Below are 225,408 nucleotides of genomic sequence, written 5' to 3'. Positions count from 1 at the left end.
CCTCCCGAGCTCGCGCGGCGCGGCGCCGCGGGCCGCCGGGCGGAGTCGCTGGCGATCGCCGACGCCCGCGTCGACGTCGCCGTTGAGGTCGACCGTCGGGGCGCCATGCTCCCGCGCGAGCTCGCCGCCCTCGGGGTCGGCCCGAGCGAGCTGCGGGCCGACCTGGCGGGCGTGCTCCGCGTCGGCGAGTGGCTCGTGTCGGAGCGGGCCTGGCGTCAGTGGCAGGCCGACCTGCTGGCCCTCGTGGAGCGCCGCCGGCAGGAGCACCCCATGGACCCCTGGGTGCCCATGGAGCAGGCCCGGCGGCACCTCGGGGCTCCCGACCTGGCCGTGCTGCGTGAGGTGGCCGCCGCCGCCGACCTCGACACCAGCGAGGGCCGGGTCAGTCGCCCCGGCACCACGCCGTCGCTGGGCCCGGCCGAGGCCGGGCTGCGCGCCCTGGAGCAGCAGCTGGCGGACAGCCCCTTCGCCGCGCCCGAGCGCGGTCAGCTCGACGCCTGGGGGCTGGGCGCCCGGCAGCTCGCGGCGGCCGAGGCGGCCGGGCGCGTCGTGCGGCTGGTCGACGACATCGTGCTGCTGCCGACCGGGCCGGCCCGGGCGATGCGCGAGCTGGCCCGGCTGGAGCAGCCGTTCACGACCAGTGCGGCCCGGCAGGCGCTGGGCACGACGCGGCGGGTCGTCATCCCGCTGCTGGAGCATCTGGACGCGCGCGGCTGGACCCGCCGCACGGACCCGACCCACCGTCAGGTCGTGCGCTAGCCGTCTGCATCGTGAGACGGAGTGACCAGATGCTAGGACGTGCCGGATCCTCGAGCCATGTCCGAAGAGCAGATCGCCGTCCGCCGCGCCCTTCAGGAGTCGATGGACCTGCGCGAGCAGGGCCACACCTCTGACGGTCGCTGATCCCTCCTCCGCACGACGCCCCGAGCATCGCTGCTCGGGGCGTCGTCACATCCTGAGACGTGCGTCTGCGGACTGAGACGACCCTCCTAGGGTGGTGGCATGACGAGCCAGCCAGCAGCACCGACCACCCTCGACCTCGCCGTCGTCGGGGGTGACGGCATCGGCCCCGAGGTCGTGGCCGAGGGGTTGCGGGTGCTGCAGGCGGTGGCCGACAGCGCTGAGGTCGAGATCCGCACGACGACATACGATCTCGGCGCGCGCCGCTGGCACGAGACCGGTGAGACGCTCACCGAGGCGGACCTGACCGCGCTGCGCGGGCACGACGCGATCCTGCTCGGCGCGATCGGCGACCCGAGCGTGCCCTCCGGGGTCCTGGAGCGGGGGGTGCTGCTGCCGCTGCGCTTCGCGCTCGACCACTGCGTCAACCTGCGGCCGTCCATCCTGTACCCCGGGGCGCAGAGCCCGCTCGACCTGGAGCGCGTCGCTCCGGACGGGTTCGACTTCGTGGTGGTGCGCGAGGGCACCGAGGGGCCGTATGTCGGCAACGGCGGCGCCCTGCGCGTCGGCACCCCGCACGAGATCGCGACCGAGGTCAGCGTCAACACGGCCTACGGCGTGGAGCGGGTGGTGCGCGACGCCTTCGCCCGCGCGCAGGGGCGTCCCCGCCGCACGCTCACGCTGGTCCACAAGCACAACGTGCTGGTGCACGCCGGGCACCTGTGGCGCCGGACCGTCGAGGCCGTGGCCGCCGAGTTCCCCGAGGTCACTGTCGACTACCTGCACGTCGACGCCGCCACGATCTTCCTCACGACCGACCCCGGGCGCTTCGACGTGATCGTGACGGACAACCTCTTCGGCGACATCCTGACCGACCTCGCCGCCGCCGTCTCGGGCGGCATCGGGCTCGCCGCCAGCGGCAACATCGACCCCTCCCGCACCAACCCGTCGATGTTCGAGCCCGTGCACGGCTCGGCGCCCGACATCGCCGGGCAGGGCAAGGCCGACCCGACCGCCGCGATCCTGTCCGTCGCGCTGCTGCTGCGGCACGTCGGCCACGACGAGCTCGCCGCCCGCGTCGAGCAGGCCGTCCACGCCGACCTGGAGGCCCGGGACGGCTCGGCCCGGTCCACCGAGGAGATCGGCCGCGCCATCGTGACCTGCCTGAGGTAGTCACGTCGGCCCGGGTCAGCACCCCAGGCCGATGTGCCCACCTCAGGTAGATCCTGGTCTCGGATGGCGCGGTAGCCTTCGAGGCGATCCCCGTGCGACAAGGAGCACCCCATGACGACGCCGTCCCTGTCCTTCCCGCTGGAGCGCACCACCACCCCGGTGCCCGAGGCCGAGCGCGAGCAGATCCTCGCCAACCCCGGATTCGGCAAGACCTTCACCGACCACATGGCCGTGGCGACCTGGACCACCGACGAGGGCTGGCACGACGACGCCATCCGCCCCTACGGTCCCTTCCAGCTAGACCCCGCCGCGGCGGTGCTGCACTACGCCCAGGAGGTCTTCGAGGGGCTCAAGGCGTTCCGGCACGCCGACGGCTCGGTGTGGTGCTTCCGCCCGGAGGCCAACGCCGCCCGGATGCAGCGCAGCGCCCGCCGGCTCGCCCTGCCCGAGCTCGCGACCGAGGACTTCCTCGCCTCCATCACCGCGCTGGTCTCCGCGGACGAGGCGTGGGTGCCGGCCGCCGGGGCGGGGGAGACCTCGCTCTACCTGCGCCCCTTCATGTTTGCCTCCGAGCCCTTCCTCGGCGTGCGTCCCGCCCGCGACGTCACGTATGCCGTGATCGCGTCCCCCGCCGGCGCGTACTTCTCCGGCGGCCTGGAGCCGGTCACGCTGTGGATCTCCACCGACTACGCCCGGGCCGGCGCCGGCGGCACGGGCGCCGCCAAGTGCGGCGGCAACTACGCCTCCAGCCTCGCCGGCCAGCTCGAGGGCATCGAGAACGGCTGCGACCAGGCCGTCTTCCTCGACTCCGCGACGCACGAGTACATCGAGGAGCTGGGCGGCATGAACCTCTTCCTCGTCTACCGCGACGGGCGGCTCGTGACCCCGGAGCTCACCGGCTCGATCCTCGAGGGCGTCACCCGCAGCTCCATCCTGCAGATCGCCACGGAGCTCGGCCTCACCCCCGAGGAGCGCGGCATCCCCATCCAGGAGTGGAAGGACGCGGCCGAGTCCGGCGAGCTGGCCGAGGTCTTCGCCTGCGGCACCGCCGCGGTCATCACGCCCGTCGGTGAGCTGCGCTGGAACGGCGGCTCGGTCAACCACCGCACCGCCGCCTCCGACGACAAGATCGCGCTGTCGATCCGCAACCAGCTCCTGGACATCCAGTACGGCCGCGCCGAGGACACCCACGGCTGGCTGACCCGCCTGGTCTGACTCTCGTGGTCTGACTCGACGGGTCGGACTCGCCCGATCTGACCCCGCTGGTCTGATCAAAGGTTTGCGATCAGACCATTGACGCGGCCCCGGGCATCCGGTTCAATGGGTCCACCCCGCCCCTGACGGCGAGGTCCCCTGAGCCAGAAGGGATGCCCCGTGGCTGCTCGACGACTGTTCGCCCGCCGGGACGACACCGACTACAGCGAGGACGACGCCGCGCAGCTCGCGGCCCTGGGTTACAAGCAGGAGCTCAACCGGACCATGTCCGGCTTCAGCAACTTCGCGGTGTCGTTCTCGATCATCTCCATCCTGTCCGGCTGCATCACGTCCTTCGGGATCGCCATGAATGCCGGTGGCCCCGTGGCGATCTCGCTCGGGTGGCCGCTGGTCGGGGTGTTCGTCCTGTGCGTGGCGCTGGCGATGGCCGAGGTCTGCTCGGTCTACCCGACCGCGGGCGGGCTCTACTTCTGGGCCGGCCGGCTGGCGCGCACCCACAAGCGCGAGTGGGCCTGGGTGGTGGGGTGGTTCAACTTCCTGGGCGAGGTCGCCGTCACCGCAGCGGTCGACTTCGGCGCGGCCACGACGTGGATGGCCTTCCTGGACCTGACCATCGGCGTCGACGTCACGCCGCTCACGACCTTCGTGTGCTTCTGCGTCATCCTGCTGCTCCACGGCCTGCTCAACGCCTTCGGCGTCGGGCTGGTCCAGATCCTCTCGGCCGTCTCCGCGTGGTGGCACCTCGCGGGCGCCGCGGTGATCTTCGTCGTCCTCGCACTGGTGCCGGACCACCACCAGTCGCCGGGCTGGACGCTCACCCACTTCGTCAACAACACCGGGTGGGGCAACCCGCTCTACGTCTTCCTCATCGGTCTGTTGATGGCCCAATACACGTTCACGGGCTTCGACGCGTCGGCGCACGTGGCGGAGGAGACGCGCAACGCCTCCGTCAACGCCCCCAAGGGCATCGTCAACTCGGTCCTGGTGTCCCTCGTCGCGGGCTGGATCCTCCTGCTCGCGGTGACCTCGGCCATCCAGGACTACGACAAGGCGGTCGGCACCGAGATCGGCCTGCCGCCGGCGCAGATCTTCATCGACGCCACGGGGCACGCGGTCGGCCTGATGCTGGTCCTGATCTGCGCGGTGGCCCAGTTCTTCTGCGGTATGGCGTGCGTGACCTCCGCCTCCCGGATGTCCTTCGCCTTCAGCCGTGACAACGCGCTGCCCGGGTCCCGGTGGTGGTCGAAGGTCAACCCGCGCACCGGCACGCCGACCAACTCCATCTGGCTCGTCACCGCCATGGCGATCGTGCTGACCAGCCCCTCGCTGGTCTCCACCACGGCCTACCTCGCCGTCACGTCGATCGCCGTCATCGGGCTCTACATCGCCTACGTCACGCCCGTCCTGCTGCGGCGCATCAACCCGGACTTCGTGCCCGGGAAGTGGAATCTCGGCCGCTGGAGCGCCCTCGTCGGGTGGGTCGCGGTCGGCTGGGTGGCGTTCATCGTGATCCTCTTCATGCTGCCGCCCGCCTCCCCGGTGACCATCGACACCTTCAACTACGCGCCCGTGGCCGTCGCCATCGTGCTCGTCTTCGCCGGGGCCACCTGGCTGCTCGGCGGCCGCAAGCACTTCATGCGCGAGGACCCGGGCCACCACGACACCGTCCAGCCGTCGGAGATCTTCCGGTGACGCAGCCGAGCAGGATGACCGCGCAGGACCTGGTCCCCGAGGTCGTGCTCCGCCCGGTCCGGGAGGGCCAGGCCTTCGAGGCGACCGTGGAGCAGCTCGCCACCGCGGTGCGGCTGGGGGTGCTGCCCACCGGCTCCCAGCTCCCGCCGGAGCGCGAGCTCGCGACCCGGCTCGGGGTGTCCCGCGTGACGCTGCGGGAGGCCATCGCCACGCTGCGGGACCTCGGGATGGTCGAGACCCGGCGCGGTCGCGGCGGCGGCAGCTTCGTCACCTACGACTGGGCCGTCCACGACGCCGGGTCGGCGGGCCTCGCCGGGGTCACGACGGACCTCGAGGACGTCCTGGGCTTCCGGCGGGTCGTCGAGCCGGGCACGGCCTACCTCGCTGCCTCCCGGGCGCTCCCCGCAGCCGACCGGGGCTGGCTCAAGGAGTGCCTGCGCGACGTGGCCGAGGCGAGCGGCCGGGACAACGCCGAGCACCGGCAGGCGGACTCGCGCCTGCACCTCGCGATCGCGGGGCTGTCGGGCAGCGCCTCGCTCGTCGAGGCGGTGAGCCGGTCGCAGTCGGTGCTGCACCAGCTGCTGGCCGCCATACCGGTCCTGCCCCGCAACATCGAGCACTCCAACGCCGACCACGTAGCCATCGTCGACGCGATCCTGTCCGGCGAGCCGGAGGACGCCCGCGAGCTCGCCGAGGAGCACTGCGACAAGACGGCGGCCCTGCTGCGCGGCCTGCTCGCCCACCCGACCACGCACCCAGGAGGCACCCCGTGAAAGCACCCACCCTGACCCTGGACCAGCTGCGGCAGGAGTGCGAGGACGGCACCATCGACACGATCGTCGTCGCCTTCCCCGACATGCAGGGCCGGCTCCTCGGCAAGCGGCTGCACCCGCAGTTCTTCCTCGACCACGTGCTGGAGGACGGCACCGAGGGGTGCAACTACCTGCTCGCCCTGGACGTGGAGATGAACACCGTCGAGGGCTACGCCATCTCCTCCTGGGAGAAGGGTTACGGCGACATGATGTTCGACCTCGACCTCGCCAGCCTGCGGCGCACGCCGGGGTGCCCGGGGTCGGCGACGATCCTGTGCGACCTGTCCTGGATGGACGGCACCGGCCTGGTCCGTCAGGCGCCCCGCACCGTGCTGCGCGCCCAGCAGGACGCCGCGGCCGAGCTGGGACTGCGCTCCTTCGCGGGGACCGAGCTGGAGTTCATCGTCTTCGAGGACACCTACGAGCAGGCCTGGGACGCCCGGTACCAAGGCCTGACGCCGGCCAACCGCTACAACGTCGACTATTCCATCCTCGGCGGCGCCAAGGTCGAGCCGCTGCTGCGCGACATCCGCAACGCCATGTACGCCAGCGGCGCCATCGTCGAGAGCGCCAAGGGAGAGTGCAACCTCGGCCAGCACGAGATCGTGTTCCGCTACGAGGAGGTCCACCGGACCTGCGACACGCACACGGTCTACAAGACCGCGGCCAAGGAGATCGCCGGCCGGCACGGCCAGTCGCTCACCTTCATGGCCAAGTATGACGAGCGCGAGGGCAGCTCGTGCCACATCCACATGTCGCTGCAGGACGAGGCGGGACGCAACGTCTTCGCCGACCCCGACCGCGAGGGTGGGCGCAGCGAGGTGTTCGAGCACTTCATGGCCGGGGTGCTGGAGACGATGGCGGACCTGACCGTCCTCTACGCGCCCAACATCAACTCCTACAAGCGGTTCGCCGAGGGATCCTTCGCGCCGACCGCCGTCGCCTGGGGCACCGACAACCGCACCTGCGCGCTGCGGGTGGTGGGCCACGGGCAGGGCATCCGGGTCGAGAACCGCGTCCCCGGCGGCGACGTGAACCCCTACCTCGCCACCGCGGCCATGCTGGCGGGCGGCCTGCACGGGATCCGCGAACAGCTCACGCTGCCACCGGCGCTCGAGGGCAACGCCTACACGTCCGGCGCCGAGCACGTGCCCGCCACGCTGCAGCAGGCGCGGGACCGGTTCGCCGGGTCCGAGCTCGCCAGACGGCTGCTCGGGGACGACGTGGTGGACCACTACGTGCACGCGGCGGACGTCGAGCTGGCGGCGTTCGGCGCCGCCGTGACCGACTGGGAACGCATCCGAGGATTCGAGAGGCTGTGACGTGACGACCCACGAGATCATCAACCCCGCCACCGGCGAGCGGCTGCGGGAGGTCGAGCTCGTCGACGAGCAGGCCACCGACGAGGCCATCGCCCGCGCGGTCCCGGCCCAGCGGGCCTGGGCCGGTATGGCGCCCGCGGACCGCGGCCGGCTGCTGCGGCGCTTCGCCGACGTCGTGGACGACCACGTGGAGGAGCTGGCCCGGCTGGAGGTCGACAACGCCGGCCACACGATCGGCAACGCCCGCTGGGAGGCGGGCAACGTCCGCGACGTCCTCCACTACTACGCGGCGGCCCCGGAACGCCTGTGCGGCAGGCAGATCCCCGTGGCCGGGGGCTTCGACGTGACCTTCAAGGAGCCGCTCGGCGTCGTCGGGGTCATCGTGCCGTGGAACTTCCCCATGCCCATCGCCGCCTGGGGCTTCGCGCCGGCCCTGGCCGCCGGCAACGCCGTCGTCCTCAAGCCGGCGGAGCTGACCCCGCTCACCGCGATGCGGATCGGCGAGCTCGCCCTGGAGGCAGGGCTGCCCGAGCACGTCCTCACGATCCTGCCCGGCAAGGGCTCGGTGGTGGGGGAGCGCTTCGTCACGCACGACGACGTCGCCAAGGTCTGCTTCACCGGGTCCACGGCCGTGGGGCAGCGCATCATGCGCGGCGCCGCCGACCGGATCAAGCGCATCACCCTCGAGCTCGGGGGCAAGTCCGCCAACATCGTCTTCGCCGACGCCGACCTCGACCAGGCCGCCGACAGCGCCCCCATGAGCGTCTTCGACAACGCCGGCCAGGACTGCTGCGCCCGCAGCCGGATCCTGGTGCAGCGCAGCGTCTTCGACGCGTTCATGGAGCGCTTCGAGCCGGCGGTCGAGGGCGTCGTGGTCGCCGACCCGGGCGACGAGGCCACCCAGATGGGTCCGCTGGTCAGCGCCGAACACCACGACCGCGTCTCGGCCTACGTCGAGGGGGCCGACGTCGACGTGGCCTTCCGCGGCACGCGCCCCGACGGCGGGGGCCACTGGTATGCCCCCACCGTCGTGCTGCCCCGCTCGACCCGGGACGCGGTCTGGCAGGAGGAGGTCTTCGGGCCCGTCGTCGCCGTGCTGCCCTTCGACGACGAGGCCGACGCGATCCGGATGGCCAACGACACGCACTACGGCCTGTCCGGCTCGATCTGGACGCGCGACGTGGGCCGGGCGCTGCGCGTGTCCCGCGCGGTCCAGGCCGGCAACCTGTCGGTCAACTCCCATGCCAGCGTGCGCTACTCGACGCCGTTCGGTGGCTTCAAGCAGTCCGGGCTCGGCCGCGAGCTCGGCCCCGACGCGCTCGACTCCTTCACCGACGTCAAGAACGTCTTCATCGCCGACGCGTGACGCCGACCCCCGGCACGGCATACGGCGTGCTCCGCACGATCCACCGCCATCGACAAGAACGACGAAAGGAACTGCCCACCATGGGTGCTCGACTCGAAGGAAAGGTCGCCGTCGTCACGGGCGGCTGCAGCGGCATCGGCCTGGCGACCGTGCGACGGTTCGCCGAGGAGGGGGCGAGGGTCGTGATCGGCGACCTCGACACCACCAACGGTCCGCGCGTCGCGCAGGAGGTCGACGGGCTCTTCGTGGCGTGCGACGTGACGGACGCCGAGCAGGTGGAGGCGTTGTTCAAGGCCGCGTTCGACACCTACGGCTCGGTCGACGTCGCCTTCAACAACGCCGGCATCTCCCCGCCCGAGGACGACTCGATCCTCACCACCGACCTCGAGGCATGGCGCCGGGTGCAGGAGGTCAACCTCACCAGCGTCTACCTCTGCTGCAAGGCCGCGCTGCCCTACATGCTGGAGCAGAAGCACGGATCCATCATCAACACAGCCTCGTTCGTCGCCGTGATGGGGGCCGCGACCTCCCAGATCTCCTACACCGCGAGCAAGGGCGGGGTGCTGTCGATGTCGCGCGAGCTCGGTGTGCAGTTCGCGCGCGAGGGGGTGCGCGTCAACGCGCTGTGCCCCGGGCCGGTCAACACCCCGCTGCTGCAGGAGCTCTTCGCCAAGGACCCCGAGCGGGCCGCGCGCCGGATGGTCCACATCCCCATGGGCCGATTCGCCGAGCCGGAGGAGCTCGCCAACGCCGTGGTCTTCCTCGCCAGCGACGAGTCCTCCTTCATCACGGCCTCGCAGTTCCTGGTCGACGGCGGCATCGCGGGCGCCTATGTCACCCCGCTCTGACCTGCGGGTCGTCGCCCTGACGACGTATGTCGAGGACGTCACCCGCGCGCCGTGGGTCGACCAGCCGTCCGCGGTGCTGCCCCGCGACTACACCCTCGCGGTCGAGCGGGCGGGCGCGCTGCCCGTCCTGCTCGTGCCGCGGCTCGACGTCACCCCGCAGGTTGTCGCGGGGTGGCTGGACCGCGTCGACGCCCTGATCATCAGCGGTGGCGTCGACGTCGAGGCGAGCCGGTATGGCGCGCAACCCCACCCGTCGGTGCAGGAGGCCCGCCCGGACCGCGACGAGACCGAGCTGCTGCTGGTCGCCGAGGCCCGGCGGCGCGGCCTGCCGCTGCTCGGGATCTGCCGGGGCATGCAGGTCATGGCGGTGGAGGCGGGTGGGACGCTGGAGCAGCACGTGCCCGACCGGGTCGGGCACGACGAGCACTCGCCGGCGCCAGGGGTCTTCGGGACGCACGACGTGTCGGTGCGGCCCGGCTCGAGGCTCGCCGCGCTGGTCGGGGAGCGGGCGCAGGTGCCGACCTACCACCACCAGTCGGTGCTGACCCACCCCGGCTACGAGGCGACGGCGTGGGCGGCGGACGGCACCCTCGAGGCCATGGAGGACCCGGCCGCGGACTTCTGCCTCGCGGTGCAGTGGCACCCCGAGGCGGGCACCGACCCTGCCCTCTTCGACGCGCTCGTGGCGGCCGCGAGGCGGTGAGACGGCGAGGCGGGGGAGCGGCATACGGGCCCATCATGGGCGCACGACCGCACCCTGCCCGAGAGGACGAGCCATGGGAGACCGGCCCGCACTGCAGGTCTACGACACCACCCTGCGCGACGGCGCGCAGCAGGAGGGTCTGCACCTGACCGTCCAGGACAAGATCGCGATCGCGCGGCACCTGGACGAGCTGGGCGTGGGGTTCATCGAGGGCGGCTGGCCGGGCGCCAACCCGCGCGACACCGAGTTCTTCGCCGGGGCACGGGATCTGCGGCTGCAGCACGCCGTGCTGACGGCCTTCGGCGCCACCCGCAAGGCGGGCGGTCAGGCGCACAGCGACGCCCAGGTGCGGGCCTTGCTCGACTCCGGCGCGCCGGCCATCACCCTCGTCGCCAAGGCCCACACCCGGCACGTGGAGCAGGCGCTGCGCACCACGCTCGCGGAGAACCTCGCGATGATCCGCGACACCGTGACCTTCCTCGTCGGGGAGGGGCGGCGGGTGTTCCTCGACGCCGAGCACTTCTTCGACGGCTACCAGCTGGACCGCGACTACGCGCTGGAGGCGGTGCGTGCCGCGGTCGAGTCCGGCGCCGAGGTGGTCGCCCTGTGCGACACCAACGGCGGCATGCTGCCGTCCCGGATCGCCGACGTGGTCGATGACGTGACCCGCAGCACCGGCGCCCCGCTCGGGATCCACTGCCACAACGACACCGGCTGCGCCGTCGCCAACTCCCTCGCCGCGGTCGACGCGGGCGTCGTGCAGGTGCAGGGCACCGTCAACGGGTATGGCGAGCGCACCGGCAACGCCGACCTGCTCACCATCATCAGCAACCTGCAGCTCAAGCTCGACCGGCCCGTCGTGGCCGACGCCCAGCTGGCCGAGGCCTCGCGGATCTCCCACTCCATCAGCGAGATCACCAACATCACCCCCTACGGCCGGCAGCCCTACGTCGGGTCCTCGGCGTTCGCCCACAAGGCGGGGTTGCACGCGTCGGCGCTCAAGGTCGACCCCGACCTCTACCAGCACACCGACCCCTCCTCGGTCGGCAACCGGATGCGAACCCTGGTGTCCGACATGGCCGGTCGCGCGTCGATCGAGCTGCGGGCCCGCGAGCTCGGGCTGGACCTGTCGGGTCAGGGGGAGGTGCAGGCGCGGATCGTGGCGCTGGTCAAGGACCTCGAGCTGCGCGGCTGGACCTTCGACGCCGCCGACGCGTCCTTCGAGCTGCTGCTGCGCCGGGAGGTGACGGGCGAACCGATCTCCTACTGCGAGGTCGAGTCCTGGCGGGTCATCGCCGAGGCGCGCGGCGACGGGGTGGCCGTGTCGGAGGCGACGGTCAAGCTGCGGGCGGGTGGCCGCCGGCTCGTGGCCACCGGCGAGGGCAACGGGCCCGTCAACGCGCTCGACGAGGGGCTGCGCAACGCCCTCGTCGGCGTCTACCCCGAGATCGACGGCGTCGAGCTGGTGGACTACAAGGTCCGCATCCTCGACTCCGCGCACGGCTCGGACGCCATCACCCGCGTGCTCATCGAGATGGCCGACGACAACCAGTCGTGGACCACGGTGGGCGTGGCGGCCAACATCGTCGAGGCGTCGTGGATGGCGCTGCTGGACGGGCTGACCTACGGGCTGCACAGCGCCGGGGTCCCCGTCCGCTGACACGGGGGCGGGCTCCGGGCTCAGCGTGAGCTCCGGGCTCAGCGTGAGCTCCCGGCTCGGCGTGGGTCGAGGGGGGCGTCGCCGGTGGCGATCAGCGCGTCGGAGGCGACGATCAGCGCCTCGCAGGCGGCGATCAGCCGCGCGCGCACCGGCGCCGCGGCCTCGCTGATGGCGCGCTGCCGGCGCACGTGCTCGGCCTTGCCGTCCGCCGTCTCGATCGCGATGTTGGGCAACCCCAGCGACCCGGTGTCGTAGGGCGAGCTCATCATGTCGAGCAGCCTTGCCTCCCGGGCGATCTCGAAGCAGTCGAGCACCAGGTCGCCCGGTATCCCGGGGGCGAGCTTGAACGCCCACCGGTAGAGGTCCATCGCGCCGCCGTGCAGGCAGCCGGGCTGCTCGTGGCTCTGGATCGTGTCGCGAGTGGGCCGAACCACGTTGCGCCCCAACGCGTCCGGGGTGAAGAAGCGGTAGGCGTCGAAGTGGGTGCAGCGGATCTCGTGGGCCTCCACCACCTCGTCCGTCCCGGCGTGCCCCAGCCGCAGCGGCAGCGAGCCGTGCCGCACCTCGTCCTCGGGCTGGCGATAGACCATCGCCCACTCGTGCAGCCCGAAGCAGCCGAAGCGGGCCTCGCGCCCGTGCGTCGACGCCAGCAGCTCGCGGACGAACCTGACGGTGGCGCCACGCTTCTCGGCATACGACCCGACGTCGAGCGAGGTGAGCCCCCCGGAGGTGGCGTAGTAGGACCAGGCCGCGTGCTCCGGCGAATCCACCAGCGCCACACCAGGACCCGGGTGCCAGCGCGCGAGATGGCCTGGGCGGAGACCGTAGTACTCGAAGAGGAAGTCCTCGACCGGGTGCTTCTCCCCGCGGGCCCGTCGCGCAAGGTGCGCCGCGGTGGCCGCCTCGGCCCGCTCCCGGTGCGCGGCGGCGAGCGGCTCCCACTCGGCACGGGTCAGCACGATCACCCGCCGATCCTAGGTGCGGGCCGCGACGGTGGGACAATGCGGCGATGGACCCGCACCACGTCGAGACCATCGCGGAGAGGCGCATCCGGGAGGCCCAGGAGCGTGGGGAGCTCGACAACCTCCCCGGCGCCGGCAAGCCGCTGCCCAGCCTCGACCGGCCCTATCGCGAGGACTGGTGGATCAACGGGCTGATCGAGCGCGAGCAGCTCGACATGACGGGCGCGATGAACCCGACCATGGCGCTGCGCAAGGAAGCCCACGACATGCCGCAGACGCTGCGGGACGTCCCGCGCGAGGAGTCGGTGCGCGCGATCGTCGAGGACTACAACCGGCGCGTGAAGCTCGACCGGCTGCGCCCGGCGGCCGGTCCCCAGATGCCGCCCATCGCCAAGGTCCTCGACGTCGAGGAGCTGGTGGCCGTATGGCGCGAGCACCGCCGTCTCGCGGAGGCACAGGCCCGGCTGCGCTCGGAGGAGGAGCGGCGTGCGCGGGAGCAGGCCGAGGCCGACCGTCGCGCCGCCGTCTGGTGGCGCCGCATCCAGCGAACCTACCGCCGGTAGGAGTATCAGCCTGGGGAACGAAGGCCGGTCGATCCTTCCGCCGGGGGTAGGTTTGGGGGGTGCGTATCGCGAGATTCACCCTTGGGGAAGACCCGGCCTTCGGCGTCGTCGAGCAGGAGGGCGACGACCTCGTCGTCGCCCAGATCGGCGGCGACCCGATCTACCAGCAAATCGCCTTCACGGGACAGCGCTACCCGCTGGACGACGTCCGGCTGCTCGCGCCGGTGATCCCGCGTAGCAAGGTGGTCGGGATCGGGCGCAACTACGCCGACCACGCCAAGGAGATGGGCAACGACCTGCCCACGGAGCCGCTGATGTTCCTCGTCCCCAACACCGCCGTGTGCGGTCCGGGGGACCCGGTGCCGATGCTGGCGACCAGCAGCAACATCCACTACGAGGGTGAGCTCGCCGTGGTCATCGGCAAGATGGTGCGCAACGTCGAGCCCGAGCTCGCCATGGCGACGGTCTTCGGCTACACCTGCGCCAACGACGTCACGGCGCGGGACCACCAGAAGGCGGACGGGCAGTGGTCGCGGGCCAAGGGGTTCGACGGCTCCAAGCCGCTCGGCCCGTGGATCGAGACCGACCTGGACCCGAGCCGCCTGCGCCTGCAGACCCGCCTCGACGGCGAGACGGTGCAGGACGGGTCCACCGCGGACCTGATCTTCGACGTCGCCACGCTGATCTCCCATGTCTCCCAGTCGTTCACGCTGCTGCCGGGGGACGTGATCCTGACCGGCACACCGGCGGGCGTCGGGCCGGTGCAGGAGGGGCAGCGCGTCGACGTGGAGATCGAGGGGATCGGGACGCTGTCCAACCCCTTCGTCCGCGCCCGGTAGCCGCGCGCCGCCCCCACGCCGCCCCCCCACGCCGGCACCCCGCACTCCTTTGTCGGCGCCATTGGTCACCAATCGCGTCTCAGCCAACCTCTTGAACGATCCAGAACGTCATTGGTGACCAATGGCGGCGCGGGCAGCTACAGAGCGGCGAGCCACAGGCCGGCCGCGGCCGCCAGCACCGACACCACCAGCGTGCCCAACCCGTTGAGCAGGGCTGCCGCGGACCGGCCGTCGGCGGCCAGCCGGACCGTCTCCAGGCTGGCCGTCGAGAAGGTCGTGTAGCCGCCGCACACCCCGGCCCCCAGCGCCAGGGCCCAGCCCGCGCCCAGCGCGTGCCGGGCCGCCAGCCCGTAGACGAGCCCCAGCAGGGCGGAGCCGGTCACGTTGATCAGCACCGTGCCGACGGGGAAGCCGTCGGGAAAGGCCGACCGGGCGCGGGCCCGCACCCACCCGTCCAGGACGAACCTCAGCGCCGCCCCCACGCCGCCACCGACCGCGACCCCGAGGAAGACCAGCGGCGTCATGCCGGCTGCCTGCGTCCGAGAGCGGCCCCGCACCGGATGCCCGCGAGGCTCGCCACCGCCCCGAGCAGCACGGTGGCGAGGCCGTAGGCGATCGCCATACCGGCGTCGCCGCGCTGCAGGAGGCGCACCACGTCCAGCGCCAGGGTCGAGTAGGTCGTGAACCCGCCCAGCACGCCCGTGCCGAGCAGCAGCCGCGCCGCCCGTCGAGGGCCGCGGTCGGGCCCGGCGAGCAGCAGCCGCTCGAGCAGCAGCCCCAGCAGGAACGCCCCGACCACGTTGATCGCCAGCACGGCGGTGTCGATGCCGTCGGCGGGGAAGGCCAGCACCAGGGCCTCGCGCGTCGCCGCGCCGACGGCGCCGCCCGCGGCGACCAGGGCGGCATACCGGCCGTGCAGGTGCATGGGGCGGGCCGGCGAGGCGCCGAGGACGTCGACGTCGGGGTCCGGCGGCAGCACCGGCTCCGGGGCCCGATGACGCCGGTGCGGTGGGGGAGGGCTGGTAGGCATCGCCACCCATGATGCCTCCTCGCGGCCGATAGGCTGTGCCCACCATGACTGACGCTGCTCTCACCCCTGCCCGCACCCGCGTCGCCCCGTCGCCCACCGGCGACCCGCACGTGGGGACCGCCTACATGGCGCTCTTCGACCTCGCCTGGGCCCGCAAGACCGGTGGCCGGTTCGTCCTGCGGATCGAGGACACCGACCAGGCGCGCTACGTCGAGGGCAGCGAGCAGCAGATCTACGACACCCTCGGCTGGCTCGGGCTGTCCGCGGACGAAGGGCCGGACGTGGGCGGCCCCTACGCCCCCTACCGCCAGAGCGAGCGGCTCGACACCTACAAGCCGTATGTCGACCAGCTCGTCGAGGCCGGCCACGCCTACTACTGCTGGTGCTCGACCGAGCGGCTCGCGGAGATGCGGGACAAGCAGCAGAAGCTCAAGCTGCCCACCGGCTACGACCGCCTCTGCGTCGGCAAGACCCGCGAGGAGCGCGCTGCGCTGCCGGGATTCACCGACCGGCCCGTGGTGCGGATGCTCATCCCGGACGACGTCGAGACCCGCTTCGAGGACGTCATCCGCGGGTGGGTGAGCGCCCCCCGGCCGGACGACCAGGTGATCCTCAAGGCCGACGGCTTCCCGACCTACCACCTGGCCGTCGTCGTGGACGACCACCTCATGGGCATCACCACGGTGGTGCGCGGGGAGGAGTGGATCTCCTCGACCCCCAAGCACGTCCTGCTCTACCGGTGGCTCGGCTGGGAGGTCCCGCAGTTCGCGCACATGCCGCTGCTGCGCAACCCCGACAAGTCCAAGATCTCCAAGCGCAAGAACCCCGCCGCCCGGCTCACGTGGTTCCGCGAGGAGGGCTACCTGCCGGAGGCGCTGGTCAACTTCCTGCAGCTCGTGGGCTACCCCCCGGTCGCGGACGGTCAGGAGGTCAGCACCTTCGAGGAGTTCGTCGAGACGTTCGACTGGACCAAGGTCAACACCGTCGGCCCGATCTTCGACATGGACAAGCTCAACTGGCTCAACGGCCACTACATCCGGGCCCTGTCGCCCGAGGACCTGGCCGGGCGCATCGCTGCCCACCTCGTGCGCACCGGCGAGCTGCCGGGCGAGCCGACCCCCGAGCAGATGGACCTGGTCACGGCCGCCACCCCGCTGGTCCAGGAGCGCATGCAGCTGCTCAAAGAGGCCGGGCCGATGCTGGGCTTCCTCTTCGTCGCCGACGAGGAGCTGACCTTCGACCCCGACGCGGTCGCCGCGCTCAAGGACGACGCCCCGCAGGTGCTGGACGCCACGATCGCCGCGCTGGAGGGCCTGCACGACTTCACCGCCGAGCCGATTCAGGCGGCCCTGCGCGCCGCGATCGTCGACGGCCTCGGGATCAAGCCGAAGTTCGCCTTCGCCCCCGCCCGCGTCGCCGTGACGGGCCGCAGGATCTCCCCGCCGCTCTTCGAGTCCATGGAGATCCTCGGCCGGCACGCCACGCTGGCCCGGCTGCGCCGGCTCCGCGCGACCCTCTGATGAGCGGCACCCGCGCGCTGCTGCTGGACATTGACGACACCCTGCTCGACACCCGCGGGGCGATGAGCCGCGCCGCTGCGTCCGTGATCGGCGAGGTGTGGCCGGGCTCGGTGGAGCGGGCCGAGGAGCTGGGGCGGCGCTACCACGCCGACCCGGGCGGCTTCTTCGGCGGCTACACGCGGGGAGAGCTCACCTTCGAGGCGATGCGGGAGGCCCGGCTGCGCGAGGTGGCCGGTCACGCCGGGCTCGCATGGGCCGACACGAGCTTCGCCGAGTTCGAGGAGCGCTGGCCCGCCGCCTTCCGGGCCGGGACGACGGCCTTCGACGACGTGGAGCGGCTGCTGGAGCGCGCCCTCGTGGACGGTCTGCTGGTCGGGGCGCTGACCAACTCCTCGCAGAGCTTCACCGAGCTCAAGCTCGAGGCGGTCGGGCTGTCCGCAGCCTTCGGGGCGGTCGCCACCACCGACACCCTGGGCTACGGCAAGCCCCACCCGCGCGCATTCCACGAGGCGTGCCGGCTGCTCGGCTCGCAGCCGGGCGAGACCCTGTATGTCGGGGACGACCTCGCCGTCGACGCGCAGGCGGCGCAGGCCGCCGGCCTGCGGGGGGTGTGGCTCGACCGCCGCGGGGAGTGGGCCGGCGAGGACGTGGGGGTGGCCGTCGTGGCCTCGCTGGACGCGGTGGTGTGGTGAGGACGCGCGACCTGAGCGTGCGGCGCGCGATTTGAGCGCGGGGCGCTCGCTCCGGTAGAGTTCTCTCTTGGTTCGCCCGCGGGTCCGGACTCCTCGTCGAGGGTCCTGGTCACGGACGAATTCCCTTGGGGTATGGTGTAATTGGCAGCACGACTGATTCTGGTTCAGTTAGTCTAGGTTCGAGTCCTGGTACCCCAGCCAATCGGTGGACCGCTCTCGCGAGCGGACCTCGATTGGGAGGAACGCCCGGCTTAGGCTAGAGTTTCTCCTCGTTGCCCAGCGCCTCCCGGGACGTTGAGCGCAGAGTTTGCCCCCGTTGTGTAGTGGCCTAGCACGCCGCCCTCTCACGGCGGTAGCGCCGGTTCGAATCCGGTCGGGGGTACATCCATCAGCAGGCCCCCTCCCACCAGGGAGGGGGCCTGCTGCATGTGCGGCGCGGACGCTCCTGTGGTGGGCTGGACGTATGCCGAAGTTCCGCAACGATGCCGCCACGTTCGTCCGAGAGAGCCTCGAGGGGCTCGCGCTGTCGCAGCCCGGGCTCGCCCTCCTGCAGGACCGCACCACGGTGGTCCGCGCGGACCGGGTCGTCACCGACGAGACCCGAGCCACGGTGCCGGTCGCGGTGCTGTCGGGCGGCGGCGCCGGGCACGAGCCCGCGCACGCCGGTTTCGTCGCGCAGGGCATGCTCACGGCCGCGGTGAGCGGCGGTGTCTTCGCATCGCCCAGCGTCGACGAGGTGCTCGACGGCATACGCGCCGTGACGGGGGAGGCGGGCTGCCTGCTCGTCGTGAAGAGCTACACCGGGGACCGGCTCAACTTCGGCCTGGCCGCGCAGCTGGCTCGCGACGAGGGGCTCGACGTCGAGATGGTCGTCGTCGGCGACGACGTCGCCCTGGGCGACAGCGACAGCCACGCGGGCGCCCGTGGTCTCGCGGGGACGCTGCTCGTCCACAAGGTCGCCGGGGCCGCGGCCGACGCGGGCGAGACCCTGCAGCAGGTGCGCGACCGAGCCCAGCACGTCGCGGACCGCCTCGCCACGATGGGTGTGGCGCTCGGGCCGGGCACGCAGCCGGGGTCGGGGGAGCAGACCTTCGAGGTCGAGGAGGGCAAGGTCGAGCTCGGCCTCGGCATCCACGGGGAGCCCGGGGTCGCCCAGGTGCCCCACCGCCCGGCCGACGAGCTCGCCGAGGAGCTCGTGTCACGGATCGTGGACGCCCGGCCGGTGCCGGACGGCACGCCGGTCGTGCTGCTGGTCAACGGACTGGGAGGCACCCCGCCGGCCGAGCTCGCCGTCCTGGCCCGCGCGGCCGCCCGCGCCCTGGCGTCGCGGGGGATCGGGCTCTCCCGCGTCTACCAAGGGGCGGTGATGACCAGCCTGGAGATGGCCGGCGCCTCGCTCACCGTGCTGCCGGCGACCCCGGACGAGCTCGACCTGCTCGACCGCCCCACGGCCGCGCTGGCGTGGCCCGGAGCCGGCTCGGGTGCCGGGGCGGGAGCCGGGCAGCCCTCCGCGAGCTCGCAGGCCCCGGAGGTGCCCGTCCCCGCCGACCCGACGGCCGACGTCGACCCCGGTGAGGCCGACCCGCGCACCCGGGCCGCTGTCGACGCCGCCTGCCGGGCGCTGCTGGACGCCGAGCGGGAGCTCACCGAGCTCGACCGCGTCGTCGGCGACGGGGATCTCGGGGAGGCGCTGGCCCGCGGCGCGCGCGCCTGGCTCGACGAGCCGGTCGACGGCGAGGCCGCCTACCTGCTGCGCACCCTGTCGGCGCGCTTCCGGCGGGCCATCGGCGGGACCTCAGGACCCCTGTATGCCGCCGGCCTCATGGGGGCTGCCGGGGCCCTCGGCGACGGCGGGTCGTGGCCGGACGCACTCGGGGCCGCGGTCGAGGCGGTCCGCGACCTCGGGGGCGCGTCCCCCGGTGACGGCACGATGGTCGACGCGCTGGTCCCGGCCGCCGTGGCAGCCGCAGACGGCTGGGACGCGGTCCTCGCCGCCGCGCGGGAGGGCGCCGACGCCACCCGCGAAGGGGTGTCGCGCAAGGGGCGGGCGAGCTATGTGGGCGACCGCGCCAAGGGGCATCCCGACCCCGGTGCCGTGGCGGTGGCCACGTGGTTGACCGGCATACGGGACGAGGTCGACGGGCGGTGAGGGCCGCAGGAGGCGCGCTGTGACGCGGAACACGCACCTCGCCGATGGTCGCCTCGCGGGGGAGGGGGATCGTTGAAGCATCTACCGGCCACCCAGACCGGTGCTTCGACCCCCAAGGAGCGCCACCATGCGACGCAAGACCCTCGACACCGTGCTCTCGTCCTTCGGCCTCGTCCTCGCGGTCATCCTGCTGGTGGCAGGTGGCCTGCTGACCTGGGCCTCGTCCTTCGCCCAGGGGCAGGTGCACGACCAGCTCGCCGCGCAGAAGATCACGATGCCGTCCGGCAAGGCCATCGAGGACCCCGAGATCAAGCCCTACCTCGAGCAGTACGCCGGCCAGGAGATGACCACCGGGGACCAGGCCAAGGCGTTCGCCGACCACTACATCCTCGTGCACATGAACAAGTCCTCCCAGGGCCGCACCTACGAGGAGGTCTCGGGCGAGTTCATGAAGAAGTCCAAGGACCCCGCCGCGGACAAGGCCGAGGTGGCCAAGCTCGGCGAGCTGCGGCAGAGCTTGTTCATGGGCAACGCGCTGCGCTCGATGCTGCTCACCGCGTACGCCTTCGGCACCATCGGCCTCATCGCCAAGATCGCCTCGTTCGTGGCCTACGTCGGGGGCGTGCTCATGCTGCTCCTCGGCGCCCTGGGGCTGCGCCACGCCAAGCGCGCGGGAGACGCCATGGTGTGACGGCCTCGGCCGTGACAACCCCGACAGTCCCGACGACGTGGGCGGTTCTGGTCGCCATACGGCCCGAACCGTCCACGATCGCGGGAGGATGAGCAGGGCCCCGACGAAGGGATGACGCATGACCTTCCACGACGCCTACCGACGCAAGCTGGTCGGGGCGCACGACGCCGTCTCGGTCGTCCGCGACGGCGACACGATCGTCGTCCCGACCGGGGTGGGCGAGCCGCCGACCCTGCTCGAGGCGCTGTCGGACCGGCGCACCGAGCTCACCGACGTGAGGGTCGAGCAGATCCTGCCGCTGCGGCCGTTCGGCTACCTCGACCCGGAGACCCGGCAGCACGTGCGGCACAACGCCTACTTCCTCGGCGCGCCGACCCGCACGGGCGCCCAGGAAGGGTGGATCCGCACGCGCCCCAGCTACTTCTCCGAGATGCCGGCGCTGATCCGCGAGGGGCTCTTCCCCGCTGACGTGGTCTTCGCGATGGCGTCGGAGATGGACGAGCACGGCTACTTCTCGCTGGCCCTGGCGCCCGACTACACGATGGCGGCGGTGTCGCGCGCCCGGGCCGTGGTGCTCGAGGTCAACCCGCAGGTGCCCTACGCCTTCGGCGACTGCCACGTGCACCTCGACCAGGTGGCCGCGATCGTCGAGGACGAGCGTCCGCTGACCGCCGTGGGGCTGCCCGAGATCGGCCCGGTGCAGCAGGCCATCGGTGCGTATGTCGCGGACCTCATCCCCGACGGGGCGACGATCCAGATCGGCTTCGGGGCGATACCGGACGCCGTGGTCATGCAGCTCACCGACCGCAAGGACCTCGGCGTGCACACCGAGATGATCGGCGACGGCATCCTGACGCTGGTCGAGGCCGGCGTGGTCACCAACCGCCTCAAGACGGCCTTCCCGCACAAGAGCGTCGCGACCTTCGCGCTCGGCTCGGAGCGGCTCTACCGCTGGATGCACCGCAACCGCGGCCTCGAGATGCACCCCGTCGACGTCACCAACGACCCCTACCTGGCCGGGTCCAACGACCTGCTCCACACGATCAACGCGACCGTGGAGATCGACTTCCTCGGCCAGTGCTGCTCGGAGTCCATCGGCTACGTGCCCTACTCGGGCACCGGGGGGCAGTCCGACTTCGTGCGCGCGGCCAACCGGTCGCGCGGCGGCAAGTCCTTCATCGTGACGCCGTCCACGGCCAAGGGCGACACGATCTCCCGCATCGTGCCGACGCTCAAGCCGGGCGCCCACGTCAGCACCTCCAAGAACGACGTGAGCTACGTCGTGACGGAGTACGGCGTCGCCCAGCTGCGGGGCAGGACCAACGCCGAGCGCGCCGAGGCGCTGATCGCGATCGCACACCCGCGGTTCCGGGAGGAGCTGGGGGTCGCCGCCCAGGAGATGCGCATCCTCTAGCCCGGCCCGGGTGCGGGCACCCGCGCGGCCCCGTCTCGGTGCCACAGCGCGGTCGCAGATCCGACGCCAGGGGGACGTCTGACGTCGGATCTGCGACCACTCCGGGCGGGCGGGTCGGCGGCAAACGGCTGGGCCCTGGGTGAGGCCGTATGCCGCGCGCTGCTGCGGACTCGCCTCCGTCGCAGATCTTCGAGTAGCAACCCGAAGATCTGCGAGGAGCGTGAGGGACGCCGGCAGTCAGCGGTCCGAGACCAGCCGCAGCAGCTCGTCCCACGTGGCCACCTTGACGCGCTCCCGGCCCTCGCCGCGGCCGAGCTCGATCTCGGCCGCGTCGATGGCGCGCCAGTCGTCCAACGTGCTGGGTCGGTGGCCGCGGGCGCGCAGCACCGGACCGATCCCGTCGCGCACCGTGGTGGGGGAGCCGGCCGCGCGCAGGTCGGCGAGCAGGTGGCCCACCGTCTGGGCGGCGTCGGACTTGTTGGTGCCGATGACGCCGATGGGGCCACGCTTGACCCAGCCGGTGCAGTACTCCCGGGGCTGCGGCACGCCGTCCAGGTCCACGACCCGGCCCTCGACGTTGGGGATCACGGCGCGGGTGCCGTCGAAGGGCACCTCGGGCAGCGGGCTGCCGCGGTAGCCCACGGCGCGCAGGACCAGCTGCACGTCCAGCGTGGTGAGCTCGCCGGTGCCCACGACGCTGCCGTCCGGCTGCAGGCGGGTGTGCTCGACGGTCAGGCCACCGACCCGGCCGTCCGCCCGCGTCAGCTCCACCGGCCGCGCGTAGAACTGGAAGTGCAGCCGGCGAGCGCCGTCGCCCCCTGCCTGCGCCGTCGAGCACTCCTGCAGGATCGCGACGTTGGCGCGGGTGCGGCGGTCGAGCGCGGCGTCATCGATCCCGTCGAAGGCCCCCGCCGACACGCTGACCGTGACCCCGGGCGTCGCCACGAGCTCGCGCAGCTCCTTGGTGGTGTAGCTCGCGTGCTGCGGCCCCCGCCGCCCGACGATCCAGACGTCCCGCACCGCACTCCGGTCCAGCTCGTCGAGCACCGGGCCGGGCATGTCGGTGGGACGCAGCGAGCCCGCCTGCTTCAGCAGCACCCTGGCCACGTCGACGGCGACGTTGCCGACCCCCACCGTCGCGACCGCCGTCACCCCGTCGAGCGGCTGGGGACGGGCGTCGGGGTGGCCGCCATACCAGGCCACGAACTCCCGAGCCGACCGGCTGCCCGCAAGGTCCTCCCCGGGCACGCCCAGGTGGACGTCCTCGCTGGCCCCGACCGCGTAGACCACCGCGTCGTAGGCGTCCAGCAGCTCGGACCGGGTGACGTCCGGGCCGAGCTCGACCAGGCCCCAGAAGGTGACCCGGTCGAGCTCGAGCACCCGGGCGAGGGTCGTCGCGACGGAGCGGATGCCCTCGTGGTCCGGGGCCACGCCGTAGCGCAGCAGCCCGAACGGCGTCGGCATCCGGTCCAGCAGGTCCACCTGCACGGGCAGCTCGTCCTGACCGGCCAGGGCCGCGGCGGCGAACAGCCCGGCGGGACCGGCCCCGACGACGGCGACGCGTCTGGTGCGCTCGTGGGCAGCCATGGCAGGAGTCTGCCCGATCAGCCTCGCAGCTCCGGGAAGTCGTCCTCGTGGAAGTCACCGTCGGGACGGGCGTCCTGCGCGGCATACGCGACCTGCTCGGCGTGCCGCAGCTCGACGCGACGGATCTTGCCGGAGATGGTCTTGGGCAGCTCGTGGAAGGACAGGCGACGGATCCGCTTGTAGGGCGCCAGGTTGGCCCGGGAGTGCCGGAAGATCTCGCGCGCGGTGTCGGCGCTCGCCTCGACGCCCGGAGCGAGCACGACGACGGCCTTGGGCACCGCGAGGCGCACCGGGTCCGGCGAGGGCACCACGGCGGCCTCGGCGACGAAGTCGTGCTCCAGCAGCACCGACTCGAGCTCGAACGGCGAGATCCGGTAGTCCGAGGCCTTGAAGACGTCGTCGGCGCGCCCGACGTAGGTGAGGTAGCCGTCCTCGTCGATGCTCGCCACGTCGCCGGTGTGGTAGTAGCCGCCCCGCATGACCTCGGCGTTCTTCTCGGGGTCGCCGTTGTAGCCGACCATCAGGCCGAGCGGCCGGTGCGCCAGGTCGAGGCAGATCTCGCCCTCCGGCACGCCGACCTCGCCGGTCGCGGGGTCGACGAGCCGCACGACGTAGCCCGGCGAGGGCCGCCCCATGGCGCCCGGCTTGACCGGCTGGCCGGGGGAGTTGGACACCGCGAGCGTGGTCTCGGTCTGCCCGAACCCGTCCCGGACGGTGGCCCCCCACGCCCGCTCGACCTGCTCGATGACCTCGGGGTTGAGCGGCTCCCCGGCGCCGACCACCTTGGTCGGGGGCGTGCGCAGCGACCCGAGGTCGGACTGGATCAGCATGCGCCACACCGTCGGTGGTGCGCAGAAGCTGGTCACGCCGCAGCGGTCCATGTGGTGCATCAGCGCCGCCGCGTCGAATCGCGTGTAGTTGTAGATGAACACGCAGGCCTCGGCATTCCACGGCGCGAAGACGTTGGACCACGCGTGCTTGGCCCAGCCGGGCGAGGAGATGTTGAGGTGGATGTCGCCGGGCTCCAGGCCGATCCAGTACATCGTCGTCAAGTGCCCGATGGGGTAGGACGCCTGCGTGTGCTCGACGAGCTTGGGCTTGGAGGTCGTCCCCGACGTGAAGTAGAGGAGCATCGACTCGTCGCCGCGGGTGGTCACCTCCGGGGTGAAGGTCGCTGCCGCGTCATGGGACTCGCCGTATGCCGCCCACCCGTCCACGGGGTCGCCGACCGCCACCTTGCCGTAGTCGCCCGCGACGCCCTCGAAGATGCCGGTGCCCTGCGAGCGGACGATCGCGTGCTGGGCGCCCCCGCGCTCGATGCGGTCCCGCACGTCGGCGGGCCCGAGCAGGGTGGTCGTCGGGATGATGACGGCGCCCAGCTTGATGCAGGCCAGCATCGACTCCCACAGCTCGACCTGGTTGCCGAGCATGATGATCACGCGCTCGCCCCGCCGCACGCCCTGCTCCCGCAGCCAGGTCGCCACCTGCGCCGAGCGCCGCGACATCTCCGCGAACGAGATCTTCGCCTCCGAGCCGTCCTGCTCGACGATCCACAGGCAGGGCTTGTCGTTGCCCTGCGCGATCTGGTCGAACCAGTCCAGCGCCCAGTTGAACTCGTCGATCTGCGGCCACGTGAAGCGGTCCTTCGCGGCGGCGTAGTCCGTGCGCAGGCCCAGCAGCAGGTCGCGCGCCTCGCGGAAGGTCTCGGTCGCAGCGGTCATCGTCTCTCCTCGTCGAGTCGGATGTAGGGCGGGAAGCCTGGGACGAACGTAGGACGGGAGAGCGAGGGGTGGGGGGAACGAATCGTTGAGCGGTCGGCGTGGTCCGCCGGACGGAGGACAATCTCCCTCAGGGAGGTCAGAGGGAGGAGGTGCGGCGCAGGATCTCGGTCAGCTTGTTGGCGCCCGCGACCACCGTCGCGGCGTGCAGCCGCCCCGGCTGGCGCGAGATGCGCTCGATGGCGCCGGAGATCGACACGGCGGCGACCACGCGGCCGGACGGGCCGCGGACCGGGGCGGACACGGACGCGACGCCGAGCTCACGCTCGCTGACGCTCTGGGCCCACCCGCGGCGGCGTACGCCCGAGAGCGTGGTGGCCGTGAACTTCGCGCCCTGCAGGCCGCGGTGGAGCCGGTCGGGCTCCTCCCACGCGAGCAGGACCTGGGCGGCCGAGCCGGCGAGCATGGACAGCGAGGCGCCGACCGGGATGGAGTCGCGCAGCCCCATCGGGCGCTCGGCCGCGGCCACGCAGATGCGGTGGTCGCCCTGGCGGCGGAAGAGCTGGGCGCTCTCGGAGGTGTGGTCCCGCAGCGCGCCCAGCACGGGGCCGGCGGCGGCGAGGAGCCGGTCCTCGCCGGCGGCGCTCGCGAGCTCGCCGAGGCGGGGGCCGAGGACGAAGCGGCCCTGCATGTCGCGCGAGACGAGACGGTGGTGCTCCAGGGCCACGGCCAGGCGGTGGGCGGTCGGCCGGGCGAGGCCCGTGGCCGAGACGAGCTGGGCGAGCGTGGCCGGGCCGGCCTCGAGCGCTCCGAGCACGACGGCGGCCTTGTCCAGCACGCCGACTCCAGAAGTGGTGTCCATAGTCTGATACTGCCGTCTCGGAGCCTGAGACGCAAATCCGTGGCGCCCGGAGATGCGCAAGCCTGCCATCCCGGTGGGCGTCGCGCCCATCGTGCCCAGCTCGTTCGCGTCCGGACCGACGGTCCCGGCGGGCCGGTCGACCCCAGTCACGGAGGAACCTCATGAGCGGCACCCTTGCCGAGAAAGTGTGGGAGCAGCACGTCGTCCGCCGCGCGGAGGGCGAGCCCGACCTGCTCTACATCGACCTGCACCTGCTGCACGAGGTCACCAGTCCGCAGGCCTTCGACGGGCTGCGCCTCGAGGGGCGCACCGTGCGCCGTCCGGACCTGACCCTGGCGACCGAGGACCACAACGTCCCCACCACACCGGGCCCGATCACCGATCCGGTGAGCCTGACCCAGGTGCAGACTCTACGCCGCAACTGCGAGGAGTTCGGCATCCGGCTCTACCCCATGGGTGACGCCGAGCAGGGGATCGTGCACGTGGTCGGCCCCCAGCTGGGGCTGACGCAGCCCGGCATGACCGTCGTCTGCGGGGACTCCCACACGTCCACCCACGGCGCCTTCGGGGCGCTCGCCTTCGGCATCGGCACCTCCGAGGTCGAGCACGTCCTCGCGACCCAGACGCTGCCGCTCAAGCCCTTCCGCACGATGGCGATCACCGTCGACGGCGAGCTGCCCGACGGCGTCACCGCCAAGGACGTCATCCTCGCGGTCATCGCCGAGATCGGCACCGGGGGCGGGCAGGGCTACGTGCTCGAGTACCGCGGGTCCGCCATACGCAGCCTCTCCATGGAGGCGCGGATGACCATCTGCAACATGTCGATCGAGGCCGGCGCCCGCGCGGGGATGATCGCCCCCGACGAGGTGACCTTCGACTTCCTGCGCGACAAGCCCCACGCGCCGCAGGGCGCGGAGTGGGACGCCGCGGTCGAGGCGTGGTCGGCGCTGCGCAGCGACGACGACGCGACCTTCGACGCCGAGGTGACCATCGACGCGAGCACGCTCAGCCCCTACGTGACCTGGGGGACCAACCCCGGCCAGGGGCTGCCGCTCTCGGCGAGCGTCCCCGACCCCGAGCAGCTCGGGGACGACAACGACCAGGCGGCCGCGCAGCGGGCCCTGGACTACATGGGCCTGCGAGCCGGCCAGCCGCTCAAGGAGATCGCGGTCGACACCGTCTTCGTCGGCTCGTGCACCAACGGGCGCATCGAGGACCTGCGCGAGGTCGCCTCCGTCCTGCGCGGGCGCCACGTCGCCGAGTCCGTGCGGATGCTCGTCGTCCCCGGCTCCGCCCGGGTGCAGCTGCAGGCCGAGGCCGAGGGCCTGGACCAGGTCTTCACCGACGCCGGGGCCGAGTGGCGCCTGCCCGGCTGCTCCATGTGCCTCGCCATGAACCCCGACAAGCTCGCCCCGGGGGAGCGCAGCGCCTCGACCTCCAACCGCAACTTCGAGGGGCGCCAGGGCACGGGTGGGCGCACCCACCTGGTGTCGCCGGCCGTGGCCGCCGCCACCGCCGTCCGCGGCACCCTGTCCAGCCCCGCCGACCTCTGAGGAGCCACCATGGACGCCTTCACGACGCACACCGGCGTGGGAGTCCCGCTGCGCCGCAGCAACGTCGACACCGACCAGATCATCCCGGCGGAGTACCTCAAGCGGGTGACCCGCACCGGCTTCGAGGACGGCCTCTTCGCGGCCTGGCGCAGCGACCCCACCTTCGTGCTCAACCAGCGGCCGTATGCCGCCGGCTCCGTCCTCGTCGCCGGACCCGACTTCGGCACCGGCTCGTCACGCGAGCACGCGGTGTGGGCGCTGATGAACTACGGCTTCCGCGTGGTCATCTCGTCCCGCTTCGCCGACATCTTCCGGGGCAACAGCGGCAAGGCGGGGCTGCTGACGGCGGTCGTCTCGCAGGCGGACGTGGACCTGCTGTGGAAGCTCCTCGAGACCCAGCCCGGCACCGAGGTCACCGTCGACCTCGGCTCCAAGACGATCACGTGCGGGGACGTCGTCGCGCCCTTCGAGGTGGACGACTACATCCGATGGCGGCTGCTGGAGGGGCTCGACGACATCGGCCTGACCCTGCGCCACGAGGACACGATCGCCGACTTCGAGCGGCGCCGACCGGCCTACCTGCCCACCACCATCACCCGGACGGCCTAACGCCACGCCCGGTGGCGGACAACGGATCTCGGGTGCCGGGCCCGGGCGGTGGGTCCCGGCCGGTGCCGTGCCGGGGGTGGCTGCGGCGGGTCGGTTGCTCCTACCGCGGCATGCTCGCGTCGATGGTGCTTGCCGCTGCACTCGTCTGAGCCGCACGGTTTTTCGTGGCTCGCTGCGGCTCGGGTGAGGCGGCTGTCGGCGCCGGGCGGTCGGGGGTGACGTCCGGGCGCACGGCGGCGGGATCGCAGCGGTCATGCCCAAAGTCCTTGCCCCGCAACCGGTCCAGGTTTGACAAACCGTGGACGCGGCGACTCATTTTCCCTACCGTCGATGCCAGGTCGAAGGTCGGTGCGGCACCAGGCTGCAGCGTCACCCTCGCCTGGGACGACCGGCAGTCCGCCGGGCGCACATCGGGATTCGTGGAGGCATCGTGAACAAGGCAGACCTGCTCGACGCCCTCGAGGGTCGACTCGGCAGTCGCAAGGCCGCATCCGACGCGGTCGAGGCCATCGTGGACGTCATCATCCGTGAGGTGGCCAAGGGAGGGTCGGTCGGCATCACCGGCTTCGGCACCTTCGAGCGCGCCGCGCGGGCCGCCCGCACCGGTCGCAACCCGCGCACGGGCGAGACGGTCCGGATCAAGAAGACCAACGTCCCGAAGTTCCGCCCGGGCACGCAGTTCAAGGACGTCGTCTCCGACCCCAAGAAGCTCCCCAAGAGCGGTGTCGCCGGCGCCCGCGCCAACTCCGCCTCCGCCCTCGGCTCGCCCGCGGCCACGACCACCACAGCCACCACGGCCAAGGCCACGGCGGCCAAGCGGGGCACGAGCAAGACGGCCGCCGCGGCGACCACGAAGCGCGCCGCCAAGAGCACCACCGCGAGCACCGCCAAGAAGGCGACGGTCAAGAAGGCGACGGCCGCAAAGTCCGCCGCCAAGAGCACCGCCGCCAAGAGCACCGCGAAGAAGACCTCGGCCGCCAAGGTCGCGACGCCGCGCCCCGCGTCCCGCTCGACCAAGAAGGCCACGCCCAAGAAGTGACGTCGCACGGCACCGCGAGGGGGCGCCACCACCGCCCGCCGCACCCCGACCTCGCCCCTCGTCGAGAGGCGACAGATCGGGGTCATCCCGCCGCCACAACCCCCAGGTGTCGCCTCTCGACGACCGGAGGGCAAAGATGGGGCGGGGCGGCAGGAGGCCGGTGGCGCCCCCTCGCGGCGTCCTGACCGGGACCACCCTGCGAGCCGCGACCACAGCGTGGCGCGCCCGTCGGGGATGATGCGCGGGTGACGATCGGGACCATCCTGGGCGCGCTGGCCCGGATCCTCCCGGTGGTCGCCTTCCTCCTCGCCATCACGGTGGTGGCCGAGCTGTGCGAGCGCGCGGGCGTCTTCGACGTGGTGGGGCACCAGGTGGCCCGGCAGGGACGGCACCGGACCTGGCTGGTGTGGCTGCTCTTCGCGGGCTTCGCGGTCGTCTGCACCGCCGTCCTGTCGCTGGACACGACCGCGGTGCTGCTCACGCCGGTGGGGCTGGCCCTGGCACGCCAGATCGGGGTGCGGCCGCGCCCCTTCGCCCTGACCACCTTGTGGGTGGCCAACACCGGGTCGCTGCTGCTGCCGGTGTCCAACCTCACCAACCTGCTCGCCCTGCAACGCCTGCAGTCGGAGGGCGTCGGCCACGCCCGCTACCTGCGGCTCGCGCTCGGCCCGGGGCTGGTCAGCATCGCGGTGACGCTGCTGCTCGTGGCCCTGCTGCACCATCGCGACCTGCGCTCGACCTACTCGATCGACCCGCCCGCGGCCCCGCACGACCGGGTGCTGCTGCGGATCGCCACGGGGGTCTGCCTGCTCGCCGGGCCGGGTTTCGCCGCGGGGCTCGAGCCGTGGGTCGTCGCCACGGTCGGGGCGGCCGTGCTGGCCGCCGCCACCGCGTGGCGCCACCCCGCCGCGCTCCGCGGGCTGCAGCTGCCGTGGGCCATGGTCGCGGGCTTCGCGGTGCTGACGACCGTGGTGGCCTGGGCCCACCAGGCCGGTCACCTGGACCCGCTGGTCGCGCTGGCCGGGTCGGGCGGCTCGACCGGCGACCTGCTGCGCGTGGCCGGCGTCACCGCGGTCAGCGCCAACGTGGTCAACAACCTGCCGGCCTACCTCGCGCTGGAACCTGCCGGGGCCGGCGACCCGACCCGGCTCATGGCCGTGCTCGTCGGCGCCAACGTGGGCCCGCTCGTCACGCCCTGGGCCTCGCTCGCCACCCTGCTGTGGCTGCAGCGCTGCCGGTCGGCGGGGGTGCGCTGGCGGCTCGGGCGGCTCGCGCTGGCCGGGGCGGTCTGCGCCGTCCTCGCGGTGGCCGCGTCAGCCGCGACGCTGGGCGTGCTCCGCGGGTGAGCGGTCCGGCTCGCCCAGCGACAGGACCATGGCCGTATGCCGCCCCACCCCCAGGCGGGCCACCCGCCGCAGGGCGGCCCGGTCGTCCACGTCCAGGCGGAGCCGGTCGGGCAGGTCGACCAGCGTGGTGAGGTCGGTGGCACGCTCGCCGTGGCGCGCCGCCGAGCCGGGCCCGAAGGCGGGCTCCAGCAGACGCCCCGGGGCCGCCGTCAGCAGCACCGTGCCGGTGCCGTCGAGGTCCGGGACGTATCCGCGCTCGACCGAGGCCGCGGCGGTGAGGGCGGCGGTGAGGTCGTCCGGGTGCAGGCCCGGCACGTCGCCGAGGAGGGCGGCGACCCCGGGTGCCGCGCCACCGAGCTCGGCGGCGCGGGACACGGCATACGCCTCGCCGGCGCGCAGCGCCGCGTCCAACCCGCCGCCCGGGTCCTCGACGACCTCGGCCCCCCAGGTGCGCGCGTGGGCTGCGAGCGCGGCGTCGGGGGTGACTACGACGACGGCGGCGGCACCGACGCAGTGCCGCGCGGCGTTGATGGTGTCCAGCGCGATGGCCATGGCGAGCAGGTTGCGGGAGACGCCGTCCGGCGGCTCGAGGCGGGACTTGCCACGGACGGTGTCCTTCACGGGCACGACGATCCGCCAGGGGAAGGGGTGGGGGCTGGGGTGATCGGACATCGGTGGCATCCTCGCAGGCGCGGCGCGCCCGGCCCAAAGGTCGACAGCACGCGGACGCTCGGCGATCATGGCGGGTGCGGGTCAGCCGGCCGGGTCCTCCCGGCCGCTCGTCGATCGGGAGGAGCACCGTGGGCCGACAGCCGAAGGTGCGGCTGCCGTGGGCCTACCGGGTCTGCGTCGCCATCGCCAAGTCCGGGGTCGTCCCGCTGGTCCGACGGGACTGGCGCGGCGCCGAGCACCTGGACCGGCCCGGCGGGGTGGTCGTCTGCGGCAACCACCTGTCTCACCTGGACTTCCTGATGCTCGCGCACTTCCTCTACGACAACGGCCGGCCACCGTTCTTCCTCGCCAAGGACGCCGCCTTCCGGGTGCCCTTCTTCGGTTGGCTGATCACCAAGGCCCAGCAGATCCCCGTCTACCGCAACACCGGACGGGCCGTGGAGGCCTACCGCGCCGCGATCGCGGCGATCCGGGCCGGTCGCACCGTCCCGATCTACCCCGAGGGCACCATCACCCGCGACCCCCAGATGTGGCCGATGACCGGCAAGACCGGCGCCGCGCGGATCGCGCTGGAGACCGGCTGCCCCGTGATCCCGGTGGCGCAGTGGGGCATCCAGGAGGTCATGGCCCCCTACTCCGGGCGGCTGCGGCTGTGGCCGCGGCGCACCGTCCACGTCCTCGCCGGGCCCCCGGTGGACCTGGACGACCTGCAGGGTCAGCCCGTCACCGGGGAGGTCGTGCGGGAGGCCACCGACCGGATCATCGCCGACATCGTGCGGCTCCTGGAGGAGCTGCGCGGAGAGCCCGCCCCCGCCGAGAGGTACGACCTGCGCAGGCGGGGGAGCGCCTCGTGAGCAGCGCCACGCGATCCCGGGTCGCGGTGCTCGGGACCGGCAGCTGGGGCACCGCCTTCTCCACGATCCTCGCCCACGCCGGCAACGACGTGGTGATGTGGGGCCGCCGCAGCGAGGTCACCGACGAGATCCGCGAGCGCCACACCAACGCGCAGTACCTCCCCGGGCTGCGGCTGCCCGAGGAGATCACCGCGACCAGCGACGTCGCCGAGGCCGTGTCCGACGCGGCCGCGGTCATCCTCGCGGTGCCCTCGCAGAGCCTGCGCGCCAACCTGGAGACCTGGGCCCCGTCGCTCCCCGCAGGGGCGGCATACGTGTCGTTGATGAAGGGGATCGAGCTCGGGACCGGCAAGCGGATGTCGGAGGTCATCAGCGAGGTCGGCGGGGTCCCGGCCGAGCAGGTCGCCGTCGTGACCGGGCCCAACCTGGCCCGGGAGATCATCCGCCGGGACCCGGCGGCCAGCGTCGTCGCGTCCTCCTCGCGCGAGACGGCCGAGCGGGTGGCGCACCACTGCGCCACCCCCTACTTCCGGCCCTACACCGAGACCGACGTGGTCGGGTGCGAGCTGGGCGGCGCCACCAAGAACGTCGTCGCGCTCGCCGTCGGCATGGCCGAGGGCCTCGGGCTCGGGGACAACTCCAAGGCGTCGATCATCACCCGCGGCCTGGCCGAGACGACGCGCCTCGGCGTGCGGCTCGGGGCGGACCCGCTGACCTTCTCCGGCCTGGCCGGGGTCGGCGACCTCATCGCCACCTGCATGTCCCCGCTGTCGCGCAACCACTCGTTCGGGGTCAAGCTGGGGCAGGGGATGACGGTGGAGGAGGTCGTCACCGAGACCCGTCAGGTTGCCGAGGGCGTCAAGTCCGCCGAGTCGATCCTGGAGCTCGCCCGCTCGGTCGGCGTGGACATGCCGATCGTCGAGCAGGTCGCGGCGGTCGTGCACGACGGGCGGGACCCGCAGGAGGTCGTCACCGCCCTGATGTCCCGCGCCCGCAAGTCTGAGCGCCGCTGACCCGGGCTGGTCCGGGCCTTCACGGGTCTTCTCGCGCCTTTTCGGGCTGCGACGGTCCGCGTCAGGCGAGCGCGTCCAGCGCCTGCCGCAGGTCGGCCCAGAGGTCCTCGACGTCCTCGATCCCGACCGACAGCCGCACGAGATCCTCGGGCACGACGGCGGGTTCGTTGGCGTGGCGGCGGCGTCGCTCCAGCAGCGACTCCACGCCGCCGAGGCTCGTCGCGTGGGTCCACAGCCGGGTGCCGCGGCTCAGCGCGTCCGCCCGGGCGACGCTGCCGACCTCGACCGACACGATCGCCCCCCACCCCGGGTAGCGCACCCGGGTCACCGCCGGGTGCGCGCCCAGCCGCTCGGCGAGGACGCGGGCGTTGTCGCCGGAGCGTTCCACCCGCAGCGCCAGCGTGCGGATCCCGCGCAGCGCCAGCCAGGTCTCGTGCGGCCCCGGCACCCCGCCGGTCAGGGTGCGGTGGGTGTGCAGCCGCTCCTCGATCGCGGCGTCCCGGGTGACGGTGGCGCCGAGGAGCACGTCGGAGTGACCGGCGAGGTACTTCGTGGCCGAGTGCACCACCACGTCGACCCCCAGGTCGAGCGGCTGCTGCAGGATCGGCGTGGCAAAGGTGTTGTCGCAGACCGAGATCGCGCCGTGCGAGCGCGCCACGTGCGCGACCGTCGCCACGTCGGCGACGACCAGCAGCGGGTTGGTCGGCGACTCGAGCCACACCAGGTCGGCGCCGCGGGTGGCCCGGGCGACGGCGCTCGCGTCCGAGGGGTCGACCCGCCGCACCTCGGCCAGTCGGCCGGTGGCCACCCAGGAGTCCAGCAGCGAGACCGTGGTGTTGTAGGCGCCGTCGGGCGCCACCACCACCCCGCCGTGGGGGGCGAGGTCGAGCGCGGCGCAGACCGCGGCCATCCCGCTCGCGAAGGCCAGCGCCGAGCCGCCCTCGAGCGACCCCAGCGTCTCCTCGAACGCGTCCCAGGTCCGGTTGCCCACCCGGGCGTAGAGCCGGTCCCCGCCGGCGACATAGGTCGTGGACAGCTCCAGCGGCGGGTTGACCGGGGCCCCGGGCGCGTGGGGCGGCCGCCCCAGGGCGACGGCGCGGGTGGCGGGGGACCAGTGATCGGACATGACGTCACCGTATGCCGCCCGCCCGTCCACCGGCACCCGGTGCCCGGGGCTCAGGACGGGCGGGCCCGGTAGTGGTAGCGGTGGTGCCGGCGCCACCCCAGCGCGTCGTAGAGGCCCACGGCGGGGGCGTTGGCCTGCAGCACCTGCAGGTAGCCGAACCGTGCCCCCCGCCCGGTGGCCTCCCGGGTCAGCTCGCCCATGGCCCGCCGCCCCACCCCGGCGCCCCGGGCCGGCGGGTCGACGACGAGCTCGGTCAGGCCGGCCCAGTCGTCGGTGACGACCAGCCGCGCCCGCGCGACGAAGCGACCCTGCGCCCGCAGCGTCAGGTAGCGGGCCGGGCAGGCCGTGATCACCTCGACCGCCCGCGGGTGGCGCCCGTGCAGCGGGCTCTCGGGGCCCAGCCACTCCTGGTCCGGGTCGTCGGCCCAGCGGGCCTCCAGGTCGCCGAGGGGCGCCGGCCGCGCGCCCCGCAGGTCGGTCACGAAGGTGAAGGTCGGCGTGACGACCTGGTAGCCCCGCTCGGCGAGGACTGCGTCCACCGGCCCGGCGGGGTCGTCGGGGCCGGTGAGGGGGTAGGCGAGCTGGAAGCGTGGGGGGAGGCCGCGGTCGGCATACCAACGCTCCACCTGCTCGACGGCGGTGGTCGCCGGCAGGCCCGGGTCCCCGGCGACCAGCGCGGAGTTGGCGCGACCGGTGTAGCCGGCGCCCTCGCGCAGCACCCATCCGCCGAGCCGCTCCTGGCCGAGGCCCGGCCAGCCGCGGGCCGCCAGACGCTCGACGTCCTCGACGGAGGAGGTCAGCCGCACGACGCGGCGCGGGACGGCCCGCACCGCCAGCACATCAGCGACCTCGATCACCTGGGCGGGGCGGTCCTCGGGCAGCAGCGCCCAGGTGGCCGCGTCGGCCGCGACGAGCGTGCCCACGACGTCCCGGGCCCCGGGGCCGCCGGTGGGGGAGGCGGGGGTGCGCAGGCGGACGGCATACCGCCGCCCGAGGTGCACGGCGGGGAGGGTCATGGCGCCCACCCTCTCACGCCCCCGCCGGCGACCGGCGGGGGCGCGGGTGGCGTCAGCCGAGCGGCACCCGGACGTAGGACAGGACGTCCCGGGAGCCCTCCTTGACCTTGGTGTCGACGGTGACCTTGAGGTAGTCGTCGGCGGCGTCGGACCCGTCGACGGTGATGCGGTGCAGGTTGGGTGCGGGGGTGGTGAGCCCGTAGCGCTGCAGCCACACCGACCCGGGGGCGAGCGGGTAGTCGTCGTTGTAGCGGTGCGAGTCGCCGTCGAAGAGGTAGCTGGCGCCGGCGAACTGGTTGGACTCCTCGGTCAGCGCCTTGATGACCGGGATGAAGGCGTTGTTCTCCTCGAGCTTCCACCCGTCGTAGGTGGGGTCGAACATGTCGGCCTGCAGGGCGATGACCACGGCGTTGGCGCGGGTGCGGCGGGCCTCGTCGTAGGCCCGGTGGATCTGGGTGACGGCGGCCGCGGTGCGGTCCACGGCGTCGGCCAGCTGGGCCGGGGTCGGCCCGGTCTTGCCCGTCCACGGCGCGAAGCTGTTGTTGGACCCGACCACGTGGGCGGTGGCGAACTGCACGCCGGCGCGGGACCACAGGACGTTCTCCGGGAAGCCGATGGCGGTCTGCGGGTTGACGGCCATGGGGTGCTTGCCGAGGGTCTGGCCGGGCTGCGGGAAGAACGTGCGCCGGATCGTCGCGAGGCGCTCGAGCGGGTCGTAGGCGCCGTTGTTGGGGCGGTGGCAGTCGGTCCACTCGTTGTCGCCGGGGGTGTAGACCAGCGGGTCCTCGAACCGGTCGAACTGCCCCTTGACCCAGCGGAAGTAGTCGTCGGAGCAGACCGTGGAGCCGTTCTTGATGTCGCCCACGTGGATGACGAGCCGGACGTCGCGGTCGGCGTTGATCCGGTCCACGTCCTGGGGGAACCTCGCGATCTTGGCCGCGCCGTATGGCGTGTCCCCGATCACCGCGAAGGTGTAGCCGTCGTCGCGGCCCTTGTGGCGGCCGTGGTCGTGGTCGCCGGCCAGGGCGGGGGCGGTCAGGCTCAGGGTGAGGGTGGCGGCGCCGAGACCGGCGACGACGAGGCGGGTGCGCATGGGGGCCTCCAGGGAGTGCGGGACGGATGCCCCGCATGCTCTCCCCGGCGGGTGACGCGGGGACGACGCGCAGGCGACCGGGCGACCAACACTGCGGGCGGAACGCGCTGCCGTCAGTCCAGCACGAGGGCGGGGCGGTCCGGGGTGGCCAGGGTGAGCACCGCCTCCTCGACGAGGGGGTGGGTGCGCAGCTCGTCGCCGAGCCGGTCCAGCACCGTGGCGACGTCGTGCTCGGGGGCGTCGCCGGCCAGGTCCACGGCAGCGACGAGGAAGACCCGCTCGGGGCCGACCCACTCCAGGTGCAGGTAGGTGACCCGCTCGATCTCCGGGTGGTCCAGCAGGGCTCGCAGCGCCCGGTGGCGCATGTCGGGGGAGACCGTCTGGCCGGTCAGGAAGTCCCGGTTGCGGTCGATGAGGAAGACGGCGACGACGCCGAGCAGGACCCCGACGAGGATGGAGCCGACGGCGTCCCACACGGGGTTGCCGGTGAGCTCGTGGAGCAGGATGCCGAGGCCGGCGATCACGATGCCGATCAGCGCCGCGGTGTCCTCGGCGACCACGGCCCGCAACGTGGGGTTGGGGGTGCCCCAGACGTAGCGCAGGGCCGAGACGCCGCGCGCCTTTGCCTCGGCGCGGGTCTGGCGCATCGCCTGCAGCCAGGAGATCCCCTCGAGGACGAAGGCGACCCCGAGGACGGCGTAGGCGAGCAGGTAGTCGGTCTCGGCCTCGCCGGCCTGCAGCGAGGTGATGCCGTGCCAGATCGAGACCACCGACCCGGCCGTGAAGAGGCCGAAGGCCGCGAACATCGACCACACGTAGGCCTCGCGGCCGTAGCCGAGCGGGTGGGACTTGTCGCGGGGCCGGCCGGACTTGCGCTCGGCCAGGAGCAGGAAGATCTCGTTGCCCGCGTCGGCCCAGGAGTGGGCGGCCTCGGCGACCATCGAGGCCGAGCCCGTGATCACGGCCACGACGCTCTTGGCGACGGCGATGAGGGCGTTGGCGCCGAGGGCCACCAGGACGGTCAGGAGGCTCTCGCCGCCCTTGCTCTCTCCGCCGGGGCGCTCGGCGGTGGGCGTGCTGCTGCTGGAGTCGGTCACCGGCCCATTGTGCGGGTTGGGCGGCGTCGGCGGCGGCTCCTGCTCAGCTGCAGCGGTGCCCCGTGCGGGGCAGCGCCTTGGCAGCGGCCGCGAACGGCGAGACGCGCAGCGGCGCCGGGGCGTAGGTCCGCGGGACCAGCACCTCGATCGCCGGGTCGGTGCCGTATGACGTCAGCCGCTGCCCGTCGGACAGGTCACCGACCACCCAGTCGACCCCGTCGACCTGCACGCACTGCTGGGTGGAGGGGCCGAGGGCGGGCACCCCGCACCGCGCGATGATCGCGGGGTCCCCCCAGGCGGCGGCGCTGGTGGCGCCGCGCAGGTCGGTGCGTCGCTCGAGACCGGCGACGGCGTCGGGCCACCGCTGGGCCGCCTGCCGGCACGCGGGCGAGCCGTCGGCGGCGGCCGGGGAGACCTCGACGGGGCGGGGTCGCAGCACCCACAGCGTCACGGCCACCGCGAGGAGTGCCAGCGCGGTGGCCGTGACGAGGACCCGGCGGTCGAGGTGACCGAGCGCCACGACGGGGCGGGTCAGCCGTGGACGACGGTGCAGGTCAGGGTGCGGGTGATGCCCTGGATGTCCTGGATCTTGGCGATGACCAGCTGGCCGAGCTCGTTGACGTTCTCGGCCTCGACGCGGGCGATCACGTCGTAGGGACCGGTGACCTCCTCGGCCTTGACGACGCCGTCGATCGCTCCGACCGACTCGGACACCTGGGACGACTTGCCGACCTCGGACTGGATCAGGATGTAGGCCTGGACCATGCGAATCCTCCACTCGTGCTGCGGGACAGCCGCGTCGCTGCGGCCGTGCGGGACCAAGGGCGGTGCCGCCTCGCGACCACGGTAGCGTGTCGGTCTGCGCCCGCTCGAAGGAGGTCCGCATGTCAGGCGACGCTGCAGGTCACGGTGCTGGTCGGGCCGACCGTGCGGGCGAGGAGCCGCGGCTGCGGGACCTGTCCGAGGAGGGGCTGCTGTCGCGGATCTTCCCGTTCTTCACGCCCACCCCGGACGTGCTGCTCGGTCCGGGCGACGACGCCGCGGTGGTCGCGGCGCCCTCGGGGTCGGTGGTGGCGACGACGGACACCATGGTCCTCGGCCACGACTGGCGGGACGAGTGGTCCACGCCGGCCGAGGTCGGGGCCAAGCTCGTCACGCAGAACGTCGCCGACATCGCCGCCATGGGCGCCCGGCCGACCGGGCTGCTCGTGACCCTCGCCGCCCACGGGGACCTGCCGGCCCGGTGGGCCGAGGAGTTCTCGCGCGGGCTCGCCGAGCAGGCGAGGTGGTATGCCGTGCCCGTGGTCGGCGGTGACCTGTCGGGGGCGCCCGACGGGGTCGTCATGGTGTCGGTCACCGCCCTGGGGGACCTGGAGGGCCGCGACCCGGTGCTGCGGTCCGGCGCGCGGGTCGGGGACGTGCTGGCCGTCCACGGCTCGCTCGGGTGGTCGGGGGCCGGCTGGTGGCTCTACGACCAGGGCGAGACCGATCCGGGCCAGCCCGAGCCCTACCTCAGGGGCACCGAACCCCCGCCCGGCTGGACCGACCAGAGCGCTCGCACCGTGCTCATGTGGTACCACCGCACCCCGGTGGCCTCGGTCTCCTCGGGGGTCGTGGCCTCGACGGCGGGCGCGACCGCGATGATGGACGTGTCCGACGGTCTGGTGCGGGACGCTGGCCGCATCGCCCGCGCGTCGGGCGTGCGCATCGACCTCGACCGTGGGGCCCTGGAGCGCGGCTTCGTCGACCCGCCCATCACCGACGTCCTGCCGCGGGACGTCGCGTGGAGGCAGGTGCTGACCGGGGGCGAGGAGCACTCCCTGATCGCGACCTTCCCGGCCGACAGCGCCCTGCTGCGTGACCAGACCGACCCGGACGAGCAGTGGAGCGTGATCGGGCGCGTCGTCGAGGCCGACGACGCCCTGCCGCGCGTCACGCTCGACGGCGAGCCGGTCGAGGGTCAGGGGTGGGACCACTTCGCGGGCTGACGGCGGTGATCGCCCGGCGGGTCAACCACTCCAGCGGACCCGGTGCCAGGGGTCGCGGCAGGACGCGACGCCAGGTCAGCAGGACGGCGGCGAGCAGCCCCACGTGGGCCGCGTAGACCCACCAGGGGTCGAGCCCGGGGTGGGCGGCGAGCACCCGCTCGGTCGGCGGCAGGAGCAGCACGTGCAGGGTGTAGGCCGACAGGGTCATGCTGCCGAGGTCGGCCAGGGCCCGGGCGGGCGGGCTGGTCGGGACGCGGGGGAGGCGGCATACGGCACAGACGGCGGCGAGGACCAGCAGGGCGAGGCCGCCGCTGACGAGCAGGCTCGGCGTCGACGGCAGGTAGGGCCCGACGAGCGCGAGGCGGTCGGCGTCGTCCGGCAGGCCGGAGTGCTCGAGCGCGGCCCGGGCCTCTGCGTCCAGCAGCGCCGTCCGCCCGGTCACCGCGAGCACCAGGATGCTGCTCACCCGCCCGGCGAGGACCAGCGCGCCCCCGGCCAGCGCCAGGGAGACCGGGCGTGGGGGTCTGCCGTCGCCGGGCAGGAAGGCCCGGGCCACGGCGACGCCGAGCAGCCCGAAGGCCGGCCAGACCGCTGCCGGGTAGGACGTCGCCCACAGCAGGGTCGCCAGCGCGTGCGGCGGGTCCGCCAGGTCGCTCCACCCGACGTCGGGGAGACCGGGCCCGGACGACGCGGCCCGACCGGCCCGGGCGAGGGCGGGGGAGACGAGGGCGAGGACGGCCGCGGCGACCAGGACGGTCCTGGTGGGCCGGCGGGCGGCCCAGGTGGCGACGAGGGTCACCACGGCGAGGGTCAGCAGCACGATCGCGGCGCGGGTGCCCAGGTCCGCCAGCGCGAGGCCGACCACCGCGAGGACGCCGGCCCGCACGACCCCGGCGCGGACGGTCGAGCTCGCCCGGCCGCCGACGGTCCCGAGGTGCGCGCCGACCCCGACCAGCGTCGCGAAGAGCACCGCGTGCACGTCCCACAGCAGCAGGCTCGGCATCCCCCCGACGAGGTGGTTGACCAGGATCCCCAGCAGCGCCAGGCACCGCGCGACGTCCACGGCGACGAGCCGCGAGGACGGCCCGGGACGACGAGAGGGCGGCATCCTCCACGGATGCCGCCCTCTTGGGTGTCGATGCAGCGTCAGCGCTTGACCTTGCCCGCCTTGAGGCAGGAGGTGCAGACGTTGAGTCGCTTGGGGGTCACGCCCGCCTCGCCGACCAGAGCCTTGACGCGCTGGATGTTGGGCGTCCAGGTCCGCTTGGTGCGACGGTGCGAGTGCGAGATGCTGTGACCGAAGGACGGTCCCTTGCCGCAGACATCGCAGTTGGCAGCCACGGGTGATCTCCTACATTCGTTTGACAGTCGGGGCTCGCCCCGTGGTCGCGCCAAGGATGGCGCTCTGGTGCTGGGGCAACCGCTCAAGAGTAGCCGACGGGCGAGGCTCCCACCAAACCGTCCGCGACCGGGGGCACCGCACCACCGGTCGTCGCGGGACGGCCAGGGTGTGTCCGAGCTCTCGCGTAGGCTCGTCGCGACGCCACGACGGGGGCCGCGAGAGGGAGAGCAGGATGTCACGAGGGGCCGAGACCCGGCGACGGCCGCTGGACGTCCTCGACCGACGAGCCCTGCGCCTGTGGGCGGTCCTGTCCCGCGCCGCGCTCGCCGAGCGTCGCGAGGAGATCGACGCCCTCAACGTCTACCCGGTGCCCGACGGCGACACCGGCACCAACATGTACCTCACCATCGACGCCGCCGTGGAGGGCACCGTCGAGGCCCACGAGGACGAGGAGCTGACGGCCTTCGCGCGCGCCACCGTCCTCGGGGCCCGGGGCAACTCCGGGGTGATCGTCAGCCAGCTCGTGCGCGGCCTGCTCGACGTCATCGAGCGCCCGGCGCGCGCGGGGGGTGCCGACGGCGGGGTGATGGCTCAGGCCTTCCGTCGCGCCTCCGACCTGGCCTACGCCTGCGTCGGCGACCCCGCCGAGGGCACCATCCTCACCGTCGCGCGCCAGGCCGCGGAGGCCGCCGAGGCGCGGGCCCGGCAGGCCCACGCCTCGCTGAGCGCCGTCATCGACGCCGCCGTCACCGCGGCCAAGGAGGCGCTGGAGCGCACCCCCAGCCAGCTGGCCGCGCTGCGGTCCGCCGGGGTCGTCGACGCCGGGGCCACCGGCCTGGTGATCGTCCTGGACGCCCTCAAGCGGGTCGTCGACGGAGGCCACGAGGAGGCCGCGGTCGCCGACGTGGAGCCCCCGCTCGGCGTGGGCGCCGGCGAGGTGGTGCCGGCCGACTACGACGGCCCCCGCTACGAGATCGTGCACCTGCTCGCCGGGGGTGGCGCCGACGAGCTCCGGGCGCTGCAGGGCGCCCTCATGGCCATCGGCGACAGCGTGGTCGTGGCGGGGGACGGCGCGGTGTGCCGCGTCCACGCCCACGTCGACGACCCCCAGGAGGCGCAGCGCCTCGCCGCCGAGGTCGGGGAGGTGTCCGACGTGACCATCACCGACCTGCACCGCCAGGCCGCGGCGGTCCGGGCGGCCGCCGCAGCCTCCTCCGGGTGGCACGGGTCCCCACCGGCGGGGGAGACCGGCCCGCTGGTCCTGGTCTGCACCGACGGTGACGGGCTGCGAGAGCTCTTCACGCAGGAGGGAGCGGTGGTGGTGTCGAGCGCGCCGGGCGCCCGCGCCAGCGTCGGCGCCATCCTCGAGGCCGCCCGCGTGGACCCGCAGCGCCCCGTGCTGATCCTGCCCAACGACGGCGACGTGCTGCTGGCGGCGACCGCGGCGGCGGCCGAGCTGCGCGCGCGGGGCCGTCCGGCCGCCGTGGTCCCCACCCGCTCGGACGTGGCCGGGCTGGCCGCGCTCGCGGTGCTCGACCGGGCCGCCGAGCTGGACGACGCGCAGGCCGCGATGCTGGACGCGGTCCAGGCCGTGCGCAGCGGCGCCGTGGCCACCGCCAGCCGCGACGCCCGCACCCCGGCAGGTCCGTGCCGGGCCGGTGACGTGCTCGGGCTCGACGAGGAGGAGATCGTCCTCGTCGGGACCGACCCCGCCCGGGTCGCGCTGGCGCTCGTCGAGCGGATGCTGGAGGCCGGCGGCGAGCTGGTCACCCTGGTCGCCGGCGCCGTGAGCGACGAGGTCCTGGTGGGCGTGCAGCAGCACTGCGCCGCGCGGCACCCGCAGGTCGACGTGGTGACCCACCCGGGCGGGCAGCCGGCATACCTGCTGCTGGTGGGGGTCGAGTAGGTGACGCCCGAGATCTCCTGGACCGACCGGCCCCCCGAGAGCACCGGCCTCGGCACGCCCCTGGCCCGGCTGATCGGCAAGACCGCCACCGTCCTCGAGCACGCCGGGCTGCGCACGGCGGGGGACCTGCTGCGGTGGTTCCCGCGCGACTACCTCGAGCCGCGGCTCACCACCCGGCGCCTCGTCGAGGGCCAGCACCTGGTGATCGTCGGCGAGGTCGTGCGGGCGACCGTGCAGCCCATCCGCGGCAACCCCCGCAAGAAGATGCTGCGGGCCACGATCACCGACGGCACGACCCAGATCGACCTGACCTTCTTCAGCCACTGGGGGCCCGCCAAGGACCTGGCGCCCGGGGTGCGGGCCGTCTTCTCGGGCAAGGCCGGAACCTTCAACGGCCGGTGGCAGCTGGCGCACCCGGACTACCAGGTGATCCAGGAGACGGCCGATCTGCGCGAGCTGCTGCCGATCTACCGCGCGGTCGACAAGGTCACCTCCTGGCGGATCGGCAGCGCGATGGACATCATGCTCGACGCCGTGGGGGAGGTGCCCGACCCGGTGCCGCCGGAGCTGCTGGCCCGGCGCGACCTCGTCGACCTGACCACGGCACTGCGGCTGGTCCACCAGCCCCGCAGCTGGGCGGAGGTCGAGACCGGGCGCAAGCGCCTGCGCTACGACGAGGCCCTCGTGCTGCAGACCGCGCTCGTGCAGCGCCGGGCCGCCGCCGCCCGCGACGACGGGACCGCCCGACCGGGTCGTCCCGGTGGCTTGCTGGAGGCCTTCGACGCCTCGCTGCCGTTCGAGCTGACCGACGGGCAGCGGGCCGTGGGGGAGGAGCTCGCCCACGAGCTGGCCGGCACCCACCCCATGCACGTCCTGCTGCAGGGCGACGTCGGCTCGGGCAAGACGGTCGTCGCGCTGCGGGCGATGCTGCAGGTCGTCGACTCCGGCGGCCAGGCTGCGCTGCTCGCCCCGACCGAGGTGCTCGCGGCCCAGCACGAGCGTTCGGTGCGCGCGCTGCTCGGGCCGCTCGCCGAGGGCGGCCTGCTCGGGGGCGCCGACGACGCCACCCGGGTCGTGCTGCTGACCGGGTCGATGTCCACCGACGCGCGTCGGCGCGCCCTGTCCGAGGCGGCGTCCGGCCAGGCGGGCATCGTCATCGGCACGCACGCCCTGATCCAGGACACGGTCCAGCTGGCCGACCTCGGGCTCGTGGTCGTGGACGAGCAGCACAGGTTCGGTGTCGAGCAGCGGGACGCGCTGCGCGCCAAGGCCGCCCGGCCGCCGCACGTGCTCGTGATGACGGCGACGCCGATCCCGCGCTCGGTCGCGATGACGGTCTTCGGCGACATGGAGACCGCGATGCTGCGCGAGCTCCCGGCCGGGCGTTCGCCGATCGCCACCCACGTCGTGCCCCAGGCCCAGGACGCCTGGATGGCCCGCGTCTGGCAGGTCGTCGCCGATCAGGTGGCCGCCGGTCGCCAGGCCTACGTCGTGTGCTCACGGATCGGGGAGGACGCGGAGGCCGGGTTCGTCGACGAGGTGGACCCGACCCCGGTGGACGACCTCGACCCCTCGGCGACGCCCGACGCCCCGCCGCGCCCGGACCCGATCAGCCTGCTCGCCGCCCACGAGCGCCTGCGCACCGCGACGCCGCAGCTCGCGGGCCTGCGGATCGATCTCCTGCACGGGCGCATGTTGCCGGCCGACAAGGACCTGGCGATGAGCAGGTTCGCGGCCGGGGAGACCGACGTGCTCGTCGCCACCACCGTCATCGAGGTCGGCGTGGACATCCCCAACGCGACGGTGATGGTGATCCTCGACGCCGACCGCTTCGGGATCAGCCAGCTGCACCAGCTCCGCGGTCGCGTGGGACGTGGTCAGCACCCTGGCACCTGCTTCCTGGTCACTCAGGTCGAGCCGGTGCGCGGGCAGGGCGGCGCCATGCCGGACCCGGCGATCCCGGAGTCCGTCGCCGCCCAGCCACCATCGTGGCAGCGGCTCCTCGCCGTGGCCGGGTCGACGGACGGCTTCGCGCTGGCCGAGGCCGACCTCGAGCTGCGTGGCGAGGGTGACGTGCTGGGCGCTGCGCAGAGCGGGCGTCGTCGGCGGATCCGCCTGCTGCGGCTCACCCGCGACGCCGACCTGATCGCCACGGCCCGCGACGACGCCCAGGGCCTGGTCGCGGACGACCCCGACCTGGAGGCCCACCCGCTCATGGCAGCCTGGCTGCGTGAGACCCTCGACGACGAGTCCGCGGCCTACCTCGAGCGCGGCTGACCCAGGGAGACCACGTTGACGCGCATCATCGCCGGGACGGCCGGCGGCCGCCGCATCGCCACCCCCGCAGGCTCCGGCACCCGCCCGACCAGCGACCGCGTCCGCGAGGCGATCTTCTCCCGGCTCGAGCACCTCGACGTGCTGGCGGGCGCCCACGTCCTCGACCTCTACGCCGGGTCCGGCGCGCTCGGGCTCGAGGCCGCCTCCCGCGGCGCCGCGGAGGTCCTGCTGGTCGAGCAGGACCGGGGGGCCGCCGAGGTGATCCGGCGCAACGCCGCCGACCTGCGCCTCCCCGGCGTCACGGTGCGGCGCGACACCGTCGCCCGGGTCACGGGGGCCCCGTGCCCGGGTCCCCGACGGGACCTGGTGCTGGTGGACCCGCCATACGACCTGGGGGACGAGGCGCTCGGCGCGGTGCTCGCCGCCCTGGCCACGGGGGACTGGCTCGCACCGGGCGCGGTGCTCGTGGTCGAGCGCTCCTCGCGCTCCGGCCCGCCCACCTGGCCGCCGGCGCTGACCCCCGTCGGGGACAAGAGGTACGGCGAGACGACGGTGTGGTACGCCCGGCACGACCCCGCCGCGGACGGCTAGGGTCCTGCCATGACCCAGGTCCGCCGCTGCATCTGCCCCGGCTCCTACGACCCCGTGACCCTGGGGCACGTAGACATCGTCGAGCGAGCCTCCCGGCTCTACGACGAGGTGGTCGTCGGGGTGCTCTTCAACCCCGCCAAGGCCGACTCCGGGATGTTCACCATCGACGAGCGCACGCGGCTGCTGCGGGAGTCGCTGGGGCACCTGCCCAACGTCGTGGTCGACGCCTACGGCGACGGGCTCCTCGTCGACCTGTGCACCCGCCTGGAGGTCTCGGCGATCGTCAAGGGCCTGCGGTCCGGGACCGACTTCGCCTACGAGCTGCCGATGGCGCTCATGAACACCCACCTCACGGGGATCGAGACCGTCTTCCTGCCCGGCAACCCCGCCTTCGAGCACGTGTCGTCCTCCCTGGTCAAGGAGGTATGGCGCCTCGGCGGCTACGGCCTGGACCTGGTGCCCGAGCCCGTGGCGGCGGCGCTGCGCGCGCGGACCCCCTGACGCATTTGGGGGCACCTGCCGCCGTCCGGTAGTCTTGTGCGTCGGTCTGTGCTCCGGCCGCGCCCTTCGGACGCGCCGGGCAACGCAGGCCGCTCAGCACCACCCCCTCACCCCCGACGACCCGGTTGGAGCCATGTCCCGTCTCGACCCCCGCTCGCCCCTGGTGTTCGACACCCGGGAGCTCGGCCGTCGCCCCGGGACCATGCACACCGAGCGGCGGGAGGTCGCGGCCCCCGAGGACCTCGGCACCGACGTCATCGCCGTCGCGCCGGGCAGCCCCGTGGAGCTGGACCTGCGCTACGAGTCCGTCCTGGAGGGCGTGCTCGTCAGCGGGACGGTGACGGCGACCGCGACCGGCGCCTGCGTGCGGTGCCTGGACCAGGTGACCCTCCCCGTGGAGGCGACCTTCCAGGAGCTGTTCGCCTACGCCGACCGAGCGCGCCACCACGAGGAGGTGTCCTCCGACGAGGACGACGACGTGCGCGAGCTCGAGGGGGACCTCCTCGACCTCGAGCCGGTGCTGAGGGACGCGGTGGTGCCCACGCTGCCGTTCCAGCCGGTGTGCCGGGCCGACTGCCCGGGCCTGTGCTCCCAGTGCGGAGAGCGGCTCGCCGACGACCCGGACCACCACCATGACGTGATCGACCCCCGGTGGTCGGCGCTGCAAGGTCTGACCATCAACCAAGAGAAGAGGAACTGACGTGGCTGTCCCGAAGCGGAAGATGTCGCGCTCCAACACGCGTTCGCGCCGTGCCAACTGGCGCACCACCGCCACCACCCTCACCACCTGCCCGCAGTGCCGCGCCATGAAGCAGCCGCACCTGGCGTGCCCGTCGTGCGGGACCTACAACGGCCGTCACTACGCGGTCGCGGAGCGCACCGAGCTCCAGGGCTGAGCGGGGTCGCCGAGCGCATGAGCATGACGTCACGCGCCGCGACCGGTCCCGATGGCACGCAGCAGCGGCCCGTCGGCGCCCTCGTCGACCACCTCGCGCAGGTGGTCGGAGAGCGCGTCGACGAGTCGCTGCTGCTGCGTGCGCTGACGCACCGGTCCTACGCCTACGAGCACGGCGGCCTCCCGCACAACGAGCGGCTGGAGTTCCTTGGCGACTCGGTCCTCGGCCTGGTCGTCACCGACACCCTCTACCGCCAGCACCCGCGCGAGGCCGAGGGCCAGCTGGCCAAGCTGCGCGCCGCAGTCGTCAACATGCGGGCGCTGGCCCAGGTCGGCCGCGACCTCGAGCTCGGGGCCTACCTGCTCCTCGGCCGGGGCGAGGAGAGCACCGGGGGCCGCGACAAGACCTCGATCCTCGCGGACACCACCGAGGCCGTGATCGGCGCGGTCTACCTGTCCTGCGGCATGACCTGCGCCGCCACGCTGGTCCACCACCTGCTCGACCCGCTGATGGCCTCCAGCGCCCGCCTCGGCGCCGCGCTGGACTGGAAGACCTCGCTGCAGGAGCTCACCTCCACCCTCGGGATCGGTGTCCCGGAGTACCGCCTCACCGACGAGGGACCCGACCACCTCAAGGTCTTCACCGCGCGGGCCGTGGTGGGCGAGGAGACCCTCGGCGAGGGTGTCGGGCGCTCCAAGAAGGAGGCCGAGCAGAAGGCCGCCGAGGTCGCCTGGACCGCGCTCGACGAGCGCGCTGCGGAGCCCGCCACGCCGGAGGCTGCGAGGGCCAGCACCGCGGAGGTTGCGGGGGTCAGCACGCCGGAGTCGTCGGCCTCGGCCACGCCCGAGGCGCAGGAGACCGTCGCCACCTCGCCGGACGGCACCCCCTCCGGCGACGTCCTCGAGCGGACCTGACCGCGACGTCGTGCCCGAGCTGCCCGAGGTCGAGGTGGTCCGCCGCGGCCTGGAGAGCCACGTCGTCGGCCGCCACGTCGACGCCGTCACGCTGACCGGGGTCCGGGTCGCGCGCCGGCACCTGCCCGGACCGCGCGACCTGGAGAGCCGCCTGACTGGCCAGGACGTGCTCGCCGCCGACCGCCGCGGCAAGTACCTCTGGCTCGTCGTCGGCCGCGACGAGATCCCCTCGGGGGCTCTGGTACTGCACCTCGGGATGAGCGGCCAGCTGCTGGTGCAGCCCGCCACCGCAGCGCCGCAGAAGCACCTGCACGCCACGCTGGACCTGACCGACCCCGCGACCGGGCCGGGCAGCCAGCTGCGGTTCGTCGACCAGCGCACCTTCGGCGGCCTCGCCTGGGCCGACCTGGTGCCGGACCCCGCGACGGGCCCGGGCGAGGAGGGGCGGCGGGCGTTCGGCATACCGGCCTCCATCGTGCACATCGCACCGGACCCGCTCGAGCCCGCCTTCGACCGCGCCGCCGTCGTGCGGCGGATGAAGGCGCGGCACGTGGCCGTCAAGCGCGCCCTGCTCGACCAGGGGCTGGTCAGCGGCATCGGCAACATCTATGCCGACGAGGCGCTGTGGCGCGCCGGCGTCCATGGGCTGCGCGACACCGACGCCCTCACCCGACCCGCCCTGGGCCGGATCCTCGACCACGCCGCGGACGTGATGCGAGAAGCGCTGGCGCAGGGTGGCACGTCCTTCGACGCGCTCTACGTCAACGTCAACGGCAACAGCGGCTACTTCGACCGGTCGCTCGACGCCTACGGCCGGCAGGGGCTGCCGTGCCGTCGCTGCGGGACCCCGATGCGTCGCGAGGCGTTCATGAACCGGTCCTCCCACTCCTGCCCGCGCTGCCAGCCGAGGCCTCGCGCCCCGCTTGCTGCCAGCGGTTCGCGATAGGGATCGTCACCTCACCGGACGTTCACGGAGCGTTCAGCGGCGCCGCCCCGAGGCGTCGAGCGGGACCGGTTGGCTGAGGACGCCCGCCCGGGACGCAGTCCCCGGACGACCCACCTCGTCGCGGCGACGAGATGGTCCTGACGAACCGCGAAGGACGCCTCATGGGTCACCACCACCACGACCACCCCCACGGTCACGCGCACCCCCACACCCACAGCCACGACCACGACCTGCCCGTCGGGCCCGCCGAGGACCTGCGGGTGCCGGACGCCGAGCTCGCCCCCTCCGACCTCGGGCGCCGCAACTTCCTGCGCGCCGCCGGGGTGCTGGGCGCCGGTGTGGCCGCGGCCGGGTTCGTCACCGAGCAGGGCACCGGCACCGCCGCCGCGGCCGAGCAGGAGGCGTGGCACTCCAGCCGTCGTCACGGCAAGGGCCAGCGCTGGCTCGCCGGCGACCACCACATCCACACGCAGTTCTCCTCCGACGGCAAGTACCGCGTGATCGACCACGTGCAGCACGCCAGCGCCTACGGCCTGGACTGGATGGTCATCACCGACCACGGCTCGGACCAGCACGCCAAGATCGGCGTCGACACGGTCAACCCGCTGATCCAGGCGGCCCGCAAGGAGTTCGACGACATGCTCGTCTTCCAGGGCCTGGAGTGGAACATCCCCGCCGCCGAGCACGGCACCGTCTTCGTGCACCCTGGCGCCAACGAGGTCGCGGTGCTGAAGACCTTCGAGAACTCCTTCGACGGGTCGGTCAAGAAGGCCACCGGCTCCACCCCGGCCAACGAGGCGCTCGCGCTGCAGGGCCTGGCCTACCTCGCGTCGGCCGTCGGCTCCCGCGAGGTCAAGGACGCCCTGATGCTCGCCAACCACCCGGCGCGCAAGGGCATCGACTCGCCCCACGAGATCCGCGGCTGGCGCGACGCCCCCGGCCGCATCGCCGTCGGCATGGAGGGCGCCCCCGGGCACCAGGCCGCCGGCCTGCCCAAGCCGTCCGGTCCGGGCAGCGGGCGCGGCTACTACGACAACGCGCCCGGCAAGGACAGCTTCGCGGGCTACCCGCTGGAGAGCTACCGCACCTTCGGCGGCTTCGACTGGATGACCGCCACCGTCGGCGGCCTCTGGGACAGCCTCCTCGCCGAGGGCAAGCCCTGGTGGATCACCGCCAACTCCGACAGCCACAGCGTCTACCTGGACACCGCGGTGCGCGGCGGCCCCGACAGCGACTTCGCCAAGCAGGGCTACTACGCCGACCCGGTCAACGGCCCGACGCCGGACACCGGCAGCGGCGACTACTGGCCCGGCTACTACAGCCGCACCCACGTCGGCGCCGACCGGCGTGACTACGCCTCGGTGATGCAGGGCCTGCGTGACGGCCGCGTCTGGGTCGACCACGGCCGGCTCGTGCAGGACCTGGACGTGCGGGTGCGCGCGGGTGGCCGCGAGGTCGGGCTCGGCGGGGTGCTCACCGTCAAGCGCGGGACGCAGGTCGAGCTCGTCGTGCGCATCCGCAAGCAGGCGCTGCCCAACTGGGCGCAGTTCGTCCCGCAGCTGGCCAAGGTCGACGCCATCGGCGGCATGGTGACCGGCCCGGTCGCCGACCGGGACACCTTCACCGCGCCGCAGACCCGGGTGCTGCGCAGCTGGGACGTCAGCACCGTCGGGGCCGGACAGTGGGTCGAGCTGCGCTACGGCCCGGTGACCGTCGGCGACGCCGGCGTCTACGTCCGGCTGCGCGGCTCGGACGGCAAGCGCACCGCCCCCGGCCTGCGCGGTGCCGCGGTCGACCCGGCGGGCCCGGCGATCGACGTCGAGGGCAACGCCAACCCGTGGGACGACCTGTGGTTCTACACCAACCCGATCTGGGTGCTCCCGCGCGCGTGAGCTCCCAGGACGACCCGCTGACCGACCCGGTCGAGCCCGGCCCCACCACGGTGGTGGTCGGGCTCGACCCCGTCGCCGCGACGGTCCGGGAGGCCGACCACCTCGCCGAGCACCTCGGCGAGCTGCTGACGTCGCTCGGGCACGCCACGATCGTGTCCACGCACCTCGTGCCGGGCCCCGGCGGCGCGTCGTCCCACCTGGCGCTGTCGGTGCGGTGGTGCTCCCGGCCCCCGGGGGAGCCCGAGCTGGCCGCGATCACGGACCGTCTCTGCGCACGTCTCGTGCCCGAGACCGCGGCGGCCGGCGCGGACGAGATCGGCGCGGCCACGGGGCGACCCGGGCAGTGGCGCCGCGGCTACCCCGCCCTGGCGGCGACGGCGGCCGACGTGGCCGCGCTCGCCCGCGCGGGTGCGGACGGCCGCGCCGTCGTCTACCCGGGCCGCGAGCACCTCGTCGGTGACCTCACCGTCGCCGAGCTGGTCCAGCGCAGCGCCGTCGACGCCGTCGAGGGGATCGCCGGCACCACGGTCACCGCCGCGAGCGTGGTGCGGACCCGGGACTTCGTCCGGCCCGTATGGCGCGAGGGCCGCCTCGTCCTGCCCGTGCAGCCGGCGGCCGGGGACACCGTCGTGCCCTACGAGAACCCCGCGCCGACGCCCTGCTGCGCCGACCACGCCTGACGCGGTCGGGACCGCGACGTCAGGCGCGCGTGGTGGTGCGGGTCGCGGACGGCATGGCGGGGGACGTGGCGCTCGACGTGGCGGACGCGCTCGGCGCGGCCGGGTCGAGGTAGGTCTTCCACCCGCCGGGGGGTGCCTCGCCGACGTTGAGCGCCTGCAGCCGACGGAGCACCTCGGGGTCCTGGGCCTCCATCCAGTCGCAGAGCCACCGGAAGGTCACCATCTGGACGCCGGGCATGGCGGCATACGCGTCCATCGCCTGCTCGACGGCGTTCATGTGGATGCCGCCGTTCCACTGCTCGAAGTGGTTGCCGAGGATGAAGGGCGCCCGGTTGCTGCGCAGCGACCGCTGCACGCCCTGGACCAGGGAGTCGCGGTGCTGCGCCTGGAAGCGGGGGCGGTCGGCGGGGTTGCCGCCGCTGGGGTTGGGCCCGATCTGGTTGACCATGTAGTTGTAGTCCATCGGGATGGTCGGGAACGAGCGGCCGGGGAGCGGCGCCATCGTCATCGACAGGTCCCACAGGCCCCCGGGCAGGCGGGTCGGCCAGACGTGCTGCCGCTGGTGGGAGGAGTCGTAGCGCCATCCCAGCTGGGTCGCCGCGATCTGGAGGTTGTGGTAGCCCTCCAGGCACGGCGTGCGGCCGCCGACCAGCTCCTTCTCGTAGTCGAAGGGCATGGGGGGCAGGTCCGTGAAGCGGGTGGTCGTCCGCCAGGTCGTGACGAACTTCTTGGCCTCGGCGATCTCGGCCTTCCAGTCGGCCACCGACCACCGGCTGACCCCTCGCGGGCCGCAGAAGTGGCCGTTGAAATGGGTGCCGATCTCGTGGCCCTCGAGCCAGGCCTGGCCGATGCCCTCGATGGTGCGGTGGCAGGACTGACGGGTCAGGAAGCCGATGTCGGAGCTGCCGGCCTTGCGACCCGGCGGCTGGTAGAGCGTGGCCTTGTCCTCGGGCAGGAAGTAGATCCCGGACAGGAAGAGCGTCATCTGGGCGTTGGTGCGCTGCGCCACCTGGCGGAACCGCCCGAGCTGGTTGCTCGCCAGGTTGCCGGCGCCGTCCCAGGAGATGACGACGAACTGCGGCGGCGTCTCGCCCGGCTTGAGCTTGTGGATCGGCGGCAGGCCCGGCTGCGGGCGCTGCTCGGTCGTCGAGCCGTCCCCGATGGGGACACCGAGGCCGGCCGAGGAGGCGGACGACGAGGGTGCGGCCGTCGACGTGGGGTCGGCGCCCGGCGTGCCCGACCCCGCGCCGGAGGCGCTGGTCGACGACGTGGGCTGCGTGGACCCGCTGCAGGCACCCAGGGCGGCTGCCCCGAGCGCGGCGGCACCGGTGATGACTGCCCGGCGGCTGAGCTCCATCGTTCTCCTACTGACAATGGTGGTGGGTCCACGCTACGTGGATGCACCCTGTGACCGCCGCAGCCTCGCCGTCGGTTGGGTGCACGACCTACCCTGTGCCCATGAGCCAGGACACCGTCAGGACGACCTTTTTCGTACGAGGCACGGTGCAGGGCGTGGGTTTTCGCTGGTGGACCAAGGCGCAGGCGCTCGAGCTGGGGCTGGTCGGGCACGCCCGCAACATGGACGACGGGCGGGTCGAGGTCGTGGCGCAGGGCCCGGCCGACGCCGTGGCCGAGCTCGGCCGGCGCCTCGACCCCGGCGCCGGGGAGCCGCAGCGGGACGAGGGGCTGCTCGACCGGATGACCGGCGGGGTGCGGCGCCGACCCGGCCACGTGGAGTCCTGCCAGGCCCAGTCGGGGACCCCGCGCGAGGGCGTCAGCGGGTTCGTGGAGAAGTAGCGGCTCGTCATACGACATCACCGTGGGTGAGCCGGGCTGCGCGCGCCCGGCCGCTAGAGTGACGCGCGTGTATGTCAAGCAGCTGACGATGAAGGGCTTCAAGTCCTTCGCGTCGGCGACGACCTTCCGGCTCGAGCCGGGGATCACGTGCGTCGTCGGGCCCAACGGCTCCGGCAAGTCCAACGTCGTGGACGCCCTCGCGTGGGTCATGGGGGAGCAGGGCGCCAAGAGCCTGCGCGGCGGCAAGATGGAGGACGTCATCTTCGCCGGCACCGCGGGCCGCCCCCCGCTCGGGCGCGCCGAGGTCTCGCTGACCATCGACAACTCCGACGGCGCCCTGCCGATCGACTACACCGAGGTCACCATCCGGCGGACGATGTTCCGCAACGGCGGCTCCGACTACGCCATCAATGGCACCGCCTGCCGGCTCCTCGACATCCAGGAGCTGCTGTCCGACTCCGGCATCGGCCGCGAGATGCACGTCATCGTGGGGCAGGGCCAGCTGGACACGGTGCTGCGAGCCACCCCGGAGGAGCGACGCGGCTTCATCGAGGAGGCCGCCGGCGTCCTCAAGCACCGCAAGCGCAAGGAAAAGGCCCTGCGCAAGCTGGAGCAGATGGAGGGCAACCTCCAGCGCGTCCAGGACCTCACCGGGGAGATCCGCCGCCAGCTCGGCCCGCTCGGGCGCCAGGCCGAGACGGCGCGGCGGGCCGCCACCATCCAGGCCGACGCCCGCGACGCCCGGCTGCGGCTGCTCGCCGACGACCTGGTGCAGCTCACCTCAACGCTCGAGCAGGAGGTCGCCGACGAGACCGCGCTGCTGGCGCGCCGCGCCGAGGTGGAGCAGTCGCTGCGCACCGCCCAGCAGGAGCTCGCCGCGCTGGAGGCCGGGGTCGCGGCGCTGACCCCGCAGGTCGCGGCGGCCCAGGAGCAGTGGTTCGCGCTGTCCTCGCTGCGCGACCGGATCGCCGGCACCGGCCAGCTGGCGGCCGAGCGGGCCCGGCTGCTGGCCGACGACGACGCGCCGCAGGGCGCCCCGGCGGGGCGGGACCCTCAGACCCTGCGCGCCGAGGCGGCCCAGGTGCGCACCCAGGAGCAGGCCCTCGCCGCGGAGGTCGAGCAGGTCCAGCACCGGCTGAGCGAGACCGTCGGCCGTCGCGGCGAGCTGGAGCGGGCCCACCAGGACGAGGTGGACCGGCTGGCCCGCCTCGCCCGGGCCGCCGCGGACCGGCGCGAGGGCCTCGCCCGGCTGGCCGGGCAGGTCGCGGCGCGCCGGTCGCGGATCGAGGCCGCCTCCGCCGAGCTCGGCCGGTTGGACGAGGCGATCGAGGCCTCCCAGGCGCGGGCTCAGCAGGCCGACAAGGAGTTTCGCGCCCTGGAGGTCTCCATCGCCGACCACGAGTCAGGGGAGGAGGACCTGGACGAGGCCTACGAGACCGCCGAGGCGGCCCGCGACGCCGCAGCGACCGAGGTCGCCCGGCTCCAGGACGCCGCCCGGACCGCCGAGAAGGACCGGTCCGCCGCGGAGGCCCGGGTCGAGGCGCTGCAGCTGGGGCTGCGCCGTCGCGACGGCGGCGGCGCCCTCCTCGAGAGCCGTATGCCGGGTGTCCTCGGCCCCCTCGCCACCCTCGTCACGGTCCGCAACGGCTACGAGGCGCAGCTGGCCGCGGCGCTCGGCTGGGCGTCGGACGCCGTGGCCGTCGAGGGCCTGGACGCCGCCCGGTCGGCGCTGCAGCAGCTGCGGGCGGACGACGCCGGGCAGGTCGCGCTGGTCGTCGGGGGCGCGAGCGACCCCGAGGGCACGTGGCCGGGGCTGCCCGACGGTGCGGTGTGGGCCATCGACGTGGTCGAGCAGGTGCCCCCCGGGCTGCGGCCGGCGCTGGTCCGCCTGCTGCGCCAGGTGGCGCTCGTGGGCGCCGAGGGCACCGAGGACCAGGTGACCGCGGTCGTCGCGGCCGGCGCCACGGCGGTGACCCCGGCCGGTGACGTCCACGGTCCCGGGTTCGCCCGGGGCGGGTCGGCCTCCGCACCCTCCCAGCTGGAGGTCCAGGCGGCGGTCGACGAGGCCAGGGCTGCCGTCGCGGCCGCCACGCACGCGGGGGAGCAGCTGGGGTTCGCGCTCCAGGCGGCCACCGCCCGCCTCGACGACGCCGGTCAGGGCGTCGACGCCGCCCTGGACCGCCTCAACGACAACGACGCCCAGCTCTCCGCCGTGGCCGAGCAGCTCGGGGCCCTGGCCGCCACCGCCCGGTCCGCCCGCGCCGAGGCCGAGCGCACCCAGCGCCGCGGGGGTGAGCTGCGCACCGGGATCGAGCAGGACCGGGGCGAGCTGGCCGCCCTCGAGCAGCGCCTCGCCGACGCCCAGGCCACCGCCTCCGAGGACGACGTCGAGCCCGACACCGACGAGCGAGACCGCCTCGCCGCCGCCGCCACCGCCGCGCGCGGCGAGGAGACCGAGCTCCGCCTGACCCTGCGCACCACCGAGGAGCGGGTCCGCGGCCTCGGTGGGCGGGCGGCGGGCCTCGAGCGCGCGGCCGCCCAGGAGGAGCTCGCCCGTCAGCAGGCGGCCCAGCGGCTGGCGCGCCGCCGCCGCGAGGCCGCCGTCGCCCGCGCCGTTGCCGCCGGGGCCGAGCGCGCCGTCACCGTGGTCGAGCGGCTCGTCGTCGCCGCCGCCACCCGCCGCGCCACCGCGGAGCAGGAGCGGGCGGACCGGGAGGCGGGCCTGGTCGGCATACGGTCCGACGTGGCCCGGCTGGCCGAGGAGCTGCGCGAGCTGACCGACTCGGTGCACCGCGACGAGATCGCCCGCGCCCAGCAGCGGCTGCGCATCGAGCAGCTGCAGACCCGCGCCGTGGAGGAGCTCGGGATCGAGCCGGACGTCCTGGTGGAGGAGTACGGCCCGCACCAGCCGGTGCCCGTGCTCGACCCGCCCGCACCCGCGGAGGACGACGGGTCCGCGGAGCCGCGCACCGTCCCCTACGTCCGCGACGAGCAGGAGAAGCGGCTGCGCAAGGCCGAGCGCGGACTGTCGGCGCTGGGCCGGGTCAACCCGCTGGCACTGGAGGAGTTCGCGGCGCTCGAGGAGCGGCACACCTTCCTCACCGAGCAGCTCGACGACCTCAAGAAGTCCAGGCGGGACCTGCTCGACATCGTCAAGGAGGTCGACGAGCGGGTCCAGCGGGTCTTTGCCGAAGCCTTCGAGGACACGGCTCGCGAGTTCGTGGGGGTCTTCTCGCGCCTCTTCCCCGGGGGCGAGGGCCGGCTGCTGCTCACGGACCCCGGCGACATGCTCACCACCGGGATCGAGGTCGAGGCGCGGCCGCCCGGCAAGAAGATCAAGCGCCTGTCGCTGCTGTCCGGCGGCGAGCGCTCGCTGGTCGCGGTGGCGCTGCTGGTGGCGATCTTCAAGGCCCGGCCGAGCCCGTTCTACATCATGGACGAGGTCGAGGCCGCGCTGGACGACGCCAACCTCGGCCGGCTCATCGACATCTTCGAAGAGCTGCGCGGCTCCAGCCAGCTGATCGTCATCACCCACCAGAAGCGCACGATGGAGGTCGCCGACGCGCTCTACGGCGTCACCATGCGGGGCGACGGCGTGACCACCGTGGTCTCCCAGCGGGTGCAGGACGTGGCCGGCATCGAGGAGGCTGAGCAGGGGCCGGGAGCCGACGCCGCCCAGCCTCACCCGGTTGGCGCAACGTGATCACGGTTGGGCTGCGGCCGCGCGAGTTCGCGTGCGGTGAGCCGCCGCGGCAGGGGAGACTAGGACCATGGTCGTCGTGATTCTTGGCATGCTGCTCGCCCTGGCCCTGGCCGTCGTCGTCGTCGCGCTCGTGACGATCCCGGCCGTCCGCGAGGGCGACACCCTGCTGACCGCGGAGGGTCAGGAGCGGGTCGCCGACATGCGGGAGAAGGTCGGCGCCTCCCGCTGAGGCTCCCCCCACGGGCGCAACTAGGAGCCGGGCGCCGACCTTTGCGAGGATGACGCCGTGGACACCCTCCAGGACTACCTGCTCATCGTCGTCGGCATCCTCGTGGTCGCCGTCGTCGCCATCGTCGGCCTCGTGCGCGGCCGCGGCGGCAAGACCAAGGAGGCGCCCAAGGCGCCCGCCCCCACCCGACCCGCACCTCGCCGGGACGCACCGGCCCCCACCTGGGGCGACGTGCTCGAGCCCAAGGCTCCGGCCCGGTCCGGGACCCCACCGGGCGAGGGGGAGCGTATGCCGGGCGCCGGGGCCGGTGCGACGCGCGCGGGCGACACCGCCACCACGGACGAGGGCGACCGGGCCGTACCCGCCACCGCCTCCGACACCACCCCCACCGCTACCGCCCCCGACACGGACCCCGCCGGGCTCGACCGCCACGACACCACCCTCGAGCCGGGGGACCGGGACGCCGCCCCCCTCGGCGCCGACGAGGGCCTCGACGTCGGCACCGCCCGACCCGGCTCCGCGCGCGGGCGCATGCACCAGCTGCGCTCGCGTCTCGCACGCTCCAACACCGCCTTCGGCCGCGCGCTGCTGTCGCTGCTGTCCAGCGGCAAGCTGGACGAGGAGGCCTGGGAGGAGGTCGAGGACACCCTGCTCGCCTCCGACCTCGGGGTGCAGGCCACCTCCGAGCTGGTCGCCACGCTGCGCACCCACGTCAAGGTGGACGGCACCACCGACGAGGCCGAGGCGCGCGAGTTGCTCCGCAGCGACCTGCTGACCCTGGTCGACCCCACCATGGACCGCCGCATCGCCTCTTCGCGCCGCGGCGACCGACCCGCCGTGGTCATGGTCGTCGGGGTCAACGGCACCGGCAAGACCACCACCGTGGGCAAGCTCGCCCGCGTCCTCGTCGCCGAGGACCGCGAGGTGGTCCTCGGGGCCGCGGACACCTTCCGGGCCGCCGCCGCCGACCAGCTGCAGACCTGGGGCGAGCGCGTGGGCGTCGCCACGGTGCGGTCGCACCGCGACGGCGCCGACCCCGCCTCGGTGGCCTTCGACGCCGTCAAGGCGGGCATCGAGCAGGGGGCCGACGTCGTGATCCTCGACACCGCCGGCCGGCTGCACAACAAGGTCGGCCTCATGGACGAGCTCGGCAAGATCAGGCGCGTCGTCGAGAAGACCTCCGAGGTCGACGAGGTCATCCTCGTCCTCGACGCCACCACCGGGCAGAACGGCCTGAAGCAGGCCGAGGCCTTCGCCAAGGAGGTCGCGATCACCGGCATCGCCCTCACCAAGCTCGACGGCACCGCCAAGGGCGGCATCGTCGTGGCCATCCAGCGGGCCCTCGGCGTGCCCGTCAAGCTCGTGGGCCTCGGCGAGGGCCCCGACGACCTCGCCCCCTTCGACCCCGTCGCGTTCGTCGACGCCATCGTCGCCTGAGCCGATGGTCAGCGGCCCACCCAGCGGGAGCCCGTCGCCTGGCGCGGCGGGCTCTTCGCCATACGTGACGGGCCGCAGGCCCACCCCGCGCGAGCGCGAGGACGCCCGGGGGAGAGTCATCGCGGACCTGCTGCCGGACCCGCTGCGGCTGCTCTTCGTCGGGATCAACCCCTCGCTGTGGTCCGGCGCGGTGGACGCGCACTACGCGCGGCCGGGCAACAGGTTCTGGCCGGCGCTGCACCGGGCCGGGCTGCTGCCGCGCGTCGTGGACGTGAGCGCCGGGCTGGCTCCCGCGGACCGGGTCCTGCTGGAGCACAGGGGGATCGGTATGACGAACCTCGTCGCCCGCGCCACCGCCCGAGGCGACGAGGTGACCCCCGAGGAGCTGCGGGCCGGCGTGGACCGGCTCGCGGCGCTGGTGGAGCGGCGCAGGCCGACGGTGGTGGCCTTCGCGGGGATCACGACCTACCGGATCGCGTTCGGGCGCAAGGAGGTCGAGCGGGGTCGGCAGGCCGAACCATGGCACGGCGCCGTCGTCCACGTGCTGCCCAACCCCTCCGGGCTCAACGCCCACGACACCGTCGACTCGATCGGGCTGGCGATGCGGGCCGCGGGCGCGGACGCGCGGCTCGTCCCGCCGATGGGCGGTCACCTGGGCGGGCGCCCGGCCTGAGCGGTCGGGCGGGCGCGCCGTCCGCCCCGTCACGAAGGCGTAACCGGGCAGGCCCCTCCGTTACGCACCGGAAACACGGGGGCGCCGCGCGCCGAAACGCGGCGTCGGCACAGTGATCGACATGGACGCGATCAACACCGGCGACACCGCCTGGGTCCTGGTCAGTGCCGCGCTGGTGCTGCTCATGACCCCCGGTCTCGCCTTCTTCTACGGCGGCATGGTGCGCTCCAAGAGCGTGCTCAACATGATGATGATGAGCTTCGCCGCGATGGGGATCGTCGGGGTGCTGTGGATCCTCGTCGGCTACTCGATGGCCTTCGGCGACAGCATCGGCGGCGTGCTCGGCAACCCCCTCGAGTTCGCCGGGCTCAACCACATGCTCGACCCGGCCTCGGTCGTCGGCACCGTGCCGTCGACGGTCTTCGCCGGCTTCCAGGCGGCCTTCGCGATCATCGCGGTCGCCCTGATCTCCGGCGCCATCGCCGACCGCGCGAAGTTCTCGGCGTGGTGCGTCTTCGCGGCGGTGTGGGCGCTGGTCGTCTACTTCCCGGCGGCGCACTGGGTCTTCTCCCTGGACGGCGTCGTCTCCCCGCACGGCGGGTGGATCGCCAACGGCATCAAGGCGATCGACTTCGCGGGCGGCACGGCGATCCACATCAACGCCGGCGCGGCGGCGCTCGCCCTGGCGCTGGTCCTCGGCAAGCGGCGCGGCTTCGGCAAGGACCCGATGCGGCCCCACAACCTGACGCTGGTCATGCTGGGCGCGGGGCTGCTGTGGTTCGGCTGGTTCGGCTTCAACGCGGGCTCGGCGCTGGGCGCAGGTCCCCTCGCCGGCATCGCCTGGATCAACACCCTCGGCGCCACCGCCGCCGCCATGTGCGGCTGGCTGGTCACCGAGCGCCTCCGGGACGGGCACGCCACCTCGCTCGGCGCCGCCTCCGGGGTCGTCGCGGGCCTGGTCGCCATCACCCCCGCCTGCTCGACGGTCAGCCCGGTGGGCGGGATCATCATCGGCTTCGTGGCCGGCATCGTGTGCGCCTTCGCCGTCGGCCTGAAGTTCCGGCTCGGCTTCGACGACTCCCTCGACGTCGTGGGCGTCCACCTGGTCGGCGGTCTCGTGGGCACCCTGGCCGTGGGCCTCTTCGCCACTGACGCGGTCCCGGCCAACACCGTCAACGGTCTCTTCTACGGCGGGGGGCTGGACCAGCTGTGGCGCCAGGCCGTCGGTGCGCTCGCCGTGCTCTGCTACTCCCTCGTGGTCAGTCTCGCCATCGGTGCTCTGGTGCACGTCACCATGGGCTTCCGGATCTCCGACGAGGCGGAGCTCGAGGGCGTGGACCAGGCCGAGCACGCCGAGACCGGCTACGACCTCACCCCGATCGCCATCGGCCGCCGCCCCGGCACGGCCGGCCCGCTCGCCGACGCCATCGGTGCGACCTCGCACTGGGGCCAGGGCGTGCCCACCTCCAAGGACGTGAACGCATGAAGCTCATCACCGCCATCATCAAGCCCCACATGCTCGACCCGGTCAAGGAGGCCCTGGAGGCCTTCGGCCTGGCGGGGATGACGGTCAGCGAGGCCAGCGGCTACGGCCGCCAGCGAGGCCACTCGGAGGTCTACCGGGGCGCGGAGTACACCGTCGACTTCGTCCCCAAGCTGCGCCTCGAGCTGCTGGTCGACGACCGCGACGCGCGCGACGTCATGGACCTCATCGTCCGCCAGGCCGCGACGGGCCGCATCGGCGACGGCAAGGTGTGGTCCGTCCCCGTCGAGGACGTCGTCCGGGTCCGCACCGGCGAGCGCGGGGTCGACGCGCTGTGACCGCCGATCCGCAGGCGCCGATCGACGCGCGGACGACCGTCGCGCCGTCCGCGCTGCGGGACCGCCGCCTCAGCCTGGCCGGCACCCGCCGGCACCTGGCGCGCGGGGTCGGACCGGTCCGCCGGGCCGCGGTCAGCTCCCTCACCGACGCCTCGCTGCAGCAGCTGTGGCAGGAGGCCACGCGCGGACGGGCCCTGCCCGGGGTGGCCCTCGCCGCCACGGGCAGCCTGGCCCGGGGAGACGGCGGGCCGCTGTCCGACCTGGACCTGGTGCTGCTGCACGAGGGCCGGGTCGCGGCCGGCGCTCTCGCCGCCCTCGCCGACCGGCTCTGGTACCCCCTCTGGGACAGCGGGCTCGGGCTGGACCACGCGGTGCGCTCGCTCGCCCAGTGCCGCCAGACCGCCTCCGGCGACCTCGTCGCCGCCGTCGGGCTGCTCGACCTGCGCGGCATCGCGGGCGACGCCGAGGTGGTGACGTCGGTGCGGGCGGCGCTCGCCCACGACTGGCGCGCCAACGCCCGGCGCCGGCTGCCCGAGCTGGTCGAGTCGGTGCACGCCCGGCACGAGAGATTCGGGGACCTCGCGCAGAGCCTCGACCCCGACCTCAAGGAGGCCCGTGGCGGGCTGCGGGACCTGACGGTGCTGCGGGCGCTGGCGATGGCCTGGCTGGCCGAGGGACCCCGCGGGCGGGTGGTGACGGCATACGAGAGCCTGCTGGACGTGCGCGACGCGCTGCACGTGGTCACCGGCCGGGGTCGCACCCGGCTCACCCTGCCCGACCAGGACGCGGTCGCCGCCCTGCTGGGCGAGAGCGACAGCGACGCCCTGCTCGCCGACGTCGCCACGGCCGGCCGCGCGGTCGCCCACGGTCTCGACGCCGCGCTGCGCCGGGCCGGTCAGGCGCAACGCGCCCGCACGCTGCGGGTGCGGGCCCGGCGGCCGGTGCTCACGCCCCTCGGGCACGGGCTGCACGCCCACGACGGCGAGGTCGTCCTCGGTCCGCGCGTCGAACCGACCCGCGACCCGCTCCTGCCGCTGCGGGCGGCGGTGGTCGCGGCGCGGGCGCAGCTGCCGCTCGCCCCCGCCACGGCCGCCAACCTCGCCGACCGCTGCCCCGCGCTGCCGACCCCCTGGCCGCAACCGGCCCGCGAGCTGCTCGGCGACCTGCTCGCCAGCGGCCCGGGCCTCGTCGGCACCTGGGAGGACCTCGACCAGGTCGGCCTGGTGTCGCGCTGGCTCCCGGAGTGGGACGCGGTGCGAAGCCGACCGCAGCGCAACGGGATCCACCGTCACACCGTGGACCGGCACAGCCTCGGGGCGGCCGTCGAGGCGGCCACGCTGGTCCGCGACGTCGCCCGTCCCGACTTGCTGGTGGTCGCGGCGCTGCTGCACGACCTGGGCAAGGTCGCCGGGGCCGGTGACCACAGCGAGGCCGGCGCGGTGCGCGCCCGAGCGGTGCTGGAGCGGTGGGGCTACCCGCCGGGCGAGCGGGACCGCGTCGTCACGCTGGTGCGCCGGCACCTCACCCTGGTGGAGCTCGCGACCCGGCGCGACCCGGGCGACCCGGCCACCGTGACGGCGCTGCTGGACGCCGTCGACCACGACCCTGACACCCTCGCGCTGCTGCAGGCCCTCACGGTGGCCGACGCGCGGGCTGCCGGTGAGAAGGCCTGGACCCCGTGGCGGGCCACGCTCGTGGACCAGCTGACTGCGCAGGCGCGCTCCCGGCTGGAGGGCGCACCCCGTACGCCGGTCTCCTCGGCGACCACCGCCACGGACCACGCCCCCGAGCCGGTGCCGGCCGACGTCGACGCGCCGCTCGTGACGGCCCGCCCCGACCAGACCGGGGCCGCGGTCACGGTCGTGTGCCCGGACCGCGTCGGGCTCTTCGCCGACATCGCGGGGCTGCTCGCCGTGCAGGGGCTGGAGGTGCGGACCGCGCTGATCCGCACCGTCGACGGCGTCGCCCACGACGAGTGGCGGGTCACGGCGCCCGCCGACGACACCGCGCACGACCCCGTCGACGTCGACGCCCTGACCCGGGGTCTCGTGCGCCTGGCCGCGGGGGACCGGACGCCGCTGCTCGCCCTCGACCAGCGAGCCCGGCGGCGCACGCTCACGGGCGCCTCCCGGGCCGGCGCGGCCGCCCCCGACCAGGCCCGGGTGCTCGTGGTGCCGGGCGGCGGGACCGGCGCCACGGTGCTCGAGGTCCGCGCGTCCGACGGCTTCGGGCTGCTGCACGACCTGGGCCGGGCGCTCGCACGGATCGAGGTGTCCGTGCGGTCCGCCCACGTCGCGACGTATGCCGGGCAGACGCTCGACACCTTCTACCTCACCACCCCCGGCGGCGGTGCCCTGACGCCGCCGCTGGTGGCGCGGGCGGTCTCGGTCCTGATGGACGCCTGCGACGGGCGCTGACCCTGGTGCCAGGGCTCGCCCGGTCCCGCGTCGTGTCGGCCGGGCGAGCCGTCGCCCTTAGACTTGTCCGGTGTTCACCAGCCTGTCTGATCGCCTGACCGACACCTTCCGCCACCTGCGCAGCAAGGGCCGGATCACCGAGTCCGACGTCAACTCGACGATCCGCGACATCCGCGTGGCCCTGCTGGACGCCGACGTGGCGCTGCCGGTCGTGCGGCACTTCACCGCCGCGGTCCGCGAGCGGGCGCTCGGTGCCGAGGTGCACGAGGCGCTCAACCCGGCGCAGCAGGTCGTCAAGATCGTCAACGAGGAGCTCGTCGAGATCCTCGGCGGCCAGACGCGCAGGATCGAGTTCGCCAAGCAGCCGCCGACGGTCATCATGCTCGCCGGCCTGCAGGGCTCGGGCAAGACCACCCTGGCCGGCAAGCTGGGTCACTGGCTCAAGGAGCAGGGCCACACCCCGATGCTGGTCGCGGCCGACCTGCAGCGCCCCAACGCCGTCACCCAGCTGCAGGTCGTCGGCGAGCGCGCCGGGATCCCCGTCTACGCCCCCGAGCGCGGCAACGTCTCCGGATACGACGCGGCCATCGAGACCGGCCTCGGCACGACGGGGTATGGCGACCCGATCGCCGTGGCCCGGGGCGGCGTCGCCGAGGCGCAGCGGCAGCAGCGGGACGTCGTCATCGTGGACACCGCCGGCCGTCTCGCCATCGACGAGGCGCTGATGCAGCAGGCCGCCGACATCCGCGCCGCGATCAGCCCCGACGAGGTGCTCTTCGTCATCGACGCGATGATCGGGCAGGCCGCCGTGGAGACGGCCGAGGCCTTCCAGCGCGGGGTCGCCTTCACCGGCGTCGTGCTGTCCAAGCTCGACGGCGACGCCCGCGGTGGCGCCGCGCTGTCCGTGGCCCAGAGCACGGGCCGGCCGATCATGTTCGCCTCGACCGGCGAGGGCGTGAAGGACTTCGAGGTCTTCCACCCCGACCGGATGGCGAGCCGCATCCTCGACATGGGTGACGTGCTCACCCTGATCGAGCAGGCCGAGAAGGCCTTCGACCGCCGTCAGGCCGACGAGATGGCCCGGAAGTTCATGGCGGAGGAGGACTTCACCTTCGACGACTTCCTGCAGCAGATGGCCGCCATCAAGAAGATGGGCAACCTCAAGTCCATGCTCGGGATGATGCCGGGCATGAACCAGATGCGGGACGCCATCAACGCCCTGGACGAGCGGGAGTTCGACCGGGTCGAGGCGATGGTCCGCTCCATGACGCCCTTCGAGCGCACCCACCCCAAGCAGATCAACGGCTCGCGGCGCGCCCGCATCGCCCGGGGCTCCGGGGTCCAGGTGTCGGAGGTCAACTCGCTGCTGGAGCGCTTCGGCGAGGCGCAGAAGATGATGAAGCAGATGCGTCGCGGCGGCGGCATGCCCGGGCTGCCGGGCGGCGGCAAGAAGGGCAAGCAGGCGCCGCAGCGCAAGAAGGGCAAGTCCGGCAACCCCGCCAAGCGGGCCGAGCAGGAGCGCGCCGCGGCCGAGAAGGCGCAGGCCGCTCGGGGCAGCTCCTTCGGCTCCGCCTTCGGCGACGGGACCGGCGCCGGCGACGTGGACATGTCGCAGCTGCCCAAGGGCTTCGACTCGTTCCTCGGCCGCTGAGCCTGCCGGCCGGGCTTCGTGCGCGGTCTCGGGCGTCGGCAGCAGGCGTCGGGCCGGCGGCCCGTCAGGGCGAGCGCAGCTTGAGGATCGGGGTGGCGACGGCGGTGCGCAGGCCGGTCGTGGCAGCGGGCGAGCTGCCGACCCGCCAGTTGCGCTCCTTGTCCACGTCGAAGAGCACCACCGCCTGCACGTTGCGGTAGCCGTACCGCAGCCGCGTGAAAGCGTCCTGCCACCACGTGGCCTTGCTCTGGCCGCGTGGGGCGGTCACGGTCGTCCGGGAGACGCCGGCCGCTGCCGGGTCGGCGGAGGAGATCTCGCAGATCCAGACGGGCTTGCGGGGGGCGAGCGTCACGAGGCGGGTGTACTGCGTCGCGTAGACGTCGTGGAAGCTGCGCCAGCCGAGGTTGGCCGTCCGGGTCGTGCCCCAGTTGTAGCCGTCCAGACCGAGGATGTCGACGACGTCGTCCCCGGGGTAGATGGCCCGGACGTCCGTCGTGCCGGCGTAGGTGTCGGTGGTGGGGTTGAAGGCCCAGCGGACATTGGTGGCCCGCTCCTGCCGGAAGATCGTCACCGCGCGACGCCAGGCGGCCTTGAACTCCGCCGGGGTGCCGCCGCGGCTCTTGGCGGGGCCGGTGGTGGGCTGGTGGGCGACCCAGTCGGCATTCATCTCGGCCCACGGCCGCAGCACGACGGGGCGGCCGTAGGCCCGAAGGTCCCGGGCCTTGGCCCGCAGCACCGCGTCGCCCCGGCCGCTCGCCCAGTAGGCATAGCTGCCGTAGTCCTCCAGGGACCACGCGACCAGCAGGGTGCGGGTCGCGCCCATGGCCCGGTCGCTGGGGTAGGGCCAGTAGGGGTCGTCGCCGCGCCCCCGGAAGACCGAGGCGATCGCCATCGGACGGCCCACGGCGGCCGCGGTCCGGTCCAGCACCCGCGGGTCGCGGTCCATGCCCTGGCTGTAGGCGCCGAGGGCGAGCGGCGCGGTCACGACGGCGGCCGGCCGCGTGGCGGCACCGACCCCCGAGACCGGGTCTCCGGCTGCGGCGGGGAGCGAGGCGGGGGAGGTCACGACGGCTCCGGTGGCGAGGGCCACGAGAGCGAGCAGTGAACGACGCGCGAGGGGGCTGCGGGCGTCAGGGGGCATGACCCCATGTTACGCAAAGTCATCAAAATTACTCTCAGTGACAGAGATTGCCGTATGCCGCCCGCGGCCGTCCTCGCAGACCCCGGTCGCGGCGCAGCCTCAGACCGTCTCGCGGAGCATCGCGGCCCGGGCGCGCGCGGCCTTGCCGCGGTAGACCGGGGCCATCCGCTTCACCGCGGAGAACGCCGCGACCATCGCGAACGCGCCCATGGCGAGGTAGAGGTTGTCGAAACCGGCGTAGGTCAGACCGCCACCGACGCCGGCGGCGAAGACGGGGGTCGCGGGGTTGTTGTACATGGGGTCACCATGTCCTTTCGGTACGTGCCAAGGCGTCTGCGTAGGCCTTCGCGTGGGTTGCCTGGAGGAAGAAGTCGAAGGGGAGCTCGTACATCGTGGCGGAGAGCAGCTGCTGCCGGATCCCCTTGTCGCGCACCGTGACGAACCGCTCGAGGCAGAAGATCGCGGTGATCCCCAGCCAGATCGGCTGAAGCATGAAGTGCCCGAGCGCGAGCGTCAGGGCGACGTCCGCGAGGTAGAGGGCGGTGATGACCACGCCGAGCATGGTCAGGAGCTGCCGTCCCCAGTAGGGCCGGGTCACCCGGGTAATGCCGACTGCACGCAGTTCTCCACCGCGCCGCGCTTCCACCGGAGCCGCTGCTGCCACAGCTCGCGCCAGGTGGCCATGGCCTCGGTGGTGAGCAGGCAGTTGGGCGGCGCCAGCAGCTCGTAGCCCAGGTGCATGATCGCGAAGGACAGCTCGTTGTCCTCGGTCAGCACGCGCGGGTCGTAGATGCCGCCGCGGCCGTCGCCCTGCGGCAGCCGCCTGTCGAGGCGGGCCCGGCTCAGCTCCTGCAGCATCGTGGCGCGGAACATCGCGGCGGTGCCGGTGACGACGAGGCACTTGCCGTCGAGCCGACGGACGTCGCGGGCGTAGCGGGCGTACTCGTTGTCCTGCAGGTGCTGCAGGAAGCGGGAGTTGGCGTTCCACGCCATACGGCTCAGTCGGTCCGCAGCCGGCTCGCGGCGACGGTCGCGCTCGCGCTGCACCGCCGGCTGGGCGCGGAACGTGCCGCCGACGGCCCCGAGGTGGGTGTGCCGGGTCAGGTAGCCTGCAGCGTTCTCCAGGAAGTGGGCCTCCAGGGCCGAGTCGGCGTCCTGGACGAAGACGAGGTCCTCCTCGCCGAGGGTCGGCAGGAGCGTGTCCAGCACCTGGTTGAGGGCGCCGGCCTTCTTGTCGGTGTTGCCCACGGTCTCCACGACGGTCACGCCCATCGCGCGGGCGATCTCGACGGTCGCGTCGGGGCAGTTGTCCGCGATCACGGTCACGGTGTGCGGCTGGTAGGTCTGGTCGCGCAGGGCCAGCAAGGTGGTCCGGATGCCGGCCTCCTCGTTGTGCGCCGGGACCAGGACGTGCACCCGGCCGAGCTGCGGCGCGCTGCTCGGGGTCGCGGGGTGCGGCGCGACGACCGGGGAGACCGGGTCGACCAGGTCGACCGGGTCGGCCGTGACGACACGGTCGGTGGTCACGGGGCTCGGCGACGCGAGGGTGCTGGACATGGGGGCTGCCTATGCTGCGGGGGTGGTTCGCCGGGGGCGGCGAAGCGGGCTCCATCAGAGTTGTCGCTGGTCAGGGCGGGGACGGGTGCATTGGTGACGGCTCTACCGCGTCGGGCGCCAACAACTTCGCGCCGTCACGCGACCACTGCTGCGCGTGACATCGGCGGCGAGGATGCGATCACTGTCGGTAGCCTCGGCACCCGGCTGCCAGGGCCGATAGGGTCGGCCCATGAGCCCTGCGCCGCTGCACCTCACCGGTCCTGTCCTCGTCGGCCCCGACGACGTCCGCGACGAGCTGTGGGTCGTCGACGGACGGATCACCTTCACGCCACCGGCGGGGGAGTGCACCACGGTCGCGGGGTGGGTGCTGCCGGGCCTGGTCGACGCCCACTGCCACGTGGGTCTGGACCAGCGCGGTCCGGTCGATGCCGAGACCGCCGAGCAGCAGATCACCGCCGACCGCGCTGCGGGCACGCTGCTGATCCGCGACGCGGGGTCGCCGTCGGACACCCGCTGGGTCGACGACCGTGAGGACCTGCCCGTGGTGGTCCGGGCCGGGCGCCACATCGCCCGCACCCGGCGCTACATCCGCAACTACGCCGACGAGGTGGAGCCGGACCAGCTCGTGGCGGCGGTGCGCACCCAGGCGCGCCGGGGGGACGGCTGGGTCAAGCTCGTCGGGGACTGGATCGACCGCTCGACCGGCGACCTCGCCCCCTGCTGGCCGCAGGAGGCGGTGACCGCCGCGATCGCCGCCGCCCACGAGGAGGGGGCTCGCGTCACGGCGCACTGCTTCGGGGAGGAGGTGCTGCCCCAGCTGGCGGCCGCCGGCATCGACTGCGTGGAGCACGCCACCGGCCTGCGCGACGAGGTCGTGGACGACTTCGCGCGTCAGGGCATCGCCATCGTGCCGACCCTGGTCAACATCGCGACCTTCCCCCAGATCGCCGAGCCCGCCCGCGCGAAGTTCCCGGACTACCACCGCCACATGCTCGACCTGCACGCCCGGCGCCACGAGACCGTGCGCGCGGCCTGGGAGGCCGGCGTCCCGATCTACGTCGGCACCGACGCCGGCGGCTCCCTGCCCCACGGCCTCGTCGGGTCCGAGGCGCGTGAGCTGCGCCAGGCCGGTATGCCGGCCGCCGCCGTGCTGGAGTCGATCACCTGGGGCGCCCGCCGCTGGCTCGGGCGCCCGGGTCTCGAGGAGGGCGCGCCGGCCGACCTGTGCGTCTACGACGAGGACCCCCGCGAGGTGCTGGACGTGCTGGCCTTCCCCCGCGTCGTGGTGCTGCGCGGCACCGTGGTTGCGGGCGACGCGCACGCCTGACCGGGGGACGACCCGGAGAGGCGGAATGTCACACGGGTCACACCTTGCCTTCATCTCTTGACGGCATGCGGTCCGCCGAGGACAGTGGGCCCATGGTCGTCGAGGACGCTTCCCGTCGGGCTGCCCGCCGCGGGTCCGGGTCGCCGAGCGCGCTGCGGCGCGCCAACACCGAGCGCCTGGTGGGGGCGCTGCGCTTCCGCGGCCCCAGCACCCAGGCCAGCCTGGCGCGCGCCACCGGCCTGTCCCCGGCCACCGTGTCCAACCTGGTCCGGATGCTCGCCGAGGACGGGCAGGTCGTCACCGGCACCACCACCGCCAACGGCCGCCGCGCGGTCGAGGTCTCGCTGGCCGAGCACCACCGCTCGGTGGCCGCCGGCATCGACGTGGGGCGCCGGCACGTGCGGCTGCTCCTCGTGACCGAGGACGGCCAGGTGCTCGCCGAGGCCTTCGAGGGGTTGCCGGCGGGGCACTCGCTGCAGGCGTGCTTCGCGCTGCTGGACGAGATGCTGGACCGCACCCTCACCGACCTCGCGCTGGAGCGGGGCGACCTGGTGGGCGCCGGGGTCGGCATACCGGGGCCCATCGACGCCCGGACCGGGCTCGTGGGCCACGCCGCGCTGCTGCCCGAGTGGGTCGGGCTGGACGTGCGGCAGGCCCTCCAGGACCACCTGCAGCTGCCGGTCACCGTGGACAACGACGCCAACCTCGGGGCGCTCGCCGAGGCGCGGTGGGGGGCGCACGCCGGCGTCCCCGACCTCGCCTACGTCAAGGTGGCGAGCGGGATCGGGGCCGGGCTGATCCTCGGCGGCCATCTCTACCGCGGCCACATCGGCATCACCGGCGAGATCGGTCACCTGCAGGTCTCGCCCTTCGGCCAGGTCTGCCGCTGCGGCAACCGGGGCTGCCTCGAGACCGTCGCGGCCGTGCCGACGCTGCTGGCCGGGCTCGAGGCGTCGGTGGGTCGCACCCCGCGGACCTCCGAGCTGCTGCAGCTCATCCGGACCGGGGACCTCGCGGCGCTGCGGGTGCTGGAGGACGCCGGGCTCGCGCTCGGGCAGGTCCTCGGCGGCGTGTGCAACCTGCTCAACCCCGCCGTCATCGTGCTCGGCGGCCCGCTGATGCCGGTGGGGGACCTGCTCCTCGCGGCGGTGCGCCGCGGCCTGGAGCGGGCGACCACCCCCGTCGTCGCCGCGGCCACGACGGTGACGCTGGAGTCGCTCGGGGCCCGGGCCGAGGCGCTCGGTGCCGCCGCCGTGGCGCATGCCGCCGAGCGGGTGAGTCATTAGTCACAATCAGGCAACTCGACGCGTTCCGGAGTTGACGGGAGGCGGTCGCGGAGACTTCACTTCTTAAACGAGTGATGGCGTCGATGCCATCAGGTCGCGAAGAAGGGACCCCCGATGGCGAGCACGGCGACGACGCCATACCTGCTGGAGATGGTGGACATCACCAAGCAGTTCCCGGGCGTGAAGGCGCTCGACCAGGTCAACCTGCGCGTGCGCACCGGCGAGGTCCACGCGATCTGCGGCGAGAACGGCGCCGGCAAGTCGACCCTCATGAAGGTCCTGTCCGGCGTCTACCCGCACGGCACCTACAGCGGGCACATCCTGCTCGACGGCCGCGAGGTGGAGTTCAAGGACATCCGGGCCAGCGAGCGCGCGGGCATCGTGATCATCCACCAGGAGCTCGCGCTGATCCCCGAGCTGTCGATCGCGGAGAACATCTTCCTCGGCAACGAGGCCGCCCGCGGCGGCGTCATCGACTGGGTCGGCACCAACCGCCGGGCGCGGGACCTGCTCGACATGGTCGGGCTGCACGACGACCCCGAGACGCCCGTCAAGAACATCGGCGTCGGCAAGCAGCAGCTCGTCGAGATCGCCAAGGCGCTCGCCAAGGACGTGCGGCTGCTGATCCTGGACGAGCCCACCGCGGCGCTCAACGAGGAGGACTCCCAGCACCTGCTGGACCTGCTGCGCGGCCTGCGCGAGCGCGGCATCACCTGCATCATGATCAGCCACAAGCTCGGCGAGATCGCCGCCATCGCGGACTCCATCACGATCATCCGCGACGGCCGCTCCATCGAGACCCTCGACGTCGCCGCGGGCGGCGTCGACGAGGACCGGATCATCCGCGGCATGGTCGGGCGCCCGCTCGACTCCCGCTTCCCGGACTACACCCCCCAGATCGGCGAGACGCTGCTCGAGGTGCGCGACTGGACCGTCGAGCACCCGCAGATCCCCGGCCGCCTGGTCTGCAAGGGATCGAGCTTCACCGTCCGCGCGGGGGAGATCGTCGGCTTCGCCGGCCTCATGGGCGCCGGTCGCACCGAGCTCATGCGCTCGCTGTTCGGCCACTCCTACGGTCAGTTCCTCGGCGGCGAGGCCTTCCTGCGCGGGCGCCGGCTCAAGCTCAGCTCGGTGCCGACCGCCATCAAGGAGGGCCTCGGCTACGTGACCGAGGACCGCAAGGTGCTCGGGCTCAACCTGCTCGACGACATCAAGGCGACCACCGTCTCCGCCAAGCTCGGCAAGATCTCGCCCAACGGCGTGGTCGACCGGCACAAGGAGTTCGACTTCGCCGAGCGCTACCGCACCTCGCTGCGCACCAAGACGCCGTCGGTCAACGAGGGCGTCAGCAAGCTCTCCGGCGGCAACCAGCAGAAGGTCGTCCTGGCCAAGTGGCTCTTCACCGACCCCGAGGTGCTGATCCTCGACGAGCCCACCCGCGGCATCGACGTCGGCGCCAAGTACGAGATCTACGGCATCATCCAGCAGCTCGCGCTGCAGGGGAAGGGCGTCATCGTCGTCTCCTCCGAGCTGCCCGAGCTGCTCGGCCTGTCCGACCGGATCTACACCATCTGCGAGGGCGCCATCACCGGCTGCCTCGACAAGTCCGAGGCCACGCAGGAGCAGCTGATGCGCCTGATGACCCTCACCTCCTCCACCCACGTGCCCACCGCCTGACCCGAAAGACGCCCGATGAACAAGCTCAAGCAGGTCTTCGGCGGTGACATCCGCCAGTTCGGCATGATCATCGCCCTCGTGGCCCTGATCGCCTTCTTCACGGTCAAGACGGACGGTCTGACCCTCAAGTCCGAGAACGTGATCAACATCCTCCAGGGCAACGCCTACGTGCTCGTGCTCGCGATCGGGATGGTGCTGGTCATCATCGCCGGCCACATCGACCTGTCGGTCGGGTCGGTCGCCGCAGCCGTCGGCATCATGGTCGCCATCGCGATGCGCGACTGGCACCTCGCCTGGCCGCTCGCCATCCTCCTCGGGCTGGTGCTGGGCGCGCTCATCGGCGCCTGGCAGGGCTTCTGGGTCGCGTATGTCGGCATCCCCGCCTTCATCGTGACGCTCGCCGGCATGCTGATCTTCCGCGGGGTCAACCAGTACATCGGCAAGTCGCTGACCGTGCCGGTGCCCGAGGGCTTCCAGAAGATCGGCTCGGGATACCTGCCGGAGGTCGGACCCGCGACCGGCTACAACAACCTCACCGTGCTGCTCGGCCTGATCGCCTGCCTCGCGATCGTCGGCGGCGCGCTGCGCAACCGCGCCAACCAGAAGCGGATCGGCCTCCCGCTCGAGGACGCCGTCGTGCTCGGCATCCGGCTGTTCCTGATCTGCGCGGCCATCATCGCGGTCACCCTCCTCATGGCGTCGGGCCCCACCGGCACCTCCTTCCCGATCTCGGGGCTGATCCTCGCGGCGCTGGTGCTGATCTACGGCTTCGTGTCCAGCCGCACCGTCATCGGGCGGCACGTCTACGCGGTGGGTGGCAACAAGCACGCCGCCGAGCTGTCCGGCGTCAAGGCCAAGAAGGTCAACTTCCTGGTCATGATGAACATGTCGATCCTCGCCGCGCTCGCGGGCATGATGTTCGTCGCGCGCTCGACCGCCTCCGGCCCCTTCGACGGCGTGGGCTGGGAGCTCGACGCCATCGCGGCCGTCTTCATCGGTGGCGCGGCCGTCTCCGGCGGTGTCGGCACCGTCGTCGGCTCGATCATCGGTGGTCTGGTGATGGCGGTCCTCAACAACGGCCTGCAGCTCATGGGCGTGGGCGCCGACGCGCAGTCGATGATCAAGGGCCTGGTGCTGCTGCTCGCCGTGGCCTTCGACGTCTTCAACAAGATGCAGGGCCGCCCCTCGCTGATCGGCAACCTCACCAGGAACCTCGGCCCCCGCAAGACCGAGCAGGCCGGCGCCACCTCCAGCACCAAGGCCTGACCCACCCCGACCCACCACTCATCTACAGCACCACATCGGTACGAACGACAAGGAAGTCACATGCGCAAGCTCACCAGCACCGTCGTGGCCGTCTCCGCGGTCGCCCTGTCCCTGTCCGCCTGCGGCCGCGCCGAGCAGACCACCACCTCGACCCAGACCGGCAGCGGCGGCAGCGCCGCGGCCAAGGGCTTCGACCAGGGCGCCCTGATCGGTGTCTCGCTGCCCCAGAAGACCTCCGAGAACTGGGTCCTCGCCGAGAACCTCTTCAAGACCGACCTGGCGAGCGCGGGCTACAAGGCCGACGTGCAGTTCGCCAACAACGGCGTCTCCGAGCAGCAGAACCAGATCCAGTCCATGGTCACCAAGGGCGCCAAGCTCATCATCGTCGGCGCGATCGACGGCTCCCAGCTCGGCACCCAGCTCAAGGCCGCCAAGGACTCCGGCGCGACCGTCGTGGCCTACGACCGGCTGCTGACCAACACCCCCAACGTCGACTACTACGTCGCCTTCGACAACTTCAAGGTCGGTGTGCTGCAGGGCAACGCGCTGCTCGAGGGCCTCAAGGCCAAGAAGCCCAACGGCCCCTACAACATCGAGCTCTTCGCGGGCTCGCCGGACGACGCCAACGCCAAGGTCTTCTTCGACGGCGCCATGAGCGTCCTGGAGCCCAAGATCAAGGACGGCACCCTCAAGGTCGTCTCCGGGCAGACCGCCTTCAACCAGGCCGTCACCCAGGGCTGGAAGGCCGAGAACGCCCAGAAGCGCATGGACACCCTGATCGCCGGCTCCTACGGCTCCGCCTCGCTGGACGGCGTCCTGTCGCCCAACGACACCCTGGCCCGCGCCATCCTCACGTCGGCCAAGCAGGCCGGCAAGCCGACCCCGGTCGTCACCGGTCAGGACTCCGAGGTCGAGTCGGTCAAGTCGATCATGGCGGGGGAGCAGTACTCCACCATCAACAAGGACACCCGCAAGCTCGTGGCGGCCGCCATCGAGATGACCAAGCAGATCCAGAAGGGCGAGAAGGTCACCGTCAACGACGAGAAGTCCTATAACAACGGCGTCAAGGTCGTCCCGGCCAACCTGCTCGAGCCGGTCATCGTGACCAAGGCCAACGCCAAGGAGGCTTACGCCAACGACCCGACCCTGTCGGCCCTGGTGAAGTGACCCGGTAGCCCTCGCTGCCTGGCCGACGCGGCGCGTCTCCCGCCCGGGGGACGCGCCGCGTCGTGCTCCCGCCATAACATTTTGTATGGATTGATCACGCAGAGTGGTCACTCGCGGGCAGGATGTCCCCTGTGAGCCTGCGTGAGACCCAGCCCGGCCGTGTCGTCGACGACGCGGCCCTGCTGCGTATGGGGCTGGCCGCGAGCGACGCGGCGCTGCGGATCAAGCGCGCCGGCCGCGCCGCCCAGCGGCTCGGACGGCTGACCCGCACCGACCCCGACAGCACCCACACGGCGACGGTGCAGTGCGCGGAGGAGCTCGCCACCGAGCTCGGCTACCTCGGCGAGAACGACCCCGGCGCCGCCCTGCAGGTCGCCGCCAGCGCCCTGGACGTCATCGAGGACCTGTCCCCGGGCCCGTGGAGCCTCGTCGTGGGGATCCAGGCCGAGCTGACCCGGGGTGAGGCGCTGCTCGCCCTCGGCGACCTCGCCCGCGCCCGCCAGTGCGCCCGGACCGCACGCCGCGCCCTGCCGCTGCCCCTGCCCGATCACGACCTGTCGCGCCGCCTCGCGGTGGCCACGCTCGCGCTCGAGGGGCAGTGCGCCGCGGCCGACGACCAGCCCGAGGTCGCCATACGGCTGCTGCGCGAGGCGCTCGCCGAGGTGGGCGCACCGAGGGCCTGCGCCCGCTGCTGCTCGCCCGCCTGGCGCAGGTCATGCTCGCGATCGGGGAGCACGAGCTCGGCCTCGACTACGTCGACCGGGCGTTCGAGAGCACCGGGGTGCCGCAGTCGGACGCGGGGCTCGCCCGGCTCCACGGCATACGGGCCGAGCTGCTGCTCGCCCGGGGCGACCTGGACGCCGCCCTCGCGGAGAGCGAGCAGGCAGCCCGCCTCGTCGCCCACGCCGGGCTGGACCCGGCCGAGCACCTGCGGCGCGCCGCCTCGGTGCGGGCCGCGATGGGGGACCGCGACGCGCCCCTCGAGCTGCGGCGTCTCGCCGACGACGAGACCCGGGCGCTCGGCGAGCCGAGCCTGGCGACGGCGCTGGCGCTCGCCACGGCATAGCTGCGGGTGGGAGACCCGGTCGAGGCGGTGCGGGTGCTCTCGCCGTACCGCCCGGCCACGACCCTGCCCCTCACCCAGCGGGACGCGTTCTACGACGTGCTCGCCGAGGCCGCCGAGCGCGCCGGCGACCCGTCCGCGGCGATCGCCGTGCTCAAGGAGCACCGGGAGGCCACCCGGGAGGACAGCCGCGTCGGTGCCACCCAGCGGGCGCGGGCGCTGGCCGAGGAGCACCAGGTGGACCTGCTGCGCGCCGACCTGGAGCAGGCCCGCCAGCGCGAGCTGCAGCTGCGGCTGCTCGTCCGGCAGCGCACCGCCGAGCTCACGTGGCGGGCGGCGCACGACGAGCTGACCGGGCTCTACAGCCGCGAGGCCCTGCTGCGCCGGCTCCGCGAGCCCGTCGGTCAGGACGTTTGGCGGACCGTGCTTTACCTGGACCTGGACCGCTTCAAGGTGGTCTACGACGCCCATGGGCACGACGTCGGCGACGCGCTGCTGTCGGTGGTCGGTCGGCGACTGGAGACCGCGGTGCTCGGCCTGGCCGGGCGCACCTGCGTGGCCCGCCTCGGCGGGGACGAGTTCTGCGTGCTCGTCGACAGCGACACGCCCCTGGACGCCGTGGCCCTGGCGCGCGAGCTGTCCCTCGAGCTGGGTGCCCCCATCGACCTGCCCGGACTCGGACCGGTGCGCCCCGAGATCAGCATCGGCGTCGCCCAGGCCTCACCGACGGCGCCACGACCCGAGGGAGACACCGACCTCGACCTGCTCCGCGACGCCGACGTGGCGCTGCACCGGTCCAAGTCCGAGGGCGGCCGGGGGGTCTACGTCTTCGGGCAGGCCGACCGGGAGCAGGCGGTGCGCAGGTTGGAGGTCGAGCACCGGGTGCGCCGCGCGATCGAGGAGGGCCGGATCCAGCCGGCCTACGACCCGATCGTGGACCTGCGCACCGGGGACGTCGTCGGGGTGGAGTCGCTGTGCCGCATGGTGGAGGACGGCCGGCTGGTCAAGGCGGCCGAGTTCATCGAGATCGCGGAGGAGTCCGGCCTTATCGACGCCCTCGGGCGCATCGTCACCGCCGCCGCCATCCGGGACCTGGCGGAGGCGCCCGGGCCGGACTTCGTGGCGATCAACCTCGGGCCGCGGGAGCTGCGCCGCCCCGGCCTGCTCGACGACCTGCGCCGCCGCCTGGACGCGTCGGGCATGTCCACCGACCGCCTCGTCGTGGAGGTCACCGAGCGGAGCTTCGTGGACGTCGCGTCGACCGAGGCCGAAGTGCTGCGCGAGCTGGCGGCAGCGGGCGTGCGGCTCGCCATCGACGACTTCGGCACCGGTCACAGCTCGATGGTGCACCTGTCGTGGATGCCGGTGACGCTCCTCAAGATCGACCGCTCCCTGGTGGTGCGCGCCGCGTCCAGCGCCGCCGACCGGACCCTGGTCAGCGCCGTGATCTCCATGGCCCAGACTCTCGGCCTGCGCGTCGTCGCCGAGGGGATCGAGACGGCTGCGGTCGGGAGGACGCTGCGCGACCTGGGTTGCGGCTACGCGCAGGGCCACCTCTTCGAGGAGTACTCCCGGATCCGCGACATCCCGGCCCGCTTCGACCTGGACGGGCTGCTCACCGACGGACCGTCGCCACGATGTCACGACGGGGCCGGCGATCTGGCATGATGGCTCCTTGTATGCGTCGGGTGCGGACCCTCTCACCGCTCCGCCGTGTCCAGCCGAGCCCGCCCGCGCCTGTCCCCACGGTGCCGTGAGCGGACTCACCACACCACCACCAAGGAGACACCACACCCGTGGCCGTCAAGATTCGCCTGAAGCGCATGGGCAAGATCCGTGCACCGTACTACCGCGTCGTCGTGATGGACTCGCGCACCAAGCGCGATGGCCGTGCCATCGAGGAGATCGGCCTCTACCACCCGACCGAGCAGCCCTCCCGCATCGAGATCGACTCCGAGCGCGCGCAGTACTGGCTGGGCGTCGGCGCCCAGCCGACCGAGCAGGTCGAGGCGCTGCTGAAGATCACCGGTGACTGGCAGAAGCACAAGGGCCTGCCGGGCGCCGAGGGCACCCTCCAGGTCAAGGAGCCCAAGCGGTCCAAGCAGGAGCTCTACAACGAGGCGCTGCAGAAGGCCGAGCTCGAGCCCAAGGACACCCCGCGCAAGAAGGCTGCCAAGGCGGAGACCGCCGAGACGCCGGCCGAGGCTCCTGCCGACGCGCCGACCGCGGCTCCCGCCACCACCGACCCGGCCGAGGCCGCCGAGGCCGCGGGTTCCGCCGAGGCCGAGGAGGTCCCCGCGACCGAGTCCGTCGAGGCCGCCGCTGACGAGAAGACCGAGGCCTGATCATGCTCGAGGAGGCTCTCGAGCACCTCGTCAAGGGCATCGTCGACCACGATGACGACGTGGTGGTGCGCCGCAAGGAGCTCCGCCGCGGTGAGGTGCTCGAGGTCCGCGTCCACCCGGACGACCTCGGGCGCGTCATCGGCCGCTCGGGCCGCACGGCGGGCGCGCTGCGCACCGTGATGGGGGCCCTGGCCGGTGGCAAGCCGGTCCGTGTCGACATCGTCGACACCGACAAGGTGCGCTGAGCACCACCAGCAACGCTGACGAGGGGCGTGCGCCGGGACCTGCTCCCGCCGCGCGCCCCTCGCGGCATACGGGCTGATCGCCCACGTCTGCCCCAGGAGGCTCCATGGATGTCGTCGTGGCCCGCATCGGCAAGGCGCACGCGCTGCGCGGCGAGGTGACCGTCGAGGTCCGCACCGACGACCCGCGCGGCAGGTTCGTGCCGGGCACCGTCTTCGCGACCCAGGCACGCCGCGGCTCGGGGGTGCCCCGCGAGCTGACGCTGCGCTCCGCCCGGCTGCACAGCGGCACCTGGCTGCTGGCCTTCGAGGAGATCCCCGACCGCACCGGGGCCGAGTCGCTCCGCGACACGCTGCTGCTGCACGACGTGCCGGCGGAGGCGGGCGGCGAGGACGAGGGCTACTACGAGTCCGACCTGGTGGGGCTGCGGGTCGAGGACCCGGCCGGCACCCCGGTCGGGGAGGTCGTGGCGCTGGAGACCCGGCCCGCCCAGGACCTGCTGGAGGTGCGGCTGAGCGACGGGCGGACCGGTCTGGTGCCCTTCGTCGCCGCGCTCGTGCCCGTGGTGGACGTGCCCGGCGGGCGCCTGGTGCTGGACGCCCCCGACGGGTTGTTCGACCTCGGGGAGGCGTGAGCGTGCGCCTGGACGTCGTCACGATCTTCCCCGACTACCTCGCGCCGCTCGACCTGTCCCTGATCGGCAAGGCCCGTCGCGACGGGCTGCTGGACCTGCACGTCCACGACCTGCGGAGCTGGACCACCGACCGGCACCGCACCGTCGACGACACCCCCTACGGCGGGGGCGCCGGCATGGTCATGACGCCCGAGCCGTGGGCCCGGGCCATCGACCACCTCGCGGACGTCGGCGACAGCGCGTATGCCGGGACCCGCCCGCTCCTCGTCGTCCCGGGACCCGGCGGGACCCGCTTCGACCAGCAGCTCGCCCACGAGCTGGCCGACGAGCCCTGGCTGGCGTTCGCGTGCGGCCGCTACGAGGGCCTCGACGAGCGGGTCTACGACTACGCCGCGGAGCGGCTGGACGGCCGGGTGCGGATCGTGTCGCTCGGCGACTACGTCCTCAACGGGGGCGAGGTCGCGGTGCTTACGATCACCGAGGCGGTCGCGCGGCTCCTGCCCGGTGTGGTCGGCAACGCCGAGTCGCTGGTGGAGGAGTCCCACGAGGACGGCCTGCTGGAGTACCCCGTCTACACCAAGCCCGCCTCCTGGCGCGGCCGGGACGTGCCCCCCGTGCTGCTCTCGGGCGACCACGGCGCGATCGCCCGGTGGCGGCACCAGCAGCGGCTCGAGCGGACCGCTCGCCGCCGCCCCGACCTGCTGGCTCCCGCCGCGGCGCTGGCCGGGGAGACCACGATGCCGCTGACCACCGCGACCCCCGCCGACGCCCCGGAGCTGTGGACGCTGCAGCGCGCCTGCTGGCTGGACGAGGGGCGCCTGCACGGGACCTTCGACATCCCGCCGCTCACCGAGTCGCTGGCCGACGTCCAGGCGGGGCTGCGGGGCTGGCACACCTGGGTCGGCCGGCACGACGGCCGGCTCGTCGCCTCGGTCCGGGCCCGCCTGGTCGACGACGACACCTGGGAGGTGGGCCGGCTCATGGTGGCGCCCGACCTGGCCGGCCGCGGCCTGGGCCGCGCGCTGCTGGCGCACGTCGAGACGATGGCGCCCCCCGAGGCCCGACGGGCGTGGCTGCTGACCGGCGAGCGCAGCGCCCGCAACCAGCGGATCTACCGCAAGGCGGGATACCGGCCGGTGCGCACCCGCCGGGAGGACGTCCCCGGCACCGTCGAGCTCGACAAGCGGCTGCGGCGGGGCTGACCGGCTCCGGGTCGATTGGCTGCCGGGGCCCTTCCTCTGGCAGAATCGTGCCTTGCGTCTCCTGTCATCACAGCGCCCCTGCCACAGGGGGAGTGGTCACGGTCCGGCCCCGGCCGGCGAGGTGGCCACGCGGCGGCCAGCGGGACGGCATACCGACGATCGTCCTCCCCGACCGGGGAGGCTGACGGCAGCGCGACCTGTGGCGCCCTGCGAGAAAGCGAAAGCACCATGAAGAAGCTGGCTGAGTTCGACTCCGTGAGCCTGCGCACCGACGTGCCCGAGTTCCGCGCCGGCGACACCCTCAAGGTCCACGTCAAGGTCATCGAGGGCAACCGCTCCCGCGTCCAGGTCTTCCAGGGCGTCGTGATCCGCAAGTCCGGCGGCGGCATCGGCGAGACCTTCACGGTCCGCAAGATCTCCTTCGGCGTCGGCGTGGAGCGCACCTTCCCGCTGCACACCCCGGTCATCGACAAGATCGAGGTCGTCACCCGCGGTGACGTGCGTCGCGCCAAGCTCTACTACCTGCGCTCGCTGCGCGGCAAGGCCGCCAAGATCAAGGAGAAGCGCGACACCACGGTGGCGCGCTGACCCGGCCCGCCGAGGCGCACAGGCTTCGCCGCTAGGCTCACGCGAGTGCGTCCCGACAGCTCGACCCCGACCCCGACCGGTGCCCCGGCCGGGGTCGCGTCGTCCCGGCAGCGGGGCCGCCGGCGGTCTCGCTGGCGGACCCGGCGGCCGCTGCGGCGCACGACCATCGCCGGCGGCGCGCTCGTCCTCGCCTGGCTGGCTATGGTGGGGACCCGCACCCTCGTGCTCGACTGGTTCGCCGTGCCGAGCGCCTCGATGGAGCCGACGCTGCAGCCGGGCGAACGCATCCTCGTGGACAAGCGCGCCGACGACCCCGTCCGCGGCGACGTGGTGGTCTTCGACGGCGCGAGCTTCGGGGCGCGCGACGACCGCCCGGTGGCCGTCCAGGTCCTCGGCCGGGTCCTCGGCGAGTCGCCCGGGCAGCACCTGGTCAAGCGCGTGATCGGGGTCGGCGGCGACCGCGTCCGCTGCTGCGACGCCGACGGGCGCCTGCTCGTGGACGACCGGCCCCTCGCCGAGCCCTACCTCGCGGCCGGGGACACGCCCAGCGACGTGAGGTTCGACGTGACCGTACCACCAGGCACACTGTGGGTCATGGGCGACCACCGCAGCCGCTCGGCAGACTCGCGGTCCCGCCTCGGGTCCCCAGGGGGCGGGTTCGTGCCGCGAGCTGACGTCACCGGGCGCGTCGTCCGCGTCGTGTGGCCGCCCGGCCGGCTGCGCCCGATCACCGCCCCGCCCATCCCCACCACCACCGGAGGACACCGATGACCGACGACCTGAGGCCCCGCGACGACCAGGCGCGGCGGCCCGACGGTCCCGGCGTGGCCGGCCCCGCCGGGGTGGACGGCCGCGAGCGGCTGGACGGTGGTGAGCCGCGCGACGGCGGTGAGGGCACCGCGGCCGGCGGCAGGGACGCGAGCACCAGCAGGGACGCGACCACCGGCGCCGAGGCGACCACCCCCACCACCCGCGGCGCGAGCCGCGAGTCCCGCTCGCCCGGTCACCACCTGGCCCACGCGGTCCGCGAGCTCGTCATCGTCGTGGGGCTGGCGCTGATCCTGTCGCTGGCGGTCAAGACCTGGCTGATGCAGGCGTTCTACATCCCCTCGGGGTCGATGGAGGACACCCTCGTCGAGGGTGACCGCGTGGTCGTGTCCAAGCTGACGCCGTCGCCCTTCTCGCTGGAGCGGGGCGACATCGTGGTCTTCGAGGACCCCGACCGCTGGCTCGCGAGCGCCCCGGTCCAGCAGCGCTCCGGCCTGTCCGCCGCCGTGCACGACACCCTGGTCTTCGTCGGTCTGCTGCCCAACGACTCCGACAGCCACCTGATCAAGCGGGTCATCGGGGTGCCCGGCGACAAGGTCAAGTGCTGCACCGCCTCGGGCAAGATCACGGTCAACGGCGCCGAGGTCACCGAGCCCTACCTCAAGCCCGGCAACGCCCCCAGCTTCGACCCCTTCGACATCACCGTCCCGGCGGGCAAGATCTGGGTCATGGGCGACCACCGCAGCGACTCCAGCGACTCGCGCTACCACCCGCCCGGCGGCGACGGGTCGCAGGGCTCCGTGCCGATCTCCAAGGTGGTCGGCCGGGCCGTGGCCGTGGTGTGGCCCTTCCCCCACATGACCTGGCTCGGCCAGCCGACCGAGGTCTTCGCCAAGGTGCCCTCGTCGCCGTGACCACCGCCACCAACGCGCGCCGGACCGGCAGCACCGCGGTCGGACCGCACCGCCCCAGCCTGCGGGTCGAGCGGTCGCTGCAGCGCAGCCTCCCCGAGGGCGGTCGCGTGCTCGCGGCGATGGACGAGGTGGGTCGCGGGGCCCTGGCCGGCCCGGTCACGGTCGGCGTGGTGCTGGTCGACGAGACCGTGGGGTCCGCCCCGACGGGGGTGCGGGACTCCAAGCTGCTCACGCCGGCGGCCCGCGAGCGACTCGTGCCGCGGCTACGACGGTGGGCGCCGGCATACGGCGTCGGGCACGCGTCGCCGCAGGAGATCGACGCGGTCGGGATCATGGAGGCGCTGCGGCTCGCCGGGGAGCGGGCCATGGCGGTCGCCTGCGCGGGCGGCCTGGCGCCGTCGCTGCTGCTGCTGGACGGCAACCACGACTGGTACACCCGGCCCGAGCAGGTCGGGCTCCTCGGCGCCTGGGACGACGCGGTGCTGCCGGTCCACACCATGATCAAGGCTGACCTGCGCTGCTCGTCCGTGGCCGCCGCGAGCGTGCTCGCCAAGGTCGAGCGGGACGCCAACATGGTGCGGCTCGCGCGGGAGGGCGGCGTGGCCGAGGACTACGGCTTCGCCGTCAACAAGGGGTATGCCGCCCCCGACCACCTCGCGGCACTGACCCGGCTCGGCCCCACCACCCACCACCGGCGCTCGTGGCGGCTCCCCGGCGTCCTGCGCGATGATGAGGGGAGCCCGACCGCCGACGGCGGCAGCCGAGCAGAGCAGGAAGTGCAGGAGCGATGAGTTCAGAGGACCTGGAGCGCTACGAGACCGAGATGGAGCTCGCGCTCTACCGCGAGTACCGCGACGTCGTCGGGCTCTTCTCCCACGTCGTCGAGACCGAGCGACGGTTCTACCTGTGCAACTCGGTCGACGTGCGCGTCCGCAGCGACGGCGGCGAGGTCTACTTCGACGTGACGATGTCCGACGCGTGGGTGTGGGACGTCTACCGCCCGGCCCGCTTCGTCAAGAACGTCCGGGTCGTGACCTTCAAGGACGTCAACGTCGAGGAGCTCGCCAAGTCCGAGCTGGACCTCGCGAAGGATCCCGGCTTCCCGCGCTGATCTGCCCCCCGGCACGCCCCGGGAACCCGCCTGCGGGCGAGGTTGTCCACAGCGCGTCGCAGCAACCGGCCGGTTGTCCACACCCGAGGGCCGGGCCCGGCGGCGCCGGACGCGCCTGGGCCAGCCTGGTGCGAGCGACCACAGGGGTCGCGGCGAGCACGAGGTGAGTCATGGGTGCAGGGACGGGGCCCGCGCGACATCGCGCGGTGGGGGAGTATGGCGAGCGCGTGGCCGCCCGGCACCTGGAGGCCGCGGGGCTGCGTATTATCGACCGCAACTGGCGGTGCCGCCACGGCGAGATCGACCTCGTGGCCGTCAGCGCGGACGACCCGGCCACGGTGGTCGTCGTGGAGGTCAAGACCCGCACCACCGACGCCTTCGGCTCGCCGGTCGAGCAGATCACCTACCGCAAGGCCGCGCGGCTGCGACGCCTCGCCGGTCTGTGGCTCGCCGAGCACCCGGAGGTGACGTCCCCGCTCGTGCGGGTCGACGTCGTCGGGGTGCTGGTGCCCCGGTGGGGCGCCCCGGTGGTCGACCACCTCGAGGCGGTGCTGTCGTGACCATCGGGATGACCCGCGGGGTGACCCTGGACGGGCTGGAGGGCGTCGTGGTCGACGTCGAGGCCGACGTGTCCCCGGGGCTGCCGTCCTTCACCGTGACCGGGCTCGCCGACGCCACCGTGGGGGAGGCCCGCGACCGGATCCGGGCGGCGGCGAGCAACGCCGAGGTGCCGCTGCCGGCGCGGCGGCTCACCGTCAACCTCTCGCCGGCGTGGCGCCCCAAGGCGGGGTCGGCCTTCGACCTGCCCATGATCGTGGCACTCCTGGCCGCCACGGGGGCCCTGCCGCCCGGCGTCCGCGACGTGGTCCACCTGGGGGAGCTGTCCCTCGACGGCCAGATCAAGGCGGTGCGCGGGGTGCTGCCCTCCGTGGCGGCGGCCGTGGCGGCGGGGCACCGGCGCGTCATCGTGCCCGCGGCCAACCTGCGCGAGGCCAGCCTCGTCGAGGGGGCCGACGTCCGCGGTGCCCGGTCGCTGCGCGACGTCGTGGCCTTCCACCGCGGCAGCCGGACGCTGCCGGAGCCGACGGACGTCGACGACGACGCCATCGCCTGGGCCGGGCCCGACCTCGCCGACGTGGTGGGGCAGCGGGAGGCCAGGTTCGCCCTCGAGGTGGCCGCGGCCGGCCGCCACCACGTCTTCTTCGTGGGGCCGCCCGGCGCCGGCAAGACGATGCTCGCCGAGCGGCTGCCCGGGCTGCTGCCGGCGCTGCCGACCGAGCAGGCGCTCGAGGTCACCGCCATCGAGTCGATCATGAGCCTGGACGCGGCGCCCCTCGGGCTGCGCCGCCGCCCGCCATACCGGGCGATGCACCACGGCGCCACCATGGCGGCGATGGTGGGCGGCGGGACCGGGCGCCCCTCGCCGGGCGCGGTCACGGCCGCGCACCGAGGCGTCCTCTTCCTGGACGAGGGGCCGGAGTTCCAGACCCACGTGCTCAACGCCCTGCGGCAGCCGCTGGAGTCCGGCGTCGTGACCGTCGGCCGGTCCAAGGCCACGGTGACCTTCCCGGCCCGCTTCCAGCTGGTCCTCGCCGCCAACCCCTGCCCGTGCGGCCGGGCGGTGGGCAAGGCCCTCGCCTGCGAGTGCACGCCCCTGCAGCGGCGCAACTACTTCGGCAAGCTGTCCGGCCCGCTGCTGGACCGCATCGACCTGCAGCTCACCGTCCCTGCCGTGTCGCGCCTCGAGCTGTTCGACGGGGCCAGCGAGGCGACCGAGCAGGTGGCCGCCCGGGTCGCGCAGGCCCGGGCCTGCGCCGAGGAGCGCGGTGGCCCGGCCGGGTGGGCCGTCAACAGCGAGGTCCCGAGCCGAGCCTTGCGAGAGGGTCCGTGGTGCCTGCCGGCGACGGCGCGCGTCTCCTTGGACCGGGCCCTCGAGCGCGGCGCACTCACGTTGCGCGGCTACGACCGGGTGACCCGGGTCGCCTGGACCATCGCCGACCTGGCCGGGCACCACAGCCCGACCCGGGACGACGTCGACCAGGCGCTCTCGCTGCGTGGTGCCGCCGGGGTGCCCGCATGACCCCCGCCGAGCTGCCCCACGACGACCGGTCGGCGCGAGCCTTGTGGAGCCGCGTCGCCGAGCCCTGCGACCCGCGGGTGCCGGAGCTGGTCCAGGAGCACGGCGACCACGTCGCTGCCCTGCACGCCCTCGCCGCGGGCGGAGAGCGTCGTCACGAGGCCCTCCTCGACCGGCTGCGCGAGGCCGTGCCGGGCCGGGACGAGCAGGCGGGCCGACGCTGCGGCGCCCGCGTGGTCGTCCCGGGGGACGCGGGGTGGCCGCCGGGTCTGGACGACCTCGGCGACGAGACCCCCTACTGCCTGTGGGTGCGCGGCCCGGTGTCCCTCGGGCCGGCGATGCGCCGCAGCGTCGCCGTGGTGGGTTCCCGCGCCGCGTCGGAGTACGGCCAGCGCATCGCGGCGGACGTCGGGGGCGGACTGGCCGCCGGCGACTTCACGGTGGTGTCGGGCGCAGCCCTCGGCATCGACGGCGCCGCGCACCGCGGGGCGCTGGTCGAGGGCGGCGCCACGGTTGCCGTGCTGGCCGGGGGCGTGGACCGTCCCTACCCGATGGCCCACGTGGACCTGATCGACCGGATCGCCGCGACCGGTGCCCTGGTGAGCGAGGTTGCCCCCGGCTTCGCCCCGTCCCGGCACAGGTTCCTGCGGCGCAACCGGATCATCGCGGCGCTCACGCGCGGCACCGTGGTCGTCGAGGCCGGTTTCCGCAGCGGGGCGCTCAGCACCGCGCGGCGGGCCCTGGAGCTCCAGCGCCCGGTGGGGGCCTTCCCCGGGCCGGTGACCTCTGCGGCCAGCGCCGGCTGCCACCAGCTCGTGCGGGACGGCGGTGCGGTGCTGGTCACCGACGCCGCCGAGGTGGCGGAGCTCTGCGGAGACCTCGGCCGGGACCTGGCCCCGGAGCGGCGCGGCGAGACCCGCGACGACGACCTGCTGCTGCCGCAGGACTCGAGGCTGCTGTCGGCGCTGCCCTACCGCAACGCCACCTCGCTGGAGACGGTGGCGCGGACGGCGGGACTGACCCAGCAGGAGGCGCGGGCTGCGTGGGGCCGGCTGGAGCTGGCCGGTCTCGCCGAGCTGCGCGACGGGCAGCTGCGGCTGAGTGCGCGGGCGCGCCGGCAACGTCAGGAGGCGGCCGCGCGGCAGCAGCCTCACGGCGCGTCGTAGGGAGCGTCCTTGCTCCCCTGAGCGCCCTTTGTCACCGTGGGCAGGTGCCGACCGACCCCATCGACGACTTCGCCCAGCACCTGCGGGTGGAACGCGGCCGGTCCGAGCACACGGTGCGCGCCTACGTCGGTGATCTGCGACGCCTGGACGCCTACGCCCGGGGCGAGGGAGCGGGCGGCCTGCTCGACCTCGGGCTGGTGGACCTGCGGTCCTGGCTGGCCGGAGAGGGCGCGGGGGGCGCGGCGCGCGCCACGATGGCGCGCCGGTCCGCCGCCGCGCGCACGTTCTACGCGTGGGCGGCGCGCCGCGGGCTCGTCGCCGAGGATCCCGCGGGACGCCTCGCCTCGCCCCGGCGGGCCTCCACCCTGCCGGGGGTGCTCGACCAGGCTCAGGCCGCCGAGATGCTGGCCGTCGCGGAGAGGTCGACCGACCCGCGTGCGCGAGACAGTGCCGCGAGGGGGACTGCCGCGAGAAAGACTGCCGGTGCAGGGAAGACTGCCGGGTCGGGGGAGAGCCCCGGCGCGGGGGAGAGCGCCAGTGCGGGGAAGACTGCCGGGTCGGGGGAGAGCCCCGGCGCGGGGGAGACTGCCGGCTCGGTGGAAGGCGCGAGCCCGGGGCAGAGCACGGCCCCCGACGGGTCCGGCCCCCCGGACCCGTTGGCGCTGCGGGACGTCGCCATGGTGGAGCTGCTCTACGCCTCGGGGATCCGGGTGAGCGAGCTGGCCGGCCTCGACGTCGACGACCTCGACGCCGCCGCCCGCACCCTGCGCGTGCTCGGCAAGGGCAGAAAGGAACGCACCGTCCCCTACGGTCTGCCGGCCGCCCAGGCCGTCGAGCGTTGGCTGTCGCACGGTCGGCCGCTCCTGGTGGGGGGCGGGAGCGGGCCGGCGCTCTTCCTCGGGCGTCGCGGGCGGCGCGTCGACCCCCGGCAGGTCCGCGAGGTCGTGCACCGCCTCCTCGCGCAGGTGCCGGGGGCGCCCGACCTCGGGCCCCACGGGCTGCGGCACAGCGCGGCCACGCACCTGCTGGACGGTGGGGCCGACCTGCGGGTCGTGCAGGAGCTGCTGGGACACTCCAGCCTCGCGACCACGCAGATCTACACCCACGTCTCGGTCGACCGGCTGCGTCGCGCCTACCGTCAGGCCCATCCCCGCGCCTGACCACCGAGGCATCGCGTGCCGGACGATCCGCTCGTCCGCTCGCCCGGACCCCGCCTGCCCAAGCACTCGAGCTCTCGAGCGCGCGAGCGCCCGCTGGCTCGAGCAGCGGGTCACGGCACTGGCAGCAGCCTCACCACGGACGGGCGCAGCAGCGACATCGGGTCGCGGTAGGTCTCGCCCACCCGGGCGCCCCAGTGCAGGCAACCCCCGTCGCAGTGCGGCGGCCCGGCGACGGTCGCGATCTGCTGGCCGCGGCGGACCCGTTGGCCGACGGCCAGCGCCGAGGTCACGGGCTCGTAGGTGGTGCGCAGGCCGCCGTCGTGGTCCAGCGAGAGCACCGGCCGGCCCGCCACCATCCCGACGAACGCGACCACCCCGTCGTGAGGCGCCACCACGGTCGCGCCCGCCGCGGCCCGCAGGTCGGCTCCCCGATGGCCGGGCGACCAGCGCTCCGACGGCGCCTCGAAGCGGCGCACCAGCACCAGGGGCGCCACCGGCGCGATCCACCCCGTCCGCGGGGCGGGACCGCCACCGTGGGGAGCAGGCGCACGACGGGCGTCCTCGGCAAGGGCGTCCTCGGGCCGTGCGCCAGCAGGCGTGCCAGGGCGGGGCCCGGTGGTGACCGGCCGCAGGCCGACCGACCCCAGCATCTCGCCCGACCCCAGCGCCGCACTGCCGACCGTCGCGGGCTCGTCCCGGGGCACCCCGTGCCCGACGCCTCCTACCAGTGCGGCGGTCAGCGCGAGAGCGAGGGACGAGGTCACGAGGCGGGCGCTCGGCATACCGACCAGCGTGGGGGAGCAGGCACCGCTGCGACGACCCCGCCCCCCCGGGGCTGTGGACGGCGGCGCGGCATCCTGCGCACGAGGTCCGGGACTGTGGACGACGCGCCCGCCAGATGGGTGATCACGGTCACGCGCTGGCCTATCGTGATCGCGCCCCCGATGGATGGAGCCCCCGTGTCCGACCCCGGTGCCGACCTCCCCGAGACCCATCCCTGGAGCCGCCGTCGGCGTGCGCGGTTCGTCCGGACGCTGCTCGTGCTGCTCGCCCTCCTCCTCACGCTGCTGGTCGCCACCCGCTGGTGGGCGGGCCGGGACGACGGCGGAGCCGACAAGGCGGCCACCCCGCGCCCTGCCGCCAGCTCGGCCCCCACCAGCGACACGACCGCCGCCAGCGCCTTGCCCGGGTCCACCTCACGCCCGGCGGCGGCCCCCAGCCCGGGCCTGGACGACGACCACGACGGCACGCGGGGCATCTACGGCGACGTCTCGCCGGACATCCCGCAGAAGGCCAGGGGGACGTTCACCGTGCTGCCGGGTGCCAGCTCGCCCGCCTCCCAGGACGGGCGGGTGGTCCGCTACACGATCGAGGTGGAGGATGGGCTCGGCCTCGACGCCGGGGCCTTCGCCCGGACGGTGAGGGCCACGCTGCTCGACCCGCGCAACGGCTGGCAGGCCCGAGACCACGTGCGGTGGGTCGCGGTCTCGCCGCAGCAGGCGGCCGCGGGCGAGCCCGTGGACATCCGGGTGACCCTGGCCAGCCCGCGCACCGTCGACCAGGGGTGTGCGCCGCTCAACACCAACGGCGTCGTGTCCTGCTTCAACCGGGGCCGGGCCATGCTCAACGCCCAGCGGTGGGTGACCGGGGCCTACACCTACGGCCAGGACCTGCGCAGCTACCGCACCTACCAGATCAACCACGAGGTCGGGCACGGTCTCGGCCACGACCACGTCCCCTGCCCGGCCCCCGGCCGGCGGGCGCCGGTGATGCTGCAGCAGACCAAGACGCTGCAGGGGTGCACCGCGTGGCCCTATCCCTTGGGCGCCTGAGCGACCCCGCCCGTATGCCGCCCCCCACCGGGGTCACCGCCCGGCCTCACCGCCCGGCCTCATCGTGCTAGGCGCCGCGCGGCCTCGCGCAGCACCTCCTCGCGCTTGCAGAACGCGAACCGCACCAGGCCCCGCGCGGCGTTCCGGTCGTCGTGGAAAGCCGCGACCGGCACCCCCGCCACCCCCAGCTCCTCGGGCATGCGACGGCACAGGTCCAGGGCGTCGTCGCTCCCGAGCGGTGAGGCGTCGGCCACCACGAAGTAGGTCCCCTGCGGCACGCTCACCTGCAGCCCGGCGTCGCGCAGCCCCGCCACCAGCAGGTCCCGGCGCGCCTGCAGCCGCGCCGCCAGGCCCCGGTAGGTCTCGTCGGGCAGGGCCAGCGCCGTCGCCACCCCCACCTGGAACGGGCCGGAGTGCGCGAAGGTCAGGAACTGCTTGACCTGCTGTAGGGCGGCCACCGCCGCCGCGGACCCGGTGAGCCACCCGATCTTCCAGCCCGTGGCGGAGAACGTCTTGCCGGCGGAGGAGATCGTGATCGTGCGGTCCGCCATGCCGGGCAGCGTGGCCACGGGCACGTGCGCCACGCCGTCGAAGGTGAGGTGCTCGTAGACCTCGTCGCACACCACCCAGGCGTCGTGCTCGCGCGCCAGGTCGGCGACGAGCTGCAGCTCCTCGCGGGACAGCACCCGCCCGGTGGGGTTGTGGGGGCTGTTGAGGAGCACCACCCTGGTGCGGGGGGAGAAGGCGGCCCGCAGCTCGTCCGGGTCGAGCCGGAAGTCCGGGAACCGCAGCACGCAGGTGCGCCGCACCCCGCCCGCGAGGGCGATGGTCGCGGCGTAGCTGTCGTAGTAGGGCTCCAGCACCACGACCTCGTCGCCCGGCCGCACCAGCGTCAGGATCGTCGTGGCGATCGCCTCGGTGGCGCCGACCGTGACGAGGACCTCGCGGTCGGGGTCGACGTCGAGGTCGTAGAAACGCCGCTGGTGCTCGGCGATCGCCTCGCGCAGGACGGGCAGCCCCGCGCCCGGGGGGTACTGGTTGAGACCCTCGTGGACGGCTCGCGCCGCGGCGTCCAGCATCGCCTCGGGCCCGTCGCTGTCGGGGAACCCCTGCCCGAGGTTGACCGCGTCGTGCTGCTGGCGAGCGCGGTCATCTCCGAGAAGACGGTGGTCCCGAAGGCGGCCAGCGCGGGGTGCTGCGGGTTCGGCATACGGCAGAACGTAGCCGACCACGTGGCCCGGCGAGGATTAGGACCCAGGTGGCGCCCCGGCGTACGATGTGATCACGGGAGACGTAGGTCTCCCGATTTCGCGCGCCTTCTCGCCGGACGACGTCCTCGGACGTCACGCCGGGGCGCACCACAGCAGTCCGACCCGTGGTCGGTGGGGTGCGTAGGCAGGCGCCAGGCACGGCCGCGGCACCCGCCGCGCGTCCGTGGACAACTGACAACGACAGAGAGAAGGACCTCGGCATGGCCGTCGTCACGATGCGCCAGCTCCTCGAGAGCGGCGTCCACTTCGGGCACCAGACCCGGCGCTGGAACCCCAAGATGAAGCGCTTCATCCTCACCGAGCGCAACGGCATCTACATCATCGACCTGCAGCAGTCGCTGACCTACATCAACGACGCGTTCGAGTTCGTCAAGGCCACGGTCGCCCACGGCGGCACCGTGCTCTTCGTCGGCACCAAGAAGCAGGCCCAGGAGCCCGTCGCCGAGCAGGCGACCCGCGTCGGCATGCCCTACGTCAACCACCGCTGGCTGGGTGGCATGCTCACCAACTTCAACACCGTCTCCAAGCGGCTCTCGCGCCTCAAGGAGCTCGAGGAGATCGACTTCGACGACGTGGCCGGCTCGGGCCGCACCAAGAAGGAGCTCCTGGTCCTCAAGCGCGAGAAGGACAAGCTGGAGAAGACCCTCGGCGGCATCCGCAACATGGCCAAGGTCCCCTCGGCCGTGTGGATCGTCGACACCAAGAAGGAGCACCTCGCCGTCGACGAGGCGCGCAAGCTGGGCGTCCCGGTCATCGCGATCCTGGACACCAACTGCGACCCCGACGAGGTCGACTACAAGATCCCCGGCAACGACGACGCCATCCGCTCGGTCACGCTGCTCACGCGCGTGATCGCCGACGCGGTCGCCGAGGGCCTCGTGCAGCGCTCCTCCGGCCGCTCCACCGAGGGCGAAACCGAGGCCGAGCCGCTGGCCGAGTGGGAGCGCGAGCTCTACGCCGAGGCCGCCGCCGCGGAGGCTCCCGCCGCTGCCGAGGCGCCCGCCGCGGACGCGCAGGACGCGCAGCAGACCGAGACCCCGGCGCAGGCCGAGACCCCGGCCGCGCAGGGCACCCAGCCGGCCGACGTGACCGAGCAGGTCGCCGAGCAGCCCGCCGCCGAGCAGGCCTGAGCGCTGCCGCAGTCCCTGACCGGGTCCACCACCACATCGCGTAGAAAGTAGCTATGACACATGGCCAACTACACCGCTGCTGACATCAAGGCGCTCCGGGAGAAGACCGGCGCCGGCATGCTCGACGTCAAGAAGGCCCTCGACGAGGCCGACGGCGACCAGGCCAAGGCCACCGAGATCCTGCGCGTCAAGGGTCTCAAGGGCGTCACCAAGCGCGAGGGCCGCGCGACCTCCAACGGTCTGGTCCGCGCCCACGTCGACGGTGGCGTCGGCACCCTCGTCGAGGTGCTGTGCGAGACCGACTTCGTCGCCAAGGGCGACAAGTTCGGCCAGCTCGCCGACACCGTCCTGCAGGCCGCGGTCGACTCCCAGGCCACCGACGCCGCCTCGCTGCTCGCCCACCAGGTCGACGGCAAGACGGTCCAGGAGCTGCTGGACGAGGCCAACGCCACCATCGGCGAGAAGATCGAGGTCAAGCGGGTCGCCCGCCTCGAGGGCGACAAGGTCACGTCCTACCTGCACAAGACCAGCCCCGACCTGCCCGCGCAGATCGGCGTCCTCCTCGTGACCGAGGGTGGCGACGAGCAGGTGGCGCACGACGTGGCGCTGCACATCGCGGCGTTCGCGCCGTCGGTGCTCTCCCGCGACGAGATCGACGAGGCGACGGTGGCCAACGAGCGCCGCATCGCCGAGGAGACCGCCAAGGAGGAGGGCAAGCCCGAGGCTGCGCTCCCCAAGATCGTCGAGGGTCGCGTCAACGGCTTCTTCAAGGAGATGGTCCTGACCGAGCAGGCCTTCGCCAAGGACGCCAAGAAGACCGTCGGCAAGGTCCTCGACGAGGCCGGCACCAAGGCCACGGCCTTCGCCCGGTTCCGCGTCGGCAGCTGACGATCCCGCTCGCAGGCCTGGTCCACCCCGCGGGGAGGGCCGGGCCTGCGGCGTCCCTGCCGGTCGTCGTAGGCCCATCTGTGACAGACTGTCCGGCGGTCGGCCCACCGGTCGTCCACCCCTGCACGAGGAGACCACGACCGATGACCGACCTCACCGCGCACGCCGACAACCGAGGGTACGAGCGGGTCCTGCTGAAGCTGTCGGGCGAGGTCTTCGGTGGCGGTCGTGTCGGTCTGGACCCGGACGTCGTGCGGGGCATCGCGCACCAGATCGCCCAGGCGGTGCAGTCGGGGGTGCAGGTGTGCGTGGTCATCGGCGGCGGCAACTTCTTCCGCGGCGCCCAGCTGCAGGAGAAGGGCATGGACCGGGCCCGCGCGGACTACATCGGGATGCTCGGCACGGTGATGAACTGCCTGGCGCTGCAGGACTTCCTCGAGAAGGAAGGCGTCGAGACGCGGGTCCAGAGCGCGATCGCCATGACCCAGGTGGCCGAGCCCTACATCCCGCGCCGCGCGATGCGCCACATGGAGAAGGGACGCGTCGTGATCTTCGGCGCGGGCGCCGGGATGCCCTACTTCTCCACCGACACCGTCAGCGCGCAGCGTGCGCTGGAGACCAAGTGCGACGCGGTCCTGATCGCCAAGAACGGCGTCGACGGCGTCTACGATGCCGACCCCAGGACCAACCCGCAGGCCCGCCGCTACGACACCCTCACGTATGCCGAGGCGCTGGCGCAGGGCCTCAAGGTCGTGGACGCGGCGGCGTTCAGCCTCTGCATGGACAACAAGCTGCCGATGATCGTCTTCGGCATGGAGGGCGAGGGCAATGTCGCCGCCGCCGTCCGTGGTGAGAAGATCGGGACGGTCGTCACCGCCTGAGGCCACCGGGCGGTGCCGAGCCCGAGCCGCGGCACCGGCTCCCGCGAGACGTCAGGGCCGGACCCACAGTTTTCGTCAGACCGACCGTTGGAGGACACCATGATCGACGACATCCTGCTCGAGGCCGAGGAGAAGATGGAGAAGGCGATCGACGTCGCCAAGGAGGACTTCGGGGCGATCCGCACCGGCCGCGCCAACCCGGCCCTCTTCCACAAGATCATGGTCGACTACTACGGCGCCCCCACGCCGCTGCAGCAGCTCGCCTCGATCCAGGTGCCCGAGGCCCGCATGGTCCTCATCACCCCCTTCGACAAGACGGCCACCAAGGACGTCGAGAAGGCGCTGCGCCAGTCCAGCCTCGGCCTCAACCCGAGCGAGGACGGCGGCGTGCTGCGCATCAACCTGCCCGAGCTGACGCAGGAGCGGCGCAAGGAGTACATCAAGATCGCCCGCGAGAAGGGCGAGCACGGCAAGGTGTCGATGCGCAACATCCGCCGCCACGCCAAGGACCAGATCGACAAGCTCGTCAAGGACGGCGGCGTCGGCGAGGACGAGGGCACCCGCGCCGAGAAGGAGCTGGAGACCCTCACCAAGAAGTACACCGACCAGGTCGACGTGCTCCTCAAGGGCAAGGAGTCCGAGCTGCTGGAGGTCTGAGACCTCCTGCGGCCGACCCCATGTCGATGCCCGACCTGCCCCCGGCCCTCGAGGGTTCGCGCCTGCACCGCAGGATCCAGCGAGCCCTCGAGGTGGCGCGACGCTCCAAGTCGCCCGGCCGGGCAGGCCGCAACCTGCCGGCCGCCATCGGCGTGGGGGTGGGGCTGGGCGCCGCGATCATCCTGTCGCTGTGGTGGCGCCCGGAGGCCTTCCTCGCCCTGGTGACCGTCGCCATCGTCATCGGGATGTGGGAGATGGTGCAGGCCGTGCGGCACGGCCGCGTGCTCGTCCCGGTGGTGCCGACGATGGTCGGTGGGGTGGTCATGCTGCAGTGCGCGTATGCCGGGGGCCCGCGGGCCCTCACCCTCTCCTTCACCCTCACCGTGGTGGTGGTGGTCGTCTGGCGGGCGTTGCTCGGGATCCGGGACGCGCTGCGGGACGTCGCCGGCGCCACCTTGACGCTGGCCTACGTGCCGCTGTTGGCCAGCTTCTGCATCATGCTGCTCGCCCAGCCCCTCGGTGAGCTGCGCGTCATCACCTTCATCGCCGTCACCGTCTTCTCCGACATCGGCGGCTACGCGGTGGGCGTGCTCAAGGGCAAGCACCCGATGGCGCCGTCCATCTCCCCGAAGAAGTCCTGGGAGGGCTTCGCGGGCTCCCTGGCCACCTGCACGGCGGTCGGTGCGCTGTGCACCAGCTGGCTGCTGGCGGCCCCCTGGTGGACGGGGGTGCTGCTGGGCGCCGGGGCCTGCGTCACGGCCACCGTCGGCGACCTGTGCGAGTCGGTGATCAAGCGGGACCTCGGCATCAAGGACATGGGCCACGTCCTGCCCGGCCACGGCGGCATCATGGACCGCCTGGACTCGCTGCTGCTGACCGCCCCGATGTGCTGGCTCGTGCTCACCTACCTCGTCCCCGCCGGAGCAGCGGGCTGATCGTCGGCCGGTGTGGCGGCGGCCGGGCGCGGCATACGGGACAATGGACGTGATGACCGACTCCCAGCCGACCGACCTGCCCACGCCGACCACCAGGCCCGCGCCGGGGCAGCTGACCTTCACCGCACCCCGCCGGGGCAAGCCGCCGGTGCACCTCGCGGACCTCGCACCCGGCGAGCGCAAGGCCTTCCTCACCGAGCTGGGGCACCAGGGATTCCGCGCCAAGCAGCTGAGCGTCCACTACTTCGACCGGCTGGTCACCGACCCCGACGACATGCCCGACCTGCCCAAGGCGCAGCGGTCCGAGCTGGTCGCGGCGGCGCTCCCGACGCTGCTGACGCCGGTCACCACGCGGGTCGCTGACGACGGCCTCACCCACAAGAAGGTGTGGCGGCTGCACGACGGGGCCCTGGTGGAGTCCGTCGTCATGCGCTACCCGGGGCGGGCGACCATCTGCATCTCGAGCCAGGCCGGGTGCGGCATGAACTGCCCCTTCTGCGCCACCGGGCAGGGCGGGCTGCAGCGCAACATGAGCACCGCCGAGATCGTCGAGCAGGTCGTCAGCGCCGCGCGGTCGCTGCGCAACGGCGAGCTCGGCCCGATGCCCGAGGGCGATGCGGGCCCGCTGCGCGTGTCCAACGTCGTCTTCATGGGGATGGGGGAGGCGCTCGCCAACTACAAGGCGGCGATCGGGGCGATCCGCCGGCTCGTCGACCCGACGCCGGACGGGCTCGGCATGAGCGCCCGCGGCGTCACGATGTCCACGGTCGGCCTGGTGCCCGGGATCGACAAGCTGGCCGCGGAGGGCATCCCCGTCACGCTCGCGCTGTCCCTGCACGCCCCCGACGACGAGCTGCGCGACGAGCTCGTCCCGATCAACACGCGCTGGAAGGTCGACGAGGCGCTCGACGCGGCGCGGCGCTACTTCGAGACCACCGGGCGCCGCGTGTCGATCGAGTACGCCCTGATCAAGGACGTCAACGACCACGCCTGGCGGGCCGAGCTGCTCGCCGACAAGCTCAACGCGCGCGGCTCCGGGTGGGTGCACGTCAACCCGATCCCGCTCAACCCCACGCCGGGGTCGCGCTGGACTGCGTCGCGCAAGGGCGTCGAGCAGCAGTTCGTCGAGCGGCTGCGCGGGCGGGGGATCCCGACGACGGTGCGCGACACCCGCGGTCAGGACATCGACGGGGCCTGCGGTCAGCTCGCCGCCGTCACCGCCTGAGCGCTCAGGGGGCGCGGCGACCCCGGAGCTTCTGGCGCACCCACCGCGCGATCAGGACCACGAAGAAGGCGATCACGGCGTACTGGAACCAGCCCGCCCACTGCTCGATGCGGGCCCACTGCGACCCGAGGGCGTAGCCGCCGAGGATCAGGGCGGCATTCCAGCACAACGACCCCAGGGTCGTGAGCAGGCAGAAGATGCCGAGGGGCATCCGCTCCACGCCCGCCGGGACCGACACCATCGACCGCACCATCGGCACCATCCGGCCGAAGAACGTGACGCGGCGGCCGTGCCGCTCGAACCACTCGAAGCCCTTGTCGATGTCGTGGACGTCGACCAGCGGCACCCTGCGGGCGATGGCGTTGACCCGCTCGCGACCCAGCGCGGCGCCGGCCCAGTAGAGGACCAGCGCGCCGAGCAGCGAGCCGACGGTGCTCCACACGATGGCGTCGGCGAGCGTCATCCCGCCGCGGTAGGCCGTGAACCCCGCGAGCGGCAGGATCAGCTCGCTCGGGATCGGGGGGAAGACGCTGTCGAGCAGGGTGGCCACCATGGCACCGGGGCCGCCGAGGGTCTCCATCAGGTGGACCGCCCACCCGGTGATGCCGCCGTCGGTGCCGGCGGCGGGCAGCTGCGTGGGGAGGGTGAGCGCGCTCAGGGCAGGGTCCTTCCAGGGGGAGCCGGGTCCAGCAGGTCCAACGCCGGTCCTCCCCGGGCGAGTTCCGCCCCGCCGGCGTGGGCGCAGGGTCAGGACGTCCAGAGTGGTCACATCCACGACATCAGGAGCGCTCTCTCGTCGTGGATGCGACCACTCTGGGGGTCTCGCGCAGCAGGTCGGCGACGTCGGCGACGTCGTCCACCAGGTGCAGCCGCCCACCCATCTCGCGCCCGACCCCGAGGGCCTGCAGCAGCGGCCACACCGGCAGCTCCTCGGTCCAGCAGCGCCGGCCCACGAGCACGAGCGGGACGGTGTCCCCGGGGGCGGCGTAGTAGAGGCGGGTCGCCAGCTGGAAGACCTCCTGCACGGTGCCCGCCGCGCCGGGCAGCACGACGACCCCGGCGGTGCAGCGGGCGAGCAGCAGGTCCTCGCGCAGCGCGTTGGAGAAGAACTTGGCGATGGCCTGGGCGAAGACGTTGGGCGGCTCGTGGCCGTAGAACCACGTGGGGATGCCGATGCTCGTCGGGGCCGCCGCCACCGGCCAGCCTGCGCGGGCGGCGAGGGCCACGCCCGCCCAGTCGCTCACCGACGGCACGAAGCCCGGCACGGTGGCCAGCTGCGCCAGCGCGGTCTCCAGGGCCTCACGGCCCGGGCTCGCCGCCCCCAGGTTGGCCGCCTCCATCGCGCCCGGTCCACCGCCGGTGGCGACCACCAGGCCCAGCCCCGCGAGGTCGTGCCCGAGCCGGGCCGCGTCCGCGTAGTCCGCGCTGCCACGACCCACCCCGTGGCCGCCCATGACCCCGACGACCCGACGGCCCTCGAGCAGCTCGTCGAGGGCGTCCTCCATGGAGTCGTCGTGCAGCGACCGCAGGACCGCGACGTAGGGGTCCCCCACCAGGGTGCCGTCCTGGGACCAGGCGTAGGCGAGCGCGTCGGGGGTGCGGTCGTAGCCGTCGGCCAGCCCGGTGTAGAGCTCCTCGGGCGTGTAGAGCCGGGACCGGTAGACGTCGACCGGGGCGTCGTGGACCGCCGGGAAGACCACGGCTCCCGCCCGCACCAGGTGCTGCACGACGTCGACCGAGGCGCGCCCCCCGAGCACCACGAGGCCACGCAGGTCGGAGCGCGCCAGCAGCGCCGGGGCGCACTCCGTCAGGTCGATGCCCTGCAGCCGGGCGCCGTGCAGCGAGTGCCCGCCGTCCAGCAGCGCCCGCAGCGTGGCTGAGTCCTCGATCTCCATGCCGTCATCATGTCCGACCATCCGGGTGATCCCGGGCACCGGGGGACAACCAATGCTGGCCGGTCGGCGTCGTGGGTGATGTAGTTGGCCTTCCCGGCCTGCCCTTTGCGTGTAAAGGATCGTCCCCCCATGCCTCGTCGCTCCGTCCTCGCGACCTCCACCGTCACCGCCGCCCTCGCCCTCGCGATCGGCGTCGCCGCCCCCGCCGCCACGGCGACCCCCGCCCGCCCGGCGAGCACGCAGGTGGCAGCCACCCAGCAGGTCGCCACCCCCGCGGCCGCGGCCCGTCGCGGCTCGTTCGTCCACCAGATCTACGTCGCCGTCGCTGCGGACAAGCAGCTGCGCGGCTGGAAGCAGTCCGAGTGGCGCGTCCAGCGCATCTCGGTCTCCACCAGCGGCACCTGGGCCCGCGCGACGGTCCACCCCACCAAGGGCCGGACCGACGACGCCACCGTCCTGCTGCACAAGGTCAAGGGGACCTGGCGCAGCGTCGACTTCGGCACCGCCCAGGTCGGCTGCGGGGTCGCCCCCGCGGCGGTGCTGCGCCAGCTGCGACTCGGCGGCTGCTGAGCAGGCTCCCGGCATACCTCCCGGCTCACCTCGACCCACGGTCGAGGTGAGCCGGTCCGCGTATGACGCCCGCCCCGCAGCCGCACAACCGCTCGTCGCGGAGCAGCGACCTGTCGTCGGGGCCACATCGCGTCCCCCTGGATCGGGAGGCGGGTCGGGGGTTGGATGGGGTCATGAGCACGGGTGCCTACGCAGCGGCGTACGAGTCGAGCAAGCAGGACCCCGAGGCCTTCTGGGCCGCGGCGGCCAAGGACATCGACTGGATCACCGCGCCCACGCGGGTCCTGGACGACAGCAGGGCGCCGTTCTACACGTGGTTCCCGGACGGTCGGCTCAACGTCTGCTACAACGCGCTGGACCGCCACGTGGTGCACGGCCGCGCCGACCAGGCGGCCCTGCACTACGACAGCCCCGTCACCGGCGCCCGGGCCACGTACACCTACGCGGAGCTGCTCGAGCTCGTCGCGCGCTTCGCCGGCGTCCTGCGCGACCTCGGCGTCACCAAGGGCGACCGCGTGGTGATCTACATGCCGATGGTCCCGGAGGCCGTCGTGGCGATGCTCGCCTGCGCCCGCATCGGCGCCATCCACTCGGTGGTGTTCGGCGGGTTCGCGCCGCAAGAGCTCGCCGCCCGGATCGACGACGCGGCGCCCAAGGTCGTGGTCAGCGCCAGCTGCGGCGTCGAGCCCAAGCGGGTCGTCGCCTACAAGCCGTACCTCGACGAGGCGATCCGCCGCGCCGACCACAAGCCCGAGCGGTGCGTCATCCTGCAGCGCGAGCAGCAGCGCGCCGAGATGGGGGAGCGGGACCTGGACTGGGCCGAGGTCATGCGCCCCGGCGTGGTACAGCCGGCCGAGTGCGTGCCGGTCGAGTCCTCCCACCCGCTCTACATCCTCTACACCTCCGGCACCACGGGGAAGCCCAAGGGGATCGTGCGGGACAGCGGCGGCTACGCCGTGGCGCTGCGCTGGTCGATGCCCAACCTCTACGGCATCGAGGCGGGCGACACGATGTTCACGGCCTCCGACGTCGGCTGGGTGGTCGGGCACTCCTACATCGTCTACGCCCCGCTGCTGACGGGGGCGACCACGATCGTCTACGAGGGCAAGCCGATCGGCACGCCCGACGCGGGCGCCTTCTGGCGGGTCGTGCAGGACTACGGCGTGTCCTCGCTCTTCACGGCGCCGACGGCGTTCCGGGCGATCAAGAAGGAGGACCCGGAGGCCAGGCTGTTCGCCGACTACGACACCTCCAGCCTGCGCACGATCTACCTCGCCGGTGAGCGCCTGGACCCCGACACCTACGAGTGGGCGACCGAGCGCACCGGACGCCCGGTGGTCGACAACTGGTGGCAGACCGAGACCGGCTGGCCGATCGCCTGCAACCCGCGCGGGATCGAGGAGCTGCCGATCAAGCCGGGGTCCCCGTCGACGGCCGTCTGCGGGTACGACGTGCGGGTCCTCGACGACCAGGGCAACGAGGTCCCCGCCGGCACGGAGGGCGCCATCGTCATCGCGCTGCCCATGCCGCCCGGGACCCTGCCGACGCTGTGGCAGGACGACGACCGCTACGTCTCGAGCTACCTGTCCGCCTACGACGGCTACTACCTCACCGGCGACGGCGGCTACATCGACGAGGACGGCTACGTCTACGTCATGGGCCGCACCGACGACGTGCTCAACGTGGCTGGGCACCGGCTGTCCACCGGCTCCATCGAGGCCGCCCTGGCGGGTCACCCGGCGGTCGCGGAGTGCGCGGTCATCGGCGTCGCCGACTCCTTCAAGGGCCAGGTGCCTCGCGGGCTGGTCATGCTGAAGTCGGGCGTGGACGTCTCGGCACCCGGCGCGGAGGAGCAGCTGCGCAAGGAGCTGGTCCAGCGGGTCCGCGAGGAGGTGGGCGCGGTGGCCGCCCTGCACCGCGTGGACATCGTCGACGGCCTGCCCAAGACGCGCTCGGGCAAGATCCTGCGCAAGACCATGCGCCAGATCGCCGACGGCCAGGAGGCGCAGGTGCCCTCCACCATCGAGGACCGCAGCGTGCTGGACTCCCTGACGGCGGTGCTGCAGCGCCAGGACTGAGGGCACCTCCCGACGCTGGTAGCGTTGGCCAGCGTCGTCTCGAGCCCGGCTCCCTCCCCGGGCCCATGCCGGAGGTCCTTTATTGAGCGCTCGCTCCCGTGCGGCCCGCGTCGCCAGCAGCACCCACCCCCTGCCCAGCCGTCGCCTCACGCGACGGGGTCTGCTGGGATCGGCCGCCGGGGCAGCCCTGCTGGCCGCCTGCGCCCCGCCGGCGCCGCCGACCGCCGCCCGCACCACGCGCGCGCTCCCGGCGGACCGCTCGGCCACGGAACGACGGGTGGCCTTCGCCAGCTGGACGCAGTACCTCGACCAGGACGAGCGGACCAAGAGGTTCCCGACGCTCGACGAGTTCGTGCGGGCCACCGGGATCCAGGTGAGCTACACCGAGGAGATCGACGACAACGACCTCTACGTCAACAAGATCGCGCCGCAGCTGCGCGCCGGGCAGGACATCGGGCGTGACCTGATCGTCCTGTCGGACTGGATGGTCAACCGGGTCATCGCCCAGGAGCTCGTGCAGCCGTTGGAGCTGATCCGGATGCCGCACGCCGGCAACCTGCGGCCCGAGCTCATGGACGCACCCTTCGACCCCGGCCGGCACTACTCGCTGCCGTGGCAGTCCGGGCTGACCGGGATCGGCTACGACGCGAGCCGGGTGAAGCCGATCCGGACCATCGCGGACCTGTGGCGACCCGACCTCAAGGGCAAGGTCGTCGCCCTGTCGGAGTGGCGGGACACCCTGGGGGTGATCCTGCGCAGCCAGGGCGTCGACCCGGCCGGCGCCTTCACCCGCGACCAGGTCGCGGCGGCGGTGGAGGTCGTCGACCGGCAGCTGCGCTCGGGCCAGATCCGCCGGATCCGGGGCAACTCCTACGCGCAGGACCTGCAGAGCGGCAACGCCCTCGCCGGCCTGGTGTGGAGCGGGGACATCGCGACGCTGCGGGCCGAGACGGGCAACGAGCACTGGACCTTCGTCATGCCGGAGTCCGGCGGGATGCTCTGGAGCGACAACGCCGTCGTCCCGATCACGTCGCCGCACCGCCGCAACGCCCAGCGGCTGCTCGACTGGTACTACCAGCCGCAGATCGCCGCCCGGGTCGCCGCCTGGGTGAGCTACATCTGCCCGGTCGCCGGGGCGCAGCAGGCGATGGAGAAGGTGGACCCCGGGCTGGTCGAGGACCCGCTGATCTTCCCCACCGCGGACTTCCTGGCCCGGCAGACCAGCGTCTTCCGGGCCCTGGACCCGCAGGAGGAGGCGGACTACGCCGCGATGTGGACCAAGGTGGTGGGCCAGTGATGCGGTGGCGCGGACGGGGCCGGGAGCTCCCGGCCGGGGGCGCTCCGGACGAGCCCACGGGTGACCTGCGGCTGGAGCACGTGACCCGCCGCTTCGGGCGGCACACGGCCGTCGACGACCTGTCGCTGGTCGTGCCCCAGGGCTCCTTCTTCGCCCTCGTCGGGCCGTCCGGCTGCGGCAAGTCCACGACGCTGCGGATGGTCGCCGGGCTCGAGCGACCCGACCGTGGACGGGTGTGGCTGGGGGAGCGGGACGTCACCGCGCTGCGCCCGCACCAGCGGCCGGTCAACACGGTCTTCCAGAGCTACGCGCTCTTCCCTCACCTGAGCGTCGGCGACAACGTCGCCTTCGGCCCCCGGCGGCGGGGGCTGCCGCGCGACGTGGTGCGCGAGCAGGTCCAGGACGCGCTGGCCCTGGTCGAGCTGTCCGGTATGGCGGACCGCCGCCCGGCCCAGCTCTCCGGCGGTCAGCAGCAGCGGGTCGCGGTGGCGCGAGCCCTGGTCAACCGGCCCGAGGTGCTGCTGCTGGACGAGCCGCTCGGGGCGCTCGACCTGCGGCTCCGCCGGCAGATGCAGGTCGAGCTCAAGCGGATCCAGGCCGAGACCGGCATCACCTTCGTGCACGTCACGCACGACCAGGAGGAGGCCATGAGCATGGCCGACACGGTCGCCGTCATGCGCGACGGGCGGATCGAGCAGCACGGGGCGCCGGCCGACCTCTACGACCTGCCGCGGACCAGCTTCGTGGCCAACTTCCTCGGGCAGTCCAACCTGGTGCCCGCCACCGTCGCCGGCCACGAGGGCGACCTGGTGGTCCTCGAGGTGGCGGGGCAGCGCGTGCGGGTGCTGCGCTCCCGCGTCGCCGGCACCGGGGCGGGCCGCGTGCTGCTCGGGGTGCGCCCGGAGAAGGTCCGGGTCGTCCCGGACGGCGACAAGGTCCGCAGGAAGTCCGTCGCCAACGTCCTCGGCCGGGCCGTCGTGCGCGACGTCGCCTTCACCGGGGTCGCGACGCAGTACCTCCTCGACGTCCCCGGCGCCGGGTCCTGGACCGTCTACGAGCAGAACGTCGACGTGGAGACCGCCGCCCGGCCCGGTGACCTCGTGACCCTCGCGTGGGACCTGCGGCACACCTTCACCCTCGCTGGCGACGACGACCCGCTCGCCGGGCTGGACGACGACCTCGCCGCCCTCGGCGACGCTGCGGCGGACCATGACAAGGAGCACGTCCCGGAGCCCGGCGCGGACCCCGCCGGGTCCACCCGGGTGGCGGCGGTCTCGCGCGACGGCGGGGACCCGGCGTCGTGAGCAGGCGGACGGCATACCTGCTGGCCCTCCCCGGGGTGCTCTGGCTCGTGCTCTTCTTCGTGCTGCCGCTCGTGCAGCTGGCGTCGGTGAGCCTGCAGTCGGACTACCCCGGCTACCCGGGCTACTACTACCGCGACGTCAACATCGGCAACTACGGGCACGCGCTCACCGGCTTCGGTGCCCAGATCGGGCGCTCCTTCCTCTACGCCGCGCTCGCCACCGTCGCCTGCCTGGTGCTGGCTTTCCCGCTCGCCTGGACCATGGTCTTCCGGGCCGGGCGCTGGCGCGGGCTGCTGATGGTGCTGGCCGTCGCGCCCTTCTTCACGTCGTTCATCCTGCGCACCGTGGCGTGGCGGCAGATCCTCGCCGACGACGCGCCCCTGGCGTCCACGCTCCGGGCGCTGCACCTGCTGCCCGGTGGCCACCTGACCGAGACCGCGGGTGCCGTGGTGCTGGGGCTGACCTACACCTTCCTGCCCTTCATGCTGCTGCCGGTCTACGCCTCGCTGGAGCGCGTGGACCCGGCGCTGGTCGCCGCCGGCGCCGACCTCTACGCCACCCCCTGGCAGACCTTCCGCGCGGTCACCGTGCCGCTCGCCATGCCCGGCGTCCTCGCTGGCACCCTGCTGACCTTCATCCCGGCCGCCGGGGACTACGTCAACGCCGACCTGCTCGGCTCCGACCGCGGCACCTCGATGGTGGGCAACGCCATCGACGCGCAGTTCTTCCGGGTCATCGGCGGCTACCCCACCGCGGCCGCGCTGTCCTTCACGCTGATGGTGGCGATCCTGCTGCTGGCGACGGCCTACGTCCGCCGCTACGGCACCGACGAGCTCGTCCGATGAGACGGTGGCTGGCCGACCACCTGGTCCCGATCGTCGCGGGCCTGGTGCTGGCCTACCTCTTCGTGCCGATCGCCTACGTGGTGGTGTTCTCGTTCAACACCTACACGCGCTCCAACGTCGCCTGGTCCGGCCGACCCACCCTCGACCACTGGCGCCGCCCGTGCGCCGCGCCCGGGGTGTGCGAGGCGCTCGGCACGTCCCTGCAGGTGGGGCTGGCCGCCACGGTCGTCGCGACGGTCCTCGGCACCATGCTCGCCCTCGCGCTGGCGCGCAGCAGGTTCCGCGGGCGCGGGTTCGTCGACCTGCTCGTGCTGCTGCCGATGGCCACGCCGGAGGTCGTCCTGGGAGCGTCGCTGCTGACGATCTTCGTGCAGGGCTTCGCCCGCCTCGGGCTGGAGCTGGGCTGGTGGACCATCGTGCTGTCACACGTGATGTTTGCGCTGAGCTTCGTGGTGGTGACGGTGCGGGCGCGGCTGCAGTCGCTGGACCCGCGGCTGGAGGAGGCGGCGGCCGACCTCTACGCCGGACCGCAGGCGACCTTCTGGCGGGTCACGCTGCCCGCGATCCTGCCCGGCGTGGTCGGTGCCGCTCTGCTGTCCTTCGCCCTGAGCTTCGACGACGTCATCATCACGAGCTTCGTGTCGGGCGAGGTGCAGACCTTCCCGACTTACGTCTACGCGGCCTACCTGCGCGGCATCCCCGCCGAGGCCAACGTCATCGGGGTGATCATGCTGCTCGTGGCCGTGACCTGCGCCGTCGCCGCCCGGCTGCTCGGGGGGCGGTCGTCGCTCACCGGTCGGTGACCGGCCCCTCGCGCGGGGGTGACGGGATACGGCCCGGGTGCGCGGGGTAGTCGCACCCGCATGACCGACAACAGCACCCCCACCCTCACCGACGAGCAGCGCGACCAGATCCGCAACGGTGCGTTCGGCGCGATCGCGCTGGTCTCCAAGGCCGACCCCGGCTTCCTGGCGATGTTCAAGGAGTCGATGGCCGGGTCCAAGACCCTGGCCTCGGCCCCCGCGGACGTCCGCGAGCTGCTCGCCGGCCAGGGTCTGCCCACCCCGCCCAGCGGGTCGCCGGAGGAGGTCGAGAGCGCCGTGCTGCGGGACCTGGCCGGTGGTTATGCCGCGCTGCGCAGCACCGCCCCCGGGCAGGCGCAGGGCTACCGTGACGTCGTGCTCGCCGCGTGCGACCAGGTGGCCCAGGCGTCGGGCGGCGTCGCGCCGACCGAGCAGGCCGTCATCGAAAAGATCCGCGGGGCGCTCACCGACCAGCCGCAGGCCTGACGGCCAGGCACGAGCGCTCAGGCGCGGGGGCTGGTCCCCGCCGCGGCGTGCGCCGCCGCCACCCGGCGCTCCCGCTCGCGGCGCAGGTTGTCCTTCGGGTCGTTGTCGGGGTCGAGCTGGGCCGGCCCGAAGACGCTCACCCCGATGTAGCGGATCCGCCACATGATCCGGTAGCCGAGGCTGAGTCCGGTGCGGTCCTTGGCCATGCTGGTCCTCCCCGTGGTCACGATGGCGTCGGCCACCGTGACCATCCTAGTCGCGCCGCCCCATCGGTAGGGTGGTGGGGTGAGTCACACCTCGTATGCCGCGAGCCCCCCGCCCGATCACCGCACGGTCGCGCTGCTGGGGTCGACCGGGTCCATCGGGACCCAGGCGATCGACGTGATCAGCCGCAACCCGGACCGGTTCACCGTCACCGCGCTGTCCGCCGGCGGCGGCAGGCTCGAGCAGCTGGCCGAGCAGGTGGCCCTGCTGCGCCCCCAGCTGGTCGGGATGGCCTCGGGCTCCCGGGAGGACCTGCGGCGCGCGATCACGGCGGCCTGCGAGCGGGTGGGCGCGGCGCCATACGAGCCGCGTGTCGTCGTGGGCGAGGGGGCGAGCGAGGAGGTCGCCGCGCACGGCGCCGACGTCGTCCTCAACGGCATCACCGGGTCGATCGGGCTGCGGCCGACGCTGGCCGCGCTCGAGGCGGGCAGCACCCTCGCGCTCGCCAACAAGGAGAGCCTCATCGTCGGCGGCCCCATCGTGACCCGCGCCGCGCGGCCCGGCCAGATCGTGCCCGTCGACTCCGAGCACTCCGCGATCGCCCAGTGCCTGCGCGGCGGTCGGGCCGAGGAGGTGCGGCGGCTGGTCGTCACGGCGAGCGGCGGGCCGTTCCGGGGGCGCTCGCGCGACGAGCTGACCGCCGTGACGCCCGAGCAGGCGCTGGCCCACCCCACCTGGGACATGGGCCGCGTCGTGACGACCAACTCCGCGACCCTGGTCAACAAGGGCCTGGAGGTCATCGAGGCGCACCTGCTCTTCGGGATCGGCTTCGACCGGATCGAGGTGGTGGTGCACCCGACCTCCGACGTGCACTCGATGGTGGAGTTCACCGACGGGTCGACCCTGATGCAGGCCGGCCCGCCCACCATGCTGATCCCCATCGCTCTCGGCCTCGCCTGGCCCGACCGGGTGCCGGACGCGGCACCCGCCTACGACTGGAGCCGGCCCCGGAGCTTCGAGTTCTTCCCGCTGGACCGCGAGGCCTTCCGCGCGGTCCCGCTCGCCTACCGGGTGGGTGAGGCGGGCGGCACCTACCCGGCCGTCTACAACGCCGCCAACGAGGAGTGCGTCGAGGCCTTCCACGAGCGGCGCATCGGCTTCCTCGACATCGTGGACACGGTGGAGCGGGTGGTCGACGAGCACCACGCCGGGGGAGAGGCGGCGGGCAACGTCGGGAACACCGCAGGAGACCTGGACGTTCCCGCTGTGCTGCGTGCCGAGGACTGGGCGCGCCGCCGGGCCCGGGAGATCCTGGGGCTCGCCCTCCAGGACGTCCCCTCCGGCAAGGAGCGCCCATGACCGTGCTCATGACGATCCTCGGCATCCTCGTCGTGGTGATCGGCATCGGTGCCTCGATCGCGCTGCACGAGATCGGGCACCTCGTGCCCGCCAAGCTCTTCGGCGTCAAGGCGCCGCAGTACATGATCGGCTTCGGCCCGACCCTGTGGTCGCGGCGGTTCGGGGAGACGGAGTACGGCCTCAAGGCCATCCCCCTCGGCGGCTACGTCAAGATGATCGGGATGTTCCCGCCCAAGCGGGCCGGGGAGGACGAGCACCACCTCCGGCCCTCCGGGACCGGCCGCTGGGCCGCCATGATCGACGACGCGCGCGAGCAGTCGATGGAGGAGGTCCGTCCCGGCGACGAGCACCGCGTCTTCTACCGGCTCAAGACCTGGCAGAAGCTGGTCGTCATGCTCGGCGGGCCGGTCATGAACCTCGTCATCGCCACCGTCCTGATCGGCGGCGTGATGATGGGCTACGGCATGGCCGTCGACAAGGGCGCCCGCGTCGCCGCGGTGCAGCAGTGCGTCCGCCCCGCCGGCGCCGACACCACAGCGCCCTGCACCAGCGCCGACCCGCTCACCCCCGCCGCCAAGGCCGGGCTGGAGCCGGGTGACCGGCTCGTCTCGATCGGGGGGCAGTCGATCAGCCGGCTCGCCGACGTGTCCGGCGCGATCCGCCCCCACGCGGGCCAGGCGATCCCCGTGGTGGTCGAGCGCGGCGGCGCTCGGCAGAGCCTCACCCTGACCCCGATCACCAGCACGCTGCCCCGCCTCGGCGCGGACGGTCAGCCGCTCACCGGCGCCGACGGCAAGCCCCTCACCGAGCAGACCGGCTTCGCCGGGATGTCGTCCGCGCCGATCACCGCGATCGAGCGGCAGCCGATCACCGCGGTCCCGGGCACCGTGGGCCGCGCCGTCACCCAGACGGCCGGGGTGCTGGTGCAGATCCCGCAGAAGATGGTGGGGATCGCCAAGGCCGCCTTCGGCTCGGGGGAGCGCGACCCCAACGGCCCGATCTCCGTCGTCGGCGTCGGCCGGATCGGCGGTGAGGTCGCGAGCGGGCAGGTCCACGGCTTCGAGAGCTCCGGCGCCCGCGTCATCACGCTGCTGATGCTGATCGCCTCGCTCAACGTGGCGCTCTTCGTCTTCAACCTGATCCCGCTGATGCCCCTGGACGGCGGTCACGTCGCCGGCGCGCTGTGGGAGGGGCTGCGTCGTCAGGTGGCCAAGGTCGCGGGGCGTCCCGACCCGGGCTACGTCGACGTCGCCAAGGGGCTGCCCATCGCCTACGCCATGTCGGTGGTGCTCATCGTCATGGGTGGCCTGCTGATCTATGCCGACATCGTGCGACCCGTCAAGCTCGGCTGAGTGAGGGATACTGACACCATGACCGTTTCGCTAGGGATGCCTGCCGCGCCGGCGCCGGTGCTCGCACCGCGTCGCAAGACCCGCAAGATCAAGGTCGGCAAGGTCGAGGTCGGCGGTGACGCGCCGGTCTCGGTGCAGTCCATGACGACGACCCTCACCTCGGACGTCAACACCACGTTGCAGCAGATCGCCCAGCTCACCGCGGCGGGCTGCGACATCGTGCGCGTGGCCTGCCCGAGCCAGGACGACGCCGACGCGCTGCCGCAGATCGCCCAGCACAGCCAGATCCCCGTCATCGCGGACATCCACTTCCAGCCCAAGTACGTCTTCGCCGCCATCGAGGCCGGCTGCGCCGCCGTGCGCGTCAACCCGGGCAACATCCGCAAGTTCGACGACCAGGTCAAGGAGATCGCCGCAGCGGCCAGGGACCACGGCACCTCGATCCGCATCGGCGTCAACGCCGGGTCGCTCGACAAGCGCCTGCTGGAGAAGTACGGCAAGGCCACGCCCGAGGCCCTCGTCGAGTCCGCGGTGTGGGAGGCCAGCCTCTTCGAGGAGCACGGCTTCCACGACTTCAAGATCTCGGTCAAGCACAACGACCCCGTCGTCATGGTGCGCGCCTACGAGCTGCTCTCCGAGCGGGGCGACTGGCCGCTGCACCTCGGCGTGACCGAGGCGGGCCCGGCGTTCCAGGGCACGATCAAGTCGGCCACCGCCTTCGGCGCGCTGCTGTCCAAGGGCATCGGCGACACGATCCGGGTCTCCCTGTCCGCGCCTCCCGTCGAGGAGGTCAAGGTCGGCATCCAGATCCTGCAGAGCCTCAACCTGCGGCCCCGCAAGCTCGAGATCGTCTCCTGCCCGTCCTGCGGGCGCGCGCAGGTGGACGTCTACAAGCTCGCCGACGAGGTGACCGCCGGCCTGGAGGGCATGACGGTGCCGCTGCGCGTCGCGGTCATGGGGTGCGTCGTCAACGGCCCCGGCGAGGCCCGCGAGGCCGACCTCGGTGTGGCCTCCGGCAACGGCAAGGGCCAGATCTTCGTCAAGGGGGAGGTCATCAAGACCGTCCCCGAGGCCGCGATCGTCGAGACCCTCATCGAGGAGGCCATGCGCCTCGCCGAGGAGATGGGCGAGCCCGTGGACGAGGAGTCCGCCGGCAGCCCGACCGTCACGGTCGGCTGACCCAGCCTCGAGCCGTATGCCGAGAGCCGGTCACCCCGTCAACGACGGGGGACCGGCTCTCGCCGCATACGGCCTGCCGGGGGTGCGCCCTCAGACGCGGGTGATCTCCAGGGCGGCGAGGGCGGGGGTGTCCCGCTTGGCCACGAAGCCCAGGTCGAGCTGCCCGTCGGTGACGGTGACGTCGAAGGTCGGCTGGTAGGAGCGGAACTTCCCGCCGGCGGCCCGGAAAATGTCCACGTCGGCCAGCGCCGTGCGCCCCTCGGCAGTCACGTCGAAGACGCGCTGCCCGGCGGCGTCGAACCAGTCCTCGGCGAGGTGCAGCCGCACCGTGTAGGTGCCGTTGGGCAGGGATCGGCGGTAGGAGCTCATCCGGTAGATCGTCGCGCGGTACAGCGCGTCGTCGGTGGTGCCGAGGACGTCCTTGCCGACCATGGCGTCACCGGTGTTGTACGAGTCGAAGCCGGTGCGCGCCTCGAAGGTGCGGCCGCGGGAGTCGGTGACCGGGGTCCAGGCTGCGGCCTGCCGCACGACCGAGGTGCCCGTGGCGGGCGCCGGGGCGGGAGTCGGGGTGGGAGTCGGCGCCGGGGTGGGAGTCGGCGCGGGGGCCGGCGTCACGCGGGGAGCCGGCGCAGGAGTGGGCGCGGGGGTGGGAGCGGGCGCAGGGGTGGGAGCGGGAGCCGGCGCAGGAGCGGGTGTGGCCGTGATCGGCGCCTCGTAGTTCATGGGGAGCACCTCGAGCAGCTCGATGGGGAACGGCCGCTCGCCGCGGGCCGGGTCCCCGAGCATCTCCTGCCAGTCCGCCCGACCGCGGAAGATGGCCGGGTAGGGGTCGCTCTTCATCCCGATCGGGTTCTCGGCCCGGAAGGCGACGGAGCCCGCGGTGTCCCAGACGATCAGGCCGTACTCCTGGGCAGCCTTGGCGATCGTGCGCGCGGTGGGCGACAGCTTGAGGGCGTCGAGGTTGACGTTGGCGGGGATGCGCAGCATCTGCCCCTCGGCCGCGGCGGGGCGGCCCGAGGGGTTCCAGCCGTCGGTGCGGTTGGCCGGGCGCGAGATCGTGGGCCAGGGCGCGTTGTGGGGCAGCGCGATCCCGACCACGTGGTCGATGTGCCCGCGCTGCAACTCGGCGGCGCGGATCGTGCCGCCCGCGTGGGACAGGCCGGAGGCGGTGGAGCCGAAGGGGTGCGGGTAGACGCCGTCGCTGGTCGAGGCCTTGCGGATGGTGCCGCCCCAGCACGCCGTCCACCGCCCCGCGGTGTTGCGGGTGACCCAGGTCTCGGTGAGGTCGTCCGTGTCGCGGTTGTAGACCGTCATCTCCATGTCCGTGCCCTCCGCGGGCCGGGCTCCGGCGGGGATGCGCAGGTCGGTGAGGTGGTTGGCGACCAGACCGCTGTCGCCGTACGACTTGCCCTGGCAGTTGTCGAAGCCGTAGGTCACGCGGGGGTCGGAGCTGCCGGAGACGTAGAGGGGCGAGGCGTAGCGGGTGGTGTTGACCGCGATGGACGGGGCACCCGGCCGGCCGTAGTAGTCGATGGACTGGTCGTAGATGTGCTGCGCGATCTGCGCGGACGCCGGGTCCTTGGGCGTGCTGGTGGGGAGCTTGCGGTACCAGAACGAGTCCTCGCGGAAGAGGCGGGCGGGGAAGCCGGCGTCGGAGGTGGTGGTGCGGGCGGCGGCGACGGGGGCCGCGAGGCGCGGGCTGGTGGTGGTCGTGCGCGCGTGGGTGACGGCACCGCCGGCGCTGGAGACGGAGACGGCGGCCGCGACGAGGGGGACCCACGGGGACCGGCCGCCGACGAGCGACGAGAGGGCGGGGAGCGGAGACATGTGAACCTTCAACGAGGGAGGGTGAGGGGGCCTGGGCGCCGACGGGTCCGCGACCGCGCAGCACCGGCAGGGGTGTTACAGAGAGTAACCACAGACGGACCGTCTGTGGCACACCACCGAGTATGAAGGTTCTATTACGATCTCAGATAGGCCCAATCAGGCGACAACGCTACAGTACGTATATATATTCATCACGCTGAGTAGGGCCAACGGTGACGCAGCGTGAGCAGCGCTGTGGGGCACCGCCCGACGTGGCTGGTGGTCAAGGTCACAGCCTGGACGCTCCCGGCGTGCATTTCGACGTCGAAGTGTTGGGTATCGTGGTAGGCGTCCTTTCCGGCACGGCCAGATGGGGGTCGATCGGGGACGCAGCGAGATGGGCGCTGCCCCCGGCGCCGGTGGGGCGACCGTGCGGGACCTCGTCCCGCACCGCCAGAAGAGGCCTCGCCCGGCAGCAGCCGGGGCGGGGCCTTTTTCTGCTTGTGCCGCCGTGGTGGCGGCGTGACAAGGCTGGTCGCAGCGGCGACAGTAGGGGGATGCTGCGCTCGCGTTCTCCCGTCCAGCCGCTGGGCCCGGCCGACGAGGACGCCGCACTCGCCATCTGCCATCGCGACCCGGACGCCCACGTCTTCGTGGCGGCCCGGATCCTCGAGGGGGCGCTGCGCACCCAACCCGGCTCCCTGCTCGGCCTCGTGGACCGCGACGCGCCGCTCGGCTACCGCTCCCTGGTGTGGGCCGGGGCCAACGTCGTCCCCGTCGAGCTGGACGAGGACCAGGTCCCCGCCGTGGTGGGCCGGCTGCGGCGGCGCAGCCGGTGGGCCTCCTCCCTCTTCGGCCCCGCCGGACCGGTGGCCGCGCTGTGGTCGGGCCTGACCCCGACCTGGGGGACCCCGCGCGCCATACGGGCCGTGCAGCCGTTGTTGTCCACGAGCACCCCGCCGAGCCGGCTGGGTATCACCCCGGACCCGCGGGTGCGCCCGGCCCGACCGCAGGAGGTCGACGCCGTGGTCCCCGCGGCCGCCGCGATGTTCACCGACGAGATCGGCTACCCGCCCTACTCAGGGTCCTCGGCGGCCTACCGCCGGTCGGTGGCGGCGCTGGTCGAGCAGGGGCGCACCTTCGTGATGATGCAGGGCTCGCAGGTCGCCTTCAAGGCCGACGTCGGCAGCGTCGCCCTCGGCGTCGCCCAGGTCCAGGGCGTGTGGCTGGCGCCCGCGCTGCGCGGCCAGGGCCTCGCGGTGCCGCTGATGGCCGCCGTGGTGGAGGCCGTCCTGGCCGACACCGCCCGGACCGTGTCGCTCTACGTCAACGACTTCAACGCCCCGGCCCGGGCGACCTACGACCGCATCGGTATGCGTCAGGTGGGGGAGTTCAGCACCGTCCTGCTGTGAGCGGGAGCGCGAGCGGTGAGTGAACATACGGTTACCGACCGTCCGTCGGGAGGGCGTGACCGCTCGCCGCGCGCACGCTCGCCCGGCCGTTCCGTTGACGCCGCGTCAAGCAACACCCTCGGTGGTGGAGCTGCTCGACAGCGAGCGGCACCGGCGTCAGGCCCTCGGTCCGAGCCCCCGCCCGGGAGGGAACGAGGTGACGTCTCCGACCCGGCCGCCACCCTCATGGGCGGTCACCGCACCAGGAGTCGCCATGAGCACCCTCGCACCGAGCCACGACCACACCGCCCCACCGCCCGCCTCCCCGGGACCGGCGCGGCGCTGCTGCTGGCCACCACCCTCGGCTTCGTGCTGACCCGCGGCCTCGGCGCCGAGCGGATGGCGGAGTTCGGCTGGCGGATCCCCTTCATCCTACGTCCTCGGGATGGGCGCCTTCGCCTTCGCGTCGTGCATCCTGCCCGCGATCATGGCCGAGCTCTCCCCGACGGAGGTCCGCTCGACGGGCATCGGTGCCTGGTACAACATCACCGTGGCGGTCTTCGGGGGCGGTGCGCCATACCTCATCACCTGGCTCAACCAGCACGGGCGCGGCGACGCGTTCTTCTGGATCGTGTCGGCCGTCGCCGCGGTGGCGACGCTGATCATCCTCACGATGCCCGAGACCCGGGGCAAGCCGCTGGACTGAGTCCCCACTCGCATCCCAGCTCGGCCGGCTGCGCTGCTCAGTCCTGCAGGTCCGACAGCGGCTCCGGTGGACCGGCGGTGCGTCCCGTGGCCCGGGACGCACCGCCGGTGAGCATCGCCCAGGGCCGGCTCGTCACCCGCACCCGATCGGTCGCCCCGGCCGCCACCGCCGCGAGGTTGTAGAGGCTCGTCGTGCCGCGGTGGTAGTACTGCTCGTGCCCGACCGGCGGGCGCAGCACGCTCCACGACGCGTCGGGGTAGACGACGCGGCGGGCGGTCGTCGACAGCTGGGTGACGCCTGTGATCCGCAGCACCTCGACGCCGAAGACGCCGAGCATCCCGATCAGGTCGCCGGGAGCCACGCAGGCGTAGAGCGTGCCGGGCCCGAGCCCCAGCGCCGGCAGGTCGGTCGCGAACACCCCCGGCGCCCCCGCCGTCATGACCGCATCCACGACCCGGTGCCCCTGCCGCGCCAGCTCGGTGAGCGCGAGGCCCATCGCGGACGCGCCGTAGGAGTGCCCCGACGCCACGAGCCTCGCCGTCGGCGCCACGACCCGGACCCCCTGCAGGCAGCGGGCCAGCCGCGGGGCCGCCTCCTGGGCGTATCGCGGGTCCGACGCCTCGCCCGGCACGAGGACCCGCATCCCGGTGTCGCCCAGGGCTTTTCGGGTGGCGATGTCGTATGGCGCCTGGTAGCCGATCCAGTCGATCACCGACACGCGCCCCCGCGTGTCGGGGTCGCCGTCGCCGAGCAGCCGCGCCGTCTCGTCGCGCAGCCAGGACGTCCACGCCGCCTCGCGGTACAGCCGCAGGTCCACGGTCGTGGTGGTGCCGGGCACGTGCACCACGACGTGGTCGCTGCGGTCGGGGTCGCCGAGGGCGATGGCGGTCTTGAGCGGATAGCTCGAGGCGTCCAGCAGGTAGAGGAACCGCTCCTGCAGCGGGGTGGTCACCTGGGTGAGGCCGTCCGGGGTCGGCGGGGACGAGGCGGGGTCGGTGAAGAGCGCCTTGATCTTGAGCAGGCCCCGCAGGTCGCGCTGCTCCTCGACGGTGGCCTCGTCGGCGGGCGCGTCGGAGTCCACGTCGACAACCTGGGAGCGGCGGGCGATCTCCGCGTCGAGCACCTGCAGGTTGGCGGCGTGGCGGACGGCGGCGGGGAGCCCGTCGGCCCGACCGGCCCACGCGGCGTGCCGGACCAGCACCTCCTCCTGGTCGCCCGGGTCGAGGTCGTGCCACCACCGGGAGACGGTCCCGGGGTCGCCGTCGCGGGGGACCGGCAGCACCGGCTCCCCGGCCGGCCCGATCCGGGGGAAGCGCTCCGCCGCCGTCTGCGCCTCCGAGCGGAGCTGGTCGACCAGCAGCCCGGTGGCGTAGAGCCCCACGTCGGTGCGCCGCGCCCGCACCTCGTCCGCCACCGCGTCGCCGGGTCGGGACCACGAGCGGTCCGCCGCGATGGCCTGCCCCAGCCGCAGGTGCGCCGTGGTGGCTCGCTCCAGCGCGGCCTGCAGCGCGCCGGCCGCGGCCACCAGCTCGGCGTCCAGGGTGGTGGCGGTCGGCCCGCCGGGCCCGGGGCCGTCCCCCGCCCCCATGTCCTCGTCCATCGACCCCTCCTCTCGCACCTCGAGGCTACTCCGGGGCGCCGCAGCCACGGCGGGGCCGGGGGGCGATCTCGGTCGTGGGCTTCGTCATACGGCCGATATCCTGCTGCGGACCGACCCGGCCCACCCGACCGGGGCCGCCGACCCCAGACCTAGGAGCACACCGTGACCGGTGCCGTCATGCGCATGTCGTCCCTCTTCCTGCGGACCCTGCGCGAGGACCCGGCCGACGCCGAGCTGCCCGGCCACAAGCTGCTGGTGCGCGCCGGCTACATCCGCCGCGCCGCCCCCGGGGTCTACAGCTGGCTGCCGCTCGGGCTGCGGGTGCTGCGCCGCGTCGAGGACATCGTGCGCGAGGAGATGGACCAGATCTCCCAGGAGCTGAGCTTCCCGGCGCTGCTGCCGCGCGAGCCCTACGAGGCGTCGGGGCGCTGGACGGAGTACGGCGACAACCTCTTCCGGCTGCAGGACCGCAAGGGCACCGACATGCTGCTGGGCCCGACCCACGAGGAGATGTTCACCCTCGCGGTCAAGGACCTCTACAGCTCCTACAAGGACCTGCCGCTGGCGATCTACCAGATCCAGACGAAGTACCGCGACGAGGCCCGTCCCCGCGCCGGGCTGCTGCGCGGCCGGGAGTTCATCATGAAGGACTCCTACTCCTTCGACGTCTCCGACGAGGGCCTGCAGAAGTCCTACGACGCCCACCGCGACGCCTACGTCAAGATCTTCGACCGGCTCGGCTTCGACTACGTCATCGTGCAGGCCACCTCCGGCGCGATGGGCGGCTCGGCGAGCGAGGAGTTCCTGGCGATCAGCGACGTGGGCGAGGACACCTTCGTGCGCGACGAGTCCGGGTATGCCGCCAACGTCGAGGCCGTCGTCGTGCCGCAGGCCGAGCCCCTCGACGCCTCCGGGGTGCCCGCCGCGCAGGAGGTCGACACCCCGGACACCCCCACCATCGAGACCCTCGTGGACGTGCTCAACACCCAGCACCCGCGCCACGACGGCCGCGCCTGGACCGCCGCCGACACCCTCAAGAACGTCGTCGTCATGCTCGTCCAGCCGGACGGCACCCGTGAGCCGCTGGTCGTCGGGCTGCCCGGCGACCGCCAGGTCGACCTCAAGCGCCTGGAGGCGCAGGTCGCGCCGGCCGAGGTCGAGGAGTTCACCGAGGCCGACTTCGCCGCCCACCCGCAGCTCGTCCGCGGCTACATCGGGCCCGGCGTGCTCGGCGAGACCGTCGAGCGCGACGAGTCCGGGGCGGTGGTGTCCCGCAGCGGGATCCGCTACCTGCTCGACCCGCGCGTGGCGGAGGGGTCCTCCTGGGCGACCGGGGCCAACAAGCCCGGCGTGCACGTGATCAACCTCGTGCACGGCCGCGACTTCACCGCCGACGGGACGGTGCAGGCCGCCGAGGTGCGGGACGGCGACGTCGCGCCGGACGGCGCCGGGACGCTGCGGACCGCGCGCGGCATCGAGATGGGCCACATCTTCCAGCTGGGCCGCAAGTATGCCGAGGCCCTCGGGCTGAAGGTCCTCGACGAGAACGGCAAGCTCGTCACCGTCACGATGGGGTCCTACGGGATCGGCGTCTCGCGCGCCGTCGCGGCGATCGCCGAGGCCAACCACGACGAGGTCGGCCTCGTGTGGCCCCGCAACGTCGCCCCCGCCGACGTCCACGTCATCGCCGCCGGCAAGGGTGACGAGCTCTTCGTCACGGCCGGCCAGGTCACGGCCGACCTCGCCGCGCAGGGCCTGACCGTGCTCTACGACGACCGGGCCGGCAAGGTCAGCCCGGGGGTGAAGTTCAAGGACGCCGAGCTGATCGGCGTCCCCACGATCGTCGTCGTCGGCAAGGGCCTCGCGGACGGCACCGTCGAGATCAAGGACCGACGCTCGGGTGACCGTCGCGAGGTGCCCGTGGACGACGTCGTCGCGGCCGTGGTCGCCGAGGTGCGGTCCTGACGGGTCCCTCCGGCGGGGCCGCCCCGGTGGCCTCGCCGGTGGGTGCCGTCATCTTCGACTGGGGCGGCACCCTCACCCCCTGGCACGACGTCGACCTGCACCGGCAATGGGTCGAGTTCGCGCGCGGCTACGGCACCATGGCGTGCGCCCTCGACGAGCTCGCGGGCCGGATGCTGCTCGCCGAGGACGAGCTGTGGCGGCGGTCCCGGACCAGCCACGAGTCCGGCCGCATCGCCGAGCTGCTCACCGGGGCCGGGCTGGACCCGCAGGCCGAGGCGACGCTCGCCGGCCTGGCCGCCTACGAGTCCTTCTGGGAGACGCACACCATCACCGACCCGCAGGTCGAGCTGCTGTGGGCCAGCCTGCGGGACAGGGGGATCCGGGTGGGGGTGCTGTCCAACACGATCTGGACCCGCGACTACCACCGCGCGATCTTCGCGCGCGACGGGGTGGACCACCTCATCGACGCCGACGTCTACTCCAGCGAGATCCCCTGGGCCAAGCCGCACCCCGAGGCCTTCCTCGCCGCGGCGCGCGCGGTCGGGGTGGCGCCGCAGCGGTGCGTCTACGTGGGGGACCGGTCCTTCGAGGACGTCCACGGGCCGCAGCAGGTGGGGATGCGGGCGATCTGGGTGCCCCACTCGCGCATCCCGGTCGAGCAGCAGGTGTCCCACGAGGCGGAGCCCGACGCCGTCGCGCACGAGCTCCTCGACGTCCTCACCATCGTGGACCGGTGGTGCGCGCGTGGGTGAGCTGTCGCTGCAGGTCGTCCTCCTCCTCGTGGCGGCCGCGTTCGGTGCGGGCTGGGTCGACGCCGTCGTCGGCGGCGGCGGCCTGATCCAGCTGCCGGCGCTGCTCCTCGGCCTGCCCGGCGCCTCGCCCGCCCAGATCCTCGCGACCAACAAGCTCGCCTCGATCTGCGGCACCTCGACCAGCGCGATCACCTACTACCGCCGGGTGCGGCCCGACCTGCGCACCGCGATCCCGCTGGCGTTGGCGGCCTTCGCCGGGTCCTCGGCCGGCGCGGTCGTCGCCACGCGGATCCCCAAGGAGGCGTTCAACCCGATCATCCTCGTGGCGCTCGTCGTGGTCGGCTCCTACACCGTCCTCAAGCCGAGCCTCGGCGCTGCCACCCAGCTGCGCTTCTCCGGCCGGCACCACCTCGCGGCGGCCCTGATGATCGGCGTCGCCGTGGGCTTCTACGACGGCGCGCTCGGCCCGGGGACCGGGTCGTTCTTCGTCTTCGCGCTGGTCGGGCTCACCGGCTACGCCTTCCTCGAGGCCAGCGCCAAGGCCAAGATCGCCAACTTCGCGACCAACCTGGCGGCGCTGGTCGTCTTCGTCCCGCACGGGGCGGTGGTGTGGCCGATCGGTCTGGTCATGGGCCTCGCCAACATCGCGGGCGGCTACCTCGGGGCGCGGACCGCGGTGTCCCGCGGCGCCGGCTTCGTCCGGGTCATCTTCATCGTCGTGGTCAGCGGTTTCGTGGTGCGGATCGGGGGCCAGCTGCTCGGCAGGTGGTGACGGGGGATACCGTCGCACCGTGAGCGGCACGTCGTCGCGCTACCTCGCCGAGCTGGGGCTCCAGGGCGAGGCGCCCCGGCCCTTCCTGCGCCGCCTCCACCGGGCGCACGCCGCCAGGTTCGCCCACGACACGCTGTGGATGGTGCGCGGCCGGGTCCTGGACCTGACCCCGCCGGCGCTGGTCGACGCGCTGCTGTCCGGCGAGGGCGGCGCCTGCATGCAGCTCAACGTCTCGCTGGGCTGGCTGCTCGACCGGCTCGGCTTCGACATCACCCTGCACGCCGCGACCGCCCAGTCGACCTTCCAGCTCGCCGCGAGCGGGCACGTCGGCGACCACTGCGTCCTGACCGTGCGGCTGCCGCAGGGGAGGTTCCTGGTCGACTGCGGCACCGGCACCGGGCCCAGCGACCCGTTGCCGCTGGCCGCGGGGGAGTACCCCAGGGGCCGTTCCGCTACCGCGTCGACGCGCCCGCGCCAGGGCGCTGGCGGATCGAGCACGACCGGCGTCCCCGGGGCTGCGCGCCGTCGAGCTCACCGACGAGCCGGTCGACCTCGCGTCCTTCGAGCCGCTCTACCGACGGCTCGCCCTGGACCCCGCCTAGCCCTACCGCCGGACGCCCTGGGCGCAGCGCCGGACCCCCGATGCGGTGGAGCGGCTGCACCTGCGCACCCTGCGCGTGCGGACCGCCTGCGGGTGGCAGGTGCGGCACCTCACCGACGAGACGGCGTGGGTGGCCGAGCTGCGCGACCGCTTCGGGCTGCGCCTGCCCGGGCTCACGTCAGACGAGCTCGACCGGTTGTGGGCCCTGACCGCCGACCCCGCGCCGACGGCGACGGACAACGCCGGTCTCAGCGACGCGGCCGCCGCGACCGCCACGGCCGCCAGCGGGGCAGCCGCACCGCGCGCCGACGAACGCCCGTGATCGCGAGCCACCGCGCCCAGCCGGCGCCGAGCCCGGCGATCATGCCGGGCACCAGCAGGAAGGTCCCGTCCATCGCGTCGCGCCCGAGGTCGGCGTGACCGCCGGCCCGGCCGGCCAGCACCCCGATCACGGCCCCGAGGACCAGCCCGGCGAGGGCGCCGGCGAGGGTCAGCGGCCACACGAGGGCGCGCCCGCGCGGCTCTCCGGCGGCCAGCGCTGAACGCTCCCGCGGCCGGGTCCAGGCGAAGGCCACGGCGGCGCTCGCGACCAACGCCGGCAGCATCAGCAGCAGGACGGTGCGGTTGCGCACGCTCAGCCCCGCCGTCGCTCGTAGGTGACGAAGGCGAACGCCGGCGAGCCCGCGGTGGCCCCGACGTCCTGCCGCGCCACCTCCCTCCAGCGGGACCAGTCCACCTCGGGGAAAAACGTGTCGGCCGCGGGCGCGTCGTCGACCTCCGTCAGCTCGAGCCGGTCGGCGTGCGGCAGGGCGAGGGCGTAGATCTCGCCGCCTCCCGCGCAGCACACCTCGCCCGGCCCGGCCAGGGCCAGCGCCTCCTCGAAGGACCCGGCGCGCTCGGCGTCCGGGGCGCTCCAGGACGGGTCCCGGGTCACGACGATGGTGCGCCGCCCCGGCAGGGCCTTGCCGATGGAGTCGTAGGTGCGCCGTCCCTCGACCATGGGCCGCCCCGTGGTCAGCGCCTTGAAGCGCGGCAGGTCACCGGGGAGCTGCCACAGCAGCCGGCCGTCGCGGCCGAGCGCCCGGTTGCGCCCGACGGCGGCGACCAGGACGAGGGTCTGAGCGCTCGTCATACGGCGATGGGCGCCTTGATCGAGGGGTCCGCGACGTAACCCTCCAGCGTGAAGTCCTCGATCTCGTAGCGGTCGATGGACACCCGGGGCGTGATCACCATGCGGGGCAGCGGCTTGGGCTCGCGGGTGAGCTGCAGCCGGGCCTGCTCCAGGTGGTTGCTGTAGAGGTGCGCGTCGCCGAGCGTGTGGACGAAGTCGCCGGGCTCCAACCCGGTCTGCTGCGCCACCATCATCGTGAGCAGCGCGTAGCTCGCGATGTTGAAGGGCACCCCGAGGAAGATGTCGGCGCTGCGCTGGTAGAGCTGGCAGGACAGCCGCCCCTGGGCCACGTAGAACTGGAACATCGTGTGGCACGGCGGCAGCGCCATCTGGTCCAGCTCGGCGACGTTCCAGGCGGACACGATGTGCCGGCGCGAGTCGGGGTTGCGCCGGATCCCTTCGACGACCTGGGCGATCTGGTCGACGTGCCGGCCGTCGGGGGTGGGCCAGCTGCGCCACTGGTGGCCGTAGACCGGCCCGAGCTCCCCGTCGGCGTCGGCCCACTCGTCCCAGATGGAGATGCCGCGCTCCTGGAGCCACCGCACGTTGGTGTCTCCCCGCAGGAACCACAGCAGCTCGCCGATGATCGAGCGCAGGTGGAGCTTCTTGGTGGTCAGGACCGGGAAGCCGGCGGCGAGGTCGAAGCGCATCTGGTGGCCGAAGACGCTGCGGGTCCCGGTGCCGGTGCGGTCCGCCTTGTCCACGCCGTGGGTGAGGACGTGGTCCACGAGCTGGAGGTACTGCTGCATGGCCACCACCGTAGTGGGGGACGCGGCTCGACCGCGGGGGACGCACGCCGACCGGCTGTGACCGAGGTCACACGGCTGGGATCCGGGTGGGCTGTAACGCCTGCGGGGTGCGCGCCGATGTAGCCCGTGGATCGCGTAGCCACCCGGACCCCCGAGCGGGTGGCTACGCGATCTGTCTACGTCCGGGCCCCGGCGCCAGCGTGGTCCGTCACCCCTGTCGGTGCGCCGGGATACATTGGGCCGTATGACGTCAGCACCCGCCTTCGGACGTGTCCTCTCGGCCGTCGTCACGCCCATGCTGCCGGACGGCTCCCTCGACCGTGACGGCGTCCAGCGGGTCGCCCGCCACCTCGTCGACCACGGTCACGACGGCATCGTCGTCAACGGCACCACCGGCGAGTCGCCCACCACGAGCGATGCCGAGAAGGTCGAGCTGCTGCGCCTCACCCGCGAGGCGGTCGGCGACGGCGTGGTGCTGGTCGCGGGGGTCGGGACCAACGACACCCGGCACACCGTCGAGCTGGCGCGGCAGGCGGCCGACGCGGGCGCCGACGGGCTGCTCGTCGTCACCCCCTACTACAACAAGCCCCCGGTGGCCGGGCTCGAGGCCCACTTCCGGACCGTCGCGGACGCCACCGACCTGCCGGTGATGCTCTACGACATCCCCGGCCGCGCCGGGGTGCCCATCCCCACCGAGCTGCTGCTGCGGCTGGCCGACCACCCGCGGATCGTCGCGGTCAAGGACGCCAAGGGCGACCTGTGGGCCGCGACCAAGGTGCTCAGCCGCACCGACCTGCAGTGGTACTCCGGCGACGACGTCGCCAACTTCGCCCACCTCGCCCTCGGCGCCGTGGGCATCGTGAGCGTCGTCGGGCACGTCGCGGGGGTGGAGTACTCCCAGATGGTCGGCGCCATGGCCGCCGGCGACGTGGAGCGCGCCCGCGAGATCCACCGGCGCCTCGTGCCCGTCGTCGACGCGGTGATGAACGTCACCCAGGGCGCCATCATGACCAAGGCGGCCCTCGTCGAGCTCGGCGTGCTCGCTCACCGCAGCGTGCGCCTGCCGCTCGTCGAGGCCACCCCCGACCAGGTCGAGATCGTCCGATCCGGCCTTCGTGACTCAGGACTGCTGTGACCTCTCGTTCCTCCGACCTCGTGACCGAGGTCGTCCCCGACCTGCCCGCCCTCCCTGCGCTCCCGGCCGACGGCCTGCGCGTCGTCGCCCTCGGCGGCCTCGGCGAGGTGGGTCGCAACATGACGGTGCTCGAGCATCGCGGCCGGCTGCTCGTGATCGACTGCGGGGTGCTCTTCCCCGAGGAGCACCACCCCGGCATCGACCTGATCCTGCCGGACTTCGACTACCTGCGGGACCGCCTCGACGACGTCGACGCGATCGTGCTCACCCATGGGCACGAGGACCACATCGGTGCGCTGCCCTACCTGCTCCAGCGCAAGCCGGACATCCCCCTGCTCGGCTCCCAGCTCACGCTCGCGCTGGTCGAGGCCAAGCTCAAGGAGCACCGGATCAGCCCCTACACCCTCGGGGTGCGCGAGGGGCAGACCGAGCACCTGGGCGTGTGGGGCCTCGAGTTCGTCGCGGTCAACCACTCGATCCCCGACGCCCTCGCGGTGTGCGTGCGCACCGACGCCGGGGTGCTGCTGCACACCGGCGACTTCAAGATGGACCAGCTGCCGCTGGACCGGCGCCTCACCGACCTGAGGGCCTTCGCGCGGCTGGGGGAGGAGGGCGTGGACCTCTTCCTGACGGACTCCACCAACGCCGAGGTGCCCGGGTTCACCACCCCCGAGCGCGAGATCGCCCCGGCCATCGACAAGGTGTTCCGGCATACCGAGGGCCGGATCATCGTCGCCTGCTTCTCCTCCCACGTGCACCGCGTGCAGCAGGTGCTGGACGCCGCGCACAAGGCGGGTCGGCGCGTCGCCATGGTGGGGCGGTCCATGGTCCGCAACATGACCATCGCCGCGGAGCTCGGCTACCTGCACGTGCCCGACGGCGTCCTGATCGACATCAAGAAGGTCGACTCGCTGCGCGACGACCAGCTGGTGCTCGTCTGCACCGGTTCTCAGGGCGAGCCGATGGCGGCCCTGAGCCGTATGGCGAACCGCGACCACCGCATCGAGGTCGGTCCCGGCGACACGGTGCTGCTCGCGTCGTCGCTGATCCCCGGCAACGAGAACGCCGTCTACCGCGTCATCAACGGCCTGATGCGGCTCGGCGCGGACGTGGTGCACAAGGGCAACGCCAAGGTGCACGTCAGCGGCCACGCCAGCGCCGGCGAGCTGCTCTACTGCTACAACATCGTCAAGCCGCGCAACGTCATGCCGGTGCACGGCGAGTGGCGGCACCTGGTCGCCAACGGCCGGCTGGCCGAGGCCACCGGCGTCCCGCGCGAGCGCGTGCTGCTGTGCCAGGACGGCACCGTCGTCGACCTGGTCGACGGCGTCGCCGAGATCGTGGGCGAGGTGCCGTGCGGCTACGTCTACGTCGACGGGTCGGCCCTCGGCGGCGAGACCAGCGACGAGCTGCTGCGCGACCGCCGGATCCTGCGGGACGAGGGTTTCGTGACGGCGATCGTCGTCGTCGACACCTCGACCGGGGAGGTCGTCAGCGAGCCCGAGATCACCTCCCGCGGCGTGGCCGAGGACCAGGAGGTCTTCGACCGGATCCGACCACGCGTCGAGCAGGCCGTCATCGAGGCCATGGCCAAGGGCACCACCGACACCTACGCGCTGCAGCAGGTCGTGCGCCGGACCCTCGGGTCCTGGGTGGGCACCAAGCTGCGCCGGCGGCCCATGATCATCCCCGTCGTCATCGACGCGTGAGGTCGAGGGCCCCTCAGGCCAGGGACTTCTCCTGCGCCGCGGGGCCCTCGATCTCGTCCTGCTGGTGGCGGGCCGAGATGATGCTGAGCGCGAAGACGGAGGCCAGCAGCATCGCCAGGCCGATGCCCTCCAGCAGCAGGTCCTTGGGCTGGGCGTGGAGCCGCTCGTTGTAGACCGCGCGGCCGATGACCAGGCTGAAGAGCGGGTCCAAGCTGGCGATGACCGGCAGGCTGGACACCAGCGGACCGGCCTGGAAGGCCATCTGGTTGAGGATCAGGCCGAGCGCCCCGGCGAGGATGAGGGTGTAGAGCTGCCAGGACATCAGCAGGTCCGGGACGCCGTGGTCGACGATCCGGGTGCAGGTCTTGATGAGCGCGGCGGTGCAGGCGTAGACGGCGGCGACGGCGGTGCCGAGCAGGGCCGCCTTGCGCCGCGGACCGACCCGCCGGGCCACCGTCACGCAGGCCACGACCAGCACGGTGGTGGTGACCCCGACCCAGATCGCGGGGCCGCGCGCGCCCTTGGCCTCGGCGCCGCGCGGCGCGACCGCGCCGGAGGCCCACAGGAAGAGCACGAGGCCGGCCACCAGGGCCAGGGCCAGCAGGATCTCGCGCCCCGACGGCCGCTGCTTGAGCAGCCACGCGTTGAAGACCAGGGAGAAGACCAGCGCCAGGGTCAGCATCGGCTGGACCACCGAGATGGCGCCCTGGCTGAGCGCCAGGACCTGCAGGACGATGGCGCCGGCGTCGCACAGCAGGCCGCCGAGCCACATCGGGTGGGTCACCATGGCGCGGACGTAGCCGCCGATGCGGGCCGCCCCGGACCCCTCGATGACGGGCATGGTGCCGGCGCTGCGGTGCTTGAGCACCGAGCTCATGGCGAAGACCAGCGTGGCGGCGACCGAGAGCAGGATGACGTGGGTCACGAGCGACCCCGCAGCCGGGCGGACCGGTCGGCGCCCGGCGCCAGCGTCGACAGGTCGACGTCCGGCAGCAACGACACGTCGGGCACGCCGGCCTCCTCGTAGACCGCGGCGAGCAGCGACAACGTGTGGGGCCAGATGACCGCGCAGTCCTCGGTGCGGTTGTGCTGCTGCAGCGTCTGCAGCAGGTCACGGTCGCGCGCCAGGCGCTCCAGCGCGACCGTCATGTCCCCGTCGGTCTCGCAGATCAGCCCCTCGCGGCCGTGCTTGATGAACTCCGGGAGCCCGCCGGACGCCTTGGCGACGATGGGCAGGCCCGCGCAGCGGGCCTCCAGCGCGGCCAGCCCGAAGGACTCGAGGTTGGCCGGGGCCACGAAGGCGTCGCTGGACTCCAGCATCAGCCGCACGTGGTCGCGGTCCAGGCGGCCGTGCAGGGTCACCTGGTCGGCCAGGTCGTGCCGGCGCAGGTAGCGCTCCATGGCGGACTGCCGGGGACCGCACCCGGCCACCTGCAGCCGGATCGTCGCGGCGTCGCCGAGGCGGTCCTGGGCCTCGCGAAGCATCCGCAGCAGCGGCAGCGGTCGCTTGCGGGCGCTGAGGCGCATGACGGCCGCCACCGTGATCTCGCCGTCACGGTCCGGGTAGCCCGCGCGCCGGGCCCACCGGGCGGGGTCGACGCCGTTGGGGACCACGTGCACGACCGCGCCGTCCGGCAGGACCCGGCGGACGTGCCGGGCGGCCGTGTCGCTGACCGCGGTCCAGGTGATCGGGAGTCGGGTCCAGCCCCACACCAGGTTGCACACCCGGAAGAGGTCGATGGCCCAGGCCCAGAGCGAGTGCACCGTCACCACGGTCGGGATGCCGGCGCGGGCGGCGGCCCGGGCGGCGAAGAATCCGAGGGGGCTGCCGACCCCGACGTGGCAGTGCACGAGGTCGAAGCCGCCGGTGCGCACGGCGCGCGAGCCGCGGCGCCAGGCGGCGGGATGTATGGCGTTGGACCACCGCAGGTCGTCGGTCAGCCGCGCGACCCGGTCCGGCCCGAAGGGGACGCCGGCGCTGGTGTGGGTGGCCGCGTAGGGGTCACCGCTGGCGGGCCCGTCCTTGTCGGAGGGGGAGCTCGTGATGACCACGACCTCATGACCCGCCGCCCGCTGGCGACCGGTCAGCTCTGCGACCTGCATCTCGATCCCGCCGAGGCGGGGGAGGTAGAAGTCGGTGACGTGCGCGATCCTCATCAGTCGGTGGTCCTTCGTCCTGCCGTCAGCTGGTGCCCACCACCCCCCGGCCGCCGGAGCCGCGCGTCGTCACGAGCACGCGCACCCCGACGGGGGCTGGCGGGGACGATGACGCCCCGTCGATCGATCATGCACCACCTGGGGCGTTCGTGCCGAAGCGGGTGGTCGGCGTGTCGGCCCCGGAACGGCCCCATGACGGCTCCGGGACGGCTCCGGGAGGGACCTTCCCAGCCGGGTCACATTGTGATCACCGGTGCGCGTGTGACGGGCGGTGCGGATGGGCCCGTCCCGTAGCCTGCGGAGCATGGCGACCCGTGGCTCCACCAGCACCTCACGCTCGAGCTCGACGAGCCGAGGCGGTTCGACGCGTCCCGGTTCCAGCGGCGGCGCCACCCGGCGCCCGGCTCCCACCAAGACCCGCGACGGCGGCCTGCCGCTGCCCGTGCGGGCGCTGCGGGGCACCTGGATGGGGCTGGCCCACGTGGTCGGCGGCGGCGTCCGGAGCGTCGGCCACGGCGCCACGGACCTGGAGCCGGAGCACCGCCGGGACGGGGTGGGCTTCCTCCTCGTCGCCCTGGCCATCGTGGTGGCGGCGCGCGAGTGGTGGGGCATGCCCGGGTGGCCCGGCGCCGTCGTCCACACCGTGGTCGCCGGCACCGTGGGCTGCATCGCGCTGGTCGTGCCGCTGGTGCTGCTCGGCTTCGGGCTGCGGGTGCTGCGCGCCCCCGACGACTCCCACGCCACCAACCGCATCGCCATCGGCACCTTCGCGGTGCTGCTCGCGGCCTGCGGCATCGCGCACATCGCGAAGGGGTTGCCCGACCCCGGCGCCGGCGCGGAGGCTATGCAGGCGGCCGGCGGGATCTTCGGCTTCCTCGCCTCGAGCCCGCTCGCGGCGGCGGTCAGCGTCTACGGCGCCGTGCCGATCCTGGTGCTGCTGGGTGTTTTCGGCCTGCTGGTCATCACCAAGACTCCCGTCCACCAGGTGGGTCCCCGTCTGCGCGACGCCTACCTGCGGCTCTTCGTGGGGGCGGAAGGGCCCTCGCGCGAAGCCGAGGAGGCCGACGCCCCCGCTCGTCGGCGACGCCGCCGGCTGGACGCCGAGCTCGACGAGCGCGACGGCGATGAGGCCTACGAGCAGGCGGCCGTGGTGGAGCCCAGCGGGCGCACCGCGGGGCCGCGCCCGGGGCAGAAGCGTCCGGTGGGCGCCGAGGCGGCCGCGCTGCAGCGTGCCAAGGACAACGCCGCGGCTGCGGGTGACGCCCCGGAGGACGAGCCCGATGGGCCCGCCGGCGCGCGCGGCCGGGGCGAGGATGCCGGGGCGACGCGCCCCCTGGCACCGGTCCCGAGCAAGCCGCAGCTGGAGGCCCCGCCGACCGAGCCGCTGCCGGCCCGCGTCGAGCAGCTGGCCCTCGCTGGCGACATCACCTACCACCTGCCCGAGGACACCATCCTCAAGCCCGGGCCCCCGCACAAGGAGCGCAGCGCCGCAAACGACCGCGTGGTCGAGGCGCTGACGGGGGTGCTCGAGCAGTTCGACATCGACGCGCAGGTCACCGGCTTCACCCGAGGCCCGACGGTGACGCGCTACGTCGTCGAGCTCGGGCCGGGCGTCAAGGTCGAGCGCATCACCGCGCTCTCCAAGAACATCGCCTACGCCGTGGCCAGCGCCGACGTGCGCATCCTCTCCCCGATCCCGGGCAAGTCGGCGATCGGCGTGGAGATCCCCAACACCGACCGCGAGAACGTCTGCCTCGGCGACGTGCTGCGCTCCCAGGTCGCCCGTAACAACACGCACCCGATGGTCATGGGCGTGGGCAAGGACGTCGAGGGCGGATACGTCATCGCCAACCTCGCCAAGATGCCCCACATGCTGGTCGCCGGCGCCACCGGTGCGGGCAAGTCCAGCTTCGTCAACTCGATGATCACCTCGATCCTGATGCGCTCGACGCCCGACGAGGTGCGGATGATCCTGGTCGACCCCAAGCGGGTGGAGCTGACGGCATACGACGGCATCCCGCACCTGATCACGCCGATCATCACCAACCCCAAGAAGGCCGCCGAGGCGCTGCAGTGGGTCGTGCGGGAGATGGACCAGCGCTACGACGACCTGGCCAACTTCGGCTTCAAGCATGTCGACGACTTCAACAAGGCGGTGCGGGCGGGGCAGGTCAAGCCGCTGCCCGGGTCGGAGCGGGAGATCCACCCCTACCCCTACCTGCTCGTGATCGTCGACGAGCTCGCCGACCTGATGATGGTGGCGCCGCGCGACGTCGAGGAGTCGATCGTGCGCATCACCCAGCTCGCCCGCGCCGCCGGCATCCACCTGGTGCTCGCGACGCAGCGCCCCTCGGTGGACGTCGTCACGGGTCTGATCAAGGCCAACGTCCCGTCGCGGATGGCCTTCGCCACGTCCTCGCTGGCCGACTCCCGGGTCGTGCTCGACCAGCCGGGCGCCGAGAAGCTCATCGGCCAGGGCGACGCGCTCTTCCTGCCGATGGGGGCGTCCAAGCCGATGCGCGTCCAGGGCGCCTGGGTCACCGAGACCGAGATCAACGAGGTCGTCAAGCGGGTCACCGAGCAGCTCAAGCCGAGCTACCGCGAGGACGTGACCGTCGTCGCCGCCAAGAAGCAGATCGACGACGACATCGGCGACGACCTCGAGCTGCTGCTGCAGGCCACCGAGCTGGTGGTGACCTCGCAGTTCGGGTCCACGTCGATGCTGCAGCGCAAGCTGCGCGTCGGGTTCGCCAAGGCGGGTCGCCTCATGGACCTGCTCGAGTCGCGCGGCGTCGTGGGCCCCTCCGAGGGCTCCAAGGCCCGGGACGTGCTCATCAAGCCGGACGACCTGCCGGCCACGCTGGCCGTCATGAAGGGGGAGGAGCCGCCGGCCGCCGAGCCGGCCGCCCCCGCCGCCGACCCCTACGGCGGGGCCTCGGAGGACATGGCGACCGGCCGCGTCGTCGACGAGGCGGAGGACGAGGAGTCCGAGGACGCCTGGGAGCTCACCGACCGCGGTCGCCGCTGACGGGTCGTCAGCCGGTGACGGCGTCGAGCACCCGCAGCACGTTGCGGTGCCCGAGGGCCTCCAGGTCGCGCCGGCTCCAGCCGCGTCGGCGCAGCGCGTCCAGCAGGACCGGGTAGGTCGAGACGTCGCCGAGCCCCCCGGCCAGGTGGGTGGTGCCGTCGAAGTCGGCGCCGAGCCCGACGTGCTCGACGCCCACGAGCTCGCGCACGTGCTCCAGGTGGGCCACGACGTCCGCGACGCCGGCGCTGCGCTCGTCCGCCGCCACGAACCTCGCCACGAAGGGCACGCAGCACACGCCGCCGCCCGCCGCCATGGTGCGCAGCACGTCGTCCGGCACGTTGCGGACGTGGTCGGTCACCGCCCGGGCGCCGGAGTGGGAGAAGATCACCGGGTGCCGCGTCGCGCCGAGCGCCGCGCGCATCGTGTCCGCCGAGACGTGGGACAGGTCCACGACCATCCCCAGCCGGTCCAGCTCGTGCACGACCTCCAGCCCGTATGCCGTCAACCCACCGTGCTCCGGCTCGTCGGTGGCGCTGTCCGCCCAGGGGGTGTTGTCGTTGTGCGTCAGCGTGAGGTACCTCGCCCCCAGGGCGTGCAGCAGGCGCAGCACGGCGAGCGACGACCCGATCGAGTGGCCGCCCTCGACGCCGACCAGCGAGGCGAGCCGGCCGTCCCGCCAGGCCTGCTCGACCCCGCGGACGTCGACGGCGAGGGCGAGGCGGTCGGCATACGTGCTGATCATCCGGTGCACCAGGTCGAGCTGCTCGAGGGTGGCGACCACGGCCTCGGGCTCGGGCAGGGCGGAGGAGACGCAGACCGACCAGAACTGCGCCCGCAGCCCGCCGCGGCTCGCCCGGGACCAGTCGGTGTGCAGGTGCGACTGCACCTCGCGCAGGTCGACGGCCCGGGGGTCGCCGCCCCACCGCTCGCGCAGCTGCCACGGCAGGTCGTTGTGGGTGTCGAGCACGGGCAGGGGGCTGCTCGCCAGGTCGGGCATGCCGTCATTCAACCGCAGGGCAACTAGGGTTGAGGGCATGACCACCCAGGCGAGCCAGACCGACGTGCAGCACCCGCGGACCGTGGCCGTCGTGACGCTGGGCTGCGCCCGCAACGAGGTGGACTCCGAGGAGCTCGCGGGGCGGCTGGCCGACGGCGGGTGGACCCTCGTCGAGGACGCCGCCGACGCGGACGTCGCCGTGGTCAACACGTGCGGGTTCGTGGAGCAGGCCAAGAAGGACTCGATCGACGCGCTGCTCGAGGCCTCCGACCTCAAGGAGTCGGGGCGCACCCAGAAGGTCGTGGCCGTGGGCTGCCTCGCCGAGCGCTACGGCGCCGAGCTGGCCGAGCAGCTGCCCGAGGCGGACGCCGTGCTCGGCTTCGACTCCTACACGGACATGTCGAGCCACCTGCGGGCCATCCTCGCGGGGTCGACGCCGCAGGCGCACACCCCGGGCGACCGGCGCCGGCTGCTGCCCCTGTCCCCGGTGGCGCGGCAGCAGGCGTCCGAGACGGTGGCGCTGCCGGGGCACGGGGCCGGCGCCGCGCACCACGGCGCTGACGCGGTGCACCACGGCGTGACGCAGGTGCCCGACCTGCCCGAGGGGCTCGCGCCCGAGAGCGGCCCCCGCGTGGTGCGTCGGCGTCTCGACGGCCGGCCGTGGGCGCCGCTGAAGATCGCCTCGGGCTGCGACCGGCGGTGCGCGTTCTGCGCGATCCCCGCGTTCCGCGGGTCGTTCGTCTCGCGCCGGCCCGCCGACGTGCTCGCCGAGGCGCGCTGGCTCGTCGACCAGGGCGTGCGCGAGGTCTTCCTCGTCTCGGAGAACTCCACCTCCTACGGCAAGGACCTGGGCGACCTGCGGCTGCTCGAGTCGCTGGTGGAGTCTCTCGGGGAGGTCGAGGGGCTGCCGCGGATCCGGGTGTCCTACCTGCAGCCGGCGGAGATCCGGCCGGGCCTGGTCGAGGCGCTGCTGGCGGTGCCCACCGTGGTGCCCTACTTCGACATCTCGTTCCAGCACGCGAGCGAGCCGGTGCTGCGCCGGATGCGGAGGTTCGGCTCGACGGAGTCCTTCCTCGCCCTGATCGAGCAGGTGCGGGCGATCCGGCCCGACGCCGGGATCCGCTCCAACGTCATCGTCGGCTTCCCCGGGGAGACCGAGGCGGACGTCGCCGAGCTCGAGCGCTTCCTGACGGCGGCGCGCCTGGACGTCGTGGGGGTCTTCGGCTACTCCGACGAGGACGGCACCGAGGGCGAGACCCTGGACGACAAGATCGACCCGGACGTCGTGGCGGAGCGGGTCGTCCGCCTGCAGGGGCTCGTCGACGAGCTCATGGCGCAGCGGGCCGAGGAGCGCGTGGGGGAGACCGTCGAGGTCCTCGTCGAGCAGGTGCCCGGCGAGGAGGACGACGAGGTCGTGGGACGGGCGGGCTTCCAGGGCCCGGACGTCGACGGCGTCACCGTCCTGGGGTGGCCCGAGGGGTCGCCGCTGCCGCGGGTCGGGGACCTCGTCACGGCCGTCGTCGTGGCCAGCGAGGGCGTCGACCTCGTCGCCGCGCCCACCGGCGGGGGCGGGCGATGAGCACCCCGCAGACCTCGCGGCCGGTCAGCGTCTGGAACATCGCCAACGCGCTGACCATCCTGCGGATCCTGCTCGTGCCCGTCTTCGTGTGGCTGCTGATGCGCCGCCACGGGCTCGACGCCGGCGACCGGTGGTGGGCCTGGGGGGTCTTCGTGCTGGCCTCCGTCACGGACAAGATCGACGGCGACCTGGCGCGGTCGCGGGGGTTGATCACCGACTTCGGCAAGCTCGCCGACCCGATCGCCGACAAGGCGCTCATGGGTGCGGGCCTGGTCTGCCTGTCCCTGATCGGCGACGTGTGGTGGTGGGTGACCATCGTGATCCTGGTGCGCGAGCTCGGCATCACGCTGCTGCGCTTCGTGGTGATCCGCTACGGCGTGATGGCCGCGAGCCGGGGCGGCAAGCTCAAGACCATGCTGCAGGCCGTGGCCCTCGGCATGTACGTCATCCCCGGCAACACCCTGTGGCACTGGGCCTGCGCCGTGGTCATGGCGGCCGCGCTCGTGGTGACCGTGGTGACCGGCGCGGACTACCTGCTGGCCGCCTACCGGCTGCGGCGCGACGCGAGGGACGCCCGGCCGTGACCGAGGCGGCGCTGCTGCTCGCCGAGCTCCGGCGGCGCGGGCTCAGCGTCGCCGCCGCCGAGTCGCTGACCGGCGGCCTGGTCTGCGCCGAGCTCGTGGCGGTGCCGGGGGCCTCACGCACGGTGCGGGGCGGCGTGGTCGCCTACGCGTATGCCGTCAAGGCGGCCCTGCTCGGGGTGTCCCAGGAGGTCCTGGACACCCGGGGCGCCGTCGACCCCGAGGTGGCCGAGCAGATGGCCCGCGGGGTGCGGCGGGCCTGCGGCGCCGACGTCGGCCTGGCGACCACCGGCGTCGCGGGGCCGGACCCGGCGGACGGGGAGCCGGTCGGCACGGTCTACGTCGCCGTGGCGGTCGCGCAGCGGTGCGAGGTCGTGCGGCTGCAGCTGGAGGGGGACCGGGCGGCGATCCGTGCCGGTGCGGTCGCGGCGGTGGTGCGCCTCGCCTTCGAGACGGTGCGCGGCGAGCCTCCGGCGACGGAACACCCGGCCGCCGGCGGACGTTGACGACGGGTACGCCCACCCCGGTGAGCCAGGCGCGCCAGCGCGCCAGGCCGGGGAGCGGCCCGCTATGGTGGGCTCTGGACGGAGGACGACGAGGGGAGGTAGGTCGATGATCCTGCTGCGCCGCGAGCTGGGGCAGGTCCTGCGCGACCGCCGCCGCCACCTGGGACGCACCCTGCGCGACGTGTCCGCCGACGCCAAGGTCTCCCTCGGCTACCTCTCTGAGGTCGAGCGGGGGGAGAAGGAAGCCTCCTCCGAGCTGCTCTCCTCGATCTGCAACGCCCTGGAGATGCCGCTGTCCACGCTGCTCGGCACGCTGTCCTCCCGGGTGGCCGAGAGCGAGGGTCTCGCCACCCCGGTCGCCCTGCCGGTGGCCGGCGACCGCACCCCCCGGCCCGTCACCGCGACCCGCTCCGCCGCCTGACCCACCCGACGACGCTCGGTCCCGCGGAGCTCGGTCTCACCCGTTGCGGCTCGGACCGGCACGACCCTCCCCGAGCGGGCGCTGGCGTCGCCCGTCGTCCTGCGGACCCAGACCGCCCTGACAGGTCGGGCAGTAGAACATCGCCCGGTCCTGCGGTGCCCGACCGATGGTGCTGAGCCGCACCGGCCCGCCGCAACGTCGGCACGGCAGCCCGCTGCGCCCGTGCACGTAGAGCTCCTCGCCCGCCCGGTCCGAGCCGGTCGACACCGACCAGCGCCGCACCTTGCTGGCGTCCACCAGGGCCTGCACCCGCACGACGACCGCGCGCAGCTCCTCCGGTCCGAGCTCCCCGACCGGGGCCCACGGCCACACCCGCTGCAGGAAGAGCACCTCCGCGTCCCACATCGTCCCGACGCCCGCGAGGTTGCGCTGGTCCAGCAGCGCCGCCCCGATCTCCCGCTCCGGCTGCCGCAGCAGGTTGGCGACGGCCTGGTCGGGGTCCCAGTCGGCGCCGAGCAGGTCAGGGCCGAGGTGCCCGACGAGGCGGCTCTCGTCGACGGTCCGCACCAGGTCCAGCATCCCCAGGCGCAGCCCCACCGCGGTGGCGGTCGCGCACCCGACGACGGCCCGCACGTCCGCCGCGCGCAGCGTCCGCAGCGTCAGGCGCGCCGGGTCGTGGGTCCGCCAGGAGCCCTCCATGCGCAGGTGGCTGTGCAGCGTCAGACCGTCGTCGAGGCGGTGCAGGATGTGCTTGCCCCGCGGCACGACCGCCACGGTGGTCCGGCCCCGCAGGTCGGCGGTGGCCAGGCTGGGCCAGCGCAGGTCGGAGTCGGTGATCACGCGCCCGGACAGCGCCTCGTGGAGGCGGCGGGCGGTTCGCCATACGGCATCTCCCTCGGGCATGGGGTGATCGTCGCACGCCGGCCCGTATGCCGGCCCGCCCGCCCGCGGGGCTCAGGCCTGGGGCTCGAAGCCGATGAGCCAGTGCAGCCCGAACCGGTCGACGACCTGCCCGTCCCACGCTCCCCAGGGGCGCTCCTGCAGGTCGTCCACGACGGTGCCGCCCTCGGCCAGCGCCGCGAACCAGCGGTGCGACGTGTCCGGGTCGCCGGCGCCGAGCAGGGCCTGCAGGAGCCCGGTGGTGCTGACGGCGCCCTCGCCGTCGGAGGCGTCGGCGCCGAAGACGGTGACGGGGCCGCGGAGCATGCCGTGGCCGATGGCGTCGAGGGGCTCGTCGGTGCGGTCCATGTCCGCACGGGTGTGCAGGACCAGCTCGCCGCCGAAGATCTGCTGGTAGGTGGTCAGCGCGTCGCGTGCCGTGCCCGGGAAGAGGACGTAGGGGACGGGGAAGGTCATGTTGACAGCGTACACACGGCGTCAGCGGATCAGGCAGAACGGGTGTCCGGCGGGGTCCAGGTAGACGCGGAACCCGCCGTCGGTCGAGGGCTGGTGCTCGTGCACCCGCCCGCCGAGCTCGAGCACCCGTGGCTCGGCGGCGGCGATGTCGGGGACGGACAGGTCGAGGTGGAGCTGCTGCGGGTGCGCCCCGCCCGGCCAGGTGGCGGCCACGAAGTCGTCGATCCGCTGGAAGGCCAGCGCCGGGCGCCCACCGGGGTTGTCGGGCGAGACGCCGCCGCCCGGGGGCACCAGCGTGGCCCAGTCGCGGTCGGCGCCGTCCTCCAGCGGCCAGTCGAGCAGGGCGGACCAGAACCTCGCGAGCTCGAGGGCGTCAGGGCAGTCGAGGATGATGAGGTCGAGCGTGGGGGTGATGTCCATGGGCAGGACGCTAGACCGGGTACCGGACGGCCGGCGTCCGGATGCCCCGCGGGCTCAGGAGGTCTGCTCGGGCGGGTAGGTGATCGTCGTCCCATGGACCCGGGCGAAGGACGTGAGCGAGTGGCCGGTGGTCCAGACCGTCGTCATGGTGCCCCCTCTCTCGTGCGGTCAGCGTCGCAGGCGGAGCCCGCGGGGCGTGTGGTGGAAGCCGGCGTCCCCCAGGGCGTGCACGAGGGGGTGGTCGGAGCCGAGGAGGGCGCCGCCGTCGGCCTTCTCCACGCTGAGCCGGCCCAGCGCTCCTCGGTGCACCGCCGCAGCCAGCGCGCGGGCAGCCGCCCCGAGGTCAGACGGGTCGTCGCTGTAGGAGAGCAGGGTCTTGCCGCCGCGCTCGACGTAGAGGACGAGCCGGCCGTCGACGAGCACCACGAGGGCACCCGCCTTGCGGCCGGGGCGGTGGCCGCCGGTGTCGTCGGGGCGGTCCGGCCAGGGGAGAGCGGCGCCGTAGGCGTTGGCAGGGTCGGACGCCGCCAGCACGAGGGTCCGGTCGTCCAGGTGGCCACCGACGCCGGGGGCGCCCGCCCACTGACGGGCGGCCCCCGCACGGTGGGCCGTCACGGACCAGGCGTCGCCGAGGTGGGCCAGCGGGCTGGCGGGCAGCTCCGGCTCGTCGAGCGGGCGGCTGGACGCGCGCAGCCGGTCGACGGCACCGGTCGTCGCGAACTGCGACCCGCCGAGCCCCTCCACGAAGTAGCCGCGGCGCACCCGTCCGGCCTCTTCGGCCGCCCCGAGGACGCGGTAGACGGCGGCGAAACCACCGGTCACGTCCTCGGCGGCGACGCTGCCGCGGGTCACCACCCCGTGCCGCTCGAGCAACAGCTCGGCCTGCGCCCACGCGCGCACCGTCGCGTCGGTCTCGACGGACGGCAGGATGCTCCACCGCCCCACCCCCCGCGCGTCGACGGGCAGGGTGGGGGTCGCGGCGGCGCCGGTGAGACCTGGACGCCCACCCCGCAGGGAGCCCAGGGCCCCGCGCCGCCCGAACCGGGGCGCTCGCGGACCGGCCGATCGTGACCGGTGCGTCGTGCGCCCGCCGCCGAGGAGGCCGCGCAGCGGCGCCAGCGTGTCGCCCGTGACGTGCCCCGCCCACACCAGGGCCCACAGGTCGTCGACCAGCTCGCGTCCCGGGGTCCGCTCGAGCGCGGTGGCGAGGCCCGCCACGAAGTGCGCGCCGCCCGTCCGCAGCAGCTCCAGCAGCTGGCGTTGCGCCTCGCTGAGGTCGGACCCGGCGCTGGGGGGCGCGAGGGTGAGCGGTGCCGCGTCGGCCAGGTGCAGCGAGACCCACCCGTCGTCGCCGGGCAGCGACCCCTGCCCCTGCCAGAGCACCTCCCCGGACGCCATGAGCCCGTCCAGCATGGATGGGGCGTAGTCGGGGACCCGCGCGGGCAGGACCAGCGTCTCCAGGGCGCTCGCGGGCAGCCGGGTCCCCGCGAGCTGCTCGACGGCGCGCACGACGGCGTCGAGGCCTCGGCTGCGGTCGCCGATGCCGTGCCATGCCGGGACGAACCTGGCCAGGTCCACCGCGGGGACCGGTTCCACCTCGGCGCGCAGGGCCGCGAGGGACCGGCGCCGCAGGAGGCGCAGGACGCCCGCCTCGGCATACTCCTGGCCGTGACGGCCACCGCCGAGCTGCTCGGGGAGCAGCTCGCCCTCGACGAGCTGGCCCGACGCCACGAGCCGCGCGAGCGCGTGGGTCACCACGGCGATCCCGAGGCCGAGCCGGGAGGCGACCGCGGCCGCGGGGAACGGCCCGTGGGTGCGGGCGTGCCGCAGCACTAGGCCGCCCAGCGGGTCGTCGCCGGAGTCGAGCAGCGAGCCCGCGACGCCCGGCGGTATGGCGACCCCCAGCGCGTCCCGCAGCCGACCGGCGTCCTCGACTACCGCCCAGCGGTCCTGCTCCGCGATCCGCACCGGGATCACCCGTCGCGCCGCCTCGAGCTCCGCCAGCCACCGGGACGCCTGCGCCTGGTCGGGGTACGCGTCGCCGGCGGCCACGCAGCGCAGGGCGACCTCCTCGGGGGTGAGCGGCCCGAGCACGCGCAGCAGGTCGGCGACCGCCTCGGCGTCGCGGCACCGCCGGTCGGGGGACAGGCGCTGCAGGTCCTGCTCGGTGGCGGTGATGACCTCCGGGTCGAGCAGGTCGCGCAGCGCCACCCCGGCGTCGGTGCCGAGCAGGTCGGAGAGCAGCCCGGCGTCCAGCGACAGGGCCGCGGCACGCCGCTCGGCCAGCGGCGAGTCGCCCTCGTAGAGGTACTGCGCGACGTAGCCGAACAGCAGGGACCGGGCGAACGGCGACGGCGAGGGCGTCTGCACGTCCACGACCCGCACCTGTCGGGACCGGACCTGGGTCATCAGGTCGACGAGCCCGGGGACGTCGAAGACGTCCTGCAGGCACTCGCGGACGGCCTCGAGCACGATGGGGAAGCTGGGGTAGCGGGTGGCGACCTCGAGCAGCTGGGAGGAGCGCTGCCGCTGCTGCCACAGCGCCTGCCGTCTGCCGGGGTTGCGGCGCGGCAGGAGCAGCGCCCGCGCGGCGCACTCGCGGAACCTCGCCGCGAACACCGCGGACCCGCCGATCTCGGTGGTCACCAGGTCCCGCACGTCCGCCGGGTCGAGCAGCACCAGGTCGGTGATCTCCCGCGACCAGTCGTGGCCGTCGGTCCCGCCGTCCAGCGGGTCCATGTCGGGCAGGCGCAGGATGATGCCGTCGTCGGCGTTCATCGCCTGGACGTCGTAGCCAAAGCGCTCCCGGAAGCGGGCGGCGATGGCGAGCGCCCACGGGGCGTGCACCTGCTGGCCGTAGGGGGAATGGATGGCGACGCGCCAGTCGCCGATCTCGTCGCGGAACCGCTCGATGACGATGGTCTGGTCGTCGGGCACGTCGCCCGTCGCCTCGCGCTGCTCGCCGAGGTAGCCGAGCAGGTTGTCGGCGGCCCAGTCGTCCAGGCCCGAGGCCGCGAGCCGGTCGCGGCCGGTCTCGTCGTCCACCCGCAGCAGCTCGCGCACGTAGGCCCCGAGCGCGGCGCCCAGCTCGGCTGGTCGCCCTGGCTGGTCCCCCTTCCAGAACGGCAGCCGCCCCGGCTGACCGGGCGCCGGCGTCACGAGGACGCGGTCGTGGGTGATGTCCTCGATCCGCCAGGACGTGGACCCGAGCGTGAAGACGTCGCCCACCCGGGACTCGTAGACCATCTCCTCGTCGAGCTCACCCACCCGGCGGCCGGGCCCGTCGCCGGTGGCCAGCATCACGGCGTAGAGCCCGCGGTCGGGGATGGTGCCGCCGCTGGTCACGGCCAGACGCTGGGCGCCCGGCCGGCCGGACAGCACGTCGGTGACCCGGTCCCACACGATCCGCGGTCGCAGCTCGGCGAACTCGTCGCTCGGGTAGCGCCCCGAGAGCATGTCCAGCGTCGCCTCCAGCACCGAGCGAGGGAGCGAGGCGTATGGCGCCGCGCCCCGCACCAGCCGCTCGAGCTCGTCGACGGTCCAGTCGTCGAGGGCGCACATGGCCACGACCTGCTGGGCCAGCACGTCGACGGGGTTGGCGGGGATGCGCAACGACTCGATGCCCCCGGAGCGCATCCGGTCGATGACCACGGCGGTCTGCACCAGGTCGCCGCGGTGCTTGGGGAAGAACACGCCCCGGGAGACGGCCCCGACCTGGTGCCCGGCGCGGCCGACCCGCTGCAGGCCGCTCGCGACCGAGGGCGGCGACTCGACCTGCACCACGAGGTCGACGGCGCCCATGTCGATCCCGAGCTCCAGCGAGCTCGTCGCCACGACGGCCGGCAGGCTGCCGGACTTGAGTGCCTCCTCGATCTCCTTGCGGTGCTCCTTGCTGACCGAGCCGTGGTGCGCCCGGGCCAGCACGGGGGCCGCGCCCTGGCTCTGACCGGCCTGCCCCATGAGGTGGGCGGGGGTGCCGTGGGTGAGACGGCTGGGGGGCAGCAGACCGTCGGCCGCAGGTCCGGGGGGCGCCTCAGCGCCCGGCGGGCCGTCCGCGGGCTCGGCGTCCGCCAGTCGCTCCTCCCACTCCTCGTTGAGCCGGGCGGTCAGCCGCTCGGCGAGACGGCGGGAGTTGGCGAAGACGAGCGTGGACCGCTGAGCGGCCACGAGGTCCACGATCCGCTCCTCCACGTGGGGCCAGACCGAGGCGGCGCGCTGCGGGTCCGCGCCGCCCGGACCGTCGAGGTCCACCGACCCGGCCGCCAGGTCGCCCAGGTCGGGGACCGGGACCACGACCTGCAGGTCCCACTCCTTGGTGGAGGTGGGCTGGACGGTCGTGACGGGTCGGCCGCCGGCGAGGAACCGGGCCACCTCCTCGACCGGGCGCACGGTGGCGCTCAGCCCGATCCGGGTCGCGGGTCGCTCGAGCAGGGCGTCGAGGCGCTCCAGGGAGAGGGCCAGGTGCGCACCCCGCTTGGTGCCGGCCACCGCGTGGACCTCGTCCAGGATCACCGTCTCGACGCCGCGCAGCGCCTCCCGCGAGGCGGACGTGAGCATGAGGAAGAGCGACTCGGGGGTGGTGATGAGGACGTCCGACGGACGCTTCTGGAAGGCCCTGCGGTCCGCCGCGGGGGTGTCTCCGGACCGCACCGCGACCGTGACGTCGGGACGGGGCACCCCGAGGCGGTCGGCGGCGTGACCGATGCCCACGAGAGGGGAGCGCAGGTTGCGCTCGACGTCGACGGCGAGCGCCTTCATCGGACTGACGTAGAGCACCCGGCAGCGTCGCAGCGGGTCCTCCGGCGGCCCGGCGGTGGCCACCTGGTCCAGCGCCCACAGGAAGGCGGCGAGCGTCTTGCCGGACCCGGTCGGGGCCACGACGAGGGTGTGCTGGCCGGTCGAGACCGCCTCCCAGGCGCCGGCCTGGGCGGGGGTCGGCGCGACGAAGCTGCTCCGGAACCACGCCTGCGTGGCCGGGGAGAAACGATCGAGGACGTCGGTCATAGTGAGGCACAGCCTGCCACCGACCACCGACAGACCCCCTGATCACCACGAGGTCGGCCGCCCCCACCCGCAGGTGGGAGCGGCCGACCAAGTGGGTTCCGCCTGCGAGGGACGCGGCGGACGTGGCGGACGCGGTCGTCCGTCAGCGGCGGAAGCCGTCGTTGCGGCCGTCCAGGTCGCCGTCGCGCAGGTCCTCGCGCAGACCCTCGCGGCCGGTGGTGCCGTGCTGGCCGCGGGCGAGGTTGTCGCGCTCGTCGACGTTGCCGCGGACCACGTTGGTCTCGTGGTCGGTGCCGATGCGCTCGGTGCGGGTGCCCTCGGTGTGGGCGCGCTCGGTGTGGACCGGACGCTCGTGGTGCTCGACGTGATCCTTGCGGCCGCGCTTCATCAGGCCGGCGAGACCGAGCAGACCGAGCAGGCCCCACAGGCCGGTCTTGTCGGACTCGGTCGTGGTGGTGGTCGTGGTGACCGAGGTGCTGGGGCTGGGGGAGGAGGTGTCGGCCATCGCGGCGCCGGCGGGGGCGAGCACGAAGGCAGCGGCGGCGGCGCAGGTGGCGGCAGCGGTGGTCAGGAAGGTACGCATGGTGGTGTTTCCTCTCGTTCGGTGCTCTGGGTCAGTGACGGTTGGTGGACTGGGCGGTGGCGCCGTGGGCCTCGCGGGCGCGGCGGTCGTCGTAGGCCTGCTTGCCGCGGACGAGCCCGGCGAGGCCGAGGGCCCCCAGGAGCCCCGCGAGACCCCACTTGCCGGAGTTGTCGTCCTTGACGTTGTCCTCGCCGGTGTCGCCAGCGGCGACCACGACGACGGAGGACGTGGCGTGGTGCTCCGCCGCCGTCGAGGGAGCGGCTGCGAAGCCGGCCGCGCCGGCAGCGATCGCGGCGGCGGTCGCGAGGCGCATGGTGGTGCGACGCATGACTTTCCTTTCGTCGTACGGGCTTTGGTCCTTGTACGCACTCAGGCCACCCCCACCTCGTGAACCGGTTGTGGGCGTATTCGATGTGATCCATGTCACAGGTTAGACGGGGTGCAACCTGGTCACTCCCTGTAGTTTCGCTGGTCAGAGGCGGTGAGGCCGCGGTGATCGGCCGGGTCTTGGTCGTCTGAGCATGTGGACGCTGTTGCCGGGTCGTGACCCGACGAGAGAGGCTCGTGACATGCGTGTCTCCGAGCTGAAGCGTCTCCTCGACGACGAGTTCGGAGCCTCCTACGCCTCCTCGGTCGCGGCGGACCACCAGATGGGGGCGCTGGGCGGCCGGACGGTGGACCAGGCGGTTGCGGCCGGGATCGACCCCCGCACCATCTGGCTGGCGCTGTGCGACAGCTATGACATCCCGCCCGAGCGGCGCCTCGGCAAGGACCGCCCGCTGCGACGAGACGCACCCCTGGACTGACCCGGGCCGTATGCCGCCCGCGTGTCGCACCCGGCGCGTCGAACTCATGTTCGGTAGATTCATCCACAAGAGCTCGACCCGGCGCAGCACCGTCCACAGATCACCGTGGTCCAGGGAGGGTCTGTCAGTGGTGGCTCCTAGCGTCTGACCCAAGACATCGGTCACGGGTTGCCGGTGGACGCGATCCGACGAGAGACAAGGACAGCAGTCATGGCAGCTATCACCCCCATCAAGGGTTCCAAGGCCCCGGCCGACCCCAAGGACGCGAAGTTCCAGGCGCTGTCCTCCGTGCTCGGCCAGATCGAGAAGTCCCACGGCAAGGGCGCGGTGATGCGCCTCGGGGACGACGTGCGTCCCCCGATCGAGGTCATCCCGACCGGCTCCATCTCCCTGGACGTCGCCCTCGGCATCGGCGGGCTGCCCCGCGGCCGGGTCATCGAGGTCTACGGCCCGGAGTCCTCCGGAAAGACGACGGTCGCCCTGCATGCCGTGGCCAACGCCCAGCGCAACGGCGGCATCGCCGCGTTCATCGACGCCGAGCACGCCCTGGACCCGGAGTACGCCAAGAAGCTCGGCGTCGACACCGACGCCCTGCTGGTGTCCCAGCCGGACACCGGCGAGCAGGCGCTGGAGATCGCCGACATGCTGATCCGGTCCGGTGCCCTCGACATCATCGTCATCGACTCCGTGGCGGCCCTGGTGCCCCGCGCCGAGATCGAGGGCGAGATGGGCGACAGCCACGTCGGTCTGCAGGCCCGCCTGATGAGCCAGGCGCTGCGCAAGATCACGGGCGCCCTGTCCTCCAGCGGCACCACGGCGATCTTCATCAACCAGCTGCGCGAGAAGATCGGCGTCATGTTCGGGTCGCCGGAGACCACCACCGGTGGCAAGGCGCTCAAGTTCTACGCCTCGGTGCGCCTCGACGTGCGCCGCATCGAGACCCTCAAGGACGGCTCCGACGCGGTCGGCAACCGCACCCGCGTCAAGGTGGTCAAGAACAAGGTGAGCCCGCCCTTCAAGCAGGCCGAGTTCGACATCATCTACGGCGAGGGCATCTCCCGCGAGGGGGGCCTCATCGACATGGGGGTCGAGCACGGCTTCGTGCGCAAGGCCGGCGCCTGGTACACCTACGAGGGCGACCAGCTGGGCCAGGGCAAGGAGAACGCCCGGCAGTTCCTCAAGGACCACCCGGAGACCGCCGACGAGATCGAGCGCAAGATCAAGGAGAAGCTCGGGATCATCAAGCCGGTCGACGCGCCCGTCTCCGAGATCCCAGCGGTCGAGCCTCCGGTCGAGTTCTGAGTCGTATGCCGCACCCCACCGCCCCGCGGCAGGGCAGCTGGAGCGGGGCCGCCTCCTGGGACGACACCCCGGACGACGGCCCCGCTCCCGTCTCGCCGCCGCCTGCGGCCGCTCCGTCGGTCACCAGCGCAGCCTCGGCTGACGAGGCGCCGCCCGACAGGTTGGAGCGCGCCCGGGAGGCGCTGGCGCGGGCCGAGTCCGGGGCTGCGGCGCCGACCGCCGGCGTCCCGGACTTCCTGCCGCCAGACGCCGCCGCGGCCCCGGCCGGCTGGGACGACCTGCGCGCCGAGCACCGGGGCGACCGCCGCAGCGAGACCCGCCCCACCGAGACCCGTCGGGACGAGCACGCGCGGGACGAGCACCCGCGGTACGAGTCCCCGCGGTACGAGTCCCCGCGGGACCAGGCCGATCGGGTCAGGCCCGGTCAGCGGGGCAAGCCCCAGCGGGACAAGGCCGGTCAGCGCGGTCGTGCCGAGGACCCGCCGGGCGACGGTGCCGCGGCCGTCGACGCCGAGCCGGACCACGAGGACGTCGCCCGGCAGATCGTGCTGCGTCAGCTCGCCCTGGCTCCGCGCAGCCGTGCGCAGCTGGAGACCAAGCTCCGCCAGCGTGGCTGCCCCGAGGAGGTCATGGCGCGGGTGCTGGACCGCATGACCGAGGTCGGCCTCGTCGACGACGCGGCCTACGCCGCGATGCTGGTCCGCTCCCAGCAGGCCACCAAGGGCCTGGCCACGCGGGCGTTGGCGCACGAGCTGCGCAAGAAGGGGATCGACAAGGACCTGGCCGACGCGGCCCTCGACGAGGTCGACCCGGAGGAGGAGCGTCGGCGGGCCCGCGAGCTGGTCGACAAGAAGCTGCGCACCATGGGCGGCCTGGCGGTGGAGGTCCAGACGCGCCGGCTCGCGGGCATGCTGGCGCGCAAGGGCTACGGCTCGACCGTGGCCTACGCCGTCATCCGCGACGCCATCGCCGATGCGCCCGAGCACCAGCGCGACTGACGCTCGGCCCGGCACCCCCCCAGGGTGGTGAGGGCGCGTCCCCGCGTCAGAGCGAGTGCAGCGGTCGCTGGGCCGCCGGGATCATCCGCGCGTCCACGATCTGCTTGCCGTAGGGGAACAGCGTCACGGGAATCAGCTTGAGGTTGGCGACCGCGAGCGGGATCCCGACGATCGTGAGGGCCTGGGCGACCGCCGTGGTCAGGTGCCCCAGGGCGAGCCACCACCCCGCGACCAGGAACCACACGACGTTGGCCACCCCCGACACCGGCCCCGCGCCAGGCGTCGGGACGACCGCCCGCCCGAACGGCCACAGCGCGTAGCTCGCCATGCGGAACGACGCGACGCCGATGGGGATGGTGACGATGAAGACGCAGGCGATGATGCCCGCGAGGATGTAGGTGAGCCACAGCCAGAAACCGCAGAACACCACCCAGATCAGGTTGAGCAGCAACCGCACGATGTCCCTCCCGGACCACGAAGATGCGCTGTCACCAGGGATGACGCCTCTGGCCTGACCGATGTTCCCGGGGAGTCCCGATCTCAGGGGCGCCTCAGGGATCTCCCTGCGCCCGGCCGTCGTGCGAGCCCGCCCCGACCTAGGCTGGAGGGCCCCGACCCCAGGAGCCCCCCATGAGCGGACCGGCGTTCGAGATCGCCGTCGAGCAGGCGCAGCAGCCGATCGTCCTGGCCCTGGACGTGGGCTCGACGGCCAGCCGCGGCGCGCTCTACGACGCGGCGGGACGTCCGGCGGGCAGGCGCGCCAAGCGGCCTCACGCCTTCACCACCGCGGCGGACGGCACCTCCACGATCGATCCCGACCAGGTGGTCGCCGAGCTGACGGAGATCGTCGAGGAGCTGCTCGACCAGCTGGGTGCCACCCCGGTCGGGGGCGTCGCCATCGACACCTTCGCCTCGTCGCTGGTCGGCGTCGCCGCGGACGGCTCGCCGCTCACCCCCTGCATCACGTATGCCGACGCCCGCTGCGCCGGTGAGGTCGCCGTCCTGCGCGGCCGGCTGGACGAGGCGGACGTGCAGCAGCGCACCGGCACCCGCATCCACACGAGCTATCTCGCGCCCCGGCTGCGGTGGCTCGCTCAGGAGCACCCCGACGTCGCGGCGCAGGTGCACCGATGGATGTCGTTGGGGGAGTATGTCCTTCACCGCCTCATCGGCACCGCGGGCCCGGGCACGTCGACGGCCGCGTGGACCGGTCTGCTCGACCGGCGGACGGGGGAGTGGGACGAGCAGCTGCTCGAGGTCGCCGGGGTGAGCGCCGAGCAGCTGGGCACGCCCCGGGACCCCAGCGACACCCTGACCCCGGTCGTCGACGTGGGCGGGCGCTGGCCGGCCCTCGCGGAGGCTCGGTGGTTCGCCCCGATCACCGACGGTTTTGCCAGCAACCTCGGCAACGGTGCGACGGGTCCCGACACGGTGGTGGCCAGCCTCGCCACGAGCGGGGCGATGCGCGTCCTGATCGACGGCGCCCCCGAGGCGCTGCCGACCGGGCTGTGGAACTACCGCGTCGACGACCGCCGCTCGCTCGTGGGCGGCGCGCTCAACGACGTGGGCCGCGCCGTGAGCTGGGCCGAGGAGACCCTGCGGCTGCCCGAGGAGCGCGACGAGCTGGACGCGATCCTGCGTGCCGCCCCCGATCCCGACACCCCCTTGGTGCTGCCGTTCCTCACCGGCGAGAGGTCGACCGGGTGGGCCGGGGGAGCCCGTGCGGCCCTGACGGGGCTGACGGTCTCGCACCGGGCACCGGAGGTCTTCCGCGCCCTGATGGAGGGGGTTGCGCTGAGCTACGCCCGCCTCGTGGTCCAGCTCGAGGAGGCGGCCGGTGCGCCCGATCGCCTCCTGGCGAGCGGCCGGGTGGGGCAGGACCTGCCGGGGCTGTTCGCCCTGCTCGCGCACGCCGTCGGCAAGCCCGTGACCCCGGTGACGATCAAGCGGGTCACCCTGCACGGCACCGCGCTGCACGCCCTCGAGGTGCTCGCGCCCGACGTCGAGCGCGCCACCCCGACCACGGGCCCCACCGAGGCGCCCGAACCGCGGGCCACCCGACACTTCGCCGAGCGGCTCGCGCGGTTCGAGGAGCTCTACGGCGCGATCGTCGCCCCGACGCCGCGCCCCTGACCCCGGCGCCTCATGCCTCGGACGCGGCACCCGCGTCGTCGAAGCGGGTCAGACGCCCCGTGGGAGCCCACCGCTCCAGGTCCGCGAGCTGGCGGGTCAGCTTGTCGCGGATCCGGTCAACGGCCTCGGGCCCGAGCGGCAGGCGCAGCGGCGCGTCGGGGTCGTCGACGGCGCGGACGATGATCGAGGCGGCCCGGCGGGGGTCGTTGGGCTGGCGGCCGTCCTGCTCGCGAAACCGCTCGCGCAGGGCCCCGGCCGGAGTCCCGGCATACGCGGCGAGCGGGGTCGAGAAGGCCATCGACCGCCCCGCGAACTCGGTCCGGAACGGCCCCGGCTCGACGACGAGGACGCGGATCCCGAGTGCCGCGACCTCCGACGCCAGCGCCTCGGACATGCCCTCGAGGGCGAACTTCGACGTCGCGTAGATCGCGTGCCCGGGGTTGGCGGTGACGCCGCCGACGGACGACATCTGGACGATGGTGCCTCTGCCGCGCTCCCGCATCGAGGGCAGCACGGCCCTGGTGACCCGCATCGCCCGCGCAGGTTCATATCTTGAGTCTCAAGATACACAAGAGGAAGGGTCAGGGATGGGTGCTTCACAGGTCCCCACGGACTCGTACGGGAAGGAGGAGCAGCGGTGGGTCGCGAGCATCCCCGGGGGCGCCGACGCCGCCTCGGAGGGGGTGCGGCAACGCCTCGGCCGCGTCGCGCGGCAGTACGAGCGCGTGCTCGCCACCGTCGCGGCCGAGCACGACCTGAGCGTGGGTGACTGGGAGGCGCTCTCGGTCCTGGCGCGGTCCGACGAGGGCAGCGTGACGCCGGGACGGATGGGAGAGGTGCTCGGGCTCACGTCGGGCACCGTCAGCGAGCGGATCGAGCGGTTGGTCCGGGGGGGTCTCGTCGAGCCGGTAGAGGGAGCGGACGGCCGGCGGCGTCCGGTCCGGCTCACCGCGGCCGGTGCGGCGGCGTGGGGGGCGGCCACGCGGCGGCGGGTGGAGACCGAGGCGGAGCTGCTGGAGGAGGCGCTCGACCCCGGCGACGTGGCCACGTTGAACACCCTGCTGGGACGACTCCTCGCGCGCCTGGAGGCGGAGTTCGGCCCGGCCCCCCGCCACGACATGACCAGGGGCAGACCGGGCGGCGCGGGGTCGGCATACGGGCTCGGCCGTGGCGAGGTGCGACGCGCCGGCGGTTAGGGTCACGGGGTGTCCTCTCGCCCTGACCTGCGCTGGCTGCTGCCCGGTTTCGTCGCGGTGGCGCTCGTGTGCCGCCTGCCGATCACGAGCCTGCCGCCGGCGCTGGCCACCATCAGCCGCGAGCTCAGGCTCACGCCGACGCTCGCGGGGCTGACCACCACCCTCCCGCTCGTCTGCTTCGGGCTGTTCGCGTTCGTCACGCCGTTCCTCGTGGCGCGGTGGGGGACCGAGCGGACGCTCCTGGCCGCCACCGCCCTCACCACGGCCGGCGTGGTGGTGCGCAGCCTGCCCACCACGCCGACGTTCTACCTCGGGACGATCGCCCTGGGGCTCGGCATCGCGGTGATGAACGTCGTGCTCCCTGCCGTCGTCCGCAGCCGGTTCCCGGACCAGGTGCCGCAGCGGATGAGCCTCTACACGGTCTGCATGATCAGCGGCGCCTCGGCCGCGGCGGCCGCCACCGCCCCGCTGCTGCAGCACGGCCTGTCCTGGTCGTGGACGCTGGCCATCTGGACCCTCCCCCTCACCGCGGCGCTGGTGATGTGGGGGTTCGCCACGCGCGAGGTGACCCGGCACCCCACCGGCGGCCACGTCGCCGCCCCGCAGCCCCCGACCGGGATGGCCCACGTGGTGCGCCGCCCCCGCACCTGGTGGACGGCGGCGTTCATGGGCCTGCAGTCGCTGTGCTTCTACCTGCCGCTCACCTGGCTGCCGGCGATCCTGCGCAGCCACGGGGTCTCCCCGGCCACCGCGGGCGTCATGCTCGGCGTCTACATGGGCCTCGGGATCCCCGGCAGCTTCCTCGGACCGCGTATGGCGACCCACCGCCGCGCCACTGGGGTCCTCGCGGCGTTCTTCGCGGCCTACGCACTCGGTGTCGTCGCGCTCCTCGGCAGCGCCGCCACCGCCCTGCTCGGTGTCGTCGTCATGGGTTTCGGGCAGGGGGCGGGGATCGCGATCGCGCTCACCTTCATCGCCCAGCAGCGCGACCCGCACGACGTGCCCGCGGTGTCGGCCTTCGCGCAGGGCACGGGCTTCCTGCTGGCGGCGGTCGGACCGGTGACGGCCGGCGCGGTCTACCAGGCCACCGGCAGCTGGACCGTGCCGGTGCTGCTCATCCTCGCCGTCGCCCTCGCGCAGGCGGCGAGCGGTCTGGTGCTGTCGCGACCGGCCCCCGCCTGCGGGGCCTATCCTGGATGACGCGATGAAGACCTACGACGTGCGCACCCACGGGTGCCAGATGAACGTGCACGACTCCGAGCGACTGGCCGGCCTCCTGGAGACGGCGGGCTACGTCGACCTCGCCAGCGTCCCGGCGGGCGACCGCCCGGAGACCGCCGACGTGGTGGTCTTCAACACCTGCGCCGTGCGGGAGAACGCCGACAACAAGCTCTACGGCAACCTCGGCCAGCTGCGTCCCGCCAAGCTGCGCAACCCCGACCTGCAGATCGCCGTCGGCGGCTGCATGGCGCAGAAGGACCGCGACACCATCGTCAAGCGGGCTCCGTGGGTGGATGTCGTCTTCGGGACCCACAACATCGGGTCCCTGCCGGCCCTGCTCGACCGCGCGCGCCACAACAAGGAGGCGCAGGTCGAGATCCTCGAGTCCCTCGAGACCTTCCCCTCCACTCTGCCGACGCGTCGCGACTCGGCCTACGCCGGTTGGGTGTCGATCTCGGTGGGCTGCAACAACACCTGTACCTTCTGCATCGTCCCGAGCCTGCGTGGCAAGGAGCAGGACCGCCGCCCGGGCGACATCCTCGCCGAGTGCCGGGCGCTGGTGGAGCAGGGCGTCGTCGAGATCACCCTCCTCGGGCAGAACGTCAACAGCTACGGCGTCGAGTTCGGTGACCGCGGCGCCTTCGCCAAGCTGCTGCGCGCGACGGGGGAGATCGAAGGCCTGGAGCGGGTGCGCTTCACGTCCCCGCACCCGGCAGCGTTCACCGACGACGTGATCGACGCGATGGCCGAGACGCGCAACGTCATGCCGAGCCTGCACATGCCGCTGCAGGCGGGCTCGGACCGCGTCCTCAAGCAGATGCGCCGGTCCTACCGCTCCGAGAAGTTCCTCGGGATCTTGGACCGCGTCCGCGACCGCATCCCGCACGCCGCCATCACCACCGACCTCATCGTGGGTTTCCCGGGCGAGACCGAGGAGGACTTCGCCGAGACGCTGCGCGTGGTCGAGGCCTCGCGGTTCTCCAGCGCGTTCACCTTCCAGTACTCCATCCGCCCCGGAACCCCCGCCGCCACCATGGACCACCAGGTCCCCAAGGCCGTGGTGCAGGAGCGCTTCGACCGGCTGATCGCGCTGCAGGACCGGATCTCCTGGGAGGAGAACCGCACCCACGAGGGCAGCACGGTCGAGGTCCTGGTCGCGCCGTTCGAGGGCCGTAAGGACCGCGAGACCGAGCGCATGTCCGGTCGCGCGCGCGACAACCGGCTCGTGCACTTCGCGGTCCCGCAGGGGGCCGAGCGGGCGCGCCCGGGGGACGTCGTCGAGGTCGACGTGACGTATGGCGCCCCCCACCACCTCGTCGCCGACGGCGCCCTCGACGGCGGCACCTACCGCGTGCGGCGGACCCGCGGCGGCGACGCGTGGGCGGCGCTGCAGGACGCGCCGGTGCCGGGCAAGCCGGCGGTGTCGCTGGGGATGCCGCAGGTGGGGCGGCCGACGGCCGTCCTCCCCGCGAGCCCCGCGTGCGGCGCCTGACCTGGGGTCAGTCGGGCATCCCGCTGCCGGTCACCGCGCCGGTGCCGGTGTCGGCCGAGCCCTCGGTCGCCGCCTGCTCCATCTGGCCGTGGTCGGCGTCGGGGGAGTCGTGGGCGATGTCCGCCTGGCCGGGGGCTGCCTCGGCGGCGGCCTCCTGCGCGGCCTGGGCGCCCTCGGGCGGCTGCTCGTCACGCATCTCGGTCATGGTGTCGCTCCTTCGAGTCGCTGGGTGCCCTCCACCCTAGGGACCGCGGCGCCACCGCGGGGCCTTCGCCCGGAGCAGAGCACACCCGCGATCACGAGGACGCCGCCGAGCAGCTCGATCGCGGTGGGGCGCTCGCCGAGCACCAGCCAGGCAGTGAGGATCCCCACGACGGGGACGAGCAGCGAGTATGGCGCCACCACCCCTGCCGGGTGCCGCGCCATGAGCCACACCCAGATGCCCGAGCCGACGACGGTGCCGAGCAGCACGGTGTAGGCGACGCCGACCCACGCCGGCGCCGCCGCGGCCGACACCGACGTGCCGAGGGACGACGCGATGCGCGCGGGCCCCTCCACCAGCAGCGACAGCACCAGCATGGGCAGCGGCGGCACCACGGACATCCACAGGGTCAGGTGCAGGGGCTTGGGCGCGCGCGCCAGGCGGCTGCACAGGTTGCCGAAGGCCCAGCCCAGCCCGCCGAGCACCACCAGCACGAACGGCACGACGCTGGTGCTGGCCGCCCGCGACACCCCCACGAGAGCCAGGCCGGCGACGGCCACCGCGACCCCGACCCGCTGGGCCAGGGTGGGGCGCTCGCCGAGCAGCAGCGCGCCCAGCACCAGGGTGAACGGCGCCGAGGCCTGCAGCACCAAGGAGGCCAGCCCGGCGGGGAAGCCCATCGCCATCCCGAGGTAGAGCCCGATGAACTGGGCGGTCCCGAAGCCGAGCCCGTAGCCCACCAGCCACCGCAGCGGCACGTCCGGCCGAGGCACCAGGAGCACCGTCGGCACCGCGATGATCGCGAACCGCAGCGCCACCAGGAAGAGCGGCGGGAACTGCTCGAGCGAGGCGTGGATCGCGAGGAAGTTGACGCCCCACAGGGCGGCCACGAGGGCGGCGAGGGCGCGGTGACGAGGCGGCATGGAGCCATCGTGGCGGCTCGCCATACTGCAGCACCAGCGATGATTCATGACGACAAGCGTTAGGTTGGCTTCATGGATGTGCGCCACCTCGAGCTGCTCCGGGACCTGGCCGACCGCGGCACCCTCGCCGCGGTCGCGCACGCGACCCACCGCACCCCCTCGGCCGTCTCGCAGCAGCTGCGGACCGCCGAGCGGGAGCTGGGCGTGCGCCTCGTCGAGCCGGCCGGGCGGGGGCTGCGGCTCACCCCGGAGGGCGAGCTCCTCGCGGCAGGCGCCGGCGAGGTGGCGGAGGTGATCGCGCGGGTGCGCGGCCGGCTGGACGAGCTCGTCGGGGCGCCCGCCGGGACGGTGAGCATCGGCACCCTGCCGAGCGCGGGGCAGGCCCTGCTGCCGGGCCTGCTGCGGCGGCTCGCGGAGACCCGGATCCAGCTGGCGCTGGACGACTTCGACCTGCCCGAGGCGGAGTTCGCCACGCGGGCGCGCGACGTGGACGTGGTGGTGGCCCACAGCCTGGTGCCCGGGGCGACCCGGGTCGAGGACGGGCTGGTCCGGCGGGTCCTCGCCCGCGAACCCATCGACGTCGCGGTGCCCGCGGCGCACCCCCTGGCCGAACGACCCGTGCTGCGCCCCGCGGACCTCGCCGGCACCACCTGGGTCGGGGTGCCGAGCGGCTACCCCTTCGACACCGTGATGGGCAGCATCGAGCGGGAGCTCGGCGCGCCCCTCGAGCGGCGCTACCGGTTGCGCGACAACGGTCTGGTCCAGGCCCTGGTCGCTGGCGGGGCAGGTCTGGGGCTGCTGCCGCGCTTCACGACCCGGGCGGTGCCGGGGGTCGTCATACGGCCGCTGGTGGGGGTGCGGGCGCACCGCTCGATCGTCGCCCTGAGCCGCCCGGAGCGGCACGAGCGGCTGGCCGTGCGCACCGTCGTCGACCTGCTGGTCGAGGTCGGCCACGGGCTGGCGCAGGCACGGGGAGAGGCCGCCACCCCTGAGGGGTGACGGCCTCTCGCATCGTGAGGACGGCCGGAGCCGTCAACGCGACGAGGTCACTGGCTGTTGTCGCCGATGCGCTCGTCGCCCTTCTGCTGCAGCTGGTCGATCTTGTCGGAGTGCTGCCCGCCAGTGCGCTCGTCGAGCTGGTCGCCAGCTCGCTCGATGCCCTGGTCGGAGAACTGCTCGACCTTGTCGGGGTGCTGCTCCGCAGCCTCGGTGGCCTTGTCCTTCATGTTGTCGAACATGCTCATCGCTGTCTCCTTCCACTCGGGGCCAGGTCACGGACGACCCGGTCTCCCGGGAGGTCCTTTGGCCACCCTGCCGCACCTCGCGGCGTTTGTCACACGGTCTGGGACAATCGCCCGTATGCCGCCGCGCCCCCTGCCCCCCGTCGTCGCCGTCCTCGGCGCGACCGCCACGGGCAAGTCGGACCTCGGCGTGGCCCTGGCCGAGCGCCTGGGCGGGGAGGTCGTCAACGCCGACGCGATGCAGCTCTACCGGGGGATGGACGTCGGGACCGCCAAGCTGACCGTCGCCGAGCGCCGCGGGGTGCCGCACCACCAGCTCGACGTCCTGGACGTGCGCGACGAGGCCAGCGTGGCGGCCTACCAGCGTGCAGCCCGGGCCGACGTCGACGCGATCCGGGCGCGGGGGCGGGTGCCCGTGGTCGTCGGCGGGTCCGGGCTCTACGTCCGCGCGGCCCTCGACCTGCTCGACATCCCGCCGACCGACCCCGAGGTGCGGCGCCGCCTCGAGGCCGAGGTGGCGGCCGACCCGGCCGGGCTCCCGCGGCTCGTGGAGCGGCTGCGACGGCTGGACCCGGCCGCCGCGCAGGCCATCGAGGCGAGCAATGCCCGGCGTGTCGTACGGGCCCTGGAGGTGATCGAGCTGACGGGGCGGCCGTTCAGCGCGACGATGCCCGAGCGGGTCTTCCGGGTGCCGACCGTCGCGGTGGGGCTGCGCATGGACCGCCCGGTGCTGGACGAGCGGCTCGGTCGCCGGGTCGCGCAGATGTGGCGCGATGGGCTGCTGGACGAGGTGCGCCGGCTGGACGCCGTCGGGCTGCGCGAGGGGCGCACGGCCGGCAAGGCGCTCGGCTACGCCCAGGCGCTCGGCCGGCTCGACGGGCGGCTCGACGAGCGGGAGGCGCAGGAGCAGACGGCCACCCTCACGCGCAAGCTCGCCCGCCGGCAGGAGGCGTGGTTCCGCCCCGACCCGCGGATCACGTGGCACGACAGCACGCCGGTGGCGCTGGGGGAGCGGCCCGCGGCGGCCCTCCACGCCGAGGTCTGCGCCAAGGTCTGCGCCGAGATCGAGGCTGCTGCCCTGACCGCGGGCCTGACCGCGACGTCCAGGCTCGCACGAGAGGATGAGGCATGACTTCGCGCACCCTGCCCTTCACCAAGGGCCACGGCACCGAGAACGACTTCGTCCTCGTCCCCGACCCGGACGGCGCGCTGTCGCTCGGCCCGGGCGAGGTCGCGTGGATCGCGGACCGGCGCGCCGGGGTCGGCGGGGACGGCGTGATCCGGGTGGTGCCGACCGCAGCCGCGGACGAGCCGGCGGTGCGGGAGCAGGCGGGCGAGGCGGCGTGGTTCATGGACTACCGCAACGCGGACGGCTCGGTCGCCGAGATGTGCGGCAACGGCACCCGGGTGTTCGCGGCCTACCTGCGCCGGGAGGGGCTCGAGACGGGGTCGGACTTCGCGATCGCGACCCGCGCGGGGACCAAGCGGGTGCAGGTCCGCACCACGGAGGCGGGGGAGGCGGCATACGCGGTCGACCTGGGTCCGTGGCGGCTGAGCGTGCCCGAGGTCGCGGCGGCGGACGGATCGGACGCGCTCGTCAAGGTGGACGATCACGAGGCGGTGCCGGGGCTGTCCCTCGACCTCGGCAACCCGCACACGGTGGTGATGCTCCCCGCCGGCCGCGAGCTGGCCGAGCTGGACCTGACCCGGGCCCCGCTGGTGCAGCCGGTCCCGCCGGAGGGGACCAACGTGGAGTTCGTGCAGCTGCTGGGGCCCGGCCACGTGCGGATGCGCGTGCACGAGCGGGGTGTCGGGGAGACCCGGTCCTGCGGCACCGGCGCCGCCGCCGCGGCCCTGGCCACCCGCTGGTGGGCGGGCGCGCGGGGGACGGGCGACGTGTGGCGCGTGGACGTGCCCGGCGGGACCGTGTGGGTGCGCCCGCTGCCCGGTGACCGGGTGGAGCTGAGCGGGCCCGCGCGGCTCGTCGCCGACGGCACCCTGGTCCTGCCCGACCACGCGTGACGGCTGACACCCGCCCTCGGTGGGCATGGGCTCCTCGCGGCGCCAGGAGCACGATCATGCGCCGCGGCTGTCCCCGGGGAGTTGAGCAGCCAGCCACCGGGGCCGGTCGCTCGACAGCCCTGCCCGCGTCCCAGATGTCGGGATCGCCCCTTTTGTGACCTGCGGCACACCGCCTACAGTCCCGTCATGACAGCTCGGACCGCACACCGTCGTACGACCGCCACGCTGACCGGAGCCCTCGCGCTCGCCCTCGCCATCCCGGCCATCGCGACCGCCGCCCCCACCGACCCCACCTCCGACGGCCACCACCGCCCCGGCCGTCCCGCCCCGACCCGTCCCGGGCCCGTCACCGAGCGCCTCCCCAAGGTCGCGCAGATGTATGGCGCCGGCGGCGCCGTGGCCTCCGTCGACGCCGTCGCCAGCCAGGTCGGCATCGACGTGCTGGCCCGGGGCGGCAACGCCGCCGACGCCGCCGTCGCGACGGCCGCTGCGCTCGGCGTCGTCGAGCCCTACGCCAACGGCATCGGCGGTGGCGGCTTCTTCGTCTACTACGACGCCAAGCGCCACAAGGTGTCCACGATCGACGGCCGCGAGACCGCACCGGCGGGGATGACCGAGACGTCCTTCCTCGAGGGCGGCAAGCCGATGGCCTTCGACAAGGCGGTCAACTCCGGTCTGTCCGTAGGCGTCCCGGGGACCCCGGCCACCTGGCAGGCGGCGGTCGACGCGTGGGGGACCCGCAGGTTCAGCGACCTGCTCGCCCCGGCGCAGGACATCGCGACCCGCGGCTTCATCGTCGACGACGCCTTCGAGAAGGCCACCGCGGACAACGCCAAGCGCTTCGCGCAGTTCCCCGAGACGGCCAAGATCTACCTCCCCGGTGGCAAGCCGGTGCAGGCGGGGACGGTGCTGCGCAACCCCGACATGGCCAGGGCCTACGCGCTGCTGCGGCAGCGGGGTCCCGCGGCGATCTACACCGGGCCCATCGGCAAGGCCATCGTGGACGTCGTCAACAAGCCGGTCACGGCTCCCGGCGTCACGGTGCCCACGGGGTCGATGACCCGGGCCGACCTCGCGGCCTACCGCACCAAGCGGCTCGACCCGATCCACTCCACCTACAAGGGCCACGACTACTACGGCATGGCCGGGTCGTCGTCCGGCGGCATCGCGGTCGCCGAGACGCTCAACCTGCTCGAGCAGTACGAGCAGCGGACCGGCGTCTCCCTCAAGGCCGTCGACGACGTGCAGTACTACCACCGCTTCGCCGAGGCCACGGCGACCGCCTTCGCGGACCGCAACCGGTGGGTGGGCGACATACCGGGCGTCCCGCGCGCCGAGCTGGTCTCCAAGGGCTTCGCCGCCGAGCGCGCCTGCGGGTTCGACCCGGCCAAGGCGCAGGCTCGCCCGATCGCCTTCGGCAACCCCGACGGCGCGTATGCCGGGTGCGGGGCCACCGCTCCCGGCAAGGCCGGCAGCACCCACGACGGGCAGGCCACCACGCACCTGACGGTGGCCGACAAGTGGGGCAACGTCGCGTCCTACACGCTGACCATCGAGCAGTTCGGCGGGAGCGGCATGACGGTGCCCGGCTACGGCTTCCTGCTCAACAACGAGCTGACGGACTTCAACTTCGCGCCGCTGACGCCGGGGGTGCCGGACCCCAACCTGCCCGCCCCGGGCAAGCGGCCGCGCTCGTCGATGAGCCCGTCGATCGTCCTCAAGGGCGGCCGGCCCTTCCTCGCGGCCGGGGCGGCCGGCGGGGCGACGATCATCACCACCACCGCGCAGACCATCACCCAGGTCATCGACCGGGACAAGACCGCGATGGGCGCTCTGGCGGCGCCGCGGCTGTCATCCCGCAACACCGGGGCGACGGCCGAGCCTCAGCTGCTCGACAGCGCGACCGGCGCGGCCCTCAAGGCGCTCGGTCAGCCGATGACCTCGGCGGACGGCATCGGCCGCGGCACCGCGATCCGGATCCTCGGGCGCAACTCCTTCGAGGCGGGCGCGGAGCCCACCCGGGGTGGCGGCGGCTCGGCGATGGTGGTGCGGGAGGGCAACCGGGGCCGGTGGGTCACCTCGACCCGCTGACCTCGCCCTGACCGGCCTCCCTGCAGACGTGGAGCACGCGAAACCCCTTGGCGCTGGTGAACCTCTCGACGACCAGCTGGGGGCCGAGCTCGCGCGCGATCCACGTCTGCAGGGAGTCCGAGCCGAGGTTCTTCTGCACGACGAGGTAGGCGTGCCCTGTCGGCGCGAGCCGCGGCAGCCAGGTGCGCAGCAGCTCGTGCAGCACCTGCTTGCCCACGCGGATCGGCGGGTTGCTCCAGATCAGGTCGTATGCCGTGCCCGCCGCCAGCCCCTCCGGCGTGGTCGCGCGGATCCCCGTGAGCCCCAGGGCGGCGGCGTTGCGCCGCGTCAGGTCCAGGGAGCGCTCGTTGACGTCGACCGCGTCGACCACCGCGTCCGGGGAGGTGAGCGCCAGCGTCAGCGCGATCGGGCCCCAGCCGCAGCCGAGGTCGAGGAAGGTGCCCGTCGCCGGCGGGGCCGGGGCCTCGGCGAGCAGCACGGCCGTGCCCTTGTCGAGCCCGTCGGGGGAGAACGTCCCGGGGGCCGTCTCGACGTCCACGGTCCGTCCCGCGAGCCGGATCCGGACGGATCGACGCTCGTCGTCGCCCGCGGGGGCGGCGGAGGTGAAGTAGTGGCTCTGGCTCATCGGCACGACCCTAGTGGAGGGCGTGTCCGGGCGAGGACTAGAGTCACTACGGCGCCGGAGCCGTCGCCGCCCACGAGGGACGATCTCCGTTCTGTCGCAGCACCTGCAGCACCACCGAGGAGGTTCCATCGTGTCTGTACCCACCACGCCGCGCACGGCCCACCCATCTCCCGTGCGTGAGCTGACCCTACGAGGGGTCGTCATCGGCGGGATCATCACTCTCGTCTTCACCGCCGCCAACGTCTACCGGGGACTCAAGGTCGGCCTGACCTTCGCCACGTCGATCCCCGCCGCGGTGATCTCGATGGCGATCTTGCGCTACTTCCGCGACCACACGGTGGTCGAGAACAACATCGTCCAGACCATCGCGTCGGCGGCCGGCACGCTGTCGGCCATCATCTTCGTCCTTCCCGGCCTCGTGATGCTGGGCTACTGGACCGGCTTCCCCTACTGGCAGACCGTCGGGGTCTGCTTCTTCGGTGGCGTGCTCGGGGTCATGTACTCCATCCCGCTGCGCCGGGCCCTGGTCACCGGGTCCGACCTGCCCTACCCGGAGGGCGTGGCGGCGGCCGAGGTGCTGCGCGTCGGCGACTCCGCCTCCGGGGCGGACGAGAACAAGCGCGGCCTCAAGGTCATCGCGGTCGCGGGTGTCGCGGCCTTCGGCTTCATGCTGCTGACCAAGCTCAAGCTCGCCGCCGAGGGCGTCTCGCGCGCGCTGCGGATCGGCTCCGGCGGCACCATGGTCGGCTCGAGCCTGTCGCTCGCGCTCATCGGCGTCGGGCACCTCGTCGGCATCACCGTCGGCATCGCGATGGTCGTGGGCGTCATCATCTCCTACGGCATCATCCTGCCGATCCGCACCGGCGGGATGATCCCGGCCGGGACCGAGGCCATGGACGTCGTCGGCAAGGTCTTCAAGAGCGACGTACGCCTCATCGGCGCCGGTGCCATGGGCGTCGCGGCCGTGTGGACGCTCGTCAAGATCATCGGGCCCATCCTCAAGGGCATCAAGGACGCCCTGGCCTCCACCAACGCCCGCGCCGCGGGCCAGGAGGTCGACGTCACCGAGCGCGACCTGTCCATGAAGCTCGTGGGCGGCGTCACCCTCGCCTCGATGCTGCCGATCGGTGCGCTGCTCTGGGTCTTCACCCGCGGCACCCCGCTCGAGGGCAACGCCACGGGCCTGGTCCTCACCTCGATCATCTACGTCCTGCTCGTCGGGCTCTTCGTCGCCTCCGTGTGCGGTTACATGGCCGGTCTGATCGGCGCGTCCAACAGCCCGATCTCCGGCGTCGGCATCCTCGTCGCCGTGACCGCGGCGCTGCTCATCAAGGCGGTCCACGGGGCCGGGAGCGGGGACCAGACGGCGGCGCTCGTCGCCTACACGCTCTTCACCACCGCGGTGGTCTTCGGCGTCGCGACGATCTCCAACGACAACCTGCAGGACCTCAAGACCGGCCAGCTCGTCGGGGCCACCCCGTGGAAGCAGCAGGTCGCGCTGGTCATCGGTGTCGCCTTCGGCTCCGCGGTGATCCCGCCGATCCTGCAGCTCATGAACCGCAGCTTCGGGTTCCTCGGGGCTCCCGGCGCGGGTGCCGACGCGCTCGCCGCGCCGCAGGCGTCGCTGATCTCGACGCTCGCCAAGGGTGTCCTCGGCGGGGGGCTCGACTGGGGTCTCATCGGACTCGGCGCCATCATCGGGGCCGTCGTCGTCGCGATCGACGAGACGCTGCGGATCACCACGGCGCGCCGGCTGGCGCTGCCGCCGCTGGCGGTCGGCATGGGCATGTACCTCCCCATCGACCTCACGCTCATGATCCCCATCGGCGCGGTCCTCGGGCTGCTCTACGACCGGTGGTGCGCGACGCGGGCCAACCCCGAGAGCGCCAAGCGTCTCGGCGTGCTGATGGCGACGGGCCTGATCGTGGGGGAGAGCCTCTTCGGGGTGCTCTTCGCCGGCATCGTCGCCGCCTCGGGCGGCAACGACGCGCCGCTCGCCGTCGTCGGCGAGAGCTTCGAAGGGCCGGCCCAGGCCATCGGGCTCGTGATCTTCGTGGCGCTGGCGCTGGGCCTCTACCAGTGGGTCAAGCGGATGGCCGCCACCGACGGTGGTGCGCCGGGGCCCAACGCCCCCACGCCCGACCTGCGCTGACCTCTGCCGACCTCCGCCGTCGGCGTCGCGCGCCCCGGTCCGTCCCCACGGGCCGGGGCGCGCGGCATACGGGGCTGGTGACGGTCGGGGCTGGTGACGGTCGGGGCAGGTGGCGGGGGTCCGTTTGCCGGATGGACACCCTTGCGCACCATCGGCGTTCACCCCCGCGCACCACAGTGACTCCCATGTCGCAGCTCTCTCGCCGCTCCCTGCTCACCGGCGCCCTCGGCGGCGCCGGTCTCGTCGCCCTCGGCCAGTCCACCGCCTCCGCCGCCGGTGCCCCCGCCCTGCTCCGGTCCCGCGGCACCCTGCCCAGCGGGGTCCAGGCCGGTGACGTGACCTCCCGCTCGGCCATGGTGTGGTCGCGCTCGGACCGCCCGGGCCGCATGGTCGTCCGGGTCACCTCCGGGGGCCGTCGCGGCTCCTGGCGCGAGATCGCCGGCCCGTGGGCCACCCCGCGGTCGGACCTCACCGCCAAGCTCGAGCTCAAGGGGCTCGCGCCGGGCCGCGACTTCGAGTACCGCGTCCAGTTCGAGGACCTCGACGGTCACCGCGGCGAGGTCGGGGTGGGGCACTTCAGCACCGCGGCGCTGCACGACGCCCCGACCAGCTTCGTGTGGACCGGCGACACCTGCGGGCAGGGGTGGGGCATCAACCCGGACCTCGGCGGGATGGTGGCCTACCGCGCGATGCACGAGCTGCGTCCGGACTTCCTGATCCACTCCGGCGACAACATCTACGCCGACGGCCCCATCGCCGAGCGGGTGGTCGAGCCCGACGGGCAGGTGTGGCGCAACGTCGTGACCCCGCAGGTGGCCAAGGTGGCCGAGACCCTCGACGAGTTCCGCGGCCGCTACCGCTACAACCTCATGGACAAGAACCTCCGCGGCATGTATGCCGACGTCCCCGTCATCAGCCAGTGGGACGACCACGAGACCGTCAACAACTGGTATCCCGGTGAGGTCCTCGACGACCCCCGCTACACCCGGGAGCGTCGGGTCGACGTGCTGTCCACCCGCGCGCGTCAGGCGTTCTTCGAGTTCATGCCCATCGCCGACCGCCACGGCCGCGGCCTCCACGACCTGGGGAAGGCGCCGCAGGTCTACCGCAAGGTCGAGCGCGGCTCCCACGTGGACGTCTTCGCCCTCGACATGCGCACCTACCGCGGGGCCAACACCCCCGACCTGGAGCCCTACCGCACCGCCTTCCTCGGCGGGCGTCAGGTCGAGTGGCTGCTGGACGAGCTGCAGCGGTCGCGCGCGACGTGGAAGGTGATCGCCGCGGACATGCCCATCGGCATCGTCGTGCCGGACGGCAAGGCCATCGAGGCCATCGCCCAGGGTGACGCCGGGGCGCCGCTCGGTCGCGAGCTCGAGCTCGCCTACCTGCTGCGGGAGATCAAGCGCCGCAAGATCCGCAACGTCGTGTGGTTCACCGCGGACGTGCACTACTGCGCCGCGCACTACTACGACCCCTCCAAGGCGGCCTTCAGCGACTTCGACGGGTTCTACGAGTTCGTGGCCGGCCCCATCTCGGCCGGCGGCTTCGGCCCCAACGCCATGGACAAGACCTTCGGCCCGCAGGTGCTCTTCCAGGGGCTGCCGCGCTACGCCAACCAGTCGCCGCGTGACCAGAAGGCGATGTTCTTCGGCTACGTCGAGGTCGATCGGGCGGGCACGATGACCGTCAGCCTGCGCAACGGGCTGGGCGAGGTGCTCCACACGACCGAGCTGACGCCCCGGTCCTGACCGCCCGTATGCCGCCTCCCCCCGCCTCCCGTAGCGGGGGCAGGCGGGGGGGTGTCGGGCACGACGTGGTCCGGGCAGGCGTGGCCCCGGGGCCGACGTGCCAGGTCAGAACGGGTGCGGATCAGAACGGCGGCTCGTCGTGGCCCGCGCTCCCACCCACGGCGGGGCGGCGCTCGGGGAGGCAGCGGCGGTGCGGCCACTTCGGCTCGCCCAGCTGCACCCGCGTGCCGTGGCCCCAGCCCGGCTCGGGAGTGCTCACCCAGTCGCCGACCCCGCGCACGGCAGCGGCGGCCTGCACCCGGCGGGCCGTCTCCTCGTCGCCGTACCTGCCGAGGCGACGCAGCATCTCGGGCGCGACGATGCTCCGGAGGTGGTCCTCGAGCCGTGAGCTCGACGGCGGGCGTGGGACCGCGGGCTCGCGGTTGGGTTCGGTTCCGCGTCCGGGCTCGCGTCCGGGCTTGAGCTCGGGCTCGACGTCAGCCTCGGGAACGAGCTTGGGTCCGGGTTTGGCCCTCAGCTCGGGTTCGGACGCGTCGGGCCGGGCATCCGGTGGCCACGCCGCGGTCGGGCTCGACGCTGCGGCGGGGGTCGGGACGTCGTCCGCCCACGGTCGGGTCGTGATGGTCTGGCCGAGCCGGCTCGTGAAGGTCGCCGTCCCGTCCGGCCGCAGCGTGTGGCGCCAGCGACGTCCGGTCTTGCGCTGGTGGTGCGCCTTGCACAGCGCGACCAGGTTGGCCGGGGAGGTCTCCCCGTCGGGATAGGGGACGGCGTGGTCGAGCTCGCACCGGACCGCCGGTCGGGTGCAGCCGGGGGCGCGACAGAGGACGTCCCTCGCCTCGACGTCAGCGCGCATCGACGCCGTGGGCCGGTAGGACCGCGTGGACCGGTCCCAGACGATCCCGGTCACCGGGTCGGTGACGATGCGGTGCCACACCGACCCCGGCCGCAGCGCGATGTCGCGCGCGACCGGCGCCGGGACCGGGCCGTACCCCTCGAGCCAGCCGGGGTCGCTCGCCAGCCCGAGCAGGACCTCCAGGCTCACCCGCAGGTGGATGGTGGCGGCCGGGGGCGTCCCGACGAGGTCGCGGTGCTCGTCCCAGCCGTGGTTGAGCAGGTGCAGCACGATGTCGGCCCGCAGCTGGTCCAGGGTGCGCTGGTCCCCGGCGGCCTTGGTGGAGCGGGCGATGGCGTCGATGCGCTCGTGGGCGGCCGCGACCTGGTCGGCGGCGCCGGTGACGGACAGACAGCCGAGGCCGTGCTCGTCGATGCGGGCTCGGACGGCGCGGTCGGCGAGCGACCGGCGCCGCAGGTGCTCGGCGTCGGGCAGCAGCGACTGCTCGTGAGACATCGCCCGGTTGAGCCGCGCGAAGAACGTGCCGTGGCTCAGCAGCCCGTCGGGGGTCACGTCGTGGAGCTCGTGCCCCCGCTTGGCGGCCAGGCAGCGGGAGGCCACCCGCAGCCGGGCGTCGGGGACGTCGTCGGGCAGGAGGTGCACGGCGTCGCTGAGCGAGGTCGCGCGGTAGAAGGTGGTGCGACCCTCGCGCAGCGCGGCCACCACCTGGCGCCGGACGGGTCCGGGTGTCGTCGCGAGGCGTCCCAGCCGCTGCACCTCGCCCGGGCCCAGGCCCGTGGCGGCCGCGATCTCGTCGCCGGCGATGACGCGGGCGTCGTCGGCCGCGACCGCGTCCGAGATGGTCCGACCGTGGCTCAGCTCGCCCTGCACCAGGTCGTCGGCGAGGTGGCCGATCAGCTCGGCGTGGGTCTCCACCAGGTGGGCCTGCAGGGCCCCGAGGGCGCGGACCGTGGCCACGACCTCGGCGAGCGCAGCACGGGCCATGGCCGCCGGAGCCGGGTCAGCCGCTTCGCCCACAGGCATCGACGACGCAGGTGTGTCCTGGGTCATGTCGTCGCCCGGGGGCGGTGAGGGGGCGGGGGAGCAGGCATCGGCATACGCCCCCGCCACCAGCTGGGCGAAGACCTGGGTGAGTCGAGTCACGGAAGGTGCAGAAAACTGCCCCTCCACCGTCTCGAACACCGTCGTCCTCATGCCCCCAGAATAGGGCTATAACAACGGATCCCGCGACCGCAACCCGGGTGACACCATCTCGCACACCGTAGCGAAAAATCCGCTCCCGTGACGCCCCCGGTGAGCATGCGTCACACTCTGCCACCCGCCACCGACAGACCCGGAGACCCGGCAAAACCATCGGCGCGGCAACCCTGGTCAGCGGACCGTCCGCTCCCTAGACTGACGGCCACCTGAGGACGGTGCTCACCGTCCGTAGTCGCACGTCAAGGAGGACGGATGCGCGCGCTCTCTGCCATCTCGCACCAGGCCGCTGCCGGTGCCCCCGCGGTCGCCGGCCCTGCGGTCGCTGGCCCTGCGGTCGCTGTCCCGGCCGTCGTGCCCGTCTCAGGCAGCAGCATCGTCGTCGTCGCGGTCATCGCGGCCATCGCGCTGCTGGCGCTCGTGGTCGGCACGATCCTGCGCGGCCAGGTCCTGCGCGCCGACACGGGCACCTCGGGCATGCAGCAGGTGGCCGCCGCGATCCAGCAGGGGGCGGGCGCCTACCTCAACCGGCAGCTGCGCACGCTCGCCGGCTTCGTGCTGGTGGTGTTCGCACTGCTCTTCCTGCTCCCCGCAGACGATGGCTCCGTCCGGATCGGGCGGAGCCTCTTCTTCGTGCTGGGGGCTGTGTTCTCGGCCTTCATCGGCTACCTCGGCATGACCCTGGCGGTGCAGGCCAACGTCCGGGTCGCCGCGTCCGCGCGGTCCGGTCGGCGCGGCCCCGGGTTCACCCTCGCCGTCCGCACCGGCGGCGCGGTCGGCATGGCCACGGTCGGTCTCGGCCTGCTCGGGGCCAGCGTGGTGGTGCTGATCTACCGCGCCGAGGCGCCGGCCGTCCTCGAGGGGTTCGGCTTCGGGGCGGCGCTGCTCGCGATGTTCATGCGCGTCGGCGGCGGCATCTTCACCAAGGCTGCCGACGTGGGTGCCGACCTGGTCGGCAAGGTCGAGCAGGGCATCCCCGAGGACGACCCCCGCAACGCCGCGACCATCGCCGACAACGTCGGCGACAACGTGGGCGACTGCGCAGGCATGGCGGCCGACCTCTTCGAGTCGTATGCCGTCACCCTCGTCGCCGCCCTCATCCTCGGCAAGGCGGCCTTCGGGGAGCAGGGGCTGGTGTTCCCGCTGATCGTGCCGGCCATCGGGGTGCTGACCGCCGTGCTCGGCATCTACGTCACGCGGGCCCGCCCGGGCGAGAGCGGCCTCGCCGCCATCAACCGAGGCTTCGCGATCGCGGCCGTGGTGTCAGCGGTGCTGTGCTCCCTCGCGGCGTTCCTCTACCTGCCGTCCTCCTTCGCCCAGCTGCGCGGCGCCGAGGCTTCGGGCGTCGACCGCGACCCGCGGCTCCTCGCCGTCGGGGCCGTGCTGCTCGGCATCGCGCTGGCCGCCGTCATCCTGAAGATCACCGGCCACTACACCGACACCGAGTCGGAGCCCACCCGCAACGTCGCGCGCACCTCGGTCACCGGACCCGCCACGGTCATCCTCGCCGGCATCGGCGTCGGCCTCGAGTCGGCGGTCTACACGGCCGTCGTCATCGGTGGCGCCGTCTACCTCGCCTACCTCCTCGGGGGCGGCTCGGTCATCGTCTCGCTCTTCCTCATCGCGCTCGCCGGCTGCGGCCTGCTCACCACGGTCGGGGTCATCGTCGCGATGGACACCTTCGGGCCGGTCAGCGACAACGCGCAGGGGATCGCGGAGATGTCCGGCGACGTCGACGAGGCGGGGGCGCAGATCCTCACCGACCTGGACGCCGTCGGCAACACCACCAAGGCGATCACCAAGGGCATCGCCATCGCGACCGCCGTGCTCGCGGCCACCGCCCTCTTCGGCTCCTACAACGACGCCGTGATGACGGCGCTCAGCGCGGCCGGTCGCAACGCCTCCGAGGCCGTCGGCGGGTATGCCGTGACCTCCCCCAACGTCCTCGTGGGCGTCATCCTCGGCGCCGCCGTGGTGTTCCTCTTCTCGGGGCTCGCGATCGACGCGGTGACCCGAGCCGCGGGGGCCATCGTGCTCGAGGTGCGCCGGCAGTTCCGGGAGCACCCGGGGATCATGGACGGCACCGAGACGCCGGAGTACGCCCGGGTCGTCGACATCTGCACCCGCGACTCGCTGCGCGAGCTGGCGACGCCGGGGCTCCTCGCGGCCCTGGCCCCCATCGCGGTGGGCTTCGCGCTGGGCTTCGGCGCGCTCGCCGGGTTCCTGGCCGGCGCCATCGGTGCCGGGGTCCTGATGGCCGTCTACCTCGCCAACGCAGGCGGCTCCTGGGACAACGCGAAGAAGCTCGTCGAGGACGGCGCTCACGGCGGCAAGGGCTCGGACGCGCACGCCGCCACCGTCATCGGCGACACCGTCGGAGACCCCTTCAAGGACACCGCCGGCCCGTCGATCAACCCGCTCATCAAGGTCATGAACCTCGTCGCCGTGCTCATCGCGCCCGCCGTGGTGCAGATGTCGAGCGGCACCGGCGCCTCGTCGTGGCTGCGAATCCTGATCGCGGTCGTGGCCTTCGCCATCATCGCGGCCGCCGTGATCGTGTCGCGTCGCCGGGTCGACGACTCGCTCCCGGAGATCGAGCACGCCGTCGGCCCGTCCCCGGACCTCCCGGCCCGGGGCCAGCACCCCCACCTCGACAAGGTGCGAGACCTCGACTAGGCCGGGCGGGCTGGTGCGGCATACGGCAGGGGTCGTCAGCGTTGGCACAAATGGCTCGCTGTCCACGTGGGCCCGTGCAACCCTTGAGGGGATATGACTTCTACTTCGCACCACAACCTCTTCCGCTCCCGGGCCGAGGCGCTCGCCGAGGAGCAGGACCCCTGGCTCGACGAGGGCGTCGAGGCGTACGACGGCGAACAGCTCGACCGTGAGGAACGGGCCGCGCTGCGGCGCGTCGGCGGGCTGTCGACCGAGCTCGAGGACATCACCGAGGTCGAGTACCGCCAGCTGCGCCTCGAGCGGGTCGTGCTCGCCGGGGTGTGGACCGAGGGGACCGCCGAGGACGCCGAGAACTCCATCCGCGAGCTCGCCGCGCTCGCCGAGACCGCCGGGTCGACCGTCCTGGACGGCGTGATCCAGCGGCGGCTGCGGCCCGACGCCGGGACCTTCCTCGGCTCCGGCAAGGCCGAGGAGCTGCGCGAGATCGTGCAGGCCGAGGGCGCCGACACCGTCATCTGCGACGGCGAGCTCACCCCGGGCCAGCGGCGTGCGCTGGAGGACGTCGTCAAGGTCAAGGTCATCGACCGGACCGCGCTGATCCTGGACATCTTCGCCCAGCACGCCAAGTCGCGAGAGGGCAAGGCGCAGGTCGAGCTGGCGCAGCTGCAGTACCTCCTGCCGCGCCTGCGCGGCTGGGGCGAGTCGATGTCCCGCCAGGCCGGTGGCCAGGCCGCCGGCGGCGTCGGCATCGGCTCCCGCGGCCCCGGTGAGACCAAGATCGAGCTCGACCGGCGGCGCATCAACACCAAGATCGCCCAGCTCAAGCGGGACATCAAGAAGATGAAGACCTCCCGCGACGCCAAGCGTTCCAGCCGGCGCGCGAGCGAGGTGCCGAGCGTCGCGATCGCCGGATACACCAACGCCGGCAAGTCCTCCCTGCTCAACCGGCTCACGGGCGCGGGCGTGCTGGTCGAGAACCAGCTCTTCGCCACGCTGGACCCGACCGTGCGCCGGGCCGAGACCCCCGACGGGCGCCCCTACACCCTGGCCGACACGGTCGGCTTCGTGCGCTCCCTGCCGCACCAGCTGGTCGAGGCCTTCCGCTCCACCCTGGAGGAGGTGGGCGACTCCGACCTCCTGCTGCACGTCGTCGACGGCTCGCACCCCGACCCGGAGGGGCAGATCAGCGCCGTCCGGGCCGTGATGTCCGAGATCGGCGGCGACCGGCTGCGCGAGATCATCGTCATCAACAAGGCGGACGCGGCGGACCCCGAGGTGCTGCTGCGGCTGCGGGCCCACGAGAAGCACGCGATCGTCGTGTCCGCCCGCACCGGCGCGGGCATCGACGAGCTGCGTCGGCTGATCGCAGAGGAGCTGCCGCAGCCGGAGATCGCCGTGGAGGTGCTCCTGCCCTACGACCGGGGCGACCTGGTCTCGCGGCTGCACTCCGAGGCCGACCTCGAGAGCGAGGAGCACACGGGGGCCGGCACCCTGGTGCGCGCGATGGTGCACCCGCGCCTGGCCGGCGAGCTCGAGCCGTATGCCGTGACCCGTCACCGTCCCGTCAGGGCCGGCTGAGGCCCTGCCGCGCGTCGTCGAGGCAGGTCGCCTGCTTGCCCCGCGGGACCCCGAAGCTGCGCAGGCAGGTGCACCGGCGCCCCGCGCGGGTTGCCTCGCCCGCGAGGCGTGACCACACGAAGCGCTCCATCTGCAGGTAGTCCCCGAAGTCGAGCTCGCCGCCGTCGACGAGGGGCGCCAGCTCGGCGCTGACCGTGATCCGGCAGTCCCGCAAGGGGATTCGCTCGGCGAGGGCCGCCAGACGCTCCTCGGTCCAGTCGGTGCCCTCCCAGTCGACGTCGTTCGCGGTCTCGGGCACGTCGATCCGGCACTCCAGGGCGCGCGCCGGCTCGGACGTCGAGAAGGCGAGGCTCTGCGCGCGGCACCCCTCGCCGCCGACGAACGCGTGCAGGTGGCCGCCCAGGGCCGCGACCATGGCGAGCGCGTCGTGCGTCACGGCGAACTGTGCTGTGCCACCGGGGTGGTCGACGGTGGCGGCATACGGCATGGGTGAGCGTCCTCGGGGTGGGGAGGGGAATCCGGTGGGGTCTGTCGGAGGCTACGGCTAACGTCGGGACCATGGCCACCGCCGCGCTCGACCGCCCCCTGCCCCTCGAGGCTCCGACGACCGTGGAGACCGCTCGGCTGCGGCTGCGACCGCCGACCCTCGCGGACGCGGAGCTCCACCACGCGCTGCACTCCGACGAGCGGCTCTACCGGCACGCGCCGTGGGCGGTGACGACGGACCGGGCCGCCAACCTGAGGGCGCTGCAGAGCTGGGTGGACGTCTGGCAGCAGCGAGGGGTGCACTACTGGGTCGTCGAGTCGCGCGTCACCGGTGAGCCGTGCGGCTTCGCGGGGATCCGGTTGCAGGACGACGGGACCGCCAACCTCTACTACCGGTTCGCGGCCGAGACGCACGGCCAGGGCATCGGCCGGGAGGCCGCCCGCGCGGTCACGGTGTGGGCGAGCGAGTGGGCGCCGGCATACGTGGTCTCGGCGGTGGCCCGGGACGACAACCCCGCCTCGGGCCGCACGGCCGCCGCGGCCGGGCTGGTGCCCGGGGAGCCGCACGTGATCCCGGGAGACCCGGTCGAGGCGGGGCCGTCGCGCGCGTGGTGGCTGCCCCGTATGACGGTGGTGCGGGGGGCCGAGCACGGCTTGGACTCGCCGCTGCGGGAGCAGATGCTCGACCTGTGGTGCGCGGTCAACGCCGCCGGGGGAGCGGTCGGCTTCACCCGGGAGTCGCCGCGCGAGGCCGTGGCGGCGACCCTCGACGAGGCCCTCGCCGCCACCGACGACGAGCTGCGGACGCTCGCGGTCCTGCGGGACCGCACCGGGCGTCTGCTCGGGTTCGGCTGGTGGATCCGCAGCGCGGACGGGCTCTTCCGACACACGGCGACGCTGAAGCGCTTCATGGTCGACCCGGCCGTGCAGGGGCGCAACCTGGGAGCCGTGGCGCTCGCCGGGATGCACGCCGTCGCCCGGACGCTCCCGGGGCTCGAGGTGTGCGACCTGACCTATCGCAGCGGGCTGGGGCTCGGCCGGTTCTACGCGCGGATGGGGTGGACCGAGGTGGGGCGCGTGCCGCGCTCTCTGTGGCTGAGCGCGGACGACCGGCGCGACAGCGTCTGGATGGTCCGGTCGGTGACCGGTGCACCCGTGAAGGCGGAGGGATCCCTATGAGCCGTATGACGATTCGCGTGGCCCGAGTCGATGACCTGCTGCTCCTGCCGGCGATCGACGCCTCCGGAGGGCCGCTCTTCCGTGGCGCCCGGATGGACCTGGTGGCGGACATGCCCCCGGACCCGCCCGAGGCGTTCGAGCCCGCCCTGGCGGCGGGCACGCTGTGGGTGGCGGCGGACGGGGACGACCGGCCGGTCGGCTTCGTGCGGGTCGAGCTCGTCGACGGCCACCCGCACGTCGACCAGCTCAGCGTCCACCCGGACCACGCGGGGCAGCGCCTGGGGGCGCGGCTCCTCGAGGCCGCGGAGACGTGGGCGCGGTCCGCGGGGCACGCGGAGATGAGCCTGACGACCTACCGCGACGTGCCGTGGAACGGTCCCTACTACGAGCGGCTGGGGTGGCGGGTCCTGCCGGTGGCGTCGCTCGGCCCGGGACTGGCGGCGGCGCGGCAGCACGAGCGCGACCGGGGGCTGGGCCGGTGGCCGCGCCAGGCGATGGTCAAGGACCTGGCGCCCGGCCCGGGTGGTCGACCGGTCCTGACGACGCCTCGCGTCACGCTGCGGCCCATGACGCTCGAGCACCTCCCGCTCCTGCACCGTCTCGACGCGGACCCCGAGGTGATGCGCCACCTGCTCGGGCGGGCACGGACGCCGGAGGAGATCGATGCCTTCTGGGCACCCAGGTGCGCGGACCCGAGCGGCGACGCCCTCGGCCTGGGCTGGTGGGTGGGCTTCGCGGGCGCAGGCGCGGGTGCTGACTTCCTCGGCTGGTGGGACCTGGGGCGCAGCGACTCCGAGCCGGGGTCACCGGTGCGCCCGGACGCTGCCGAGATCGGGTGGCGGCTCGACCGTCGCTACTGGCGTCGGGGGCTCGCGTCCGAGGGCGCGGCGGCGCTGGTGCGCCACGGCTTCGAGACCGTCGGGCTGCGACGGATCTGGGCCGAGACGATGGCGGTCAACGCCGCCTCCCGGGGCGTCATGCGCAGGCTCGGGATGCGGCACGTCTCGACCGAGGTGCGCGCGTGGGACGACCCGCTGCCGGGTGCTGAGGAGGGCGAGGTCACCTACGAGATCACCGCGGAGGCGTGGCGCCGCGGGCTTCGCTAGACCGGGCTAGGCGCCGCTGCGGTCCGCCTGGGTCAGGTCGAGCTTGAGCCCCGCGTGGCTGGCGGCATACCCGAGGCGGTCGTAGAACCGGTGCGCCTCCTGCCGGGTCAGGTCGGTGGTCAGCTGGCTGAGCGACGCTCCGCGCTCCCGCCCCCACTGGTGGGCCCAGGCGAGCATCGCTGCCCCCAGACCGGATCCGCGGGCGCGGTCCGCGACGCGCACGGCCTCGACCTGCAACCTCGTCGTGGCGGAGCGGGACAGCCCGGGCAGGATCGTCAGCTGCATGGTGCCGACCACCTGCTCGTGGGGGTCTGCCTCGTCGCGGACCACGACGAGCAGGTGGGACCGGTCGGCGTCGATGCGGTGGAACGCAGCGACATACGGCTCGAGGTCCTCGACCTCCCGGGCCGCCCCGAGCGGGTCGTCGCGCAGCAGCCCGACGATGGCCGGGACGTCGGCCACCCCGGCGCGCTGGACCCGGAGCGTGCGCCCGTCGACGACGAGGTGGTCGAGGTCCTCGGTTCGGGGTTCGGCGACGAAGAGGCAGAAGGGGTGACCCGCGGGATCGGCGTAGACATAGAGGGGTTCGTCGGGATCGTCGGTCCGGTCGAGGAGCAGCTCGGCCCCGAGCGTCAGGGCGCGTGCGTGGTGCTCCTCCAGCGCTGCCCGGTCGGGGACGGTGAGGTCGAGGTGCAGCTGCATCGGCACGTCCGGGGCCGGCCAGGTGGTCCGCTGCAGGTGCTCGACCTGCTGGAAGGCGAGCGTCCGCGTGCCGTCCGGCCGGGTCAGCACCAGCCAGTCGGCGTCGTCGGACGCGGGGTCCGCCGGAGGCTCGTCGCCGGGCCGGTAGACCAGCCCGAGCAGCTGACGGTAGAACTCCGCCAGGGAGCGGACGTCCTTGGCGTCGAGCACGGTGTGCAGCACGGACGGGTGCGGGCTCATGCCTCCATTGTGGCCCGCCGTCGGCTCGGTAGTCGCAGGGTCACGGTGCACGGGACAGCAGCTGCTGGAGCTGGTGGAGAGTGTCGGTGAGCTGGTCCGCGGCAGACTCCGACCACTGGAGGCGACGGAGCTCGGCCGCCAGTGCGCGCCGGCCGCGCCCGCGGATGTCGTCGACCGCGGACGGTCGCAGGGTCACGAGGGTCCGGCGGCGATCGACCGGGTCGCGACGGCTGGTGGCCAGATCCGCCTCGACGAGCGCGGCGACCACCTTGGACACGGCAGCCTGCGACAGCGAGGTGCCCTGGGCCACGGCCCCCACCGACGACTCGCCGGCCCGGACGAGGTGCTCCACCACGGCGATCTCCGACGGGGAGGCCGTCTCGCCCGGGTGGGTGCTGAGCTGCACGGCCAGCGAGCGCAGCTGACGGGCCAACCGATAGACGTCTCCGGTGTCCATGCCTTGACGATACATCATAAGTGATGCATTACTGGTGATGCATAGTTTCGTCCGGACGCCCCGTCCAGGAACCCCGCCGAGAGCGAGCGTCATGCACACCACCACCCCGCCGCGGGCTCTGCCCTGGGCCGCCCAGCTGGCCCTCCTCGTCGGCCCCATGCTGTCGATGATCGACTCCAGCATCGTCACGGTCATGACCCCCCCGCCTGGTCGTCGACCTGCGCGCAGGCATCGACCAGGTGCAGTGGGTGTCGAGCGCCTACCTCCTCGCCCTGGGGGTGGGGCTGTGCCTGACGCCGTGGCTGACGTCGCGGTTCGGGAGCAGGCGGGTCTACGCCGTCTCGCTGGCGCTGTTCACCCTGACCTCGGCCGGCTGTGCGCTGGCGGGCAGCCTGAGCGTGCTGATCGCTGCGCGAACCCTGCAGGGCCTGGTGGCGGCCCCCATGGTCCCGGTCGCGATGACGGCCCTGCTCGGGACGAGCGAGGTGCGCCGGGACGTCTCCGCCGCGGCGGGGGTCGTGCTGTTCGCGGCCCCCGCCTTCGGCCCCGTGGTGGGCGGGGTGGTCCTCGACCTCCTCGGGTGGCCCGCGACGTTCTGGATAAACGTCCCGGTCGGGGTGGCGGGGCTGTGGGGGTGTCGCGCGCTGGGCAGCGTCCTCGGGTCCGATCGGGTGGGGCGGCCCTTCGACGTCCGGGGCCTGGCCCTCCTCGCCCCGGGGCTCGTCGCAGTCCTCTGGAGCTCCCACGAGGCGCCTGCGGCGGGCTGGGCTTCCGCGGGGGTCATCATCCCTCTGGCGTGCGGGTCTCTCGCCCTGGGCTGCTTCGTCGTCCATGCGGCGCGGCACACCGACCCGTTGGTGAGGGTCCGGCTGCTCGGCACCCGTGCCGGCCTGGCCGGGACTATCGTCTGCAGCCTGGCATCGGTGGTCGCCTATGCCACCGTCTTTTTCATCCCCGTCTACCTCCAGCGCGTCCAGCACCACAGTGCCGTGGTGGCCGGACTCGCCCTGCTCCCCGCCGGCGTGGTGACCGGGCTCGGCTCGGTCGCGGGGGAGTCGGCGGTGCGCCGGTGGGGCCTACGGCCGGTAGCGGTCGCGGGCCTGCTGGCTCTCGGCGCGGTGTCCGCTCTCTTCGTCGGCTTCTCAGCCACCACCGCGCTCGGCTGGTCCTGCCTGGTGCTCGGTGCCCGCAGCCTGGCGGTCGGCCTGGTGACGACACCCGTGCTCACCGTCATCTCTGCGTCCGTCCCCGCCGGCGACGCCGACGACGTCAACGCGGCGTTCAACCTGGCCCTGCGCGTGTCCGGCGCGGTCGGGATCGCCTCCCTGACATCGGTTTTCCTCGCTGCCCCGGATCCGGTCGCCGGGCTGCATGCCCTGTCCCTCGTGATGAGTGTCATCAGCGTCGTGGCGGCGGCCATCGCCTGCCTGCTGCCCCTGGACCGACCCGCCTCAGCCTCGTTGCCGGTTCGTCCCGCCGCAGGCCGGTCCCGCGCCTGACCGGCGACCGGCAGACCGGCACTCCTGGACCAGCGCCTCCACCTCGTCGATGGCTCTCGCGAGCTCGTCCCGGCCGGGGCCGCAACGGCTCAGCGCAGCGGCCGCCCGGGACGTGAAGCCTCGGGTGTCGAGGGGCAGGCGCGCGACGCCGGGCACCAGGTCCTTCTCGTTGGTCACCCACGCACCGGCGCGCGCGTGCCAGGCGTGGGCGCAGAGCATGAGGGCACGCGCGAGGCAGAGCGCCACATAGGTCACGTCCTCGCGGGGGAGGGCCTTGCGCGCGACGGTGCACAGGAAGTCCGCCTCCCACGCCGCCTCGACCAGGGCATCGCGCAGCGGGGCCGGGTAGCCGCCCAGCCGGGACCGGAGCCGGGACAGCGCCCCGTCGGGGTCGGCGAGGACGCGGGCGGTGACCAGCTCCCCGGCATACGAGACGTCCAGGAACCCCAAGGGGTGACCCGGCTGGGGGTGGAACGCGAGCTCGGCGCGCAGGGCACGCTCCGTCTGCTCCGCGACCCGCGCGAGGGAGCGCAGGATGAGGTCCACCGGTGTGCCGGCCACGGTGAGCCACGCGCCCCCGTCGACCCAGGGCCCCCAGCCGCCCGGCCCCGCGACCGGCGCGGGCTCGTCGGACCAGGCGGAGGCCACCCGCTGCAGGGCTGCCAGGTCCAGCGACATCGAGTCAGAGTCTGAGCCTGAAGCCTCGTAGTAGACACCGAGGTCCACGTCCGACCCGGCGTGATGGGTTCCGCGAGCGCGGGATCCGCCGAGCGTCACGCCCACCACGCCGTCGACCGACGCGAGATCGGCTGCCAGCCGGCGGATCTCGTGATCACTGATCACGAGCAGGCTTGCGGTAGACGGAGACGTGCGAGCCCGACTCCGAGGTGAACGGCGCCCCTCGCCAGTCGGCGTGCCGCGACTCCAGCTCCATCCCGGCCAGACGCGCCATGAGGTCGAGCTCGGACGGCCAGACGTAGCGGTGCGGGGAGCGCCCCACCGTCGCCGAGCGCCCCTCCCCGAACCTGACGTGGTGGGACATCAGCCGCTGCGTCGCCGTGTCGAGGGTGTCGACGAGCAGGTAGCCGTCCTCCACGGCGCCGACCAGCGCGGGCACCCCGGGCGCCCCCTGCTGCAGCTGCGGCACCCACAGCTCGATCACGAACCTCCCGCCCGGTCGCAGGTGCGCCGCCGCGTTGCGGAAGCACTCGACCTGCGCGTCCTGCGTGAGCAGGTTGCCGATCGTGTTGAAGACCAGGTAGACGAGCGAGAACTCGCCCGGGGCACGGGTGCTCGCCATGTCGCCCTGCACGACGGGCAGGTCGGCGTCGCTCACCTTCTCCCGCAGGCGGGCGATCATGTGGCGACTGATCTCGATGCCGGTCACCGCGATCCCGCGCTGCGCGAGCGGTATGGCGACCCGCCCGGTCCCGACCGCGAGCTCGAGCGCCGGGCCGCCTTCGGCCAGGTCGGCGAGACGGTCGACGGTGGGACCGAGGACGTCGGGCGCCTCCATGCCGGTGCCCGGGGTGTCATAGCTCGCTGCGGCGCGGGCGTCCCACAGCTCTTCCTGGTCGAGGTGGTCCAGCGAGGTCAGGTCGTGGGGCATGCGTCCAGCGTGCCCGGACCGCGAGCCGGACGGCCACCGGTTTGGCGTCAGGCGGCCGGCTCCGACCCGAAGAAGTCCCGCAGGTGGGAGGCGACCTCCTCGGCCCAGGGCTCGCGCAGCAGCGTGAAGTGGTCCCCGCTGACCTCGAGCAGGTGGTGCCGACCGATCAGGTGCGGCTCCCAGCCCTGCCGGGCCTCCTTCTCGGGGCTCTGCGCCACGAGCACGAGGGCGTCGCCGGCCCACGGCTGGGAGCGGTAGGAGCGGGCCATCCCGTCGGCCTGCACGAAGAACCGCCAGGCGTCGGTGCCACCGCGGGTGTCGCGCAGCGAGGCACGCAGGAGCCGCACCACCGAGTGCGCGCGGTCCGCCAGGGAGGTGCCCTCCATGGCCGGGGGCTGGCGGCGCGGGTCCGGGGGGAAGGAGTCGATGACGGCCAGCCGGGCCTGCTGCCCCTGGGCCCGCAGCTGCTGGCACATCTCGAAGGCCAGCAGGCCGCCGAAGCTGTGCCCGGCCAGCAGGTAGGGGCCCTCCGGCTGCACGGCACGCACGGCCTCGACGTAGCGAGCCGCCAGGGAGCGCAGCGTCAGCCGCGGCAGGCCGCGCCCCTCGAGGACGGGGTTCTGCAACCCGTAGGCGGGGCGGTCCCCGAGGCGCAGCGCGATGGGGCGCAGGGCGATCGCCATACCGCCTGCGCCGGCGACGAAGAACACCGGCGCGATGCCCGGCCGGCCGGGCACCAGCGTCACCAGCGCCGGGTCGGGCACCTGGTCGGGGGCGCGGATGCGGGCGGCGAAGTCGCTCAGCACGGGGGCCTCGGCGAGGACCGAGGTGCGCGCCAGGGCGGGCTGGATCCCCAGCTCGGTGATCAGGCGGGACATCAGCGCCTCCGCGGCGAGCGAGTCACCGCCCAGCGCGAAGAAGTCGGACTCCGGCTCGATCTGCCCGTCGTGCTCCAGCGCGGCGGCCCACTGCTCGGCGACGAGCTGCTCCCAGCGGGTGGTCCGCTGCGGGCCCGGGGCAGGTGTGGGCACGGCGGGCAAGGCGGCGCGGTCGATCTTGCCGCGGTCGTTGCGGGGCAGGGCCCCCACCAGCGCGAACACCTCGGGGACCATGTGGCCGGGCAGCCGGCCGCGCAGCGCCTGGCGCCACCGGGCCGTCAGCGCCGGGTCGGGCAGGGTGACCTCGCCGCCCGCAGCGACCCCACCGGTGGACCCGCCGTCGCGCGGCACGACATAGGCCACGAGGCGGGGTCGTCCGTCGCTGGGCCGCGGCTGCGACACGACGACCGCCTCCCGGACGTCGTCCAGGGCGAAGAGCGCCGCGTCCACCTCGCCGGGGTCCACGAGGTAGCCGCGGATCTTCACGCTGTGGTCGGCCCGTCCGACGATCTGGACGGCACCGTCGGGTCCCCGGCGGCCCAGGTCGCTGGTGCGGTAGGTCCGGGTGCCGTCGGGGTTGTCGCGGAAGGCCGCCGTGGTCTCCGCCGGCATCTGCCAGTAGCCCGTGGCCACCTGGGGAGCGGTCACCTCGAGCCGGCCCACCTGGCCCTCCTCGGCAGGGCTGCCGTCCGCCGCGACGACGGACAGGACCGTCCGCCCCACGCCGCTCCCCGCGGGCAGCGGACCGTCGGGGATGACGGCGCCCGGGCCGATGACGTGCTCGGCGATGAGCCCGGTCTCGGAGGAGCCGTAGCGGTTGCGGATCAGGCACCCCGGCGGCAGCAGCGGGCGCACCGCGGCGACGTCCCGGCCGTAGGACGACTCCCCGGCCACGGTCAGCCGGCGCAGCGTGAGCAGCCTGGCCGGGTCGGGGCCGGACGCGACGAAGCCACGCAGGATGGCCGGGCTGGTGATCATCAGCGTGCACCCGTGCTCCGCGATGACGTCGGGCAGCCCGGCGATGCCGCGCCCCCGGGCGTCGTAGAGGCGCATGCGGGCCCCGACCAGGAGACCGTGCACGGTCGTGGTCAGGCCGGCGTGGAAGGCGATGGGCAGGGTGTGCGCGAGGGTGTCGGCCGAGGTGTAGCAGTCGGTCGCGACGGAGCTGTTCCACGCGTCGCGCACCAGCAGGCGGTGGTCGTTGGCCACCGGCTTGGGGGTGCCCGTGGAGCCGGAGGTGAACGCCAGCGCCGCCACGGACGCGGGGTCCGGCGGGGCGGCCCAGAGGTGCTCCGGCTCGGCCGGCGCCTGGTCGCGGAGCGGCACGGCCGTGACGGGCAGCTCGGCCGCCAGCCGCTCGTTGGCCGGGTCGACCAGCAGCAGCCGGGCGCCGGACCGTCGGATCAGCTCCTGCTGGCGGGGTCCCGGTGTGCGGGCGTCCAGCACCAGCACCGGGTGCCCGGACGCGAGGACGGCGACCAGGCCCGCGACCGCGGTCACGGTGTGCTCGCAGCACAGGGCCACCGGCTCCAGCGCTCCGAACCCCTCGGGGCCCCGGCGCTCCGGGGGCGGCTGCAGCTGCCCGAGGGCGCCGCGCAGCCCGAGCAGGATCCCGGCCGCCCGCTCGGCCAGCTCGCGGTAGCTGAGCTCCTGCTCCTCGTCGCAGACCGCCGGGTCGTCGGGGCGGGCCAGCACGACGTCGCGCAGCCGCGGGAGCACGCCCCCCGCGACGTCGGTCTCGGCCAGCTCGCGCCACGCGACGGTGCCGCTGCTCAGGTCGTGGTCCGGGTATGGCGCACCCGCCCGGTCGTCGTGCTGCAGCATGGTCCCCCCAGGTCGTCCGCGACTGCCCGCGCTCGCCAGGCTAGGCCCGCTATGACCCAACGTGCACCAGGCTGGGTCTTCGCAGGGCCGAACGGGGGACCCGGCGTCGCTGACCCCCGGTGGCAGCTCGCCGAGGGTGACGGCGACTCAGGAGCTGAAGTCGAGCCGCATCTGCGGCGGCGCGTAGGCCGGGTCGACGCCGTCGAACAGGCTCGAGATCGACGCGCCCGCGTGGATCCGGGCGATCGCCTCGGCGAAGAGGTCGGCCGTGGAGCAGATCGTGAGCTCCGGCCAGTCCGCCGGCGCCGGCACCGTGTCGGTGGTGACGACCTCGCTGATCATGGGGTGCCGGCGCAGCCGCTCCACGGCCCGGCCGGTGAAGAGCCCGTGGGTGCACGCCACCGCCGCGCTGGTGCAGCCCGCCTCGCGCAGCTTGTCGAGCAGCTCGACGATGGACCCGCCCGTGGCGATCTCGTCGTCGAGCACGATCGCGGTCTTGCCGGCCACGTCCCCGACGATCATCTCGATCTCCACCTTGTCGTCGGCCTTGCGCTGCTTGGAGCCCGCCGCGACGGGCAGCCCGAGCAGCCGGGCCAGCAGCGACGCCGTCTTGGCGTTGCCGAAGTCCGGGGAGACCACGACGTGCTTGCCGAGGTCCCGCCCCCGGAAGTGGTCGGCCAGCACGCCGGTCGCGGTGAGGTGGTCCACCGGGACCGAGAAGAAGCCGTGGACCTGCGGCGCGTGCAGGGTCATCGTCAGCACCCGGTGCGCCCCCGCGGTCTGGATGAGGTCGGCGACCATGCGCCCGCCGAAGGAGATCCGCGACGCGTCCTTCTTGTCGGAGCGGGCGTAGGCGAAGTGCGGCATCACGGCGGTCACCGAGGCGGCGGACGCGCCGCGGGCCGCGTTGATCATCAGCAGCAGCTCGAAGAGGTGCTCCTGGGTCGGCGGCACCAGCGGCTGGATGAGGTAGACGTCCTTCTGCCGGCAGTTCTCCAGCAGCTGGACCTGCAGGCAGTCGTTGCTGAAGCGGACCACGTCCACCCCCGACAGCGGGACGCCCAGCTCGTCGCAGATCCGCTGCGCCAGCTCGGCGTGGGCACTGCCGGAGAAGACCACTATGTCGCGCACGGGGGCCACCTTCGCAGGGGACGGGGAGCTGGCTCGGCCCAGCATATCGACGGACGGCGGAGGGGGTCTGTCGGTGCCGTGGCCTAGGGTTGCGGCGTGCCTCACCCAGACCTGGACCGCTACCTCGACGCCGCCGTCGGAGGGGTCGGCGGCACCACCCGGCCCGGCCAGGTCCAGATGGCCCGGGCCGTGTCCGACGCCATCGACCGGGACGAGCACCTGCTGGTCCAGGCGGGGACGGGCACCGGCAAGTCGCTCGCCTACCTCGTGCCGAGCCTGCTGCACGCCATGGACTCCGACCATCCCGTCGTCATCGCCACGGCCACGCTCGCGCTGCAGGCGCAGATCGTCGACCGGGACCTGCCGCGGCTCGCCGAGGCGGTGGCCCCGATCGCGGGCAGGCGACCGACATACGCGCTGGTCAAGGGACGCCGCAACTATGTCTGCCGGCACAAGCTCGACGGCGGGATCCCGGACGACGACGCCGACGCGCTGCTGGGCGTGGGCGCGGTCGACGCCACCGTCGGGCGGCTGGGGCAGGAGGTGCTGCGGCTGCGCTCCTGGGCCGAGCACACGGTCTCCGGCGACCGCGACGAGCTGGTCCCCGGTGTCACCGAGCGGGCCTGGCGGCAGGTGAGCGTCAGCGCGCGAGAGTGCCTGGGTACCAAGTGTCCCCAGCGGGCTGAGTGCTTCGTGGAGCGGGCGCGGGAGGCGGCCAAGGAGGTCGACGCCGTCGTCACCAACCACTCGTTCATGGCGATCGACGCGTTCGAGGGGCGGGTGATGCTGCCGGAGCACGACGTGCTGGTGGTGGACGAGGCCCACGAGCTCGTGGACCGCGTCACCGCGACCGTCACCGACGAGCTGGGCGCCGGGTCCGTGGCCACCGCCTCGCGGCGGTGCGGCAGGCTCGCCGACGGGTCGGCGCTCGCCGAGGCCGGCGACGTCCTCGGCGAGGTCCTCGACGGCCTCGAGGAGGGCCGCCTCGACGCCCCGCCCACCGCGCTCGTGCAGGCGCTGATGCGGGTGCGCGACACCGCGCGCGGGATCCAGTCCGAGCTCAAGCCCGACAAGGGACAGGCGGAGGATGCCGACGCGGGGGCGCGCAAGGTCGCCCAGGCCGCGGTGGAGGAGGTCTTCGACACGGCGGAGCGGATCCTGGAGGGCCGCGAGCTCGACGTCGTGTGGTTGTCCAAGGACCCGCGCCGGGGCGGGGTGCTGCGGGTCGCGCCGATGAGCGTGGCGATGGACCTGCGCGACAAGGTCTTCGGCGACCGCACGGTGGTGATGACCTCCGCCACGCTGGAGCTGGGCGGCAGCTTCGACGCCGTGGCCGGCACGCTGGGGCTGCGCGGCGCGGGCGCGCCGGCCTGGTCCGGGCTCGACGTCGGCTCGCCCTTCGACTACCCCCGACAGGCGATCGCGTATGTCGCCAAGCACCTGCCGCAGCCCGGCCGCGACGGCACCGCCGAGCAGACGCTGGACGAGATCGAGGCGCTGGTGCGGGCGGCCGGCGGACGCGCGCTCGGGCTCTTCTCGTCGATGCGCGGGGCGCAGGCGGCCACGGAGGCGTTGCGGGAGCGGTTCGCCGCGGATGGGACCGACATCCAGGTGCTGTGCCAGGGGGAGGACCAGACCACCACGCTGGTGCGGCAGTTCGCGCGCGAGCCCCGGGTGGCGCTCTTCGGGACGCTGACGCTGTGGCAGGGCGTGGACGTGCCGGGCACCGCGTGCCAGCTCGTCATCATCGACCGGATCCCCTTCCCCCGGCCGGACGACCCCCTGACCTCGGCGCGCACCGAGGCGATCGGCCGGGTCGGCGGCAACGGCTTCATGGCCGTGGCGGCGACCCACGCCGCGCTGCGGCTGGCCCAGGGGGCGGGGCGGCTGATCCGTCGCGGCGACGACCGCGGCGTCGTGGCCTTCCTCGACTCCCGGATGATCACGGCGCGCTACGCGGGCTTCCTGCAGCGGTCGCTGCCGCCGTTCTGGCCGACGACGGACCGGGAGCTGGTGCTCGGTGCCCTGCGCCGCCTCGACCGGACCGCGGGCCCGGTGACGCCGGTGCACGAGCCGGCGCTGCGCTCGCTCACGGGGGAGGTCACCCAGGACGCCGTGTCGGCCACGCCCCGCCCGTCCGCGACCGAGCCCCACCCCGCGCCCCCGTCGACGCGCAGCGCCGTCACGGGCGGGCACGCCTGGACCGACGACCAGGACGCCGAGCTGCGCGAGGGGGTCGACGCCGGGCTGTCCCTGGACGAGCTGGCCGACCACTTCGAGCTCGACGCCGAGGTGGTCGAGGCGCGCCTGGCGGCGCTGAGGCTCTCGCTGCAGCCGCAGGCCGGGTTCGCCTTCGACGAGGCCTGAGGGAGCCGAACGCGAGGGCCTGTCGGTGCCCCGTGGCAGGCTGTGTCCCGTGACCGCCCCCCCCGCCTCGCGCATCCCGCCGCTCGTCCTCGTCACCGGCCCCGAGGGCGTGCTGGCCGACCGGGCGCTGCGCTCGACCGTCGCCGAGATCAAGGGCCTGCACCCCGACCTCGAGACGGTGACCCTGCAGGGCAGCGGCTACGACGGCGGCGAGATCGCCCTGCACGCCAGCCCCAGCCTCTTCGGCAACGCCAGGACCATCGTCGTGCGCGACCTCGACGAGGCGACCGACGAGCTGCAGGCCGACCTGCTCACCTACCTCGGCGGCCCCCCGGCGGACGACGTCTGGCTGGTCGTCCTGCACAAGAGCGGCAACCGCGGCAAGAAGGTGCTCGACACGATCAAGAAGGCCGGCGCCCGCGTCATCGACTGCCCCGCCATCAAGACCGACGCCGACAAGTCGTCCTTCGTCACCCAGGAGTTCCGCGCGGCCCGGCGCAAGATCACCCCCGACGCGGTCCGCGCGCTGGTGGAGGCCGTCGGCAAGGACGTGCGCGAGCTCGAGTCGGCGTGCTCCCAGCTGGTCCGGGACACGACCGGCACCGTGGACGAGGCGGTCGTGTCCACCTACTACGCGGGCCGGGTCGAGGCGACCGGGTTCCGGGTGGCCGACGCCGCCATCGCGGGCAACGCCTCCGAGGCGCTGCGGCTGCTGCGCCACGCCATCGCGGGCGGCGACAACCCCGTGCCCATCGTCGCGGTCCTCGCCATGAAGCTGCGCCAGCTCGTCAAGGTCGGTGCCGCCGGGCGGGGGCCGTCCGGGCAGCTCGCCAAGTCCCTGGGCATGGCGCCCTGGCAGGTCGACAAGGCGCGCCGGGAGCTGGGCGGCTGGGAGGCCGAGGCGCTCGGCCGGTGCATCCAGGCCGTGGCGCAGGCCGACTTCGACGTCAAGGGTGGTGGCCGGGACCCGGTCTACGCCGTCGAGCGCGCCATCCTCACCATCGCGCGCGAGCGCCGCGGCGGCTGAGCCCGAGGAGGTCCGAGCCCGAGGAGCGCGGGCCGTCAGTCGACGGTCTCCAGCAGCTCCAGGACCCGGTCCATCATGAGGTCGGTGGCGGCGGCGTCATACTCGTCGGTGAGGTCCTTGTCGTTGAAGAGGTGACCGGCTCCCGGGTAGACGAAGTCGTCGACGGTCGCGCCGCCCGCGCGCAGCGAGCCGATGGCCTCCTGCGCCTCCTCCTCGTCGAGGAAGTCGTCGTCCTCCTTGCGGTGCACCTGGACCGGGCAGTCGGCGGGCCAGGTCGTGCCGTCGCCCCACGCCGTCATGGGGGCGGCACCACCGACGAGGACGGCCGCCCGGGCCTGCATCTTCAGTGCCACGTGCTCGGCCATCGCCGCGCCCATCGAGAAGCCCGCCACGACCATGCCGGTCGGCACGCCGTCCTTGCTGAGCTTGAGGGCGTGCGCCAGCACCGTCTGCCGGTCGTGCTGGTCCGCCTCGGCCGTCGCCGAGTCGTAGTCGTCGAAGACCCGCCCGTCGGCGTAGTCGATGATGCGCACGTCGTGCCCCGCGGCGCGGAGCCGGTCGGCGAAGTCGAAGACGCCGGCGCGGACGCCGAGGACGCTGGGGTACAGAGCGACGGTGGCCATGGGTCGACCGTAGCCCGCCCGCCGGGGACGGGCCAGGGGAGACCCCCGACTCTGGTAACGTTGACCCTTGCGTGCGCGCTCTGGTCGTGCGCGCATGCAAGCACCACCCAGCCGCTCCTCATCCCACGGGTGCCCCACGCCCGGTCCCGAGGACGGCTGCCGCCCTCAACGGCACTGCAACCGACCTTTCGAAGGATTCTCGTGGCAAACATCAAGTCCCAGATCAAGCGGATCAAGACCAACAACGCCCGGACCGAGCGCAACAAGGCGTACAAGTCCGAGCTGCGTACCTACGTCCGCAAGTTCCGCGCTGCGGTCGAGGCCGGCAACACCGAGGAGACCACCTCCGCCCTGCGCGAGGCCTCCCGCAAGTTGGACAAGGCCGTCAGCAAGGGCGTCATCCACAAGAACCAGGCGGCCAACAAGAAGTCGGCCATGGCGAAGGCTGCCGGCAAGCTCGGCTGAGCCTGCGGCACCCGCCTGACGACGGGCCGTCACCTCACGAGGTGACGGCCCGTCGTCGTGCCCGGGGCGGGTCGGGCGTCAGGGTCGGACGGTCAGGCGCGCCGCGCGCGCACGGCCTGCGCCACCAGCGCGAACGTCTCGGGCGGCAGCGTCGCACCGATCCGACGCACGGTCCCCGGGTCCAGCTGCAGCACCCGGTCGACGCGCACCTCGCTCGGGCGACCGCGCGCGTCCCAGGCGCCCGAGCCGATGTCGCACCAGTGGCGCCCCTGCGACGCCTCCTGCTCGGCGTCGCGGTCGTGGTCCTTGCTGGTCATCGGCAGCGCCAGCAGGTGCTCGCGGTGGCGCCCGACGACCAGCACCGGGCGGTCCTTGCCCCGGCTGTGGTCCTCCTCGTAGGGCACCCACGCCCACACCACCTCGCCCGGGTCGGGCAGGTCGTCGTCGACCGGGGCGTAGGTCAGCTCCGGCAGCCCGGTGTAGTCCCCGGCATACGCGCGCGTCGCCGGCTCGGGTGCTCGCTGGGGGGAGGGGCGTCGCCGGTCCGTCCGACCGCGCTGCTCGTCGCCGGCGCGGCGGGCCGCATCGACGACGATGCCCGTGAGCGCGCGGACGAGCCTCCTGCCGAGTGATGCCATAGTGGGACGTTAGCGCTTGCCGAGGTCGTCGAGCCGCACCCCCACCCCCGTCGACCTCCAGGAGCAGCCGTATGCCGCCCGACGACCCCCTCGCCGCGCCCCCGCAGGAGGCGCCGCGCCGTCACGCGGGCCCGGCGATCCTCGCCCTCGCCGTGGGTGGGTTCGCCATCGGGACGACGGAGTTCGCGTCGATGGGGATGCTGCCCGAGATCGCCCACGGCGTCGGTGTCGACATCCCGACGGCCGGGCACCTGGTGTCGGCCTACGCGCTGGGTGTGGTGGTGGGCGCGCCGACCCTGGCGGTCCTGGCGTCGCGGCTGCCGCGCCGGCGGGTGCTCGTGGCGCTGATGGCGGTCTTCGCCGTGGCCCACCTGGCGAGCCTGCTGGTGACGAGCTACGGGCCGCTGATGCTCCTGCGCTTCCTCGCGGGGCTGCCCCACGGCGCCTACTTCGGGATCGCGTCGCTGGTCGCCGCGTCGCTCGTGGACGACCGGCGCCGCACGCAGGCCGTCTCCCACGTCCTCATGGGGCTGACCGTCGCCAACATCGTCGGGGTCCCCGCGGCGACCTGGCTCGGCCAGGTGCTGGGCTGGCAGCAGGCCTACGCCGTCGTGGGGGTCCTCGGCCTGCTCACCATGGCCGCGGTGTCGACCCTGGTGCCGCACCAGCCGGGCAACCCCGGGGCATCGGTGCGCCGCGAGCTGTCGACGCTGCGCCGGCCGCAGGTGTGGCTGGCCCTGGCCATCGGGACGGTCGGGTTCGGCGGGATGTTCTCGACCTACGCCTACATCTCACCGACGCTGCAGACGCTCGGCGGGTGGTCGGCCGGGGCGGTCCCGTGGATCCTGGCGCTCTACGGCACCGGGTCGACGACGGGCGCCGCGCTCGCGGGGCGGGTGGCGCGGCACGGCATCCTGCGCGGCATCGCGGTGCTGCTGGTGCTGATCGGGGCGCTGCTCGCCGTCTACGCCCTGCTGCTGCCGTATGCCGTGGTCGGCCTCGCCGCGACCTTCGTCCTCGGGATGCTCCCCAGCATGCTCGTCCCGCTGCTGCAGACCCGCCTGATGGACGTCGCCCACGAGGGGCAGTCGTTGGCCGCCGCGCTCAACCACTCCACGCTCAACGTCGCCAACGCGCTCGGCGCGTGGCTCGGGTCGCTGGTCCTGGCGGCGGGCTGGGGCTATGCCTGGCCCAGCCGGGTGGGGGTGGTGCTGGCCGTCCTGGGCCTGGCCGTCACCGCGTGGAGCGCCCTGCTCCAGCGCCGAGCCGCCTGACCGGGGCGGGGGCGGGGGCGGCATACGGGCTGGGCGACCTGTGGGAGACTGGGGAGCTGACCGTGCCCTGTGCTCCCCGGACCCCAAGTTGAGGTAGTCGCCCCGTGTCTCCCATGGCCACCACCGCGTTGAAGCCCCACGCGACGCCACCGGAGCAGATCCGCAACTTCTGCATCATCGCCCACATCGACCACGGCAAGTCGACGCTGGCCGACCGGATGCTCCAGAAGACCGGCGTGGTCGAGGAGCGGGCGATGCGGGCGCAGTACCTCGACCGGATGGACATCGAGCGCGAGCGCGGCATCACCATCAAGTCGCAGGCCGTCCGGATGCCCTGGGAGCTCGACGGTCAGACCTACTGCCTCAACATGATCGACACCCCGGGACACGTCGACTTCACCTACGAGGTGAGCCGCAGCCTCGCGGCGTGCGAGGGGGCTGTGCTCCTCGTCGACGCGGCGCAGGGGATCGAGGCGCAGACCCTCGCCAACCTCTACCTGGCGATGGAGAACGACCTCACGATCATCCCGGTGCTCAACAAGATCGACCTGCCGGCCGCGCAGCCCGAGAAGTATGCCGCCGAGCTCGCCGGCCTGATCGGGTGCGACGAGTCCGACGTGCTGAAGGTGTCCGGCAAGACCGGCGTCGGCGTCGAGGACCTGCTCGACGAGATCGTCCGGCAGCTGCCGGCCCCGACCGGTGAGGCCGACAAGCCCGCCCGCGCCATGATCTTCGACTCCGTCTACGACACCTACCGCGGCGTGGTGACCTATGTCCGCGTCATCGACGGCAACCTCAGCCCGCGCGAGCGGATCCAGATGATGTCCACCCGGGCCACCCACGAGCTGCTGGAGATCGGCGTCATCTCGCCGGAGCCGATGCCCTCGCAGGGGCTCGGCGTCGGCGAGGTCGGCTACCTCATCACCGGCGTCAAGGACGTGCGGCAGTCCCGCGTCGGCGACACGATCACCAACCAGGCCAAGCCCGCGGCCGAGGCGCTCGGCGGCTACCGCGACCCGCGGCCCATGGTCTTCTCGGGGCTCTACCCGATCGACGGCACCGACTACCCGCTGCTGCGCGACGCGCTGGACAAGCTCAAGCTCAACGACGCCGCGCTGGTCTACGAGCCGGAGACGTCGGCGGCCCTGGGCTTCGGCTTCCGCGTCGGCTTCCTCGGGATGCTGCACCTGGAGATCGTGCGGGAGCGCCTCGAGCGGGAGTTCGGCCTCGACCTCATCTCGACGCTGCCCAACGTGGAGTACGAGGTCACCATGGACGACGGCAGGCTCGTCGAGGTGACCAACCCCAGCGAGTTCCCCGACGGCAAGATCGCCGACGTGCGCGAGCCCGTGGTCCGCGCCACGATCCTGGCCCCCAGCGACTTCATCGGCGCGATCATGGAGCTGTGCCAGGCCAAGCGCGGCACCCTGCGCGGGATGGACTACCTGTCCGAGGAGCGCGTGGAGATGCGCTACACGCTGCCGCTCGCGGAGATCGTCTTCGACTTCTTCGACCAGCTGAAGTCCCGGACCCGCGGCTACGCCTCCCTGGACTACGAGCCCGACGGCGACCAGCTCGCCGACCTGGTCAAGGTCGACATCCTCCTGCAGGGCGAGCAGGTCGACGCGTTCAGCTCGATCGTGCACAAGGACAACGCCTACTCCTACGGCGTCATGATGGCCGGCAAGCTGCGCGAGCTCATCCCGCGGCAGCAGTTCGAGGTGCCGATCCAGGCGGCCATCGGCTCGCGCGTCATCGCCCGCGAGACCATCCGCGCGATCCGCAAGGACGTCCTCGCCAAGTGCTACGGCGGCGACATCAGCCGCAAGCGCAAGCTGCTCGAGAAGCAGAAGGAGGGCAAGAAGCGGATGAAGATGGTCGGTCGCGTCGAGGTGCCCCAGGAGGCCTTCATCGCCGCGCTGTCCAACGACGGCGGCGGGGACGGCAAGGCGAAGGGCAAGAAGTGACCGAGCCCCTCCCCGAGGAGCGCGCCTACACCGTCGGTCTCGCGGAGCCGTTGCCCCACAAGGGCGCTCGCCGCATCGTGAGCTTCGCCCGCACGGACGCCCGGCTGCAGGACAAGGACGCTCGCGCGCTCGAGCGGTATGGCGACGCCTACCTGCTCGACGTCCCCCGCGACGCGGCGCGCACCGACGTCGACCCGGCCGCCCGCCTCGCCCCGGCCGCCGTCTGGGGCCGGGTCGCGCCGCTGATCGTGGAGGTCGGTGCCGGGTCGGGGGACGCGACGGTGGCCGGGGCGACGGCATACCCCGATCACGACCTGCTGTCCCTGGAGGTCTACCGACCGGGGCTCTACGACATGCTCCGCAAGGTGGGGTCGCGCGGGCTCGCCAACGTGCGGCTCCTGGAGGCCGACGCGGTGCCCGTCTTCGAGACGCTGCTGGCGCCCGGCTCGGTGCGCGAGGTCTGGACCTTCTTCCCGGACCCCTGGCCCAAGACCCGGCACCACAAGAGGCGGATCGTGCAGCCGGCGTTCGCGTCGCTGGTGGCGCGGGTCCTTGAGCCGGGCGGCGTCTGGCGCCTCGCGACGGACTGGTCGGACTACGCGCAGGCGATGCGCGAGATGCTCGACGCCCACCCCGACCTCGAGGGGGGCGAGGACGCGCGGTTCGCGGTGCGGCCGATGACGCGCTTCGAGAGGCGGGGGATCGCAGCGGGCCGGTCGATCCACGACCTCACCTACCGCCGGCGCTGACCCTCGCGCGGCGTCAGCGCAGCGGCTCGAGCGCCAGGACGCAGGAGTCGCCGACCTTGCGGTAGCCGACGCGCTGGTAGAGCTGGGACGACTCCGGGTGGTCCAGGTCGGTGTAGAGCAGGCAACGGGCCCCCGACGAGCGTTGCCGCCCGCTGACGGCGGCCACGGTGGCTGCGGCATACCCGTGGCCGCGGTGCTCGGGCGGGGTGTAGACCCAGGAGATGCGGGACACGCCGCCGTGCGGCCGCGACGCGTGGGCCATGGAGACGGCCTGGCCGTCGACCTCCCACAGCTGCATGCCGCCGCGAGCAACCCACTGCTGCAACGGAAATCGCGGCGGAGCCTCGGTCCGGGTCTCCTCCAGGTAGGCCTCGGCCCAGGCCTGCAGCAGCGTCAGGTCCTCGGTCGTGGCGGGTCGCAGCGCCCCCTGGACCCCGCGGGGGTGGCGCGGCGGGCGAGGGAGGTCGTGCATGCCCTCGCGGCGCACCACCCAGATCCGGGTGCCCTGCTCGAAGGCGAGCGTCTCGGCGAAGGCCAGCGCCCCGGGCACCAGGCCGCCGACGCGGGAGATGGGCAGCTGGTCCGCGAGCGAGCGCCGGGCGAAGGCCCGCGCCGCGTGCTGGTCGACCGTCGCGACGTGGAAGGGGCGCGGCGGCGTGTGCATCGCGAGGGCGATCACCCGGCCGTCGCGGCGGGCCCAGTACCACTGCGCATCGGGGTAGTCGTGCGGGGCCTCGATGGCGTGCGCCAGCGTGGTCGCGATCACCGAGTGGATCACCGGGGCGGCCGCGATGCGCGGGCCCGACACCTGGCGGAAGTCCTCGGCCACCGTGGTGCGGGCCACCGTGATGCCCTTCGCCGTCCCGCGCATGGGAGTCACTGTCGCACGGAGGGCGTCCGTCGGCCCAGCCGGACCGGGTCGCGCCCATCGGTCCGGGCCGGGTCAGCCCGACTGCTGCGGACCGAACCGCAGCGTGACGCTGTCCCCGATCCGGCGGTAACCCAGGGCCTGGTAGATGCCGTTGCTCGTCGGGTTGGCCAGGTCGGTGAACAGCATGCACCGCCGGCCGCGTGCCTGCTGCTCGGCGGACCAGCCCGCGACCACCGCGCTCGCGTAGCCGTGGCCCCGGTGCTCGGGCGGGGTGTAGACCGCGCTGATCCGGGTCACGCCACCCTCGGGGGCGCTGGCCCAGCACATCGCGACCGGCGCACCGCCCGAGACCCACAGCGCGGTCCGACCGTCGAGCACGTGGCGGGAGGGGTCCGGCGGCGGCGGCGAGTGCGGGGCCGCCTCCGCGTGGAAGGCGTCGAGCCACCGCCGCACCAGCTCGAGGTCCTCGGCGAGCGCCACCCGCAGCTCGCCCGCGACGGGCCAGGGAAGTCGCGGTGCGGCGGGAAGGTCGTACATGCCGAGGTCCATGACGACGTCCGCGTCCAGACCGTGCTGCACGCACCACCAGTCGCTGAACGCCATCGCCCCGTCGCGCAGCCCGCCCACCCCGTCCGGGCGGCGACCGCTGCGGGTGATCTCCCGGGCCAGGGCGACGGCCAGCAGCGGTGACGCGAACGCCAGGTGGGGAGGGTGGGGCGGGGTGTGCATCGCCGCCCCGACCACGCGGCCCTCGCGCCACAGGGAGTACCACCGGGCGTCCTGCCCCGCAGCCGGGTCGTGCTCCGCGCGCCGGGCCACGGAGGCCGGGAGCGAGTGGATCACCGGCTCCTCGCGGACGAGCGGGGCGATGTCCCGCAGGAACTCCCGCGGGTCGGTGGTGGTGCGGACCGTGGTGGCGTGGTGCGGCATGCCTCACTGTCGCAGGCGCCGGGCCGCCACGGCCACCGGGGTCGCCGACCAGGACGGCACGGGGAAGGTCTCAGGGCAGCGCGGCGCGCCCGGTGCGGGCGGCGATGGCGACGAGGTCGGCGGCCGGGCCGCGCAGCGGTCCGGACCGGCATACGGCCCGGAGGCGGCGCTCGAGGCGGAAGCCGGTCACCGGCACGATCGCGAGGTGACCGTCCGCGACCGCGTCGGCCACGGCGAGCCGGCTGAGGACCGCGGGGGCGGTCCCGGTGATGGCGGCAGCCCGGACGGCGGCGTTGCTGGACAGCTCCAGCGCGGGCCGGCTGGGCAGCAGCGGGGCCAGCGCCGCGTCGAGCGCGTCGCGGGTGCCGGACCCGGGCTCGCGGGTGACCAGCGGGGTCGCGGCCAGCTCGGTCGCGGTGACGGGGGAGCGGCGGTCCATCCACGGGTGGTCGGTCCCGACCACGAGGGCCAGCTCGTCCCGGGCGACCACCGCGCTGCGCAGGCCGGTGGGTGCGTCCGGTCCTTCGACGAACCCGAGCTCGACCACCCCGCGCCGCACCTGGTCCACGACGACGGTGGAGTTGGCGACGGTCATCCCCGCGAGCAGCCGCGGGTGGTGGCGGCGGAGCTCGCTGAGCCACCCGGGGGCCAGGTGCTCGGCGACCGTGAGGGACGCGGCGATCCGCAGCTCGGGGATGGTGTCGGCCTGCAGGGCCGCGATGGCCTCCTCGAGGCGACCGGTCGCCGCCAGGATGCCGCGGGCATGCTCGACGAGCATGAGCCCGGTGGGCGTCAGCTCGGCGCCGTGCGGCCTCCGCACCAGGACACGCTGCTGCAGGTCCCGCTCGAGCCGGGCCACGAGGCGCGAGGCGTTGGGCTGGGCCATCCCGATCGCCCGGGCGCCCGCGCCGAGGCTGCCCTCGTCGCCGACGGCGACGAGCAGGGCCAGGGTCCGCAGGTCGGGCATCACGCCGCCAGTCATATCACGGTGATATGCCGGGATGCGGACTGCGGGGCTCCCGCCGGTCGGGCGGGTGCGGCACCGTGAGGGGGTGACGAGCCCTGCGACCGTGTCCCCAGCGCCCCCGACCCCTGCCCGTATGGCGCCGGGGTTGACGCTCTGCGGGGTCGGTGTCGCGGTCGCGCTGGCCGTCAACCACTGGCTGCCCACGGTGTCGCCGCTGCTCGTGGCGATCGTCCTCGGCGCGGTGCTCGCCAACGCCGTCGCGCTGCCCGCGCGGGTGCAGCCCGGCCTCGCCGTCGCCGCCAAGAGGCTGCTCCGGGCCGGCATCGTGCTGCTGGGGCTCCAGGTCATGCTGCGCGACATCCTCGGGCTGGGCGCCGCCATGATCGCGGTGGTCGTCGCGGTCGTGACCCTCGGGATCCTCGGGACGCTCGTGGTGGGGCGGCTGCTGGGCGTCGGCCCGGGGCTGCGGCTGCTGGTGGCCTGCGGCTTCTCGATCTGCGGGGCCGCCGCCGTGGCCGCCGTCGACGGGGTCGTCGACGCCGAGGAGGAGGACGTCGCCACCGCCGTGGCGCTGGTCGTGCTCTTCGGGACGATGATGATCCCCGTCGTGCCCCTGCTCGTGTCGGCGATGGGGCTCGGGGCGCACGCCGGCGGGCTCTGGGCGGGCGGCTCGGTCCACGAGGTGGCCCAGGTCGTGGCGGCCGGAGGGGCCATCGGCGGCGGCGCCCTCACCGTCGCGGTGATCGTCAAGCTCGCCCGCGTCCTCATGCTCGCCCCCGTCATGGCGGTGATCTCCTGGCGGCGGCGCCGCGCGCTGCAGAGCGAGGGGTCGGGCGGGACGCTGCCGCCGCTGGTGCCGCTCTTCGTCGTCGGCTTCCTGGTGATGGTGCTGGCCCGGTCCTTCCTGCCGCTGCCCGAGCCCGTGCTCGGCGCCGGCAGGCTGGTGCAGACGGTGCTGCTGACGGCCGCGATGTTCGCCCTCGGGTGCGGGGTGCACCGCAGCATCCTGCGCCGGGTCGGGCTCGCGCCCTTCGCCCTCGCCACGGTGTCTACCACCATCGTGGCGGTGGTGGCGCTGGTCGGCGTGACCCTGGCCGGCTGAGACGACGGCGGCGCACCGGGGGCGAGCGGCTGGGCGGGACGGGCGCGATCGTCATACACAATGGGCCGCATGCCGAGCGCACTCCCTGACGGCCAGCCAGCCCCCGCGGACGGATCGTTGCCGAGCCTGGCGCTCGACCGGCTGGGGCTGGGGCCCTTCGGGATCTACGTGCACGTCCCCTTCTGCCGGGTGCGGTGCGGCTACTGCGACTTCAACACCTACACGCTCACCGAGCTCGGGACCCCGGGCGCGAGCGTGCACAGCTATGCCGACACGGTGCTCGCCGAGCTGGACCTGGCGCGCCGGGTGCTGGGGGAGGACGCGCCCGTCGTCGACACCGTCTTCGTCGGCGGGGGCACCCCGACCATGCTCGCCGCCGAGGACCTCGCGCGGATCGTCGAGGGCATCGGCGAGCGGTTCGGCTACGCCGCCGACGCGGAGATCACGACGGAGGCCAACCCGGACACCGTCGACGGGCACTACCTGGACTGGCTCGCGGCACGGGGGTTCTCGCGGGTCAGCCTCGGCATGCAGTCGGCGGTCCCGCACGTCCTCGCCACGCTCGACCGCACCCACGACCCGCGCAACGTCGAGCGCGCCGTGCGCGGGGCGCGCGAGCACGGGCTCGACGTGTCGCTGGACCTGATCTACGGCACGCCGGGGGAATCGCTGGACGACTGGCGGGAGTCGCTGGAGACCGCGATCTCCCTCGAGCCCGACCACATCTCGGCCTACGCCCTCGTCGTCGAGGAGGGCACCAAGATGGCCGCCCAGGTCCGGCGCGGCGAGCTGCCGATGCCGAGCGACGACGACGAGGCCGACAAGTACGAGCTGGCCGACCAGCTGCTGCACGCGGCCGGCTACGGGTGGTACGAGGTGTCCAACTGGGCCCGCGGCGAGGAGCACCGGTGCCGCCACAACATCGGCTACTGGAGCGACGGGGACTGGTGGGGCGCCGGACCGGGCGCGCACAGCCACGTCGGCGGGGTGCGCTGGTGGAACGTCAAGCACCCGAGCGCCTACGCCGGCCGCCTCCACGCCGGTGAGTCCCCGGCCCAGGCCCGCGAGCTCCTCACCCCGGAGCAGCAGTATGACGAGCGGGTGCTGCTCGGCGTCCGGCTCGTCGACGGGCTGCCCGTGGACGAGCTCGACGGGCCCGGGCAGGAGGCGGTCGCGGGGCTCATCGCCGACGGGCTGATCGAGGGCGCGGCGGCGCTGCGCGAGCGGCACGTCGTGCTGACCCTGCGGGGGCGGCTCCTCGCCGACACGGTGGTGCGCCGGCTCCTCGGCTGAGGCGAGGCAGGGGCGGGTCAGGGTCCGGTCAGGGATGATCCGCCTCCGCGGCGCAGGTGGCCTGCGCCAGACTGGACGTGCGAACCACCCTGCATCCCCTACCGCCGGTAGCGGTGCAGCGACGACACGACACGGAGGGGACCATGAGCACCGACGACCAGATCCGCAACGACCGCGACATCCCGGGATACGCACCGCAGCAGCATCAGCAGCCGCAGCCGGGCGGGCCCGGCCAGTACGGCGCGCCGGGGCAGTACGGCGGGCCGGGGCAGCACGGCGGGCCGGCGGCATACGGCCAGCAGGCCCCCATGTCGCCCGAGCTCGAGCGCCAGCTCGTGTGCGCCGCCCACTGGTCGCCCATCGCGTCGGTGCTCCTCGGAGGCATGACCTTCTTCGGGCCGCTGATCGTGCTGCTCGTCGGCGGTGGCCGCAGCCGCGCGGTCCGCGACCACGCCATCGACGCCCTCAACTTCCAGATCACGGCGTGGCTGGCCATCGTCGCCTCGGTGCTGATCTCGCTGCCGCTGATGATCGTGGTGATCGGCTTCATCACCGTCTGGCTCGCGCCGACCCTGATCGGGCTCGGTGCCCTGGTGGTGCACGGCATCGCGGCGGTCAAGGTCGCGGCCGGCGAGCCCTACCGCTACCCCTTCACCTGGCAGCTCATCAAGTAGCGACGCGCGCCACGGAGGCTGGTCAGCGGGCGCGCAGGGCCGGGAGCTTGGTGCCGGCGACCTGCCGCTCGTCCAGCACCGAGCGACGGAAGCGGTAGAGGCGGGCCGGTCGACCTCCGGTGCCCGCGGCGCGGGCACCGGTCTCCTCGACGAGCGCCTGCTGCTCCACGAGGCGGCGGAAGTTCTGCTTGTGCAGGACCTGGCCCGCCAGCGCCTCCACGCACGACTGCAGCTGCCCGAGCGTGAACTCCGGCGCCATCAGCTCGAAGACGACGGGTCGGTACTGGATCTTGGTGCGCAGACGCGCCAGCCCGGTCGCGAGGATCCGGCGGTGGTCGCCGATCATCCGCTCGCCCGGCACCAGGTCGTCGGCCGGCAGCCGCCACGGCTCCCGCGACTCGGGCAGCAGCCCCACCTCGTAGAGCAGCTCGTAGCGCTGCAGCGCCAGCTCGGGCACCCAGGGCTGACCACCCCGGCCGAAGGTGAGGTCGCAGCGGCGCCGCCGGGCGAGGCGCTCCTCGGGCGACCCCGCCGCCCCGACCCAGTGGGTCAGCTGCGGCGCCACGACCTCGTCGACGAGCCGGGTGCCGCGCCGCTGGTCCTCCCACGGCAGGAAGGAGTACACGTCCTCCCAGGTCTCGCCCACGGCGTCGGCCGTGGTCAGGCCCAGGTAGGACACCGAGATCCGGCGGGCCGCGTCGTCGAGCCCGCGGTCGGCGTCGGCGAAGGTGTAGAGCTGCTCCACGTAGCCCAGCTGCCGCCCGGTCCGGGAGGCCACCCAGCTGCGCAGGCTCGCCTGCAGCGAGGACTCGCCGGCCTGCAGCGGCCCGGCCGGCAGCCCGGCGGGCTCGTCCGGCAGCGCGGGGACGGCCAGCACCGTCGGCCGCCCCGCGACGACCGCGACCACCACGGCCACCAGCTCGGCGACCAGGTGCTGCTCGTCCACGTCGGCTCCTACTCCTGCGGCGGCACGGTCACGAAGTCGATCAGCTCCTCGACGCTGGCCAGCAGCGTGGGCTCGAGATCGGCATACGTGCGCACGCTACCGAGGATCTGCTTCCAGGCGCGCGCGATGTCGGCCTGCGACTGGTGCGGCCACCCCAGGTGGGCGCAGATGCCGTGCTTCCAGGACGTGCCGCGGGGGATGGTGGGCCACTGCTCCAGCCCCAGCCGGGCGGGCTTCACCGACTGCCAGACGTCGACATACGGGTGACCGAGGACCTTCACGTATGCCGAGAACCGGGGCACAGCCCTGGCCTCCTCGACGATCCGGGCCTCCTTGGTGCCGGGGACGAGGTGGTCCACCAGGACGCCCATCCGGCGCTGCGGGTCGGGCCGAAAGTCCCGGATCACGGCCGCGAGGTCGTCCACGCCGTCGAGCATCTCGACGACGACGCCCTCGATGCGCAGGTCGTCGCCCCACACCTTCTCGACCAGCTCCGCGTCGTGGCGACCCTCGACGAAGATCCGCGAGCCGCTGGCCACCCGGGCGGGCGCGGCGGCGACGGCGCGGGACCCGGACGCGGTGCGGGAGGTGGCCTGCCGGGCCTCGGCGAGGCGGGCCTGCGCGGCGCTCGTGTCGGGGACCAGCGTCACGGGGCGGCCGTCGACCCAGAAGCCCGGGCCCATCTCGAAGCCCCGGGTGCGCCCCTTGCGGTCCTCCAGGTGGACGACGTGGATGCCGCCGGCCTTCTCCACCCGGACCACCGCCCCGACCCAGCCGGACTCGACCTCCTCGACCACCAGGCCGCGGCTGGCGGGCAGGTCCTGGGACCGGCCGCGGCGCGGTGTCCTCCAGTCGCCCGAGAGCACGTCGGTGCCGTAGCGGTCGGCCACGGGATCCTCCTGTCGTTGTGGGGCCGGGGGTCGTCCCCGACCGGTGCTGAAGGCTAGCCCGGGCACCCACGGAGTTCGTCGTGGCGCGCCACCGGGCGTAGAATTGGCACTCGACCCGGTGGAGTGCCAGAGACCGTGAGGAGGGCGAGGATGAGCGAGGGGCGGCGGCTGCAGGTGCTGCGCGCGATCGTGCAGGACTACGTGGCGACCTCCGAGCCCGTCGGCTCCAGGTCCCTGCTCGAGCGCCACCAGCTGGGGGTCAGCGCGGCCACGGTCCGCAACGACATGGCGGCCCTGGAGGAGGACGGCCTCATCGCCGCCCCCCACACCAGCGCGGGCCGCATCCCCACGGACGCCGGCTACCGGCTCTTCGTCGACCAGCTTTCGGAGATCAAGCCGCTGTCGCCGGCCGAGCGCGCGGCGATCCAGGAGTTCCTCACCGCCGCGGTCGACCTCGACGACATCGTGGACCGCACGGTGCGGCTGCTCTCCGGGCTGACCCGGCAGGTCGCGGTCATGCAGTACCCCTCCCTTACCCGCTCCTCGGTCCGCCACATCGAGCTCGTGCCCATCGGCGGGTCCCGGCTGATGGTGGTGCTCATCGTCACGACCGGCCGGGTCGAGCAGCGCGTCGTCGACACCGGGCAGGACGTCACCGGCGGCGACGGCGAGCGGCTGGTCTTCGACCTGCGCGGCGCCCTCAACACGATGGCGGCCGGCCGCCCCTTCACCGAGGTCGCGGCGGGTCTGGGGGACCTGCCCGACCAGTTCGCCCCGCAGGACCGCGCGGCCGTCGAGGCGGTCACCACCGCGCTCGCGGAGCTCGTGGTCGAGGAGCGCGAGGAGCGGGTGGTCGTGGCCGGCACCAGCAACCTCGCCCGCGGCGGCGACTTCCCGCTGACCCTGGGCCCGGTGCTGGAGGCGCTCGAGGAGCACGTGGTCCTCCTGCGGCTGCTCGACGCCATGCACGACGACCCGGTGCGGCCCGCCGACACCGACGTGGTCGCCGTCCGGATCGGGCACGAGCTGTCCCACGCCGGGCTCGTGTCCACCTCCGTGGTGGCCACCGGGTACGGTGCCGGCCCCGACCACGTCGCCGGCCTCGGGGTCGTCGGCCCCACCCGCATGGACTACCCCACGACCATGGCCGCGGTCCGCGCGGTCGCGACCTACGTCTCGCGCTCCCTCGGGGCCTAGCCGCACGGCCGCAGCACGCCACGTCACCCGCACACCACCACGCAGGCAAGGACATCCGTGAACGACTACTACGCAGACCTCGGGGTCGAGCGCGGCGCCAGCGCCGAGGAGATCAAGAAGGCCTACCGTCGGCAGGCCCGCAAGCTCCACCCCGACGTCAACCCCGGCCCGGAGGCCGAGGAGCAGTTCAAGAAGGTCAGCCAGGCCTACGACGTGCTCGGCGACGCCGACAAGAAGCGCGCCTACGACATGGGCGCCGACCCCTACGCCGGCGCGTCGGGCGGCTTCGGCCAGGGCTTCACCTTCAGCGACATCATGGACCAGTTCTTCGGGGCGGGCGCCGCCGCCGCGGGGGGCCGCGGGCCGCGCTCGCGGATGCGCCGCGGCCAGGACGCCCTGGTGCGCGCCGACGTGGACCTGCGCACCGCGGTCTTCGGCGACACCACCGAGCTGACCCTGGACACGGCCGTCGCGTGCGGCACCTGCCACGGCGACGGCTGCCAGCCGGGCACCACCGTGCAGACCTGCTCGGCCTGCAACGGGCGCGGCGAGATCCAGCAGGTGCAGCGCAGCTTCCTCGGCCAGATCATGACCTCCCGGCCGTGCGGCGTCTGCCACGGCTACGGGACCGTCATCCCCAACCCCTGCTTCGAGTGCTCCGGCGAGGGCCGGGTCCGCACCCGGCGCGGCGTCACGATCAAGGTGCCGGCGGGTGTCGACACCGGCACCCGCATCCAGCTGCGCGGCGAGGGGGAGGTGGGCCCGGGCGGCGGTCAGCCCGGCGACGTCTACGTCGAGATCGTCGTGACGCCCCACCCGACCTTCCAGCGCAACGGCGACGACCTGCACTGCACCCTCGACGTGCCCATGACCGCGGCCGCCCTCGGGTCCACCATCACCCTGGACACCTTCGACGGGCCGGCCGACGTGTCGGTGCGGCGGGGCACGCAGTCGGCCGACACCGTCACCCTCGACGAGCTCGGCGTCACCCACCTGCGCGGTCACGGTCGCGGCGACCTCGTGGTGCACCTCAACGTGCAGACCCCGACCCGCCTCGACGGCCGTCAGGAGGAGCTGCTGCGCGAGCTCGCGGCGCTGCGCGGCGAGGAGAACCCGGACGCCCACGTCACCTCCCTGGACAAGGGGCTGCTCGGCAAGCTCCGCGACGCCTTCCGCTGACCGATGACGGCGCCGCTCTTCCTGCTGGCCCCCGCCTCGCTGGAGGCGGTCGCCGAGGGTGCCCTCGTCGTCGTCGACGGCGCGGAGGGCCGGCACGCGGCGGGCTCGCTGCGGCTCCGCGCGGGCGAGGCGGTGCTGCTCTCGGACGGGTCGGGCGTGGAGGTGGCCGGGTCCGTGCACCAGGTCGGCCCCGCCGAGATCACCGTGCGCGTGGAGTCCGTATGCCGCCCACCCGCCCCCGCCCCGAGGTTCGTCCTCGCGCAGGCGCTCGCCAAGGGCGACCGCGACGAGCAGGCGATCGAGGCGGCCACCGAGCTCGGCGTCGACGAGGTGGTGCCCTGGGGCGCCGACCGCAGCATCGTGCAGTGGCGGGGGGAGCGGGCCGCCAAGGCGCACCGCAAGTGGGAGCAGGTCGTCGAGCGGGCCACGAAGCAGTCGCGGCGCCACCGCACCCCGGTCGTCGCGGACCACGTCTCCAGCCGGCAGCTCGCCTCCCGGCTGGGCGGGGCCACCCTCGCGCTGGTGCTGCACGAGGACGCCACCACCTCGGTCAGCGAGGTGGTCCTGCCGGAGGCCGGAGAGGTCGTGGTGGTGGTCGGCCCGGAGGGCGGCATCACCGCGCCGGAGCTGGCGGCCTTCGAGGCAGCGGGCGCGCACGTCATACGGCTCGGACCGCACGTGCTGCGGTCCTCCAGCGCCGGGCCGGCGGCGCTCGCCGTGCTGCTGGCGCGCGCGCGGTGGTGAGGGGCGCGGTCAGCCGACCGTGAAGCTCCGCGCCACCCGCCCGAGGTCCCGCTGGCCGTCCGCGGGGCTCGGCGCCCACACCTCCGCGCGGTAGCCGCCCTTGGGGAGGGCTCCGAGGTCGACCCGCCAGGCCCCACGGGTGGGGCACGCGATGGACGCCGTCGTGACGCCGGAGCGCACCGTCGCGGTGCCCCGGGTGACCCGGTAGGCCACGGTGCCCTCGAAGGCGCAGGCCTGCCCGGTCAGCGCCACGCGACCCGACCGGACCACGCCGCCCACCCCCGGCGAGTCGATCCAGACCGCCGCCAGCACCGACGTCTGACCGACCCCCGTGGCGCGACGGTGGGCGACCCCGGCGGGCAGCCCGCCCAGCACCTGCCCGTCCGCGGACCGGAACACGACGGGCACGTCCCTGCCCAGCGTCGCGGTGACGGTCCAGACCACCGAGGCGACGCCGAGACGCGCGGTCGCGGCGTCCACGCGCCGGGTCGGCCCGGCGACGGTGACGTCGATGCGGCCGGGTGCGGAGACCACGCCGGTGACGGTCCGCTCGCCCCAGACGTTGAGGTGGCCCCGCCGCCCCGCCTCGCGCATCACGGCGTTGGCGGCCGCCTCCGCCCGGGCCTCGGCGGTGCGGTGCGTGGTCGGCACGAACTCGCGGAACAGCCGCAGCCGCGGCGTGGGTCGGCCGCCGGACTCCGCCGTCGTGACGCCGTCGTGGTCCAGGAAGTAGGTGGGCAGCGCCGGCGCGGGTCTCGGTGCGGCGGCGGGAGCGGCCGCGGCGCCGGCGGCTGGTCCGAGGGCCACGGCGAGGCCTCACAGGAGGGCTGCGGTGGTGCGGCGCGGGACGACACTGGTCATGGTGAGCTCCTCGACGGTGAGTGCTGCCGCCATTGTGCGCCCTCGCGCGGTCGGGCGGGTGGGTGGCCCGGCCCGATCGACGCATCCGCCGAGGGGCCGCGGCGCTCCCGCCTCGCTAGGCTCCCGGCCATGACCGACAACGACGCGACCCGCCCCGCCCAGCGCGACCCGGACTGCCTCTTCTGCAAGATCGTCGCCCGCGAGGTCCCGGCGGACGTGGTGCACGAGACCGAGACCACCCTGGCCTTCCGCGACATCCAGCCGCAGGCACCCACCCACGTCCTCGTGATCCCCAAGGCCCACCACCGCGACGCCGTCGCCACGGCGCTCGCCGCCCCCGCGCTGCTGACCGACGTCGTCGTGGCCGCCGGCGAGGTGGCCCGCCAGGAGGGCGTCGCCGACAGCGGCTACCGGATCGTCACCAACACCGGGCGTGACGCCCAGCAGAGCGTGGACCACCTGCACCTGCACGTGGTCGGCGGCCGCGGCCTGCAGTGGCCGCCCGGCTGATCCCGGCCGCCAGGTGCGGCCGAGTCTCCTCGGGGGCTGTCGGTGCAGCCCCGTAGACTGAGGGGACGATGACAGACACCACACCCGAGGCCCTCGACCTCCCGACCGCGGCCGGTGACGACGGTGCGGCGCCGACCGCCGCCCAGCCCGCCACGCGCCACGCGATCGTCATACCGTCCTCCGTGCCCATGCTGTCCCTGCTCGGGCCCCACGACGAGCTGCTGCGCACCATGGAGCGGGCCTTCCCACGGCTGGACATCCACGTGCGGGGCCACGAGTTCCGCCTCGACGGGCCCTCCGCCGACGCCGCCCTCGTGGAGGACCTGGTCGGCGAGCTGCTGGTCGTGGTCGAGCAGGGGCTGCCGGTCAACCGTGACGCGGTCGAGCGGTCGATCCAGATGCTCCGCGGCCGCACCCAGGAGCGGCCCGCCGACGTCCTGACCACCAACATCATCTCCGCGCGGGGCCGCACGATCCGCCCCAAGACGGTGGGGCAGAAGCGGTACGTCGACGCCATCGACGCCCACACGATCGTCTTCGGCATCGGGCCGGCGGGCACCGGCAAGACCTATCTCGCGATGGCCAAGGCCGTCGCCGCCCTGCAGGCCGGCGAGGTCACCCGGATCATCCTGACCCGTCCCGCCGTCGAGGCGGGGGAGAAGCTCGGCTTCCTGCCCGGCACGCTCACCGACAAGATCGACCCCTACCTGCGCCCGCTCTACGACGCGCTGCACGACATGCTCGACCCCGAGCAGATCCCGCGGCTCATGGCGGCGGGGACCATCGAGGTCGCCCCGCTGGCCTACATGCGCGGTCGCACCCTCAACGACGCCTTCATCATCCTCGACGAGGCGCAGAACACCTCGCCCGAGCAGATGAAGATGTTCCTCACCCGCCTCGGCTTCGGGTCGCGGATCGTCGTCACCGGCGACGTGACGCAGGTCGACCTGCCGGGCGGCACCCAGTCCGGGCTGCGGGTGGTGCGCGACATCCTCAGCGACGTCCCGGACATCCACTTCGCCGAGCTGACCGCGGTCGACGTGGTGCGTCACCGACTCGTGGGGGAGATCGTGGCCGCCTACGGCAAGTGGGACGAGGGGCAGCGCCGATGAGCATCGACGTCCACAACGAGACCGACCACCGGGTCGACGTGCGCGAGCTCGTCGCGCTGGCGGAGTTCGTCTATGCCGCGATGCGGGTGCACCGCGGCGCCGACCTGGCCATCACCCTCGTGGACGAGCCGGCCATGGAGCGGCTGCACGTGCAGTGGATGGACCTCGAGGGTCCCACCGACGTCATGAGCTTCCCCATGGACGAGCTGCGGCCGGGCCGCGACGGCGAGCGGCTGCAGGAGGGGGTCCTCGGGGACATCGTCCTGTGCCCCTCGGTGGCGCACCGGCAGGCGGCGGGGGCGGGGCACTCCTTCGAGGAGGAGCTGCTGCTGCTCACGACCCACGGCATCCTGCACCTGCTCGGCTACGACCACGCCGAGCCCGAGGAGGAGCGCGAGATGTTCGACCTGCAGCGGACCCTGCTGCTCACCTTCCTCGCCGGGCGCGGTCGACCGCAGGGCTGACCGTGACCCTGCAGCTGATCCTCGGCGCGCTCGTCGCGCTGGTGCTGACCTTCCTGCTCGCCCTGGCCGAGTCGGCGGTGCAGCGGGTGTCGCGGCATACGTCGGAGGAGCTGCTCGACGAGGGGCGGGCGGGGGCGGCCTCGCTGGTCAAGGTCGTCGAGGACAAACCGGGCTACATCTCCGCCGCGACCTTCCTGCGGGTGATCAGCGAGTCGACCATGGCGGTGCTGGTGACCGTGGCCGTCGCGGAGCGGGTCGACGGGCCGGTGCGCCCGCTGCTCATCAGCATCGCCATCATGGCCGTGGCGTCGTTCGTGCTGACCGGGGTGTCGCCGCGGACCCTCGGGCGCCAGCACGCCGGCCGCGTCGCCGTGCTGGCGGCTCCCGCGCTGGTGTGGCTGCGGCGGGTGCTGGGTCCGGTGGCCCGGCTCATGGTCGGGCTCGGCAACGCCGTGACCCCGGGCAAGGGCTACACCGACGGGCCCTTCGCCACGGAGGCCGAGCTGCGCGACCTCGTCGACATGGCCAACCAGAGCGACGTCATCGAGGACGACGAGCGGGAGATGATCCACTCCGTCTTCGAGCTCGGCGACACCGTCGCCCGCGAGGTCATGGTCCCGCGCACCGACATGGTCACCCTGGAGCAGGACAAGACGCTGGGCAAGGCGATGTCGCTCTTCCTGCGCTCGGGCTTCTCCCGGATCCCCGTCGTGGGGGAGGACAACGACGACGTGCTCGGGCTGCTCTACCTCAAGGACGTGGCGCGGCGGGTCAACGACGACGAGCCGGCACGGGCGCTGCCCGTCGAGGACGTCATGCGCCCGATGCACTTCGTGCCCGACAGCAAGCCCATCGACGACCTCCTGCGCGAGATGCAGCAGGACCAGGTGCACCTGGCGGTCGTCGTGGACGAGTACGGCGGGACCGCCGGCCTGGTCACCATCGAGGACATCCTCGAGGAGATCGTGGGGGAGATCGCCGACGAGTACGACCGCGAGGCGCAGGGCATCGAGGAGCTGGGGGACGGCTCGGTCCGGATCCCGGCCACGATGCACGTGGACGACTTCGCGCAGGAGTTCGGCGTCGACCTGGAGGAGGACGACGTCGACACCGTCGGCGGCCTCATCGCCAAGCTGTCCGGCCGCGTCCCCATCCCGGGCTCCACGGTCCAGCTGCTCGGGCTCGAGCTCATGGCCGAGAAGCCCGCCGGACGCCGCCACCGGATCGCCACCGTCGTGGTCCGACGCGTCGCGCAGGACCGCTCGCCGGTCGAGGTGTGGGAGGCTGAGCTCGCCGGTCGACGCGCCCAGCAGGATGGCGACGCGAGCCGCCACGAGGAGGAGTCCGCATGACCACGCCCTTCCGCGCAGGCTTCGCCTGCCTCGTGGGTCGGCCCAACGCCGGCAAGTCGACGCTGACCAACGCCCTGGTGGGGCAGAAGGTCGCGATCACGAGCAGCAAGCCGCAGACCACCCGCCACACGATTCGCGGGATCGCCAACACCGAGGCCGGCCAGCTGGTGCTCGTGGACACCCCCGGCCTGCACAAGCCCCGGACCCTGCTCGGCGAGCGGCTCAACGACCTGGTGCGCGAGACGCTGCTCGAGGTCGACGTCATCGGCTTCTGCCTTCCCGCAGACCAGCGGCCCGGGCCGGGTGACCAGTTCATCGCCGCCGAGCTGGCCGAGCTGCAGCGGGCCCGTCGCCGGCCGGTGGTGGCGCTGGTCACCAAGATCGACAAGGTGGACAAGCAGCGGCTGGCCGAGCACCTCATCGCCGTCGACCAGCTGGGCTCGTGGGACGCGATCGTGCCGTGCTCCGCCACGCGCGGCGACCAGGTCGCCGAGGTCGCCGAGGTGCTCGTGTCCTACCTGCCCGAGTCGCCGCCGCTCTACCCCGAGGGCCACCTGACCGACGAGCCCAAGGCGGTCATGATCGCCGAGCTCGTCCGGGAGGCGGCGCTGGAGGGCGTGCGCGACGAGCTGCCGCACTCCCTGGCCGTGGTGGTCGAGGAGATGGTGCCCCGCGAGGACCGCCCCGAGGACAACCCGCTCCTGGACGTGCGGGTCAACGTCTTCGTGGAGCGGCAGTCGCAGAAGGCCATCGTCATCGGCCGGGGCGGCGCGCGGCTGCGCGAGGTCGGCACGCAGGCCCGCACCCAGATCGAGGCGTTGCTGGGCCAGCGCGTCTACCTCGACCTGCACGTCAAGGTCGCCAAGGACTGGCAGCGCGACCCCAAGCAGCTGCAGCGGCTGGGTTTCTGACCGCCCCGCCCTGCCCCTCGGGCGCCCTGTGGACAACGGATCGGGTTGTCGGGGCTGCCTGTGGATGACGCCGGACGGTGACGGTGCGGGCGGCATACCCTCCTGGCATCAGCCGAGCAGGAGGTGTCCCGGGCATGAGTTCGTATGCCGTCCACGTCGCGCCCGTCCTCGACGGCGGCGACCGTCTGTGCAGCGCCGCCGACGCGCTGGCTCCCGTGCGGGTCGGCCCCGGCGCCGAGTCCCTCGCCGACGCCCTGCCGGGCAGCGCCAGCGCCGCGGTCGCCACCGAGCTGGCGCAGCTGCTGGACCGCCGTCTCGCGCTGCTGCACCGGACCACCACGTCGCTGGGGGCGGCCTGGCGCGAGGCCGGGGCCGCCTACGCGCAGTGCGAGGACACCGTCACCGCCGCGATGGATGACGCGCGATGACCACCGTCGAGCAGGTCCGGCGCTGGTCCGCCGCAGGCGTCCGGGACGCGGGCGCCCAGCTGAGCGCACGGGCGGCCACCCTGGAGGGCACGGCCGCGCGCCTGCCGCTCCCGGACTCCCGGTGGCGTGGCGACGCCGCCGACGCCGCGCACGTGGGCCTGGAGCAGGTGCGGACGGACGCGCTGGCCCAGGCCGCCGACGTCGCCGCGGTGGCCGAGGCCGTGGTCGCCGCCGCGGGCCGTCTCGACCAGCTCGCGGCGGGGCTGCGCCAGCTCGAGGAGTCGCTGCGCGCGGACGGCTTCGAGCTGACCGACGACGGCCGGGTCCTGGACCTGCGGCCGTGCCTCCCCGCCGGGGAGGCCGTGTGGTCCGGCGCCGAGCGAGTCGAGCTGCGCACCGCCGCCGAGGGCGACGTGAGGGCGCTGCTGGCCACCACCGACGACGTCGACCAGTCGCTCGCGCACGCCCTCGCCGGCATCGGCGCCGGGACCGTCACCGCCACGCAGGCCGTGTGCCGCCCCGGCGTGCTCTCCGCCTCCTCGGTCACCGCGTCTCCCGCCTCGCGCGAGGCCGATGTGCGTGCCCGGGCCCACCAGGTGGTCGGGCACGTCGCCGCGCACACCCACAAGTGGGGGCAGGGTCCGGTGATCGAGTCGGCACGCCGGCGCTACGTCGAGGACGAGGCCTTCGCCACCGTCGTCGACGACTACGGCGACCACGGCGACGCGGGCATGCTGGCCCGCAACGTGCTGCTGGCGACCGACGACCAGGAGCTGGCCCAGTGGGTCTACACCCACCCCTACGACTGGGCCCACGAGGCCGCTCCCTTCGAGTCGCCGGACGGTGCGCCCTACGTGATGGACATCCCCGTCGAGCACAGCACGCTCACCGAGTGGGCCCGGATGGCGACGACCGTGTCCAACGGCTACCTCGACGCGCACCGGCCCCGCATCGCGCGCGAGCCGCGGCCGGACCCCAACGCCCAGGAGCTCGCCCGCAACCGCGCGGCCCACGACGCCTTCGGCAAGGTCACCAACCGGGCGTACGCCGAGATCGGGCGCAAGGCCGAGCAGATCGTGACCGGTCACGCCTACGACAAGCACGTGCTGGGCCTCAACAAGAAGGGTCAGAAGGTGTTCGAGCCCGACCTGCCCGAGATGACCTCCCGGGCCCAGCTCGTCGACCGCACCTTCGAGGTGCTCTACGACCAGCCGCGGATCGAGCTGGCGGCCGGCCGGGCATACCACCTCGACCCGGTCGACCAGCACATCGTGATCGTCAACGAGCGTGCCGCCGACGGCGGGACCTCCTTCCGGATCACGAAGGAGGGGTACGAGAAGGAGCTCCTGACCAAGGACGCTGCCCAGCGCGCCACCGAGGGGCTGCCGCCGACCCCGCCGCCGCAGACGGCCGTCGCGGACCTGCACCGCGTCTACCTCGAGCGCAACCCGATCCTGCCGGAGCGCTCGATCGCACCACGACGACAGGTGGAGCACTGGGAGGTCGCGATGGAGTGGCCGTGGGCGAGGAAGGAGTCGCGATGAAGCTGCTGGCGCAGCAGGACGACGCCGTGGCGGTGTCCATGCACGACCTCGAGGCGGAGGTGCTCGCGACCGCCGCGCGCGAGGTGGAGTTCATGGCCCTGGTGGACCCCGACGCGCTCGGCAGCCTGAGCGTGACGGGACGCGCGCTGCGGGCCGACCTGGCCGAGTGCCGTCGCCTGACGACGGGCCTGATCCCCGGGGACCCGGACCAACGGGTGCTGGAGCTGTGGGGGATGCTGCGGTCGCCGACACCCCAGGCGCTCGAGCCGCCGGACCCACGGGTCGCGGACCTGCTGCAGCGGCACGGGCCTCGGTTGCCACCGGCCTACGCGCAGCGGGTGCAGGAGGTCCTGGACCGGCACAGCCCCGCGATCGCCCTGCTCCTGCTGCTGCACGGGTTGAGCGAGGCGGGCACGATCCTGGACGAGGACGACTACGAGAGCTGCCAGCTGCTCGGAGCTCGTTACCTCGCGAGCGGGTGCTACTCCGCCGCGCTGCGGTCCTGCTGGGCGCGGCTCGGGCAGGGACGCAGCGACCAGCTGCGGGCGGAGGCGCTGACGACCGAGCTGCCGCTGACCGGACGCTGCCTGCTCTACCTCGACACGGTCGACGGTCGCCTGCACGTGCGGGTGTCGCGGACCCGGCTGCCGGAGCTGCTGTCCCTGGCGTCGCTGGCGCGCGACAGCATCCACCCCCGCGACGAACGCTTCCCGGAGCACTACCGCCGCGGGCTGGACCGGCTCCACACCGACGTCGGCGTGGTGCTGCGCTACCTCGACTCCGGACCGGTGCAGCGCACGCTGTGGCGGTGGGGGGCGGGGCGCTAGCGCCGTCGACGGCGGCCCTCAGCGGCGCCGGGCAGCGGGGCCCGCGCTCGCCGGGGTGACCTTGACGGCCGCCCACGCCCGCGTGACGGCGTCGAGCTCGACCGAGCCGGCGCCGTAGCGCGCGGACGCGGCGTCCATGGTGGCCCGCGCGAAGGTGGCGAAGTCGCAGTCCTGCGGGATCCGCACCCCGTGCGCGGCCGTCAGCACGTCCCACCACACCTGCCCGGCGCGCTCCCACGCGTGACCGCCGAGGGTCGTGGCGACCAGGTAGAAGGCGTGGTTGGGGATGCCGGAGTTGATGTGGACGCCGCCATTGTCGTGGGCAGGGTCGTTGTCGTGGGGCAGGTCGACGTAGTCGTCCATCGTCGCCGGCTGCGGGTCCTTGCCCAGGGCAGGGTCGTCGTAAGCCGTGCCCGGCGCCTTCATCGAGCGCAGCGCCACGCCGCGGACCTTGGGGGTGAAGATGCCTGCCCCGATCAACCAGTCGGCCTGGCCGGCGGTCTGCCCGAGCGCGTGCTGCTTGGTGAGCGAGCCGACGACGTCGGAGATCGACTCGTTGAGCGCCCCGGACTGCCCGACGTAGGTCAGGCCCGCGGTGTACTGCGTGACGCCGTGCGCCAGCTCGTGGCCGATCACGTCGATCGAGTCGGTGAACGACGCGAAGTAGACGCCGTCGCCGTCGCCGAAGACCATCTGGGTGCCGTCCCAGAAGGCGTTGTCGTAGTCCCGGTCGTAGTGGACGCTCGCCACCAGCGTCAGCCCCTTGCCGTCGAGGGAGTCCCGGCCGTAGGCCTCGGCCAGCAGGGCGTAGGTGGCGCCGAGCCCGTCGTAGGCCTCGGTGACGGACTCGTCGGGCGTCGGCGGCTCGCCCTCGGACCGCACCAGGCGGCCCGGCAGGTCGGTCCGGTGCTCCGCGTCGTGCAGCTCCCGGTGGGGACTCATCGGGTGCGCGGGGCTGGCGGGGGGCGCCGGCTGCGGCCGACGGGGCCGCCCCTTGCCGACGTGCAGGCTCATGCCCCCGGGCAGCCGGGGCTCGGGCCTGGTGGTGCGCACCTCGCGTGCCCCCCGCTGCTCGGCGTCCCGCTGCAGGGTGCGGCGGGACGCCTCGACGACGCGGCGCTCGGGCGCCTCCGCGACGAGGTGCCGCAGCAGGTGCGGCGGGACGATGCCGCAGCGGTGCGGCAGGACGGGGGCGGGGGGCTGCAGCGGCGTCGTCATACGGCCACTATGGACCTGGCCGCTGACAGACCCCCGGGCTGCGGGGTCCCGGCCGTGGGCACGGCAGGCCGTCCCAGGATGCGGACCCCGGCCGGGCGCCAGGTGGACGGGGACGGCGCATCGCCATACGGTCTGGATCGTGCGTATGCGGAACGCGGCCTGCTGGGCCCTGCTTCTTCGCTGCCGCGGCGAGGCCCTCTAGAGACGGCCGCCCTCGCCGCGGAGCTCGCTCTGCTCGGCCGTCGAGCACGACAGCGACCAGCGAACTGTGAGGCACCAGAGCATGATCCACCCCCAGCAGCCCACGCCGATGCCGGTGGGCAAGTACACCCCCTTCCACGAGCAGATCACCGTCGACCTGCCCGACCGCACCTGGCCCGACAAGGTGATGACCACCGCGCCGCGCTGGTGCGCCGTCGACCTGCGCGACGGCAACCAGGCGCTGATCGACCCGATGAGCCCGGAGCGCAAGCTGCGGATGTTCCAGCTGCTGGTGCAGATGGGCTACAAGGAGATCGAGGTCGGCTTCCCGAGCGCCAGCCAGACCGACTACGACTTCGTCCGCCAGCTGATCGAGGGCGGCCACATCCCGGACGACGTGACCATCCAGGTCCTCACCCAGTGCCGCGACCACCTGATCGAGCGGACGTATGACGCCCTCCGCGGCGCCAGGCAGGCCATCGTCCACTTCTACAACTCGACGTCCGTGCTGCAGCGCAAGGTCGTCTTCGGCCTCGACCAGGACGGCATCGTCGACATCGCGCTGCAGGGCGCCCGCCTGTGCAAGAAGCTCGAGGAGACCATCCCCGACACGACGATCTACTACGAGTACTCCCCGGAGTCCTACACGGGCACCGAGCTGGACTTCGCCGCGCGGGTCTGCAACGAGGTCATCGAGGTCATCGACCCGACGCCGGACCACAAGATCATCATCAACCTGCCCGCGACCGTCGAGATGGCCACGCCCAACGTCTACGCCGACTCGATCGAGTGGATGAGCCGCCACCTGGACCGCCGCGAGTCGGTCGTGCTGTCGCTGCACCCGCACAACGACCGCGGGTCCGGGGTGGCCGCCGCCGAGCTGGGCTACCTGGCCGGCGCCGACCGCATCGAGGGCTGCCTCTTCGGCAACGGCGAGCGCACCGGCAACGTCTGCCTGGTCACCCTCGGCATGAACATGTTCAGCCAGGGCATCGACCCGCAGATCGACTTCTCCGACATGGCCGGCATCCGGTCCGTGGTCGAGCACTGCAACCAGCTGCCGGTGCACGAGCGCCACCCGTATGGCGGCGACCTGGTCTTCACGGCCTTCTCCGGCTCGCACCAGGACGCGATCAAGAAGGGCTTCGACTGGATGGCGCGGGAGTCGGCGTCCTCCGGCAAGGACATCGACGAGCTCGTGTGGGGCGTGCCCTACCTGCCGATCGACCCGCACGACATCGGCCGGTCCTACGAGGCCGTGGTCCGGGTCAACAGCCAGTCGGGCAAGGGCGGGGTGTCCTACATCCTCAAGGCCGAGCGGGGGCTGGACCTGCCGCGCCGCCTGCAGGTGGAGTTCTCCGGGGTCGTGCAGGCCCGCACCGACACGCAGGGCGGCGAGGTCACGCCGGCCGAGCTGTGGGCGGTCTTCGAGGACGAGTACCTCCCCGCCGATCGGCGCTGGGGACGGTTCGCGCTCAAGGGGATCCGCACCGACGACGAGGGCGAGGCGGGCCGCGGCACGTGGAGCTTCCGGCTCGACGACCGTGGCACCGAGCAGGTCCTGTCGGGCAGCGGCAACGGCCCCATCGCGGCCTTCACGGACGCGCTCGGCGCCTACGGCGTGGACGTCCGCGTGCTCGACTACGCCGAGCACGCGATGTCCGCGGGTGGCGACGCGCGGGCCGCGTCCTACGTCGAGTGCGCGGTGGGGGAGCGCGTCCTGTGGGGCGTCGGCCTGCACGAGAACATCCTGCGCGCGTCCATCGAGGCGGTGGTCTCGGCGGTGAACCGCGCCGAGCGCTGACCGCTCGTGTGCGCTGGATCGTGTGTGCTGAGGACCGCGGGAGCCCTGGAGGGCTTGCCCGCGGTCCTCTGCTCTCGAGGTCAGATCTGGCACCTTAGATCGGTTAGTGGGCCAGATCTGGCCTCTCTTGGGGTCGGCTTGCTATTCTTGCCGTATGGCGAGCCCCACCCCGCGTCCCGTGACCCGTGCCCTGGGGGCCACGGGTGAGGCGCTGCGCGGCTGGCGGGTCCTGCAGGGGCTGACCGTGGGGCAGGTCGCTGACCGGGCCGGCATCTCCGAGCGCACCGTCAAGCGGCTGGAGGCCGGCGAGGGCGCCGCGCTCGAGCACTTCCTGCGGGTGGCGCGGGCCCTGGGCCTGCTCGACCAGGTGGTCGCGGCCGTCGACCCCCTGCAGAGCGACCTCGGCCGGATGCGCGCGGACGAGCTGCTGCCGCGGCGCCCCCGGCGTCGGCCTGGTGGCGGCCCGTCATGACGAGCGTGGAGGTCTTCCTCGACCCCGCCGTGAGGGTCGGCACCCTGCACGTCCACCGGGCTCGCGGTGCGGAGTCGGCGAGCTTCACCTACGACGCGGACTATCTGGGTCGGCCGGGCGCCTACGCCCTGGAGCCGGCGCTGCCGTTGCGGTCAGGGGCCTTTCACCTCTCGGGTCGCCTCTTCGGCGCGTTCGCCGACAGCAGTCCCGACCGGTGGGGGCGCACCCTCGTGCGCCGAGCCCTCGCCGAGGCGGCCCGCGCGGCAGGCGAGACGCCACGCCAGCCAGGGGAGGCCGACTTCCTGCTGGGCGTGCGTGACGACCTGCGCCAGGGCGCCCTGCGCTATCGGGTGCCGGGCGACCCGGCCGGCGCCTTCCGGGCCGACGCGGCGGACGGCGTCCCCGTCCTGACCGAGCTCGGCACGCTGCTCTCCCTGGCTGACAGGGTGCTCGCCGACGAGGCGGACCTGGCCGACCTGCGTCGCCTGGTCGGCGCCGGCTCCTCCCTCGGCGGCGCCCGCCCCAAGGCCCACGTCCTGCTGCCCGGCGGCACCGTCGGCATCGCGAAGTTCCCCTCCGAGGCGCACGACGAGTGGAATGTCATGGCCTGGGAGAAGGTCGCCCTCGACCTGGCCGCCGCCGCCGGCATCGCCGTCCCCCCTTCCCAGCTCGTGCCGGTCGCCGGCCGGGACGTGCTCGTCGTCGAACGCTTCGACCGGCGTGCTGCCGGGCGGCGGGACTCTGGGGAGCGGATCGGTTACGTCAGCGCCATGACGATGCTGGAGGCCACGGACGGCGACCGAGCGAGCTACCTGGACCTCGCCGAGGTCATCGAGGAATCCTCCCCGCGCGCCGCCGCCGACCTCGAGCAGCTGTGGCGCAGAGCGGCATTCGGCGCCCTGATCAACAACACCGATGACCACCTGCGCAACCACGGCTTCCTGCGCGACAAGGGCGGGTGGGTCCTCTCACCCGCCTTCGACCTCAACCCGACGCCCTTCCGCACACCCTTCGCCACCGACATCGCCGACCCGGGCGACGGAGGGTCCATCCCCGCCCTGCTCGACGTCGCCGACTACTTCCGCCTGAGCCGGGAGCGGGCGACCCAGGTCCTCGCCGAGGTGTCCAGTGCGGTGGCGGGGTGGGGCCGCGCAGCGGCGTCATACGGCATCGGCGAGCGGGAGCGAGCCCGCCTGAGCTCGGCGTTCACCGCCTGAGCCTCAACGCACCCCGCGCGGACGGAACTGGATCGAGATGCGCGGCCCCACCGCCGTGCTGCTCTTGGGGATCGCGTGCTCCCACGTCCGCTGGCACGACCCGCCCATGACGACCAGGTCGCCATGGCCGAGGCTGAACCGGTGCGCCGTCGCCCCGCCGCCGCGCGGGCGCAGCGCCAGGGTGCGCGCTGCCCCGACCGAGACGATCGCGACGATGGTGTCGTGCGTCGAGCCGCGGCCGACGGTGTCGCCGTGCCAGGCGACCGAGTCGGCACCGTCGCGGTAGAGGCAGAGGCCGGCGCTGGTCAGCGGCTCGCCCAGCTCGGGCAGGTAGTGCGCCGAGAGGCGGTCGCGCAGCTCGTCGAGGAGCGGGTCGGGGAGGGACTCGCCGGACCCGTAGTACTTGGTGAGGCGGGGGACGGCCACGACGTTGTCGTACATCTGACGGTGCTCCGCGTGCCAGGGCACCACCTCGACGAGCCGGTCGAAGAGCTGCTGGGAGCCCTGCAGCCAGCCCGGCAGGTGGTCGACCCAGGCGCCGCGGGTCAGCTCGGTCCGCCGCACCCCGTCAAGCGGGCCGGGTGCGCACTCCTCGGCGAGGTCGAAGATGGAACCCTGAAGTCCGATCATGCGTTCGATCATACCCCGGACATGCGTCGGCCGGCGGCCCGGCGACCACCCCCCCATTGGTCACCAATGACGTCCCAGGCGCCCGCGTGAACGATCCAAACCGTGATTGGTGACCAATGGCGGCAGAGTGGGGGCGGGTCGGGAGCGTCGCGCCTGGATGTGGGGACCCAGGGGCGACAATGGGGTGATGGCGCTCTACCGGGATCAGGCGGTGGTCCTGCGCACCCACAAGCTGGGTGAGGCGGACCGCATCGTCACGATGCTCTCCCGGCGCCACGGCAAGATCCGCGGCGTGGCCAAGGGCGTGCGTCGCACCAAGTCCCGCTTCGGCGCGCGGCTCGAGCCGTTCATGGTCGTGGACGTCCAGCTCTACCAAGGGCGTTCGCTCGACACGGTGACGCAGGTCGAGACCCTGGGTGCCTACGCCGACACGATCATGCGCGACTACGGCGCCTACACGGCGGCCAGCGCCATGGTCGAGACCGCCGACCAGCTGACGGTCGAGCACGAGCCCAACGCCCAGCAGTTCATGCTGCTCGCCGGCGCGCTCCGCAGCCTCGCCAACCAGGAGCACGACAGCGGCCTGGTCCTGGACGCCTACCTGCTGCGGGCCGTCGCGACGGCCGGGTGGGCGCCGAGCTTCGACGAGTGCGCCCGGTGCGGCGCGCCCGGTCCGCATCGCGGCTTCAACCTCGCCTCCGGCGGTGCCGTATGCCGCGACTGCCGCCCCCCGGGGTCCGCCGCCCCGAGCCCCGCCACCATGGTGCTGCTGTCGGCGCTGCTGTCCGGCGACTGGGACCGCGCCGACGCCAGCGAGGCACGGCACCGCCGCGAGGGGGCCGGCCTGGTGGCGGCGTTCGTGCAGTGGCACCTCGAGCGCGGGGTACGGTCCTTGCGGTTGGTCGAGCGAGCATGAGGAGCGAGGCGTGGCACTGAGGCGCAGCAGGGTCGAGCCCTACCGCGGCGAGATCCGGCACCCCTTCCCGCACCCGAGCGGCGCCCGGCCGCCCGCCATACCGCGTGAGCTCGTCCCGCAGCACGTCGCGGTCGTCATGGACGGCAACGGCCGGTGGGCCAACCAGCGCGGGCTGCCGCGGACGCAGGGGCACGAGGCGGGGGAGGCGAGCCTGCTCGACGTGGTCGCCGGCGCCATCGAGATGGGCATCCCCAACCTGTCCGCCTACGCCTTCTCCACCGAGAACTGGCGGCGCAGCCCCGACGAGGTGCGCTTCCTCATGGGCTTCAACCGCGACGTGATCCACCGGCGCCGCGACCAGCTCGCCGAGTGGGGCGTGCGGATGCGGTGGGTGGGGCGGCGCCCGCGCCTGTGGTCCAGCGTCATCAAGGAGCTCGAGCACGCGCAGGACCTGACCCGCGACAACGCCGTGCTGACGCTCTACTTCTGCGTCAACTACGGCGGGCGCGCCGAGATCGCCGACAGCGTCCGCCGGATCGCCGAGGAGGTCGCGGCCGGTCGGCTGTCGCCGCGCGGCATCGACGAGCGCACGGTCGCGCGCCACCTGGACTACCCGGACATGCCGGACGTCGACCTCTTCCTGCGGTCGTCGGGGGAGCAGCGCACGAGCAACTTCCTGCTGTGGCAGAGCGCGTATGCCGAGATGGTCTTCCTCGACACCCTGTGGCCCGACTTCGACCGGCGTGACCTGTGGCGGGCCGTGCAGATCTACGCCGAGCGGGACCGGCGATACGGCGGGGCGGTCGACACGCCGCAGTGAGGCCGGCGGGCGGTTCCGACATACGGCCGATTATGCATAGACATGCATTGATTCGTATGCTGAACCCATGCCCAAGGTCCTCACCTCCCTCCCGGTCGGCAAGCGCGTCGGCCTGGCGTTCTCCGGCGGCCTCGACACCTCGGTGGCGGTCGCCTGGATGCGCGAGAAGGGCGCCGTGCCCTTCACCTACACCGCTGACATCGGCCAGCCCGACGAGCCCGACATCGAGGGGGTGCCGAGCCGCGCGATGGAGTATGGCGCCGAGGCCGCCCGCCTCGTCGACTGCCGCCCGCAGCTGGTGGAGGAGGGCCTGGCCGCGCTGACCTGCGGGGCCTTCCACATCCGCTCGGCGGGTCGCTACTACTTCAACACCACCCCGCTCGGGCGCGCCGTCACCGGCACGCTGCTGGTGCGCGCCATGCGCGAGGACGACGTGCACGTGTGGGGCGACGGGTCGACCTTCAAGGGCAACGACATCGAGCGGTTCTACCGCTACGGGCTGCTGGCCAACCCGGGGCTGAAGATCTACAAGCCCTGGCTCGACGCGGAGTTCGTCGAGGAGCTGGGCGGGCGCCAGGAGATGAGCGAGTGGCTCTCGCACCGCGACCTGCCCTACCGCGACGCCAAGGAGAAGGCCTACTCCACCGACGCCAACATCTGGGGCGCCACCCACGAGGCCAAGACCCTCGAGCACCTCGACACCGGCCTGGAGTCCGTCGAGCCGATCATGGGCGTGAAGTTCTGGGACCCCGCGGTGGAGATCGCGACCGAGGACGTGAGCGTGCGGTTCGAGCAGGGGCGGCCGGTGGCCATCAACGACCAGGGCTTCGCGAACGACGTGGAGCTGGTGCTGGAGGCCAACCGGATCGGCGGCCGCCACGGCCTCGGCATGTCCGACCAGATCGAGAACCGCATCATCGAGGCCAAGTCGCGCGGCATCTACGAGGCGCCGGGCATGGCGCTGCTCTACATCGCCTACGAGCGGCTGCTCAACGCGATCCACAACGAGGACACCCTCGCGGCCTACCACGACATGGGTCGCCGGCTCGGGCGCCTGATGTACGAAGGGCGTTGGCTGGACCCGCAGTCCCTGATGCTGCGGGAGTCCGTGCAGCGGTGGGTCGGCTCCGCCGTGACCGGCGAGGTGACCCTGCGGCTGCGTCGCGGCGAGGACTACTCGATCCTGGACACCGCGGGCGACGGCTTCAGCTACCACCCCGACAAGCTGTCGATGGAGCGGACCGAGGGCGCCGCCTTCGGACCGGTCGACCGGATCGGCCAGCTGACCATGCGCAACCTGGACATCGCCGACTCCCGCTCGCGGCTCGAGCAGTATGCCGGGATGGGGCTGCTCGGCGTGGCCCAGGGCAGGCTGATGGGCGAGCTGGAACCCGGTGGCGCCGAGCGCATCTCCCGGGACCGTCGCTACCTCGAGGCGGACGAGGACGTGGAGAGCCTGGACCACGCCGCGATCGAGTTCGGTGTGGACTGACGACGACGGCGCGCGGCATACGGCTGGGTCCGGTCTGGGGTTGTGTCCCCGGTCTGGCAGCGTGTCCCCCGTCTTGGGCTGCAGCCCGAGACGGGGGACGGCCATGCAGACGCGGCACGGCCGCCGAGACCCGGGATGGTGCGGGGAGCAGCGGTCGGACGTGGGAGGGTGGGGCGGTGATCGAGTACAAGACCCCTGGGGAGATCGAGGCGATGCGGCCGGCCGGTCGGTTCGTGGCCGAGGTGCTGGCGACGCTGCGGCGCGAGGTGGGCGTCGGCACGGACCTGCTCGACATCGACGCGCGGGCGGCCGGCCTGATCCGGGAGCGGGACGCGGTCAGCTGCTACGTGGACTACCACCCGAGCTTCGGCGACTCGCCGTTCGGGCACGTGATCTGCACCAGCGTCAATGACGCTGTGCTGCATGGGCTTCCGCACCGTTACCGCTTGCGAGACGGGGACCTGGTGTCGCTGGACTTCGCGGCGGCCGTGGACGGGTGGGTGGCCGACAGTGCCATCAGCTTCGTCGTGGGGGAGCCGGCCGAGGCCGACCTGGCACTGATCGACACGTGCGAGCGCGCGCTGGCCGCCGCGATCGGCGTGGCCCAGGTCGGCAACCGGCTCGGGGACATCAGCGCGACCATCGGCGAGATCGCCGCGGCGGCGGGCTACGGCGTCAACACGCAGTTCGGCGGCCACGGGGTCGGGCGCACCATGCACGGCGAGCCGCACGTCCCCAACGACGGTCGCCCCGGTCGCGGTCTCGTGCTGCGCCCCGGCCTGGTCATCGCCGTCGAACCCTGGCTCATGGCGGGCACCGACGTCCTCGCCAAGGACCGCGACGGGTGGACGCTGCGCAGCGCCGACGGGTCCCGCACCGCCCACGTCGAGCACACGATCGCGATCACCGAGTCCGGCCCGCTGGTCCTGACCGACCGGTCCGCGGTGGGCTGAGCCCGCGGACGCCACGACCGTATGCCGCAGCGCCGCGCCGCTCGGCGACGAGGTGGGGCGGCGGGCGGAGCGGCATACGGGCTGGGGCCTAGGCTCGAGGGACCCGATGACGAGGAGGGCTCGACGATGAGCGACCAGCAGGCGTTCCAGGACTGCTACGACGAGGACGTCGCGCACTGCTACGGCTGCGGGCGGCTCAACGAGGCGGGGATCCAGCTCAAGAGCTACTGGGACGGCGAGGGGACGGTGGCGCGGTTCACGCCGAGGCCGGAGCACACGGCGATCCCGGGATTCGTCTATGGCGGGCTGCTGGCGTCGTTGATCGACTGCCACGGCACGGGGTCCGCGGCGGCCGCGGGGTCTCGGGCGGCCGGCGTGGATCCGGCGACCGAGCCGCTGCTGCGGTACGTGACGGCGAGCCTGCAGGTGGACTACCTGGCGCCGACGCCGATGGGGGTCGAGCTCGAGGTGCGGGGGGTGATCGAGCAGGTCAAGGGGCGCAAGGTCATCGTGGAGGAGACCGTCTCGGCGGGGGACACCGTGGTCGCGCGCGGGCGCGTGGTGGCGGTGCAGATGCCGGACTCGATGGGCTAGGTGAAGAGGGGCATGCGGGAGATGCGGTCGAAGGCCTCGGCGCACCGCTCGACGGACACCGTCATCGCGAGCCGCAGGTAGCCCTCGCACGACTCCCCGAAGGCCGTCCCCGGGATCGTCAGCACGTGCGCCTCCTCGAAGAGCCGCCGCGCCACCTCCTCGCACGGCAGACCCGTCTCGGACACGTTGACCCACAGGTAGATCGAGCCCTTGGGCCGCAGCGCCGACATGCGCGGCGTCGCGCACACCCGCTCCCACGCGTAGCGCATCCGCTCGGCGTAGAGCTCCTTGATCGGCGGCTGGATCTCGTGGCGGCGACGCAGGGCGTGCAGCGCGGCGCGCTGGGAGATGGCCGGCGCGGTGAAGACGGCGTTCTCGTTGACGTCCTTCATCGTGCGGATGATCGCCGGGGGAGCGATGACTTAGCCGATGCGCCACCCCGTCATGACGTAGTCCTTGCTGAACGACCCGAGCGCGATCGTACGCTCCGCCATGCCGGGCAGCGTCACGATCGGCAGGTGGGGCTCGTCGTAGGAGTAGAGCGGGTAGATGTCATCCGCGATCACCACCAGGTCGTGCCGTATGGCGATCTCCGCCACCGCCTCGAGCGTCTCGCGGGAGAAGCACGCCCCCGTCGGGTTGGTGGGGGAGTTGAGGATGACGGCGCGGGTCCGCTCGGTGATCAGGGCCTCGAGCCGCTCGGGGCGGACCTGCCACTCCTCGGCCTCGTAGGTCGGCAGCGCCACCGGGACGCCGCGCGCGAGCCGGATCTGGTGGGGATAGGGCGTGAAGTAGGGCTCGTGGATGATCACCTCGTCGCCGTCGTCGAGGATCGACTCCAGCGCGAGCCACATCCCGTGGCAGGCGCTCGTCGTGACGAGCAGGTCCGACAGCGGCCGCTCGTGGGAGTACTCCTCGGCGTAGAACGCGAGGATCTCCCGCCGCAGCTCGGGGTCGCCGTAGGTGTCGGTGTAGTGCGTGTGCCCTGCCTTGGCGTCGGCCGCCGCCGCGTCGATCACGCCGGCGTCCGTGGTCAGGTCCGGGTCGCCGAGCGAGAAGGAGATGACGTCGTCGAACCTGCTCGCCAGGTCCACCGCGGAGCTCATCGGGGTCGACGCCGCGCCGCGGTAGCGGGAGGAGACGAGCCGGTCGGGGTCTGCGGCCGTATGCCGCCGCGGGGTCGCCGTCATGCCGGCAGCTCCTCGAGGTCGTCGACGTCCGGGTCGACGTTGGGGACCACCTTGTGGGGGTCGGTGAGGTGGGCGACGACATGCGACACCAGGCCGACGGCCATGCCGATCATGATCGGGTAGTTGCCGCCGATGGAGAAGTCGGCCTCGCCGCTCACCCGGCCGTAGACCATCGTGGACGCGACGGCGAGGAAGCTGAGGGCCAGGGAGACCAGGCCGGCGCGCGGGCTGACCCGCTTGAGGACGAAGGCCGCGAAGACGGGGATGAAGACGCAGCCGGACAGGAAGCCGTAGGACAGGTCGAGCGCCTTGAAGATGTCCTCGATCAGCACCGACAGCACGATGATGACCAGGCCGAGCGCCAGCGCGATGCCGCGGTTGATCCACACGTCCCGGGCGGTGTGGACCCGACCGGTGGCGTCGACGTGGGCCTCCTCGACCTCGGCGTGCTTCTCGCCGCGCACGAAGCGCAGGTAGAGGTCGTTGTAGACGACCGTGGAGGCCGCGAGGATCGTCCCGGAGGCGACCGACATGGCGGCGGCCATGGCGGCTGCGAGCAGCAGCCCGGCGAGCCCGGCCGGCAGGAAGCTCACGACGCCGACCTCGAAGACCAGCCCCGGCTTGGCGACCGTGATGCCGGCGGCGAGGACCGCCATGCCGAGCAGGATCGCGGCGAGGGCGTAGGCGATCGAGTAGAACCCGGCCGACAGGGTGCCGGTCTTGGCGACGCGCTCGTTCCTGGCGGTGAAGACGCGCTGCCAGATGTCCTGGCCGATGACCAGGCCCGGGACGTAGAGCAGGATCCAGTAGAGGGTGCCGGCGAAGCCGTAGGCCCCGAGGTCCCAGTGGCCCGCGGGCACCTTGTCCACCAGACCGCCGAGGCCCCCCACCCGGGGGTCGGCGAGGACGAAGATCGGGGCGAGCAGCATGACGCCGAGCGTCTTGATGACGAACTGCACGATGTCGGTCAGGGTGACCGACCACATCCCGCCGAGGAAGGTGTAGAAGACCACGACGACGCCGGCGTAGACCATGGCCAGCCGGGTGTCGATGTCCAGGATCCCGGCGAGGATCGACCCCATCGCGACGACCTGGACCACGGACAGCGCGACGGTGTAGATGATGGTCAGCACCGCCCCGAAGACCCGCCACTCCGTCAGCGGGGGAGCAGGCGCACCAGGACGACGGCCACGCCGACGAGCAGCACCGCGACGCGCATCAGCTTGGCGTTGGTCGACGCGTAGGGCCAGACCAGGTAGAGCAGCCACGCGACGAACAGGATCGCGGCCGCGAGCAGCACCCACCCCACGGGCGGCCCCACCAGCGCCGCGAGCACCAGCAGTGCCAGCCACACGATGGTGGTGGCCCAGGTCGGCAGGCCGGCGAGGGCGGTCACGGCGGGGGTGCTGGCGCGTTCGACGGAGTCGCGCACGGGATGGGGGTTGCTCACCCGCTCAGCCTACCGACCGCCCCGGTCGCGTCGAGGACCACGGTCCCACGACGAGTTTTCGTGCGGTTTGCCCCATCTTCACCTCTCGGCTGTGTCACGCTGGATGTATGGCGAAGCAGCTGCGGGCCCTGCACGACGTGGAGATGATGTCCACGTCGGCGGAGGCGCGCGCGGCCGCGTTGCACTACGTGCGTCGGGTCACCGGCGGGGCCGGGCCGCAGCCGCAGCACCGCGAGGTCTTCGAGGAGACCGTGCTCGAGATCGCGGTCGCCACCCAGCGCCTGATCGACCAGCTCAGCAGCGACGCCCAAGGAGCGGGGGGCGGGTCCTCGCGCGGGACCGGGCTGGGGCACGACGAGGCAGCGGCGGGCTGACGGCGGTCAGACAGCACGACCGGGAATGATCCGGGCCATCCCTGCGTTAGGCTGGTTGAAAGTTCAACGACCAGCGTGGAGGAGGACCCAATGCAGCTTGGCATCTTCACCGTCGGCGACGTGACCCAGGACCCGACGACCGGTCGCACCCCCACCGAGCACGAGCGCATCGACGCGATGACCCAGATCGCGCTCAAGGCCGAGGAGGTCGGCCTCGACGTCTTCGCGACGGGGGAGCACCACAACCCGCCGTTCGTGCCGTCGTCGCCGACGACGCACCTCGGCTACATCGCCGCCAAGACCGAGCGGCTGCTGCTCAGCACCGCGACCACGCTGATCACGACCAACGACCCGGTCAAGCTCGCCGAGGACTACGCGATGCTGCAGCACCTGTCGGGCGGCCGCGTCGACCTGATGATGGGGCGCGGCAACACCGGCCCGGTCTACCCGTGGTTCGGCAAGGACATCCGGCAGGGCATCCCGCTCGCCATCGAGAACTACCACCTGCTGCGGCGGCTGTGGCGGGAGCCGGTCGTCGACTGGCAGGGCCAGTTCCGCACGCCGCTGCACGGCTACACCTCGACCCCGGCGCCGCTCGACGGCACGCCGCCCTTCGTGTGGCACGGGTCGATCCGCAGCCCCGAGATCGCCGAGCAGGCGGCCTACTACGGCGACGGGTTCTTCCACAACCACATCTTCTGGAACAAGGAGCACACCGAGCAGATGGTGGCGCTCTACCGCCAGCGGTTCGAGCACTACGGCCACGGCGCCGCGGACCAGGCGATCGTGGGGCTCGGCGGTCAGGCCTTCATGGCCGGGACCGAGGCCGAGGCCAAGCGCCGCTTCCGGCCCTACTTCGACGTGGCGCCCGTCTACGGCCACGGCCCGTCCCTGGAGGAGTTCACCGGCTACACGCCGCTGACGGTGGGCACGCCCGAGATGGTCATCGAGCGCACCCTGGCCTCGGCCGACTACGTCGGCGACTACCAGCGCCAGCTCTTCCTGATGGACCACGCGGGTCTGCCGCTGGAGGTCGTGCTCGAGCAGATCGAGATCCTCGGCCGCGAGGTCGCCCCGGTGCTGCGGGCGGAGTTCGACCGCCGTCGCCCCGCGCACGTGCCGAGCGACCCGCCCACCCACGCCTCGCTCGTGGCCGCCGGCCCCGAGTCCCCGCACCACCTCGTCGTGCCCGCCCGCTCCCGTGAGGAGGAGACCGTATGACGCGCCGCATCACCGTCGTCACCGCCGGACTGTCCACGCCGTCCTCGACCCGGCTGCTCGCCGACCAGATCGCCTCGGCGGTCACCGCGCAGGTGACCGCCCGCGGCGAGGCGACGCAGGTCGAGGTGATCGAGCTGCGCGAGCTCGCCACCGACCTCGCCCAGCTCATGACCAGCGGTGGTCGCTCGACCCCCGCCCTGGACCGGGCCCGCGAGCTCGTGTCGGGAGCCGACGGCCTGATCGCCGTCACCCCTGTCTTCAGCGCGAGCTACGCGGGGCTGTTCAAGATGTTCGTCGACAGCCTGTCGCCGGACGCCCTCACCGGGATGCCGACGATCATTGCCGCCACCGCGGGCACGCCCCGGCACTCGCTCGCGCTGGACTTCGCGATGCGCCCGCTGTTCACCTACCTGCGCGCCGTGGTGGTCCCCACCGGGGTGTTCGCCGCCACCGAGGACTTCGGCGGCGGGGAGGCCGGGGCCGGGCTGTCGTCCCGGGTGCGGCGCGCGGCCTCGGAGCTGGCCTCCCTGGTCGTCGCGGAGTCCGGGGCGGTGGCCGGCTTCGCCGAGGGCGAGCAGGACCACGCCCCCACCCGCCCCGCCCGGTCCTCGGGCGTCGGCCTCGGGGCCGTCACGCCGTTCGAGCAGCTGCTCGCCGGCCACCGCGGCTGAGCGCGAGGGGGTGGCGGCCGCCATACGGCGCTCGTCGTCCTCCGCTCGGCTAGGGTCGGCGCCATGAGCGAGGTCTGGCAGCCGTGGGTGCGTGAGGTCGTCGTCCCCGGGGCGGTGATCAGCGCCGGCATCGCGGTGCTTGGCCGGGTCATCGAGGGGCCGCTGCGCGGATGGCCCGCCGAGGACGAGCTCAACCGGTGGTGCGTGCGCCACCGCACACCGCTCGGCAACGCCCTCACCTGGGTGCCGTCCACGTATGCCGACACGCCCGCCACCATCGCCATGTCGCTCGTCTACGGCGGGTGGCTGTGGCGCGAGACGGGCAGCGTGCGCGAGGCCGTCGCGCCGCTCGCCGCCATCACCGTCGAGACGGTGGGCTTCATGAACGCCGCGCGCGTGGTGGGGCGGGCGCGGCCGGACGTGCCGTGGTTGGACAAGCCCGCGCACACCTCGAGCTTCCCGTCGGGGCACACCGGCGCCACCACCGCGATGAGCCTGACCGTGGCGCACGCCCTGGCCCGCCGGGACGTGCCCGGCTCGCGGAGGCTCGCCCACGCGGTGCGGTGGGGTGTGCCGGTCAGCGTCGCCGCGTCCCGCGTCTATCGGGGGATGCACCACCCCTCCGACGTGGTCGTTGGGGCGCTGCTGGGCGCGTGGACGGCGGGTGCGGTTCGGCGGGCCCTCGGCATGCCGACTCTGTAGGCCCTGGCTGGCTGGCTGGGAGATCCTGTCAGCACTCACCTCGGACGCGTGGGTCAGGCAGTGGCTGCAAAGTGCAGGCGAAGGCCGAGGGCATGGGCAACCTTGACGACGGTGGCCAGGGAGGGGTTGCCGTCCGCGGACAGCGCCTTGTAGAGACCCTCCCGGCTCATGCCCGCCTGTCGCGCGATCTCGCTGAGATTGCGAGAACGAGCAACGGGCCCCAGCGCTGCCGCGATGACCTTCGGATCGTCCTTGGCGTCCTCGAGGACAGCTTCCAGATAGGCGGCCACATCGTCGAAGGTGTTGAGGTAGTCGGCACTGTCGAAGGGAGCAACGGCTGCGTTGGTCATGAGTTCTTCCTCCATTCCGCGGCGATCCGGTGGGCTTCCCGGATATCTGCCTCCTGGGTGGACTTGTCGCCCCCGGTCAGCAGCAGCACGAGCCGGTCGCCCTGGCGCAGGTGAGAAGGGCAAGAGCCTCCTCGGCGGGGGCGACCGCGAAGCGTGCGACTTCCCTCAGCTCGTCGAGGCTGAGGGCGATGGAGAGCCCGGGGTCGATAGGCACGCCCTCAGTCTCTCCTCTTTCGTGTCCCCTCGGGTGAACACGGCCGAGGTCAGGGCTGCGGGAGAGCCGCCTGGACCACCCTGCCGCTGCGGGGCACGCTCCCTCCGAACGTGATGGGCACGGCGCCGGCCCGCGAGGGGTCAGGGCCGTCCATGGCCTGCACGTGGACGTGCGGCTCCGTGCTGTTGCCGGAGTTGCCGCAGGCACCCACCGGCTGCCCGGCCCGCAGCCGGTCGCCCACCCGGACCACCAGGCTCGACCCACGCAGGTGGCAGAGGGCGACGACGACACCGGCGCCGGTGCGCATCAGGACATGGTTGCCCGCCAATGCGCCCCACCCCGCCGCGGCGCGTCGACCCTGGGTCACCGCGTAGACGACCGATGGGAGTCCTCGGTACGCCTCGTGGTCAGGCATGGCGTCGCTGGCCGCCAGCACCACGCCGTCGACCGGTGCGAGCAGCCGGCGTCCGAAGCCGGGAAACGCCACCGGTGGCTCGGGCCGCACCCACGTGCGCGCCCGCACGGGGGCGGTGCGGCTGTCCTCGCCGAGGGGCACGAAGTCGATCGCGTACGAGCTCGCGAACGCGGAGGTCCCGTGGCTCGGCACGCGGTCGGCGGGGGAGTTCTGCACCAGCCAACGACCGGTGAAGGGGTAAGCGAGGTCCACGGCAGTCATCCGGTCCTCCTCAGGAGGCGCGGCCAGCAGGGCAGGTCCCTGCCTGCTGGCCGCGGGCCCCTCGCGGAAGGGGAGCCCCGGCCGCGGCACCCTGGACGTCCGCTCGCCCGGGCGGGCACGCTGACGGTATGCCTACACCTCGTCTGCTGCGCGCCTTCTGCTCGGGGGTCCTGGCGGCCAACGCCACCCCGCACGCCTACGCCGCCGTCGTCGGCGCCACCCAGCTCACACCGCTGGCGGGCCGACGCTCCGGCCCCGCGGTGAACGCCCTCTGGGCGAGCCTCAACGCCCTCGGGGCCGTCGCCGTCGCCCGGCCGCTCGACCCGGGCGACGCACGCCAGCGGCAGGCCTTCAAGGCGGGTGTCGCCGGATTCGCCACGTGGACGCTGCTCAGCGAGTGGGTCACGGACCTCGACGGCTGACGGCGGCTCCGGAGCCGTCCGCGGGGCGCGGCACGGCGAGACGGGACGGTGGCGGTCAGTACAGCGGCACGTCATACGAGTCGACCTGGGCCTGCTCGAGCTGCCCGACGTCGGTGATGGCGGCGTGCAGGTCCGGCAACCCTCGGGCGCGCCGCTGGCGGGCACTCGCGCTGACGTCCGTCACCCCGGCCGGGTCCCAGGTCTTGGGGTGCCAGGCCTGGGAGCGGACCAAGGCCTTGGCGCAGTGCCCGAATACCTCCTCGACGTGCACCATCAGGGCCAGGACGGGCCGGCGCCCCTGCACCGTGAGGTCGGCGAACCACGGCGCGTCCTCGACCAGCGTGGCGACGCCGTTGACGCGCAGGACGTCCGACCGGCCCGGCACGACGAACACCATCCCGACGCGGGGGTTGTCGAGGACGTTGAGGTAGCCGTCGACGCGGCGGTTGCCGGGGCGCTCACCGATCGCAAGGGTTGTGTCATCGACGACGTGCACGAGGCGACCGGGCGGGTCCCCCTTGGGGCTGACGTCGCACCGTCCCGCCGCGTCGCTCGTGGCGAGGAAGCACAACGTGGCGGCCGCCAACCAGGCTCGGTCGTCGCCGTCGAGGACGGGGCGCACCTTCGTCCGCGCCCTCTCGCCGGGCTCCCCGACGATCTCCCGCAGCCTGGCCGCTGTCGTGACCGTCTGGACCTGCCCCCGCGCACCGCTCATGGCGTCATCCTCCCAACCCTCGGGCGCCTGAGACAATGGAGGGGATATGACTGCCGTCCTCCCGCCCCTCGTCATCGGCCGCCACACCTATGAGTCGCCCGTCGTCCTCGCCCCGATGGCGGGGATCACCAACCGCGCCTTCCGGCGCCTGTGTCGTGAGTATGGCGATATGGGATTGGCCGCGGCCGGGGCTGGGGGAGCCAAGCAGCTGTTTGTCTCAGAGATGATCACGACGCGCGCGCTCGTCGAGCGGGTGCCGTTGACCATGAAGCTCATCGAGATGGACGAGGACGAGTCTCCCCGCGGGATCCAGCTGTATGGCGTGGACCCGGTCACCGTCGGCCAGGCCGCCCGGATCATCGCGACCGAGGACCGCGCCGACCACATCGACATGAACTTCGGCTGCCCTGTCCCCAAGGTGACCCGCAAGGGGGGTGGCTCCGCGCTGCCGTGGAAGACCGAGTGGTTCCGGGCGATCGTGCGCGCAGCGGTGCGCGAGGCCGCGCCCTACGACATCCCGGTGACCGTCAAGATGCGCGTCGGCATCGACGCCGACCACGTCACCTACCTCGAGGCGGGCCGGATCGCCGAGCAGGAGGGCGCCTCGGCCGTCGCGCTGCACGGTCGGACGGCCAACCAGCACTACTCGGGGCAGGCCGACTGGTCCACGATCGGCCGGCTCAAGGAGGCCGTGACGACCATCCCGGTGCTCGGCAACGGCGACATCTGGTCCGCCGAGGACGCCGTGCGGATGGTGCGCGAGACCGGGTGCGACGGGGTCGTCGTGGGTCGTGGCTGCCTCGGGCGACCGTGGTTGTTCGCGGACCTGGCGGCGGCCTTCGCGGGGGTGACCTACCGCGCCCGCCCCGCGCTGGCCGAGGTGGGCGAGACCATGCGTCGGCACGCCCGCTACCTCGCGGACTTCTACGAGGACGAGACCAAGGCCTGCCGCGACATC

General features: G+C 73.4%; 214 protein-coding genes, 2 tRNA genes and 4 pseudogenes (2 of these 220 cut by a window edge). 148 read left to right on the top strand and 72 right to left on the bottom strand.

The window, feature by feature from the left end; all coding sequences use genetic code 11:
• The 10 genes from selB to cimA all read left to right on the top strand — a co-directional run.
• Positions 1-759, top strand: the 3' portion of a protein-coding gene (gene selB / locus ADJ73_RS15225) for a selenocysteine-specific translation elongation factor (RefSeq protein WP_367379587.1). 1,017 nt of this gene lie to the left of the window's left edge; the window shows 759 of its 1,776 coding nt (coding positions 1,018-1,776); its start codon lies beyond the left edge, outside the window; it ends in the stop codon at positions 757-759.
• 243 nt (positions 760-1,002) lie between these two features.
• Positions 1,003-2,073: a 3-isopropylmalate dehydrogenase gene (locus ADJ73_RS15215; RefSeq protein WP_050348970.1), complete on the top strand. Its 1,071-nt coding sequence runs from the start codon at positions 1,003-1,005 to the stop codon at positions 2,071-2,073.
• 111 nt (positions 2,074-2,184) lie between these two features.
• Positions 2,185-3,288, top strand: coding sequence for a branched-chain amino acid aminotransferase (locus tag ADJ73_RS15210; protein ID WP_050348969.1), 1,104 nt, complete (start codon positions 2,185-2,187; stop codon positions 3,286-3,288).
• A gap of 159 nt (positions 3,289-3,447) precedes the next feature.
• Complete coding sequence (locus ADJ73_RS15205) at positions 3,448-4,980, top strand: amino acid permease (RefSeq protein WP_050348968.1); 1,533 nt, start codon at positions 3,448-3,450, stop codon at positions 4,978-4,980.
• 14 nt (positions 4,981-4,994) lie between these two features.
• Positions 4,995-5,753: a FadR/GntR family transcriptional regulator gene (locus ADJ73_RS15200; RefSeq protein WP_050348967.1), complete on the top strand. Its 759-nt coding sequence runs from the start codon at positions 4,995-4,997 to the stop codon at positions 5,751-5,753.
• Entirely contained in the window at positions 5,750-7,114 is a 1,365-nt protein-coding gene (locus ADJ73_RS15195; protein ID WP_050348966.1) for a glutamine synthetase family protein, read from the top strand. Before ADJ73_RS15200 ends, ADJ73_RS15195 begins: the two co-directional genes overlap by 4 nt.
• Position 7,115: 1 nt before the next feature.
• The gene (locus ADJ73_RS15190) at positions 7,116-8,480 is read left to right on the top strand and encodes an aldehyde dehydrogenase family protein (RefSeq protein WP_050348965.1); all 1,365 of its coding nucleotides are present in this window, start codon (positions 7,116-7,118) and stop codon (positions 8,478-8,480) included.
• An 80-nt stretch (positions 8,481-8,560) separates the two neighbouring features.
• Complete coding sequence (locus tag ADJ73_RS15185; protein WP_050348964.1) at positions 8,561-9,328, top strand: 3-oxoacyl-ACP reductase; 768 nt, start codon at positions 8,561-8,563, stop codon at positions 9,326-9,328.
• Positions 9,312-10,031, top strand: a complete 720-nt coding sequence (locus ADJ73_RS15180; protein ID WP_050348963.1) for a gamma-glutamyl-gamma-aminobutyrate hydrolase family protein — start codon at positions 9,312-9,314, stop codon at positions 10,029-10,031. Before ADJ73_RS15185 ends, ADJ73_RS15180 begins: the two co-directional genes overlap by 17 nt.
• Before the next feature lie 73 nt (positions 10,032-10,104).
• Positions 10,105-11,691, top strand: coding sequence for a citramalate synthase (gene cimA, locus ADJ73_RS15175; RefSeq protein ID WP_050348962.1), 1,587 nt, complete (start codon positions 10,105-10,107; stop codon positions 11,689-11,691).
• Between the two features lie 38 nt (positions 11,692-11,729).
• Here cimA and ADJ73_RS15170 read toward each other — a convergent pair whose 3' ends face one another.
• A complete protein-coding gene (locus ADJ73_RS15170; RefSeq protein ID WP_050348961.1) occupies positions 11,730-12,656 on the bottom strand; it encodes a hypothetical protein in 927 nt (308 codons plus the stop codon).
• A 44-nt stretch (positions 12,657-12,700) separates the two neighbouring features.
• Between ADJ73_RS15170 and ADJ73_RS15165 the strand changes: the two genes are divergently transcribed.
• Both ADJ73_RS15165 and ADJ73_RS15160 read left to right on the top strand, forming a co-directional pair.
• Positions 12,701-13,216 carry a J-domain-containing protein gene (locus ADJ73_RS15165; protein WP_082177045.1) on the top strand — a complete coding sequence of 172 codons (516 nt, stop codon included), beginning with the start codon at positions 12,701-12,703 and terminating at the stop codon, positions 13,214-13,216.
• Positions 13,217-13,275: 59 nt separating this feature from the next.
• Complete coding sequence (locus ADJ73_RS15160; protein WP_050348960.1) at positions 13,276-14,055, top strand: fumarylacetoacetate hydrolase family protein; 780 nt, start codon at positions 13,276-13,278, stop codon at positions 14,053-14,055.
• A gap of 137 nt (positions 14,056-14,192) precedes the next feature.
• On the opposite strand, the gene crcB is transcribed toward ADJ73_RS15160, so the two are convergent.
• Both crcB and ADJ73_RS15150 read right to left on the bottom strand, forming a co-directional pair.
• Positions 14,193-14,579 (bottom strand): fluoride efflux transporter CrcB, encoded by a 387-nt coding sequence (gene crcB / locus ADJ73_RS15155; protein WP_050348959.1) that lies wholly within the window; start codon positions 14,577-14,579, stop codon positions 14,193-14,195.
• Entirely contained in the window at positions 14,576-15,085 is a 510-nt protein-coding gene (locus tag ADJ73_RS15150; RefSeq protein WP_253272604.1) for a CrcB family protein, read from the bottom strand. Before ADJ73_RS15150 ends, crcB begins: the two co-directional genes overlap by 4 nt.
• Positions 15,086-15,129: 44 nt before the next feature.
• Here ADJ73_RS15150 and gltX point away from each other — a divergent pair, with 44 nt between their 5' ends.
• From gltX to ADJ73_RS15115, 7 genes are all read left to right on the top strand, one after another.
• Positions 15,130-16,605, top strand: coding sequence for a glutamate--tRNA ligase (gene gltX, locus ADJ73_RS15145; protein ID WP_050348958.1), 1,476 nt, complete (start codon positions 15,130-15,132; stop codon positions 16,603-16,605).
• Positions 16,605-17,297 carry an HAD family hydrolase gene (locus ADJ73_RS15140; protein WP_050348957.1) on the top strand — a complete coding sequence of 231 codons (693 nt, stop codon included), beginning with the start codon at positions 16,605-16,607 and terminating at the stop codon, positions 17,295-17,297. The genes gltX and ADJ73_RS15140 overlap by 1 nt, the downstream gene beginning before the upstream one ends.
• Before the next feature lie 126 nt (positions 17,298-17,423).
• Positions 17,424-17,498 (top strand) — tRNA-Gln (locus tag ADJ73_RS15135).
• Between the two features lie 108 nt (positions 17,499-17,606).
• Positions 17,607-17,679: transfer RNA gene (locus ADJ73_RS15130), tRNA-Glu, on the top strand.
• An 81-nt stretch (positions 17,680-17,760) separates the two neighbouring features.
• Complete coding sequence (locus ADJ73_RS15125) at positions 17,761-19,446, top strand: dihydroxyacetone kinase family protein (protein WP_050348956.1); 1,686 nt, start codon at positions 17,761-17,763, stop codon at positions 19,444-19,446.
• A 127-nt stretch (positions 19,447-19,573) separates the two neighbouring features.
• A complete protein-coding gene (locus tag ADJ73_RS15120) occupies positions 19,574-20,137 on the top strand; it encodes a hypothetical protein (protein WP_050348955.1) in 564 nt (187 codons plus the stop codon).
• Positions 20,138-20,255: 118 nt separating this feature from the next.
• Entirely contained in the window at positions 20,256-21,551 is a 1,296-nt protein-coding gene (locus ADJ73_RS15115) for an acetyl-CoA hydrolase/transferase family protein (protein ID WP_050348954.1), read from the top strand.
• Positions 21,552-21,788: 237 nt separating this feature from the next.
• Here ADJ73_RS15115 and ADJ73_RS15110 read toward each other — a convergent pair whose 3' ends face one another.
• The 3 genes from ADJ73_RS15110 to ADJ73_RS15100 form a co-directional block, all read right to left on the bottom strand.
• Positions 21,789-23,138: an FAD-dependent oxidoreductase gene (locus tag ADJ73_RS15110; RefSeq protein ID WP_050348953.1), complete on the bottom strand. Its 1,350-nt coding sequence runs from the start codon at positions 23,136-23,138 to the stop codon at positions 21,789-21,791.
• Positions 23,139-23,155: 17 nt separating this feature from the next.
• The gene (locus ADJ73_RS15105; protein ID WP_050348952.1) at positions 23,156-24,859 is read right to left on the bottom strand and encodes an AMP-binding protein; all 1,704 of its coding nucleotides are present in this window, start codon (positions 24,857-24,859) and stop codon (positions 23,156-23,158) included.
• Positions 24,860-24,995: 136 nt separating this feature from the next.
• A complete protein-coding gene (locus ADJ73_RS15100; protein WP_050348951.1) occupies positions 24,996-25,718 on the bottom strand; it encodes an IclR family transcriptional regulator in 723 nt (240 codons plus the stop codon).
• A 161-nt stretch (positions 25,719-25,879) separates the two neighbouring features.
• Between ADJ73_RS15100 and leuC the strand changes: the two genes are divergently transcribed.
• From leuC to ADJ73_RS15080, 4 genes are all read left to right on the top strand, one after another.
• Positions 25,880-27,271, top strand: coding sequence for a 3-isopropylmalate dehydratase large subunit (gene leuC / locus ADJ73_RS15095; RefSeq protein WP_050348950.1), 1,392 nt, complete (start codon positions 25,880-25,882; stop codon positions 27,269-27,271).
• 9 nt (positions 27,272-27,280) lie between these two features.
• A complete protein-coding gene (gene leuD / locus ADJ73_RS15090; RefSeq protein WP_050348949.1) occupies positions 27,281-27,880 on the top strand; it encodes a 3-isopropylmalate dehydratase small subunit in 600 nt (199 codons plus the stop codon).
• A 430-nt stretch (positions 27,881-28,310) separates the two neighbouring features.
• Positions 28,311-28,919, top strand: a complete 609-nt coding sequence (locus ADJ73_RS15085) for an HU family DNA-binding protein (protein ID WP_050348948.1) — start codon at positions 28,311-28,313, stop codon at positions 28,917-28,919.
• Positions 28,920-29,164: 245 nt separating this feature from the next.
• Entirely contained in the window at positions 29,165-30,265 is a 1,101-nt protein-coding gene (locus ADJ73_RS15080; RefSeq protein ID WP_050348947.1) for an SLC13 family permease, read from the top strand.
• Here the strand turns inward: ADJ73_RS15080 and cofC are convergent.
• The gene (gene cofC / locus ADJ73_RS15075; protein WP_050348946.1) at positions 30,233-30,937 is read right to left on the bottom strand and encodes a 2-phospho-L-lactate guanylyltransferase; all 705 of its coding nucleotides are present in this window, start codon (positions 30,935-30,937) and stop codon (positions 30,233-30,235) included. The two genes, ADJ73_RS15080 and cofC, sit on opposite strands and share 33 nt — an antisense overlap.
• A gap of 128 nt (positions 30,938-31,065) precedes the next feature.
• On the opposite strand from cofC, the gene ADJ73_RS15070 reads away from it, so the two are divergent.
• Positions 31,066-31,791: a lysophospholipid acyltransferase family protein gene (locus ADJ73_RS15070; protein WP_050348945.1), complete on the top strand. Its 726-nt coding sequence runs from the start codon at positions 31,066-31,068 to the stop codon at positions 31,789-31,791.
• Positions 31,788-32,804 carry an NAD(P)H-dependent glycerol-3-phosphate dehydrogenase gene (locus ADJ73_RS15065; protein ID WP_050348944.1) on the top strand — a complete coding sequence of 339 codons (1,017 nt, stop codon included), beginning with the start codon at positions 31,788-31,790 and terminating at the stop codon, positions 32,802-32,804. Before ADJ73_RS15070 ends, ADJ73_RS15065 begins: the two co-directional genes overlap by 4 nt.
• Before the next feature lie 61 nt (positions 32,805-32,865).
• Here the strand turns inward: ADJ73_RS15065 and ADJ73_RS15060 are convergent, their stop codons facing one another.
• From ADJ73_RS15060 to ADJ73_RS15035, 6 genes are all read right to left on the bottom strand, one after another.
• A complete protein-coding gene (locus tag ADJ73_RS15060) occupies positions 32,866-33,930 on the bottom strand; it encodes a trans-sulfuration enzyme family protein (RefSeq protein ID WP_050349508.1) in 1,065 nt (354 codons plus the stop codon).
• A 50-nt stretch (positions 33,931-33,980) separates the two neighbouring features.
• Positions 33,981-34,946 (bottom strand): GNAT family N-acetyltransferase, encoded by a 966-nt coding sequence (locus tag ADJ73_RS15055; RefSeq protein ID WP_050348943.1) that lies wholly within the window; start codon positions 34,944-34,946, stop codon positions 33,981-33,983.
• Positions 34,947-34,998: 52 nt separating this feature from the next.
• Positions 34,999-36,039 (bottom strand): metallophosphoesterase, encoded by a 1,041-nt coding sequence (locus ADJ73_RS15050; RefSeq protein ID WP_050348942.1) that lies wholly within the window; start codon positions 36,037-36,039, stop codon positions 34,999-35,001.
• A gap of 113 nt (positions 36,040-36,152) precedes the next feature.
• Complete coding sequence (locus ADJ73_RS15045) at positions 36,153-37,136, bottom strand: cation diffusion facilitator family transporter (protein WP_050348941.1); 984 nt, start codon at positions 37,134-37,136, stop codon at positions 36,153-36,155.
• A gap of 43 nt (positions 37,137-37,179) precedes the next feature.
• Positions 37,180-37,656 (bottom strand): DUF3515 family protein, encoded by a 477-nt coding sequence (locus tag ADJ73_RS15040; RefSeq protein WP_253272603.1) that lies wholly within the window; start codon positions 37,654-37,656, stop codon positions 37,180-37,182.
• An 11-nt stretch (positions 37,657-37,667) separates the two neighbouring features.
• Positions 37,668-37,901 (bottom strand): Lrp/AsnC family transcriptional regulator, encoded by a 234-nt coding sequence (locus ADJ73_RS15035; RefSeq protein ID WP_019287944.1) that lies wholly within the window; start codon positions 37,899-37,901, stop codon positions 37,668-37,670.
• 119 nt (positions 37,902-38,020) lie between these two features.
• Here ADJ73_RS15035 and thiL point away from each other — a divergent pair, with 119 nt between their 5' ends.
• Complete coding sequence (thiL, locus tag ADJ73_RS15030) at positions 38,021-39,124, top strand: thiamine-phosphate kinase (protein ID WP_082177043.1); 1,104 nt, start codon at positions 38,021-38,023, stop codon at positions 39,122-39,124.
• Here thiL and ADJ73_RS15025 read toward each other — a convergent pair.
• Both ADJ73_RS15025 and rpmB read right to left on the bottom strand, forming a co-directional pair.
• Positions 39,069-40,232, bottom strand: a complete 1,164-nt coding sequence (locus tag ADJ73_RS15025) for a DUF418 domain-containing protein (protein ID WP_050348940.1) — start codon at positions 40,230-40,232, stop codon at positions 39,069-39,071. The genes thiL and ADJ73_RS15025 overlap by 56 nt on opposite strands.
• 38 nt (positions 40,233-40,270) lie before the next feature.
• Positions 40,271-40,465: a 50S ribosomal protein L28 gene (gene rpmB / locus ADJ73_RS15020; protein WP_050348939.1), complete on the bottom strand. Its 195-nt coding sequence runs from the start codon at positions 40,463-40,465 to the stop codon at positions 40,271-40,273.
• 233 nt (positions 40,466-40,698) lie between these two features.
• On the opposite strand from rpmB, the gene ADJ73_RS15015 reads away from it, so the two are divergent.
• The 10 genes from ADJ73_RS15015 (at position 40,699) to ADJ73_RS17075 (ending at position 51,069) form a co-directional block, all read left to right on the top strand.
• Positions 40,699-42,372 (top strand): DAK2 domain-containing protein, encoded by a 1,674-nt coding sequence (locus ADJ73_RS15015; protein ID WP_050348938.1) that lies wholly within the window; start codon positions 40,699-40,701, stop codon positions 42,370-42,372.
• Positions 42,373-44,649: an ATP-dependent DNA helicase RecG gene (locus tag ADJ73_RS15010; RefSeq protein WP_253272602.1), complete on the top strand. Its 2,277-nt coding sequence runs from the start codon at positions 42,373-42,375 to the stop codon at positions 44,647-44,649. It begins immediately after the preceding gene.
• A 15-nt stretch (positions 44,650-44,664) separates the two neighbouring features.
• Complete coding sequence (gene rsmD, locus ADJ73_RS15005) at positions 44,665-45,240, top strand: 16S rRNA (guanine(966)-N(2))-methyltransferase RsmD (protein WP_050348937.1); 576 nt, start codon at positions 44,665-44,667, stop codon at positions 45,238-45,240.
• 9 nt (positions 45,241-45,249) lie between these two features.
• Positions 45,250-45,741: a pantetheine-phosphate adenylyltransferase gene (coaD, locus tag ADJ73_RS15000; RefSeq protein ID WP_050348936.1), complete on the top strand. Its 492-nt coding sequence runs from the start codon at positions 45,250-45,252 to the stop codon at positions 45,739-45,741.
• A 133-nt stretch (positions 45,742-45,874) separates the two neighbouring features.
• On the top strand, positions 45,875-46,441 hold the full coding sequence (locus ADJ73_RS14995; RefSeq protein WP_050348935.1) for a YceD family protein: 567 nt from the start codon (positions 45,875-45,877) through the stop codon (positions 46,439-46,441).
• A 1-nt stretch (position 46,442) separates the two neighbouring features.
• Positions 46,443-46,637 (top strand): 50S ribosomal protein L32, encoded by a 195-nt coding sequence (rpmF, locus tag ADJ73_RS14990; RefSeq protein WP_050348934.1) that lies wholly within the window; start codon positions 46,443-46,445, stop codon positions 46,635-46,637.
• A 23-nt stretch (positions 46,638-46,660) separates the two neighbouring features.
• On the top strand, positions 46,661-47,551 hold the full coding sequence (gene rnc, locus ADJ73_RS14985; protein ID WP_082177041.1) for a ribonuclease III: 891 nt from the start codon (positions 46,661-46,663) through the stop codon (positions 47,549-47,551).
• Between the two features lie 10 nt (positions 47,552-47,561).
• On the top strand, positions 47,562-48,497 hold the full coding sequence (gene mutM, locus ADJ73_RS14980) for a bifunctional DNA-formamidopyrimidine glycosylase/DNA-(apurinic or apyrimidinic site) lyase (RefSeq protein WP_050348933.1): 936 nt from the start codon (positions 47,562-47,564) through the stop codon (positions 48,495-48,497).
• 161 nt (positions 48,498-48,658) lie between these two features.
• A complete protein-coding gene (locus ADJ73_RS14975; protein ID WP_050348932.1) occupies positions 48,659-50,389 on the top strand; it encodes a PHP domain-containing protein in 1,731 nt (576 codons plus the stop codon).
• Positions 50,386-51,069 carry a hypothetical protein gene (locus tag ADJ73_RS17075; protein ID WP_050348931.1) on the top strand — a complete coding sequence of 228 codons (684 nt, stop codon included), beginning with the start codon at positions 50,386-50,388 and terminating at the stop codon, positions 51,067-51,069. The genes ADJ73_RS14975 and ADJ73_RS17075 overlap by 4 nt, the downstream gene beginning before the upstream one ends.
• A gap of 19 nt (positions 51,070-51,088) precedes the next feature.
• On the opposite strand, the gene ADJ73_RS14965 is transcribed toward ADJ73_RS17075, so the two are convergent.
• Positions 51,089-52,426 (bottom strand): hypothetical protein, encoded by a 1,338-nt coding sequence (locus ADJ73_RS14965; protein ID WP_050348930.1) that lies wholly within the window; start codon positions 52,424-52,426, stop codon positions 51,089-51,091.
• Between the two features lie 101 nt (positions 52,427-52,527).
• Between ADJ73_RS14965 and ADJ73_RS14960 the strand changes: the two genes are divergently transcribed.
• The 9 genes from ADJ73_RS14960 (at position 52,528) to ffh (ending at position 64,797) form a co-directional block, all read left to right on the top strand.
• Entirely contained in the window at positions 52,528-52,866 is a 339-nt protein-coding gene (locus tag ADJ73_RS14960) for an acylphosphatase (protein ID WP_050348929.1), read from the top strand.
• Positions 52,867-52,933: 67 nt separating this feature from the next.
• Entirely contained in the window at positions 52,934-56,569 is a 3,636-nt protein-coding gene (gene smc / locus ADJ73_RS14955) for a chromosome segregation protein SMC (RefSeq protein WP_050348928.1), read from the top strand.
• A 67-nt stretch (positions 56,570-56,636) separates the two neighbouring features.
• On the top strand, positions 56,637-56,798 hold the full coding sequence (locus ADJ73_RS17070; protein WP_156188253.1) for a hypothetical protein: 162 nt from the start codon (positions 56,637-56,639) through the stop codon (positions 56,796-56,798).
• Positions 56,799-56,855: 57 nt separating this feature from the next.
• Positions 56,856-58,235, top strand: coding sequence for a signal recognition particle-docking protein FtsY (ftsY, locus tag ADJ73_RS14950; RefSeq protein WP_050348927.1), 1,380 nt, complete (start codon positions 56,856-56,858; stop codon positions 58,233-58,235).
• Between the two features lie 64 nt (positions 58,236-58,299).
• On the top strand, positions 58,300-58,908 hold the full coding sequence (locus ADJ73_RS14945; RefSeq protein ID WP_050348926.1) for a mismatch-specific DNA-glycosylase: 609 nt from the start codon (positions 58,300-58,302) through the stop codon (positions 58,906-58,908).
• Between the two features lie 121 nt (positions 58,909-59,029).
• Positions 59,030-60,394 carry an ammonium transporter gene (locus ADJ73_RS14940; protein WP_172669737.1) on the top strand — a complete coding sequence of 455 codons (1,365 nt, stop codon included), beginning with the start codon at positions 59,030-59,032 and terminating at the stop codon, positions 60,392-60,394.
• On the top strand, positions 60,391-60,729 hold the full coding sequence (locus ADJ73_RS14935) for a P-II family nitrogen regulator (RefSeq protein ID WP_050348925.1): 339 nt from the start codon (positions 60,391-60,393) through the stop codon (positions 60,727-60,729). Before ADJ73_RS14940 ends, ADJ73_RS14935 begins: the two co-directional genes overlap by 4 nt.
• A complete protein-coding gene (locus ADJ73_RS14930; protein ID WP_253272601.1) occupies positions 60,726-63,146 on the top strand; it encodes a [protein-PII] uridylyltransferase in 2,421 nt (806 codons plus the stop codon). Before ADJ73_RS14935 ends, ADJ73_RS14930 begins: the two co-directional genes overlap by 4 nt.
• Before the next feature lie 70 nt (positions 63,147-63,216).
• Complete coding sequence (gene ffh / locus ADJ73_RS14925) at positions 63,217-64,797, top strand: signal recognition particle protein (RefSeq protein WP_050348924.1); 1,581 nt, start codon at positions 63,217-63,219, stop codon at positions 64,795-64,797.
• 64 nt (positions 64,798-64,861) lie between these two features.
• On the opposite strand, the gene ADJ73_RS14920 is transcribed toward ffh, so the two are convergent.
• From ADJ73_RS14920 to ADJ73_RS14910, 4 genes are all read right to left on the bottom strand, one after another.
• Positions 64,862-65,938, bottom strand: a complete 1,077-nt coding sequence (locus ADJ73_RS14920) for a glycoside hydrolase family 26 protein (RefSeq protein ID WP_156188252.1) — start codon at positions 65,936-65,938, stop codon at positions 64,862-64,864.
• Positions 65,939-66,037: 99 nt separating this feature from the next.
• Positions 66,038-66,235 carry a hypothetical protein gene (locus ADJ73_RS14915; protein WP_050348922.1) on the bottom strand — a complete coding sequence of 66 codons (198 nt, stop codon included), beginning with the start codon at positions 66,233-66,235 and terminating at the stop codon, positions 66,038-66,040.
• Between the two features lie 4 nt (positions 66,236-66,239).
• Positions 66,240-66,491, bottom strand: coding sequence for a hypothetical protein (locus ADJ73_RS17645; RefSeq protein ID WP_253272600.1), 252 nt, complete (start codon positions 66,489-66,491; stop codon positions 66,240-66,242).
• 41 nt (positions 66,492-66,532) lie between these two features.
• Positions 66,533-67,495: a glycosyltransferase family 2 protein gene (locus ADJ73_RS14910; RefSeq protein WP_253272599.1), complete on the bottom strand. Its 963-nt coding sequence runs from the start codon at positions 67,493-67,495 to the stop codon at positions 66,533-66,535.
• 229 nt (positions 67,496-67,724) lie between these two features.
• Here ADJ73_RS14910 and ADJ73_RS14905 point away from each other — a divergent pair, with 229 nt between their 5' ends.
• The 5 genes from ADJ73_RS14905 to ADJ73_RS14885 all read left to right on the top strand — a co-directional run bounded on the left by ADJ73_RS14905 (position 67,725) and on the right by ADJ73_RS14885 (position 74,218).
• Positions 67,725-68,822 carry an amidohydrolase family protein gene (locus tag ADJ73_RS14905; RefSeq protein WP_050348921.1) on the top strand — a complete coding sequence of 366 codons (1,098 nt, stop codon included), beginning with the start codon at positions 67,725-67,727 and terminating at the stop codon, positions 68,820-68,822.
• Positions 68,823-68,914: 92 nt separating this feature from the next.
• The gene (locus tag ADJ73_RS14900) at positions 68,915-70,108 is read left to right on the top strand and encodes an ROK family transcriptional regulator (RefSeq protein ID WP_050348920.1); all 1,194 of its coding nucleotides are present in this window, start codon (positions 68,915-68,917) and stop codon (positions 70,106-70,108) included.
• A 114-nt stretch (positions 70,109-70,222) separates the two neighbouring features.
• Positions 70,223-71,785 carry a multiple monosaccharide ABC transporter ATP-binding protein gene (gene mmsA, locus ADJ73_RS14895; RefSeq protein WP_050348919.1) on the top strand — a complete coding sequence of 521 codons (1,563 nt, stop codon included), beginning with the start codon at positions 70,223-70,225 and terminating at the stop codon, positions 71,783-71,785.
• Between the two features lie 15 nt (positions 71,786-71,800).
• Complete coding sequence (gene mmsB, locus ADJ73_RS14890) at positions 71,801-73,051, top strand: multiple monosaccharide ABC transporter permease (protein WP_050348918.1); 1,251 nt, start codon at positions 71,801-71,803, stop codon at positions 73,049-73,051.
• A gap of 60 nt (positions 73,052-73,111) precedes the next feature.
• Entirely contained in the window at positions 73,112-74,218 is a 1,107-nt protein-coding gene (locus ADJ73_RS14885; RefSeq protein ID WP_050348917.1) for a substrate-binding domain-containing protein, read from the top strand.
• A 107-nt stretch (positions 74,219-74,325) separates the two neighbouring features.
• Here ADJ73_RS14885 and ADJ73_RS14880 read toward each other — a convergent pair whose 3' ends face one another.
• Entirely contained in the window at positions 74,326-74,769 is a 444-nt protein-coding gene (locus ADJ73_RS14880) for a hypothetical protein (RefSeq protein WP_050348916.1), read from the bottom strand.
• Between the two features lie 164 nt (positions 74,770-74,933).
• Here ADJ73_RS14880 and ADJ73_RS14875 point away from each other — a divergent pair, with 164 nt between their 5' ends.
• The 15 genes from ADJ73_RS14875 (at position 74,934) to ADJ73_RS14805 (ending at position 87,489) form a co-directional block, all read left to right on the top strand.
• Entirely contained in the window at positions 74,934-75,284 is a 351-nt protein-coding gene (locus tag ADJ73_RS14875) for a hypothetical protein (RefSeq protein WP_050348915.1), read from the top strand.
• A 33-nt stretch (positions 75,285-75,317) separates the two neighbouring features.
• Positions 75,318-76,949 carry a putative bifunctional diguanylate cyclase/phosphodiesterase gene (locus ADJ73_RS14870; RefSeq protein WP_156188251.1) on the top strand — a complete coding sequence of 544 codons (1,632 nt, stop codon included), beginning with the start codon at positions 75,318-75,320 and terminating at the stop codon, positions 76,947-76,949.
• A gap of 128 nt (positions 76,950-77,077) precedes the next feature.
• Positions 77,078-77,626, top strand: a complete 549-nt coding sequence (gene rpsP, locus ADJ73_RS14865; protein ID WP_050348913.1) for a 30S ribosomal protein S16 — start codon at positions 77,078-77,080, stop codon at positions 77,624-77,626.
• 2 nt (positions 77,627-77,628) lie between these two features.
• On the top strand, positions 77,629-77,871 hold the full coding sequence (locus tag ADJ73_RS14860; RefSeq protein WP_050348912.1) for an RNA-binding protein: 243 nt from the start codon (positions 77,629-77,631) through the stop codon (positions 77,869-77,871).
• Positions 77,872-77,975: 104 nt separating this feature from the next.
• On the top strand, positions 77,976-78,503 hold the full coding sequence (rimM, locus tag ADJ73_RS14855) for a ribosome maturation factor RimM (RefSeq protein ID WP_050348911.1): 528 nt from the start codon (positions 77,976-77,978) through the stop codon (positions 78,501-78,503).
• Between the two features lie 2 nt (positions 78,504-78,505).
• A complete protein-coding gene (gene trmD / locus ADJ73_RS14850) occupies positions 78,506-79,705 on the top strand; it encodes a tRNA (guanosine(37)-N1)-methyltransferase TrmD (protein ID WP_050348910.1) in 1,200 nt (399 codons plus the stop codon).
• A gap of 228 nt (positions 79,706-79,933) precedes the next feature.
• Positions 79,934-80,293: a 50S ribosomal protein L19 gene (gene rplS / locus ADJ73_RS14845; RefSeq protein WP_050348909.1), complete on the top strand. Its 360-nt coding sequence runs from the start codon at positions 79,934-79,936 to the stop codon at positions 80,291-80,293.
• Between the two features lie 45 nt (positions 80,294-80,338).
• Positions 80,339-81,064 (top strand): signal peptidase I, encoded by a 726-nt coding sequence (gene lepB, locus ADJ73_RS14840; RefSeq protein ID WP_050348908.1) that lies wholly within the window; start codon positions 80,339-80,341, stop codon positions 81,062-81,064.
• Entirely contained in the window at positions 81,061-81,975 is a 915-nt protein-coding gene (gene lepB, locus ADJ73_RS14835) for a signal peptidase I (RefSeq protein ID WP_082177036.1), read from the top strand. The genes lepB (ADJ73_RS14840) and lepB (ADJ73_RS14835) overlap by 4 nt, the downstream gene beginning before the upstream one ends.
• Positions 81,972-82,766 (top strand): ribonuclease HII, encoded by a 795-nt coding sequence (locus ADJ73_RS14830; RefSeq protein ID WP_050348907.1) that lies wholly within the window; start codon positions 81,972-81,974, stop codon positions 82,764-82,766. Before lepB (ADJ73_RS14835) ends, ADJ73_RS14830 begins: the two co-directional genes overlap by 4 nt.
• Positions 82,763-83,086 carry a DUF2469 domain-containing protein gene (locus ADJ73_RS14825; RefSeq protein WP_050348906.1) on the top strand — a complete coding sequence of 108 codons (324 nt, stop codon included), beginning with the start codon at positions 82,763-82,765 and terminating at the stop codon, positions 83,084-83,086. The genes ADJ73_RS14830 and ADJ73_RS14825 overlap by 4 nt, the downstream gene beginning before the upstream one ends.
• A 170-nt stretch (positions 83,087-83,256) precedes the next feature.
• On the top strand, positions 83,257-83,646 hold the full coding sequence (locus ADJ73_RS14820) for a YraN family protein (protein WP_050348905.1): 390 nt from the start codon (positions 83,257-83,259) through the stop codon (positions 83,644-83,646).
• On the top strand, positions 83,643-85,166 hold the full coding sequence (locus ADJ73_RS14815; RefSeq protein WP_050348904.1) for a YifB family Mg chelatase-like AAA ATPase: 1,524 nt from the start codon (positions 83,643-83,645) through the stop codon (positions 85,164-85,166). The genes ADJ73_RS14820 and ADJ73_RS14815 overlap by 4 nt, the downstream gene beginning before the upstream one ends.
• The gene (dprA, locus tag ADJ73_RS14810) at positions 85,163-86,329 is read left to right on the top strand and encodes a DNA-processing protein DprA (RefSeq protein ID WP_050348903.1); all 1,167 of its coding nucleotides are present in this window, start codon (positions 85,163-85,165) and stop codon (positions 86,327-86,329) included. The genes ADJ73_RS14815 and dprA overlap by 4 nt, the downstream gene beginning before the upstream one ends.
• A gap of 44 nt (positions 86,330-86,373) precedes the next feature.
• Positions 86,374-87,489, top strand: coding sequence for a tyrosine recombinase XerC (locus tag ADJ73_RS14805; RefSeq protein ID WP_301280699.1), 1,116 nt, complete (start codon positions 86,374-86,376; stop codon positions 87,487-87,489).
• Positions 87,490-87,599: 110 nt separating this feature from the next.
• Here ADJ73_RS14805 and ADJ73_RS14800 read toward each other — a convergent pair whose 3' ends face one another.
• Positions 87,600-88,271, bottom strand: a complete 672-nt coding sequence (locus ADJ73_RS14800; protein ID WP_216593649.1) for a murein hydrolase activator EnvC family protein — start codon at positions 88,269-88,271, stop codon at positions 87,600-87,602.
• Positions 88,272-88,433: 162 nt separating this feature from the next.
• On the opposite strand from ADJ73_RS14800, the gene ADJ73_RS17220 reads away from it, so the two are divergent.
• Positions 88,434-89,321, top strand: coding sequence for a DUF3152 domain-containing protein (locus ADJ73_RS17220; RefSeq protein WP_082177189.1), 888 nt, complete (start codon positions 88,434-88,436; stop codon positions 89,319-89,321).
• 59 nt (positions 89,322-89,380) lie between these two features.
• Here the strand turns inward: ADJ73_RS17220 and ADJ73_RS14790 are convergent.
• Positions 89,381-90,531: pseudogene (locus ADJ73_RS14790) on the bottom strand (pyridoxal phosphate-dependent aminotransferase).
• Between the two features lie 261 nt (positions 90,532-90,792).
• Between ADJ73_RS14790 and rpsB the strand changes: the two are divergent.
• From rpsB to rlmN, 6 genes are all read left to right on the top strand, one after another.
• Positions 90,793-91,722, top strand: coding sequence for a 30S ribosomal protein S2 (rpsB, locus tag ADJ73_RS14785; RefSeq protein WP_050348901.1), 930 nt, complete (start codon positions 90,793-90,795; stop codon positions 91,720-91,722).
• 60 nt (positions 91,723-91,782) lie between these two features.
• Positions 91,783-92,610 carry a translation elongation factor Ts gene (gene tsf, locus ADJ73_RS14780; RefSeq protein WP_050348900.1) on the top strand — a complete coding sequence of 276 codons (828 nt, stop codon included), beginning with the start codon at positions 91,783-91,785 and terminating at the stop codon, positions 92,608-92,610.
• Between the two features lie 143 nt (positions 92,611-92,753).
• On the top strand, positions 92,754-93,491 hold the full coding sequence (gene pyrH, locus ADJ73_RS14775) for a UMP kinase (protein WP_050348899.1): 738 nt from the start codon (positions 92,754-92,756) through the stop codon (positions 93,489-93,491).
• Between the two features lie 99 nt (positions 93,492-93,590).
• A complete protein-coding gene (frr, locus tag ADJ73_RS14770) occupies positions 93,591-94,148 on the top strand; it encodes a ribosome recycling factor (protein ID WP_050348898.1) in 558 nt (185 codons plus the stop codon).
• 26 nt (positions 94,149-94,174) lie between these two features.
• Positions 94,175-95,083, top strand: a complete 909-nt coding sequence (locus ADJ73_RS14765) for a phosphatidate cytidylyltransferase (RefSeq protein ID WP_082177188.1) — start codon at positions 94,175-94,177, stop codon at positions 95,081-95,083.
• A gap of 52 nt (positions 95,084-95,135) precedes the next feature.
• Complete coding sequence (rlmN, locus tag ADJ73_RS14760) at positions 95,136-96,308, top strand: 23S rRNA (adenine(2503)-C(2))-methyltransferase RlmN (RefSeq protein WP_050349498.1); 1,173 nt, start codon at positions 95,136-95,138, stop codon at positions 96,306-96,308.
• 4 nt (positions 96,309-96,312) lie between these two features.
• Here rlmN and ADJ73_RS14755 read toward each other — a convergent pair whose 3' ends face one another.
• Together ADJ73_RS14755 and ADJ73_RS14750 are read right to left on the bottom strand one after the other, a co-directional pair.
• Positions 96,313-97,083 carry a DedA family protein gene (locus tag ADJ73_RS14755; RefSeq protein WP_253272598.1) on the bottom strand — a complete coding sequence of 257 codons (771 nt, stop codon included), beginning with the start codon at positions 97,081-97,083 and terminating at the stop codon, positions 96,313-96,315.
• 4 nt (positions 97,084-97,087) lie between these two features.
• Positions 97,088-98,203, bottom strand: coding sequence for an LOG family protein (locus ADJ73_RS14750; protein ID WP_050348897.1), 1,116 nt, complete (start codon positions 98,201-98,203; stop codon positions 97,088-97,090).
• Between the two features lie 129 nt (positions 98,204-98,332).
• On the opposite strand from ADJ73_RS14750, the gene ADJ73_RS14745 reads away from it, so the two are divergent.
• The 7 genes from ADJ73_RS14745 (at position 98,333) to ADJ73_RS14715 (ending at position 105,586) form a co-directional block, all read left to right on the top strand.
• On the top strand, positions 98,333-98,773 hold the full coding sequence (locus ADJ73_RS14745; protein ID WP_050348896.1) for a hypothetical protein: 441 nt from the start codon (positions 98,333-98,335) through the stop codon (positions 98,771-98,773).
• Positions 98,774-98,946: 173 nt separating this feature from the next.
• The gene (locus ADJ73_RS14740; RefSeq protein ID WP_050348895.1) at positions 98,947-100,851 is read left to right on the top strand and encodes a propionyl-CoA synthetase; all 1,905 of its coding nucleotides are present in this window, start codon (positions 98,947-98,949) and stop codon (positions 100,849-100,851) included.
• An 82-nt stretch (positions 100,852-100,933) separates the two neighbouring features.
• Entirely contained in the window at positions 100,934-102,148 is a 1,215-nt protein-coding gene (locus ADJ73_RS14735; protein ID WP_050348894.1) for a polyamine ABC transporter substrate-binding protein, read from the top strand.
• Positions 102,148-103,452, top strand: coding sequence for an ABC transporter ATP-binding protein (locus tag ADJ73_RS14730; RefSeq protein ID WP_082177187.1), 1,305 nt, complete (start codon positions 102,148-102,150; stop codon positions 103,450-103,452). The genes ADJ73_RS14735 and ADJ73_RS14730 overlap by 1 nt, the downstream gene beginning before the upstream one ends.
• The gene (locus ADJ73_RS14725) at positions 103,449-104,297 is read left to right on the top strand and encodes an ABC transporter permease (RefSeq protein WP_050348893.1); all 849 of its coding nucleotides are present in this window, start codon (positions 103,449-103,451) and stop codon (positions 104,295-104,297) included. Before ADJ73_RS14730 ends, ADJ73_RS14725 begins: the two co-directional genes overlap by 4 nt.
• The gene (locus tag ADJ73_RS14720) at positions 104,294-105,100 is read left to right on the top strand and encodes an ABC transporter permease (protein WP_050348892.1); all 807 of its coding nucleotides are present in this window, start codon (positions 104,294-104,296) and stop codon (positions 105,098-105,100) included. Before ADJ73_RS14725 ends, ADJ73_RS14720 begins: the two co-directional genes overlap by 4 nt.
• Before the next feature lie 60 nt (positions 105,101-105,160).
• Positions 105,161-105,586, top strand: a complete 426-nt coding sequence (locus ADJ73_RS14715; RefSeq protein ID WP_050348891.1) for a hypothetical protein — start codon at positions 105,161-105,163, stop codon at positions 105,584-105,586.
• A 17-nt stretch (positions 105,587-105,603) separates the two neighbouring features.
• Here the strand turns inward: ADJ73_RS14715 and ADJ73_RS14710 are convergent, their stop codons facing one another.
• The gene (locus ADJ73_RS14710; protein WP_253272597.1) at positions 105,604-105,828 is read right to left on the bottom strand and encodes a hypothetical protein; all 225 of its coding nucleotides are present in this window, start codon (positions 105,826-105,828) and stop codon (positions 105,604-105,606) included.
• A gap of 43 nt (positions 105,829-105,871) precedes the next feature.
• On the opposite strand from ADJ73_RS14710, the gene dxr reads away from it, so the two are divergent.
• The 3 genes from dxr to ispG are packed head-to-tail and all read left to right on the top strand — an operon-like array spanning position 105,872 to position 109,680.
• Positions 105,872-107,149, top strand: coding sequence for a 1-deoxy-D-xylulose-5-phosphate reductoisomerase (gene dxr / locus ADJ73_RS14705; RefSeq protein ID WP_050348890.1), 1,278 nt, complete (start codon positions 105,872-105,874; stop codon positions 107,147-107,149).
• Positions 107,146-108,501, top strand: a complete 1,356-nt coding sequence (locus tag ADJ73_RS14700; RefSeq protein ID WP_050348889.1) for a M50 family metallopeptidase — start codon at positions 107,146-107,148, stop codon at positions 108,499-108,501. The genes dxr and ADJ73_RS14700 overlap by 4 nt, the downstream gene beginning before the upstream one ends.
• Before the next feature lie 18 nt (positions 108,502-108,519).
• Positions 108,520-109,680, top strand: coding sequence for a flavodoxin-dependent (E)-4-hydroxy-3-methylbut-2-enyl-diphosphate synthase (gene ispG / locus ADJ73_RS14695; protein ID WP_050348888.1), 1,161 nt, complete (start codon positions 108,520-108,522; stop codon positions 109,678-109,680).
• 90 nt (positions 109,681-109,770) lie between these two features.
• On the opposite strand, the gene ADJ73_RS14690 is transcribed toward ispG, so the two are convergent.
• Entirely contained in the window at positions 109,771-111,507 is a 1,737-nt protein-coding gene (locus ADJ73_RS14690; RefSeq protein WP_050348887.1) for a malectin domain-containing carbohydrate-binding protein, read from the bottom strand.
• A gap of 536 nt (positions 111,508-112,043) precedes the next feature.
• Between ADJ73_RS14690 and ADJ73_RS14685 the strand changes: the two genes are divergently transcribed.
• Positions 112,044-112,898, top strand: coding sequence for a GNAT family N-acetyltransferase (locus ADJ73_RS14685; protein WP_050348886.1), 855 nt, complete (start codon positions 112,044-112,046; stop codon positions 112,896-112,898).
• Positions 112,899-113,322: 424 nt separating this feature from the next.
• Positions 113,323-113,583, top strand: a complete 261-nt coding sequence (locus tag ADJ73_RS14680) for a hypothetical protein (RefSeq protein WP_050348885.1) — start codon at positions 113,323-113,325, stop codon at positions 113,581-113,583.
• Positions 113,584-113,620: 37 nt separating this feature from the next.
• Here ADJ73_RS14680 and ADJ73_RS14675 read toward each other — a convergent pair whose 3' ends face one another.
• Positions 113,621-115,183: an alpha/beta hydrolase gene (locus ADJ73_RS14675; protein WP_050348884.1), complete on the bottom strand. Its 1,563-nt coding sequence runs from the start codon at positions 115,181-115,183 to the stop codon at positions 113,621-113,623.
• Positions 115,184-115,360: 177 nt separating this feature from the next.
• On the opposite strand from ADJ73_RS14675, the gene ADJ73_RS14670 reads away from it, so the two are divergent.
• From ADJ73_RS14670 to ADJ73_RS17635, 5 genes and pseudogenes are all read left to right on the top strand, one after another.
• Positions 115,361-117,148 carry a proline--tRNA ligase gene (locus ADJ73_RS14670; protein WP_050349495.1) on the top strand — a complete coding sequence of 596 codons (1,788 nt, stop codon included), beginning with the start codon at positions 115,361-115,363 and terminating at the stop codon, positions 117,146-117,148.
• Between the two features lie 38 nt (positions 117,149-117,186).
• On the top strand, positions 117,187-117,900 hold the full coding sequence (locus tag ADJ73_RS14665; RefSeq protein ID WP_253272596.1) for an HAD family hydrolase: 714 nt from the start codon (positions 117,187-117,189) through the stop codon (positions 117,898-117,900).
• Complete coding sequence (locus ADJ73_RS14660; protein ID WP_050348882.1) at positions 117,893-118,672, top strand: TSUP family transporter; 780 nt, start codon at positions 117,893-117,895, stop codon at positions 118,670-118,672. The genes ADJ73_RS14665 and ADJ73_RS14660 overlap by 8 nt, the downstream gene beginning before the upstream one ends.
• 139 nt (positions 118,673-118,811) lie before the next feature.
• A pseudogene (locus ADJ73_RS17875) lies at positions 118,812-119,048 on the top strand (arylamine N-acetyltransferase); the annotation flags it as partial.
• 271 nt (positions 119,049-119,319) lie between these two features.
• Complete coding sequence (locus ADJ73_RS17635; protein WP_050348880.1) at positions 119,320-119,595, top strand: hypothetical protein; 276 nt, start codon at positions 119,320-119,322, stop codon at positions 119,593-119,595.
• Here ADJ73_RS17635 and ADJ73_RS17630 read toward each other — a convergent pair.
• The 3 genes from ADJ73_RS17630 to ADJ73_RS14635 are packed head-to-tail and all read right to left on the bottom strand — an operon-like array spanning position 119,522 to position 121,193.
• The gene (locus tag ADJ73_RS17630; protein WP_050348879.1) at positions 119,522-119,905 is read right to left on the bottom strand and encodes a hypothetical protein; all 384 of its coding nucleotides are present in this window, start codon (positions 119,903-119,905) and stop codon (positions 119,522-119,524) included. The two genes, ADJ73_RS17635 and ADJ73_RS17630, sit on opposite strands and share 74 nt — an antisense overlap.
• Positions 119,906-119,907: 2 nt before the next feature.
• On the bottom strand, positions 119,908-120,405 hold the full coding sequence (locus ADJ73_RS14640; RefSeq protein WP_050348878.1) for a dihydrofolate reductase: 498 nt from the start codon (positions 120,403-120,405) through the stop codon (positions 119,908-119,910).
• Positions 120,402-121,193, bottom strand: coding sequence for a thymidylate synthase (locus ADJ73_RS14635; protein ID WP_050348877.1), 792 nt, complete (start codon positions 121,191-121,193; stop codon positions 120,402-120,404). Before ADJ73_RS14635 ends, ADJ73_RS14640 begins: the two co-directional genes overlap by 4 nt.
• 244 nt (positions 121,194-121,437) lie before the next feature.
• Here ADJ73_RS14635 and dapA point away from each other — a divergent pair, with 244 nt between their 5' ends.
• Together dapA and ADJ73_RS14625 are read left to right on the top strand one after the other, a co-directional pair.
• A complete protein-coding gene (dapA, locus tag ADJ73_RS14630; protein ID WP_050348876.1) occupies positions 121,438-122,328 on the top strand; it encodes a 4-hydroxy-tetrahydrodipicolinate synthase in 891 nt (296 codons plus the stop codon).
• Between the two features lie 20 nt (positions 122,329-122,348).
• A complete protein-coding gene (locus tag ADJ73_RS14625; protein ID WP_050349494.1) occupies positions 122,349-124,037 on the top strand; it encodes a ribonuclease J in 1,689 nt (562 codons plus the stop codon).
• A gap of 13 nt (positions 124,038-124,050) precedes the next feature.
• On the opposite strand, the gene ADJ73_RS14620 is transcribed toward ADJ73_RS14625, so the two are convergent.
• Complete coding sequence (locus ADJ73_RS14620) at positions 124,051-124,962, bottom strand: DMT family transporter (RefSeq protein WP_050348875.1); 912 nt, start codon at positions 124,960-124,962, stop codon at positions 124,051-124,053.
• Entirely contained in the window at positions 124,959-126,194 is a 1,236-nt protein-coding gene (locus ADJ73_RS14615; protein ID WP_050348874.1) for a glycosyltransferase family 4 protein, read from the bottom strand. Before ADJ73_RS14615 ends, ADJ73_RS14620 begins: the two co-directional genes overlap by 4 nt.
• A gap of 304 nt (positions 126,195-126,498) precedes the next feature.
• Here ADJ73_RS14615 and ADJ73_RS14610 point away from each other — a divergent pair, with 304 nt between their 5' ends.
• Positions 126,499-129,222, top strand: coding sequence for an FtsK/SpoIIIE family DNA translocase (locus tag ADJ73_RS14610; protein WP_082177032.1), 2,724 nt, complete (start codon positions 126,499-126,501; stop codon positions 129,220-129,222).
• Between the two features lie 7 nt (positions 129,223-129,229).
• Here the strand turns inward: ADJ73_RS14610 and ADJ73_RS14605 are convergent, their stop codons facing one another.
• The gene (locus tag ADJ73_RS14605; RefSeq protein ID WP_156188248.1) at positions 129,230-130,219 is read right to left on the bottom strand and encodes a dipeptidase; all 990 of its coding nucleotides are present in this window, start codon (positions 130,217-130,219) and stop codon (positions 129,230-129,232) included.
• Between the two features lie 37 nt (positions 130,220-130,256).
• Here ADJ73_RS14605 and rimO point away from each other — a divergent pair, with 37 nt between their 5' ends.
• The 4 genes from rimO to ADJ73_RS14585 all read left to right on the top strand — a co-directional run bounded on the left by rimO (position 130,257) and on the right by ADJ73_RS14585 (position 133,306).
• Positions 130,257-131,798: a 30S ribosomal protein S12 methylthiotransferase RimO gene (rimO, locus tag ADJ73_RS14600; RefSeq protein ID WP_050348872.1), complete on the top strand. Its 1,542-nt coding sequence runs from the start codon at positions 130,257-130,259 to the stop codon at positions 131,796-131,798.
• Positions 131,795-132,382, top strand: coding sequence for a CDP-diacylglycerol--glycerol-3-phosphate 3-phosphatidyltransferase (pgsA, locus tag ADJ73_RS14595; RefSeq protein WP_050348871.1), 588 nt, complete (start codon positions 131,795-131,797; stop codon positions 132,380-132,382). The genes rimO and pgsA overlap by 4 nt, the downstream gene beginning before the upstream one ends.
• A complete protein-coding gene (locus tag ADJ73_RS14590; RefSeq protein ID WP_050348870.1) occupies positions 132,379-132,885 on the top strand; it encodes a CinA family protein in 507 nt (168 codons plus the stop codon). Before pgsA ends, ADJ73_RS14590 begins: the two co-directional genes overlap by 4 nt.
• Positions 132,886-132,991: 106 nt before the next feature.
• Positions 132,992-133,306: a helix-turn-helix domain-containing protein gene (locus ADJ73_RS14585; protein ID WP_050348869.1), complete on the top strand. Its 315-nt coding sequence runs from the start codon at positions 132,992-132,994 to the stop codon at positions 133,304-133,306.
• Between the two features lie 36 nt (positions 133,307-133,342).
• On the opposite strand, the gene ADJ73_RS14580 is transcribed toward ADJ73_RS14585, so the two are convergent.
• From ADJ73_RS14580 to ADJ73_RS14555, 6 genes are all read right to left on the bottom strand, one after another.
• A complete protein-coding gene (locus ADJ73_RS14580) occupies positions 133,343-134,209 on the bottom strand; it encodes a DNA-formamidopyrimidine glycosylase family protein (protein WP_050348868.1) in 867 nt (288 codons plus the stop codon).
• 51 nt (positions 134,210-134,260) lie between these two features.
• Positions 134,261-134,662 carry a VOC family protein gene (locus tag ADJ73_RS14575; protein WP_050349492.1) on the bottom strand — a complete coding sequence of 134 codons (402 nt, stop codon included), beginning with the start codon at positions 134,660-134,662 and terminating at the stop codon, positions 134,261-134,263.
• Between the two features lie 21 nt (positions 134,663-134,683).
• Positions 134,684-135,082, bottom strand: coding sequence for a VOC family protein (locus ADJ73_RS14570; RefSeq protein ID WP_050348867.1), 399 nt, complete (start codon positions 135,080-135,082; stop codon positions 134,684-134,686).
• 168 nt (positions 135,083-135,250) lie between these two features.
• On the bottom strand, positions 135,251-140,086 hold the full coding sequence (locus ADJ73_RS14565) for an ATP-dependent helicase (protein ID WP_050348866.1): 4,836 nt from the start codon (positions 140,084-140,086) through the stop codon (positions 135,251-135,253).
• Positions 140,087-140,228: 142 nt separating this feature from the next.
• Positions 140,229-140,669, bottom strand: a complete 441-nt coding sequence (locus ADJ73_RS16725; protein ID WP_082177031.1) for a WGxxGxxG family protein — start codon at positions 140,667-140,669, stop codon at positions 140,229-140,231.
• 31 nt (positions 140,670-140,700) lie between these two features.
• A complete protein-coding gene (locus tag ADJ73_RS14555) occupies positions 140,701-140,997 on the bottom strand; it encodes a WGxxGxxG family protein (RefSeq protein WP_050348865.1) in 297 nt (98 codons plus the stop codon).
• A gap of 241 nt (positions 140,998-141,238) precedes the next feature.
• On the opposite strand from ADJ73_RS14555, the gene ADJ73_RS14550 reads away from it, so the two are divergent.
• The 3 genes from ADJ73_RS14550 (at position 141,239) to ADJ73_RS17355 (ending at position 143,775) form a co-directional block, all read left to right on the top strand.
• Entirely contained in the window at positions 141,239-141,475 is a 237-nt protein-coding gene (locus tag ADJ73_RS14550; RefSeq protein ID WP_050348864.1) for a DUF3046 domain-containing protein, read from the top strand.
• A 279-nt stretch (positions 141,476-141,754) separates the two neighbouring features.
• Positions 141,755-142,777, top strand: coding sequence for a recombinase RecA (recA, locus tag ADJ73_RS14545; protein ID WP_441293948.1), 1,023 nt, complete (start codon positions 141,755-141,757; stop codon positions 142,775-142,777).
• 5 nt (positions 142,778-142,782) lie between these two features.
• Positions 142,783-143,775, top strand: coding sequence for a regulatory protein RecX (locus tag ADJ73_RS17355; protein ID WP_216593648.1), 993 nt, complete (start codon positions 142,783-142,785; stop codon positions 143,773-143,775).
• 46 nt (positions 143,776-143,821) lie between these two features.
• On the opposite strand, the gene ADJ73_RS14535 is transcribed toward ADJ73_RS17355, so the two are convergent.
• Entirely contained in the window at positions 143,822-144,232 is a 411-nt protein-coding gene (locus tag ADJ73_RS14535) for a YccF domain-containing protein (protein WP_050348862.1), read from the bottom strand.
• Between the two features lie 173 nt (positions 144,233-144,405).
• On the opposite strand from ADJ73_RS14535, the gene ADJ73_RS14530 reads away from it, so the two are divergent.
• Positions 144,406-145,908 (top strand): gluconokinase, encoded by a 1,503-nt coding sequence (locus ADJ73_RS14530; RefSeq protein ID WP_050348861.1) that lies wholly within the window; start codon positions 144,406-144,408, stop codon positions 145,906-145,908.
• A 10-nt stretch (positions 145,909-145,918) separates the two neighbouring features.
• Here ADJ73_RS14530 and ADJ73_RS14525 read toward each other — a convergent pair whose 3' ends face one another.
• On the bottom strand, positions 145,919-146,410 hold the full coding sequence (locus ADJ73_RS14525) for an SDR family NAD(P)-dependent oxidoreductase (RefSeq protein WP_253272739.1): 492 nt from the start codon (positions 146,408-146,410) through the stop codon (positions 145,919-145,921).
• 85 nt (positions 146,411-146,495) lie between these two features.
• Here ADJ73_RS14525 and ADJ73_RS14520 point away from each other — a divergent pair, with 85 nt between their 5' ends.
• Genes ADJ73_RS14520 through miaB form a run of 3 tightly spaced genes read left to right on the top strand, consistent with a single transcriptional unit; the run spans position 146,496 to position 149,817 of the window.
• Entirely contained in the window at positions 146,496-147,104 is a 609-nt protein-coding gene (locus ADJ73_RS14520) for a MarR family winged helix-turn-helix transcriptional regulator (protein WP_082177029.1), read from the top strand.
• A 9-nt stretch (positions 147,105-147,113) separates the two neighbouring features.
• The gene (locus tag ADJ73_RS14515) at positions 147,114-148,304 is read left to right on the top strand and encodes an MFS transporter (RefSeq protein ID WP_050348860.1); all 1,191 of its coding nucleotides are present in this window, start codon (positions 147,114-147,116) and stop codon (positions 148,302-148,304) included.
• Between the two features lie 4 nt (positions 148,305-148,308).
• Complete coding sequence (gene miaB / locus ADJ73_RS14510; RefSeq protein WP_050348859.1) at positions 148,309-149,817, top strand: tRNA (N6-isopentenyl adenosine(37)-C2)-methylthiotransferase MiaB; 1,509 nt, start codon at positions 148,309-148,311, stop codon at positions 149,815-149,817.
• 7 nt (positions 149,818-149,824) lie between these two features.
• Here miaB and ADJ73_RS14505 read toward each other — a convergent pair whose 3' ends face one another.
• A complete protein-coding gene (locus ADJ73_RS14505; RefSeq protein ID WP_050348858.1) occupies positions 149,825-150,022 on the bottom strand; it encodes a hypothetical protein in 198 nt (65 codons plus the stop codon).
• On the bottom strand, positions 150,019-150,942 hold the full coding sequence (locus tag ADJ73_RS14500) for an EamA family transporter (protein ID WP_050348857.1): 924 nt from the start codon (positions 150,940-150,942) through the stop codon (positions 150,019-150,021). The genes ADJ73_RS14505 and ADJ73_RS14500 overlap by 4 nt, the downstream gene beginning before the upstream one ends.
• 72 nt (positions 150,943-151,014) lie before the next feature.
• Between ADJ73_RS14500 and ADJ73_RS14495 the strand changes: the two genes are divergently transcribed.
• On the top strand, positions 151,015-151,941 hold the full coding sequence (locus tag ADJ73_RS14495; protein ID WP_050348856.1) for a LysR family transcriptional regulator: 927 nt from the start codon (positions 151,015-151,017) through the stop codon (positions 151,939-151,941).
• A gap of 47 nt (positions 151,942-151,988) precedes the next feature.
• Here ADJ73_RS14495 and ADJ73_RS14490 read toward each other — a convergent pair whose 3' ends face one another.
• Positions 151,989-152,186, bottom strand: a complete 198-nt coding sequence (locus ADJ73_RS14490) for an antitoxin (protein WP_050348855.1) — start codon at positions 152,184-152,186, stop codon at positions 151,989-151,991.
• A 115-nt stretch (positions 152,187-152,301) separates the two neighbouring features.
• On the opposite strand from ADJ73_RS14490, the gene miaA reads away from it, so the two are divergent.
• The 3 genes from miaA (at position 152,302) to ggt (ending at position 156,296) form a co-directional block, all read left to right on the top strand.
• Positions 152,302-153,315: a tRNA (adenosine(37)-N6)-dimethylallyltransferase MiaA gene (gene miaA / locus ADJ73_RS14485; protein ID WP_082177028.1), complete on the top strand. Its 1,014-nt coding sequence runs from the start codon at positions 152,302-152,304 to the stop codon at positions 153,313-153,315.
• The gene (gene dapF, locus ADJ73_RS14480) at positions 153,312-154,205 is read left to right on the top strand and encodes a diaminopimelate epimerase (RefSeq protein WP_050348854.1); all 894 of its coding nucleotides are present in this window, start codon (positions 153,312-153,314) and stop codon (positions 154,203-154,205) included. The genes miaA and dapF overlap by 4 nt, the downstream gene beginning before the upstream one ends.
• Before the next feature lie 186 nt (positions 154,206-154,391).
• Positions 154,392-156,296: a gamma-glutamyltransferase gene (gene ggt, locus ADJ73_RS14475; protein ID WP_050348853.1), complete on the top strand. Its 1,905-nt coding sequence runs from the start codon at positions 154,392-154,394 to the stop codon at positions 156,294-156,296.
• Here ggt and ADJ73_RS14470 read toward each other — a convergent pair.
• Positions 156,280-156,921, bottom strand: coding sequence for a class I SAM-dependent methyltransferase (locus tag ADJ73_RS14470; protein ID WP_050348852.1), 642 nt, complete (start codon positions 156,919-156,921; stop codon positions 156,280-156,282). The two genes, ggt and ADJ73_RS14470, sit on opposite strands and share 17 nt — an antisense overlap.
• A 172-nt stretch (positions 156,922-157,093) precedes the next feature.
• Here ADJ73_RS14470 and ADJ73_RS14465 point away from each other — a divergent pair, with 172 nt between their 5' ends.
• Together ADJ73_RS14465 and ADJ73_RS14460 are read left to right on the top strand one after the other, a co-directional pair.
• Positions 157,094-159,073: an OPT family oligopeptide transporter gene (locus tag ADJ73_RS14465; protein ID WP_253272595.1), complete on the top strand. Its 1,980-nt coding sequence runs from the start codon at positions 157,094-157,096 to the stop codon at positions 159,071-159,073.
• A 185-nt stretch (positions 159,074-159,258) separates the two neighbouring features.
• Entirely contained in the window at positions 159,259-160,821 is a 1,563-nt protein-coding gene (locus ADJ73_RS14460) for an alkaline phosphatase D family protein (RefSeq protein WP_050348850.1), read from the top strand.
• Between the two features lie 121 nt (positions 160,822-160,942).
• Here the strand turns inward: ADJ73_RS14460 and ADJ73_RS14455 are convergent, their stop codons facing one another.
• Positions 160,943-162,868, bottom strand: a complete 1,926-nt coding sequence (locus ADJ73_RS14455) for a DUF222 domain-containing protein (RefSeq protein ID WP_156188247.1) — start codon at positions 162,866-162,868, stop codon at positions 160,943-160,945.
• A gap of 258 nt (positions 162,869-163,126) precedes the next feature.
• Between ADJ73_RS14455 and ADJ73_RS14450 the strand changes: the two genes are divergently transcribed.
• Entirely contained in the window at positions 163,127-165,547 is a 2,421-nt protein-coding gene (locus tag ADJ73_RS14450) for a sodium-translocating pyrophosphatase (protein WP_082177027.1), read from the top strand.
• Positions 165,548-165,640: 93 nt separating this feature from the next.
• On the top strand, positions 165,641-167,125 hold the full coding sequence (hflX, locus tag ADJ73_RS14445) for a GTPase HflX (RefSeq protein ID WP_050348848.1): 1,485 nt from the start codon (positions 165,641-165,643) through the stop codon (positions 167,123-167,125).
• On the opposite strand, the gene ADJ73_RS14440 is transcribed toward hflX, so the two are convergent.
• Positions 167,112-167,612, bottom strand: a complete 501-nt coding sequence (locus ADJ73_RS14440; protein ID WP_050348847.1) for a hypothetical protein — start codon at positions 167,610-167,612, stop codon at positions 167,112-167,114. The genes hflX and ADJ73_RS14440 overlap by 14 nt on opposite strands.
• A gap of 71 nt (positions 167,613-167,683) precedes the next feature.
• On the opposite strand from ADJ73_RS14440, the gene ADJ73_RS14435 reads away from it, so the two are divergent.
• On the top strand, positions 167,684-168,790 hold the full coding sequence (locus tag ADJ73_RS14435) for a GNAT family N-acetyltransferase (RefSeq protein ID WP_050348846.1): 1,107 nt from the start codon (positions 167,684-167,686) through the stop codon (positions 168,788-168,790).
• A 17-nt stretch (positions 168,791-168,807) separates the two neighbouring features.
• Positions 168,808-169,896 (top strand): GNAT family N-acetyltransferase, encoded by a 1,089-nt coding sequence (locus ADJ73_RS16720; protein ID WP_172669735.1) that lies wholly within the window; start codon positions 168,808-168,810, stop codon positions 169,894-169,896.
• Between the two features lie 6 nt (positions 169,897-169,902).
• Here ADJ73_RS16720 and ADJ73_RS17625 read toward each other — a convergent pair whose 3' ends face one another.
• The 3 genes and pseudogenes from ADJ73_RS17625 to ADJ73_RS14415 form a co-directional block, all read right to left on the bottom strand.
• Complete coding sequence (locus tag ADJ73_RS17625) at positions 169,903-170,226, bottom strand: GNAT family N-acetyltransferase (RefSeq protein WP_253272738.1); 324 nt, start codon at positions 170,224-170,226, stop codon at positions 169,903-169,905.
• A 201-nt stretch (positions 170,227-170,427) separates the two neighbouring features.
• Positions 170,428-170,838: pseudogene (locus ADJ73_RS17620) on the bottom strand (VOC family protein); the annotation flags it as partial.
• Positions 170,839-170,878: 40 nt separating this feature from the next.
• Positions 170,879-171,295 carry a MarR family winged helix-turn-helix transcriptional regulator gene (locus ADJ73_RS14415; protein ID WP_050348845.1) on the bottom strand — a complete coding sequence of 139 codons (417 nt, stop codon included), beginning with the start codon at positions 171,293-171,295 and terminating at the stop codon, positions 170,879-170,881.
• Positions 171,296-171,543: 248 nt separating this feature from the next.
• Here ADJ73_RS14415 and ADJ73_RS14410 point away from each other — a divergent pair, with 248 nt between their 5' ends.
• Complete coding sequence (locus tag ADJ73_RS14410; RefSeq protein WP_050348844.1) at positions 171,544-172,794, top strand: MFS transporter; 1,251 nt, start codon at positions 171,544-171,546, stop codon at positions 172,792-172,794.
• Here ADJ73_RS14410 and ADJ73_RS14405 read toward each other — a convergent pair.
• From ADJ73_RS14405 to ADJ73_RS14390, 4 genes are all read right to left on the bottom strand, one after another.
• The gene (locus ADJ73_RS14405) at positions 172,747-173,577 is read right to left on the bottom strand and encodes a nucleotidyltransferase domain-containing protein (protein WP_253272737.1); all 831 of its coding nucleotides are present in this window, start codon (positions 173,575-173,577) and stop codon (positions 172,747-172,749) included. The genes ADJ73_RS14410 and ADJ73_RS14405 overlap by 48 nt on opposite strands.
• 49 nt (positions 173,578-173,626) lie before the next feature.
• Positions 173,627-174,403 carry a class I SAM-dependent DNA methyltransferase gene (locus ADJ73_RS14400; protein WP_050348842.1) on the bottom strand — a complete coding sequence of 259 codons (777 nt, stop codon included), beginning with the start codon at positions 174,401-174,403 and terminating at the stop codon, positions 173,627-173,629.
• Positions 174,404-174,450: 47 nt separating this feature from the next.
• Complete coding sequence (locus ADJ73_RS14395; RefSeq protein ID WP_050348841.1) at positions 174,451-177,105, bottom strand: AMP-binding protein; 2,655 nt, start codon at positions 177,103-177,105, stop codon at positions 174,451-174,453.
• 147 nt (positions 177,106-177,252) lie between these two features.
• The gene (locus ADJ73_RS14390; protein ID WP_050348840.1) at positions 177,253-178,236 is read right to left on the bottom strand and encodes a ribose-phosphate diphosphokinase; all 984 of its coding nucleotides are present in this window, start codon (positions 178,234-178,236) and stop codon (positions 177,253-177,255) included.
• A 96-nt stretch (positions 178,237-178,332) separates the two neighbouring features.
• On the opposite strand from ADJ73_RS14390, the gene ADJ73_RS14385 reads away from it, so the two are divergent.
• Together ADJ73_RS14385 and holA are read left to right on the top strand one after the other, a co-directional pair.
• Positions 178,333-180,603 carry an ATP-dependent DNA helicase gene (locus ADJ73_RS14385; RefSeq protein WP_050348839.1) on the top strand — a complete coding sequence of 757 codons (2,271 nt, stop codon included), beginning with the start codon at positions 178,333-178,335 and terminating at the stop codon, positions 180,601-180,603.
• A gap of 49 nt (positions 180,604-180,652) precedes the next feature.
• Positions 180,653-181,630 (top strand): DNA polymerase III subunit delta, encoded by a 978-nt coding sequence (gene holA / locus ADJ73_RS14380; protein WP_082177023.1) that lies wholly within the window; start codon positions 180,653-180,655, stop codon positions 181,628-181,630.
• A 35-nt stretch (positions 181,631-181,665) separates the two neighbouring features.
• On the opposite strand, the gene ADJ73_RS14375 is transcribed toward holA, so the two are convergent.
• The gene (locus tag ADJ73_RS14375; RefSeq protein WP_050348838.1) at positions 181,666-182,253 is read right to left on the bottom strand and encodes a dienelactone hydrolase family protein; all 588 of its coding nucleotides are present in this window, start codon (positions 182,251-182,253) and stop codon (positions 181,666-181,668) included.
• A 201-nt stretch (positions 182,254-182,454) separates the two neighbouring features.
• Between ADJ73_RS14375 and rpsT the strand changes: the two genes are divergently transcribed.
• A complete protein-coding gene (gene rpsT / locus ADJ73_RS14370; protein WP_050348837.1) occupies positions 182,455-182,718 on the top strand; it encodes a 30S ribosomal protein S20 in 264 nt (87 codons plus the stop codon).
• Between the two features lie 92 nt (positions 182,719-182,810).
• On the opposite strand, the gene ADJ73_RS14365 is transcribed toward rpsT, so the two are convergent.
• Positions 182,811-183,356, bottom strand: a complete 546-nt coding sequence (locus tag ADJ73_RS14365) for a type II toxin-antitoxin system PemK/MazF family toxin (RefSeq protein WP_050348836.1) — start codon at positions 183,354-183,356, stop codon at positions 182,811-182,813.
• A 71-nt stretch (positions 183,357-183,427) separates the two neighbouring features.
• Between ADJ73_RS14365 and ADJ73_RS14360 the strand changes: the two genes are divergently transcribed.
• The 3 genes from ADJ73_RS14360 (at position 183,428) to trmB (ending at position 187,346) form a co-directional block, all read left to right on the top strand.
• The gene (locus ADJ73_RS14360; protein WP_050348835.1) at positions 183,428-184,630 is read left to right on the top strand and encodes an MFS transporter; all 1,203 of its coding nucleotides are present in this window, start codon (positions 183,428-183,430) and stop codon (positions 184,628-184,630) included.
• Positions 184,631-184,743: 113 nt separating this feature from the next.
• A complete protein-coding gene (lepA, locus tag ADJ73_RS14355) occupies positions 184,744-186,597 on the top strand; it encodes a translation elongation factor 4 (protein WP_050348834.1) in 1,854 nt (617 codons plus the stop codon).
• Positions 186,594-187,346 (top strand): tRNA (guanosine(46)-N7)-methyltransferase TrmB, encoded by a 753-nt coding sequence (gene trmB / locus ADJ73_RS14350; protein ID WP_216593647.1) that lies wholly within the window; start codon positions 186,594-186,596, stop codon positions 187,344-187,346. The genes lepA and trmB overlap by 4 nt, the downstream gene beginning before the upstream one ends.
• A gap of 13 nt (positions 187,347-187,359) precedes the next feature.
• On the opposite strand, the gene ADJ73_RS14345 is transcribed toward trmB, so the two are convergent.
• From ADJ73_RS14345 to ADJ73_RS14335, 3 genes are all read right to left on the bottom strand, one after another.
• Positions 187,360-188,217 (bottom strand): GNAT family N-acetyltransferase, encoded by an 858-nt coding sequence (locus ADJ73_RS14345; RefSeq protein WP_050348833.1) that lies wholly within the window; start codon positions 188,215-188,217, stop codon positions 187,360-187,362.
• Positions 188,218-188,289: 72 nt separating this feature from the next.
• Positions 188,290-189,147 carry a GNAT family N-acetyltransferase gene (locus ADJ73_RS14340; RefSeq protein ID WP_050348832.1) on the bottom strand — a complete coding sequence of 286 codons (858 nt, stop codon included), beginning with the start codon at positions 189,145-189,147 and terminating at the stop codon, positions 188,290-188,292.
• A 70-nt stretch (positions 189,148-189,217) separates the two neighbouring features.
• Positions 189,218-190,129, bottom strand: a complete 912-nt coding sequence (locus tag ADJ73_RS14335) for a LysR family transcriptional regulator (protein ID WP_050348831.1) — start codon at positions 190,127-190,129, stop codon at positions 189,218-189,220.
• 70 nt (positions 190,130-190,199) lie between these two features.
• On the opposite strand from ADJ73_RS14335, the gene ADJ73_RS14330 reads away from it, so the two are divergent.
• The 3 genes from ADJ73_RS14330 (at position 190,200) to ADJ73_RS14320 (ending at position 193,183) form a co-directional block, all read left to right on the top strand.
• The gene (locus ADJ73_RS14330; RefSeq protein WP_253272594.1) at positions 190,200-191,216 is read left to right on the top strand and encodes a YeiH family protein; all 1,017 of its coding nucleotides are present in this window, start codon (positions 190,200-190,202) and stop codon (positions 191,214-191,216) included.
• Positions 191,217-191,285: 69 nt separating this feature from the next.
• Positions 191,286-192,509, top strand: a complete 1,224-nt coding sequence (gene hemW / locus ADJ73_RS14325; protein ID WP_050349486.1) for a radical SAM family heme chaperone HemW — start codon at positions 191,286-191,288, stop codon at positions 192,507-192,509.
• Positions 192,510-192,652: 143 nt separating this feature from the next.
• On the top strand, positions 192,653-193,183 hold the full coding sequence (locus ADJ73_RS14320; protein WP_050348829.1) for a DUF4870 domain-containing protein: 531 nt from the start codon (positions 192,653-192,655) through the stop codon (positions 193,181-193,183).
• Between the two features lie 22 nt (positions 193,184-193,205).
• Here the strand turns inward: ADJ73_RS14320 and ADJ73_RS14315 are convergent, their stop codons facing one another.
• Positions 193,206-194,129, bottom strand: a complete 924-nt coding sequence (locus ADJ73_RS14315) for an NUDIX hydrolase (protein ID WP_050348828.1) — start codon at positions 194,127-194,129, stop codon at positions 193,206-193,208.
• A gap of 8 nt (positions 194,130-194,137) precedes the next feature.
• On the bottom strand, positions 194,138-195,019 hold the full coding sequence (locus ADJ73_RS14310) for a DUF3097 domain-containing protein (RefSeq protein WP_050348827.1): 882 nt from the start codon (positions 195,017-195,019) through the stop codon (positions 194,138-194,140).
• A gap of 150 nt (positions 195,020-195,169) precedes the next feature.
• Between ADJ73_RS14310 and hrcA the strand changes: the two genes are divergently transcribed.
• The 3 genes from hrcA to ADJ73_RS14295 are packed head-to-tail and all read left to right on the top strand — an operon-like array spanning position 195,170 to position 198,139.
• The gene (gene hrcA, locus ADJ73_RS14305) at positions 195,170-196,216 is read left to right on the top strand and encodes a heat-inducible transcriptional repressor HrcA (protein ID WP_050348826.1); all 1,047 of its coding nucleotides are present in this window, start codon (positions 195,170-195,172) and stop codon (positions 196,214-196,216) included.
• A gap of 57 nt (positions 196,217-196,273) precedes the next feature.
• A complete protein-coding gene (gene dnaJ / locus ADJ73_RS14300; RefSeq protein WP_050348825.1) occupies positions 196,274-197,395 on the top strand; it encodes a molecular chaperone DnaJ in 1,122 nt (373 codons plus the stop codon).
• 3 nt (positions 197,396-197,398) lie between these two features.
• Positions 197,399-198,139, top strand: coding sequence for a 16S rRNA (uracil(1498)-N(3))-methyltransferase (locus ADJ73_RS14295; RefSeq protein WP_050348824.1), 741 nt, complete (start codon positions 197,399-197,401; stop codon positions 198,137-198,139).
• A 9-nt stretch (positions 198,140-198,148) separates the two neighbouring features.
• On the opposite strand, the gene ADJ73_RS14290 is transcribed toward ADJ73_RS14295, so the two are convergent.
• Positions 198,149-198,946 (bottom strand): Gmad2 immunoglobulin-like domain-containing protein, encoded by a 798-nt coding sequence (locus ADJ73_RS14290; protein ID WP_050348823.1) that lies wholly within the window; start codon positions 198,944-198,946, stop codon positions 198,149-198,151.
• 183 nt (positions 198,947-199,129) lie between these two features.
• On the opposite strand from ADJ73_RS14290, the gene ADJ73_RS14285 reads away from it, so the two are divergent.
• The 8 genes from ADJ73_RS14285 (at position 199,130) to ADJ73_RS14250 (ending at position 206,148) form a co-directional block, all read left to right on the top strand.
• Positions 199,130-199,510: a histidine triad nucleotide-binding protein gene (locus ADJ73_RS14285; protein WP_050348822.1), complete on the top strand. Its 381-nt coding sequence runs from the start codon at positions 199,130-199,132 to the stop codon at positions 199,508-199,510.
• 68 nt (positions 199,511-199,578) lie between these two features.
• Complete coding sequence (locus tag ADJ73_RS14280; RefSeq protein WP_050348821.1) at positions 199,579-200,622, top strand: PhoH family protein; 1,044 nt, start codon at positions 199,579-199,581, stop codon at positions 200,620-200,622.
• Positions 200,619-201,086, top strand: a complete 468-nt coding sequence (gene ybeY / locus ADJ73_RS14275; RefSeq protein ID WP_050348820.1) for an rRNA maturation RNase YbeY — start codon at positions 200,619-200,621, stop codon at positions 201,084-201,086. Before ADJ73_RS14280 ends, ybeY begins: the two co-directional genes overlap by 4 nt.
• Before the next feature lie 2 nt (positions 201,087-201,088).
• Positions 201,089-202,438, top strand: a complete 1,350-nt coding sequence (locus ADJ73_RS14270) for a hemolysin family protein (RefSeq protein WP_156188246.1) — start codon at positions 201,089-201,091, stop codon at positions 202,436-202,438.
• Positions 202,435-203,349: a GTPase Era gene (era, locus tag ADJ73_RS14265; RefSeq protein WP_050348819.1), complete on the top strand. Its 915-nt coding sequence runs from the start codon at positions 202,435-202,437 to the stop codon at positions 203,347-203,349. Before ADJ73_RS14270 ends, era begins: the two co-directional genes overlap by 4 nt.
• Positions 203,350-203,483: 134 nt before the next feature.
• Positions 203,484-203,777 (top strand): hypothetical protein, encoded by a 294-nt coding sequence (locus tag ADJ73_RS14260; protein WP_050348818.1) that lies wholly within the window; start codon positions 203,484-203,486, stop codon positions 203,775-203,777.
• Positions 203,774-205,321, top strand: a complete 1,548-nt coding sequence (locus tag ADJ73_RS14255; protein ID WP_050348817.1) for a hypothetical protein — start codon at positions 203,774-203,776, stop codon at positions 205,319-205,321. Before ADJ73_RS14260 ends, ADJ73_RS14255 begins: the two co-directional genes overlap by 4 nt.
• On the top strand, positions 205,318-206,148 hold the full coding sequence (locus ADJ73_RS14250; RefSeq protein WP_050348816.1) for a hypothetical protein: 831 nt from the start codon (positions 205,318-205,320) through the stop codon (positions 206,146-206,148). The genes ADJ73_RS14255 and ADJ73_RS14250 overlap by 4 nt, the downstream gene beginning before the upstream one ends.
• Positions 206,149-206,166: 18 nt before the next feature.
• Here the strand turns inward: ADJ73_RS14250 and ADJ73_RS14245 are convergent, their stop codons facing one another.
• Positions 206,167-207,366, bottom strand: coding sequence for a M4 family metallopeptidase (locus ADJ73_RS14245; RefSeq protein ID WP_050348815.1), 1,200 nt, complete (start codon positions 207,364-207,366; stop codon positions 206,167-206,169).
• 283 nt (positions 207,367-207,649) lie between these two features.
• Here ADJ73_RS14245 and leuA point away from each other — a divergent pair, with 283 nt between their 5' ends.
• The 3 genes from leuA to ADJ73_RS14230 all read left to right on the top strand — a co-directional run bounded on the left by leuA (position 207,650) and on the right by ADJ73_RS14230 (position 211,060).
• A complete protein-coding gene (gene leuA, locus ADJ73_RS14240; protein ID WP_050348814.1) occupies positions 207,650-209,371 on the top strand; it encodes a 2-isopropylmalate synthase in 1,722 nt (573 codons plus the stop codon).
• Between the two features lie 154 nt (positions 209,372-209,525).
• Positions 209,526-209,843: a helix-turn-helix transcriptional regulator gene (locus ADJ73_RS14235; RefSeq protein ID WP_050348813.1), complete on the top strand. Its 318-nt coding sequence runs from the start codon at positions 209,526-209,528 to the stop codon at positions 209,841-209,843.
• Positions 209,840-211,060, top strand: a complete 1,221-nt coding sequence (locus ADJ73_RS14230) for a type II toxin-antitoxin system HipA family toxin (protein ID WP_050348812.1) — start codon at positions 209,840-209,842, stop codon at positions 211,058-211,060. The genes ADJ73_RS14235 and ADJ73_RS14230 overlap by 4 nt, the downstream gene beginning before the upstream one ends.
• A 3-nt stretch (positions 211,061-211,063) precedes the next feature.
• Here ADJ73_RS14230 and ADJ73_RS14225 read toward each other — a convergent pair whose 3' ends face one another.
• Positions 211,064-211,690: an alpha-ketoglutarate-dependent dioxygenase AlkB gene (locus tag ADJ73_RS14225; protein ID WP_050349485.1), complete on the bottom strand. Its 627-nt coding sequence runs from the start codon at positions 211,688-211,690 to the stop codon at positions 211,064-211,066.
• Positions 211,691-211,877: 187 nt separating this feature from the next.
• On the opposite strand from ADJ73_RS14225, the gene recO reads away from it, so the two are divergent.
• The 5 genes from recO to ADJ73_RS14200 all read left to right on the top strand — a co-directional run bounded on the left by recO (position 211,878) and on the right by ADJ73_RS14200 (position 216,465).
• On the top strand, positions 211,878-212,606 hold the full coding sequence (gene recO / locus ADJ73_RS14220; protein ID WP_050348811.1) for a DNA repair protein RecO: 729 nt from the start codon (positions 211,878-211,880) through the stop codon (positions 212,604-212,606).
• A 10-nt stretch (positions 212,607-212,616) separates the two neighbouring features.
• Positions 212,617-213,426 (top strand): isoprenyl transferase, encoded by an 810-nt coding sequence (locus tag ADJ73_RS14215; protein WP_253272593.1) that lies wholly within the window; start codon positions 212,617-212,619, stop codon positions 213,424-213,426.
• A 67-nt stretch (positions 213,427-213,493) separates the two neighbouring features.
• Positions 213,494-214,918: an argininosuccinate synthase gene (argG, locus tag ADJ73_RS14210; protein WP_050348810.1), complete on the top strand. Its 1,425-nt coding sequence runs from the start codon at positions 213,494-213,496 to the stop codon at positions 214,916-214,918.
• A gap of 176 nt (positions 214,919-215,094) precedes the next feature.
• On the top strand, positions 215,095-215,871 hold the full coding sequence (gene map, locus ADJ73_RS14205; protein WP_050348809.1) for a type I methionyl aminopeptidase: 777 nt from the start codon (positions 215,095-215,097) through the stop codon (positions 215,869-215,871).
• A 126-nt stretch (positions 215,872-215,997) separates the two neighbouring features.
• A complete protein-coding gene (locus ADJ73_RS14200; protein ID WP_050348808.1) occupies positions 215,998-216,465 on the top strand; it encodes a PaaI family thioesterase in 468 nt (155 codons plus the stop codon).
• Here the strand turns inward: ADJ73_RS14200 and ADJ73_RS14195 are convergent.
• The 3 genes and pseudogenes from ADJ73_RS14195 to ADJ73_RS17350 form a co-directional block, all read right to left on the bottom strand.
• Positions 216,462-217,571: pseudogene (locus tag ADJ73_RS14195) on the bottom strand (aminotransferase class I/II-fold pyridoxal phosphate-dependent enzyme). The gene ADJ73_RS14200 and the pseudogene ADJ73_RS14195 overlap by 4 nt on opposite strands.
• An 80-nt stretch (positions 217,572-217,651) precedes the next feature.
• Positions 217,652-218,788 carry a sodium:solute symporter family transporter gene (locus ADJ73_RS14190; protein ID WP_050348807.1) on the bottom strand — a complete coding sequence of 379 codons (1,137 nt, stop codon included), beginning with the start codon at positions 218,786-218,788 and terminating at the stop codon, positions 217,652-217,654.
• Positions 218,789-218,811: 23 nt separating this feature from the next.
• Positions 218,812-219,105 carry a DUF6703 family protein gene (locus ADJ73_RS17350; protein WP_216593645.1) on the bottom strand — a complete coding sequence of 98 codons (294 nt, stop codon included), beginning with the start codon at positions 219,103-219,105 and terminating at the stop codon, positions 218,812-218,814.
• A 107-nt stretch (positions 219,106-219,212) separates the two neighbouring features.
• Between ADJ73_RS17350 and ADJ73_RS17215 the strand changes: the two genes are divergently transcribed.
• The 4 genes from ADJ73_RS17215 (at position 219,213) to ADJ73_RS14165 (ending at position 222,073) form a co-directional block, all read left to right on the top strand.
• Positions 219,213-219,479 (top strand): DUF2277 family protein, encoded by a 267-nt coding sequence (locus ADJ73_RS17215; protein ID WP_050348805.1) that lies wholly within the window; start codon positions 219,213-219,215, stop codon positions 219,477-219,479.
• 90 nt (positions 219,480-219,569) lie between these two features.
• The gene (locus ADJ73_RS14175; protein WP_050348804.1) at positions 219,570-220,700 is read left to right on the top strand and encodes an LLM class flavin-dependent oxidoreductase; all 1,131 of its coding nucleotides are present in this window, start codon (positions 219,570-219,572) and stop codon (positions 220,698-220,700) included.
• On the top strand, positions 220,697-221,371 hold the full coding sequence (locus ADJ73_RS14170) for an FMN reductase (protein WP_050348803.1): 675 nt from the start codon (positions 220,697-220,699) through the stop codon (positions 221,369-221,371). The genes ADJ73_RS14175 and ADJ73_RS14170 overlap by 4 nt, the downstream gene beginning before the upstream one ends.
• A gap of 63 nt (positions 221,372-221,434) precedes the next feature.
• Positions 221,435-222,073 (top strand): phosphatase PAP2 family protein, encoded by a 639-nt coding sequence (locus ADJ73_RS14165; RefSeq protein ID WP_050348802.1) that lies wholly within the window; start codon positions 221,435-221,437, stop codon positions 222,071-222,073.
• 53 nt (positions 222,074-222,126) lie between these two features.
• Here ADJ73_RS14165 and ADJ73_RS14160 read toward each other — a convergent pair whose 3' ends face one another.
• The 3 genes from ADJ73_RS14160 to ADJ73_RS14155 form a co-directional block, all read right to left on the bottom strand.
• Positions 222,127-222,423 (bottom strand): addiction module antidote protein, encoded by a 297-nt coding sequence (locus tag ADJ73_RS14160; RefSeq protein WP_050348801.1) that lies wholly within the window; start codon positions 222,421-222,423, stop codon positions 222,127-222,129.
• A gap of 76 nt (positions 222,424-222,499) precedes the next feature.
• Entirely contained in the window at positions 222,500-222,637 is a 138-nt protein-coding gene (locus ADJ73_RS17055; protein ID WP_156188245.1) for a hypothetical protein, read from the bottom strand.
• A gap of 49 nt (positions 222,638-222,686) precedes the next feature.
• Positions 222,687-223,313, bottom strand: coding sequence for a M23 family metallopeptidase (locus ADJ73_RS14155; RefSeq protein ID WP_050348800.1), 627 nt, complete (start codon positions 223,311-223,313; stop codon positions 222,687-222,689).
• A 128-nt stretch (positions 223,314-223,441) separates the two neighbouring features.
• On the opposite strand from ADJ73_RS14155, the gene ADJ73_RS14150 reads away from it, so the two are divergent.
• Positions 223,442-223,735 (top strand): hypothetical protein, encoded by a 294-nt coding sequence (locus ADJ73_RS14150; RefSeq protein ID WP_050348799.1) that lies wholly within the window; start codon positions 223,442-223,444, stop codon positions 223,733-223,735.
• 55 nt (positions 223,736-223,790) lie between these two features.
• Here ADJ73_RS14150 and ADJ73_RS14145 read toward each other — a convergent pair whose 3' ends face one another.
• Entirely contained in the window at positions 223,791-224,450 is a 660-nt protein-coding gene (locus tag ADJ73_RS14145; RefSeq protein WP_050348798.1) for an MSMEG_1061 family FMN-dependent PPOX-type flavoprotein, read from the bottom strand.
• 46 nt (positions 224,451-224,496) lie between these two features.
• On the opposite strand from ADJ73_RS14145, the gene dusB reads away from it, so the two are divergent.
• A protein-coding gene (gene dusB, locus ADJ73_RS14140) for a tRNA dihydrouridine synthase DusB (RefSeq protein ID WP_050348797.1) crosses the window boundary here: on the top strand, positions 224,497-225,408 show its 5' portion. 276 nt of this gene lie beyond the right edge of the window; 912 of the gene's 1,188 nt are visible here — the first part of the coding sequence; the start codon lies at positions 224,497-224,499; the stop codon falls past the right edge of the window.

The sequence above is a fragment of the Arsenicicoccus sp. oral taxon 190 genome (assembly GCF_001189535.1).
Taxonomy (GTDB): Bacteria; Actinomycetota; Actinomycetes; order Actinomycetales; family Dermatophilaceae; genus Arsenicicoccus.
The sequence above is the reverse complement of the archived record's forward strand: the minus strand, read 5'-3'. Positions and strand labels throughout refer to the sequence as shown.

Excerpts from the sequence above, each read along its gene's own strand:
- ADJ73_RS14940 (WP_172669737.1), top strand. The coding sequence starts at position 59,030 with ATGGACGCGATCAACACCGGCGACACCGCCTGGGTCCTGGTCAGTGCC.
- ADJ73_RS14900 (WP_050348920.1), top strand. The coding sequence starts at position 68,915 with ATGGTCGTCGAGGACGCTTCCCGTCGGGCTGCCCGCCGCGGGTCCGGG.
- ADJ73_RS14435 (WP_050348846.1), top strand. The coding sequence starts at position 167,684 with ATGGCCACCGCCGCGCTCGACCGCCCCCTGCCCCTCGAGGCTCCGACG.
- ADJ73_RS14680 (WP_050348885.1), top strand. The coding sequence starts at position 113,323 with ATGGGCGCCTTCGCCTTCGCGTCGTGCATCCTGCCCGCGATCATGGCC.
- ADJ73_RS15120 (WP_050348955.1), top strand. The coding sequence starts at position 19,574 with ATGCGACGCAAGACCCTCGACACCGTGCTCTCGTCCTTCGGCCTCGTC.
- pyrH (WP_050348899.1), top strand. The coding sequence starts at position 92,754 with ATGACCGACCTCACCGCGCACGCCGACAACCGAGGGTACGAGCGGGTC.
- ADJ73_RS15180 (WP_050348963.1), top strand. The coding sequence starts at position 9,312 with ATGTCACCCCGCTCTGACCTGCGGGTCGTCGCCCTGACGACGTATGTC.
- ADJ73_RS14395 (WP_050348841.1), bottom strand. The coding sequence starts at position 177,105 with ATGCTGCAGCACGACGACCGGGCGGGTGCGCCATACCCGGACCACGAC.
- cimA (WP_050348962.1), top strand. The coding sequence starts at position 10,105 with ATGGGAGACCGGCCCGCACTGCAGGTCTACGACACCACCCTGCGCGAC.
- rpsB (WP_050348901.1), top strand. The coding sequence starts at position 90,793 with ATGGCCGTCGTCACGATGCGCCAGCTCCTCGAGAGCGGCGTCCACTTC.
- ADJ73_RS14740 (WP_050348895.1), top strand. The coding sequence starts at position 98,947 with ATGAGCACGGGTGCCTACGCAGCGGCGTACGAGTCGAGCAAGCAGGAC.
- recO (WP_050348811.1), top strand. The coding sequence starts at position 211,878 with ATGGCGCTCTACCGGGATCAGGCGGTGGTCCTGCGCACCCACAAGCTG.
- ADJ73_RS14375 (WP_050348838.1), bottom strand. The coding sequence starts at position 182,253 with ATGGCCACCGTCGCTCTGTACCCCAGCGTCCTCGGCGTCCGCGCCGGC.
- ADJ73_RS14295 (WP_050348824.1), top strand. The coding sequence starts at position 197,399 with ATGACGGCGCCGCTCTTCCTGCTGGCCCCCGCCTCGCTGGAGGCGGTC.
- miaB (WP_050348859.1), top strand. The coding sequence starts at position 148,309 with ATGAAGACCTACGACGTGCGCACCCACGGGTGCCAGATGAACGTGCAC.
- dapF (WP_050348854.1), top strand. The coding sequence starts at position 153,312 with ATGACTTCGCGCACCCTGCCCTTCACCAAGGGCCACGGCACCGAGAAC.
- rnc (WP_082177041.1), top strand. The coding sequence starts at position 46,661 with ATGACGTCACGCGCCGCGACCGGTCCCGATGGCACGCAGCAGCGGCCC.
- leuD (WP_050348949.1), top strand. The coding sequence starts at position 27,281 with ATGGACGCCTTCACGACGCACACCGGCGTGGGAGTCCCGCTGCGCCGC.
- ADJ73_RS14200 (WP_050348808.1), top strand. The coding sequence starts at position 215,998 with ATGAGCGACCAGCAGGCGTTCCAGGACTGCTACGACGAGGACGTCGCG.
- ADJ73_RS14610 (WP_082177032.1), top strand. The coding sequence starts at position 126,499 with ATGGCGACCCGTGGCTCCACCAGCACCTCACGCTCGAGCTCGACGAGC.
- hflX (WP_050348848.1), top strand. The coding sequence starts at position 165,641 with ATGACTTCTACTTCGCACCACAACCTCTTCCGCTCCCGGGCCGAGGCG.
- lepB (WP_082177036.1), top strand. The coding sequence starts at position 81,061 with ATGACCGACGACCTGAGGCCCCGCGACGACCAGGCGCGGCGGCCCGAC.
- ADJ73_RS14530 (WP_050348861.1), top strand. The coding sequence starts at position 144,406 with ATGAGCGGACCGGCGTTCGAGATCGCCGTCGAGCAGGCGCAGCAGCCG.
- ADJ73_RS14250 (WP_050348816.1), top strand. The coding sequence starts at position 205,318 with ATGAAGCTGCTGGCGCAGCAGGACGACGCCGTGGCGGTGTCCATGCAC.
- ADJ73_RS14495 (WP_050348856.1), top strand. The coding sequence starts at position 151,015 with ATGGATGTGCGCCACCTCGAGCTGCTCCGGGACCTGGCCGACCGCGGC.
- lepA (WP_050348834.1), top strand. The coding sequence starts at position 184,744 with ATGGCCACCACCGCGTTGAAGCCCCACGCGACGCCACCGGAGCAGATC.
- mmsB (WP_050348918.1), top strand. The coding sequence starts at position 71,801 with ATGAACAAGCTCAAGCAGGTCTTCGGCGGTGACATCCGCCAGTTCGGC.
- ADJ73_RS15115 (WP_050348954.1), top strand. The coding sequence starts at position 20,256 with ATGACCTTCCACGACGCCTACCGACGCAAGCTGGTCGGGGCGCACGAC.
- ADJ73_RS14975 (WP_050348932.1), top strand. The coding sequence starts at position 48,659 with ATGGGTCACCACCACCACGACCACCCCCACGGTCACGCGCACCCCCAC.
- ADJ73_RS14670 (WP_050349495.1), top strand. The coding sequence starts at position 115,361 with ATGCGCATGTCGTCCCTCTTCCTGCGGACCCTGCGCGAGGACCCGGCC.
- ADJ73_RS14585 (WP_050348869.1), top strand. The coding sequence starts at position 132,992 with ATGATCCTGCTGCGCCGCGAGCTGGGGCAGGTCCTGCGCGACCGCCGC.
- crcB (WP_050348959.1), bottom strand. The coding sequence starts at position 14,579 with ATGACGCCGCTGGTCTTCCTCGGGGTCGCGGTCGGTGGCGGCGTGGGG.
- ADJ73_RS14885 (WP_050348917.1), top strand. The coding sequence starts at position 73,112 with ATGCGCAAGCTCACCAGCACCGTCGTGGCCGTCTCCGCGGTCGCCCTG.
- frr (WP_050348898.1), top strand. The coding sequence starts at position 93,591 with ATGATCGACGACATCCTGCTCGAGGCCGAGGAGAAGATGGAGAAGGCG.
- ADJ73_RS15100 (WP_050348951.1), bottom strand. The coding sequence starts at position 25,718 with ATGGACACCACTTCTGGAGTCGGCGTGCTGGACAAGGCCGCCGTCGTG.
- ADJ73_RS14605 (WP_156188248.1), bottom strand. The coding sequence starts at position 130,219 with ATGCCCGACCTGGCGAGCAGCCCCCTGCCCGTGCTCGACACCCACAAC.
- ADJ73_RS16725 (WP_082177031.1), bottom strand. The coding sequence starts at position 140,669 with ATGCGTACCTTCCTGACCACCGCTGCCGCCACCTGCGCCGCCGCCGCT.
- ADJ73_RS14720 (WP_050348892.1), top strand. The coding sequence starts at position 104,294 with ATGAGACGGTGGCTGGCCGACCACCTGGTCCCGATCGTCGCGGGCCTG.
- ADJ73_RS14225 (WP_050349485.1), bottom strand. The coding sequence starts at position 211,690 with ATGATCGGACTTCAGGGTTCCATCTTCGACCTCGCCGAGGAGTGCGCA.
- ADJ73_RS15140 (WP_050348957.1), top strand. The coding sequence starts at position 16,605 with ATGAGCGGCACCCGCGCGCTGCTGCTGGACATTGACGACACCCTGCTC.
- leuA (WP_050348814.1), top strand. The coding sequence starts at position 207,650 with ATGATCCACCCCCAGCAGCCCACGCCGATGCCGGTGGGCAAGTACACC.
- ADJ73_RS15015 (WP_050348938.1), top strand. The coding sequence starts at position 40,699 with ATGTCACGAGGGGCCGAGACCCGGCGACGGCCGCTGGACGTCCTCGAC.
- argG (WP_050348810.1), top strand. The coding sequence starts at position 213,494 with ATGCCCAAGGTCCTCACCTCCCTCCCGGTCGGCAAGCGCGTCGGCCTG.
- tsf (WP_050348900.1), top strand. The coding sequence starts at position 91,783 with ATGGCCAACTACACCGCTGCTGACATCAAGGCGCTCCGGGAGAAGACC.
- ADJ73_RS14685 (WP_050348886.1), top strand. The coding sequence starts at position 112,044 with ATGCTGCGCTCGCGTTCTCCCGTCCAGCCGCTGGGCCCGGCCGACGAG.
- ADJ73_RS14455 (WP_156188247.1), bottom strand. The coding sequence starts at position 162,868 with ATGAGGACGACGGTGTTCGAGACGGTGGAGGGGCAGTTTTCTGCACCT.
- ADJ73_RS14470 (WP_050348852.1), bottom strand. The coding sequence starts at position 156,921 with ATGAGCCAGAGCCACTACTTCACCTCCGCCGCCCCCGCGGGCGACGAC.
- ADJ73_RS14715 (WP_050348891.1), top strand. The coding sequence starts at position 105,161 with ATGACCGACAACAGCACCCCCACCCTCACCGACGAGCAGCGCGACCAG.
- ADJ73_RS15050 (WP_050348942.1), bottom strand. The coding sequence starts at position 36,039 with ATGCGCACCCGCCTCGTCGTCGCCGGTCTCGGCGCCGCCACCCTCACC.
- ADJ73_RS14635 (WP_050348877.1), bottom strand. The coding sequence starts at position 121,193 with ATGCAGCAGTACCTCCAGCTCGTGGACCACGTCCTCACCCACGGCGTG.
- ADJ73_RS14175 (WP_050348804.1), top strand. The coding sequence starts at position 219,570 with ATGCAGCTTGGCATCTTCACCGTCGGCGACGTGACCCAGGACCCGACG.
- pgsA (WP_050348871.1), top strand. The coding sequence starts at position 131,795 with ATGAGCACCCCGCAGACCTCGCGGCCGGTCAGCGTCTGGAACATCGCC.
- ADJ73_RS14155 (WP_050348800.1), bottom strand. The coding sequence starts at position 223,313 with ATGACTGCCGTGGACCTCGCTTACCCCTTCACCGGTCGTTGGCTGGTG.
- ADJ73_RS14965 (WP_050348930.1), bottom strand. The coding sequence starts at position 52,426 with ATGGAGCTCAGCCGCCGGGCAGTCATCACCGGTGCCGCCGCGCTCGGG.
- ADJ73_RS14765 (WP_082177188.1), top strand. The coding sequence starts at position 94,175 with ATGCCCGACCTGCCCCCGGCCCTCGAGGGTTCGCGCCTGCACCGCAGG.
- ADJ73_RS14150 (WP_050348799.1), top strand. The coding sequence starts at position 223,442 with ATGCCTACACCTCGTCTGCTGCGCGCCTTCTGCTCGGGGGTCCTGGCG.
- ADJ73_RS14245 (WP_050348815.1), bottom strand. The coding sequence starts at position 207,366 with ATGACGACGCCGCTGCAGCCCCCCGCCCCCGTCCTGCCGCACCGCTGC.
- ADJ73_RS14400 (WP_050348842.1), bottom strand. The coding sequence starts at position 174,403 with ATGCCCCACGACCTGACCTCGCTGGACCACCTCGACCAGGAAGAGCTG.
- ADJ73_RS14525 (WP_253272739.1), bottom strand. The coding sequence starts at position 146,410 with ATGCGGGAGCGCGGCAGAGGCACCATCGTCCAGATGTCGTCCGTCGGC.
- ADJ73_RS14875 (WP_050348915.1), top strand. The coding sequence starts at position 74,934 with ATGCTCGCGATCGGGGAGCACGAGCTCGGCCTCGACTACGTCGACCGG.
- ADJ73_RS14675 (WP_050348884.1), bottom strand. The coding sequence starts at position 115,183 with ATGGACGAGGACATGGGGGCGGGGGACGGCCCCGGGCCCGGCGGGCCG.
- ADJ73_RS14345 (WP_050348833.1), bottom strand. The coding sequence starts at position 188,217 with ATGCGCGGGACGGCGAAGGGCATCACGGTGGCCCGCACCACGGTGGCC.
- ADJ73_RS14255 (WP_050348817.1), top strand. The coding sequence starts at position 203,774 with ATGACCACCGTCGAGCAGGTCCGGCGCTGGTCCGCCGCAGGCGTCCGG.
- ADJ73_RS14640 (WP_050348878.1), bottom strand. The coding sequence starts at position 120,405 with ATGACGAGCGCTCAGACCCTCGTCCTGGTCGCCGCCGTCGGGCGCAAC.
- ADJ73_RS14145 (WP_050348798.1), bottom strand. The coding sequence starts at position 224,450 with ATGAGCGGTGCGCGGGGGCAGGTCCAGACGGTCACGACAGCGGCCAGG.
- rlmN (WP_050349498.1), top strand. The coding sequence starts at position 95,136 with ATGACCGACTCCCAGCCGACCGACCTGCCCACGCCGACCACCAGGCCC.
- hrcA (WP_050348826.1), top strand. The coding sequence starts at position 195,170 with ATGAGCGAGGGGCGGCGGCTGCAGGTGCTGCGCGCGATCGTGCAGGAC.
- ADJ73_RS14440 (WP_050348847.1), bottom strand. The coding sequence starts at position 167,612 with ATGCCGTATGCCGCCACCGTCGACCACCCCGGTGGCACAGCACAGTTC.
- hemW (WP_050349486.1), top strand. The coding sequence starts at position 191,286 with ATGCCGAGCGCACTCCCTGACGGCCAGCCAGCCCCCGCGGACGGATCG.
- ADJ73_RS15105 (WP_050348952.1), bottom strand. The coding sequence starts at position 24,859 with ATGACCGCTGCGACCGAGACCTTCCGCGAGGCGCGCGACCTGCTGCTG.
- leuC (WP_050348950.1), top strand. The coding sequence starts at position 25,880 with ATGAGCGGCACCCTTGCCGAGAAAGTGTGGGAGCAGCACGTCGTCCGC.
- ADJ73_RS14615 (WP_050348874.1), bottom strand. The coding sequence starts at position 126,194 with ATGAGGATCGCGCACGTCACCGACTTCTACCTCCCCCGCCTCGGCGGG.
- dprA (WP_050348903.1), top strand. The coding sequence starts at position 85,163 with ATGACCCCCGCCGAGCTGCCCCACGACGACCGGTCGGCGCGAGCCTTG.
- ADJ73_RS15215 (WP_050348970.1), top strand. The coding sequence starts at position 1,003 with ATGACGAGCCAGCCAGCAGCACCGACCACCCTCGACCTCGCCGTCGTC.
- ADJ73_RS14415 (WP_050348845.1), bottom strand. The coding sequence starts at position 171,295 with ATGGACACCGGAGACGTCTATCGGTTGGCCCGTCAGCTGCGCTCGCTG.
- ADJ73_RS14730 (WP_082177187.1), top strand. The coding sequence starts at position 102,148 with ATGCGGTGGCGCGGACGGGGCCGGGAGCTCCCGGCCGGGGGCGCTCCG.
- ADJ73_RS14700 (WP_050348889.1), top strand. The coding sequence starts at position 107,146 with ATGACCGTGCTCATGACGATCCTCGGCATCCTCGTCGTGGTGATCGGC.
- era (WP_050348819.1), top strand. The coding sequence starts at position 202,435 with ATGACCACGCCCTTCCGCGCAGGCTTCGCCTGCCTCGTGGGTCGGCCC.
- ADJ73_RS15110 (WP_050348953.1), bottom strand. The coding sequence starts at position 23,138 with ATGGCTGCCCACGAGCGCACCAGACGCGTCGCCGTCGTCGGGGCCGGT.
- ADJ73_RS14170 (WP_050348803.1), top strand. The coding sequence starts at position 220,697 with ATGACGCGCCGCATCACCGTCGTCACCGCCGGACTGTCCACGCCGTCC.
- ADJ73_RS17355 (WP_216593648.1), top strand. The coding sequence starts at position 142,783 with ATGCCGCACCCCACCGCCCCGCGGCAGGGCAGCTGGAGCGGGGCCGCC.
- ADJ73_RS14825 (WP_050348906.1), top strand. The coding sequence starts at position 82,763 with ATGAGTTCAGAGGACCTGGAGCGCTACGAGACCGAGATGGAGCTCGCG.
- rimO (WP_050348872.1), top strand. The coding sequence starts at position 130,257 with ATGACCACCCAGGCGAGCCAGACCGACGTGCAGCACCCGCGGACCGTG.
- ADJ73_RS14910 (WP_253272599.1), bottom strand. The coding sequence starts at position 67,495 with ATGTCCAGCACCCTCGCGTCGCCGAGCCCCGTGACCACCGACCGTGTC.
- ADJ73_RS14800 (WP_216593649.1), bottom strand. The coding sequence starts at position 88,271 with ATGCCGAGCGCCCGCCTCGTGACCTCGTCCCTCGCTCTCGCGCTGACC.
- ADJ73_RS14905 (WP_050348921.1), top strand. The coding sequence starts at position 67,725 with ATGAGCCCTGCGCCGCTGCACCTCACCGGTCCTGTCCTCGTCGGCCCC.
- ADJ73_RS15035 (WP_019287944.1), bottom strand. The coding sequence starts at position 37,901 with ATGGTCCAGGCCTACATCCTGATCCAGTCCGAGGTCGGCAAGTCGTCC.
- ADJ73_RS17220 (WP_082177189.1), top strand. The coding sequence starts at position 88,434 with ATGGATGGAGCCCCCGTGTCCGACCCCGGTGCCGACCTCCCCGAGACC.
- ADJ73_RS14520 (WP_082177029.1), top strand. The coding sequence starts at position 146,496 with ATGGGTGCTTCACAGGTCCCCACGGACTCGTACGGGAAGGAGGAGCAG.
- ADJ73_RS15165 (WP_082177045.1), top strand. The coding sequence starts at position 12,701 with ATGGACCCGCACCACGTCGAGACCATCGCGGAGAGGCGCATCCGGGAG.
- ADJ73_RS14360 (WP_050348835.1), top strand. The coding sequence starts at position 183,428 with ATGCCGCCCGACGACCCCCTCGCCGCGCCCCCGCAGGAGGCGCCGCGC.
- cofC (WP_050348946.1), bottom strand. The coding sequence starts at position 30,937 with ATGTCCGATCACCCCAGCCCCCACCCCTTCCCCTGGCGGATCGTCGTG.
- ADJ73_RS14580 (WP_050348868.1), bottom strand. The coding sequence starts at position 134,209 with ATGCCCGAGGGAGATGCCGTATGGCGAACCGCCCGCCGCCTCCACGAG.
- ADJ73_RS14915 (WP_050348922.1), bottom strand. The coding sequence starts at position 66,235 with ATGTACAACAACCCCGCGACCCCCGTCTTCGCCGCCGGCGTCGGTGGC.
- ADJ73_RS14570 (WP_050348867.1), bottom strand. The coding sequence starts at position 135,082 with ATGGACATCACCCCCACGCTCGACCTCATCATCCTCGACTGCCCTGAC.
- ADJ73_RS14340 (WP_050348832.1), bottom strand. The coding sequence starts at position 189,147 with ATGCCGCACCACGCCACCACGGTCCGCACCACCACCGACCCGCGGGAG.
- ADJ73_RS15125 (WP_050348956.1), top strand. The coding sequence starts at position 17,761 with ATGCCGAAGTTCCGCAACGATGCCGCCACGTTCGTCCGAGAGAGCCTC.
- ADJ73_RS14165 (WP_050348802.1), top strand. The coding sequence starts at position 221,435 with ATGAGCGAGGTCTGGCAGCCGTGGGTGCGTGAGGTCGTCGTCCCCGGG.
- ADJ73_RS14285 (WP_050348822.1), top strand. The coding sequence starts at position 199,130 with ATGACCGACAACGACGCGACCCGCCCCGCCCAGCGCGACCCGGACTGC.
- ADJ73_RS14235 (WP_050348813.1), top strand. The coding sequence starts at position 209,526 with ATGGCGAGCCCCACCCCGCGTCCCGTGACCCGTGCCCTGGGGGCCACG.
- ADJ73_RS14500 (WP_050348857.1), bottom strand. The coding sequence starts at position 150,942 with ATGCCGCCTCGTCACCGCGCCCTCGCCGCCCTCGTGGCCGCCCTGTGG.
- coaD (WP_050348936.1), top strand. The coding sequence starts at position 45,250 with ATGACCCAGGTCCGCCGCTGCATCTGCCCCGGCTCCTACGACCCCGTG.
- ispG (WP_050348888.1), top strand. The coding sequence starts at position 108,520 with ATGACCGTTTCGCTAGGGATGCCTGCCGCGCCGGCGCCGGTGCTCGCA.
- ADJ73_RS14575 (WP_050349492.1), bottom strand. The coding sequence starts at position 134,662 with ATGACCTTCCCCGTCCCCTACGTCCTCTTCCCGGGCACGGCACGCGAC.
- ADJ73_RS15185 (WP_050348964.1), top strand. The coding sequence starts at position 8,561 with ATGGGTGCTCGACTCGAAGGAAAGGTCGCCGTCGTCACGGGCGGCTGC.
- gltX (WP_050348958.1), top strand. The coding sequence starts at position 15,130 with ATGACTGACGCTGCTCTCACCCCTGCCCGCACCCGCGTCGCCCCGTCG.
- ADJ73_RS15055 (WP_050348943.1), bottom strand. The coding sequence starts at position 34,946 with ATGACCCTCCCCGCCGTGCACCTCGGGCGGCGGTATGCCGTCCGCCTG.
- mmsA (WP_050348919.1), top strand. The coding sequence starts at position 70,223 with ATGGCGAGCACGGCGACGACGCCATACCTGCTGGAGATGGTGGACATC.
- ADJ73_RS14280 (WP_050348821.1), top strand. The coding sequence starts at position 199,579 with ATGACAGACACCACACCCGAGGCCCTCGACCTCCCGACCGCGGCCGGT.
- ADJ73_RS15150 (WP_253272604.1), bottom strand. The coding sequence starts at position 15,085 with ATGCCTACCAGCCCTCCCCCACCGCACCGGCGTCATCGGGCCCCGGAG.
- dapA (WP_050348876.1), top strand. The coding sequence starts at position 121,438 with ATGACGTCAGCACCCGCCTTCGGACGTGTCCTCTCGGCCGTCGTCACG.
- ADJ73_RS14365 (WP_050348836.1), bottom strand. The coding sequence starts at position 183,356 with ATGGCATCACTCGGCAGGAGGCTCGTCCGCGCGCTCACGGGCATCGTC.
- rplS (WP_050348909.1), top strand. The coding sequence starts at position 79,934 with ATGAAGAAGCTGGCTGAGTTCGACTCCGTGAGCCTGCGCACCGACGTG.
- ADJ73_RS14450 (WP_082177027.1), top strand. The coding sequence starts at position 163,127 with ATGCGCGCGCTCTCTGCCATCTCGCACCAGGCCGCTGCCGGTGCCCCC.
- ADJ73_RS14505 (WP_050348858.1), bottom strand. The coding sequence starts at position 150,022 with ATGACCGAGATGCGTGACGAGCAGCCGCCCGAGGGCGCCCAGGCCGCG.
- ADJ73_RS14935 (WP_050348925.1), top strand. The coding sequence starts at position 60,391 with ATGAAGCTCATCACCGCCATCATCAAGCCCCACATGCTCGACCCGGTC.
- ADJ73_RS14920 (WP_156188252.1), bottom strand. The coding sequence starts at position 65,938 with ATGCCCCCTGACGCCCGCAGCCCCCTCGCGCGTCGTTCACTGCTCGCT.
- ADJ73_RS14260 (WP_050348818.1), top strand. The coding sequence starts at position 203,484 with ATGAGTTCGTATGCCGTCCACGTCGCGCCCGTCCTCGACGGCGGCGAC.
- ADJ73_RS15200 (WP_050348967.1), top strand. The coding sequence starts at position 4,995 with ATGACCGCGCAGGACCTGGTCCCCGAGGTCGTGCTCCGCCCGGTCCGG.
- miaA (WP_082177028.1), top strand. The coding sequence starts at position 152,302 with ATGCCGCCGCGCCCCCTGCCCCCCGTCGTCGCCGTCCTCGGCGCGACC.
- ADJ73_RS14750 (WP_050348897.1), bottom strand. The coding sequence starts at position 98,203 with ATGGAGATCGAGGACTCAGCCACGCTGCGGGCGCTGCTGGACGGCGGG.
- ADJ73_RS14490 (WP_050348855.1), bottom strand. The coding sequence starts at position 152,186 with ATGAGCATGTTCGACAACATGAAGGACAAGGCCACCGAGGCTGCGGAG.
- ADJ73_RS14230 (WP_050348812.1), top strand. The coding sequence starts at position 209,840 with ATGACGAGCGTGGAGGTCTTCCTCGACCCCGCCGTGAGGGTCGGCACC.
- ADJ73_RS14565 (WP_050348866.1), bottom strand. The coding sequence starts at position 140,086 with ATGACCGACGTCCTCGATCGTTTCTCCCCGGCCACGCAGGCGTGGTTC.
- thiL (WP_082177043.1), top strand. The coding sequence starts at position 38,021 with ATGTCAGGCGACGCTGCAGGTCACGGTGCTGGTCGGGCCGACCGTGCG.
- ADJ73_RS14745 (WP_050348896.1), top strand. The coding sequence starts at position 98,333 with ATGCCTCGTCGCTCCGTCCTCGCGACCTCCACCGTCACCGCCGCCCTC.
- ADJ73_RS14320 (WP_050348829.1), top strand. The coding sequence starts at position 192,653 with ATGAGCACCGACGACCAGATCCGCAACGACCGCGACATCCCGGGATAC.
- ADJ73_RS14335 (WP_050348831.1), bottom strand. The coding sequence starts at position 190,129 with ATGACTGGCGGCGTGATGCCCGACCTGCGGACCCTGGCCCTGCTCGTC.
- ADJ73_RS17215 (WP_050348805.1), top strand. The coding sequence starts at position 219,213 with ATGGCGAAGCAGCTGCGGGCCCTGCACGACGTGGAGATGATGTCCACG.
- rimM (WP_050348911.1), top strand. The coding sequence starts at position 77,976 with ATGGATGTCGTCGTGGCCCGCATCGGCAAGGCGCACGCGCTGCGCGGC.
- ADJ73_RS14995 (WP_050348935.1), top strand. The coding sequence starts at position 45,875 with ATGTCCCGTCTCGACCCCCGCTCGCCCCTGGTGTTCGACACCCGGGAG.
- ADJ73_RS15210 (WP_050348969.1), top strand. The coding sequence starts at position 2,185 with ATGACGACGCCGTCCCTGTCCTTCCCGCTGGAGCGCACCACCACCCCG.
- ADJ73_RS14960 (WP_050348929.1), top strand. The coding sequence starts at position 52,528 with ATGAGCCAGGACACCGTCAGGACGACCTTTTTCGTACGAGGCACGGTG.
- ADJ73_RS14690 (WP_050348887.1), bottom strand. The coding sequence starts at position 111,507 with ATGTCTCCGCTCCCCGCCCTCTCGTCGCTCGTCGGCGGCCGGTCCCCG.
- ADJ73_RS14460 (WP_050348850.1), top strand. The coding sequence starts at position 159,259 with ATGTCGCAGCTCTCTCGCCGCTCCCTGCTCACCGGCGCCCTCGGCGGC.
- ADJ73_RS15060 (WP_050349508.1), bottom strand. The coding sequence starts at position 33,930 with ATGTCCGATCACTGGTCCCCCGCCACCCGCGCCGTCGCCCTGGGGCGG.
- ADJ73_RS14550 (WP_050348864.1), top strand. The coding sequence starts at position 141,239 with ATGCGTGTCTCCGAGCTGAAGCGTCTCCTCGACGACGAGTTCGGAGCC.
- ADJ73_RS14555 (WP_050348865.1), bottom strand. The coding sequence starts at position 140,997 with ATGCGTCGCACCACCATGCGCCTCGCGACCGCCGCCGCGATCGCTGCC.
- ADJ73_RS15025 (WP_050348940.1), bottom strand. The coding sequence starts at position 40,232 with ATGCCGCCCTCTCGTCGTCCCGGGCCGTCCTCGCGGCTCGTCGCCGTG.
- ggt (WP_050348853.1), top strand. The coding sequence starts at position 154,392 with ATGACAGCTCGGACCGCACACCGTCGTACGACCGCCACGCTGACCGGA.
- ybeY (WP_050348820.1), top strand. The coding sequence starts at position 200,619 with ATGAGCATCGACGTCCACAACGAGACCGACCACCGGGTCGACGTGCGC.
- ADJ73_RS14160 (WP_050348801.1), bottom strand. The coding sequence starts at position 222,423 with ATGACCAACGCAGCCGTTGCTCCCTTCGACAGTGCCGACTACCTCAAC.
- ADJ73_RS14820 (WP_050348905.1), top strand. The coding sequence starts at position 83,257 with ATGGGTGCAGGGACGGGGCCCGCGCGACATCGCGCGGTGGGGGAGTAT.
- ADJ73_RS14860 (WP_050348912.1), top strand. The coding sequence starts at position 77,629 with ATGCTCGAGGAGGCTCTCGAGCACCTCGTCAAGGGCATCGTCGACCAC.
- ADJ73_RS17070 (WP_156188253.1), top strand. The coding sequence starts at position 56,637 with ATGGTCGTCGTGATTCTTGGCATGCTGCTCGCCCTGGCCCTGGCCGTC.